We start from the raw sequence: 201,440 nt of genomic DNA, 5'->3' as shown, positions 1-201,440 counted from the left end.
TTTTGCGGCGCAGCATGTCCATGATGCACAATCTTGGTGCGGAAATTTCCGGTATCGTCCGCTTGAGGGATACTTGGGGGCGCCGGAAGAAATCACCAGTCGGGAGAAAGCGCCACGACCAGTCATTGGGATGCCACGATGGGGACGACTGACGCAAGGCAAAAGCGCTCTTGCCGTCGACCAGTTCGGCAGCGGCGGCTTACGGACGTAAAGCAGTCTGTCGACTCCAAGTCAAAGGTCGTGTCGCCCCTTCTCAGCCATTGATCATTCATGGCATGAGTGGTCCAGGATGGTCGGCAAGCGACCGCAGGAAGTGTTTGCTCCGACGCACGCCTAGCTCTCATGTCGACGGTGAGGAGATAGATCGGATATCGGACTGTCATTGTCCTAGTCCGCGTTGTAGTAGATCGACCGCATCCGAGACTAAAGGCATCGGCAGGGCATGGCGGTCTGTAGAACGATCTTCCATACGAGAACGCGGTCAGCGATTGATGGAGAGGCAGAGGCGGAATGCCGAAGCCCCCGAGCCATCGCCTGCTAATTGACAGCGGTCTTAGCCTGGCTAACCCACCAGTTCCGCTCCCGAATCTCCTTGGGATTGAATGGGGTGCGTAATCTTCGCGCGATCTGTTCCAAGTCTCCGGCGTCAGCAGCCGGGTTGACATTGTAGGCGTGCCAGATAGCCCCAGAGACCGCCAATCCAATGTCTGGATCATTGACCAAGTCTGGCGAATTGAGTAGATCAACGCCGACCATTTCGCCGAAACGTTTGTAGTTGTACCGACCGACGACAAGGAGGCCGTATATGTTTCGGCCACGATAGCGCCAGCCATCTCCGCTTCCTGGTGGCCCGTTCCCCAAGTCGCTTCTGCCCCCGTAGATCACGTTGGCGATGGCTTCGGGCTTACCAACGAGGCTTCTTGCCATTTCGTCAGATATCACTTGGCGAGGCCAGTCCTTACGCAAAGCTGCGGCAGAATATGTAAGCCTATCCTCCTTGGCTCTAAATCCCCCGGTCTCGTAACCGATGGCGCCTAAAAAGTAGGCAAGGCGGATCGGGGTATTAATCTCGTATTTGGCCAAGACGTCGCGGTGTTTGAGGAGCGCGTCGGCAAAATATTCTCTGCCACGGAAGAAGTGCACTAGCTTTGCACGGTCGAGGCCCTCCAGGAAAGGAGTGACTTTGTCGGGCGTTCCGACCGGCTCGGGTTTGTCCGGCACACCGTTGAACTCGCCGCTGGCGAAGCTCCAGCGGCCTGACGCAGTGAGACCGTTAACCACGAGCGGGAGTTGTTCACCGCCTGTGTCGTTGGAAACAAGCGTCTTCACGTCGTCAAAGAGCAGGACTATCGGGTCGTTCGGATGTCGCGCTATTGCTTCAATCAAGCGACCTGAGAACGGACTACTCTCCAGCGAAGCGCCTTCGTCAGCGATATCGCCAGCGCGTGTCGCATAGGCGATGAGCGTGCTGCCACGGCGGCCCATGTCGTGCAGTCCCTTTGGATCTCGTGGCGTATTAGACGGATACCATTGGCGACACGCATCGAGCACAACGATGTTGATTGGGTTGCCGGCCTCCTCCATGTCCTTCAGCAGTGGCTGCAACGGAGTGCCTTCGTTGCGAACTTGGGCGGGAGTTCGCGCCTTGGATGTGAGCGGCAGCAGATAGTTGTTGCCGAATTCATCCTGAGCAGCGTGGCCAGCATAGTAGAAAAAGCCTACCGCGTTGTCTCCAGCCGCACGCAGTCGCTTCCCGAATGCAGCGATCACGTTGGTTAAAGTGGGGCGGTCGAGATCGTAACTGTTCGGCTGCAAGGTAAAGCCCTGTCGCCTTAATTGTTCAGCCAGCTTTTGCGCGTCAGATAATGCGTTTGGCAGAGAGGGATTCGGCTTATAGTGGGTATTGCCAATAACTAATGCAATGCGGACCGGTGTTTGACCGCAGGCCGCGCAGCATGCAATTGACGTTGCAATCAACAACAATACTCGGCCGAATCGGACTCGCCAACTGTTGTTTCGCAGTGCCGGTTGTGCGACTGTGATCATTGCAGTGGCCTCAGGCACGGCGCCCTCGCTCAAACAAGGCGGCCTCCGCTTCACGACGAATGGGTAATCCCCGTTGGTCGGGGCCCGGCCAGAGGTGCTTCATTGCACGAATTCGATCGGGTACTTTATCGAATTGCTCGGCTGCCATCAATTGCTTGATCTCGTACATCTCTTTCCGAGATTTGTTGTTATGCGTCGACGGCCCTCGGTTGTAAACCAGCGAAACGAGTGCCCCGAAGCTATCGTCGGATAACATTCCGCAGTTTGGAAAAGCGTCTTCCGTCTGTTTGGTGGGGTATCGCAGGAAAGCGAGAAACTGCGAGTAGGCGTCCGACCAAGAAATCTCGACAGATTGCACACGCGGCAAAGCTGCCTTTGCGGCGGGCCCCTTGAGTGCAGCCACGCTTGTCAGAAGCGCGCGGTCATCCACGCTGAGCATCGGCCAGTCACGATCGATGATGGCTGCGTTTGCGGACTGCAGGTCGTAGCCGACTCCGATAGTCACGCCTGACTGCCCCTTTGGCCAGATCGGTCGTTGATACTTTGCTTTGTAGACCGCCTCGCTCGCGACCTCGCAGGCAACAATCAGATCGATCGACCGCTGGCTCAATAGCCGCTTAGAGGGTTTACCATGAGGTACGCCGCGAGCCCCCGTCTTATCGCGATAGATCCAACTGTGCTCAACCATTTCCGGGTCATTCTGGATTTGATGAAGCAGTGTTTCAAATCTATCGGCCTGTGCAAAGGCAGGCAAACTGTTCGCGAGTGCAGCCGAACCTAGAACCGAGAGAAACACGCGTCGTTCCATAGGAAACCTCAGGCTCCAAGCAAACGTGTGGAAAATGCAACCAACACATGTTATGTGGTTTTCTTGACAGCAAGCGCCAGAAGTTTGACTTTGACCGCCAAAGCCCACGACCGTGCCTTGCTCGCGCTCGGGAGATTCGATGAAGCGCGACTACTTCGCCTTTATGCCCAGGCCAGACGCTGTGATAGCAGCGAGGAGTCTGACCATCACCCGTCAACCTTACAACGAGCAGCACCTTGAATTGCGCTCTCAACGGGGGGCCACGTAGGCGATGAGCACCTCAACCTAAGGGTGATGCGGTGTCCGGAAGTACAGGGTCAACTCCATTCCGTTCCCCCGTGCATTGGGCTAGATTTCAGCAATGTTTGGATCGGATTTCATCCCCCAGATTGGGGATGAAAAAATGCAATGTCCGATTCGTCCGGTGATGCCGCTGCTTTTGTCCTGTATGCAAAAGAACGGCAGAAAAACATTGAGAATCGCCATTACGTCTGACGAGAAGCACCCCTGAAGCAATATGCTTCGAGCCGAAAGCGCTCCCCGCATATTGAACCCCGCACAAGAATGAGTAAGATGCCCGAAAGGCTGTCGACAAGAACGCATCGCGCGGGGTAGCCAAATGCAACGGAACGAGTTGATTCCATCGGCATTGCTCGATGACATCTACGCTGCAGCACTGGGCGATCAGAGATGGGAAGTCGTGCTCGACGGCTTGCGATCGTCGGTAGGCGTGCGCATGGCAACACTGCTGTCGTTCGACGATGCGGCGGGAGTGCCGGTCATCGACCGGGCTGCGGGCGACGACGAGCCGTGGGTTGCCGATTGCCGCCGCGCATACAACACCGAGTTCTATCTGTATGACCCGGTCGTACCGATCGCCGGCAACTGGCCGACTGGTCGCTGGTTCGAGGACGTCAAGCAACTGTCCCGCCCGCAGCGCGAACACTGCGTGTTCTACCAGGAATTCCTGAGGCCATACGGAATCGGCAGCATCGCCGGCCTGTATATCCATCGCGGCGAGCACACCGGCGCATTCCTCAGCGTACAGAGCGGCCCCGAATCGCAGGGCCTGTCGGACGCACAGCGCGTCGCGATCGAAAGCATGGGCGCACACATCAGCCGCGCATTGCGGATCGAGGCACGCATCGGCGAACTCGAAGCACGCGTGGCCGCCGCGGAATCGGCGCTTGATGCGCTTCCGGTGCCGGTGTTCTTGCTCGGCGCGCAACGCGAACTCCGCTATACGAATCGCGCAGCCGATCAACTGATCGCGGCAGAACCTGCGCTGCGAATCGTGAACGGGCGCTTCGCGCCGGAAGGCTGCGTCGACGATGCGCATTGGCGGCACGCGTTCGCGCGCGGTGGGGTGTTGCTGCGCCGTACGACGGGTGAACCGCTGCCGCTTGCGCTGATGCCGGTGCCCGAACAGTCACGCCTCGTGCGCGAGCGGCCCGGCGTCGCGGCATTGATGACAGCAGCCGACCTGCGTTCGCCGGCGGCACGCGCGCAGCGGCTGCGCGTGTTCTACGGACTGTCGTTGGCCGAAGCCGATCTCGCGGTGCTGCTGTGCTGCGACGGACGCTCGCCGCAGGAATGCGCCGAGCTGCGCGGCGTGTCGATCGGCACGATCCGCTCGCAGATCAAGTCGATCTATGCGAAGACGGAAGTGTCGCGGGCAGCGCAATTGACGTCGCTGGTCATGCAGACGTGACGCCCCCTCACCGCGGCGACACCACAATCGCCGCCCGCCGATTCTGCGCCCGCCCGCCTGGTGTCCGGTTATCCCCCACCGGATCGCTCTTCCCCTTCCCGACCACCGCGATCTGCTTGCCGTCCAGCCCCACATCCACAAGCTCGATCGCCACCACCTCCGCCCGCCGCCGGGACAACTCGAGATCGTAAGCCGCCTCCCCTTCCGCGTCCGAGTACCCATAAACCCGCACACCATTGATCCCGGCCGACCTCAACGTCCTCCCGATCCGCTCGACGATCCGCCTGACGACCGGCTTGAGGTTGTACCGATCGAAATCAAACAGGATCGGCCCCGTCGACCCGAACTCGAACCCCTGCTCGGTCTCCTGAAACCCGGCCGACTTCAGCGCCGTGACCTGCGTCTGCGTGAGCCCACGATGAAGCGGCGGCGTCTTGCACCCGCCAAGCAGCAGGCACAGCAGCACCGCGCTCGCGACGCACATCCTCCCCATGCTCACAGATAACGCGTTTTTCATCACCGCCCCCTTCCTTCGCATGCGCCCGCATCGCGTGCGCTTCTTATCCCGCCGCCGCGGCCTCGCCCGCAGCGCGAAACGATAGACCTCAAACCCGCCCGGCTACGCCTTCCGCCAACTGCCACGACCCCGGCCGCGCACGCTTGGCGCGGTACATCGCGGCATCCGCCGCGCGCAGCAGGCCGCTCGCGTCGGACGCATGGTCGGGATACAGCGCAACGCCGGCACTCATCATGGTGGCCACCATGCGTCCGTCGGGCAACTCGATCGACGACACCAGGCCGGACAAAATCTGCTCGGCGATCCGGCACACGCTGTCCGTTTCGCGCACACCCGTCAGCATCACCGCGAATTCATCGCCGCCCAGGCGAGCGACGAGATCGGCTTCGCGCACCTGCGCGCGCAACCGCGCCGCGATGCCGACCAGCACCGCATCGCCGGCATCGTGGCCAAGGCAGTCGTTGATTTCCTTGAAGCGGTCGCAGTCGAGATACAGGATGGCGACCCGCTGCCCCGTCACCACGGCGTCGCAGAGTGCAAGCGACAGACGCGACTCGAACTGCACGCGGTTGGGCAAACCCGTGAGCGCATCGTGCGTCGCCTTGTATTCGAGCGACGCGTTCTCGTTGCGCAGCGTGTTCTGCCACTCCTCGAGTTCATCGAGCAGCGCATTGAAGTCGTCGCCGAGCTGGTTCAGTTCGGCGATCGCCACGGGCTCGACGCGACGCGCGAACGCGCGCTCGCGCCGCACGGCGTGCGCGACGGTGGCGAGTGCGCGCAGCGGCACGACGATGTTGCGCAGCAAACGCTTCGAGCTGACATAAGCGCCGAACACGCTGACGACGAGACAGCCGAGAATGCCGCCGATGCCGCCGAGCAGGAAGCCGAAGAACTGATGCCCGCGGCCACGCACGATCACCTGACCGACGACGATGCCGTCGTGCATCACCGGGACGGTCACGGCCCCCGGCAACGCGAGATCGGCGACGCCGCGCTCGAGCCTGGCGATCCGGCCGCCGGCAGGCAGCTTCCAGATCGCGAACAACTGCCCCTTGTTGTCCGTGACCACCACCTGCGCGACGTCCTCATCGCTTGCGATCGTCGCGATCGCTTCGCTCGCCGCGGCACGGTCGCCGAACACGAGCGCCGCCTCGACCGTGTAACCGAGCGAGCGGGCCAGCAGGTTCAGGTTGTTGCCGGCATACGCACGCAACGCGATCACGGCGACGACGATCAGCGACACGGCGGCCATCGTCACCGCGACGAACGCCAGGCGCAGGTGCGCGCGGCGCAACACGCTTTGCAGCGTCGGGCGCGGCACGCTTGAGGACGCAATGGGGGGCGCGGAACGTGTCATGGCGTCAGCGTCCGCCGCGCGAGGTTGAGCACGTTCGGATGCACGCGCACGCCACTGCGCGCGACGGCGTCGAGATTGATGTCGAACGTCACGTGTTCGCCTTCGACCGTCAGACAGAACATGCTGCCCGCGGTGCACGACGGATCGTGTTCGGCGATGGTCAGCACCGGATGGCCGGCGAGCGCGGTTCTCACCCGCATTCGCTCGTCGTTGCCGAGCGCGCCGAGATACACGACGTCGCAGGCGATGCCGAGCGAGGGATCGTCGAAGCGGACGCGCTGCACGTCGAGCACGGTCGAGCCGGCCTGCATCGTGTCGGTGAGGTCGCCCGCGTAGTCGGGCCTGCCCGTCACGCATAGATGCAGGCGCGCGGGCGTCGTCGGCCAGCGCGTGAAACTGACGATGCCGAGCACGACCTGGCGTACGTTGGAGTCGTGTGACGAAAAGGCGGGACCCGTCGGGCCGGCAGGAGTCGCGGTGGCTGAGATTTGCATCGCGTCGACCGGGTCGTCCCTGGCGGCAGGCGATCCGGCAAGGACGGAAGGGACAACGCTCAGAACGCAAACGATTGCGATGAACGCGTGGCGCAACGAGGCGACTCGGCCCGACCGGCCGGACGCCGTCCGCGCGGCGATTGCCACCGCGCCCGCTGGCGTCGATGCGGCCGCATGATTCGCGGCCGTCGCGCACACACTCGCATCCATGATGGAAACATCGGTTGCAGTCGTTCCCGGCCCTGCCTCCTGCCTGCCATGTGCGCGCGCAGGTACCGTGTCACGCACATGATTGCTTCCATCTTAGGTAAAAATTCGCAACCCGAACCAGTGGGATACTCCCGCTAAATGGCAATCGGAAAATAGGGCGAATCGGTGCGATGCGCGACGATGCGAGCAAACTGTTTGCCGACGACGATCGAGCCTCGCCTTCGGAAAATTGATCAGTGGATTGGACACCCGGGCGCGTCAACCTTCATACATTCGTCCCGGCTTCGACCGAAGCCTCGTCCGCCGCCCGACGCTCACCTTCTGCCAGAAGCAGTCACGTCATTTTTCCCGCCACGATCGCCCCGCGAGCGACACCGCCGGCCACGAATCGATATCGACGAAAATACCGGTGCGTGAATCCTGCCGCCACACGCCGGCATGCGGGAGCCGGCCTGCACATTGGAGCGCCATGAAAGTCGAAAACTCGGAACTCGAAGCCTTCGTCGCCGTTGCAGAACTCGGCACGTTCCATCGCGCGGCGGAAAAGCTGCACCTGACACAGCCGGGGCTGTCGCGTCGCATCCAGAAGCTCGAACAGACGCTCGGCGTCGAGTTGTTCCAGCGCACCACGCGCAGCGTGACGCTCACGGGCGTCGGTCGCCAGTTCCTGCCGATGGCGCGCGAGCAGATCGCGCAGCTCGGGATGATGTTGTCGTCGATCCAGGAGATCGCGCAAAAGCGCTACGGCAAGGTGCGGCTCGCGTCGATCCCGACGGTCGTCGCACAGGCGCTGCCCGACGTGCTGCGCCACTATGCGGCCAGGTATCCGCAGGTCGCCGTGCAGATCCTCGACGGCAATCACGACTTCGTGCTGTCGCAGGTGCGCGCGGGCATCGCCGAGTTCGGCGTGAGCCTGCACCCCGGCGACGACGACGATCTGGTGTTCGAACCGCTCTTCACCGACCGCTACGTGCTCGCGACCCACGAGGACGATCCGCTGGCGCGCGCGGACGCCGTCACGCTCGGCGAACTGCGGCACGCGAAGCTGATCATCGGCGGGCGCGACAGCGGCAATCGTCTGCTGCTCGAAATGCTGATGGGCCAGGAGGCGGTGCGAACCCGCTGGTTCTACGAGGTCGAGCACATCTCGTGCGTCGCCGCGCTGGTGGCGGCCGGCGTCGGCAGCGCGATCCTGCCCGAAAGCGCCCTGCGCGCGTACGGCTCGCCGGCGGTGCGCGCGGTGCCGATCGCGAGCCCGACGATCGACCGCACGGTCGGCATCGTGCGGCATCGCACCATCTCGATGTCGAGCTTCGCGAGCGATCTCCTTGCGCTGGTGAAGGCAGCGTTCGCGTAACGCGGCGGGCGCGGCGGCGCTCGCATTGATGCCGGTTTCGCATGAATCGCGAGCCGAACGGCATTGGACGCCTGAAAAATGGCTGGTGACGATGGTGGCGAACATGAACGACGGACACGGGCAGCACGCGGGTCCGGGCAGATTCCGGAGGAGCCACCATGCATTTCGACGTGATCCTGCGCCGCGGCGAGCTGATCGACGGCACAGGGGCCGCGCGCTTCGAGGCCGATCTCGGCGTGACGGGCGAGCGCATCGCCGCGATCGGCGACCTGGGCGGCGCGACGGCGGCACACACGCTCGACGCGAGCGGCCTGGTCGTCGCGCCGGGCTTCATCGACAGCCACACTCACGACGACGCGTTCGTGCTGACCGATCCCGACGTCGAACCGAAGGTCGCGCAAGGCGTCACGACGGTGATCGCCGGCAACTGCGGGATCAGTCTCGCCCCGCTGCTCGCCGAACGCGACGTGCCGCAGCCGCTCGACCTGCTGGGCGCCTGGCAGTCGTTTCGCTTCCCGTCGTTTCGCGCGTATCTCGACGCGCTCGACGCAACGCCCGCCGCCGTGAACACGGCGGCCCTGCTCGGCCATTCGACGCTGCGCGTGCGGCACATGGCCGATCTCGATCGCGCGGCCAGCGCGGCGGAGATCGCGGCGATGGCGGCCGACGTGCGCGAAGCGATGACGGCCGGCGCGTTCGGCGTCTCGTCGGGCACCTTCTACCCGCCCGCGGCGGCCGCGACGACCGACGAGCTGATCGACGTGTGCGCGCCGCTGCGCGAGACGGGCGGCGTGTTCGCGACGCACCTGCGCGACGAAACCGACGCGATCATCGCGTCGCTCGACGAAGCGTTCTCGATCGGACGCGCGCTCGACGTGCGCGTCGTGCTGTCGCATCACAAGGTGGCCGGCAAGGCCAACCACGGCCGCTCGGTCGAGACGCTCGCGCATATCGACGCGCAGCGCGCACGGCAACCGCTGTGCATCGACTGCCATCCATATCCCGCCACGTCGACGATGCTGCGCGCGGATCGCATCAGCCAGTCGTCACGCGTGATCCTGGCCTGGTCGAAGCCGCATCCCGAGCTCGCGGGCCGCGACTTCCACGAACTGCTGCCGCTGTTCGGCGATTCCATCGACGCCGCGATCGACGCGCTGCGCCCCGCCGGCGCGATCTACTTCGTGATGGACGAGGCGGACGTGGAACGCATCATGCGCCACGAACTGACGATGATCGGCTCCGACGGCCTGCCCAACGACACGCGCCCGCACCCGCGGCTGTGGGGCACGTTCCCGCGCGTGCTCGGCGAATTCTCGCGCGAGCGAGGCCTGTTCCCGCTCGAAACCGCCGTGCGCAAGATGACGAGCCTCACGGCCGAGCAATTCGGCATCGCGGCGCGCGGGCGGCTCGCGGTCGGTCATTACGCGGATCTCGTCGTGTTCGATCCCGCCCGCGTGATCGACCGTGCGACGTTCGCGAGCCCGACGCTTCGCCCTGAAGGCATCGAGCACGTGTTCGTCAACGGGTGTGCCGTGCTCGAACACGGCCGGCACACCGGCGCGCGCCCCGGCCGGGCGCTGCGCCGTGGACACTGACGTCGGCCGATCGATGGCACGCCTGTCCGTCGTCGCGAAGGCCGCCTCCCGCGCGGCCGTCGCCCCGGAATCAACCTGCACGGAGTCACCATGACGAATTCCAACGGCATCCCCACGCCGCGCGGCATGCAAACCGGCGCGGCCCCGCACGCGGACACCGCCGCGCCCGGCCTCGACGCGCTGTACGCGCGCCTGAGCCGGCGCATCATTCCGCTGATCCTGGTCTGCTATTTCTTCGGCTATCTCGATCGCGTCAACGTCGGGTTCGCGAAGCTGCAGATGGTGACGGACCTGCACCTCACGGACGCCGCCTACGGCGTCGGCGCCGGGTTGTTCTTCGTCGGCTACCTGCTGCTGCAGGTGCCGGCCGGCTGGCTCGTGCGGCGGATCGGCGTGAAGCGCTGTCTCGCCGGCTCGATGCTGACGTGGGGCGTCGTGTCGGTCGCGACGCTGGCGACCCGCGACACCGCGAGCTTCTATGCGCTGCGCTTCCTGCTCGGCGTGACCGAGGCCAGCTTCTTTCCGGCCGTGATCGCGTACTTCAGCGTGTGGTTTCCGTCACACCGGCTCGCGAAGGTCATGGCCTTCCTGTTTCTCGCGATGCCGCTCGGCGTGATCGTCGGCGGCCCGCTGTCGGGCTGGATCATGGACGCGACGCATGGCGGCCTGGGGCTGCGCGGCTGGCAGTGGATGTTCCTGATCGAAGGGCTGCCGGCGATCGTGCTCGGCGTGTACCTGCTCGCGCGCGTGACGGAGCGGATCGACGACGCGACCTGGCTGACCGACGCGGAGAAACGGATGATCCGCGCGGAGATGGCGCAGGAAGCCGCCGGCAAGCGCACGCAGCTCGGCGCCGCGCTGCGCGAGCCGACGCTGTGGCTGCTGTTCGCGACGTCGTTCCTCTACAACGTCGGCAACTACGGGCTGGTGTTCTGGATGCCGACGATGATCAAGGCGCTCGGTTCGCTGAGCAATCTCGGCGTCGGCCTCGTCAGCGCGATCCCTTATCTGGTCGCATCGGTCGCGATGGTCGCGAACGCGCAGCACTCGGTGCGAACCGGCGAGCGCCGCTGGCATACGGCGCTGCCCGTCGCGATCGGCGGCGTCGCGCTGCTCGCGAGCCTCGGCATGCGCGCACATCCGGTGCTCGCCGTCATGTGCCTGACCATCGGCGTGGCCGGCATCATGAGCACGCTCGCGATGTTCTGGAGCCTGCCGTCGCGGATTCTCGCAGGTGAAGCGGCCGCGGGCGGCGCGGGGCTCGTCAACATCGGCGCGGCCGTCGCCGGGTTCGTCGGCCCGACGCTGATGGGCTACGCGACCGGATTGACGGGCAGCACCGAACTCGGCGTCGCGCTGCTCGCCTTCACGCTGTTCGCCGCCGCCGCGCTGATCCTGTCGATTCCGCGCCGGCTGATGGTGCGCACGTGAACCCGGTGCCTTCGATGCGCAGCGCGCTCGCGCTGGCGGCCGAGATTCGTGCGGGACGCGTGAGTGCCGTGTCGCTCGTGCAAACCGTGCTCGCCGATATCGCCGCGCGCGACGGCGCGATCCATGCCTGCGCCCGCACCTTCGACGAGCGGGCGCTGCGCGACGCGCTGCGGATCGATCGGCTCGTGCGCGACGGACGCGATCCCGGGCCGCTGGCAGGCGTGCCGTTTCTCGTGAAGTGGAATGTCGACGTGGCGGGCTACACGACGGTCGCCGGCTCGCCGGCGCGCGCCGCGTTGCCGCCCGCCGTCGCCGATGCCGCGATGGTCGCGCGACTCTGCGCGGCCGGCGCGGTGCCGATCGGCGCGACGCACATGGACGAACTCGCGTGCGGTGCCACCGGCGTGAATCCGCACTATGGCGCCGTGCGCCTGCCAGCGGATCCGGCGCGCATGACGGGCGGTTCGTCGAGCGGCTCGGCCGCCGCCGTCGCGGCCGGCTACGTGCCGCTTGCGCTCGGCAGCGACACCAACGGCTCGATCCGCGCACCGGCTGCGCTATGCGGCGTATGGGGGTTTCGCCCGAGCGACGGGCGGCTGTCGGCGGTCGGCTGCCTCCCCTATGCCGAATCGCTCGACACCGTCGGCGGCTTCGCGAACGATATCGACGACCTGGCCGCGCTGTATGACACGCTGCGCGATGCACATGCAGCGCCCTCGCAACCGGCTCGCGATCCGGCCGCGCCGCTTCGCGTCGCCGTGCTGACGGGTGACTTCGAACGACATGCCGATGCGGATGCGCAACGCGCGGTGCGGCGTGCGGCGGCGTGTCTGGATGCGGGGGAAGCGGTGCCGGTCGACAGCGACGAAGTCGCACGCGTGCGGGAAGCCGCGGTCACGATCTCGAACGTGGAGCTGGCCCGCAACCATCGCGGGTTGCTCGACGCGCCGGCGGCGCACGTCTCCGAACGCCTGCGGTCGCGCATCGCAACCGGCCTCGCCACGTCCGGCGCCGCCCATCGGGAAGCGCTTGCCTGCCGGGCCGCGTGGCGCGCGCGCGTCGAAGCGCTGTTCGCGCGCTACGACGTGCTGCTCGCGGCCGCGACGCCCTATGCCGCGCCGCGCTTCAGCGACGCGACCGTCGATGTCAACGGCGTCGCGCTCGAACCCGCGAAGACGCTCGGCCTGCTCACGCAGCCGATTTCGTTCGCGGGGCTGCCGGTCGTCAGCGCACCGTGCTTCGTGCGGGGTGAATTGCCAGTGGGCGTGCAGTTGATCGGCGCGCCGCAACGCGACGCGGTTTGCTTCGACGCCGCGCGGAAATTCGCGGCTGTGTGGTGCGGGCTGCACCGTTAGCGCCCTTTTGGTGACCCAGGGTGCCAAGTCTGCTTGCGGTTCGAGCGTCCACGCTAGGGCGCACATACTGCGGGCAGTTGCTGCGACGGCTACCGATACTCGTCAAGTCGTGTGTAAGACGCTACGGATGGCAGACGTCGATGTGCGCTCGCTCGCGCGATGGGAGAGAAGCGGTTCAGGATGCGTTGATGCTCGTCGGATCAGAACTGCCAATCCTGCTGGTGCATGAATTCTTCGAGGTCGATGCATGGAATCTCGAAATGCGCACATACGTTGGGTATCTTCGCTGCATGCGGCTTGGGCGCCAGCCCGTCGCCCGCGCGCTGCCATCCCTCTTCGGTCACGACCGTCCCTTGACGAACCCTGGCGCAGGCAATGACGAACGGATCGGCGACCGGTGTGCCCTTGAGACGCTGCTGCTGCCCGATCAATGCCTGGAAATGCCTGATCTTCAAAATCGCCGCGACGAACCGCAGTTCATCCGCATTCGGCGTGGTGAACAGGGATCGATTGCCCTGCACCCACGCCAATACATCCGCGCTCACGGCTTGTCGCTCGATCTCGTTCAACACTTCTCTCGTGGAGATCAGTCGACGCTGCCCCACGAGCCTTTCGATACCATCCCAGATACTCCGGAACACACGCGGATAGAAATGCTGCAGCGATCGAATGGAACTGGTGTCGAACACATAGATCATGCACCCGCCCCGTGAAGAACATGCGCTTCAAATCCCGCAAAGCTCTTCGGCTTGATCCCCAGAAAATCCGCTGCCTGCTCGAGCGTGATCTGATGCCGGTAGTGACGACCGACGACTTCTCGCGCAAAGCGGTCGCTCAGATATGCGCCTTGATTCGCGTAGTAGCTACCGCCCGTCGCTTCTCTGCGCTGCGCCGACCAGATCGCCGCCTTGCGCTTGTAGAACGCTTGACTGACTCGCCCCTGGTCGAGCATGCGCCGCAGCACGGCTTCTCGACTCACCCCGAAATAGCCGGCCAGTTCGGCAAACGCCTCCTCGGACGCGGATTCAGCGTCGGCGGGAAACCCGGCCACGAGACGATCGAATGCCGTGTGCGGAATCAATACATCCGCCGCTATGGCGTTGCAGAATCGCTCGATATTCTTCTCGGCGTGCGGAAGCGCGTCGATATAGCCGGAATCGAGCTTGCTCAGGCCGTTCATGCCCAGGAGCAGGTGCGCCAGTTCGTGCAGAAGACTGAATATCTGACGCGTCTTCGTCGTACTGTTGTTGAGATAAATGATCGGGAACGCATCATCCATCAAGCAAAACCCTGAAATCTCACGCTGCCTGAATGCCGACTTGAAGACAAAAATGCCCGCATCCTCGATGGCTTTTCGCCATTGCTTGAGCGCGAGATCGTCATGACGCCAGGACGCTTGTTCCTCGAGCGTGATGCCGAGCGCATCACGAATCCGCTCCGCCTGCTGCGATACGGACTCCGATAGCGAGAGCGACAAGGATTTCCAGATCATGTCGGCCGCGGGATTGCGCCCGCCGAACACTTCCCTGAGCGATAGCTGAAACGCCTGCGCCTGCCGGACCTGCAGATAAGTGTCACGGGTAAGCGACCGCATATCCGCGTCCGGCAGCGTCCGGAATTCACGTTGAGGTACTTTCTCCTCGGGCGGAGCGGGAAGAAAGAAGACCGCGAGCGGCCGCTTGAAGACCTGATACGCGAGCTTTTCGAGCTGAGCGTAGGTCGGCGCCCCCGCTCCCGCCTCCCAATCGGCAACCTCGGCCGACGGAATGCGAAGCATGGTCGCGACTTCGTCGATCGACAGTCCGACCGTTTCTCTCGCCCAACGCAACACCTCGGGCTGAACGCCTTCGACAGGTTCTCGTTTCATCCTTGCTTCTCTATCGATTCAAGAGGCCAACATCAGCAGCATGACGGATACATGCGTCACTCGCCACCGACACGCTCGGCGTGCACAAAACGCTCGCGCCGGACAGGGCCCGGAATGCCGCCGGCACCGGCGCTTCGAATCCATTTTAAATCATGAAGTTACAAGTCAGAGCGGCGGCGAAGCGCGAGAAAATGCACCGAATCTCGACCGACGCTTTGCGCAGTAGGGACGCTCGCAATGTCGCCAATCGTGAAGCGCGAGCCACCGGGCCGTATCCTGATTTTGCGGATCGAACGACATAGCGAGTATCCTAACGAACAGCCGCATGCCGACGAACCGTCCGTCATTCGGCCTCGTCCACAACGTCGGCTTATCACCGACACCAACCGCGGTCACACCACCGATGGACTTCGACGTAATCGTTCTGGGCGCGGGCATCGTCGGCGTCTCCGCCGCGCTTCACCTGCAGGATCGCGGCCGCAAGGTCGCCCTCGTCGACCGCGGCGCGCCCGGCGAAGGCACGAGCTTCGGCAACGCGGGGCTGATCGAGCGCTCGTCGGTCGAGCCGTATCCGTTTCCGCGCAGCCCGTTCACGCTGATGCGCTACGCGCTGAACCGCTCCACCGATCTCTACTGGCACAGCACGTCGCTGCCCGCGTTCGCGCCGTGGCTCGCGCGTTTCTGGTGGGAGTCGGCACCGCTGCGTCACGCGGCGGCCTCGCGCGACATGCTGCCGCTGATCGAGCGCTGCATCGTCGAGCACGACGCGCTGATCGCACGCGCCGGCGCCACCGAGCTGATCCGCGCGAGCGGCTGGATGGAAGCGTTCCGCACGCCGGCCGCGTTCGAACGCGCCGTCGCCGATGCGGGACTCACCGCGCGCCGCCACGGGCTCGGCATCACGCCGCTCGATGCCGCGACACTGCGCGCGCAGGAACCGAGCCTCGCGCCCGGCTTCTGCGGCGCACTGCACTGGCTCGATCCGAAAAGCGTCGTCGATCCGTCCGCGCTCGTCAAAACCTACGCGCAACTCTTCGTGCAAGGCGGCGGCACGCTGCTCACCGGCGATGCGGCGAGCCTCGACGCGCTGTCGCCCGGGTGGCAGGTCACGACGGACGACGGCAAGATCGCCGCGCCGGCCGTGGTCGTCGCGCTCGGCCCGTGGTCCGACACGGTGTTCGGCAAGTTCGGCTACAAGATTCCGCTGCGCGAGAAGCGCGGCTATCACATGCACTACGCGCCGTCCGAACGCGGCGCACCGTCGGCGCCGATCGTCGATCGCGAATACGGCTACGTGATCGCGCCGATGCGGCGCGCCTTGCGGCTGACCACCGGTGTCGAGATCGCCCGGCGCGGCCTGCCGCCGACCGGCGTACAGCTCGAGCGCGCGGAACGCGTCGCGCGCCCGGTGTTCGGCTTCGGCGAACGGCTCGACCCGCAGCCGTGGCTCGGCTTCCGGCCGTGCACGCCCGACATGCGGCCGGTGATCGGCCCCGCGCCCGCGCATCGCGGGCTGTGGTTCTCGTTCGGGCACAACCATCACGGGCTCACGCTCGGCCCCGTCTCCGGCCGCCTGCTGGCCGAGATGATGACGGGCGAAGCGCCGTTCACCGACCCGACGCCGTACCGCGCCGACCGCTTCTGATTGCGCTCGCCCGCGCTCAGTCGAGCGCGCGGCCGAAGATCCGGATCACCTCGTCGAGATGCTCGGCCATCGCACGGCGCGCGGCCTCCGGGTCGCGCGCGCGGATCGCGTCGAGGATCGCGCGGTGTTCGAGCTCCGAGCGGTGCGGCATGTCGTTGGGCATGTACAGCGACTGCAGCCGCTGGAACATCAGGTCGTACTTGTGCGCGAGCAGCTGCTTGATCATCAGCGCATACGCGGGGTTGTCGCTCGCTTCCGCGATACGGATATGGAACAGCCGGTCGCCCGGATGCGTGAGCGAGCCGCTGCGGTTGTCCTCCTGGTTGCGCAGGAACGCCGCGTGAATCCCTTCTATCTGCGCGTCCGAACCGTGCTTCGCGGCGAGCGACGCGGCTTCCGGCTCGATCAGCCGGCGCGCCTGCAGCAGCGCGAACGGCGGGATCTCGGTATCGAGGTCGAGCGCGATGCCGAGCTCGGGATCGATCTCGACGACCGGGAACGGCGCAACCTTCGTATCGGGCCGCGGCTCCGGCGCGGCCGCCGCCTCGGGTTGGCGCACCTTCACGCCGTCGCCGACACGCACGCTGACGAGCCCGCTGACTTCGAGCGCGATCAGCGCCTCGCGCACCGACGTGCGCGACACGCCGAACTGCTCGGCCAGTTCGCGCTCGGGCGGCAGGTAGCTGCCCGGCGGGAAGTCGCCGGACTCGATCATCGCGCTGAGCTTGTCGGCGATCTGCTGGTAGAGGCGGCGGTTCTGAATCGGCTGGATGGACATACGTTGATACAGGTAAGCGATTGCATTGCGGACGGTCTGACGAATGGCGCACGCGCGTCGGGCCGTTCGCGCCTATTTTATATGCCGGGCTTCGAATCGCCCGGCAGCGCATAGCAACGCGCGGCCGTGCCGCCCCACAGCGCGTTGCGCTCGGCCGCCGACAACCGCGCTTCGGCCCAGCGCTCGACCAGCGATGCCACTTCGTCATACGACGCCGCAAGCAGGCACACGGGCCAGTCCGACCCGAACATCAGCCGCTGCGGGCCGAACGCGTCGAGCGCCGCGTCGAGGCATTGCTCGATGTGCCGGATGTCCTGCCCGCGCAGGCCGCGCCGCCAGTCCGTCTCGGTCACGAGCCCCGACAGCTTGCACACGACGTGCGGCAGCGCGCCCAGCTCGCGCAACCCGGCACGCCAGCGGGCGAGCGCAGCGCCATCGCGGTGGAATTCGGCGAGCGGCGGCTTGCCGGCATGATCGAGCACGAGCCAGTGCGCATCGTGTCGCGCGCAGAACGCGCGCACCTCGGGCAACTGGCGCTCGAACACGAGCACGTCGTACACATAGCCGTTCGCCTGCAGCCACGCGACACCGCGATTGAACGCGGGATCCGCGACGAACGCGCCGACGTCGGCTTCGTCCTGCACCTGGTGACGAAAGCCGCGCAGCTTCGGGCTGCGCCATTCGGCGATGCGCTCGGCGAGTTCCGGCGCACCGAGATCCTCCCAGCCGACCACCGCCGCGATGTGCGCGTCGTCGCGGGCGAGATCGAGCAGGAATGCCGTCTCGTCGCGCCCGGCGCGCGCCTGCACCGCGATCGACGCACCGAGCGCCTGCACATGCATCTGCGGCCATAGCGCGTCGGGCAGGTAATCGCGGGCGAGCACGCCCATGCCGGGACCGATCCACGGATAGTCGGCCGCGCGGTAACGCCAGAAGTGCTGGTGGGAATCGATACGCACTGCGCCCATGGTGTCCTCGTGATTCACCGTTGCCCGCCGCGTCACGTCACGCTCAGTCGTACAGCACCGCCGTGATTTTCGGGTCGTCGATATTGGTCTTGTCGTACCAGTAGAAACCGGTATCGATGACCTTCGGCAGCTTCTCGCCCTTGACCGACTTCACGGCCGCCTCGACCGTCTTGTAGCCGATCCCGACCGGGTTCTGCGTGATCGCGCCGGCCATCAGCCCGCTGCGGATCGCGTCCTTCTGCTGCTTGCCCGAATCGTAGCCGATGATCACGACCTTGCGCTTCATCTCGCGCACGCCGTTCACCACGCCGATCGCCGAGCCTTCGTTGGTGCCGAACAGGCCCTTGAGCTTCGGATACGCCTGCAGGATCGACTTCGTCACTTCGGTGGACTTCAGCTGATCGCCCTCGCCATACTGCACGGTCACGACCTGCACCTTCGGGTGCGCGGACTTCATCCGTTCGAGAAAGCCGTCGCGGCGGTCGATGCCCGTACGGCTCGTCTGGTCGTGCGCGACCACGGCCACCTCGCCTTCGTCGCCGATCAGCGCGGCGAGCTTGTCGGCGGCGAGCGCGGCGGCAGCCTTGTTGTTGGTCGCGGCGGTCGTCACCGGGATGTCGCTGTCGACGCCCGAGTCGAACGCGATCACCGGAATCTTCTCGGCCTGCGCCTTCTTCAGGAGCGGCAGCGCGGCCTTGCTGTCGAGCGCCGCGAAGCCGAGCGCGGCCGGCTTCTTCGCGATCGCGGCGGACAGCATGTCGATCTGCTTGTCGACCATCGCCTCGGTTTCGGGGCCTTCGAACGTCACCTTCACCTTGTAGTCCTTCGCGGCCTGCATCGCGCCCGCCTTCACGGCCTGCCAGAACTGATGCTGGAAGCCCTTCGAGATCAGCGGGATGTAGGATTCCTGCGCCTGCGCACCGGCCGTCACGCCGACGGCGAACGTCAGCCCGACGATCGCGTTCAACACCTTGCTCCTGATCACTTCGCGTCTCCTTGGTTGGTATCGACTGAAATGCCGGCCCGGCCGGCGGTGAAGCGCATGTGTGTTCGTGTTCGTGTTCGTGTTCGTGTTCGTGTTCGTGTTCGTGTTCGTGTTCGGGTTCGGGTTCGTGCGCGCATGCGTCAGCGGCGGCGCCGGCGCAGGATGTCCACGTAGACGGCGAGGATGATGATCACGCCCGTCACGACCGTCTGCCATTCCTGCGCGACCGACATGATGCGCAGGCCGTTGGTCAGCACGCTCATGATGAACGCGCCGATGATGGTGCCGACGATGCTGCCCGCGCCGCCCGACAGCGACGTGCCGCCGATCACGACGGCCGCGATCGCGTCGAGCTCGTAGCCCTGCCCGAGCGCGGGCTGCGCGGAATTCAGCCGCGACGCGATCAGGAGTCCTGCGATCCCGCACACCGCGCCGCTGAACGTGTAGACGGCGATCTTCCACGCATCGACATTCACACCGGACAGCCGCAGCGCTTCCTCGTTGCTGCCGAGCGCGAACGTGTAGCGGCCGAAGATCGTCCGGTTCAGCACGATCGACGCGCCGACCGCGACGAGGAACAGGATCAGCACCGCATTTGGAATCGGCAGCGCGGGAACGAGGCTGCCGATCAGCGAATCCTGCGCGATCGACGTGAAGCCCGGCGTGTCGTTGAAGTAGATCGGCCGCGTGCCCGAGATCACGAGCGACAGCCCCTTGAGCAGCATCATCATGCCGAGCGTCGCGATGAACGGCGGCACTTTCATCTTCGCGATCACGAAGCCCGACACGCTGCCCGACAGCGCGCCGAACGATAGCGCGGCCAGGATCCCGAGCGGCAGCGGCATCCCCCACTTCGTCAGCACGACGCCGGCCATCACCGCGCAGAAGGTCATCAGCGTGCCGACCGACAGGTCGATGCCCGACGTGATGATCACGTAGGTACACGCGACGGCCAGCACACCGTTCACGGCGGTGGCCTGCAGGATCGTCACGAGGTTGTCGACTTCGAGGAAGTTCGGCGACGCGAAGCTGAAGAACACGATCAGCAGCACGAGGCTCGCGAACGCGAGCAGCTTCTGCCGCGCGGCCGGGTTGAAGAAGCGGGCACGGAGGCCCGCTGCGCCGGCCGGCGTGTCGCCGGTGGCAAGAGGCGGAACGGGATGCGTATCGTTGGACATGATCGGGTAAGCGTCGGAATCAGGACAATACGGTCGACTCGCGCTGCGTCGCGAGCTGCATGATCTTTTCCTGCGTGGCGTCGGCCGCGCGCAATTCGCCGGTCACGCGCCCTTCGCACATCACGAGGATCCGGTGGCTCATGCGCAGCACCTCGGGCAGCTCCGACGAGATCATCACGATCGCCTTGCCGTCGGCGGCGAGCGCGTCGAGCAGCTTGTAGATCTCGCTTTTCGCGCCGACGTCGATGCCGCGGGTCGGCTCGTCGAAGAACAGGATGTCGCAGTCGCGCAGCAGCCACTTCGCGATCACGATCTTCTGCTGGTTGCCGCCCGACAGGAGCCGCGCCGGCTGCGCGACGGACGGCGTGCGGATCGCGAGCTGGCGCACGTACGACTGCGCGGTGTCGCGCATCCCGCGCGCATCGAGGAACAGGCCGCGGCGCACGAAACGCCGCATGCTCGACAGCGCGATGTTGTTCTGCACGTCCATCCCGACCGCGAGCCCGAAGTGCTTGCGGTCCTCCGAGAGATAACCGATCCCGTGCCTGACCGCGTCGGCCGGCGTGCGGATCGTCACGGTCTTGCCGTGCACGCGGATCTCGCCCGCGTCGACCGGGTCCGCGCCGAACACCGCGCGCGCGACCTCGGTGCGGCCCGCGCCCATCAGCCCCGCGAAGCCGAGGATCTCGCCGCGCCGCAGCGTGAAGCCGACGTCGCGGATCGCGCGGCCGCGCGACAGCCCGCGCACCTCGAGCGCGACCGCGTTGGCCGACGTATCGGGCGGCGTGCGGAACGTCGCATCGAGCTGGCGGCCGACCATCATCGCGATGATCGCTTCCATCGACGTATCCGCCATCGGCACGGTCGCGACGTACTTGCCGTCGCGCATCACCGTCACGCGATCGGCGATCTGGCGCAGCTCGTCCATCTTGTGCGAGATGTAGACGATGCCGACGCCGCGCGCGCGCAGGTCGCCGATGATGCGAAACAGCTCGGCGATTTCCGCGTTGTTCAGCGCGGCGGTCGGTTCATCCATGATCAGCACGCGCGAGTCGAACGACAGCGCCTTCGCGATCTCGACCATCTGCTGCTTCGCGACCGTCAGCCGGCCGACCGGCGTGCGCGGATCGAGATCGAGCCGCATCCGCGCGAAGATCGCGGCGGCGTCGCGGTTGAGCTTCTCTTCGTCGACGAACACGCCGAAGCGGCCGCGCGGCTCGCGGCCGATGAAGATGTTCTGCGCGACGCTCAGGTGGTTCATCAGGTTCAGTTCCTGATGGATGATGCCGATCCCGAGCGCCTGCGCGGCGCGCGGATCGTCGATGTCCACCGCGCGGCCGTCGATCCGGATCTCGCCTTCGTCCTTCTGATAAACGCCGGCGAGAATCTTCATCAGCGTCGACTTGCCCGCGCCGTTCTCGCCCATCAGCGCATGCACTTCGCCGGCGCGCAGGTCGAAGCGGCAATCGTCGAGCGCCAGCACGCCCGGAAAGCGCTTGCTGACGCCGGTCAGCTCGATCAGCGCCGCGGGCGCGAGGGTCGTCGGGTTCGGATCGGGTTGCATGGCTCGCCGCCCTCAGCCGATCGCGCGATCGAGATGCGTATAGCCGCCGTCGACGAACAGCCACTGGCCCGTCGTGTGCGATGCGCGCGCCGACAGCAGGAACACGGCCGTGTCGGCAATCTCGTCGGCGGTCGTGAAGCGCTTGCCGAGCGGCACCTTGCAGGCGATTTCCGCGAGCTTCGCTTCCGGGTCGTCGAAACCGGCGATCCAGTTCTGGTAAAGCGGCGTCATCACCTCGGCCGGGATCACCGCGTTCACGCGCACGCCGTCGTCGCGCAGTGCGACCGCCCATTCGCGCGTGAGCGCGAGCTGCGCGCCCTTCGATGCGCAATAGCCGCTCGTGTTGCCCTGGCCGGTGACCGCCGTCTTCGACGAGATGTTGACGATCGCGCCGCGCGTCGCCTTCAGGTGCGGCACGCAGTAATGCGCCATCACGTAGTAGTGGATCAGGTTGCGTTCGAGCGACGTGACGAATGCGTCGCGCCCGGCATCGAGCCCGACGCCGTCGTTGATGCCCGCGTTGTTGACGAGGCCGTCGATGCGGCCAAAGCGCGCGAGGGTCTGCGCGACTGCGTCGCGGCATTGCGCGTCGTCCTGCAGCTCGACGGACACGCACGCGGCGCGCGGCTGCTTCTGCGCGAGTGCGCGCCAGAAGCCGTCGTCCGGCGTGTGGCGCGCGAACACCACCGGAATCGCGCCTTCGCCGGCAAGCCGCATCGAGATCGCGGCGCCGATGCCCGACGCGCCGCCGGTCACGATCACGACCTTGTCTTGCAGATTCAAATCCACTTCGCGTCTCCGTCGTTCATGTTGTCGCCGCGCGCAGGCCTTGCGCGGGTCATCGTGCGCCGTCGTGCTGCGTGCTGCGTGCTTCAGCCGCGGAACCGGTACTGCTCGAGCGATGCCGGCTTCATCTCGATCGAGAAACCGGGTGCCGTCGGCGGCAGGTACGCCGCGCCGCGCACGACACAGGGCTCGACGAAATGCTCGTGCAGGTGATCGACGTATTCGGTCACGCGCCCTTCCTTCGTGCCGGCAATGCACACGTAGTCGATCATCGACAGATGCTGCACGTATTCGCACAGCCCGACGCCGCCCGCATGCGGACACACCGGCAACCCGTACTTCGCGGCCAGCAGCATCACCGCAAGAATCTCGTTCACGCCGCCGAGCCGGCACGCGTCGATCTGCACGACGTCGATCGCGCCGCGCGCGATGAACTGCTTGAACATCACGCGGTTCTGGCACATCTCGCCGGTCGCGACCTGCACCGGGGCGATCGCCTCGCGGATCTTGCGGTGCCCTTCGACGTCGTCGGGGCTCGTCGGCTCCTCGATGAACCACGGTTTCGCGAACGCCAGCTCGCGCACCCAGTCGATCGCCTCGTCGACTTCCCACACCTGGTTCGCGTCGATCATCAGCTTGCGGTCCGGGCCGATCACCTCGCGCGCGATCGTCACGCGGCGGATGTCGTCCTCCAGATTCGCGCCGACCTTCAGCTTCACGTATTCGAAACCCGCGTCCACCGCTTCATGGCACAACCGGCGCAGCTTGTCGTCGCTGTAGCCGAGCCAGCCGGCCGACGTCGTGTAGCACGGGTAGCCTTCGCGCTCGAGCGTCGCGATCCGTGCCGCCTTGCCCGGCGCCTGCCGTCGCAGCAGGTCGAGCGCCTCGTCCGGCGTCAGGCAGTCGGTCAGGTAGCGGAAGTCGATCGCGCGCACGATCTCCTCGGGGCTCATGTCGGCGACGAGCCGCCACAGCGGTTTGCCGGCCGCCTTCGCCCACAAATCCCACACCGCGTTCACGACGGCGCCCGTCGCCAGGTGGATCGCGCCCTTGTCGGGGCCGATCCAGCGCAACTGGCTGTCCGAGGTCACGTGCCGCCAGAAGCGGCCCATGTCCTCGCGGATCCAGTCGAGGTCGAGGCCGACGACGAGGTGACGCATCGCGTCGATCGCCGCGCAGCAGATTTCGTTGCCGCGCCCGATGGTGAACGTGAGCCCGTGGCCTTCGAGCCCGTCGCGGTCGGTTTCGAGCACGACGTACGCAGCCGAATAATCGGGGTCCGGATTCATCGCATCGGAACCGTCGAGCTGGCGCGAGGTCGGGAAGCGCACGTCGAGGACGCGCATCGATCGAATGATAGGCATGGCGAACCGTCCGGGAAAGGGTTTCAGGCCTGCACGGTGCGCTGGCGCTGCTCGCCGAGCCCGTCGATGCCGAGCGTGATCACCTGCCCGGCGCGCAGATAGACGGGCGGCTTCTGCCCGAGGCCCACGCCCGGCGGCGTGCCGGTCGAGATCACGTCGCCCGGCTGCAGGCTCATGAAGCGGCTCAGGTAGCTGATCAGGTGCGGCACACGGAACACCATCGTCGCGGTCGTGCCGTTCTGGTAGCGGTGGCCGTCCACTTCCAGCCACAGCCGCAGCGCGTGCGGATCGGGCACTTCGTCGGCCGTCACGAGCCACGGGCCGAGCGGGCCGAACGTATCGTTGCCCTTGCCCTTGTCCCACGTGCCGCCGCGTTCGAGCTGGTACTCGCGCTCCGACACGTCGTTCACCACGCAGTAGCCGGCGACGTGCGACAGCGCGTCGGCTTCGTCGATATAGCGGCCGCCCCGGCCGATCACGACGCCCAGCTCGACTTCCCAGTCGGTCTTCTCCGAGCCGCGCGGGATCTCGACGTCGTCGTTCGGCCCCGAGATCGCGCTCGTCCACTTGCCGAACACGACCGGCTCCTTCGGGACGTCCATCCCCGATTCGGCCGCGTGGTCGGAATAGTTGAGCCCGATGCAGATGAACTTGCCGACGCGGCCGACGCACGCGCCGAGCCGCGGCGCGCCTTCGACGAGCGGCAGCGACGCCGGGTCGAGCTCGCGCAGCCGCGCGAGCGACGCGGGTGCGAGCGCGTCGCCGGCGACGTCGTCGATCACGCCCGACAGGTCGCGGATCCTGCCCTGCGCATCGAGCAGGCCCGGCTTTTCATGGTGTTTGTCGCCAAATCTCAGCAGTTTCATGTGGTGTGAACGGAAATGGAAAGTAAGTGGAAGGGCGCGGTCAGTTCGACCAGCCGCCATCGATCAGGTGAATCGTGCCGGTCGTGAACGACGCTTCGTCGGACGCGAGATACAGCGCGAGCGCGGCCACTTCGTCCGCGGTGCCGATACGGCCCATCGGCTGACGCGCGACGAACGCCTGGCGCACGGTGTCGGTCGACACCTGGCGCGTGCGCGCCTGCTCGGTGATCCGCTGCTCCAGCGACGGCGACTCGATCGTGCCCGGGCAGATCGCGTTGCAGCGGATGCGCTGCTCGACGAAATCGGCGGCCACCGACTTGGTCAGGCCGATCACGGCCGCCTTGGTCGTGCCGTAGACGAAGCGGTTCGGCACGCCCTTCACGCTCGACGCGGCCGACGCCATGTTGACGATCGACGCGCCGCCTGCTGCCAGCATCGCCGGCAGCAGCGCACGGATCAGCCGGTACATCGACGTGACGTTCAGGTTCAGCGAGAACGCCCACGCGGTGTCGTCGCAGTCGAGGATCGAGCCGTGGTGCACGAAGCCCGCGCAGTTGAACAGCACGTCGAACGCGCGCTCCTGCGCGGCGAGTGCGGCAACGTCGCCCGCATCGGTCACGTCGAGCCGCCGCGTGGCCAGACGGCCGCCCGCGCGTTCGGCGTCGGCCGCGAGTTGCGCGAGCGCGGCTTCGTTGATGTCGGTCGCCAGCACGTCGGCACCCTCGCTTGCGAACCGCAGCGCGGTCGCGCGGCCGATACCCTGCCCGGCCGCCGTCACCAGCGCGCGCTTGCCCTGCAATCTCATGAGTACCTCTCCCGAAGAAGCCGGCCGGGCCGGCTGATTGGCACAAAGGACTAAAGGTCCAACCAATCATAGGAACAGATTCCGGATTTGTCACGTTCGCGTGATTCAGTATTTTCCCGAGCGGGAGAATCGGGCGGGAGGCGCTGGGCGGGCTTCGATTACCGTATTTTTCAGGTTCCGCCGATCGGCCGCGTATCGCGCAAAGCCAATACCGGTGGGCGTTTGGGCGACACCGGGGCACCGGAGTCGCGCCGTCGGCACGGCGAAACTGACAAAAAAGTCATGTTCCCGTCAGGGTGTCAACGGCAGGCGCGCGCGATCATGGTGTTGCCGGACCGCGCTTCCCCGGACACCGCCCCCCGCCCGTCTCCGATCCCTGACGGGCGTCTCCGTCCCCCGCGGTGTCCACGTGACTGAGCGAGCAGACACGGGGGCGCGGGCCGATTTTCCGCCCCGGGCGTGCGCGTCCGGGGCGCTTTTGTCGTTGGCTTTTTCACGAAAATGCGCGTCGATTGTTTCTGATTCGGCAAAAGGTAATTTGAGCCAGACAGGATGTTTTTTCCGGTCACAGACGCTTACATTTAGCGCACCACTCATGGAAACCGCTACGGATTCGCCCTCGGGTAGTGACATCCACTGCCACGGCCGAAACCGCACGAGCTTTAGGAAACGGCAAATGAAGGCCTCCAAATCCCTGCCTGTGCTCGATCCCGCCGACGTCCACGTCGAAATTCTGGAACGCTCCGATACGCTGCTCGTCGTCCGCTGGGTCGAACCCGGCCGCTGTCACTACGGTGAACAGCGCTGGCGCCGCCGCTTCGCGCAGCGCACCGGCACCTGCGCGCTGTCGCGCCAGGTCATCCAGCGCGGCGACGAAGTGTTCCGCCCGGCCGAGCGCCCGGCACCCGCGAATGCGGCGGCGATGATCTCCGCCGCCGAAGTGCTCGCGCTGGCCGGCAGCCGGTAACGCCCGCCGGCCACCGCATGCCGGGGCCCGCAGCGTGATGCGCTTGCGCGCTCTAGAACCGCCGGTCTAATTCCCCCGCTTGTCTGCCCCGCCTGCGCGGACTATCGTTACACCACTCAATGTAACGATTACGCGTCGTGGCGCACCGGCCACGCCGATGGAGGCAGACATGCATGCATGGAGCGCGCGCCACGTCCCGGCGCAAGGCGGCAAGGTCGCGGTCGTGACCGGCGCCAACAGCGGCCTCGGCTGGCACATCGCGGAAACGCTGGCCGCCAAGGGCGCGACGGTCGTGATGGGCTGCCGCGACGCCGCGCGCGCCGCGCAGGCCGCTGCTGCGATTCGCCGGCTCCATCCCGCCGCACGGGTCGAAGTCGATACGCTCGACCTCGCCGATCTCGCGTCGATCCAGCGCTTCGCTGCCGGCGTCGCCGACCGCCACGGCCGCGTCGACATCCTCTGCAACAACGCCGGCGTGATGTTCCTGCCGCTGCGGCACACGCACGACGGCTTCGAGATGCAGTTCGGCACCAACCACCTCGGCCATTTCGCGCTGACCGGCCATCTGCTGCCCGCGCTGCGCGCCGCCCGCCGCGCGCGCGTCGTGACGATGTCGAGCGGCTTCAACCGCGGCGGCCGGATCCGGGTCGACGACCTGCGCGCCGAGCACCGTTACAACCGTTATCTCGCGTACTGCGACAGCAAGCTCGCGAACCTGGTGTTCGCGCTCGAATTGCAGCGCCGCTTCCAGCACGCGGGGTTCGCGGGAATCAGCGTCGCCGCGCATCCCGGCTACGCGGCAACCAACCTGCAGTTCGCCGGCCCCGCGATGGACAGTTCGCCCACGCGCGCCGCGCTGATGCGCGCGGCGAACCGTTATCTCGCGCAACCGGCCGAGCAGGGTGCGTTGCCCGCGATTCATGCGGCGACGTCGCCCGACCTCGCCGGCGGCTCGTACATCGGACCGTCCGGCTGGCTCGAGTCGCGCGGCCTGCCGGCACCGGCGAGCGTGCCGCGCGCGGCACGCGACGTGGCCCTCGCGGCACTGCTGTGGGAGGCTTCCGAAACCGCGACGGGCATGCGTTTCCTGAGTTCGGGCGCGCCCGCCGGCCGTCCGCCCGCCAAGCCGTTCGACGCGGCCGCCGAGGTGCGCTGAATCCCGCGCGTGCGTCGCCTCAACATTCTTCATACTTATTACGCTTACGGAAACGAAAGCAGGATGAAAGCCTGATCCGGCGTCCCACTGTTACCGCCCTGGAAACAATCTATCGTCAAAACCAGCGTTTACCCTGAACGACCCGGTGACTAAGATTTAGTCAATCGCTGCAGACATGGTGTCGCAAGCGAACCCAATAAAACACCGGAGGTCATCATGAAATCGCTCGTTTCCGCAGTTGTTGCCGCTGTCGCCCTGTCCGCTTCGTTCGGCGCTTTCGCACAAAGCACCGTGACCCGCGCTCAAGTCCGCAACGAACTGGTCCAGCTCGAACAAGCCGGCTACAAGCCGGGCGTGTCGAGCCCGTACTACCCGAACGACATCCAGTCGGCGGAAGCGCGTGTTCATGGTGCCGACGCCAGCGGCTACGGCGCGCAACCGGCTCCGGTCGTCCACTCGGGCGCCCCGGCTGCCGCAGCGTCGTCGAACGCACGCGACTCGGTCTTCTTCGGCCAGTAAGCCGACGCGCCCCCGGCGGGCGCACCGCGCATCGCGCGATGAAGAAGCAGTATCCGGACGAGCCCCTCATGCGGGCTCGTCTTTTTTCGTGAAACGCATACCTCCGCCGCCCGGCAGCGGGTGGCTTCGCCCGGGCGCCTTGCGTCCGGGCGCTTTTTCCCCGGCGAGGTATGCGTAACGAAGTCGAATGCGGAAGTCGAATGCGCCGATCAGCGCCCGGCGGCAGCCGCGGGCAGCGCACGCGACAGCACTCGCCAGCGCGACAGCAGTTCGTCGCGATCGACGTAGCAGCCCTGCAGATGCCGGCGGCCCGTCGACGGATCGAACTCGGTGCGCGCATGCAGCACGCGCCGGTTGTCGAACGCCCACATGTCGCCCGCCCGCAGCCGGCGCTGCACGCGGAAACGCGGCTCGCGCGCGAGCGCGAGAAACCGCCGGTACGCGCGGTAGACAGCCGCGACGGCGCCGGCCGGCGCATCGAGCGGCCCGCGCAGGAAGTTCGCGACGCGCACCTCGGTCACGTTGCCGCGCGCATCGAGCCCGATCACCGGCGCCGAACAGCGGTAGTCGCTGTTCGCACTCTTGTTCCAGAACTCGAACGGTGTCGACGCAAGTTGCGTGAAATCGTCCGGATATTCGCGCCGCAGCGCATCCGCGAGCGCGAAGCCGTCGAGGAAGACGCTGTCTCCGCCCGTTGCGTCGTTCGCGAGGCAGTGCAGGAACTGCACGCCCGGCTGCAATTCACGCGTCGGCAGGTCGGTGTGCGGCGGCAGGTTCAGCGACGTATAGGCATTGCTGTCCGGCCGCGGCTTCGATTCGACATCGAACAGCACGCCGAAATTGCTTTCGCGGATCAGGCCGACACGCCGCGCGATCCGGTCGACCCGGCCGGGTTCGGCCGGCACGCCCTCGACGAGCGTCAGCCCCGTGCGCTGCAACGCGGCGAGCCAGGCGAGCAACGCGCCGTCGTCCTCCATCACGTCACGCCACGCGAACACGCCGATCGCCGTCGCATCGTCGCCGGTCCACACGTGCCGCCCGTGCGCGGCCTGGCGTTCCGCGCGGGACGCATCGTCGTAAGCATGCGCGCGCAACCATCCCGGCGACCAGGCGCTGCGATGCCCGTCGTTCCACTCGACGTGCAGCGCGCCGTCGGTTTCGACATGCACGACGAGCGCCGACAGATCCTCGCGCGCATCGGCGATCTCGAACACCTGTTCGCGCGTGAGCACATGCACGCACGCGGAACACGCGCAGTTGTCGCGCAACCAGTCGAAGTGAAACGGCGATCGTCGCGTGTCGCTCCACTCGACGTTCACCGCACCCTCGCCGATCGTCGCCGCCGCAATGGCCGCGTCGGCGGAAAAGGTCCGCCAGTCCTCGATACGGTGTTGCGCTGCCTGCATCGTTGCCTCCCGGAAAACGCCCGCTACGCGTGTGGTGCGAGCAGAAACCCGCCGATCATCCGGTGCATCCGCGCCGCCTGCGGGCTCGTTCCGAGCGCGCGCCAGCAGCCGTGCACCAGCCCCTCTCCCATCCAGTAACGCGCGGCGCCGCCGGCCGCAACAATGTGTTCGACATAGACGCGCGCATCGTCGCGCAGCGGATCGTGTTCCGCGCCGATCGCGAGCACGGGCGGCAGCCCGTCGAAACGCGCCGCCGCGAGCGGCACCGAAGCGCGCAGCAGCGGATCGTCATCGCCCGGCGCATCGTCGCGTTCACTGCCCCAGTACAACGCGCGATAGCGATGGACGTCGTCGAGCGTGAGCATCGGCGCGTGTGCCTCGGTTTCGCGCGCCGGCGATTGCGGCTCGAAGCCGAGCATCGGATAGACGAGCGCGATCCCGTCGATGCCGCCTTCGCCCGCATCGCGCAGCGCGGTCGCGACGGCGGCCGCGAGGTTGCCGCCGGCACTGTCGCCGGCGAGCGTCAGCGGTCGCGCGCACGCGTCGAACGGCCAGTGCGCAGCGTCGCGCGCGGCGCGCGTGACGGCCAGGCAATCGTCGAGCGCGGCCGGCGCGCGATGCTCGGGCGCGAGCCGGTAGTCGACCGCGATCACGGCAAGCCCCGTGTCGGCCGCCAGTTGCGCGGTGATCGACGCATGACTGTCGAGCGAGCCGACGACGAAGCCGCCGCCATGAAAGAACAGCACGGTGCCGCGCGGCTCACCGTGCGCGGGCGCATAGCGCCGCAGCGCGATCGCGCGTCCGTCCGGCGCATGCCACACCGCATCATGCCGGACGATGCCGGCCGGCAGTTCGGCGGGCGTCCACGCGGCCGCGAAGCGATCGTAGACGCGGCGTTGCTCGTCGGGCGAGCGCGCCGCTGCGTCGGCCGGATACCACGCGTCGACGGCCGCGACGAACGCCGCGATTTCCGGTTCGAGCATCGTGTGCGCTCCGCGGTCCAGGGTTGAACGTCGACGCTAGCGGCGCGGCGGCAGTCCGATCACGCGGCCTGCATACGCAGGGGCCGCGCAATCGCGCTGCAACGCATGCACTTCGGCCACGCGCGCGGCGACGTCGTCGTCGAACGGCGCCGATTTCGCGCCGTCGCGCGTGTCGACGTGCAGCAGCATCTGCTCGCTCGCCGACACCGCGCCGTCGTGCCCGTCGGCGAACAGTTCGAGATACAGGTGCAGCCGCTTCGCGTCGTGCGCGAGCACGCGCGCATCGACGCGCACGCGCGTGCCCTCCTTGATCTCCTGCAGATAGTTCACGTGCGCTTCGAGCGTGTAGACCGAGCGGCCCCGCTCGCGACGCGCGGCGTCGTCGAGACCGATGCGGTCCAGCAGCGCATCGGTCGCGAAGCTGAAGATCAGCAGATAGAACGCGTCGCGCAGATGGCCGTTGTAGTCGACCCATTCGGGCCGCACGACGTCGCGGTAGATCGTCAGCGGGGTATCGCCTGTCATGTTCGTTCAGTCCTCGAATCGCATTCCGTGCCGCGCCTTCACCGCGGCGATCGCCTTCAGCACCTCGGTGATGCACTCGTCGCGATAGCGTTCGAGTTCCTTGATGCTGCGCGTGCCCTGCTGCTCGCTCGTGCCTTCGACGACGCTGTCGATCAGTGCATCGGTCAGCTTCGGCGCGACCAGCTTCGTCCATGGCAGTTCGAGCGCGGGGCCGAACTGCTGCATGAAGTGTCGCATGCCCGCGTCGCCGCCGGCCAGCGTGTACGTCAGGAACGTGCCCATGAACGACCAGCGGATGCCCGCGCCGAAGCGGATCGCATCGTCGATCTCGCCGGTCGTCGCGACGCCCTCGTTGACGAGATGCAGCGCCTCGCGCCACAGCGCTTCGAGCAGCCGGTCCGCGATGAAGCCCGGCACTTCCTTGCGCACGTGCAGCGGCCGCATGCCGAGCTTGCGATAGATCTCCATCGCCGCCTCGACCGCTTCCGGCGAAGTACGCGCGCCGCCGAGCACCTCGACGAGCGGCAGCAGGTAGACCGGATTGAACGGATGCCCGACCACGCAGCGCTCCGGATGCGTCGCACGCGCATAGAAGTCGGTCGGCAGCAGCCCCGACGTCGACGATGCGATGATCGCGTCGGGCTTCGCCGCGCGGCTGATCTGTTCGTGCAACTCGAGCTTCAGCGCCTCGCGCTCGGGTGCGCTTTCCTGGATGAAGTCCGCGTCGGCGACGCAGGCCTCGATCGTCGACTCGAAGCGCAGCCGCGCGGGATCGGCGCCCGGCGCGAGGCCGACGCGCTCGAGCGCGGGCCATGCATTCGCGACGCTCGCGCGCAAGCGCGCTTCCGCGTCCGGCGCGGGGTCCCACACGACCACGTCCAGACCGTGCGCAAGCGCACGGCAAATCCATCCGCTGCCGATCACGCCGGTGCCGATCGCGGCGAACGTCTTGATGTCGGTCTTCACTGCCATGTCAACACATCCTTCAAATCGAGGAGAATCGGACGGCGGCGCACCCGTGCGCGCCGCCGCATTGAAGCGGAATCAGCCGCGAAACTCACGCGAACTCGGCCACCGCGCGGCGTTCGAGCAGACGCTCGCCACGCGCCGGCAGGCCGAGCTTGCGACGCCCTTCGGCCGGCGTCAGCACGCGACCGCCGAGCCGTTCGACGATTTCCCGCGCACGCTCGACGAGCGTGCCGTTGGTCGCGTGCACGCCGCGATCGAGCCAGATGTTGTCTTCGAGGCCCACGCGCACGTGGCCGCCGAGCAGCATCGCCTGCGCGACCATCGGCATCTGCATGCGGCCAATTCCGAAGCCCGCCCAGTGCGCGCCCGGCGGCAGGTTGTCGACCATCGCCTTCATCGTGCCAGTGTCGGCCGGCGCGCCCCACGGAATGCCGAGGCACAGCTGGAACAGCGGCGGATCGTCGAGCAGCCCTTCCTTCAGCAATTGCTTCGCGAACCACAGATGGCCCGTATCGAAGATTTCCAGTTCCGGCTTCACGCCGAGTTCCTGGATGCGCTTGGCGCCAGCGCGCAGTTGCGCGGGCGTCGACACGTAGATGTAGTCGCCGTCGCCGAAATTCAGCGTGCCGCAATCGAGCGTGCAGATTTCCGGCAGCAGTTCCTCGACGTGCGCGAGACGCGTGAGGCCGCCGACGAGATCGGTGCCCTTGCCGAAGCGCATCGGGTCTTCACCCGGACCGATCTCGAGATCGCCGCCCATGCCGGCCGTCAGGTTGATGATCACGTCGACGTCCGCCGAGCGGATCCGGTCGACCACTTCGCGGTACAGGTTCGGGTCGCGGCTGCCGCGGCCCGTCTGCGGATCGCGCACGTGGCAGTGCGCCACCGTCGCGCCGGCCTTCGCGGCCTCGATCGCGGCGGCCGCGATTTCCTTCGGCGTGACCGGAATCGCCGGATGTTTGCCGACCGTATCGCCCGCGCCGGTGACCGCGCAGGTGATGATGACTTCGTGGTTCATGCTGAGTGCCCTCGTTTGATTCGGTTCGTGTCGCTCGATTTCCGTCGTACTGCAGATGATTTTTCGCTGCGCGCCGCACGCTCGCGGCGCGTGCGGGCCGTTACAGGCCGAGATAGGCCTTCACGGCAGGCAGGCCGTCCTTGCCGTCGAACGTCTTGACGCCGGCGAGCCAGGCATCGAGCACCTGCGGATTCTTCTTCAGGTACGCCTTCGCGGCGTCGGCCGGCTTCGTCTTGTTCATCACCGACTGCATCAGCTGGTTCTCCAGCTGCGTCGTGAAGCGCAGGTTCTCGACGAGCTTGCCCGCGTTCGGGCAGCGCGAGATGAAGTCGGGCGCCGTCAGCGTGTACACGCGCGCTTCGCCGTAGTTCGGGCCGAACGCCGCATCGCCGCCGGACAGGTAGTTCATGCTGATCTGGATGTTCATCGGATGCGGTTCCCAGCCGAGAAACACGACCCACTTCTTGTCGCGGATCGCGCGCTCGACCGTGACGAGCATCCCCGCCTCGCTCGATTCGACCAGCTTGAAGCCGCCGAGGCCGTACTGGTTCGTGTCGATCATCTTCTGGATCGTCGCGTTCGCGCTGCTGCCCGGCTCGATCCCGTAGATCTTGCCGTCGAGCTCCGCGCGATGCTTCGCGATGTCCTCGAAGGTCTTCAGGCCGGCCTGGTATTCGTAGCTCGGCACCGCGAGCGTCGCCTTCGCGCCCGACAGGTTCGGCGGTTCGACCACGTTGATCGACTTGCTGTCGAGGAACGGCTGGAGCTGCTTCTGCTGCACCGGCCACCAGTAGCCGAGCGAGATGTCCAGCTGCTTGCTCTTCAGGCCGGCGAACGAGATCGGCACCGATGCGATCGTCGTCGTCGGCTTGTAGCCGAGCCCTTCGAACACCGTCGACGCGAGCGCCGTGGTGGACGTGATGTCGGTCCAGCCGATATCCGCGAAGCGTACGTTGCGGCAGGTCGCGGCATCCGTTTCGGCCTGCGCCGCGGTCGCGAACGCGCCGGTCGCCAGCACGGCCGCGACGAACGCGGCGATCTTTGTCGACTTCATGTTTCTCCCCTCCGGTTGGACCGATGTCCGACGGTGCGCGGAGTGCGTCCCGGCCTGCATCGTGGGAGTAAAAGTAACGAGCCATATTCACCGCAAGACGACCGCCGGCGACCTGTTCTTGACTATTTGCGACTATGAGTGGAAACCACTATGCGCGCGGAATGGCTTGTATGGCGGGGGTTTGGGGTGGATTTCGATGAGGAGGGGTTTGTCCGGATGCGGCGTGACGAGATGCCGTACGCGACAACCAGACAGGGTCAGTCAGGTCCGTGCGGCTGCAAGCGCGTTGCCGAAATGCTCGACGGCGCCGTCGAAGCGCGCCGCGCCGACGTCGAACACCCAGCGGCGCAGCGCGGGGGGCGCAGCAAGACCCAGCTCCGCGACCCGATACCGGGTGTCGATCACGGCCAGCACGGCCTTCACCATGGCTTGCGGCATGCCTTCGGTGGCGGCGGTCGTCAGCCCGCCGTCGAGTATGCTCGGCGCAAAGGCTGCGCTTTCGACATCCTGCTGCATCGCCGTCCGCGCGGCCGTGGCGACGGCATCCGCGGTTCTTTCGATCGTCCAGCTGGCCGGATCGCCGAGCCCGACCAGCAACAAGGCACGCGCCGCGATGCCCGCGGGCGGATGGCTGATCCACAGCGTTTCCATCGGCGCGGCCCGAAAACGGCCCTCGTGCCGCAAGCCGGTGAGTGCCCCCGACAGTGCGAGGTCGAGATGGCGTAACCCGCCGGTCGGGCCATCGCCCGTCGCCTCGCGCGCAAACATGCAGCCACAGGAGAGGTCGACCTGCGCGCCTACGCCATCCCATGCGGCAACCTCGAAGGACACCTCCCGCCAACGACCGATACTTTGTCGAAGAACCATATCGTCTCTCCCGCAAGACTGGAACAGGGTCCGGAGCGCAGCGCGCGCCCCGGTGTCCAGCGTTGCGCCTCTTCATCGGCCTGCCCGGGCTTGCGCCGGCGCACGAGCAGCCCGTCATCCGCGTACGCCGGTATCTGCGTTGCGCTTATTGCTTGGCGGCAAGACCGAACGCGTAGAGCTTGTGACTCGTGCCGTCGTACGGCAGACCGAGCACCTTGGTGTGGTAGCCCGCCCCCCAGTACACCGACCCGTCGACGATGGCAGCGCCCGACACCACCGCGCCGTTGTTCTCGTAGCTCCACTTGATCTCGCCCGTCGCCGCATCGAGCGCATACATGCTCGCGCCCGTCCCGGCCAACGAGCCGGCATAGACGACCCCGTTTGCGGCCGACATCGCCACCGTGTCCATCTTGCCCTGCGGGTCGGCCGTGCGCCACAGCACCTTGCCGGTGGCGGCGTCGACCGCCGCCCAGATGCCGCCCTTGGTCGTCTTCTGGCCGTTCGGACCGTTGTCGACGTCGATCGATTTGCCGTCCAGGTTGCCGATCGAAACGTAGATGCGCTTGCCGTCGGCGGCCGTCCCCCACAGCATGCCGCCCAGCAGGCTGCCCGGGCCGACCTGCGTCTGCCAGACCACCTTGCCGGTCTTGGGATCGAGCGCCCAGTACACGCCGCTCTTCGCGCCTGCGCCCACCAACGTCCTCTCCTTCCCGTTGATGGTCGCCTTGAACAGGTTGGGCCCCGAGCCGAAATCGTAGTCCGGGCCGTCGTCGTGGTCGTAGTTGGTCGACATGTCGGCCGCCAACGTGCGGCTATGCCAGACGATCCTGCCGGTCTTGAGGTCGAGCGCGACGAAGCTGTCGATCATGTTGGCCGGCGTATCGGGTTTGCAGTTCTTCTGGGTCGGGTAACGGCAGTGACCCGGCGGGACCGAGAAGTTGTTGCCCGTGGTCACGTAGAGCAGGCCGGTTTCATGATCGACCGCAGCCGTGTTGCCCCACACCGAGCCGCCGGTATATCCCTTCGGCACCATATAGGTCTTCCACAGCATCTTGCCGGTCTTGGCGTCGAGGGCGACCACCGCGCCGCGATAGGTCGGCTTGTCCTTGAGCGCCTCGGCACGCGACGAGAGGCCGACATACACCACGCCGCGATCGACGATCGGCGATTGGGTAATGATCGCGGTCGGATCCGAATCCACCTTGGTCCGCCACAGCGGCGCGCCATCGTCTGCCTTCGCTGCCAGCACGAACGCGCCGGTCGGGTTGTTCGCAACCTGGGTGCCCTGCCCGAAGATCAGCGTACCTTCCCAGTAGGCCGGGCTGGTGCGCGACGCATCGTTGTCGATACCGCTGTATTCGGTGATCTTCTTCTTCCACTTCACCTTGCCACTGGCCGCGTCGACCGCCCACAGCGAGCCGCCGAAGTCCGGCACATACACGGTGCCGTTGGCGACGGTCGGCGTGGCCGACACGTTGCCGTCGGTATCCAGCGTCCAGCGCGGCGCAAGCTGCGAGACGTTGTCGACGCCGATGACGTGCTCGTCCGGCGCGGTGCGCGTGTTGTCGACACCCTGCCCGGCAAAGACCCAGTCTGCCGCCGCACCCGGGCCGCTTGCGATCATGCCGAACAGGGCAAGCGTGCCGATCATGGCCGGCGTACGCCGGCGCCACGAGGCAAGTCCGGCATGCTGCTTGTTGGATGTTTTCATGACATCACCTTACCGAGAGAAGAGTGACTGATGACCGGCCGAACCGAAACGGCCGCGGTGAAAAAAACTGGCGCGCCGGGGCGACAGGAAGCGACCGGCACGCCTGGCGATACCCAACCTGCGCGTGCTTTCAAAAGCGGGGAAAAGGTCGACATGGCCGGGATGAATCATTTGACGCAGCGTGAATATCGATACCCAAAGTTCGGTTGCGAAGCGCGAAACATAGGACCACTGCATGAAACCACCACACGCGCCGATGAAACATGCGCGCCCGTGACGACAGCGCGTGACGACGCGCGAACCCTGAAGCCGATGCACCGGCAGATCCGCCGCTCAGAACGTATGCATCATCCCCACATACGCGCCCGTCTGCGACTCGCCAGTCATCGGGCTCGTGCCCGACGTCGCATCGCGCGGCGACGCGAGCAGCGAGAAGTTCGAATTCCCGCCGTTGCGCACGTACGCGACGGTGCCGTACAGGAACGTGCGCTTCGACAGGTTGTACGTCGTGCCGAGCACGTACATGATCGCGTGGCCCGACGGATCGTGCGACGCGTCGCCGCCGCCGTCGCCGACCTTCACGTAATACCCGCCGCCCGTCACCGCCCACTGCGGCGTGGCCGTGTAGGTCGCGCCGAGCCAGTAGTGATCGGCGCGATCGGCGACGCCCGCCGGGCTGTCCGGCGCCTGGTAGTGCGTATACGCGCCCTGGATCTTGAACTTCGACACCTTCACGTTCGCGCCGACGAAATACTCGCGCGACGCGGTGAAGATGTTGCTGAACTTGCCGTTGTTGTCGCGCAGCTCGTCGTAGAGGCCGCGCACGTCGAGCATTGGTGAGTGATACGAGATCATGATCCCGTCCGAGCGGCCGAAGTCGTCGGCCGCGCCGTAGTTGAAGCCGCGCGACTGGTTGCCGAACGCATACTGCGCCTGCACGTCGAAGCCGCCGATCACCGGGCTGTGATATTCGACGTTGTTGCTGCTCTGCTGCCAGTTGCGGCCGCGCACGAGCGATGCGGACGAAAACGCCTGCTGCACGAACGGATCGAATTCCCACACGCCGTCGCTGTCGATGAACAGGTTGCGGCCGGCCTGCAGCTGGCCCCACGTGTCGCTCTTCAAGCCGACATACGCGCGGCGCGACCACATGCGTCCGCCGCCCGTCGTGCCGTTCATCACCTGGAACGCGGTTTCGAGGTTGAAGACCGTCGACATCCCGCCGCCGAGATCCTCGAAGCCCTTCAGGCCGAACATGCTGGTGCCCCAGTCGCCGCCTTCCGCGCTCCAGCGCGTCGAGCTGCCGCTGGGCGTCGCGATGTGGTTCAGGTATTCGACGCCGCCGTCGATCCGGCCGTACAGCGTCACGCTCGTCTGCGCGAACGCGGCCGCCGGTGCGGCGGCCACGATCAGCCCTGCGAAATGTTTGAATATGAGTCGCAAAATCAAGCCCGCCTCCTCCACGTCTCGACCGTCCGATGCGTTGGCCGGCAACCCATGCCATCACGGCAGCGATGGTGCAACGCACACCATACGAATCGACATGCACGCGTCTGACGTTGATAATCCGCCGAACTGCGACGGAACAAGCGACAAAGACGATGGAATCGATACGGTACGCGGCCGCCGCGAGCCTTCCCTTGCGGACCGATTATGAGGGTAGGACAAGCACCGCTCGATGAACAACCACTATTTGGAAATTCACCCATGCCGCTCGTTTCTTGATGACGAAATCGAGTCGTGCCAGCATCGGACTTGCCGCCTCTGTTGCCGGCCATGCGCCGTGACGATCCAGTGATGGTTGACGACGCAGTTGACGATGACGATCCATGCAATTGCAACACGCCCGCCGCAGCACGCCATGTGAATCGGCGGACGATGAAAAGCGGGAATGACGCGGTTGCCGGCCGCGCACGTACCGGCCGGCAACCGAACGCTTATCGCGGCGTTTCGACGTAGGTTTCCCTGCAGATCTCGCGCAGCGCCTGGACGAGCACATCCCGCGTCGGCGCATGCGATTCGGCGGCGCGGGTAAACAGCGCGATGGGCGGCAGCGTCCAGACCAGCGAGTAAGGCACGATCGCCACGCCGGCGATGCGCACCATTTCTTCCGCGATATCGGCCGGCACGATCGACACCGCGTCGTCGCTCGACGCGATCATTTCGCCGATCAGCTTCGACGAGTAGCTTTCGACGATCGGCACCGGCGGCGCGATGCCCGCCGACAGGAACAGGTCGGTCACCTGCTCCCGCATCGGCGTGTGGGGCGCGCCGAGAATCCAGTCCAGCGCGTGCAGCTTCTCCCAGTCGAGCTTCGTGCGGGCCAGTTTCGCGGCGAGCCGCCGGCTCGCGATCATCCGCGGCTGCTGCTGGTACAGGACTTCGAAGGAGACCTGCCCCAGATCGATCGCCGACGATGCGCGCCCGATCACGAGATCGACGCTGTGATCCTTGAGCTGCAACAGCAGCTGATCGCTGGTGCCCTCGTGGATCGTCACGGTCAGGCGCCGTTCCATCCGGGACTGCAGGCGCTTGAGCGCCGCCGACAGCATCTGGCCCGAAATAAACGGAATCACGCCGATATGCAGGTGCGCCGCATGGCCGGCGGCGACCGCCTCCATCTCGCGGGCGAGATGGTCGAGATCCTTCAGCATCGCCTTCGCGCGCTCGAGCACGACCGAACCGAGTGCGGTCGGCCGCATCCCGCGCGACGAGCGCTCGAACAGCGGCGTGCCGAACATGCTTTCCAGCTCGGACAGCGCATTCGTCACGGCGGGCTGGCTGCTGGCCATGTGCTCCGCGACGCGCGTCAGCGACCCGTGCTGCTGGATCTGCAGCAACAGCATCAGGTGCCGCATCTTCAGGCGCGCGCCAAGCCGCCTGACCACGTCGTTCGCGTCGAATGTCATTGCCGTACCGCCACACCATCATGAAAAAGTGATGGAGCGATATTAAAACAGAATCATCTCCTTATGGCCGATCCCTAGAATCACCTCCATGGATCGCGTCGGGACTGGCCTGACGCGCACGCCCGGACCCGACAACATGAAACAGACAGAGACCCAGCAGCAGGCCGCGTACGACTATCACGAGTTTCCGACCCCGGGGAAGATCTCCGTCGTCGCCAGCAAGCCGCTCGTGACGCAGCGCGATCTCGCGCTCGCCTACACGCCCGGCGTCGCCAGCGTCTGCGAGTCGATCGCCGCCGAGCCGCTGAACGCGCACCGCTTCACGAGCCGCGGGAATCTGGTGGGCGTCATCACCAACGGCACCGCCGTGCTGGGTCTGGGCAACATCGGCGCGCTCGCGTCCAAGCCGGTCATGGAAGGCAAGGCCGTGCTGTTCAAGAAGTTCGCGGGGATCGACGTGTTCGACATCGAGATCAACGAGACCGACCCGGACAAGCTCGTCGACATCATCGCCGGCCTCGAGCCTACCTTCGGCGGGATCAACCTCGAGGACATCAAGGCGCCGGAGTGCTTCACCGTCGAGCGCAAGCTGCGCGAGCGCATGAAGATTCCCGTCTTTCACGACGACCAGCACGGCACCGCGATCACCGTCGCCGCCGCGTTCATCAACGGGCTGAAGGTGGTCGGGAAGTCGATCAAGGAAGTGAAGGTCGTGACGTCCGGTGCCGGCGCGGCGGCGCTGGCCTGCCTGGACCTGCTCGTCGACCTCGGGCTGCCGGTCGCGAACATCTGGGCGACGGATATCGAAGGCGTCGTCTATCGCGGCCGCACCACGCTGATGGATCCGGCCAAGGAACGCTTCGCGCAGGAAACCGATGCGCGCACGCTGTCCGAAGTGATCGGCGACGCGGACGTGTTCCTCGGGTTGTCGGTCGGCGGCATCCTGAAGCCGGAGATGCTGAAGGCGATGGCCGCGCGGCCGCTGATTCTCGCGCTCGCCAACCCGACGCCGGAGATCTTCCCGGAACTCGCGCACGCGACGCGCGACGACGTCGTGATCGCGACCGGCCGCTCGGATTTCCCGAATCAGGTCAATAACGTTCTCTGCTTCCCGTACATCTTCCGCGGCGCGCTGGATGTGGGCGCGACGACGATCACCCGCGAAATGGAAATCGCCGCGGTTCACGCGATCGCCGGCCTCGCGCAGGAAGAGCAGAACGATATCGTCGCGGCGGCCTACGGCGGCGACGAAGTGTCGTTCGGTCCGCAATACCTGATTCCGAAGCCGTTCGATCCGCGCCTGATCGTGCGTATCGCACCGGCCGTCGCCAAAGCGGCGATCGAAGGCGGCGTGGCGACGCGCCCGCTCGCGGATCTCGACGCGTATGTCGAGCAGCTGCAGCAGTTCGTCTACCACTCGGGCGCGTTCATGAAGCCGCTGTTCGCGACCGCGCGCCAGCTCGTGCGCGACGGCGGCAAGGCACGCATCGTGTTCACCGAAGGCGAGGACGAGCGTGTGCTCCGCGCGGTGCAGGTGATCGTCGACGAGAAGCTCGCGCGCCCGATCCTGGTCGGCCGTCCGGAGGTGCTGCTCGCGCGGATCGAGCGGTTCGGCCTGCGCCTGCGTCTCGGTCAGGACGTCGAGGTGACCAATCCGGAATACGACGAGCGCTTCCCGCAATACTGGACCACGTATTGGGAACTGCGCTGCCGCGACGGCATCTCGAAGGAAATGGCGCGCGTCGAAATGCGCCGGCGCCTGACATTGATCGGCGCGATGATGGTGCGGCTCGGCGATGCGGACGGGATGATCTGCGGGACGGTCGGCGAGTATCACAATCACCTGCGCTTCGTCGATGAAGTGATCGGCAAGAAGCCCGATGCATCGACCTACGCGGCGATGAACATCCTGCTGCTCAATCAGCGGACGGTCGCGCTCGTGGATACGCACGTGAACGACAACCCGTATGCGGAGCAGATCGCGGAATTCACGATCGCGGCCGCGCGGCAGATGGAATGGCTGAACCTCACGCCGAAGGCTGCGCTGCTGTCGCGGTCGAACTTCGGGTCGGGCAGCGCGGCGTCGGGCGTGAAGATGCGCAAGGCGCTCGAGATCATCCGCGCGCACGCGCCGGATATCGAAGCCGATGGCGAGATGCATGGCGACTGCGCGCTCGATGAGGCGCTGCGTGCGCGGCTGCTGCCGATGTCGCCACTGAAGGGCGCGGCGAACCTGCTCGTGTGCCCGAACGTCGATGCAGGGAACATCGCTTACAACCTGCTCAAGACGGAAGCCGGCAGCAACGTCGCGGTCGGGCCGTTCCTGCTGGGGGTCAATGCGCCGGTGAACATCCTCACGTCGAGCGCGACCGTGCGACGGATCGTGAACATGACGGCGTTGACCGTGATCGAAGCGAATCGGAACGTGGCGGGTTGAGTGCGGCCCAGGTAGTCGCATGATGGGGCCGGCTGCGGCCGGCCCTGTCCTGCGAGCGAAGTATTAGAATCGTCGGCAATCGGCTGCCGATTCGGCGGCCGTCCCTGCTCGCGAGAAGACGCGATGAAGGTAACGATTGCATACCTCGACGAACCGCCATTTGGATGGACGGAACCGGACGGCACGGCAACCGGTGCCGACCTCGATCTTGCCGGCGAGATCCTTCGGGCGATCGGTGTCACGCGGATCGAACCTCACCTGACGACATTCAGTGAACTGCTGCCCGGTGTCGCCGCAGGCCGCTGGGACATGAACGTTCCGCTCTTCGTTACGCCGGAACGCGCCGCCATGGTCGCGTTCAGCGTACCCGTGTGGGGAATCGCGGACGGCTTTCTCGTTCGTGCCGGAAACCCGAAGCAACTGACCGGCTATGCGTCGCTTGCCGCGCGTCCCGATGCACGTCTTGGCATCATTACCGGACAGGTACAGCACGACTCGGCGAAAGCCGCGGGCGTGAGCGAGCATCAGATCACCCTGTTCGACCGGCAAGCCGATGCGATCGACGCGGTGCGCGCCGGCGCGGTCGACGCGTACGCGAGTACTGCGCTCGGACTTCGGATCGTGGCGAAACGGATGGGCGGCGCATTGCTCGAGGCCGTCGCGCATGAACCGGTAGCGGACCGGTTACACCACCTGCCGCCGTTGGGTGCCTTCTCGTTCAATCGACAAAACAGCGCGTTGCTCGATGCGGTCAACCGGCAGCTGCGCGCGTATCTGGGCTCGCCGGAGCATCGCGCGCGCATGGCGGGATTCGGATTGAGCAGTGCCGAAATCGATCCTGCCCTCCGCTGAAACGGTGGCGCGACGATGAGCACCGGTAGCTGGAGAAAGCGCATTCGACATGGTGGCGCTGGACGCTGCGCATCGCGCACGCTTGTGCTGGTGCTAGTGCTCGCGAAAACGGGCGGCGCCGCTGGCGCCCGTCGAGACGCCGAACCGTTTTCCGGAGGGACGTTCGTCGCTCGACACGGTTTCAATACGCCGGTGCGAACTGTCGAGCAGGACTGTCGCTGGCGGGTAACGGCCGGCAGCGGCGTTGAAGATCAACGACGCCACCTGGAGACCATGACGTGACGGACACCGAAAAATACGTGATGGAGTGCATCACCAAATGGGTCTGGTCAGGCTTTAACGACCCCGATGATGTCCGGGAAATGATGGAGGACATCCTGGAGCCGGACTGCGACGCAGATCGGCTGGAAGGTTTCATCGAGTCGGAATTCGAGCGCAAGGCTGCGGCAGAACGGTCCTGGCCTCGGGAGACGGATTGCGATCGGCTGGATCGCGTGTTCGATGAACTGGACGACGACGGCATCTGCGCGCTGTCGAACGCCGGATACACGATGTCGGATGGCCACTCGGACGTTTCGGAAGCCGTGCAGGACGCGCCGCAAGGGCGCTATCACGGGTACTGCTTTTATCACGGACAGGATGTCGAAAGAGCGCTGGATGGACACGGCCTCACGCTCGCCTTCGGCGACCTCGCCGGCGACGACGCGCGCGGTGCGGTAGTAGGCCGCCAGGTCGCGGAAACGCTTGCGCGGGCCGGGTTCGAAACGTGCTGGAACGGGTCTGTCGCCAGTCGTATCGAGCTTCCATCGTTCGACTGGAAGAGACGCCATCGGTAGCATCGGGTGTATAGGCCGGGATCTGACTGGTGGGTCAACGTCAGATTGGGTCTCGGATAATACGACCGTTCGTCGCCAATGGTGGTGATCGACCTGAAGCGGACGGTCAGCTTTCTACAAAGCAGCCATTCGCTTCAGATGGGCCAGACGCATAGTCCCATGGAACAGTCCAGACCGGACTGCGGTCGATCGTCACTACACGTAGACGTTTGGAAGATCAATCACATGCATCTTCCTCCAGCGGCCCGACGAGTTCCCCAGCAGAGCGACAGCGCTACAGCACGTTCGAATCGCCTCCCGCGCAGACAGACGATGTTCGAGCTCGACGGCAGCCAAATGTGCTGTCACGGCATCGCCGTGTGCGACAGTCAGATGTGGGACGATGCCATCGTGTGCGCCCCCATAGGGGCGAAACATGGGGAATCGCTCGACCAGCGCAGTCGTCAAGGCGACAAACGGTTCTGGCGGATCGGGAGCAAGATAAGTCGTGACCGCAAACCGCTCGACCTTCCTCAACGAAAATTCGAACGGCCGCACGTTACTCAGCGCGCTTTGTGCCTGATGAAGGACATCGGGCGTAATTTCGTCAGGCGGCATGAAGGGAAACAGGACCGTGATATGCGCCGGCACGCCCAAGTCAGAGGTAGCATCAAACCGGCTCCGAAGGTCCGCTACTGTTGACTCGGCTGCGGGAACCTCAACGACGAACGCTGTTGTGAGCATTCGGGAATCCTCTCGCGTCGATTGACCATCTATGGTCGACTTCCGTCGGTAACTCGCCCCTTGGCTGCCTGCGGCATCTCTAAATGATGATGGTCACACGGGGCCAGCGGTCCTTGTATCTTTTCTGCTGGATTCGCTGAAGATAGGTATCAATGCTGACACGCGCTGGATTGCGTCGTACCACCATGGAAAAGAGGTCGTCGAGCCCGTATGGCGCGCAGGCATCAATTGTCCCGTCACGGAGCAAAGTCAGTCCTACCGTCGTCGTGTACTCCGGCCAGGACGCAATGGCTTCGGCCAGTGAACTGAAGGGGGGCACCGGATGCCCAAAGGCGCTCTCGAACCAGAGATGAACAGCGGCCTGATTCGTGACCTCCCACGGAATTTCGGGACACTGCGCGGTGAGGCTGCGCTGGATTTCGGCATCGCGAATCGACGACAAGTCGGACGGGTCGAAGTAGGCTAAATCGACGTCGGCTAGGCGTGTCGGAGTCACATATCCATGGAGCGAGTCCCAGACCAAATTGCGAATGGCCCCTGCGCCAATGCACCAGGATTTCAGGCCCATTGCACGTGCCGCCGACAGCGCCGACAGACACCAAGATGACTGTCGGGCTATTTCGACTAATCTTTCATTGAGATTCATCGCGGATCTACGCAGCCTAAACGAGCAGCACTGCTCAGATTGTCATCAAATCCGGCCGCACTGTCGAGTGACCGGAACTGGCCGCCCGTCACCCGCGGAGGAAGCGATGATCGGCCCCACGAACGGCTGCCTGGGCGTGCAATTCGCCCCTCGCCCGAAAACGCTTGACCTTGTCACAGTGACAAGGCGTCCACTGTCGGGCGAGGAGGCGTTCATGACCCTTCACTATCCCCCGACTTCCCGTCACGCACTGACCACGGCACTCGAGCATCCGGACGCTTCGCTCCGTCTTGCGGCTGCGCTTGGTGCCGGCACGGCTCCCGATCCAGGCCAGATCACGCTACTGGTGAAGCGTTGCGGTGTCGAACCGGATTTCTTCGTTCGCGACATGCTCACCTGGGCGCTCACCCGGCATGCGCAGGATCTGACCTTGCCATTGCTGCTTGACGAGCTGCGCTCGCCGTTGGCGCAAGCGCGTAGCCAGGCGCTGCATACGCTCTCGAAGATCGGCGACCCCGCAACCTGGTCAGCGATCACGAGCGGGCATCTACATGACCCCGATCCTGAGGTGGCACGAACTGCGTGGCGCACCGCGGCGGGGCTGGTGCCGACCTGGCAACGAGCCGCCTTGGCACGCGAACTGGTTCGCGAGCTGGGCCGCGGCGACAAGGACCTCAAGCGCAGTCTGAGCCGGGCCTTGCTCATGCTTGGAGACGACGCCATTGCCCCGCTCGATGCGGCGGCGGCCCGACACACGGACCCGGCGGTTCGCGTTCATGCCTGCGCGAGCCTCAGGCTCATCGCGGACCCGGAGAGTGCGTTTGTGCTCGATCCAGCCGATGCGTGGCGCGCAAGTGCACCGTTGCCCTACGCCGATGAATAGGCGGGTTGACGGCGATCGATGTGATGAGCCACGTGTTGGCCGAGGTGATGGAAGCCGTTGGCGGTTTGTTAGAATCTTCGAGGCTCGATGGGAGCCAAGGCCGAGACACGAGGCGGCGTGAACCAGATGACACCGGAGACAAGTGATGCGCATCAGCGAGTTGGCCAATCGTTCCGGCGTCAGCGCGCGCATGCTGCGGCACTACGACGCGATCGGACTGGTCAGCCCATCGGGACGTACGGAAGCGGGATACCGCGAGTATTCGCAAGCCGATGCCTTGCGCCTGTTCCAGGTGGAGAGCCTGCGTTCGCTGGGCCTTGGGCTGGCCGAGGTGCGTCAGGCGCTCAGCCAACAGGCGCCTCACCCCGATATGCTCATTGACGCGCTGATGGTTCGCAGCCGCGAGCGGCTGGCCGCAGAGCAAGCGTTGCTTTGCCGGCTGACTTCTGTGTCCGCCACCTCTCCCGATGATTGGTCAGCAGTGCTTGAGGTCGTGCATCTGTTGAAAGGACTGGAGTCGACGCATGCGCCTGAGAGACAGCGTGCTGCGTTCGACGCCGCGTCCAGCGATGCCCCGCTTGCAGCACTCATCGCCCACGCACTGCTCCAGGAACAGGAGCCGAATGTCGCAGGTGCGCTGCACTGGGCGCTGGGAAGAACCGTAGGCAGCGGCGCCAGCGTACTTGGCGCGGCGCTTCAACAGCCCGATCCGGCAGTACGCGAACGGGCCGTGCTCGCGCTGGCGAAACTCGGCGGTTCCGATGCGGTGGAGACCTTGCGTGGCTCGCTCCTCGACCCCGCGGAGCGCGTGCGGTATCGCGCTGCGCGGGTGCTTGGCGGATGGGGGATACGCGACGCCATTCCCCTGCTGATCGAGCAGGTTCTTGGCGGGACTCACGATGTCGAGGCGGCCGATGCGTTAGCCGATTTGGCGGAAGACCCCGCGATCGCAAGGCAAATTGTGGAGCGCTTTGAAGCAGCGATCTCGGACGGTCCAGCCGATGTCCAGACCCGTGTACGTGTTTGTCAGGCGCTCGCCGAATTCAATGGCGCGGCGTCCGCCCTGCTTGCCCGGCTGGCCGCCGATCCAGACCCGTCCGTGGCGCGCAATGCGCGTTACGTGATCGGTATTCGCAACGACACGCCAACGTAGTCGAGTTTGAGTTTGATAGTCGGCCTCTTCCTTGGAGGCGAATGCCCTCATTTCCTGTCTCTCCCGGATCTGTCGGCGGGGAAATAGTCTGCTCGCTTGCGCGGCAGCAGACGTGCGCTTGTCCGGGAAGGTCTACGTCTCGCGTGCTCAAGATTCTGCCAATACGCGTCGCCAGTTCAGTTCCATCCATTGTCTGCGGGTCGCTTCCTCATGCAGCATGTCGCCTGGATTCACAACGTGCGGATGCCGCACCGACTGCAGCAGTGGCATGTCATTCAGTGAATCGCTATAGCCGTAGCTGCCATCGAGCGACTCGCCGTGCTGCGCGAGCCACTCCCGCAGCCGCGTAACCTTGCCTTCGCGATAGCTGAGCACGCCGCATGTCCGGCCGCTGTACACGCCGTCGGTCATTTCCAGCTGGATCGCGATCACGTCCGCGACACCGAGCCGCCGCGCAATCGGTCCGACCAGATGCTCGCCCGACGCTGAAATGACGAGCACGCGGTCGCCGCGCGCGCGATGCAGCGCAAGCCGGCTCCAGGCTTCGGGGAACACGCGCGGCACGATCACCTCTTCGATGAAGCGGTCGATCCACGCGCCGACCTCGTCGCGCGCGAGACCCTGCAACGGCGCGAGCGTGTAGTCCATGTAGTCTTCCATCGCGAGCGTGCCCGCATGGTAGTCGCGCAGTAATGCCGCCTCGTGCGGCAGCATGTCGGCCGGCGCGAGACCGTGCTCGACCTGGAATCGCAACCACAGGTTCGAACTGTCGCCGTCGATCAGCGTGTCGTCCATGTCGAAAATCGCGAGCGCCATTCAGTGCACCTCCCGCATCTGACTGCGATCGATCGACACCCCGATCGCGCTGCCAGTCGGCAGCAAATCGTCGGCGCCGCGGTTCAGGTGGTCGACGCGCAGGCTCACGCCGTCGGCGTCGACTTCATAGCGGACGATATTGCCGAGCAGTTGGCGGCCGCGAATGACGGCCGGCACCGGTGCGTCCGGGTGTGCGTGATGCCGTGCGTCCGGTTCGCACAGCTGGATCGATTCGGGGCGAATCGCCAGATGTCCGGTCAGCGCAATTCCGAACAGCCGATCCGCTTCGACTGGCGACAGCAGGTTGTAGCTGCCCATGAAGCGTGCGACGAACTCACTTGCCGGCTCCGTATAGATTGTCTCGGCAGCCCCTTCCTGCACGATGCGTCCGCGATTCATCACGAAGATCCGGTCCGACAGCGTGAGCGCTTCCTCCTGGTCGTGCGTGACAAACACAGTAGTCAGGCCGAGACGTTGCTGGATGTCGCGGATCTGCTCGCGCAGGCTACGGCGAATGCGCGCGTCGAGCGCCGACAACGGCTCGTCGAGCAGCAGGATGCGCGGCTCCACAACCAGTGCGCGCGCGAGCGCGACGCGCTGACGCTGTCCGCCGGACAGCTCGTGCGGATAGCGCGCTTCCATGCCGGTCAGCTCGACGAGACGAATCACGTCGCCGACGCGTCGCGCGACGTCGTCGGCCGTGCGCTTCTGCATCTTGAGGCCGAACGCGATATTGCCCGCGACGGTCATGTTCGGGAACAGCGCGTAGTTCTGGAACACCATGCCGATGCCGCGCCGTTGCGGCGCGAGCGTCGTGATGTCCTGGCCGTCGACGCGAATGGAGCCGCCGTCGACGCCAGTCAGGCCCGCAAGACAGCGCAGCAGCGTGGACTTGCCGCAACCGCTCGGACCAAGCAGCGTGACGAACTCGCCCTGGCGGAGGACGAACCGGATGTCCTCGAAAATGGTCGTGGCGCCGAAGCGCTTGGTCAGACCGTCGATTTCCACATGAGACATGACACAGCCTCTTTATTTGCCTGAGCGGCCGAACCGGGTCGCGAACCCGGTCAGCACGAGAGTAAACAGGAAGTAGCTCATCACGAGCGCGCTCGTCAGGTGGCCGCTACCGGCATTGAGGCCGTACAGATAGACCTGCAACGTCTCGTAGCGCGCGCCGGCGAGCATGTTCGCAAACACGAATTCGCCGAGCAGCAGCGAGAAGGTCAGCAACAGCGATGCCATCAAGCCCTTGCGCAGATTCGGCAGGATGACGCGGACGAACGCCTGCGGCGTATCGGCGCCCAGCAGATAGGCCGCATCCATCAGGGTTGTCACATCGAGCGCGCGCAGGCTGTCGGCCAGCGCACGATAGACGAACGGCAATGCGATCGTGAAATAGCTGCCGAGCAGGATCCATGGCGTGCCGACGAGCGGCAGCGGTCCGGCGGCGAACAGCTGCAGCAGCCCGACCGACGCGACCACCGGCGGCATCGAGAACGGGATCAGGATCAGCACGTTCATCCAGCGATCGAGCCGCGGAAAGCGGTAGCAGACGACGAACGCGGCCGGCACGATCACGCTCGTCGCGAGCAGCAGCGTGCCGGCGCACAGCAACAGCGAATGGCCGAACGCGGCCACGAAGCGTGCGTCGTGCCAGAGCCGCGCATACCAGTCGAGCGTCAGCCCCTCTGGCAGGATCGTCGCTTCCCAGCGCCGTGAGAGCGAGTAGAGCAACGTCGCCGCGACGGGCGCGACGAGCAGCACGCTCAGCCCACCGACGACGAAGCGATGGAAGCGGTCAGCGCGCATGGTAAGTCCTCTTCAGCAGCCACTGGTTGACGGCAGCGACCAGCGCGAGCAGTCCCACGAGCAGCACCGACAGCGCGGCGGCAAGGTCCGGCTGCAGGTCGATGTTGCCGGACACGAGACTCGCGATCCGTACGGTCACCAGATTGAAGTTGCCCGACGTCAGCGCGAAAGCAGTCGCATACGCGCCCATCGCGTTCGCGAGCAGCAGGATGAACGTGCCGAGCAGTGCTGGCGCGAGCACCGGCAACGCGACGTGCCGCCAGTACGCCCAATGCCCAGCGCCGAGCAGCGCCGCTGCCTCCTGCCAGTGGTCGTCGAGCGCATCGAGCGCCGGATAGAACAGCAGCAGGCCAAGCGGCAACTGGAAGTACGTGTACAGCAGGATCAGCCCGTCGCGCGAATACAGACGGAAGTCCTGCAACCAGCCCCATTCGCGCAGCAGCAGCGTGAGTGCGCCATTGGTGCCGATCAGGATGACGAACGCGAATGCGAGCGGCACGCCGGACAGATTGCCGGTCATGTTGGTCAGCGCGATCACCGCATTCCTGAAGCGACCGTCCACGCGACGCAGCGACGCCGCGCCCGGCAGCGTGATCAGCAGCGCCAGCACGCTCGAGTAGAACGAGATGCTCAGGCTGTTGCCGAACGCCTGACGATAGAACGGCGAGCCGGCGATCGTCCGGAAGTTGTCGAGCGACAGGCCGTGTTCGCCCGCGACGCTGTGCACCAACACCCAGCCCATCGGCGCGAGGCAGAACAGCGTCAACAGCGCGAGCATCGGAACGAGCAGCAGTGCCGAGCGCGGGTGACGCAGGCAACGCCTGCGGACGGGCGCGACGCCGACGGCCCGCGGCTGCGGTAGGGAGACGGAGAGTTTCATCGGATTGGAGTTCCGCAAGGCTTGCGCGCCGGACCGTCGCGATTGCGCGGCGACCCGGGCTGCGCGGCGCATCCTCACTGCATGTTGACGATCACCTGCTCTTGCCACGCGCGCGGCAATTGCTTCTGCGCGAGTTCCCACGCGGCGAAGTCGCCGATCGGCTTCGCGACGCGGTACTGCGACGCCGGCAGCAACTTCGCGGCGACGTCCTGCGGAATCCTCACGTCGGCACGGATCGGGCGTGCGTAGCCACGCGCCAGGTTGACCTGGCCGGCGTCGCTCAGGATGTACTCACGCGCGAGCATCGCCGCATTCGGGTGCTTCGCGTACTTGTTAATGATCGTCGAATAGCCATAGGTCAGCGAACCGTCCTGCGGTATCAGCACGTCGAAGCGCGACGCGTCGATCTTGTCGCGATACGCGAGCGCGTTGAAATCCCACTGGATGCCGACCTCCACCTCGCCTTTTTCCAGATTGGCGATGTTCGGGTCATTCAGCGTCAGGCGGCCCTGCTTCGCGAGCTGGGCGAACAGGTCGAGCGCCGGCTTCAGGTTCTTCTCGTTGCCGCCGAGCGCATAGGCCGCGGCCAGTACCGCGCTGCTCGCGCGTGCCGACGTGCCGACGTCGCCGAGCGCGACCTTGTATTTGCCCTTCAGCAGGTCGGCCCACGTCTTCGGCGGATTCTTCACCAGCTTGTTGTTGACGATGAACGCGATCGTGCCCGTGTACGACACCACCCATTGGCCGTCCCTGTCCTTTGCCCACGCGGGGATCCGGCTCCAGGTGGTCGGCTTGTACGGCTGGGTCACGCCCTTTTGCACCGCGATCGGCGCGAACGTATAGCCGACGTCGCCAATGTCGCCGCTCGCGTTGGTCTTCTCGGCGTCGAACTTTGCGATCTCCTCGGCGGAGCTCAGGTCGGTGTCCTGGTGCTTCAGGCCGTATTTCTGCGAAAGCCCGGTCCACGTGTCCTGCCAGTTGGCCCAGTCGGCCGGCATGCCGAGGCTGTTGACTGCGCCCTCTTGCTTCGCGGCGCTGATCAGGCCGTCGATGTTTTGCGCGAATGCGGTGGTGATGGTCAGGCTCAGGGCGCCGGCGATGCAACCGGCAATCAGGGTGCGCATGGTGGTCGTCCTCTGGACTAGTCAAAAAAACAGCGCGAATCTTAGAGGCCGAATATGTCAGTTTTGCGTCTTCAAACTTGCGATCTGCGCAGATTCTGAAAAAATGGCGTGAATCTCAGTCGCATATGCACTGCATCGTTGATCATTCCGTTGTCATACGGCCGTCATCGAGGTCTGGCAAAAAGGCGGCATCCGAAAAATAGCAATATTGGACTAGTCATCGCATGAACGATCGCCCTCCAACCCAGATCATGCAGATCCGGCAGGCGCTCACCGGCCAGATCGACAGCGGCCTCCTCGCCCCCGGCGCGAAGCTGCCGTCCGAACGTGAGCTGTGCGAGCTGTTCGACACGACCCGCATCACCCTCAAGGACGCGCTGCTAGCGCTCGAGGCCGAAGGCCTGATCTACCGGGAGGAACGGCGCGGCTGGTTCGTCGCCTATCCGCGGCTGAACTACAACCCGCTCTACCGCACCTACTTTCAGCGCATGGTCACGCTGCAGAAGCGTCAGGTTGAGACGAAGGTCGTCGGTACCGGACAAGTCGTCGCAAACGCGCTGCTGTGCAAGGAAATGGCGCTCGCACCGCTCACCCGCCTATACCAGATCCGCCGCCTGCGCTATCTGGACGGCCGCGCGGTGTCGTACGTCGAGCATTTCCTCAAGCCGGAGCGCTTCCCCGGCATCCTCGAGCACGATTTTTCGAAATCGCTGACGCAGACCTACGAACAGTTCTACGACCTGCGCTTTTCCCGCTCGCGATTCGAGATCTATCCGTCGGCCGCGCGCGGTGACGTCGCGCAGCAGCTGAACGTCACGCCCGGCAGTCCGATCCTGATGATCACGCGGGTCAATTTCGACCAGCACGGCATGCTGGTCGACTGCGACCACGAATACTGGCGCCACGACGCGGTGCGCATTTCGGTCGACAGTCAGGCCGACCAGCCGTGGGGCGGCGAGGACACCGCGTGAACGCCGGCGCGCATCCGCCGTTCACGCCTTCCTTCATAGAGAAAACGAGCATGTCACAGTTGCAACCCGTTCAGGACCGGTTCGACGCGCTGTTGAACCATAACGTGCGCGATCCGTCGCGCTGGCCGGCGCCCGCGCTCACGCCGCCCCTTGCCGCGAAGCTGCTGGAGCGCGTCGACAGCGTGCGGCTGTTCGGCCACGCGTATCCGCTGCTGACCAATCTGACGCACGGTCGCTATCGGCCGATCGATCTGCTCGATTTCGCGTCGCGTCACGAATTGGACGGCATGTGCATTCATCTGCTCGACGGCGAAGCGAACAGTCTCGCTCGAATGTCCGACGACGGATTGTGCGCGGTCGCCGAGCGTGCCCGAACGCTGGGGCTCGCACTCCATCTCGAACTGAGTAGCACCGCGCACGCGGATGTTGACGAAGCGGCCCGCATTGCCCGGGTGATGGGCGTGCGCAATCTCCGCGTGTATTCGCGCTACGAAGGACGGCTGTCTGCGGTCATGGACAGGGTCGGCGCGGACCTGCTCTACCTTGCGCAACTGGCCGAGCGCTTCGATCTCCACGTCGACTTCGAACAGCACGAAGAGCTCAAGAGCGCCGAAATCGCGATGCTACTGCGTAGGGTCGGCCATCCCCGCATCAATGCGCTGTTCGATTTCGGGAACATGATCAACGCGTGCGAGCAGCCGCTGCAGGCGTTGCGGAACCTGGCGCCGCACATTCGCCAGGTCCACATGAAAGGTGTGCGCATCGTGCCGGAAGCGCGCGGATTCGGACATTACGGCGTGCTGCAGGGTAGCGCCGCCGACGAACTGCCCGGCGCGCGCATGCTGTTCGACCTGCTGATGCTGGGGGAGGATGCGCCGCAGGTGATCGCGTTCATCCTCGAACAGGAAAACCATTACCCCGCGCCGGCGTTCCGGATGATCGACGAAGAATCCGATCCGTTCATTCCTTATCGCGCGATGAGCGATACGCCGCTGCCGGCCGGCTTGACCCTCGAGCAGATGATGGAAGGCGAGGAACGGTGGGCGATCGACCAGGTCGCGTATGTGCGCGGGGTTCTTAGAGAGTTGAGGTGGCTCGCAGAGTGTGTGCTCGGTACGTCTACGTGACGCACATCCCGACTCCTGGCGGACGAGGTTCGGCTCGCATCCGGCATCCACGGCCCACGCTCACGACCAGCCGTGGTCGGTTGCTACCGGTTGAACGGCCTAGAGACGGTTTCATAGGGGATGCTAAGTGTATAGCAATGTGTTCCAGCAGATCGTGCAGCAGCCGAGTTCAAGGAGCACTTTGGGATGTCCGGACGTCGCTCGATGCGAACGCGGAGACGTCGGAAATTGTGCATCCAAGCGTGCGCTCAACGACCCAACGGACCTTGCCAAGACCGCTGCCGTGAGGTATCCGGCGGCGATCTCTTCTACTGTGTATTCGCCGTCCAACTCGATGGACCGGCCGTAGCCACGCAAATCGACAAAAACATGCGTGAACGCGTGGCCGTCAAGCCGAGGCATGACGGCATCGTAGCTGGAGTGGTCGCCCAGCCAGTCATGCATGACCAGCACACGAACGGGGCCATTGCCGTACTGCACATATCGCCGACCTGACGCTGCCTGTTTGACCCAGTCCAACCTTTCACACATCGGATTCGCACGCAAGCGCTCGTAGCCGGCGCGTATTCGCTTCGACTCAGGCCCATCCGTTCATCGGCCGATGATCAATCGCGGCGGCATTCGGAAAACGCGGCGCATCGGTGACGCGTGATGAGATCGATCTCGTCACGTCATGCGCCGCAACGCACGCCTGGATCGGCGACGCGCTACAGCACCCGCTCCAGCGCACTCGCGAACCGCGCAACCGCCGCATCGACGTCATTCAGCTTGTCGAGCCCGAACAGGCCGATCCGGAAAGTCTTGAAATCCGCCGGCTCATCGCATTGCAACGGCACGCCGGCCGCGATCTGCATGCCGACATCGGCGAATTTCTTGCCGGACCGGATATCGTCGTCATCGGTATAACAGACGACGACACCCGGTGCCTCGAAGCCTTCGGCCGCGACACTCCGGAACCCCTTCTCGGCGAGCAACGCACGAATCCGCGTGCCGAGCTCCAGTTGTTCCGCCCTCACCTTGTCGAAGCCGTACGCGTCCGTTTCCTTGATCACGTCGCGCAGCGTCGCGAGGCTGTCCGTGGGCATCGTCGCGTGATACGCGAACCCGCCGTTTTCGTACGCTTCCATGATCTGCAGCCACTTGCGCAGATCGCACGCGAAACTGGTACTCGTCGTCGCATCGATGCGCTCGCGGGCGAGCGCACCGAGCATCACCAGCGCACAGCCGGGCGACGCGCTCCAGCCCTTTTGCGGTGCGCTGATCAGCACGTCGACACCGCTCGCCTCCATGTCGACCCAGATCGTGCCGGACGCGATGCAATCGAGCACGAACATGCCGCCGACCGCATGCACGGCGTCGGCGACCGCACGCAGATACGCATCGGGCAGCATCATCCCCGACGCGGTTTCGACGTGCGGCGCGAACACCAGATCCGGCTTGTGCTCGCGAATCGCCGCAACGACTTCATCGATCGGCGCCGGCGCGAAGGCGGCCTGTCTGCCCGCTTCGACCGGACGCGCCTTCAGCACGATCGACTCGGACGGAATGCTGCCCATGTCGAAAATCTGCGACCAGCGGAAGCTGAACCAGCCGTTGCGGATGACGAGGCACTTCCTGTTCGTCGCGAACTGCCGGGCCACGGCTTCCATGCCGAACGTCCCGCTGCCCGGGACGATTGCGACCGCCTTCGCGTTGTAGACCTTCTTCAGCGCAGCGGAAATATCGCGCATCACGCCCTGGAAGCGCTGCGACATGTGATTGATCGACCGGTCGGTGTACACCACCGAGTACTCGAGAAGCCCGTCGCGGTCGACATCGGGAAGTAATCCTGGCACGTTCGCCTCCGGTAAAGGACATGGGATGAGCGCGAGCGGTGTTCATGAGCGGATGCCGCTGCGCCGATGCAACGCTGCTTTTCTCTGATAGTCGAACGATTCTAACGAAAGCTGCCGCTCGTTGGAAATTTCGGCGGTTGCACGTCACGCGCGCAACGGTCTCAACCCGGCACGCACTTCATTCGCGAAGATCATCGGTTCTTCCCATGCCGCGAAGTGCCCGCCTGTTTCCGGTTTGTTGAAGTAAATCAGCTTGTGATAAGCCCTCTCGGTCCAGCTCCGCGGCGCCTGGTAGTTTTCCCCCGGAAACGCGCTCACCGCGGCCGGCACGCCGACGTCGGCCGCAAGGAAGAAGTTCGCATGCGATTCCCAGTAGAAACGCGCCGCCGAGACGCCCGTGTTCGTCAGCCAGTAAAGCGTGATGTCGTCGAGCACGTCGTCCCGTGTCAGCGCGCCGGCCGAGTGGCCGTTGACCGGGCGACCCAGCACGGCCGCGCTCAGCGCTGCCGCCGGCTGGCCGTAACCGTCCCCGTGGTCGAGCAGCCACGAAGCCAGCGCGACGGGCGAATCGGCGAGTCCGTACAACGTCTGCGGGCGCGTACCCATTTCAATCGCGTAACCGCGCTTCCTCTTGAAATTGGCGCTCAGCTGTTCATATGCGTGCCGCTCCTCGTCCGACAAGCCGGCAGGTGCGGGATCGCCGGCCGTCAGCGACTTCAGAATTTCCGCCGGCACGGACGCCGGGAAATTCACATGAATGCCCATCAGTTCAGGCGGCGCCTGTTTCGCCATGATGTTCGTGACGATGCCGCCGAGGTCCCCGCCCTGCGAAGCAAAGCGCGCGTAGCCGAGCCGTTTCATCAGCGTCACCCATGCGCGCGCCGTGCGCTCCGGCCCCCATCCCGTCGTCGTGGGTCGCGCGGAAAAACCATAGCCGGGCAGCGACGGAATCACGAGATGGAACGCATCCGACGCCGGCGCGCCGTACGCCGTCGGATCGACGAGCGGCGCGATGATCTTGAACTGCTCGATGATCGAGCCGGGCCAGCCGTGGGTCACGATCAACGGCATCGCATTCTCGTGCTTCGATCGCACATGGATGAAGTGGATGTCGAGGCCATCGATTTCGGTCACGAATTGCGGATACGCATTCAGCGTCGCTTCGCACTTGCGCCAGTCGTAGTCGCTCGCCCAATACCGCGCGAGCGCCTGAATGGTCGCAAGCTGAATGCCCTGCGACTCGTCGGCCACGGTCTCGCGGTCCGGCCAACGCGTCGCGTTGATGCGGTGCCGCATGTCGGCGAGCTGCGCGTCGGGCACATGCACCCGGAACGGCCGAATCGCCGATCTGTCGCCGCGTGCGGGTTCCGCGGTGCCGATTGCCGGGCTCGTCTGCGCGAGCGCCAGGCGGCTCAGCGAGCCGGCCGCCAGTGCGGCGGCCGCGATACCGACAAAGCGCCGGCGCGACAACGACGTCGTCACGTTGCGACCGACGCCGGCAGGCGCGATTTCGGCGCCCGACATCAGGAGCGGCCGATCATCGGCAGCGTTCGTTTTCATATCACACACCTTTCAAGGAAAGATTTCATCGCACCCCTACATGCATATGCACATGTTGCGATCAAGAGAATGCGCGTTCATGCGGCGACTGCCGGCCCCGATCGGCAAGCCGAATGTTCGGCAACGGCCGGGCAAGCCCGCGCATCACGCAGCCGCGGCACGCCAATCGTCCGCGCCCGCGTCATATCCGGCCACCGGCTGCGCGACGCGTTCGTGAACATGCGCGGTCGGCGTACGGTCGATCATCAGGCTCAGCAATTCCGAGCGGTTATAGTGACCGGCCGCATCCATCAGCATCTTGCGACGGTCGATCAGCGAGAAGTCCAGATCGACGATGACCTCGCCCTCGCCCGATCGAAGCGGCTCGGCCATCAACATGCCGTCGGGCGACACGATCGTCGTGAAGCAGCCGCCCGAGATCGGGCCGATCGCGCAACCGGTGTCCTTCATGATTTGCGCCTGCTGGTCGGCATCCAGCCACGCCGTTGCATTGACGACGAACGCGCCGGACTCGAGCGCATGCTGCCGGATGTTGATCTCCATGCGCTGCGCGAAGCCTTCCCCGAAGGCCGAACCCGGATACATCGCCGAATGAATCTGCTCGCCGTCGGCAATCATCGCGTAACGCGCGAGCGGATTGTTGTGCTCGAAACACGCGAGCTGCCCGATACGGCCGACGGCGCTGTCGACCGCGCGCAGCCCCGATCCGTCGCCCTGCCCCCAAACCATGCGCTCGAAGTGCGTCGGCGTGATCTTGCGACGGCGCTGGATCAGTTGCCCGTCCGCGTCGAACAGCAATTGCGCGTTGTACAGCGTGCCGCCGTCTCGCTCGTTGACGCCGATGGACACGACCATGCCGGCCTTGCGTGCTGCTTCGCCGATCGCATCGGTCGCGGCGGACGGCACGGTGACGGCCTGTTCCAGCAGTCGAAGATGCTCGGTACCGGACAGCAGTTCGATGCCCGTCTGAACGGCCGCGAAATACGGGTAATAGGGGACGACCGTTTCGGGAAAAGTGGCGAATTGCACACCTTGCCGGCCAAGGTCGTGGATCTTCTCCACGACCTTGGCGACGGTGGCTTCACGACTGTAGAGCACCGGGCTGAACTGGACAGCGGCGGCCTTGACGACTTTCATGACACACTCCTTGGACAATGCGCGGTGCGGCACTCCGCTCGCGACAGGCGCATTGGAGCAGGCGAACGTATCCCGTTCTTGTCGGAAAGTCGGCGATATGTATGCGTACGTATCCGCGTCTGTTGTAGATACTTCGGGATACAAAGAAAGGCGGCGACCGGAGCGGCCCGGACCTGACGCGAGCGGCAACGCGACGTCGCGACGCTCAATCGCGCTGATCGCGTGGTTCGGCTTGCACGCTCTTCGCCGCAGCACGCGAAAACTGCACTTGATATTCGCTCGGCGACAACCCCGTCTTGCGCTTGAACAATTGCCGGAATGTACTGACATCGCTGTAACCGACGCGCTGACTCACGTCCTCGAGCCCGATCGGCCGTGTTTCCAGCAGACGTTTCGCGACCTCGACCCGCAAATTCTGCAGATACGTCAACGGCGCGAGGCCGACCGCTTCCTTGAAGCGACGATTGAGCGTGCGTTCGCTGACGGCCAGCGATGCCGCCAGATCGCCGAGCCGGAATCCTTGCTGCAATGTCGCTTCCATCCGCTGCTGAGCGCGCGCCACGAGCGTGTCGGTATGCCCGTGTTCGTCGAGAAGCGTGGCAAAGGAGGCCTGCGACGTCCGGTTCATGTCGATCAACAGCGCCTTCGCGGTCATCGTCGCGAGTTCTCCGCCGGCGCAGGCTTCGACGAGATGCACGGCGAGGTTCAGATAGGACGTGACGGAGCCGCCCGAGATGATCCCGTCTTGCGCGAGCAGCAACTCGTTCGCGCGGACTTCGACACGCGGATAGCGGCGCGCGAAATCCGCCGCTCTCGCCCAGTGCGTCGTCGCGACGCGGCCATCCAGCAGCCCCGCCTCGGCAAGCAGGTAATTCGCCGTGCAATACGCGGCGAGCATCGCGCCGGCCTTGTGTTGACGCCGCAGTGCGGAAGTCAGTTCGCTCAACTGCTCGCGATGCCCGAGGAACTCGTCGATCCGCGAAAAGAAAGGTGCCGTCAGCAGCACGGCGTCGGCTCGTTTGCGCGGGTCGATCTTGCCGTCGACCGGAATGATCTGACCTGACGCCGCCTTCACCGGTTGCCCGTCGAGCGACTCCACGCGCCATGCGAACAACGGCGCGGACGACGCGCCCGGTTCCGCCCGGCGCGCATGGAACTGATTTGCAGCGCTGAAGACATCGACCGGGCCCGCGACGCCGGACGCCAGGATTCCGTCATAGACCCAGATGCGGATGATCGCCATTGCGTGTCCGAATTTCCTTGAATAGTGGCGATGCTGCCACTTTCCTGCGTCCGCGTAAACCGCGACGATGGCGCCATCCGATCAACCGAAAACAGGAGCATCCGATGCCGATGATCGATGCGATGTGGCCCGACCACGCACTGACGCCCGATGCTGAAGCCCGCCTCGTCAGGGAACTGACCGATATCCTCATCGAAGCAGAAGGGTACGATCCCGCGAGCCCGGTCGTTCAGCGCGTGACCGTATTCCATCTGCACCGGCCGGCCGCGATCTACATCGGCGGCGAACGTACCGATACGGTGCGCTACCGGATCATTCCTTCGGTTCCCGAAGGGCAATACACCGACGAATCGCGCCGCTCGCTCGTCCGACGCGTCACGGAAGCCGTGGCACGCGCGGAAGGCCGGCCGTTCGACGATGTCGCACCGCGCGTCTGGATCTTTCCGACCGAGATCCCGGACGGTGCGTGGGGAACGCGCGGCGCGATCTGGACGCTGCCCGATATCCACGCGCTGCTCGCGGGCGAACCGGAGCGCGACGCGGGCACCGAGCGCCTTGCGCGACGGCGCCGGGAAAAGGCACGCGTTGCGCTCGCGGCAGCTCTCGATGCCGCAAACGCAGGTGTCACGCGCAACGCGTGCAAGGAGTAACCGCCATGAAATTCAACGACACGGCCCCGATGATGGCACCCGCCGACGGTCCGCCGCGGTGGCTGGCGCGCCTGGCCGAAAACGCGACGCTGGAAGCCACCGTGCTGAAGCGCCCGATCGACGGACGAGCCGACATTCTCTCGGTGATCAAGCACGCGGTCTCGCTCTACGAGTTCCAGCAGCATGCTTACAAAGGCATGATCGGCAACGATCTTTATCTGGAATCCTATCGTTCACGTATCAACGGTGTGCCGATCGAGACGGTGGTCGTCGCCCATATGAACGAGCAAGGCGATACGGATTCCGTCGTCATCAATCATCGACCGCTCGATGCCGCACTACTCTTCTCGCAATTGATGCACGAGCGCGTGGACGAGCGCTTTCGCGCGTGTTATCTGTCGGAACGGGAAGCCGCCGCGCTCAATGCGGCAGCCGTCCCGCCACCGGGCCCGGGGCCGCAGGATGAAACGCCTTCTTCTTGATTTGACGGCAGCTTGCTTGCTGCTCGCTTTCGCAGGAGTCTCCATGGCACATTCCGCTGCGTTGCCGACCACGCCCATCACGAAGATACTGGCGATCGGTACGTTTCCTCCCGGCACGGACATGCAGCACGTCCAGACCATTCTTCCGACCGAAGTCCGCGAGACGACACAGCTGTATCTCGCGGGCAAGATCGATCAGTGGTATTCCCTGCAGGACCGGCCCGGGGTCGCGTTCGTCCTGAACGTGACGGACACGGGTGAAGCGCATGAAATGCTGGAACGACTCCCGTTGGGGAAGGCTCACCTCATGACGTTCACGCTGCTCCCGATCGGCCCGCTCAAGCCATTGAGCAAGCTCTTGAATCCTCCGGCGGCTCAGTAGAACCCCCTGCACCCCGCCATCTTTCGAAACAGCGAAGCGCAACTTGTGCCGCGCGATGTCGCACCGAACGAGATCCTCGATCATGACTCGACCCGTAACGAAAACACCCGCCTCTCCCGCCGCCGCTGCGGGTTCTTCAACGTGCCCGACCGTGCCGGCGCCGTCGTCGCCGGAACCCACGGTCGACGTCGGCGACGTGCAGGTCAATGCCGACATCACGCTGCGCCGCATGGTCTACCGCCCCGCACGATCGAAGGGGATCGTGCTGTTCCTGCACGGCTTCCCCGAGACGATGTATGCATGGAAGCCGATTGCCGAATCACTGTCCAGCGACTACGAGGTCCATGCGTTCGACTGGCCAGGCTACGGGCAATCGTCGCGTCCGCGCGCCGATCGCTTTTCGTACGCGCCGAGCGACTATGCCCGTGTGCTGAGAGACTACATCCGTACGTCGGGCATCGATGGTTCGAGACTGTTGATTTATGCGACGGATATCGGTGCGCTTCCGGCGCTGCTGGCAGCGTTGGAACAACCGGATATCGCGCGGGAAATCATCGTTGGCGACTTTGCCCCGTTCAACCGGCCGCAATATATGTACGAAAGCCTGCAAGGCCTGAAATCGAAGCCTTCATCGGATATCGTGCGCGCCGCCATGAACAGGAATCGCGACGAAATCCTCGCAAACACGTTCTTCCGGGGCATGGAGGATGACGAGCGCTACACGTTGCCCGAGGAATTCATGGACGACGTGGCGAAGGGATGGGACGGTGACTTGACCGCGGCCGACGCCTTTTTCCACTACTACGCAAGCTTCACCCGGGACCAGGACTACTTCGAAGCCAATATGGCAAAGCTGAAAGTCCCCGTGAAGGTCGTGTGGGGCGGGAAGGACATCTATATCAAGAAGGAAATGGGCATCGAGTACGCGGACCGAAACGGGGTGAACATTTCGATTCTTCCGGAACTGGGCCACTTTCCGCATCTGCAGGCGCCCGCCCGGACGGCGAACGAAGTTCGGGCTTCGTTCGGCGAGGCGAGCGATCGCGCGACCGAGTAGCGGACAACGGCGGGACGATGCCTCTCCCGCCGGCGATTCACCCGCACCGCCGATCACTTCGGCCATCGCCAGCCTGGATCGGGCAAGTGTTCGGCGAAGTAGCCGGACTGTCAGGCCGGCGCGCCGAAACGCAACATCGTGAAACCGGGCTTGCGCTCCGAGGGCACGGGAACATAATCTTTAACGATACCGGCGGACGTAACGAACGATTCCGCCCGGGTTCCCTGACGTCCTGCGATGAACATCAAAAGCCGTGCCCGCCAGCACACGGCCCGCCCGCCCCGCAAGCCCGATGCCGGCCTGCTGCAGTGGATCAACGGACTCGCCGCGGCGCGCACGTATCGATTGCATTGGCTGCCGCACGATCTGCTTGCCGGCGTCACGCTCAGTGCCGTGCTCGTGCCCGCCGGCATGGCGTACGCGAACGCAGCGGGCCTGCCCGCCGTCAACGGGCTCTATGCGTCGCTTGCCGCGATGCTCGCGTACGCGCTCTTCGGCCCCAGCCGCATCCTCGTGCTCGGCCCCGACTCCGCGCTGGTCGCGCTGATTGCCGCAAGCATCACGCCGCTTGCTCACGGCGATGCCGCGCATGCGCTGGCCCTTGCCGGCGCGCTCGCGATACTCGCGGGCGCGATCTGCATCGCGGTCGGGGCGCTCAGGCTCGGATTCGTCACCGAGCTGCTGTCGCTGCCCATCCGGTACGGTTTTCTGAACGGCATCATGCTGACGATCAGCATCGGACAATTGCCCAAGCTCCTCGGCTACAAGGGCAACGGCGAATCGTTCATCGAGCAGGTGCGCGACGTGGTCGCCGGCATCGCGGCATCGAAGGTGAACGCAACGTCGTTCGCACTCGGCGTCGCCGCGCTCGCGCTGATACTCGCGTGCAAACGGCTCTGGCCCAGGTTGCCGGGTGTGCTGCTCGCCGTGGCGGGCGCGACGGCGGTGGTGATGTGGTTCGATCTGTCGACGCGCGCCGGTGTTGCAACCGTCGGTGCGGTCCCGCAAGGCCTGCCGGTGCCGCGCATCCCCGACGTGAGCCTCGACGACTGGCTGCATCTCGCGGGCAGCGCAGCGGCGATCGCGCTCGTTTCGTTCACGGATATCAGCGTGCTGTCCCGCACCTACGAACTGCGCAACGACACCAGCGTGGACCGGAATCACGAATGCATCGCGCTCGGGCTGTCGAACCTCGCCGCCGGCCTGATGCAAGGGTTCGCGGTGAGCGCGAGCGGGTCACGCACGCCCGTCGCGGAAGCGGCCGGCGCGAAGACGCAGGCGACGGGCGTGGTGGCTGCCGCGGTCGTAGCCGCACTGCTGCTGTTCGCGCCGCGCGCGCTTGCGCACACGCCACAATCCGCGCTGGCCGCCGTCGTGATCGCGGCATGCGTGAACATGATCGAGGTGCGCGGCGTCGTGCGGCTTTATCGGCTCCGCAAAAGCGAGTTCGTGCAGGCGGTGGCGTGCTTCGTCGGCGTTGCAGCCGTCGGGGTCGTGAACGGCATTGCGCTGGCACTGCTGCTCACCGTGCTGTCGTTTCTATGGCGCGCGTGGCGGCCTTACGATGCCGTGCTCGGGCGGGTCGACGGCAGGAAGGGCTATCACGACGTGTCGCGCCATCCGGACGCGCGGCGCGTGCCCGGACTCGTGCTGCTGCGCTGGGATGCGCCGCTCTTTTTCGCGAATGGCGAAATCTTTCGGGAACGCGTGTTGCGCGCCGTCGATGAATCGCCGGAGCCGGCACGCTGGATCGTCATCGCGGCGGAGCCCGTGACCGACATCGACCTCACGGCTGCCGATGTCCTCGAACGGCTGCATCTCGAACTTGCCGCGCGGCAGGTCAAGCTGGTCTTCGCGGAGCTGAAAGGCCCCGTCAAGGACAGCCTCAGGCATTACGGCATGTACAGCATGTTCGGCGACGACAACTTCTTTCCGACGATCGGCGAAGCGGTCAGTCGTTATGTGGACATGCATCGAATCGAGTGGCACGACTGGGAAGACTCCCGGGGATCGGCGGGGGACTGATGGTCGGCAACATATCGGAGGCGGTATGGAACGAGAGCTGAAGCTGCGGGTTTCCGCAAAGAACCTCGACAAGTTGCGCCACGCGCCGTTGCTTGCGCAGTCCAACGGCGCCGGTGCGACTCAACAGCTGACGAGCACGTACTTCGACACTGCCACGCTCGCATTTCACCGGTGCGCGGCTTCCCTGCGGGTGCGTGCGGCAGGCAACCACAGAGTCCAGACGTTGAAACTGGAAGGATCGGCCCGGGCCGGCCTGTTCGAGCGGGACGAATTCGAGACGCCCGTCGACGGCGACGTCCCCGATCTGACACGGCTGCGCGACACGCTCCCCGACGACACCGAGTGTGGCCGCCTGGTTCGCGACCAGGCCACGGCACCGGATCTTCAGCCCGTGTTCGTCACGCGGATCAAGCGGCGGGTTCTACCGCTGCGCCTGCCTTCCGGCGATGAAGTCGAGGTCGCGCTCGACAAGGGGACGGTCGACGCGGATTCGAAGTCGGTCCCGATCGCCGCGATCGAACTGGAACTGAAGCACGGCCGCCCCGAAAACCTGTACGGCATCGCACTGGAATTGCTCGACATCGCGCCATTGCGCATCGATCACGAGAGCAAGGCCGATCTCGGGTACGGGCTGCTCGTCGCCGAGCACCAGCCGGCCGTCAAGGCGCAACCGGTGCAGCTGAAGAAGCGCGATTCGATCGAAGACGCGTTCTGCCGGATCGTGCGCAACTGCCTGGACCAGATCCGCGCCAACGAACGCGGTGTCGAGTCCGGCCATGATCCGTCGAGCGTGCATCAGATGCGGGTGGGGCTGCGTCGCCTGCGTTCGGCGCTCGACCTGTTCGCGAAAGTGATTCCCGCGTATCCCGGCCTTGACGACGAACTGCGCTGGATCGCCGGCGAGCTCGGCGCCGCGCGCGACTGGGAAGTGCTTGCCGGAGCGACGCTCGACCATGCCGGCACGAACGGCAATCCGGACGAGATCCGTTCAGTGCGGAACGCCTGCAAGCGCATTGCCGCCGTCAATCGCCAGCGCGCGGCTTCCGCAGTCGGATCGGTTCGCTACACGCGGCTCGCGTTACAGCTCGCGTCATGGGTGAACCGAAAGGGCTGGCGGGACGGGATGCCTGACGAACGGCGCGATGCCATCATGCAGCCGGCGAGTCCTTTTGCTCACGAGGTTCTGCGTCGCCGGCACCGGAAACTGATCAAACGCGGCAAGAGGCTGGCCGATCTCGACGATCATCGGCGTCACCGTGCGCGCATCGCGGCGAAGAAAGTCCGGTACGCCACCGAATTCTTCGCGTCGCTGTGCCGCAAGCAAGCCGTCCGCACGTACGTCGACGCGCTGTCCGAACTTCAGGATGATCTGGGCTGGCGTAACGATGCCGTGGTCGCGGAGCAGTTTCTGAAGGCGCTGCCTCGCACGTCACCCGACGCCGCGCCGGGCGCGGGCTTTGCTCGCGGCTTTCTGGCCGCGCGTGCCGCGGCCGATCATCAGACGCTGAAGCAGCTGTGGAGCCGCTTCAAACGGCTGTCGCCGCCGCACTGAAGCGGCACGCGGCCGCATCGACGTGGCGCGATGGCGCTCAGGGCTTGCACGCGATCGCCTCGATCTCGATCCTGGTGCCGACCATGTTCGTCGCCTGCAACGTCGAGCGTGACGGCTTCTTCTCGGGGAAGAACTCCGCATAGACGCGATTGAACTCGGCGAAGTCGCGCGCGTCTTCGAGCCAGACGGTGGTTTTCACGACGTCGCCGAGCGTGCATCCTGCCAGCGCGAGTACGTGTGCGACGTTCTTCAACGTCTGACGCGTCTGCGCTTCGATCCCGCCGGCGACGATGCTGCCGTCTTCGTTTCTCGCCACCTGACCGGATACGAATACCAGATCGCCGGCTTTGGTCGCCAACGATCGAGGCAGGTTTCGCGTGACGGGGTTGCTTTCTGCGAAGTATTCGATTGCCATTTGAACCTCCGTTCGATCCGCCTGGCGCATGCGCCGGCCAATGACGACGAGCGTAGCGCGGAACCCGCGCGCTGCCAATCCGGTGTTCGCGACCGAAGCGCCGCGACATGCTGCGTCGCCTCGTCGTCGCTAATCAGTAGCGCTCGGACACACCGTCGATCCCGCGCTCGTGCAATTCGCGCACGAGCCTCGCACGCACCGTCGCGACATCGGAAAACGCAGGCCGTCGACGCGCGGCGATTTCGTCAGCCGTATAAGGCTTGAAATCGCGCGGCAGCGCATCGCGATTCATCGTCGTGAGCACCCAGTTCAGTACGTCGGCGAGATCCTGGTCCGACAGCGCCGAGTTCGACGCGCCGGGCACGCGCATCACGTATTCGCGCCCGGCCGGCAGATGCGTGAAATAGCCGAGCGAGTTCGCGAGCGGCGGCACCTTGCCCGGAATGCCGCCGCCCGTCGCCGTGTGGCAGCCCATGCAGTTGAGGACCCAGTGCTGCCGCGCGAGCGTGGCGTCGGCCGCGCCGTCGGCATGCGCGGGAGCTGCAATCGCACATGTCGCGACAGCAACCACCAGCGCCGAAGACAGACGGCGCGTCACGAACGAGCCGATCCGCAACGCCGCCGTACGCCCGCCACGACGCCGAATGCCGGCCGCATTCACAGCCCCAGCCCCTTCGTCACGATCGCCCGTTGCGCGTGAACGGCCGTGCCGTCCATCTCCTTCGCCCGCGCCGCGCGAATGTCGGCTGCCGTGAACGGCTTCGCGTCGCCGTGCCGGTCGTTGAGATCGAACACGACGTAGTTGAGCACGTTTGCGATGTCGTCATCGCTCGCGCTCGCGAACGACGGCATCTTGAAGTTGTAGCGCTTGTCGTGCACCTCGATCTCGCCGAACATCCCGTGCAACAGCGTCGCGACGAGTTGCGCACGGCCCGCGTCGGCCGTCGCGTACTTGCCCGGATACTCGGTCAGCGGCGGCGCGAGGCCGTCCTGCCCCTTGCCGCCCGCCTGGTGGCACACCGCGCACTGCGCGTCGAACAGGCTCTTGCCCGCCGGGTAATGAACGGCCTGCTGCGCACCGGCCTCGCCCGGCAGCATCAGAAACCCGGCGGCGGCGGCCACGCACGCGGCCACGATCTTTCCAGCTTGCTTCACTTTCATTGCTTTGCCGCTCCCAGCAGGACCGAAACCGAACAGTGGTAATTCGAATTACCGTTCGCCATGCACCAGTTGATGTCGTTGTTCAGCGACAGCTTGTACAGCGGCTTCTCGCGCTCGTTGCGGTTGCAGAAGCACTTGCCGCACGACGTCTTGCCGCAGCAATCGTTGTACGACACGATGTAGTCCGAACCGTCGTGCGGATTGCGGCAGGTACCGATCCACGTGATCGGCGACGGTGTGGTGCCCGGCGGGCAGCTGCTCGACGTACCGCCGCAGCAGCTGCACAGCCAGCCGTCGATCGCGCAGTATTTCCAGTAGTCGCAGCTCATCGGATCGTCGCTCGCGCCCGATGCGGCGGCACCGGACGCCGCCGATGCACCCGAGGCCGCGTCGGCCGCGTACGCGGTGCGATCGACGGGCAGCAGCGGCAGCATCGCCGATCCCACCAGCACCTTGCCGAGCTTCGCCATCGCGCTGCGCCGCGAACTATGCTGCGCGACGCCGCGCGCCGACCGTTCGAACCATGAATCAAACAGGCCCATTCCGTTGTTCTCCGTTGACGTTGAAGGAAGGTCGGCCGATCACGCGTGCTGCGCGTGCTCTTGATGGCCGTCGTGGTCGTGATCGCCGTGCACGAACTGCTGCAGCGATGCGACGCCACGCTCTTTCGCTTCGAACAGGCTCTCGAGATGCTCGCGCGTATTGACGAGCCCCTTCGCCCGCACGGTGCCGGTGTCGTCGAGCAGCACCGCGTACGGCAGCTTGCCGATCTGGTACGCGAGGCCGAGCTCCTGCGACAGCACGTACGGGAAGCGCGCGAGGTCGTGCTTCTGCGCGAAGCGCGTGTGTTCGTCGGGATCGCCGTCGCTCGCGAGCACGATGTTCACCGGCGTCGACTCGCTCGCCTGCAGCGACGGCAGCAGCGGCAGCAGCTTCTTGCAGACCGGGCACGTCGGCGACAGGAAGAACAGCAGCGTCGCCTTGCCCGCTGCGTCGATGCCGCCGACCTTCACCTGCGAGCCGCGAATGTCGGTCAGCTCGAAGGCGGGCGCGATCGCGCCGACCGCCGGCCCCTTGTCGATCATCAGTGCGCCGGCCGGCATGATGCGTTCGTACAGGATGCCGATCTGGCGCACGAGCGCGAGGCAGATCGCGCCGAGCGCGAGCACGGCGACCCACAGCAAGGCGGTGGAAACGGTGAGAGCGGTTTGCATCATGAATTCCTCAGGTGGGAAAGGCGCGGTACGTTGGCGAGCAGCACGTCGACGGTGAGCAGCGCGCAGACGATCAGCAGCACGGAAGAGAACAGCGTCAGGTAGTCGAACCACACGACCGCACGGCTGCCCGGCTCGACGAGCGCGGTCGTGGCCAGCACGACGAGCAGCAGCACGCGCGCGACATGCAGCCAGCCGATGCCGCGCGGCGCATCCGTGCGCGCGGCATCGGCAAAACCGGAACAGCCGCAGTCGATGTCGGTGTGGCCGCGCAGGATGTTGATCGTCATGCCGGCCGCGAACACGAGCAGCAATGCGATCAGGCCGAGCGCGCCGGTCATGCGTGTATCGGGAAACAGCAGCGCCGCGGCGCAGACGGCTTCGGCAAGCGGAATCGCGAACGCGGCGGGCGCGGTGAGCGCATCCGGCAGCAGGCGATAGCCGGCGAGCGCCTGCCGGAACGCCCCGGGCCGGCGCATCTTCGCGAAGGCGCCGAGCAACACGACGACGGCCGCGCCGGCCTGCGCGCTGGTGGCGAGTACGGGATCGAGCGTCATCGCGGCCTCACGGATTCACGAGCAGCGTCGGCGTACTGCCGATCTGCTTCTCGACGTGCTGCAGCTTGCCGCTGTGCGCGTCCATCACGACGAGATCGGACGTGCCCGTCAGCCCGTAGAACAGCGGCTTGTCATCCTCGCTGACCTGGATCGACACGAGCGGATCGACCTTCTGCTGCGCGAGATCCCAGCGCGCGACGCGCTGTTTCGTCTTCAGGTCGTAGATCCACACCTGCGTGCCGGGATCCTTGTGCGTGCCGTCGCCACCCTTGTGCATCAGCACGTAATAACGGTTCTGCCTGACCTGCACGGCCGTCTGCTGCATGCCGCCCGGGCGCCAGCCTTCGGCGCGCTCGGCGTCGGTCAGCAGCGACCACGACTTGCCGAACGCGGGCCTGGCGCCGCTGAAATCGGCGCTGCGCACGTTGCCGTGATACGTCGTGAACAGATAGCCGCCCTGGTAGCGCGACGCGTTGATGAAGGCCGGATCGTTGTCGACGTCGATGAATGCATCGGACATCGTGCGCTTCACCTCCTTGCCGTTCGCGTCGAGCGTGACCGTGAGCGCCTTGCCGCTTTCGCACAGCGCGGTGAAGCGGTCGTTCCCCGACGGATACGCAAGCACGCATGCCGCGGTGTCGATCTCGGACAGCACCTGCTTCGACACCGCGTCGATCACCGTCACCGACGCGGCCGGCGTGATGTTCGCGACGTACAGCCGCTTGCCGTCCGCGCTGAACGCGGTGTTGTACGGCGACGGCACGTGCTGCCCGTGCTTCGCCGGAATCACGATCTCTCCGGTGTGATCGAGCGTCGTGTTGTCGGTCATCTCGACGACGTCGGTGCGCGTGCCGTGCGAGCCGCGCGAGAAATAGGTCGTCGCGATGAAGCTCGTCTTGTGGTCGGGCGAAATCGCGAGGCCGGGCGCGAAGCCGCCGTCGATCTGGCCGAGCAGCTTCTTCGCGTCGGCGTCGTACACGAAGATGCGCCCGTCGGTCATCGTCGGCATCGCGATGTCCACGACGTACACCGCGTGCGGATGCCACGGCGGCATCTTCTGCACGACCAGTTCCTCGGGCTTTTCCGTCGCGTCCGCGCTGCCGGCCCACGCCGCCGCGAACGCCAGCGTCGCCGCGAAAGCCGCGGTGCGTCGCCTTGTTCTCATGTCGCCTCCAGTTGGGATTCAGGTAATGTGGGGCGACTGTAGTTCGACAATAAATCGGTTCAGCACCCGGACCGGCAACGCGTGCGTGCCGATTCGGGATATTGGAAAACCGCCTGAAAGGCACCTGCGGCGCGCCCCATCCGACCCCGCCAGAACCCCTGCCGGAATAGCGCTCATCCGTATTGCACCGACCGCCCGGTCGGTTTAATCTTGCGCGGTCCGAACGACCGCCGGAGGCGCCGTGCTCGTGTTTCACCAGATGTTCGACGACGCAGACCGGCATGCCGAGGCGCTGCGCGGCTGGGATCAGCGTTACGACCAGATCGGCTGCGGCTCGTATCGCAGCACGGTCAAGCACGTGGAGCTCGACGGCGTGCAATTGTTCCAGGAAGCGGCGAACGTGCGCGTCATCCAGCGCGGGCGCCTGCCGGCCGGCCATACGGTGTTCGGAATGCCGCTCACCGGCTCGGGCACCTTCGCCTTCGGCGATGCGCGCATCGAGCGCGGCACGATCGTGATGGCGCGCGGCGGCTCGCCGTTCGAACTGCATTCACCCGACGACATGTCGCTGATCGGCGTGGTCGTCGACGCCGAGCTGATGCAGCAGATCGAGGATGCCGCCGACGTCCGGGTCGACGAGCGCGCGCTGCGGCGCGGCGTCGTCGACGTGCCGGTCGCCGCACGCGAACGCGCAAGCCTGCAGTTCGCGACACTGCTCGAACGCGTGCTGTCGGCACCCGCCACGTTCGATGCGGCGCGTGCGCAGTCCGAGTTGCGTGGCGAGGTCGCCAACGTGCTCGTCGATCTCCTGACCTACCGGATGCCCGAGCCGCCGCACCGCCTCACGCATGCGTGCCACGCCGACATCGTGCGGCGCGTGCATGACTACGTGATCGAGCACCCGGAAGCGCCCGTCGACATCCTGAGCCTGTGCACGCAGCTGCGCGTGAGCCGGCGCACGATGCAGAACAGCTTCCAGTCGGTCGTGCAGACCGGTCCGCTGAACTACACGCGCTCGCTGCGCCTCGCGCAGGTGCGACGCCTGCTGCTCGACACGCGGCAGTCGGACCTGCCGATCAGCGAGGCGGCCGCGCGCTGGGGCTTCATCCATCTCGGGCATTTCGCGAACGCGTACAGGGCCCAGTTCGGCGAACTGCCCTCGACGACGGCGCGCCGGACGGTGCGCGGCGCAAAAACGCGCTGAGCGCCGGCAAAAACCGCGATAATCGTGTGCTGAACGTTCGGCTCCCGTGAGCCGGGCGCTGTGCGCGCGGGCCTGCCCGCTCGCCGCGCCGCGCAGTACGTGACGACCACCCGCTTCCACCCCACGCCCCGATGCCAGAGGATTTCCACTTCCTGTTGCTGCCCGGCTTCTCCGCGCTCGGCTTCATGTCGGCGGTCGAACCGCTGCGCGTCGCGAACCGCTTTCGCACCGAGCTGTACCGCTGGCACGTGATCAGCGCGGACGGCACGCCCGTCGCCGCGAGCAACGGCATTCCGGTCGCGGCCGAAGCCGCGTACGCGGACGTCGCGCAGGTCGAGACGGTGTTCGTCGTCGCCGGCTTCGATCCGCTCGTGTGCTACGACCGTGCGCTCGCGGACTGGCTGCGCCGCCAGAACCGGCACGGCGCGACGCTCGGCGGCATCGACACCGGCAGCTTCGTGCTCGCGGAAGCCGGGCTGTTCGACGCGTCGCAAACGCTCACACTGCACTGGGAAGCGCTCGCCGCGTTCCGCGAGCGCTACCCGGGCCTGAACGCGACGCAGGAACTGTTCGAGATCGACGACCGGCGCATCACCTGCGCGGGCGGCACCGCGTCGATCGACATGATGCTCGACCTGATCGGCCGGCGGCATGGCGCCGATCTCGCGGCGGCCATCTCCGAACAGTTCGTCGTGAGCCGCATCCGGCAACGCTCGGACAGCCAGCGGCTCGAGATTGCCGCGCGCTATGGCGTGCACAACCGCAAGCTGATCCAGGTGATCGACACGATGCAGCGGCACATGGAAACCCCGCTCGGCTCCGATGCGCTCGCGCAGGACGTGGCGATCACGCGGCGCCAGCTCGAACGGCTGTTCAGCGCGACGCTGAACGACACGCCGACGCGCTTCTACCTGAACCTGCGCCTCGATCGCGCACGCGAGTTGCTGCAGCAGACCGACATGAGCATCACGTCGGTGTGCGTTGCGTGCGGCTTCGAATCGCCGTCGCATTTCTCGCGCACGTATCGCTCGCGTTTCGGCGTGAGCCCGCGCAGCGACCGCCGCGCGACGCGCTGAACGGCGCCGCTTTTGCGTACAATCCCGCGCGCCATTGCACGCGCCGGCAGCGTTTCCGGCCATTCGCTCAACAATGCCGCCGATTGATCGACGGACCGAAGCGGCCTTCGAAAATAAATTGCAAAGTTGCCGAAAATATTCTGTAACATACCTCGCAATTAGATAGGCAGCCCTAAGGAGATGAGAGCCCGGGCCCGACGCACGTCGCGCCACGCAGGCTGCCAGACCGATATCAATGCCGATCCGAGGGGTATGACATGACGATGCTCGCTTCACCGTCGCCGCACCTGCCTGCCGTTCGCTTCCCCGCCGCCATTGCGTTCCGATTCGTTTCGACCTGACGCTTAGTTATCCTCAGTCAGTCGAATCTCCGAGCACCGCTTCGCCGCACCGGTTCCATCGAGCCGGCGCGCGATCCGTGTCGTGCCTGCTCGCCACGAGCGCGCGGGCGTGTCCAACCGTTGAGATGAGGATCACCCATGCAGACATCACGCAAAGCATTGCCGCTCGCCCTGGGTCTCGCGCTCGGTTTCGGCATCGTCGGCGGTAGCGCGGCCGATACCAAGGTCGCGAACCCGCAGGCGTCGAGCCTGCGCGAAAGCCTGACGCGCGGCGTGGCACCGGCCGCGGCCAAGGCCGATACCGCCGCCGGGCAGTTCCGCGCCGACGGCGTCGCCGTCACGCTGTACAACCCCGCCTATCGCGCGAACAAGGCGGCCGCCACACCCGCGGCCGCCGCGCGCGATTTCGTCGCGTCGCAGGCGACGCAGCTCGGGCTCGACCCGGCCGCACTCGCGAGCCTCGCGGTGACGTCGGAGCGCAGCGATGCCGATTTCACCGTCGTGCGATTCCAGCAGCAGGCGGCCGGACTGCCCGTGTACGGCAGCGACATCGCGGTGACGGTCGCGAAGGACGGCCGCATCCTGTACGTCGCGAGCAACACGATCAACGGCGTGGCCGTCACCGCGCGCAAGACACAGGCGGTCGACCAGCAGCAGGCGCTCGACCGCGCCCGCGCGTATCTCGGCGTCAGCGGCTTCACGAACCTCGACGCACAGCGCGTCGCGTTCGTCGACAAGGCCGGCACGCATACCGCATGGAAGGTACGCGGCCGCCCGCAGGACGGCCCGAAGGGCGACTGGGAACTGCTGATCGACGCGGACAGCGGCGAAGTGCTGCGCGCCGAGGACAAGGCGTTCTATGCGACCGACGGCACCGGCTTCGTATTCCGGCCCGATCCGCTTTCGTCGACGAAGAGCAGCTACGGCAGCACGGGCTACAAGGACGGCAACGACGCCGATTCCACCCAGCTCACGGCCGCGCGCGTGCGCGTGACGCTGAAGGATCTCGCGCAGTCGAACTCGCGCTACGTGCTGTCGGGCCCGTATGCGTCGTGCGTCGACTTCGATGCGCCGCGCGACAACGCGTGCCCGGCGCAGGCGACGCCGACGTTCGAGTTCACGCGTGGCAACCTGTATTTCGAGGCGGTGAACACGTACTACCACATCGACACGTTCCTCCGTTACGTGAACCAGACGCTCGGCATCAAGGCGCTGCCCTACCAGTACACGGGCGGCGTGCAGTACGACCCGCACGGCGAATCGGGCGACGACAACTCGTCGTACTCGTCGAGCAGCGGCCGGCTGACCTTCGGCCAGGGCGGCGTCGACGACGCGGAAGATGCCGACGTCGTGATCCACGAGCTCGGCCACGGCATCCACGACTGGGTGACCAACGGCGGCCTGTCGCAGCAGGAAGGCCTGTCGGAAGGCACGGGCGACTATCTCGCCGCCGCGTACAGCCGCGACTTCAATCAATGGAGCCCGTCCGACGCGCAATATCACTGGGTCTACAACTGGGACGGCCACAACGAATACTGGGGCGGCCGCGTGACGAACTGGAACGTCGGGCGCACCTACGCGCAGGCACGCGGTGCCGAGATCCACACGGCCGGCCAGTACTGGGCGTCGTGCAACCTCGTCGCGCGCGACGCGATCGGCGCGCAGGCGATGGACAAGGCCTTCCTGAAAGGGCTGTCGATGACCAACAGCTCGACGAACCAGAAGGCCGCCGCCCAGGCGGTGCTGACGGCCGCCGCCGCGCTCGGCTACAGCAGCGCGCAACTCGCGGCGATCGGCAATGCATACAACAAGAGCTGCACGTACGGCGTGACCGTGCCGCAGAAGTCGTAATTCCGCAGCAGGCGGGGGCGCCGCACGACCTGCGCGCGCCCTCTTCCTCGACATCGCCATCCTCACGAGATCGAACATGCCTACTCTGACATTGACCCGCCTGAGCGCCGCGCTGGGCGGCATGCTGCTGACCGCCGCCGCGCACGCGACGCCGGTGTGGATCACGCTCGGCGACACCGCGTTCCGCCAGCTTCAACGCATCGATGCGAGCGCAACCGCGCAGTACAGCACGGCGGTCGACGCCGGCAAGACGGCCGACGGCGCCGTGCGCCGCGAAACCGTGCATATCGTCGAGATCGACGATTCACGACTCGGCGAACTCGCCCACGCGGTCCACCACGTGCGCGGCCATGGGCCCGGCTACATCGTGCACGACTCGTTCGACGACGCACGGCAGGCATTGCAGCCGGTACCCGCGGCACTCGCGAAACAGGCGGCCGTGCCCGCCTACCCGGTATCGAACGCGCCGCAGATCAAGACCTGGATCCAGCAACTGCAGGCCAGCAACATCGTCGGCACGATCACGTCGCTGTCCGGCTTCACGAACCGCTACTACACGACGTCGCACGGCGTCGCCGCGTCGGACTGGCTCGCGCTGCAGTGGCGGCAGCTGGCCGGCTCGCGCACCGATATCGCCGTCGAGCAGTTCACGCATGCCGGCTTTCCGCAGAAGTCCGTGATCCTGACGATCCGCGGCAGCGATCCGGCCGCGGGCACGATCGTGCTGGGCGGCCACCTCGATTCGACGGTCGGCCGCACGACGGAAAACACGCGCTCACCCGGCGCCGACGACGATGCGTCCGGTATCGCCAGCCTGACCGAAGCGCTGCGCGTGCTGCTCGCGAACGGCTACCGGCCGAAACGGACGATCAAGTTCGTCGGCTACGCGGCCGAGGAAGCCGGCCTGCTCGGGTCGAAGGCGATCGCGAAGCAGTTCCGCACGCAGAACGCGAACGTGGTCGGCGTGCTGCAGCTCGACATGACGAACTACCAGGGCGATCCGAAAGACATCTACCTGATCACCGACTACACGAACGCCGCGCAGAACACCTACCTGACGAACCTCGCGAAGACCTACCTGCCCGAGCTCGCGATCGGCACGTCGCAATGCGGCTATGCGTGCTCGGATCACGCGTCGTGGCATGCGCAAGGCTATCCGGCGTCGTTCCCGTTCGAGGCCGACCAGAACGACAGTCCCTATATCCATACCGCGAACGACACGCTGGAGAATTCGGACCGGCAGGCGAACCACGCGCTGAAGTTCGGCAAGCTGGCGCTTGCGTATGCGGTCGATCTCGGCGGCGAAGGCAGCACGACCGTCAAGCGCTGACCGGCTCGAGCCGCCCGGGCGGGCGCGTGCATCATGCGCGCCCGGTCGAGCGCGTTGCCCGTTCCGGATAGAATCGTCGTTCGATCACTTCCGCACCACGGTGCTCCGCCATGACCGATTTCTCCCGCTCCGTCGACGCCCTCTCGCCCGAGCACGTCACGACCGCATTCGATTTGCCCGGCCACACGATCGTCCGCTCGCTCGGCGTCGCACAGGGCATCATCGTGCGTTCGCGCTCGATCGTCGGCTCGTTCGGCGCGGCGCTGCAAACCATCTTCGGCGGCAACATCACGCTCTATACGTCGCTGTGCGAGAAGGCGCGCCAGCAGGCGTTCGACAAGATGCTCGCCGACGCGCGCAAGCTCGGCGCGAACGCGATCGTCGCGATGCGCTACGACTCGACCGAGATCGGGTCGGGCGTCACGGAAGTCATCTGCTACGGCACGGCCGTACAGGTCGCGCGCGACGCCGGCGTCTGACCGTCAGCCGTTATGCGCTTATGCGCCGGCCGCACACACGATCGCGACGATCGAGCCGATCACGAGCACCACGCCGATCGTCTTGCGCTTGTTCAGCTCCGTCCACAACAGCACGCCGGTGAGCGACAGCAGGACCAGCGCGCCCGCGAGCGTATCGACGAGCAGCACCCAGCCGATGCTCGTCCCGACGCCCTTGTGCAGGTTCGTCAGCCACGCGAGCGTGCCGTTGCCGGTACGCTTGAGCGTCATCGTGTCGCTGCCGATCCAGTAGTCGACCGCGACGTTTTCATGCGGCGACGCGAACACGAGTTGCCAGTGCTCCGGCTGCACGGTTTCGCGGTCGCCCCATGCGACCGGATGCGCGGGCTCCTTCTGCACACGGCCCATGCGTTCGGGCAGATGCAGATCCGGTTGCGCACGCAGCCATTGCTCGAGCGCGCGCGGTGACGCGGGCCGCGGATCGGGCACGCCGAGCCGCAACGTCTCGACGCGCGGCGCGCCGGTCTGGATGCGCAGCGGCGGCGCACGATGATTCAGCAGGAAGCCCGTCGTGCCGAACAGCAGCCCGAGCGCGGCCCCCCACAGGCCGACCCAGCCGTGCACCTTGCGCAGCCATTTGATGAAGGTGCCGCGGCGCGAACGCGCGCCGCCGGAGCCGGCCGGGCGCACGCCCGGCGCGATGCGCGACGCGGATGCCGCGTCGATGTCGACGGGATCGGCAACGCTCACGTCTCGCTCCAGATTCTCAGAAGATTGTGGTAGCAGCCGACCAGGCTGCGGCACGCCTGCGTATCGGCGCCGCCGGCGTTGAGCCGCTGGATCGCCGTGTCCATGTCGAACAGCAGCGCCCGCTGTGCATCGCTGCGCACGAGGCTCTGCACCCAGAAGAAACTCGCGACGCGCACGCCGCGCGTGACCGGCGTGACCTGGTGCAGGCTCGTCGCCGGATAGACGATCATGTCGCCCGCGGGCAGCTTGACCTGTTGCACGCCATACGCGTCCTCGATCACGAGTTCGCCGCCGTCGTATTCGTCCGGCGCGGACAGGAACAGCGTGACCGACACGTCGGTGCGCAGCTTCACGCCGTTCGGCAGCACGCGCACCGCGCCGTCCACGTGACTGCCGAACGTCATCCCGCCTTCGTAGCGGTTGAAGAGCGGCGGATAGACCTGGTTCGGCAGCGCCGCGCTGATGAACAGCGGATTGCGCTCGACCGCAGCGAGGATCGCGTCGCCCAGTTCGCGCGCAATCGGCGCATGCTCGGCGATCTGCTGGTTGCGCTTGACCGGCGCGCCCGTGTAGCCGGCCGTCGCGCGGCCGTCGACCCACGCGTCGCCCGCCTGGTCGAGCCGGTCACGCACCGTGCGCACCTGCTCGGGTGTCAGCACGTTCGGGATGTGTACAAGCATCGTTCCACCTTTTTCATCGAATGACGCGGCGATCGCACGCGTGCGGTCAGAACCGGTAGTCGAGCGTCGCGAGGAACGTGCGTCCGACGCCCGGCACCGCGCGGCCGCCGTCCGACTGGATCAGCGCATCGTAATAGAACTTGTCGGTCAGGTTCAGCAGGTTCAGGCGCAGGTCCCACTGCTTCGCGTGATACGCGGCCGTTGCATCCCAGCGCGTATAGCCGCCCACCTGCACGTAGTTCGTGTTCGCCGCGTAGCGACCCGACATGTAGGTCGGACCGCCGCCGATTTCCCAGTGCGGCGTGAACGCATACGTGGTCCACAGCGTGAACGTGTTGCGCGGCGTATTCGCGAGCGTCTTGCCCTGGGTGCCGTCGAGCGCGCTCAGGATCACGCCGTTCATGTACGTATAGCTGCCGAACACCTGCCACTTCGGCGTGATGTGGCCCGTCACGCTCGCCTGGAAGCCACGCACGCGAATGTCGCCCTCGAGCAGGTATTCACCCGTCGACGTCAGCGTGCGCGCGTTGCTCTTCTCCTGCTGGAACAGCGCCGACGTAACCGACAGGTTGTCGTTCAGCAGATCCCACTTGGCGCCGACCTCGTACGACTTCGTGTGTTCCGGCGACAGGTTCTGCGTGTTGTTCGTGACCGTCAGCGTCTCGAGCGACGGGTTGAACGACGTGCCGTACGAGAAGTAGTACGACTGCGATTCGGTCGGCTGGTAGATCACGCCGGCCCGCACGCTCGTGAAATAGTTCGTCTGCGACGCGTAGCCCGGCGCGCTCACCGTGTTCGCGAGATGCGCCTGGAAGCGATCCCAGCGCAGCCCGCTGACGAATTTCCAGTCGCGGCCGATCGATACCGTGTCATTCATGTACGCGGCGAGCGTCGTCGCGCCCGATTCAGCGTGATTGGCCGGCGTCTGCGTCGCGTTGGACGCGCTCGACGACAGATAGGCCGGATTGATCAACGACAGGATCGGCAGGCCGCTGCGCGTGTACGCCTGGTTCGTGTAGCTGTCGTGCCCGACCTCGACGCCCGCGATCAGGTCGTGCTTCACGAAGCCCGTGTCGAACTTGAAATGCGCCATCGTGTCGTTGTCGACCGAATGGTTTTCGATCACGCGATCGTGACTCGCGAGCTTCACGTACAGCGCAGACATCGGCAACGACGTGTAGTTGCCGTTCGCGAGCGCGGTGCTCGACGCGAGCGGCCCGGTCAGTACCGCGTTCGCGGCCGTCTCGCGCGCGTCGGTCATCGAGTGCGAGAACGACGTGCGGTTGCTGATCGTCAGCGCGTCGTTGACGCGATGATCGATGCGCGCGGACACCGTCTGCACGTCCTGGATCGTGCGGTCGTCGGTGAGGCCGTAGAACGTGTGCTTCGACACCGGCGCCGGGTGGCCGTCGACCGCGAGCACGCCGTAGTCCGGCATGTCGTAGTTGTGCTGGATCAGCGCGGACAGCGTGATCTCCGTCGGCGTGCCGATGCCGAAGCGCAGCTCCGGCGCGATTCCGTAGTCCTTGTTCTTCATCACGTCGCGCGTCGAGCCGAGCGACTGGCCGAACGCGTTGATGCGGAACGCGGAGGTCTCGCCGAGCGGCCGGTTCAGGTCGACGCTCGTGCGGTAGTGATCGTCGGTGCCGAGCGTCGTCGACACTTCCGCGGACGGCTTCAGGTTCGCCTTCTTCGACACCTGGTTGATCACGCCGCCCGTCGAGCCGCGCCCGAACAGCATCGACGACGGGCCGTACAGCACCTCGACCGAATCGAGATCGAACGTGTCGCGGTAGTACTGGTTACGGTCGCGGAAGCCGTCGAGATAGATGTCGTTCTGCGCGGTGAAGCCGCGCAGGTTGATGTTGTTGCCGATCTGCCCGCCTTCCGCGCCGCCGATCGTGATGCCCGGCGCATTGCGCAGCGCGTCCTGGAACGACGTGAGCCCCTGCGATTCCAGCAGCGCCTTGTTGATCACCGTGACCGACTGCGGAATGTCGCGCAGCGCGGTGGGGGTTTTCGCGCCGACGCTCGAACGCTCGGCCTGGAAATCCTGATGCACGGCCTGCCCCGCCACGTTGACCGTCGGCAGCGTGTCGCTCGCGGCCGGCGTCGCACTGCCCGGTTTCGCGGTGACGGCCGGCGCCGATTCGGCGCTCGTGCCCTGCGCGAATGCAGGCGAAGCGATAGGCAAAGCAAAGGCCAGCGCGAGCGCACTCGCGAACGGGGTCTTGTTCGGCATGAAAATCCAGTCGGAATTTGAAACCGCCCCGCGTGGACGCGCGGCGACGCGCGCACGAGGCACGGATACGCTGGCTCGCTGGCCGCCGACGATCAGACCGACGGCGACACTAGCTGGCTACGGTTGACGAGTGACCGGCAGCGCAGTCGTCGCCGCGGTCATGAAAATGAGAATCGGTATCATTCCAGATATTTCTATTCGTTTCAATTGATACCCGCTTCATCATACGAAAGCACGATGTTTCGAAAAATTACGGAAAGTTATACGTAATTATATGAATGGTTTTTGTAATTGATCGAGATATTCAGTCTGACAAATTCAGCGCTGGAGGCCTTGTGCAGCAAGGCACTGAAGTATCGGCACCTTTTCGGATTCCCTCCCCGGCGGGCAGGATGATGCGCACCGCTTTCAGCAGCGATTACCTCGCATTGCGCGAAACGACAGCGCCGGATCTATTGTTCAGATGATTATCCGGGTCGAATTCCGTCGGGAGTTCGATTGAAACAAGAAAGCAATTTGAAATGCAATTGCGGTGAATGAGGCCGGTTTCCCGTGAACGGCAAACGCATCGCCCCTATGGCGTCGACTCAATGATCGCGCTCCAGCGACGTCATGTTCCGCAAGGTCGGGAACAACCGCATCCATGTCAGCGCGACGGCGATCGTCGCCGCGCCGCCGACGACGATCGCCGCCGGCGCACCCCACCACGCAGCCGTCACGCCGGATTCGAATTCGCCGAGCTGGTTCGACGTACCGATGAACAGCGAGTTGACCGCGCTCACGCGGCCGAGCATGTCGTCGGGCGTGCGCAGTTGCACGAGCGACAGGCGCACGACGACGCTCACCACGTCCGATGCGCCGAGCGCCGCCAGCGCGACGAGCGACACCACGAAATTGCGTGACAGCCCGAACACGATCGTCGCGATGCCGAACGCGATCACGCCGCCGAACATCGCGCGGCCCGGCCGCCCTTTCAGCGGAAAGCGCGTGAGCCACAGCGTGCCCGCGAGCGCGCCGACCGCCGGCGCCGCGCGCAACGCGCCGAGCCCCCACGGGCCGACCTGCAGGATGTCGCGCGCGTAGATCGGCAGCAGCGCGGTCGCGCCGCCGAACAGCACCGCGAACAGGTCGAGCGACAGCGCGCCGAGGATCGCCGGTTCGCGCCGGATGAACGCGATGCCGGAAAACACCGACCGCAGCGTGACCGGTTCGCGCGCCGGCGGCGCACTGCGCAGCGGAATCGTGCCGCTCAGGATGGCCGCGATCGCGAACGCCACGACGCTCGTGCCGAACGCCGCGGGCGCGCCGACGCCATACAGCACCCCGCCGAACGCGGGCCCGAGAATCTGCGCGGCCTGGTTCGCGGACGTCGACAGCGCGGTCGCGCGCGGCAGGTCGCCGCGCGGCACGACGGCCGGCAGCAGCGACGACACCGACGGCGATTCGAACGCCCGCGCGGTGCCGACGATCGCGGCCAGCGCATACACGCCCGGGGCGGTGAGCCCGCCTTGCGCCGCGCCGAACAGGAATACGCCGGCGGCCAGCGCCTCGACGCCCTGGCAGATCGTCGCGATGCGCCGGCGGTCGTAGCGGTCGGCCACCTGCCCGACGACGAGCGTCAGCGCGAACATCGGCACGAACTGCGCAAGCCCGACGAGCCCGAGCGCGAACGCGCTGTGCGTGAGCGCATAGACGTACCAGCCGATCGCGACCGACAGGATCTGGAAAGCGAGCGACGACATCACGCGCGTGCCCCAGAAGCGCTGGAACGGTGTGTGGCGGAACAGGTTGACGGGTAACGGCGACGGCGAAGTGGATTCGGGTAACGGGGTGGTCATCGGCGAGACGTCGTGGAGGGAAGACCGGCGATCGCCGATACGCGATGCGGCCAAAGCGCGATGATAGCTTCAACCGCCGAAACCTTGCCGGATGGCTATCGGATGCCGATGCTGATTCGGCCGCCATGGCACGCACCGCGCGGCACAATGCAATGCCGAACCGCGCCGCATCGCGCAAAAATGTCTTTAGCCGATTTCCGGGTAGAGAGGGCCGGCGTTCTGCGTTCTGCGTTCTGCGTTCTGCGTTCTGCGTTCTGCGTTCTGCGTTCTGCGTTCTGCGTTCTGCGTTCTGCGTTCTGCGTTCTGCGTTCTGCGTTCTGCGTTCTGCGTTCTGCGTTCTGCGTTCATGAGTTTGTACGCGGCGCGGGCAACCTTCAATGCGACAGCGCCGCGGCGTGATCGTGCTCGCGCAGCTGGCCGGGAATCGCGCACTGCGCGAGCCCGCCCGCATCGATCCATGCGCGCGTGCGTTCCGCGGCCCTGTCGATCAGTTGCGCGCACTGCGAGTAATCGTATGACGACACCTCGAGCGGACAGAGCGGCGGCACGACATGGATTTGCGCGCGTGCCGCGTACAGCTCCAGATCGCGCACCAGTTGCCGCGCGATCACGAGCGTCAGCGCGTGCGTCGCGTGCGCGATCGCGCTGCGCGGCGGTACGCGCAACGCACAGGCGAACCCGGCCGGCAGCACGACGATCCGCCTGGCGCCGAGCGCGATCGCAACCGAGATCGGCGTATTGTTCGCGACGCCGCCGTCGACGAGCTCCACGTCGCCGATGCGAACCGACGGAAACACGCCGGGAATCGCCGCGCTGGCTTGCACGGCATCCACGACCGGGCCGGCGGACAGCACGACCTCCTCGCCGCTCAGCACGTCGGTCGCGACGATGTGGAGCGGCAACGCGGCCTGCTCGATCCGCCGGTACGGCAGGTTCGTTTCCAGCAGCACGCGCAGCGCATCGGCCTCGACCAGATGCGGCCGGTTGCGCAGCAGCATCGCGAAGAGGCTGCGCATTGAAAACGGCATGACGTCCTGGCGGCGGATCCTGCACCACAGCGCGGCGAGCATCGCGACGCCATCCGCATCCGGCCGGCCGGCGAAATAGGCGGCATTGATCGCGCCCGCCGACGCGCCGACGACGCAATCGGCCCGTTCGCCGCTCGCCACCAGCTCGCGGAGCATGCCGACCTCGATCGCGCCGAGACTGCCGCCACCGGCGAACACGAAGGCGGTTGTGGGAGTGGGATCGGAAGTCACGGTGCGTCCTCCAGCGGTTGGCTGCGACAGTGCTTTCTCCATGATGGATCGTGCGGCGCCCCGGATGTCCTGATGAAAACCCTGCCGGCCCGCGACCCCGGCGGTTCGGTGACGTGCCCGCCGCGTTCCCCGGCATGCAGCGATGAACAAAAAAAAAGCGCGAACCACGGTTCGCGCCAAAGAGAGACCTCGCTGAAGACGTCGAAAAAACTACCTCACCCTGCTCAGAACGAATGCCGCATCCCGATCCGCACGTCGGCCTGCGTCTGCGTCGTCGACGGCGTAAAGCTGTAGCCGACCACCGCATCGACGCCCTGCGACGCGCGCAGGTAATCGCCGGAGATGTACACATCGGTGCGCTTGGACAGCAGGTAGTGCAGGCCGGCCGTGCCCTGGTTCCAGTGGTGGCCTTCGAAGCGCGTGTGCTGGTAGCCCGCGATCAGGCTCAGCGCCGGCGTGAACTGGTACAAGCCGCCGCCTTCATACACCTGCATGTGCGACGACTGGCCGAAACCCTTGATCGTCGTGTACGAGAAGTTCGCGTCGAGCGTCAGCTTGCCGATCGTGTAGCTCGTGCCGACGCCGAACGTGCCTTGGCTGTCGACGTCCATCGCGGTGTTCGCGAACAGGTCGGTGCGCGCGCCGGTCGCCGGATCGACGGTCACGGTCTGCTGGCCGAGGAACGTATGCGTGCCGATCATCGCGTACGGGTCGAACGCGTAGATGCCGTTCGGGTTGTTCAGGCGCGTGTACGCGGCGCCGATCGAGAAGTCGCCCTTCGTGTAGCTCGCGCCCGCGCTCCATGCGCTGTTGCGGTGGAAGTTGCCGGCGACGTTGCCGAACGAATACATCGCGCCGAACTTGACGCCGTTCAGGTCGTTCGACAGGAACTTGACGGAGTTCGGCAGGCGGTCGCCGTTGAAGCGGTCGAAGTCGCCCTGGTGGATCGCGTAGCCGCTGCCCCATGCCGAGATGTTGTAGATCGACACGAGTTCGTTGGTGATGTCGAGCTGGTTGCCGAACGACAGCGTGCCCCAATCGTTCTGGAGACCGACATAAGCCTGCCGCCCGAACTCCGCCCCGCCGAAGCCGAGCTGGCCGTTGCCGAGGTGGAAACCGCTCTCGAGCGCGAACACGGCCTTCAGGCCGCCGCCGAGATCTTCCGTGCCTTTCAGGCCGAAGCGGTTCCCGTACGACACGCCGTCATCGAACTTGACCACGTGCGAACCGCCCGTGTTGTTCACGTACGTGATGCCCGCGTCGAGAATCCCGTACAGCGTCACGCTGCTCTGCGCGTGGCCGATGGCGGGAATACAGGCCGCGCATGCCAGCGCGACTGCTACGGCAACTTTCTTTTGCTTCATTGTCGACCACCCTCCCTGAACCCTTCGATGGAAAGAACCGTGGCCTGGCGCGCACAGCAATACGCCGGCTGATTCGAATTCGGTACGTCCGCTGGCTTCGGCATTTCGTTTTCCGCAATAACGCAGCCATTGGCGAAAAATACAAACCCATATTTCAGGTCACCCGTCTGAAGGCGACACCAAATGGTCTCGATGCGACCGTTCGGGAAAACACGGAGGCGGGCGGCGCGGCGAAAAACCGGCCGCCCGGAGGCGGTCAGCGGGCGTCGAGGGCCGCGCGCACGGCCGGCAACGCGGGGGCGCCGGCCGCCGTGGTGACGCCGTCGAGCCACGCTTCGACGAGCGCTGGATCGGCCTTCAGCGCATGCTGCGCGGCGAGCGCGGGCGACGTCTTGTGGTCGAGCATATCGGCGATCATCCGGTTCTCGACGTCGACGGAGAACGTCATCTGCCTGAACAGCCGCGCGAGGTTCGCGCACTGGCCGGCAAAGCCCGCGCGCGTGACCGTGTTGACCGTCGCGCCGCCATAGTTCGGGCCGAAATACGCGTCGCCGCCCGACAGGTAGGTCAGGTTGAACTTCGTGTTCATCAGGTGCGGCTCCCACGCGAGAAAGACGATCCAGCGCTTGTCGCGCACCGCGCGCTCGACCTGCGTGAGCATCCCCGTCTCGCTCGATTCGACGAGCGACCAGTTCGCCGCGCCGAGCGCATGGTCGGACAGCATCCGCTTGATGTTCTGGTTCGCGGGCGCGCCGGGCTCGATCCCGTAGATCTTGTCGCCGAAGCGGTCCGCGTAGCGCGCGAGATCGGCGAACGTGTGCACGCCGGCCGCCGCGACGTAGTCGGGCACGGCCAGCGTGAACTTCGCGCCGTTCAGGTTCGCGTGCAGCACGTCGATCGACTTCTCGTCGACGAACGGCTTCACGAGCGGCGCCTGCGCGGGCATCCAGTTGCCGAGGAACACGTCGACCTGCCCTTTCTTTAAGCCCTGGTAAGTGATCGGCACCGACAGGTTCGCGACGTCCTGCCGATAGCCGAGCGCCTTCAGCACGACACCGGCCATCGCGTTCGTCGCGTCGATGTCGGTCCAGCCGGGCGCCGCCATCTTCACGTCGCGGCACGTCTGCGGGTCGGCGGCGCGCGCGGGCTGCTGCATCGCCACCACGCACGCGGCCGCGGCGAGCGCGGTGCCCAGGCTCCGGATTGCTGCATTGCATTGCCGTTTCATGATTCGCTTCCTCCGTCGTTCGTCAATGTCCGCTGCGGCCCGTTCAGCGCCCGACGCGCGGAAAGCGCGCCATCGCTTCGAGCGTGTCGAGTTCGATGTGATTGCGCATGTAGCGCTGGCTCGCGTCGGTGAACGGCTGCCAGTCCCACGCCTGGATGCGGCCCTGCGTCGTCGCCGCGTAATGGAAGCGGCGCCGCCGCTGGCTCGCGCGCACCTGCGCGTCGAGTTCCGGCAGGTTCCAGCGGCGCGCGGCCTCCTCGCGGAATGCGGCGAGCACGCCGTCAGCTTCCGGCAGGCCGGCCAGGTTCGTGCGCTCGCGCGGATCGTCGGCGAGGTTGTAGAGCTGGTCGGGATCGGCCGGGCAATGCACGTATTTCCAGTCGCCGCGGCGGATCATCACGACCGGCGCAACCGCCCCTTCCGCGAGGTATTCGCCGAGCGCGACGTCATGCGCGGGCGCGCCTCGCAGATGCGGCACGAGGCTCGCGCCGTCGACCGGGTCCGGCCAGCCGCCGGCCGGCGCCGCGCCGGCGAGGTCGACGAGCGTCGGCAGCAAATCGACGTGCGACACCGGCCCGCGCACGCGCGCGGCACCGAAGCGGCCCGGCGCGTGGACGATCAGCGGCACGCGGCAGCCACCTTCGAAGAACGTCATCTTGTACCAGAGTCCGCGCTCGCCGAGCATGTCGCCGTGGTCGGACGTGACGATCACGATCGTGTCGTCGGCGAAGCCGCATTGCTCGAGCGCGGCCAGCACGCTGCCGAATTGCGCGTCGACATAGGACGTCGCGCCGTAGTACGCGCGGCGCGCGGCACGGATCTGCGCGTCGGTCGGCGGCGTGCGGTCGTTTTCGCAGACGAAGCGCAGCCGCTGCGAATGCGGATCGCTCTGCTGCGCATCGAGCCGCACGGCCGGCATGTCGATCTCGTCGTCGCGGTACAGATCCCAGTATTCGCGCGTGATCGCGTACGGATCGTGCGGATGCGTGAGCGACACGACCATGCAGAACGGCCGCGCGTCATGACCGGCCGCGCGCTCGCGCGCAACGTCGTACAGCTTCTGCTTCGCCGCGAACGTGACCTCGTCGTCGAAGTCGAGCTGGTTCGTGCGCACGCACGGGCCGGCCTCGAGCACCGAACTCATGTTGTGATACCAGCTCGGCCGCTCGGTCGGGCGGTCCCAGTCGGGCACCCAGCCGAAATCGGCCGGATAGATGTCGGTCGTGAGCCGCTCCTCGAAGCCGTGCAGCTGGTCGGGTCCGCAGAAATGCATCTTGCCGGACAGCATCGTGCGGTAGCCGCCCGCGCGCAGGTAGTGCGCGAAGGTCAGCGTTTGCGCCGGCAATTCGGCGGCGTTATCGTAGGCGCCGATACCCGACGGCAGCTTGCCGGTCAGCAGCGAGAAGCGCGACGGCGCGCACAGCGGGCTCGCGCAATACGCGGCGTCGAACACCACGCCTTGCGCAGCGATCCGGTCGAGCGTCGGCGTGCGCGCGACGCGGTTGCCGTAAGCCGGCAACGCGAACGGCGTCAGCTGGTCGGCCATCAGGATCAGGATGTTGGGAGTCGGGTTCGTCATCGGCGGTCTTGGGGAAATCGGTGTTCGAATGGAGCGGCGCGACGCTCGGGCGGCGACACGGCCGGCATGACGGACGCAGCCTGAAGAAAGTGCCGCGCGCACCGGTCGTGACTGGCTAGAATCGCGGAAGGCTTGGCGCGGCGCCGTGCCGTCCGAAGCACTATCCCCCGCCCGAATTCGCGCGGGAAGGCGTCCGGCCCTTATGAGGCCATTAGAGAGACTTATGTCGAAATCCGAACCGTTACCGTCGATGCAGGCGCTGCGCGCGTTCGAATCGGCCGCCCGTCTCCAGAGCTTCACGGCCGCCGCGCGCGAGCTCGGCTCGACGCAACCGGCCGTGAGCCAGCAGGTGTTCCAGCTCGAAGCGGAACTCGGCGTGCCGCTGTTCGAGCGCAGCCCGCGCGGCGTCACGCTGACGAGCGACGGCCAGTGCCTGTACGAAGCCGTGCGGCTGAGCCTCGACACGCTGCGCGGCGCCACCGCGACGCTGCGCGCGCGCCGCGAGCACGGCGCGCTCACGATCGTCACGGATTTCGGTTTCGCGACCTACTGGCTGATGCCGCGCCTCTCCGGCCTGAAGCGTGTGATGCCGGACGTCGACGTGCGGGTCGTCACCTCGCAGGATTACGACGCGCAGCGCGACCACGCCGACATCGCGGTTCTGTTCGGCGACGGCCACTGGCCGTCGTGCACGGCCGCGCGGCTCTTTCCCGAATCGGTCACGCCCGTCTGCTCGCCGGCATTTCGCGCCGCGCACGCGCACGTCGCGCGGCCCGAGCACCTGCAGGCGCTGCCGCTGCTGCACGTGCAGGCGACGCGCCCCGAACGCTGGCTGTCGTGGGCCGGCTGGTTCGACGCGCACGGCCTCGACGCGCCGGCCGCCGCGCGCGGCGTGACCTTCAACAGCTATGCACTGGTGATCCACGCGGCGCTGCTCGGCGACGGCGTCGCGCTCGGCTGGTCGCCGCTCGTCGACGAGCTCGTCGCGTCCGGGCAGCTCGTGAAGCTCGTCGACGCACCCGTCGTCACGTCGCGCGGCTACTTCCTCGTGCGGCCGCCGCAGCGGCCCGAGCCGGACGCGACACATGTGTTCCGGCGCTGGCTGCTGGATGCGTGCGCGCCGGCTTGAGCGGGCGGCTGGATGCGTGCGCGCCGGCTTGAGCGGGCGGCTGGCCGGCGGAGCGCTGCCTGACGCTTGCTGGAGCGGCTGCGGCTGTCCCATCTGACGCGCGCTGGACTGGCTGCGCCTGCCCCACCTGACGTCCGATGGAGCGGCTATGCCTGCACCGCCTGACACCCGCTGGAGCCGCTACGACTGCGCCGCCTGACGCTCGCCGGACCGGCTGCGGCTGCACCGCCTGACGCTCGCTGGACCGGCTACGGCTGCACCGCCTGACGCTCGCTGGACCGGCTACGGCTGCACCGCCTGACGCTCGCTGGACCGGCTACGGCTGCACCGCCTGACGCTCGCTGGACCAGCCGCGCCCGCCCCGCCCGACACCCCGCCCAGCGTCCCCAAAACCCCCGCCTCAAACCTCGCCACCGCCCCGCCGCGCTGGCGCGCCGATACCAGCCACACGGCGGGTTGGTTCTATCCGCGCCCGAATCGTCCTGATTTACTTGAGCCTCCCGCTACCCGCGTAGCGTGGCGCCCTGTCGCGCCGCCGCGCGCGCGTTGCGTTCCCTGACATCCGAGGAATCTCATGACCGCCGACTCACGCCCCGATCAATTCGTCCTGACGCTGTCGTGCCCGAGCGCGGCCGGCCAGGTCGCCGCCGTCGTCGGCTTTCTCGAGCGCCATCGCTGCTACGTCGATGCGCTGAACGTGTTCGACGATGATCTCAGCAACCATTTCTTCGTGCGCTGCGTGTTTCATCCGACGGATGAGACGCTGCAGATCGACGCGCTGCGCCAGGAGTTCGGTCCGATCGCGACCGCGCTCGGCGGCGGCGGTGACGGCGACACGCAATGGGCGATCCACGACGTGAACGCGCGCCCGAAGGTGCTGATCATGGTGTCGAAACTCGAGCACTGCCTCGCGGACCTGTTGTTCCGCTGGCGGATGGGCGAACTGAAGATGGACATCGTCGGCATCGTGTCGAACCATCCGGACTTCGAACCGCTCGCCACGCAGCACGGGCTGCCGTTCCGCCACTTCCCGATCACGGCCGACACCAAGGCGCAGCAGGAAGCGCAGTGGCTCGACTTCTTCGAGTCGAGCGGCGCAGAACTCGTGATCCTCGCGCGCTACATGCAGGTGCTGTCGCAGGAAACCAGCGCGAAGCTCGCGAACCGCGCGATCAACATCCATCACTCGTTCCTGCCCGGCTTCAAGGGCGCGAAGCCGTATCACCAGGCGCATGCGCGCGGCGTGAAGCTGATCGGCGCGACCGCGCATTTCGTGACCGACGATCTCGACGAAGGCCCGATCATCGAGCAGGTCGTCGAACGCGTCGATCATGCGCTGCGTCCCGAGCAATTGCTCGCGGTGGGCCGCGACGTCGAGTGCATCACGCTCGCGCGCGCGGTGAAGGCGTTCATCGAGCGGCGCGTGTTTCTGAACGGCGACCGGACGGTGGTGTTTCCGTAAGCGCATCCGTTCGGCGCACAGCCAACAAAAAACCCGACCGGCAGCACCTGCCGGTCGGGTTTTTTATCGCGTTGCGTTCGACGCGTCGCGCAACGGCCCCGGGTGCGGTGTCCGGGTTCGCCGCGCGACGCGCGTGCCGCGTTCAGATGCTTACTTGACCCACGCGAAGTAGTACGACAGCCAGATCGTCAGCGCAGCACCGACCAGCGCCGCATACGGCATCAGATTCAGCCACATCGCGCGCTTCGGCACTTCGAGTTCCATGTCGCGCTGCATCTGCGCGGGGAAACGGCCGCGATCCTGCCAGTAGTGACGATAGAGAAACACCGGCACGATCAGCAGCATCGCGATCAGACCGTTGCGCAGCGTGCCTTCGCCCTGCAGGTTCGCGCCCGCGCCGACATAGACGAGGTTCGCGTAGCCGCAGACCGAGCCGGCGACGAGCAGCCAGGTCGGGCAGCGGAACGGCCGATCCCAGTTGCCGCGGTCCATTCGGTGGATCCAGCCCGACTGGAGATTCAGGAATACGAACAGCATGTAGCAGACGTTCGAGATCGCCAGCACCGTCATGTAGTCCGACATCATCAGCAACACGAGGTTGAAGCCGAGATCGGTCCACATCGCGCGCGTGGGCGAGCCGTGCTCGTTCACGTGCGACAGGTACTTCGGCAGCCAGCCGTCGACCGATGCCTGGTACAGCGTGCGCGACGAGCCCATCATCGACGTCATCACGATCAGCAGGATCGACAGCATCAGCATCACGACGACCGCGTTCGCGACCCATGCACCGCCACCGACGATCTTCGCCATCGCGGCCGCGACGCCGGTGCCGTCGCCGATCGCCGGGTCGAGCATCGCCTGCGTGCCGAGCGCGCCCTGGAACGCCATCGGCACGAGCGTCATCACGACGAGGCACAGCGCGCCCGACCAGAAGATCGCCTTCGCGGTGTCGCGACGCGGATCGCGGAATTCGCGCGTGTAGCAGACCGCCGTTTCGAAGCCGTACGACGCCCAGCCGGCCATGAACATCGCGCCGAGCGCCATCGTCACGCCCTGCCCGTTCCACGAACCGAAGGTCGCGGTCGTGAGGTTGCCTTGAGCGTCATGACCGAGCGGCAGCAGCGGAAGCAGGTTCGACATCGGCACGTCGCCGGTGACGAACGGCACGATGCCGACGATCAGCAGCGGCGTGAGCGACGCAATGCCGAGAATGCGCTGCGTACGCGCGGCTTTCGACGCACCGCTGTGCTGAAGCTTGAACGTGATGAGAAGCAGAATCGTCGCGATGATGAACGTCGCGTTGATCCGCAGTGAAAGACCGGACTTGATGAACCCGAGATCCGCAACCTTGAACTGCCAGTGCAGCACCGCCGCGTCGGCGGGAAAGAGACTCGTGAGCGCATAGCTCGCCGCGAGGCCGCAGCCGAGCGCGAGCATCGGCGACCACGCGAGCCAGTTGCACCACACGGAAACCGGGGCAATCAGCTTGCTGTAACGGACCCAGCCGATCGCGCCGTATACCGACGCGCCGCCCGATTTATGGGGAAATAGTCCCGATATTTCCGCATAAGTCGCGCTTTGAATCAGCCCCATCGTGATCGCGGCGATCCAGATCGCCCACGCGGGCTGGCCGATCGTCGCGCATACGCCGCCGATCGTGAACAGCACGCCTGCCGGCACACCGCTCGTCACCCAGAATGCGTCTTTCCAAGTCAGGCCACGATGCAGCGTGTGGCCCGTCGAATCATGTGAGATGGTTGCCTCAACGTCACTGGTGCGATTAGCACGCAGTCCTGCCTGACTCATCCAATTCCTCCTGTGATGACTCCGCACAAGGGCCGTAGTGTAACAACTTACGCGCTTTTTTGCAGAATCAGTAAAAGAAAGCCGGGATATGGCCGCATGAATTCACGATTGTTTCGGATTCCTGCATGCCATTCCCGGCGTATTTATTTATGATGATTCGCGCGACGAATCGCCGCGGCTTACTGCGCGCCTTCAGTCCACGAATTCACGCGGTCAGCATGCGCGGCAATCCATGCATCGGCGGCCGCTTCCGGCTTCGAACCGTTCTGGATCGCGAGCATCACGCTGTCGATCTCGCCCGGCTTCCACTGGAACTTCTTCAGGAACGCGACGACCGGCTTGGCCTTCGTTTCGAGCTGCGGGTTCGCGACGCTGTCGACGTGCTCCGCGCCGCCGAACACCTTCTTCGGATCCTCGAGGAAGCGCAGCTTCCACTTCGCGAACATCCAGTGCGGCGCCCAGCCGGTCACGATCACCGGCTTGTTCGCGCCGACGGAGCGCGACAGCTCGGCCGTCATCGCGCTGCCCGAACTCGGCATCAGCGTGTAGCTGAGGCCGTAGCTCTTGATCGCTTCGTCGGTCTTGCGCATCACGCCCGCACCCGCATCGATGCCGACGATCCGGCCGCCGAAGCTGCTTTTCTCGGCATTCAGATCTTCGATGCTCTTCGCCTTCACGTAGTCGGGGACGATCAGGCCGATCTTGGCGTCAGGAAAGTTCGCACCGAGATCGACGACCTTCGACTTGTATTCGCCCCAGTAGGAGCCGTGCGTGACGGGCAGCCATGCGGACAGCGTCGCGTCGAGGTCGCCGCGCGCCACGCCCTGCCACATGATCCCGGCAGCCACCGGCACGAGCTGGACCTGGTAACCGAGCTTCTTCTCGATCACGCGTGCCGCGACGTTCGACGTCGCCACACTGTCGTCCCAGCCTTCGACGTAACCGATCTTCAGCGTGGGCTTCGTATCCGCGAGCGCCGACGCGCTCAATGCCACCATCGCCGACAGTGCGCCGGTCCACAGCAGTTTTCCGAACAACTTCATGGTCGATCTCCTTGAAATGCGCACCGTGCGCGTTGTCTCTCTAGGTTCTTCAACCACAAATCCGCGGTATCGTTGTTTTCCGACGGATGCTTGTCCGGAGGCGACGCAACGCGACGCGACGCGCCCGGACCGGCGATGGCTCGATACGACTACTTGTCGATCACGAGATCCGACAGCGGCTTGCTGCAGCACAGCAGCACCATCCCCTGATCGATCTCGCGCTGGCGGATGCCGCCGTTGTGCTTCATCTCGACCTGCCCCGACACGAGCTTCACCTTGCAGGTGCCGCACATGCCCTGCGTGCACGACGCCGGCAGCCGCACGCCGGACTGGCGCGCCGCATCGAGCACGTGCTGCTCCGAGCCGCACGAAATCTCGCGATTGCTCTTCGCGAAGCTGACCGTGTACTGCTTCGTCGCGACGTCGCCGTCGTTGGCCGCCGGCGCGAGTTCGGCGATCACGTCGTCGCTCGCGGTCTGCGCGAGCGTCTCGAACGAGAAGCTTTCCTCGTGATACTGCTTGCGGTCGAAGCCGGCTTCGTCGAGCAGGTCGCGCACGGCCTTCATGTACGGCGCGGGGCCGCACGTGAAGATCTCGCGCTCCATGAAGTCCGGTGCGATCAGCTTGAGCAGCGGCAGCGTCAGGAAGCCCGTGACGCCCGGCCAGTTGGTGCGTGCACCGACGCGCTCGACGACGAACGACGTACGGAAGTTCGTATGGTTCGACGCGATCAGGTCGAGCTCGCGCGCGAAGATGATGTCGTCCGGCGTGCGCGCGCTGTGCACGAACAGGATGTCGCGATCCTCGGCGAGATCATGATGCGCGCGGCTCATCGACATCAGCGGCGTGACGCCCGAACCGGCCGACAGGAACAGGTACTTGCGCGCCGGATGCCGCGCGCACGTGAATTCGCCGGCCGGGCCGAGAACGCGAACCGACGCGCCCGGCTGCAGGTTGTCGTGCAGCCAGTTCGACACCTTGCCGCCCGGCACGCGCTTCACCGTGATCGAGATCGTGTGCGGCCGCGCGGGCGACGACGAGATCGTGTAGCACCGGTTGATCGTCTCGCCGTCGATGTCGAGTTCGAGCGTGATGAACTGCCCCGGCTCGAAGGAAAACGCACGGCCTTGCGGCGAACGGAAGAAGAAACTCTTCACGTCGTGGGTTTCCTGACGCACGTGGCAGCACACCAGCGTTTCCTCGACGTCGCTCGTCCAGCGCTCGGGCAGCGCGCTCCAGAACGCCGGGTGCGTCACCCGGCTGTCCACCGGCTCGAAATTGGCCGAATCTCGCATCATGTGTAGCTCCACTTGCTGTCTGCTGTACTACGCGCCGATTTTTTCGGCGAGCCGGCCGATGTACCAGGCCGAGAATTTTTCGACGAGACCTTCCGTGTACGGCGAATACGGGCCCGGCTCGTATGCGCTGCTGGTCGCGCCGCGCTGCGAGAATTCGACGAGCGCGCGATCCTGGTCGTTGGTCGCGTTCCACACGGCCGTCAGGTTCTTCACGTCGTAGTCGATGCCTTCCTTCGCATCCTTGTGGACGAGCCACTTGGTGCGCACGAGCGTCTTGCCGGCCGACAGCGGAATCACCGAGAACGTCACGATGTGATCGCTCATGAAGTGATGCCACGAGTTCGGCTGCGTCCAGAACGACAGGCCGCCGAGGTCGGCCTGGTCGAACTGGCCGAGCAGCTTCTTCGATGCGACCTTCGCGTCGAGCGTCTGCGATTCGCCGTGGCGGTCGAGCGGCAGGCGCTGCGTGCGGAAGCCCGTCACGTCGAGCAGCTTTTCGATTTCGGCGGACGGCAGGCCCATCTCGGCCCACTCCTTGCCGCGGCGCACGCAGGTTTCAGCGAACGCGTCCATGCCTTCGGCGTTCGCGTCGGAGCGCTGGTAGCCGAAGCCGTATTCGTACAGCGAGATCGTCAGCTCGGGATGGTTCGCGACGCAGTGATAGCACTCGCGGTTGTTCTCCATCGTGAGCTTCCAGTTGCCTTCCTCGATGATGTCGATCTGCGCGGCGATCTTCGTGTTCGGCAGATCGTGCGGCTGCAGATACGGCTCCATCTGGGCGCGCAGCTGCGCGAAATCGACCGGCGGCTCCTCGGCGAGGCAGATGAAGATCAGGCCGGCGAGGTTCTGCACGTGCACCGACTTCAGGCTGTGCTTGCAGCGGTCGAACTTCTCGCCCATGTGCTCGGCGAACATCAGCTGGCCGGTCAGGTTGTAGGTCCAGCTGTGGTACGGGCACACGATGTTGCCGACCGAGCCCTTATCCTCGTTGCACAGGCGCGCGCCGCGGTGGCGGCACACGTTGTGGAACGCGCGGATTTCCATGTCGTCGTCGCGCACGATCAGGATCGAGTCGCTGCCCAGTTCCACGGTCACGTAGTCGCCCGGCTCGGGAATGTCCGGTTCGACCGCGACCTGGATCCAGTGCTGGCGGAAAATCGCCTCCATGTCGAGGGCGAAGATGTCCTCGCTCGTGTAGAACGGCGCCTCGAGGCTGTAACCTTCCTTGCGTCGCTCGATCAGTGCACGAATGTCTGCCGATACTTTCATCGTTTGCTCCGGATTCCTTGCGTCCCAGTGTGGTTGCCGACAGGCATCAAAATCAGTAGTCGATGAGCTGATGCTCGCGCAAATACGCGAGGATCACTTGTGCTTTTTCGACTGAACTCCCTTCATTTACGACGTTGCCGCCGCGGCTTTCGGTCGTGGTCGCGGACAGCATCCGGGCATGCCCCGAGCGCTTCTCGGCGGCGACCAGCTTTACGGGTTTACGCTCGATCGGGCCGACCTTCCAGGCCGCCGCATCGGCGTCCGCGCCGGTCGACGTGAGTGCCGGGCGGATCGCGCCGGCGCGCAGCCGCGCATACGCGTAGCGCGGCGCCACGTTGGCGAGCGGATGGACCGCGACGACGGCCGGCAGCGCCGCGTCGACGCGCCGCCGCAGCCCTTTCGGCAAGAATTGCCGGACCGCCGCGCGTCCGCCGTCGACCGTCACGTCGACGGCCGAGCCGACGAGCGGATAGGCGAGCGCCGCGGCGACGCGATACGGCAGCATCCCGGTGTCGTACGCGCCCTCGGCGCGCGTGCCGGTCAGCACGAGGTCGTAGCCTTCGACGCGCGCGGCAAGCGCATGCGCGGCGTCGTCGCCGTCGTGGCAGGCCAGCACCTCGACCTGCCGCGCGCCGAGCGCGAGGTATTCAGCAAGCGCTTCATTCGCGGGATCGCCCGCATGGATCACGTCGAGCTGCGCGCGATGCCGCTCCGCGAGCTGGCGGCCGACCTCGAGCGCGGCCGCGTCGTTGCGGCTGTAGCGCGCGGTGCCGCTGACGGGGTGCCGGCCGACGGACACGAGCACCGCGATGCGTTGCAACTGGCGGGGGGCGTTCATGCTGCGACTCCTTCGGTTTCACGCGAGCCGACCGCGGCCGGCGATTGTCCGCGCGACGCGCGCGCGGCCTGCACCTGTTCGATCAGCGCGGCGATCGTCGCCTGCGCGTCGCCCACCACCGTCAGGTTCGCGCGCTTCGCGATCGGCGCGCTGCCGTCGAGGTTCACCGCGATCACGTGACGGCAGTCCTTGATCCCCTGCAAGTGCTGAACCGCGCCCGAGATGCCGAACGCGATGTACACGCTCGCCTCGACCGTCTTGCCGGTCGCGCCCACCTGCTTGTCGCGCGTGAAGTGACCGTTGTCGACCGCGACGCGGCTCGCGCCGATCGCCGCGCCGAACGCGCCGGCCAGTTGCTCGAACGCGCCGATGTCGGACACGCCGTTGCCGGCCGACACGATGAAGTCGGCTTCCTCCAGCGCGACCTGCGCCGCGTCGATTTCCTCGAGGCCGAGATCGCGGTACGGCTGCGCCGCGTCGCCGGCCGGGCGGATGAAGTCGGCGGCCAGGCGCTCGCCCGCGCCGACGAACGGCAGTTTCGCCTCGACCGCGTTCTGCGCGAGCAGAATCACGTCGGGCAGCCCGCGCGTCGCGAACGCGCGGCCGGCCTGCGCATACGCGCCGACATGCTTCGCGTCGATCTCGACCACGTGGGTCGCGACGCTCGCGCCGGCCGCCGCCGCGTAACGCCGGCCGAGATCGCCGTCGCCGGTCGCGTTATCGGGCACGAACACGTGCTTCGGCGCGAGCGCCGCGGCGCATGCCTGCAAGGCTTGCAATTCGCTTTCGGGCGCGAAGGCGCGACGGTCGAAGTCGGCCAGCTCGATCAGCTTGTCGACGCCGAGTTCGGCGGCGTCATCCTTCAGTTCGCCGAATGCCAGCAGCGCGACTTCGGTCTGCGCGTCGGCGAGCACCGCGGCAGCGGCGATCGCCTGCCGCGTATGGTCGTCGAGCGCGCCGCGCTCGGTGTGCGCCACCACCAGCATCACGTGCTTCGGGTCCTGCACCGCGCGGCGCGGCTTCGCGGCCGCGGCGCCATGACCGTGCACGGACCACTGCGCGGCGCTCGCGTCGGCGCTGCCTTCCTCGCCGAGCGTGATGCGCTTCAGGCCCGCGGCCGTGATGATGAACGGCCGGCGCGGATCGATTCGTTTGATCGTGTTCATCGATTCACTCCAGCGAGGCGGCAACGAGTTCGGCCACGTCGAGCACGTCGGGGCGCGGGCCCACGACGCCTTCGAGCATCGCCGTGCAGTTCGGGCAACCGACCGCGACCACGTCCGCGCCGATGGCGCGCGCGTCGGCGATGCGGATGTCGGGAATACGCTGCTTGCCCGGGATGTCGGTCAGCGGCGCACCGCCGCCACCGCCGCAGCAGCGGCCGCGCATGCCGTTGCGCTCCATCTCGACGACCTGGATGCCGATCGTCTTCAGCAGCTTGCGCGGCGATTCCGTCTCGCCGTTGTAGCGGCCGAGGTAGCACGGGTCGTGATACGTGGTGCGCTTCTCGCGCAGCGACTCGACCGCCTTCGGCGCGATCTTGCCGCTGTCGGCCAGCTCCGCGAGGTAGGTCGTGTGATGCTTGACCGTCACGCGCAGCCCGAGCGCGCGGTATTCGTTGCGCAGGCTGTGCATCACGTGCGGGTCGGCCGTCACGATCTGCTTGTACGACAGCGAGCCGAGCGTGCCGATCAGGCGCTTCGCCATCTGCTGGAACGTCGCTTCGTCGCCGAGGCGGCGTGCGACGTCGCCGGTGTCGGTCTCGGTCCCGCCGAGTACCGCGTAGTCGACGCCCGCCTTGTTCAGCACCTTGACGAACGCGCGCAGCGTGCGCTGGTAACGCATGTCGAACGCGCCTTCACCCGCGACGAGCAGCACGTCGACCGGCTTGCCCGGTTGCGCGACCGGCGCGTTCAGGTCGACCGACCAGTCGTAGCGCGCAGCCGTGTCGTAGCCGCCCATCGTGCCGGTCTCGCGCAGGTTCGCGAGCACTTCCTGGCCCTTGCCCGGCACCGTGCCGTGCACCAGCGTGCGGTTGCGGCGCATGTCGACGATCGCGTCGACGTGCTCGATCAGCATCGGGCACTCCTGCACGCATGCGCGGCAGGTGGTGCACGACCACAGCGTCTGCTCCTCGATCAGGCCCGACACGATCGGGCCGTTCGGCTCGCCGCGATGCTGGCCGACCGCGAGGCCCGGCGTCGGGCTGCCGGCGTACGCGGCATCGGTGCCGCCCGCCATCCCGACGACGAGATCCTGGATCAGTTTCTTCGGGTTCAGCGGCTGGCCCGATGCGAACGCGGGGCACGCGGCTTCGCACTTGCCGCACTGCACGCACGCGTCGAAGCTCAGCAGCTGGTTCCAGCGGAATTCGACCGGCTTCGCGACGCCGTACTCCTCGTGCTCGATGTCCGGCAGCTTCAGCGCGGTCGGCGGCGTGGCCGTGCCGTTGCCCGTGAACGATTCACGGGTGGCCGCGAAACGCTCCTGGCGCGGGTGGAACGCGAGGTGCAGCAAGCCGGCGATCGCGTGCTTCATCGGGCCGCCCTTCGCGGCGCCGACGGTCATCGTGAAGGCGCCGGCGCCGATCAGCAGCGCGCAGAGCACCGCGAACGCACCCGACATCGCGCCGGTCGGCACGACCATGAACAGCACGAGGCCGAGCGCGAACGAGCCGAGCAGCCAGGGCAGCGCGTTCCACGGGCCGCGCGACAGGCGCGCCGGCACGTCCTTCGCCGCGCGGCGGCGCCAGACGAACACCACGCCGACGAGCATCGCGAGCGCCGCGAGGAAGATCAGCTTGTCGAGCCACGGCGAGTAGATCGCGAGGCCGTAGTTGACGAACACCAGCGCGAGCGCGGCGATCGCGCCGCCGGCGGTCGCGACGTGGGTCTTCGCGATGTACGGATCGCGGGCGACCACATGGTGCAGGTCGACGAAGTAGCGCTTCGGGATCGTGAACAGGTTCGCGATGCCGAACGAGCCGGGCGCCGTCGCGCGCCCGAGACGCCAGTAGGACGAGCGCTTCGCGACCGCGAACGCGAGCCCCGCCACCGACAGCCACAGCAGTGCGGTAATGAGGAAAGCCGGATTCATTTTTTAGAAATCCTTGACGAGGCGCAGCGAGTCGTAGATCGCACCGTGGACGTTGTGCATCGAGATGCAGTCGCCGACACGGAACAGCAGGAAGCGGCCGTTGCCCAGTTCTTCCGACAGGCACGGCTGCGGCTCGGCCGCGAACAGCGTGTGCGGATCGATCTGGCCGCGGTTCACCGACTCCGGCTTGAGCTTCCAGTACAGCTCGTCGTTCGGCGACGAACCGTTCTCGATCACGACCTGGTCGACCGCGCGCTCTTCCAGCTCCTCGGTGTATTCGTTGCGCAGCACGGCGATGATCTTGCCGTCTTCCTCATACACGCGATCGAGCATCGTGTTCGGCGTCGGGATCACGCCGAGCGCGTACAGGCGGCGATAGAAGATCGGGAACGTCGTGCCGCCGCAATCGTCGGCCACCTTCACGTCGGGCGTCACGACCTCGACCTTCGAGCCGCGGCTCGCCATGAAGTCGGCCACGCCGGCGCCCGCATGCGTGCTCACGCCGTCGAACAGCAGCACGTTCTGCTTCGGCTCGACCTTGCCGGTCAGGATGTCCCACGAGCTGACCGCGAGACCTTCGGCCACGCCCCACGCCGGCACCTGCCACGTGAAGCTCGAACCGCCGGTCGCGAGCACGACGATGTCCGGCTTCTCGGCCATGATCATCTTCTCGTCGGCGGCGACGCCGAGGCGCCGGTCGACGCCGAGACGCTTGGTTTCCATGTCGAACCAGCGGATGATCCCCGACATCTGTTCGCGCTGCGGCGCCTTCGCGGCGATCATCACCTGGCCGCCGACTTCGGCGTTCTTCTCGAACAGCACGACGTCGTGGCCGCGCAGCTTCGCGACGCGTGCGGCCTCGAGCCCCGCGGGGCCCGCGCCGACCACCACCACCTTGCGCTTCGGGCCGCGCGACTTCTCGATGATGTGCGGCATCGTCGCTTCGCGCGACGTCGCGGCGTTCTGGATGCACAGCACGTCGAGGCCGTTGTACTGGCGGTCGATGCAGTAGTTCGCGCCGACGCACTGCTTGATTTCGTCTTCGCGGCCGTCGCGGATCTTGATCACCATGTGCGGATCGGCGATCTGCGCGCGCGTCATGCCGACCAGGTCGATCATGCCGTTCGCGAGCAGGCGCTCGGCCTGGCCCGCGTCGCGGATGCTCTGTGCGTGCATCACGGGAATCTTCACCACCGACTTGATGCCGGCCGCGAGGTGCACGAACGGCTCCGGCGGCAGCGCCATCGGCGGCATGCAGTTCGCGATCGTGTTGTGCGTGTCGCCGCCCGAGCCGACCACGCTCAGGTAGTCGATCAGGCCCGTCTCCGACATCGCCTGCGCGATTTCCTTCAGCGCTTCGTGATCGAGACCGTCCTCGTGGAATTCGTCGCCGCACATCCGCAGGCCGACGCAGAAATCCTTGCCGACCGCTTCACGCACGGCCGTCAGCACTTCGATGCCGAAGCGCAGACGGTTCTCGAGGCTGCCGCCCCATTCGTCGGTGCGGTGGTTCGAACGCTTGCTCCAGAACTGGTCGATCAGGTGCTGGTGCGCGGCGGAGATTTCGATGCCGTCCATGCCGGCTGCCTTCACGCGCTTCGCGGCGGCCGCGAAGTCGCCGATGATGCGGCGGATTTCCTCGATCTCGATGATCTTCGCGTTACCGCGGTGCACCGGCTCGCGCACGCCCGACGGCGACATCAGGTGCGGCCAGTGCTCGCCGTGGAACGACGAGCGGCGACCCATGTGCGTCGCCTGGATCATGATCTTCGCGCCGTGCTTGTGCATCGTGTCGGCGAGACGCGTGAGCGGGTCGATGATCTTGTCGTTCGACAGGTTCACCGACTTCCACCAGCCCTGCGGGCTGTCGATCGACACGGGGCTCGAGCCGCCGCAGATCGCGAGGCCGACGCCACCCTTCGCCTTCTCTTCGTAGTAGCGGATGTAGCGGTCGCCCGGCAGGCCGCCCGGCTCGGCATACACCTCCGCGTGCGCGGTGCTGACGATCCGGTTGCGCAGCGTCAGCTGGTTCAGCTGCATGGGTTTGAACAGGTGGGGATAACGCATCGCAGGCGACCTCTGGCGTTCGAATGTCTCGTGTTGCGGGTGTTGTTTGTTGCTGTGTCGTGGGTCGGCGCGTCAGTGCGCGATCGGCGACACTTCGAAGACGCAGTGATCGTGGTGCTCGGCCGCACACTGCACTTCTTTCGACTGCGCGCGCGGCGCGCCCTTGCCTTCCGGCGTCGTGTCGTTGACCCAGTCCATCGCGCCGGCGAACCAGCCCGCGAACATGTAGCAGAGCTTGCCTTCCTTGCCCGGCTGCTGGAGCACGAACGACGAGTGGCGCAGCTCGATCTTCGCGCGTGCGCTGGCCGGATCGGCCTCGATGATCGAGAACAGGCCCCAGCCGCGTTGCGACAGGCGCTTCAGGTAGTGCTCGAACACCGCCATGCCGGTGAGGCCGTGCAGCTTCGCTTCCTTGTCGCACCAGTGGTACGCGGACTTGTAGCCGGCCTTGTAGAGGATCTCGGCATACGCCTCGACGCCGAGCGCTTCCTCGACGGCGACGTGGTTGTTCGTGAAGAAGTGGCGCGGCACGTACAGCATCGGCAGCGCGTCGGTGGTCCAGACGCCGGTATCGGGATCGACGTTGATCGGCAGTTGCGGTTGCATCGTGGTGACTCCGTGAGGAAAATTGGCCGCGCGGCTCAGGCGCAGGCACGACATCGTCCGCGTGCCCGCGCGACAGGCGCCGGCACGTCCCGATTGTTCTAGTGTTGAATCGCGGGTGGCGGTTCGGCTCGGCAGGCGCTTACGCGCCCCACACGTCCTTGAACACGCGCACCCAGTTCTCGCCCATGATCTTGCGGATGCGCGACTCCTTCCAGCCGTGGCGTTCCATCGCCGCGGTCAGGTTCGGGAATTCGCCGATCGTGCGGATGCCGTCCGGGTTGATCACCTTGCCGAAGTTCGTCAGCTGGCGATAGCGGCCCTTGTCATGCGTCAGCATGTCGAAGAATTCCTTCGCGAAATCCTGCGTGAAGTCCGTGCCGATGCCGACCGCGTCTTCGCCGATCAGGTTCACGACGTAGTCGATCGCCTCGATGTAGTCGTCGATGTTCGCCTCGATGCCGCGCTTCAGGAACGGCGCGAACATCGTCACGCCGACGAAGCCGCCGGCGTCGGCGATTTCCTTCAGCTGCGCGTCGCTCTTGTTGCGCGGATGTTCCTTGAGGCCCGACGGCAGGCAGTGCGAGTAGCACACCGGCTTCTTCGAGAACGCGATCGCTTCCGACGACGTGTTGCCGCCCACATGCGACAGGTCGACCATGATGCCGACGCGGTTCATCTCGGTGATCACTTCGCGGCCGAAGTCCGACAGGCCGCCGTCGCGCTCGTAGCAGCCGGTGCCGACCAGGTTCTGCGTGTTGTAGCAGAGCTGCACGACGCGCACGCCCATGTCGGCGAACGCCTCGATGTAGCCGAGGTTGTCCTCGAACGCGTGCGCGTTCTGGAAGCCGAGGATGATCCCCGTCTTGCCTTCCTTCTTCGCGCGGAAGATGTCGTCGGTCGTGCGCACCAGCGTCAGCAGTTCGCCGTTCTCGCGGATCTTCTGCTTCATCACGCCGATGTTGTCGACGGTCTTGGTGAAGTTCTCCCACACCGATACCGTGCAGTTCGCGGCCGTGATGCCGCCCTTGCGCATGTCCTCGAACACCGGCTTCTCGAACTTCGAGATGTTCAGTCCGTCGATGATGATGCTGTCCTGATGCAGCGTGCTCATATCTGCCTCTCGCTCCAGTCTCTGCTGTATGTGGGGTCGTCGATCAGTAAATCGGGAAGCGCTCGCAAAGCGCGAAAATCTCGCGGCGCACGCGCTGTTCGGTCGCGTGGTCGCCTTCCGGGTTCGCGCGCAGCGCGTCGAACACCTCGAGAATCAGCCGGCCGACTTCGCGGAACTCCGCGACGCCGAAGCCGCGCGTCGTGCCGGCCGGCGTGCCGAGGCGGATGCCCGACGTGACGGTCGGCTTCTCGGTGTCGAACGGAATGCCGTTCTTGTTGCAGGTGATGCCCGCGCGTTCGAGCGCCTGCTCGACCGGCGCGCCCTTCAGGCCCTTCGGGCGCAGGTCGACCAGCAGCAGGTGGTTGTCGGTGCCGCCGGTGACGAGGTCGACGCCGCCCGCCTTCAGCACTTCGCCGAGGGCCTGCGCGTTCGCGAGCACGTTGTCGATGTAGGTCTTGAAGTCCGCATGCAGCACTTCGCCGAACGCGACGGCCTTGCCGGCGATCACGTGCATCAGCGGGCCGCCCTGCAGGCCGGGGAACACGGCCGAGTTGATCTTCTTCGCGATCTCTTCGTCGTTGGTCAGCACGAAGCCGCCGCGCGGGCCGCGCAGCGTCTTGTGCGTGGTCGACGTGACGACGTGCGCGTGCTCGACCGGATTCGCATGGCGGCCGGCGGCGATCACGCCCGCGATGTGCGCCATGTCGACCATCAGCTTCGCGCCGACGCTGTCGGCGATCGCACGGAAGCGGGCGAAGTCCAGCGCGCGCGGGTACGCCGAGAAGCCGGCGATGATCAGGCTCGGCTTGTGCTCGTGCGCGAGTGCCTCGACCTGGTCGTAGTCGATCCGCATCGTGTCGCGGTTCACGCCGTACTGCACGGCGTTGAACCACTTGCCCGACAGCGCCGGCTTCGCGCCGTGCGTCAGGTGGCCGCCGGCGTCCAGCGACATGCCGAGCACCGTGTCGCCCGGCTTCGCGAGCGCGAGCATCACCGAACCGTTCGCCTGCGCGCCCGAGTGCGGCTGCACGTTCGCATAGCCGGCGTTGAAGATCTGCTTCACGCGCTCGATCGCCAGCGCCTCCACCTCGTCCGCGAACTCGCAGCCGCCGTAGTACCGCTTGCCCGGATAGCCTTCCGCATACTTGTTGGTCAGCACCGAACCCTGGGCCTCCAGCACCGCGCGCGACACGATGTTTTCCGACGCGATCAGCTCGACCTGCGACTGCTGGCGCTCGAGTTCCTTCAGGATGGCGCTGCGCACCGGCGCGTCGCGCTCGGCGAGGGGCTGCGAGAAGAAAGGCTGGGTGTTCGACATAGTGCGTCCGTGACGAAGAATAAAGGGCGTGAAACCGAAGCTCGAGGCCCGCCATACCTGGGTTTCCAGCGCATCCAGTGCAAGGCTGCCGACGGCTCTATTCTTGTCGTTCGGATTTTCGACGGATTGATGAATTTAGACGCGTTCTTTACCTTTTCCGCCATGCGCGTCCGTTTTGTACAAGTGACCGGTCGTGCTTTTTGGGATGACGAGGCAAGCCGGCGTGTGCAGTGAATTCGCGATTCACCGATGGACAGGCACTTCGCCGGTGCCTGTGCTGTGCGTCCCGGGTGCAGCGCAGCCCGCTTACGGTGCAGTGCAGCATCCGCCCCGCGCCCATACAACGTATGGAGCTAGGGTTTAGCCGTATGGCACGGTTGTTGCGCTCGCTCCCACAATACGGCAGCCCGATCCGTGCCTCGGGCTAAAAGCTATTAGAGATTCAAGGAACGCTCCCCATGTCGCCCGACCGCACAGCGTCGCTGTCCCACTTCGCGTTCATGCCTTTACCGAACTTCACGATGATCGCGTTCACCAATGCGATCGAGGTGCTTCGGATGGCGAACTACCTGAGCGGCCAGCCGCTCTACCGCTGGTCGATCATCAGCCCGGACGGCGGCCCGGTCACGGCGAGCAATGGCCTCACGGTCGACACGGGCCCGGCCGAGTGCGTCGGGCAGCCGGATATCGTATTCGTGTGCGGCGGCGTCGACGTGCAGCGCGCGACCACGCCCGCCCATCTGTCGACGCTGCGCCGCTTCGCGCGTTCGGGCATTCCGCTCGGCAGCCTGTGCACGGGCACCTATGCGCTCGCGAAGTCGGGGCTGCTCGCGGGCTACGCGTGCGCGATCCACTGGGAAAACATGTCGGCGCTGAAGGAAGAGTTTCCGGACACGCGCTTCCTGAAGGAACTGTTCGTGGTCGACCGCGATCGCATCACGTGCACGGGCGGCGTCGCGCCGCTCGACATGATGCTGAACCTGATCGCCGCACGGATAGGCACGCCGCGCGTCACGCAGATCGCCGAGCAGTTCATCGTCGAACACGTGCGCGACACGAGCGCGCAACAGCGGATGCCGCTCGTCGCGCGGCTCGGCTCGGCGAACAAGTCGCTGTTCGAAGTGATTTCGCTGATGGAGAACAACATCGAGGAACCGCTGTCGCGCGAGGAGCTCGCGCGGCTCGCGAACATGTCGCAGCGTCAGCTGCAGCGCCTGTTCCGCGAACACCTCGGGATGACGCCCACGCACTATTACCTGACGCTGCGGCTGCGCCGCGCACGCGAGCTGCTGCTGCAGACCGACATGTCGATCATGCACATCACGATGGCGTGCGGCTTCCAGTCGGCGTGCCACTTCAGCAAGAGCTATCGCGATGCGTTCGGCGTCGCGCCGACGCGCGAACGCCGCAAGCAGGTCGCGCCGCTCGCACAGGGCGCGGCGACATCCGCGCCGGCGTTTCCGGCGCATGTGATTCATGCGTGACGCACGAGTTGCGCGAGTTGCACGAGTCGCGCGATAAAAAAAAGCGGCCTCGAAGGCCGCTTTTTGCTGGTGCTTACGATCCCCACACCTGCATTTCGTCGAGCGAATACCCCCACTGCGTCGCCCGCTTCGTACCGAGCATCCGCACGTAGCGCCCCTGCGCATTCAGGTTCGGCAACGTGACGTGACCGTACGACACGCCGTTGTTCGTCGAGTAGACCGTCGTCCAGTTCGCGTTGTCGTTCGACGTCTGGATCTGGTACACGAGCGCGCCCGCGTCCCAGTAGAGATCGACGCTGCTGATCTTCTTCACCGCGCCGAGATCGACGGAGATCCATTGCGGATCGACGCCCGCGCCTTCCGGCGAATCCCAGCGCGTGCTGGTCGTGTTACCGTCGAACGCCTTGTCCGCCGTCAGCGATGTGTTGTAGCTCGCCGACGCGGCAGCCGGCCGACCTTGCGACAGCAGCGTCGGCTGCGCGGCGGCCGGGCCGCCGTAGTAGCTCGAGCCGAGCTTCGCCTTGGTCGTGTCCGCGTTCACGCCGAACTGCGACAGGCTCCAGCGCTGGCCGGTCGTCACGTCGCCGACGTAGAGCTGGTAGCCGCCCGCCGTCGTCGACGAGAAGAACACGTAGTTCGTGCCGGTCACCGGCGCCGGGTCCGAGTTGTTGCTCACGCAGTCGTTGATCGGCAGCGCGTTCGGCGTCGATGCCGGGTCCGCGGTCTTCGTGTAGATCTGGTCCGCGCCGCCGCTATCCTTCCAGCGTGCATAGAACACCATGCCGTCGCCGCGCACGATCGGATAGTAGGTCTGCAGACCGGCCGGATGATCGAACGTGGCGGTCGCGCCGGTCGCGATCGTGCGCTTCATCAGCCCCATGTTCGAGCCGGTGCCCGTCGCGTAGTAGACGGCGCTCGCGTCCGGCGCGAGGAACGGCATCGAGTATTCGGCGCCGGCCGGTGCGTTCGTCAGGCTCACGACCGACGTGAACACCGGGCCCGCGCTCGTGTACGACAGCGTGCCCTGCTTCACGTCGCCGTTCTGCTTGAACACGAGCGTCTTGCCGTCGGCGCTGAATTTCGGATCTTCGTTGCGCGTCGCGCCGGTGCTGTTCGTCAGGTTGACGGGCGGCGTGCCGGCGCCGAGCTGCAGCATGAACACGTTCCATGCGCCGTTGCTGATGCCCATGAACGCGAGCCACTTGCCGTCGGGGCTGAACACGCCGTTCATCGGATCGGTGATGCCCCAGCTGCTCTTGCTCAGCTGCGTGAGCGTATGGGCCGAAAAATCGTACAGGAACAGCTGGCTCGTGCCGTCGCCGTAGTTGACGTAGCTGTGATAGACGAGCTTGCCGGTCAGCGCCGCGGGAAACGACGCGTTGGATTGAGTCGGAGGATTGCTGATGCAGGCCGCTTCGGCAGCACCACTGGACAGGTTGAGAGCGATGCCGGCCACGAGGCCCGCAGCGAGGAACTTCGATTTCACGCTGATTGCTTCCGGGAAAGGTAGGGACGGAGCGGCCCGGGTCCCGCACACGGTGCACGGGGTTCACGGGTCCGCCATCGGAGGGCGCGAACTCGGTATCGATCACGCATCGGGAATGAAACTTGCGCAGGATGCCTGCTCGCTCGTCTGAAGAAAAGGCTCAAAGTGAGTCGAAAACAACCGGATCAGCGACAGGCGCATCAGCGTTTGAGGGCGGGATTGAACGCGGCGGAGGCCGTGCTACTCTTTTTTCACGACGGCCGCGATCGGCCGGAGGGCAGGCATGAAGCGTTATGCGGCGCTGGCTCAGACGATTGGCGACGCGATCCGGCGTGGCGACCTCGGGCCCGGCGCGCGTATCCCGACCGTGCGCGCAGCGTGCCGCGCTTACCGTGTAAGTCCATCCACCGTGTTTCGCGCGTACTACAAGCTCGAAAGCGAGGGCCTGATCACCGCGCGTGCGCGCTCCGGATATTTCGTTGCGAACCTGGATGACAAGCGCGTGCGCGAGGGTCACGACACCCCGCGCAAACCGGCTGCGCCGCAGGCCGGCGACACCGATGTGCTGTTCCGCTTGCTCGACTCGCTCAAATTCGACGACATCGTGCCGCTGGGTTCCGCGTTCGCCAGCTATTCGCTGTTTCCGATGAGCAGCCTGTGGCGGTACGCGGCGGCGGCGGCCCGCAACATGGACCGCGCGAAACTGCTGGCCGGACTGCCGCCCGGCCATGAAGCGCTGCGCCGCCAGATCGCACTGCGCTACCTGAACGCGGGCGCGTCATTGCCGATGGAAGAGATCGTCATCACGACCGGCGCGGCCGAAGCGCTGACGCTGAGCCTGCAGGCGCTCACGCGCCCCGGCGACCTCGTCGCGATCGAACGTCCGGCCTACCACGCGGTACTGCAGGCCGTGCGGCGGCTGCATCTGAAGGCCATCGAAATTCCGGTGGATCCGCGCACCGGCCTCGATCTCGATGCGCTCGCCGACGCGCTCGACACGCATCCGGTGCGCGCCTGCTGGTTCATGACCTCGTTCCACAACCCGACCGGCGCGACGCTGCCCGACGAGCGCAAGCGCGCGCTGATCGACCTGCTCGCGTCGCACCGCGTGCCGCTGATCGAGGACGACGTGTTCGGCGAACTGCACTTCGGCCCGACGCCCACGCGGCCCGCGAAGCTGTACGACGAAAGCGGGCTGGTGCTGCATTGCGGTTCGTTCTCGAAGTGCCTCGCCCCCGGTTTCCGGGTCGGCTGGGTCGCGGCCGGACGCTACGTGAAGCAGATCAGGCAGGTGAAGAACGCGAGCGCGCCGGCGGCCGACGTGCCCGCGCAGATGGCCGTATCCCGCTACCTGCTCAACGGCGCGTACGACCGCTTCCTGCGCAGGCTCCGCCGCAACCTGGCGGCGCACCAGGCACAGATGCTGGCGGCCGTCCGCGCGTACTTCCCGCCCGACACGGCGGTGCATGCCCCGCGCGGCGGGTATTTCCTGTGGATCGAATTGCCGCCGCACGTGGATGCGATGCGGTTGTTCGGCGACGCGATGAAAAACGGCGTCAGCCTCGCGCCCGGGCCGATTTTTTCCATGACGGGCGCCTTTCACCGCTACGTCCGGCTGAACTACGGCCGGCCGTGGACCCCTGCCGTCGAGGACGCGATGCAGACCCTCGGGACGCTCGCGGGGCGGCAACGACAGACGAGGTAGCAACGACCATGCAAGTCCTGCCCATCCGGAAAGTCCGCACGCGCGACACATTGCGCGGCGCACTGAACCTGCGCGCCGAGCCGCGCGATGCCGTCAGCCAGCGCTGCCGGCAATGCGGCTTCATGGCATTCCGCGCCACCGAGCAATGCCCCGTCTGCGGACTCGGGGACTGGCCGTTCGCGCCGCTGCGCGAATCGAGCGAATCGAGCGAATCGAGCGAATCGAGCGACCAGAGCAACCGGAGCGACGAAGCGCAGGCCGCTCCTCCGCACGACGCGCTCCCCGTCCCGACATGGTCGTCGCGCATCGGCGCCGCGGTGCGCAGCGCGGCGATCCGGCGGCCGAGCGCGTCGAGCGCGCCGCTGCTGAGCATCCTGACCCTCGTGCTGCTGGTCGGCGGCTATGTGACGTTCGACCGGACGTGCAAGGCCGACCCGGTCTGCCGCGGCCAGGGCGCGCCGGCGCCAGCGGCAAACGACGCCAGTCTGCATGCGGCCGACGCGCAGACGTTGCCGGTCGTGCCCGCGCCCGTCTATGCATTTCATCCGGCCGACCACCCGGCGCCCGACACCGACCGGCTTGCCGCCGCCGACCGGCTGGACGCAACCGATCGAGCAGGCTATGCCGGCACGAGCCGACACATGACCGGACGCACGGCATCCACGGTCGCGCGGCACGCACCGGCGGTGCGCGCGCGCAGCGGTACGCGCGTCGTCAACTGGAAAGGCGGCGCTACGGCGACGCGACACGCGCACGCGATCCGCCGCGTGAGCCTGCATACGCGCCACGGTCGGCGCGCGACGGCAAGCGCGACCCAAGTGGCCATGGTCTATCGTGCGCACTGAGCGCCGGGCGCGCCGGAATTCGGCGCGATCGCGGCCGCGATGCTGTCGTACGGGATCGCCGCATACGACTCGACGCGCAAGCCGGCGAGCGTCCGGCCGTTCGTGTCGGCGTTCGGCAGCCGGTTGGCCGCGGCGATCGGTCTCGTGCCGCACGCCGTATCGCAGCAATCGCGGGCCGCAGCGATCGGGGTTCGCCTGCGCCGGCAGCGCCCGCCCACAGCAAAAACGGGCGGCACCGTTTCCGGTACCGCCCGTTTCATGTTCCGCCCGTTCGTGCGTCAGGCCGCCAGCAAGCCGTGCGGATCGATCACGAATTTGCGCGGCGCGCCGCCGTCGAACTTCTTGTAGCCTTCCGGCGCCTGATCGAGCGAGATCACCTCGACGTTGACGATCTTCGCGATCGGCAGACGGTCGAACAGGATGGCCTGCATCAGGTTGCGGTTGTACTTCAGCACCGGCGTCTGGCCCGTGAAGAACGAATGCGACTTCGCCCAGCCGAGGCCAAAGCGGATGCTCAGGCTGCCGTGCTGCGCGGCCTTGTCCTTCGCGCCCGGATCGTCCGTCACGTACAGGCCCGGAATGCCGATCGCGCCGGCAGGACGCGTGATTTCCATCAGCGAGTTCAGCACCGTCGCGGGCGCTTCCTCCGAATGGCCCGACGAACCGTGGCCGTGCGCCTCGAAGCCGACGCAGTCGACCGCGCAGTCGATCTCCGGCACGCCGAGGATCTGCTCGATCTGCTCGCCGAGCGACGCGTCCTTCGACAGGTCGACCGTTTCGAAGCCCATCGCCCGCGCGTGCGCGAGGCGTTCCGCGTTCATGTCGCCGACGATCGTGACCGCCGCGCCGAGCAGGCGCGCCGATGCGGCCGCCGCCATCCCGACCGGGCCCGCGCCCGCGATGTAGACCGTCGAGCCCGGCTTCACGCCCGCGCTCACCGCGCCGTGATAACCGGTCGGCAGAATGTCGGACAGGCAGGTGAGGTCGCGGATCTTCGCCATTGCCTGGTCGCGGTCCGGGAATTTCAGCAGGTTGAAGTCGGCGTACGGCACGAGCACGTACTCGGCCTGGCCGCCGATCCAGCCGCCCATGTCGACGTAGCCGTATGCGCCGCCGGCTCGCGACGGATTCACGTTCAGGCACACGCCCGTATGCGTGTCCTTGCACATCGCGCAGCGCCCGCACGCGACGTTGAAGGGCACCGACACGAGATCGCCGATCTTCAGCGTCTCGACGTCGCGGCCCACCTCGACCACTTCGCCCGTGATCTCGTGACCGAGCACGAGGCCGATCGGCGCGGTCGTGCGGCCGCGCACCATGTGCTGGTCGGAACCGCAGATGTTCGTGCTGACCACTTTCAGGATCACGCCGTGGCCGATCGCGCGGCCGGTCGGATCGACCATCTTCGGATAATCGATCTTCTGAACTTCGACCTTGCCCGGCCCAAGATAGACGACACCTCGATTGCTGCTCATCGTATTGTCTCCATGTCTCGTTGGATGGCGCTGCTGTGCGCCGGCAGATGCGGTGCTACGCAACGTGCTGTTCGAGAGTAGTCCCGGAGGTGGGGGCGTCGATGTCTCAAACGCGACACGCGTTTGATCGGTGCCGACATCGGTGGCGGAAATGCGAAAGTCGGGCCGGAAAAGGGGTGCGGGGTGGGGGCTGCAGGAGATGCAGGCCGCGAGGCCGCCGGAGCCGCCGATCGGCGCGAACGACCCGCCAATCCGTGCGTTGGTCGGGTGCGTTGATTGGTACCTTGATCGGGGCCCTTATCGTGCCTTGGTCGGGCCTTGATCGGGCCTTGATCCGGAGGCGCCGATCGGGTGCCCTATTCGGGCGCGTTGGTCGGATGCACCGGTCACCCGCCCCCGCCATCTGTCACCCGGATTGGTTCGTGTGTTTTCTGCGTGCGTCGGCGTCGGAAACTCACCCGCCCTGATTCTCGCGGACGATCGCGGCAGCAGCCGCTTCCGCGTCGCTCGCGACGCCGTCGTGCACGCGCGTGCTGACGGCCGGCGTCGGCGGCTCGCTATCGAGCGCATGGCCGTCGCGGTTGCGCGTGTCGACCGTCGCGCGCATCGACAGCCCGACCCGCAGCGGATGCGCGGCCAGATCGCGGGGATCCAGCGCGATCACGACCGGCACGCGCTGCACGACCTTGATCCAGTTGCCGGCCGCGTTCTGCGACGGCAGCATCGAGAACGCGCTGCCGGTGCCGGCCGAGAAGCCCTGCACGCGGCCGCGATAGACGACGCGCGACCCGTACAGGTCCGACACCACGTCGACCGGCTGGCCGACGCGCATGTGACGGATCTGCCCTTCCTTGAAATTCGCCTCGATCCACAGCCGGTTCAGCTGCACGATCGACATCAGCGGCACGCCGGGCCCGACCTGCTGGCCGGCCTGCACCGAACGCTGGCCGACCGTGCCGTCGACCGGCGCGACGATCGTCGTGCGCTTCAGGTTCCGGTAAGCGAGCTTGAACTGCGCGGCGGCCTGCACGACGGCCGGGCTCTCGTCCACCGGCAGCTTGCTGCCGAGCGCCCGCGCGGCGTCGAGCTGCGCCTGCGCGGCCGCGAGGTTCGCCTGGGCGCCGGCGACCGCCGCGCGGGCGCGCGCCAGCTCCTCCGGCGCGACGATCTCGACCGACGCGCCCGAACGCGCGGCAAGCGCGCGCTGCGCGAGCGACAGGTCTGCCTGGCGCGCGTTCACGGCTGCCACGTACATCGTGTTCGAGATCTTCGCGTTCGCGACCTGCCGCACGGCCTGTGCCAGTTGCGCCTTCGCCTGCGCGAACGCGACGGACGCTTCCGTATCGTCGAGCCGCACGAGCGTCTGCCCGGCGCGCACGGGCTGCGTATCGGCGACCAGCACGTCGGTCACTGCGCCCGGGATCTGTGCGGCGACCTGCACGATGCTGCCGGCGACGTACGCGTCGTCGGTGTCCTCGTAATAGCGGTCGCGTAGCAGCCAGAACGCGATCCAGACGAGCGCGGCGAGTGCAACGACCGCGAAGAACAACATGAAACGCTTGCGACGCGTCGCGCGACGCGCGTCGAGTGCCAGGTCGTTCAGGGCGGCCGGCTGCGCCGCGGTGTGAAGGTTGTCGTGGTGCATCAGTCGCTTTGCGTAACGATCAGGCGGTCATGCTGGAACAGGGGGAGCGCGGACGCGCGCGTGTCGGAGGCGACGCTGGGGGGCGCGCGGCGCGAGCCGACGCCGACGCTCGTGCTGGAATTTGCGCTGGTGCTGGTGCTCGCGCTCGTACTCGCGCCGGTACTCACACTCACATTTGCGGCATCGGCAGCCAGACTACGCGGCGCGACCGACACCGCGGGCGGATCGATCCGCGCGGCACGCGGCGCGGCGCCGCTACCTGCCACGGCCGCGCGCCGCGCTTGCGCGCTGCTGTCCGCCGAGCTACCGCGGGCAGCGGCGTTCACCATCGCGCCGCGTTTCGTCCGCGCGCCTTGCGCGGTACGCGCCGCGGGCATCGCCACACCCGCAGTCGTTGCGCTCGCATCGAACCCGCCGCCGAGCGCACCGACCAGCCCGACGCGCAGCGTCCGCTGCCGCCCGAGCAGCGCGATCAGCTGCGCGCGCTCGTCGATCAGCGTGAGGTCCGCGACATCGACATCCTTCTGCATCAACACGCCGCGCCGATGGCGGTCGGCCGCGATCTGCACGATCTTCTGCGCGGCGGCGACGGCATCCTGCTGCTGCACGACGAGCGTCTGCGCGGTCTGCAGCGACGTGACGATTTGCGCGACCTGCCCGAGCGCGTCGTCGACGGTCTTGTTGTACAGCCCGATCGCGACGTCGGCCTGCGCGACGTCCGCGCCGAGCTTCGCCTTCAGCCGGCCGCGATCGAACACCGGCAGCGAGATCGCCGGGCCGACGGAGCCGGCGAGCGAATCGCGCGAGAACAGCGACGCGGGCGTCAGCGCGAACACGCCGCCGAGCGCGACGAGGTTCACGTCCGGATAGAACTGCGCGCGCGTCGAATCGGCATTCGCGAACGCGGCTTCGACGCGCAGCCGCGCGGCGACGATGTCGGGCCGGCGGCCGAGCAGATCGGCCGGCAGCCGCGCGGGCAGCGCGCCGCCGGGGAATGCGCCGACGCGCGGCCGCTGCAACGCGAGCCCGCGCTCCGGCCCGCGGCCGGACAGCACGCCCAGCTGCAATTGCGCGAGCTTGATCTGTTCGTCGTTCAGCGCGATCTGTGCGAGCAGGCGGCTGCGCTTGATCGACGCGTCGCTCGCGTCGTACGCATTGTCGAGGCCGCGCGCGGTGCGCTCGCGCAGCACGGCCGTCACGCGCTGGCTGATCTTCAGCTTCTGCTGCAGCAGGTCGCGCACCGCGTACGCCTCATCGAGCTGGCAATACACGGTGACGATCGCGACCGCGAGCGTGAGCCGCACCTGCTCGGCCTCGACACCGGCCGCGTCGCGCAGCGACATCAGGCTCTTCGTCGCCGCGCGGTTCTTGCCCCACAGGTCGAGCTGGTAGTTCAGCCCGACGAACACCGACGACGGCGACACGACCGGATCGCCGAAGATCTCGACCGGCACGCGATAACCGCCCGCCGTTACGTCGGCGATGTCGCCCGGCTTCGGCATCCGCGCGCGGCTGACCGTCGCGCCGGCCGTGCCGGTCAAGCCCGTCAGCGAATCGAACTGCTGAAGCTGCGACTGCGCGATCCGCAGCCGCGCCTGCGCGACCTGCAGATCCGGATTGTTCTGCGACGCCTCCACGACCAGTTCGTCGAGCTGCGGATCCTGCAGCTGCTTCACCCAGTCGGGCGCGGGCCATGCGCCATCCGCGCCGGGCCCCGCGGTGCGAGCGAGCGCGTCGCCGGCCGGTGCGCGCAGCGACAGCGACGGCAGGAACCCCGACGGCACGCAGCCGCCCAGCGCCAGCAGCGCGGCGGCCGCGACGATCGCCCAGCCGCCCTGCCCGCGCCGCGCCGGCCGAGCGGCTCGCGCCGCTTTCATGATGCGTTCCATCGCCGCCCTCACCCCTGCTGGACGCGCCGCGCGCGTGCGGCGAGACGCGGCCGCGTGCGCTCGAGCGGACCGAGCCGCCCGAACAGGCCGTCGGCGATGCCGAACGCGATGCCCGCGAGCTTGGCGCGCTTGTCGCGCTCGACGAGCGCGATCTGCACGACCTGCCACACGGTCAGCAGGTTCGGCACGATCGCCACCGGAAAGCGCAACCCGTACTGCATCCCGAGCTGCACCGCATTGCGTGCGCTGTAGTAGCGCCGTTGCCACGAGTGATTCATCGACGTCATTTCGAAAGGGCCGAACGCGTGCCGCTGCTTCGCGCCGATCCGGTGCGGCAGCACCAGCGACGGCACGACGTAGAGCGGCACGTTGCGCGCAAGCGCGCGGAAGCTGTACTCGGTATCGACGTGATCGATGAACAGCGTCTCGTCGAAGCGGCCGAGCACGTCGAACGCGGCGCGCGACACGACGCAGCCCGACGAGATCAGGAACGCGCAGCGCTGCGGCGGCGCGTCGGGCGCGAGATGCAGCCGGCGCAACCCGATCCCGTCGGTCGCGAGTTCGGGCAGGAAGCTGCGCGCGTTCTCGTCGAAGATGCGCGGGCCGGCCAGGAACGCGCGCCCCGCGAGCCCCGTGCAGGCGTCGCGCATCGTCGCGAAGTAACCGGCCGGCACCGACGAATCCTGGTCGAACAGCGCGACCGCGTCGACGTCGTCGCGAAACAGCGCCGCGAGCCCCGCGTTGTAGGCGCCCGCGATGCCGCCGCGATTGCCGTGATGCAGCAGCGCGATGCCGTCGCGCGCGCACACGTCGCGAGCGCGCGCATCGGGCTGCGGCGTGTTGTCGACGACCAGCAGCGCGTCGCACGCGTGCCGCCACGCGCCGAGCGCCGCGAGCTGCGCGTCGCTCGGGTGATACAGGATCACGAGTGCGCCGAGTGTCGTCATGCCGCTCTCCTCAATGTCCGAACGAAGCGGCCGCGCCGCGCTTCGGCCGCGTAAGCCACATCATCGCGGCGAGCACGAGGCAGGTCATGCTCGCCATCCAGAACATGTCGCCCGTCGCCATCATGTACGCCTGCTGCATCACGACCTGGTGCAGCGTGGACAGCTCGCGCACGCCGTCCACGCCCATCGCGTTCAGCGTGTGCACGAAGCGCTGCGTGTTCGCCGACGCGTGCGTGACCGATTGCGACACGACGTCGTAGTGATAGGTCGCGCGGTTGTCCCACAGTGTCACGCTCATCGCGGTGCCGAATGCGGCGGACAGCGTGCGCAGGAAGTTCGACAGGCTCGACGCGGCCGCGAGCCGGTCGTCCGGGATGCGCGACAGCGTCGCGGCCGTCAGCGGAATGAAGAAACACGGCAGCCCGATCCCCTGGATCAACCCGGGCGCGGCGATCTGCGCGAACGTCATCTTCAGCGTGAAATGCGCGTCCCATGCGAGCACGGCCGCAAATATCAGGAATCCGAACGTCGCAAGCACACGCGCGTCGAAGCGATGCGCGTGCAGGCCGACGAGAATCGAGAACACCAGCGCGAGCACGCCGAGCGACGCGGTGGCGAGCCCCGCGTGGAACGCGTTGTAGCCCATCACCGCCTGCATCCACAGCGGGAACACGACGCCCACCACCGAGAAGCTCATCATCCCGAGCGAGATGATCAGCACGCAGAACGAGAACGTGCGGTCGCGAAACAGGCTGAGGTCGACGACCGGATGCGCGCCGCCTGCTTCCCAGATCAGCAGCGACACGATCGCGAGCCCCGCGACCACCGCGAGCGTGACGATCAGCGGCGAATCGAACCAGCCCTTGTCGTGACCGAGATCGAGCATCGCCTGCAGCGAACCGACGCCGATCACGAGCAGCACGATGCCCGGCACGTCGATCGGGCCGGCCGCGCCGCGCTGCGCGTCGGGGCGCAGCATCGCGGTGCAGACCGCGAACGAGAACAGCCCGATCGGCAAATTGATCAGGAAGATCCACGGCCACGAGAAGCTGTCGACGATCCAGCCGCCGACCACCGGCCCAAAGATCGGCGCGAGCAGCACCGTCATCGCCCACAGCGCGAGCGCGACCGTGCGCTTGTCCGGCGGGAACGTGCGCAGCAGGATCGTCTGCGACAGCGGCACCATCGGCCCCGAGCACAGCCCCTGCAGCGCGCGGCAGACCACCAGCACGTGCAGGTCGCGCGCGAGCCCGCACAGCAGCGACGTCAGCGTGAACAGCAGCACCGCGCCGACGAACAGCCGCAGCTCGCCGACACGCCGCGCGAGCCAGCCGGTCAGCGGCACCGCGATCGCGGCCGCGACCGAATACGAGCTGATCACCCACGTGCCCTGGCTGTTCGACACGCCGAGACTGCCGGAGATCGCCGGCACCGCGACGTTGGTCACGGTCGAGTCGAGCACTTCGATGAAGGTGGCGAGCGACAGTGCGAACGTCAGCAGCGCGAGCCGCGCGCCGCGCACCGGCGCTGCCGCGGGTGCGGGTTCGCGTGCATCGACGGCGGCGGGCGCGTCCTGAAGCGGCGCTGCGGTGCTCATGCGCCCGCCGTCGCGAGGTAGGCCTGCACCCGCGCGCGTCCGTGGTTCGGTGCGAAGCGCTCGATGAAATCGGCGGCGCGCTCGCAGCCGTCCGGCGCCGCATCGATCAGCGCACGCGTGCGTTCCGCATGCACCGCGAATTCCGGCTCATCCAGCACGCGTGCGAGCGCCGCACCGAGACGCGCGCCGTCGACGGGACCGTCGATGCGCACGCCGGCGCCGCTCGCCGCGACGCGCTGCGCATTGTCGAACTGGTCGTGCGCGAACGGCGTCACGACCTGCGGGATCCCGGCTTCGAACGCGAGCGCCGCGGTGCCGATCCCGCCGTGATGCACGAGCGCGCGGCAACGCGGCAGCAGCGCGCGCATCGGCACGAAGCGGCGCACCAGCAGCCGGTCGCCGGCCGGTGCCGCATCGTGCGGGCTCAGCAGGATGCCGCGCGCGCCGGTGGCATGCAGCGCGTCCGCGACCGCACGCGCATACGCGGCGTGATCGACCCGCGTCGACCCGGCCGTGAACACGACGGGCGGCTCACCGGCCGCGAGGAACGCGTCGAGCGCGCGATCGTCGTCGGGCGTCGCGATGTCGTTGAACAGCGGAAAACCGCTTTGCAGATGACCGGCCGGCCAGTCGCGCTGCGCCGGTGCGAACCAGTCGGGAAACAGGCACAGCACGCCGTCGGTCGAATGCAGCCAGCGGCCGAGCACGCGCCGCGCGGGCGCGAGCCCGAGCTCGCGGCGCACCGCGTTGAGCGCCGGCCCGCACACGCGGTCAAGCACCTGCCGCTCGATCAGCGTCATCAGCGCCGCCTTCACCGGCAGCGGCCAGCGCGCGGGAATCGTCAGGCGCGGATGCGTCGGCGGAACGTGCGCGGACAGCAGCGTCGACGGCGACACCTGCACCGACACGTACGGCGTGCCGTGCAGCTCCTGCATGAAGCGCGCGGAAAACGCCCACAGCGTCCCGACCAGCACGGTGTCGCGATCGGTCAGCGCGCGCAGCGCGTCGTAGTGCGGACGCAGCACGGGCGCGATCACCTGCCACAGCGTGCGGAACGACGTGCGCGGATCCCACAGCGCCGGGTTCGCCATCGCGGCCTCGTACTCGGCCGCGGTGCCGACCGGCACGAACGTGAAGCCGCAGCGGCGCGCGGCGGCCTCGAACGGCGGATGCGTGCAGAACACGACGTCGTGGCCGCGCGTCGCGAGCGCGCGCGCGACGCCGAGCAGCGGATGCACGTCGCCCGCCGAGCCGATCGCGGTCACGATCACCTTCGCCATCGCGCGCCTCGCGGGAGTCAGTAGAAGCCGGGGATCAGCGCCGCGACCTCGCGGCGATACTGCGTGTACGCCGGCCCGAAATGCCCGGTCAGCCAGCTCTCCTCGACGCGCACCTTGTACGCGAGCGACGCGAACACGAGCGCGACGCCGAGCGCGCCGCGCCACTCGCCGCCGATCAGCGCGGCGCCGACCAGCGCGATCAGGCAGCCGGTGTAGATCGGATGACGCACGAGGCCGTACGGGCCGGTGCGAACGAGTTCGTGGTTTTCCTTCAGCGTGACGGACACGCTCCAGTTCGTGCCGAGATGCAGCCGCGCCCACACGGAGAACAGCAGCCCCGCGACGAGCACCGCGAGCCCGCATTGCGCCTGCAGGCCGAAGCGCTGCCAGTCGGGCACGAGCGCCTGCCACGACGGATCGGGCAGGATGATCAGCGCGCCGCCGACGATCAGCGGAATCGACTGCAGCGTGCGCGAGCGCGACGCCTCCTTGCGCACGGTCGTCTTCACGGCCTGCGACGTCGCGATCCAGTAGGCGAGCCAGATGGCCCACGGAACGACGATGGCGATGGTCTGAACGATATTCACGGCTGGCCTGCCTCGTGTGGATGAGAATTCGGATGTATCCGGTGCGCGACGTGCTGCGTCACGACGACAGCGCCGGCATCGGCGCTGGCACGCACGCATGCGCGGCGCCGAGCGCGATGCCCGCGGCAGCGGGCGGCGCGTCGCAGAAGTAGTCGAGCAGCGCCGCTCGCGTGGCTTCGCGCTGCGCGCGGCCTTCGATGTCGAGGAAATGGCCGGCGTCGGGAATCGTCGCGAAGCGTGCGCGCGGCACGTGCGCGGCCAGCTGGCGAACGTCGGCCGGCGTCGTGTATTCGTCGCGCTCGCCGTTCAGGAACAGCAGCTCGCAGCCGATGTTCGAGAACTCGCTCAGGTAGCGCTCCGGCTGCAGCGACAGGATCTGGTCGACGTGGAACGCGACCTGGTCCTGCTCGTCGCGCGGCAGCCGCGTCAGATACCGGTAGTTGTACAGCTTCATGATGCGCGGCAGGTAGCGGCCGACCGTATCGTTCAGCAGCTGCGCGGCCTTCAGATTCTCGCCGGCCGCGATGTGGTCGCGGGCGCGCGTCACGTAGTCGACCATCGCGTCGTTCAGGAACGGCGAGAACGAGCAGATCGCCGCGCGCCGCACGCTCGGGCAGCCGCGCGCGAGCGCGAACAGCGATGCGACGCCGCCCCACGATACCGACACGAGGAACGCGGGCGCGAAACGCTCGACCAGATGCTGGAGGATCGCGGCCTCGTCGTCCTTGGTCAGGATGAAGCAGCCGGGGTTGTGCTGGCGCGACTGCCCCGCGTACGGCAGGTCGAAGCAGATCGTGTTCATCCGCTCGCCGAGATACTGGACGGTCTGCCCGAACGAGGCGGTCGTCGCGAGCGCGCCGTTGACGAGCATCGCCGTGTCGAACGACGGATCGAACACGTTCCGTTCGACGTAGACCTTCAGACCATTCGGTAGCGGGACCACGTATTTTTCGGTCGGCATCGTCGTTCTCCGGTGGATGCGGCGTCTCGGCGTCGCGGCATGCTGCAGGTGCGCAATGGCGGGCGCCGACCCTGTCGCGGTCGTTGGCCGCGCCCATTGCCGACGCACCGCGGGAATAACCCGCGGCGCCGATTCATTCCTTGTGGTGCGGCGCCATACTAATACGGGCAATATTACTTACTCAAGTCATTCCAACGATCCCCTCTACTCCGCCTGGAAATACGCCAGATTCGAATATTTTTGGCATTTTTTATGGTATGCGGAATCGACCGGAAGGTATCGGCAATCGTTTGCGAGCCAGCCTTCAATCAACCGAAAGACACAATTATTTCCTGTAAATTCAGATAGATAAAAAGTTTAAATCGATCGATTGAAACGAATTTCCAGAAATTTCTGTTAGCGGCGCCGGGCATTCGAATTTCCGGATTTACGAGAGTTTCACATAGCTCGACATTCTTTCGTTCAGTAATAAATCGAATACGGAAACATTCGCAGCCATTGCACCGCCTTTACCGAAACCGTTTTAAACAAACTTCAAATTATTTAACCACCTTTCAATCGGTTTTTCCGCACCTGCACAATCGCGGCGGCATCATCGGCTTGGTTCCTCCACCCTTCCATCTACCGTCGGACCCCGATTTTTTATTGATTGAACGGTCAATAAAAAACCGCTAAGCTCTCGGCTTCCAGGAACGGCCCGTCCGGGCGAAGGAGTCGCGATGCCGAAAGTCGGAATGCGAGAGATTCGTCGCGCACAGTTGATCGACGCGACGCTGCGCTCGATCGACGAAGCCGGCCTGCCCGGCACGACGCTCGCCTCGGTCGCGCAGCGCGCGAACATCTCGACGGGGATCGTCAGCCACTACTTCGGCGACAAGGACGGCCTGCTCGAAGCCACGATGCGGCACGTGCTGCGCGATCTGTGGGCGGCCACCACGCGCCGCCGCGTCGCCGCCCGCAAGGACCCGCGCTCCCGGCTGCGCGCGATCGCCGCCGCGAACTTCGACGTCACGCAGGTCAGCACGCCCGTGATGAAGACCTGGCTCGCGTTCTGGTCGCAGAGCATGCACGACGCGATGCTCAAGCGCCTGCAGCACGTGAACACGCGGCGCCTCCATTCGAACCTGTGCGCGGAATTCGCCAAGGCGCTGCCGCGCGCGAAAGCACGGGAAGCCGCCAGCGGCCTCGCCGCGCTGATCGACGGCCTGTGGCTGCGCGGCGCGCTCGCCGGCGGCCCGATCGACACCCGGGCTGCACTGAAGCTCACCCACGATTACATCGACCTGCTGCTCGCGTCCGACTGACGCGTCGCGCACTCGCCCTCAAGGAGATCCTCATGTCCGTATACGGTTTGCAGCGCCTCTACATCGGCGGCGGTTACGTCGACGCCACCAGCGGCAAGACTTTCGACACCTTCGATCCCGCCACCGGCGAACTGCTCGCGCAGGTGCAGCAGGCGAGCGCGGCCGACGTCGACCGCGCGGTCGCATCGGCGCAGGAAGGCCAGCGCGAATGGGCCGCGATGACCGCGATGCAGCGCTCGCGCATCCTCCGGCGCGCGGTCGACCTGCTGCGCGAACGCAACGACGAGCTCGCGGCGATCGAGACGCGCGACACCGGCAAGCCGATCGGCGAGACGCTCGCGGTCGACATCGTCACCGGCGCGGACGTGATCGAGTACTACGCGGGCCTCGCGACCGCGATCGAAGGGCTGCAGGTGCCGCTGCGCGCCGAGTCGTTCGTCTATACGCGCCGCGAGCCGCTCGGCGTGTGCGCGGGCATCGGCGCATGGAACTACCCGATCCAGATCGCCTGCTGGAAGACCGCACCCGCGCTCGCGGCCGGCAACGCGATGGTGTTCAAGCCGAGCGAGGTCACGCCGCTCACCGCGCTGAAGCTCGCGGAAATCTATACGGAAGCCGGCGTGCCGGCCGGCGTGTTCAACGTCGTGCAGGGCGACGGTTCGGTCGGCGCGCTGCTGACCGGCCATCCGGACATCGCGAAGGTGTCGTTCACCGGCGGCGTCGAGACCGGCAAGAAGGTGATGTCGCTGGCCGGCGCATCGTCGCTGAAGGAAGTGACGATGGAGCTCGGCGGCAAGTCGCCGCTGATCGTGTTCGAGGATGCCGACCTCGACCGCGCCGCCGACATCGCGGTCACCGCCAACTTCTTCAGCTCGGGCCAGGTCTGCACCAACGGCACGCGCGTGTTCGTGCACGGCTCGGTCAAGGACGCGTTCACGCAGAAGGTGCTCGAACGCGTGAAGCGCATCCGCGTCGGCAAGCCGACCGATGCCGACACCAACTTCGGCCCGCTCGTGTCGGCCGCGCAGCTCGACAAGGTGCTCGGCTTCATCGAGAGCGGCAAGGCCGAAGGCGCGAAGCTGCTCGCGGGCGGCACGCGCCTGACCGACGGCCACTTCGGCAACGGCCAGTACGTCGCGCCGACCGTGTTCGGCGACTGCCGCGACGACATGAAGATCGTGCGCGAGGAGATTTTCGGGCCGGTGATGAGCATCCTCGAATTCGCATCGGAAGACGAAGTGATCGCCCGCGCGAACGACACGCACTACGGCCTCGCGGCCGGCGTCGTGACCGAGAACCTGTCGCGCGCGCACCGCACGATCCACCGCCTCGAAGCCGGCATCTGCTGGATCAACACGTGGGGCGAATCGCCGGCCGAGATGCCGGTTGGCGGATACAAGCAATCCGGTGTCGGACGCGAGAACGGCATCACGACGCTCGAACACTACACTCGAATCAAGTCGGTACAGGTCGAGCTCGGCCGTTACAACCCGGTGTTTTGAGAACGAGAGGAGATTCCCCGTCATGACGACACGCGAATACGACTACATCATCTGCGGCGCGGGCTCCGCGGGCAACGTGCTCGCGACGCGCCTGACGGAAGATCCGAATGTCACGGTGCTGCTGCTCGAAGCGGGCGGCCCCGACTACCGCTTCGACTTCCGTACGCAGATGCCGGCGGCGCTCGCCTATCCGCTGCAGGGCCGTCGCTACAACTGGGCCTACGAGACCGACCCCGAGCCGCACATGGACAACCGCCGGATGGAGTGCGGCCGCGGCAAGGGGCTCGGCGGCTCGTCGCTGATCAACGGGATGTGCTACATCCGCGGCAACGCGCTCGACTACGACAACTGGTCGACGCACAAGGGGCTCGAGAACTGGACCTATCTCGACTGCCTGCCCTACTTCAAGAAGGCCGAGACGCGCGACGTCGGCCCGAACGATTACCACGGCGGCGACGGCCCCGTGTCGGTCACGACCAGCAAGCCGGGCGTGAATCCGCTGTTCGAGGCGATGGTCGACGCGGGCGTGCAGGCCGGTTATCCGCGCACCGACGACCTGAACGGTTATCAGCAGGAAGGGTTCGGCCCGATGGACCGCACCGTCACGCCGAAAGGCCGCCGCGCGAGCACCGCGCGCGGCTACCTCGACCAGGCGCGCGCGCGGCCGAACCTCGAGATCGTCACGCACGCGCTCGCCGACCGCATCCTGTTCGACGGCAAGCGCGCATCGGGCGTCACGTACCTGCGCGGCAGCGAGCGCGCGACCGCGCATGCGCGCCGCGAAGTGCTCGTGTGCAGCGGCGCGATCGCATCGCCGCAACTGCTGCAGCGCTCGGGCGTCGGCCCCGGCGCGTGGCTGAAGGAACTCGACATCCCCGTCGTGCTCGACCTGCCCGGCGTCGGCCAGAACCTGCAGGATCACCTGGAGATGTACATCCAGTACGAGTGCAAGGAGCCGGTGTCGCTGTATCCGGCGCTCAAGTGGTGGAACCAGCCGAAGATCGGCCTCGAATGGATGCTGAACGGCACCGGCCTCGGCGCGACCAACCACTTCGAGGCAGGCGGCTTCATCCGCACGCGCGACGACGACCTGTGGCCGAACATCCAGTATCACTTCCTGCCCGTCGCGATCAACTACAACGGCTCGAACGCGATCGAGATGCACGGTTTCCAGGCGCACGTCGGTTCGATGCGTTCGCCGAGCCGCGGCCGCGTGAAGCTGCGCTCGCGCGACCCGAACGATCATCCGAGCATCCTGTTCAACTACATGGCCGAAGCGCTCGACTGGCGCGAGTTCCGCGATGCGATCCGCGCGACGCGCGAGATCATGCGGCAGCCCGCGCTCGACCGCTATCGCGGCCGCGAGCTGAACCCGGGCGCCGATTGCAAGACCGACAAGGAACTCGACGCGTTCGTGCGGGCCCGCGCTGAAACCGCGTTCCATCCGTCGTGCTCGTGCAAGATGGGTTACGACGACATGGCCGTGGTCGACGAGGAAGGCCGCGTGCACGGGCTCGACGGGCTGCGCGTGGTCGATGCGTCGATCATGCCGATCATCACGACCGGCAACCTGAACGCGCCGACGATCATGATCGCGGAGAAGATCGCCGACAAGATCCGCGGACGCAAGCCGCTCGCGCGTGTCGACGTGCCTTACTTCGTCGCGAACGGCGCGATGGCGCGCAATGTCGCGAAGGCGGTGCGGCAGCCGGAAACGGCGTAACCGCGCAAGCGCCCTCCCCGGGCGCAGCAGCAACCTGCACGGCTCGCGGCGTTCTCGCCGCGAGCCGTTTTTCATTTCATCGGGCGCGCTCGCCGCCCGTATTGAACCGCGTGGTCGCAGCCGCCCTCGGCCGCACGCGTTTCGCGCGCACGATCGGATTCGATCGCGACGTCAGGCTCATCGCGCCGCGCAAGCGATCGAACGCGACATTCTCCGTCGGTCCGAAGCGGCCGACCGCCGGCCACGCGAGCGCTTCATCGAGCCACGTCTGCCACGCGTCGCCGTGAAAGCGGCGCGCGAATTCGCGCACGATGCCCGGCGCCGCGATCACGATGCCCGCCAGCAGGTAATACGCCCAGAAGCTGCCCGCGCCGACGAGCCGGTCGAGCCGGCATACGGACACCGCCGCGAGCAGACCGTCCATCGACGCGAGATCGGTGCGCCGTTCGCGAATCGCGCGCGCAACGAGGTTGTGCCGACCGCCGTACGCGGCGAAGGACACCCCGTTGCCGGCGGCAAGCTCCGCGCAGAACATCGCGAGCGCGGCCATCTCGTCGACGCGCGCGGCATCGTCGCGCGGCCCGCAGATGCGCAGCACGATTGCGTCGATGATCGCCCCGGGCCGGGCCGACGGCGCCACGCAGGCCGCCGCGACGGCCGCGCGTCGTTCTCTCAGGTCTTCGCGGGCGGTGCTTCGCCGTTCGCGGATGGTTCCCGTACTTCGTGCTCGCCGCCATCGTCGCCGCCGGGTTCGACACCGCCGGCAATCCGCTCGAGCGCGGCCCAGCCGTCGTCGGGATCGTCGAAAGCCCATGCATCGACGAAGCCGTGCGCCGACTCGAATACCGCGCGCGATCCGCGGCAGCGTCGCTCGGCATCCGCGAGCTGTGCCGTGTCGGGAATGTGCAGGCAGGCACCGAGCGGATCGCTCGCGTCGCATGCGCAGCCGCCGCCATCCGTTGCAATCCACGGCGCGAGTTCGTGCAGGACGACGATCGCTTCGTGCGACAGGTTCGCACCGGCTCGCCCGCGGGCCGCGCGCGCCGGCAGGACGGCCGTTGCGCCAGCGCCAGCGTCGGCGTCGGCCGTCGCCACGCAAACCGCTTCGTTCACGTGTTCGATCAGGTACTGTAGCCACGCGGCCGTGCGCAGCCGGTCGAGCGTCGCACCGCGGGCATCGCCATACTTCGCTGGGTCGGTAAGCATCGGGGGTCCGGAATGGTTGTCTTGTATCGGCCGAAGCAGGCGGCACGATGCGCCGCACCGGCCCCCTGCACGGCCGCCCGCCTCGGATCGCGAGGCCGGCGGCCCGCCGGCCGTCGCGCCGCTACGCGCGACGACGCGGATGCATCGCGAAACCGGAACGCCCGCCCGCGCATTCCTGCACGGCCCTCATTCATGGCGGGCGTCCGGCCTCGATCAGGTGCCGCTTACTGCACGTGGAACTTCGGCGACGTGGCAACCGTGCCGCTGACCGTGCAGTCCGGCGTCAGCACCGCGTTGTTGAACGTCAGCGACGAGTTCGGATCGCTCCACGTCGTCACGATCTTGCTCGGCCCGCAGGTACCGAGCAGCGTCACGGTCACCTTCGCGTTGTTGATCGTCAGTTGCGTCGTGCTGTCGGCCTGCCCCGTCCACGGTGCCGCGCTGGTCGCGCTGCCGCTGATCAGGCCGCACGTCGCGCCGCCCGCGAACGTCGTCGACGTGATGTTGACGATGCCCGTCGAGCTGATCGTGCCGTTGAACGTCGCGTTGCAGCTCGCGTTGATCGCGCCCTTGGCCAGGACCGTGAGGCCCGTCGCGGAGAACGGTTCCCCGTTCGGGTTCATCGCGTGCCCGTCGACGCGCGAAACGGTCACGGCGAAAGCAGGCGCGGCCGAAACCACGGTGAATGCCACTGCAGCAACAAGCGATACGAGTTTGCGAATGCTCATTTGAACTGCCCCCTCTCTCTTCACAAATGGCGGCACGCCGCCAGGAACGCGACACGCCGGCCGGATTCGCCCGGCCGCGCGGTCGCAGGAAGCCGCCGGCGTGCGCGATGCACGCCGGACGGCTCAGAACCTGTAGGAAACACCGACGAACGTGATCAGCGGGTCCGCCTTCAGCCGCGTGCGCGTGGTCGCGAGCGTCGAGCCGTCGGCGGCCTTGATCACGAGCGACGAGTAGGTCTTCAGCGGCATGTAGGTCAGCGTCGCCGTGAGCCCCCAGTGCTTGTCGATCGCATAGCTCGCGCCGACGTTGTAGACCGGCGTGAACGACGACGACGCCTTGCCCTCCACCGACGTCGGCCCCGGCTTGCCGGCGCCGGCCGCGAGCACGCTGCCGAGGTTCTCGTTGATGTCCTTCGCGAAGTTGCCGTTCAGTTCGATGTTGCTGAACCAGCTGTAGGCCACGCCGATCCCGACGAACGGACGGAACTTCGCGGTCGGCGCATTGAAGTAGTACTGCAGAATGATCGTCGGGCTCCATTGCCGCGCGTTCTTCACGGCCGGCTGGTTCGCCGGCTTGTCCATGTCGACGTTGCCGAGGGAACCGGCCGGACCCGGCGGCCTGATCACGCCGTGACCGGTCAGCGTGAACTCGGGCGGCACGCCGAGCACCGACGTCACCGCGATGTGGTCGGTGAAGAAATGCGTGAGCGTGAGGCCGACCGTATCGGCGTTGTTGACCGTCAGGCTCGTGCCCGGCGACGTGAACGAACCGGGCAGCCGCAGCGGCCCGTTGATCGGCATGCTCGCGAGATTCGTCGTCAGCCCGTTGGTCGAATCCTGCGGCATGATGTGCAACCAGCCCAGCGTCGCGACGTTGTCGCCCGCCTGCTGGGCCGATGCGAGCGTCGACACGCCTGCGACGACACCCGCGACAATCAGCTTCTTCATCAAGTCTCCCCTCGTTTCGTCCGGGCACCGCGCCGTTGCGCGCGGCGCCGCCGTGTCTCCATCCATGCGCGGTTACTGCACGAACGCACCGACCGTGAAGTACGGATTGCGCGTATCGGCCATGTCGAGCAACCCGAACACGCCGCCGGTGAACACGAACTTGCCGGTCGCCGGCCCCGCCGCCGCGTCCGCGTGGACGGTCGTCACGACGCCCGGCACCTTCTGCGTGTAGTCGAGGTTCAGCGCGCGCGTGAGCGCGGCCTGCGATGCGTTGAACGGATCGAGCAGCGTCGCCTGCGCACCGACGAGCGCGGTCGCGCGATAGTTGAACGCACTGTCGACGCCCGTGTACTCGCCGTTCTGCGAGCCCTGCGCGATCGCCGCCTGCGGGCTCAGGAACGAGATGCCCGATTCGTCGTCGGCGCTCGGCGGGCCCTGCGTGAGGTCCGCGTTCGCGGCGCCCGTGCGGATGAAAACCGGCACGAGCTGGTTGCGCAGCTTGCCGACGATCAGGATCCCCTTGCCGGCCTTCGCCGGATCGAGCGCGGCGAGCGTCGGCGCAATCTGCGGCTGGTAGTTCAGCGACTGGAACGCCGGGGCGTCCGGGCGCAGCGTGAATGGCTGGTTCACGGTCGCGCTCGACGCGAGCGGCTGGCCGCCGTTCTTCTTGCCGAAGTTGTCGGTCTCGACATAGCTGCCGTCCGCGTGGATCGTCACCTGCTGGTCGAGCGCCACCGGCTGGAAGTTCTGCGACGGCACCTGGTGGTAGCCGAGCTGGTTGTACGTGCCGGCGATCTTCGACAGATCGGTTTCGAGCGACGAGAAGCTGATGAACGGGTAGTACGGGAATGTCGTCTTCGGAATCCTGCCGACACCGATCACGCCGTCGAACTGGATCGTCGCGCCGGGAATCGCGCCGCCCAGCACACCTTCACCAAGGAACAGGCGCGCCGGACGGCTCGGGTCGAGGCTCGCGTTCTGCATCCGGAACGTGCACTGGTTCAGCTTCACGGTCGGCAGGCCCGTTTCGTCGGCCAGCGTGCCGTCGACGACGTTGGCCGGCGCGGTGTCGCGCGTCGGTTGCACGGTGCCGGTGGTGGTCGGCACCGGCGAGGCGAGGTAGGTCATCCGGTACGTCATCTTCGTCGTGTCGAGCTGCACCTTCACGAGTTCGCCCGAACCGGAGCCGCCGACGAACACCGTGCCGTAGTCGATGGCCTGCGGGCACAGCCGGACCACCGGTGCGGGCGGCGGGTCGCCATCACCGCCGCAGGCAGCCAGCGCGGGCGCGAGCGACGCCGCGGCTATCCAATACTTCACATTCATAGGATTCCTCTTGAATTTCGATTCGCCGGCGGCAACGCGTGTGCCGCCGGTGTTCCGGGTTCAGTCCGCGGTTACTGGACGAATGCGCCGACCGTGAAGAACGGATTGACCTTGCTGTTGTTGACGACCATCGCGTACACGTTGCCGGCCGTCACGAGCCAGCCCGTGTCACCCTTGCCGAAGATCGCCACATTGCCGTTCGCCCCCTTCGCGTCGAAGTCCTGCGAGGCCGTGACCTTGATCTTGCCGGGCGTCGCCTGCGTGTAGTCGAGCGCGAACTGCGATGTGACCGACGACGTCTGCGGATCGATGAACGCCGCGGTGGCGCCCTGGAACAGCGTCGACGTATAGTTCGCGGCCATCGTCGACACGGCGGTGCCGTCGTTGCAGCTGCCGGCCTGCGCCAGGAAGAAAGTGCCGTCGAAGGTGCCGGGCAGATCCGGATGCGGGACGTTGTTGTTGAAGCTCGGCCCCGACGTCGCGATCGCGAACGTCGCGGTACTGGGTGCCACGACGCCGCATGCGGACGCGCTCGTTGCGCCGATGAACCCGCCTTTCAGCGAATTCGCGCCGACGGCCGTGGTCCGCGACAGCATCGAGATCCCCACCTCGGCATCGGCGACCGATGCCAGCAGGTTGCTCGCGTCGATATGCGTGTAGCCCACGCGAATCACGATCGGCACCAGCACGCCGTTCAGCTTGCCGACGATCATGATGCCCTTCGCCTGACTCGGCGCGACGATGACGATTGCCGAGCCCTGCCCCGCGAACGGATAGATGAGGTTTCCGCCCGCCTTCGCCACCGGGTGGCTCACGAACACGTTGTCGGACGAACCGTCCGTATTCTTGCGCAACGCCCACGGCGTCCCGGTGGTCTGGCACGAGTAGTCGCTGCCCGCCGTGATGGTGCACGAGCCGTCGGCATTGAACGTCTGGTTCCAGTTGACGACATCGGGTTGCCAGCCGACGGCGCCTGTGCTGCTCTGCGCGCTGCCGCCGACCGGCGACAGGTGGATGCCGAGTTCGTTGTAGTTGCCGGCGACCTTCGAGAAATCGGTTTCGGTGTCGGTGAAGCCGATGAACGGATAGAAATCGAAGGTGCGCGACGGCACGGTGCCGAGCACGACGCCCGGGAACGGCTCGAGACCGGCGAACGCGATCGTCGCGCCCGGAATCCCGCCGCCGACCACCCCGTTGCCGACGAACAGCATCGGCGGGTCCGCGCGATTGATCGTCACCGCATACGCGCCGTCGCTCGTCGCGCCGCTGTCGAGCACGAACGCGCAGCGGTTCTGCTCGGCGGTCGGCAGATTGGCCGGATGGTGGAACGCGCCGCTGATCGTCAGGCCCGCACGCGTGTCGTTGACCTGCCCCGCCGACGTCGGCACGGACGACTCGATGAACTGCATCTGATACGTCAGCTTCGTCGTGTCGAACTTCACCTTCACGTATTCGCCGCTGCCGGCGCCGCCCGTGTAGGTCGTCGTGTAGTCGAGCGAATCCGGACACAGCTTCTTCACGACGGGCGGCGTCGTCTCGGCGCCGCTCGGCCCGCATGCGCTGCCCGAGCACTGCGGCACGTTGATCGGGCCCGGATCGTCGCCGCCGCCGCAACCGGCGACGAACGGCAGCGCCAGCACGGCGCACGACAGGATCGCCTTCCGCCATTCAGGAATGCAAAACATCAACCCCTCCTTTTGAGGTACGACAGGTCTCGTCCGGACGGGCTGCGTGGCCCGCCGGTTGGTATCGCGCCGCCGCGACGGCGCGCGGCGCATGACGATGCGCGCAATGCGCGCCGCGTTGCCGGTCGGGCAAAGGTGATCAGGACCGCCGCGGCAGGCAAGCGCTCTCCGGCGGCGCCGTCATGCGGCACGGCACCGTCGGAGCAATCGAAACGGGAAGTGGAGCGTCGCTACAGCGGCAACGCGATGTGATGACGCAGGCACGCGACTCGCGTCGCGCCCGCATCCGGCGAAAAGCAGCAAAACGGCCGTCCGGCCGGCCCCTCGGAAAGGCGTCTCATGGTGTGGTCTCCATACGTACGCTTGATTCGTTATCGTGATGCGTCGTTGGTCGAGACTATGATCGGACGATACGCACAAGTAAATGGATGCAGAGTTCCAAACGCGCCGGACCGCGCGCGCCTAGTGCGAGCAGGGCGTTTGACAATTTTTCAAACGGCCTTCATTTTATTTGCTCAGACAAATACCGGGGCTGTACAACGCGCGTTCGAATAAGGGCGGCCGACCCGCGCGAGGCCCCGGCGTGCGGGCCTCAGGCGGGCCGCACGCACGAGGGCGCACGCTCACACGTCGATGATCGCAAGCGTGCCGTGGCTGCCCGGCAGCACCGCGTGACGCGTGCCGGCGACCGCGAGATACATCTGTCCGGCCTCGACCACGACCGTCCGCGCGTCGACCTCGAGCATCAGCCTGCCGTCGAGCACCAGCAGGCCCTCGTTGTAATCGTGCACTTCGGCTTCGTACGGCTGCGCGTCCATGCGCAGCACCTTGATCCGGGCCGGGCCGACTTCGCCGACGATCGTGGATTGCCATGCGACGGCCTGGGCCGCCGCGACGGACTTGAAATCGATCAAAGACATGCGCACCGCTCCTGGGACGTGAGAGGAACGCATTATCGCGAGCGCGGCGCACGCCGTCCCGGTACGGCGCGGCGTCGACCGGGCAGCACAGTCGTGCCGGCCGCCAAGCGCTCACGCGAGCGTCATCCGATTGCCCGAAAACCGTGCGCATTGTTCACTCGATTCCAATAAAGCATCGCTTTATTGAGCCAAACGCGCGCATTTCACGCAAATCGCGCACCGGCATCGCATGTCCTTGCCGTCGAAATGCATTTCCATCTTCCGATTGCTAATATGGCGGTCCTGCGATCCCGCACCACAACGCCGTTCGACATGACGCCCGTTCGCCATGCCGCCCCCGCCCCGCCGCTTCGCTGCGGCGGCTCCGGGCACGCGCGGCGCGCAGCGTCGGACCGACCGGCCGTGCCATCCGTGAGCATGCAACCGATCCTTTCCGTCTCCGACCTCTCCAAGACATACGCGTCCGGCTTCCAGGCGCTGAAGCACGTGACCCTCGACATCCGCCCCGGCGAGATCTTCGCGCTGCTGGGCCCGAACGGCGCGGGCAAGACCACGCTGATCGGCTCGATCTGCGGCATCGTCACGCCGACCGAAGGCCGCGTGACGGTCGGCGGTCACGACATCCGCGACCAGTACCGCGCCGCCCGCGAAATGATCGGCCTCGTGCCGCAGGAGCTGACCACCGACGCGTTCGAAACCGTCTGGGCGACGGTATCGTTCAGCCGCGGCCTGTTCGGCAAGGCGCCCGATCCCGCGTACATCGAGAAGACGCTGAAGGCGCTGTCGCTGTGGGACAAGCGCGACAACAAGCTGATGACGCTGTCGGGCGGCATGAAGCGCCGCGTGATGATCGCGAAGGCGCTGTCGCACGAGCCGCGCATCCTGTTCCTCGACGAGCCGACGGCCGGCGTCGACGTCGAGCTGCGCCGCGACATGTGGAAGCTGGTCGACTCGCTGCGCGAAAGCGGCGTGACGATCCTGCTGACCACGCACTACATCGAGGAAGCCGAGGAAATGGCCGACCGGATCGGCATCATCCTCGGCGGCGAGCTCGTGCTCGTCGAAGAGAAGCGCGAGCTGATGCGCAAGCTCGGCAAGAAGCAGCTGACCGTGCAGCTCGAGCATCCGCTCGCGACCGTGCCGGCCGATCTCGCCGCGTTCGGGCTCGAGCGCGCGGACGACGGCAACGCGCTCGTCTACACCTACGACTCGCAGCGCGACGACGCGAGCATCGCGACTCTGATCAACGCGCTCGGCTCGGCCGGCATCGGCTTTCGCGACCTGCATACGACGCAGAGCTCGCTCGAGGACATTTTCGTCAGCCTGATCGACAACCGCCGCAACGGCGCACAAGGGGCCTAACGCACATGGCGAACATGAATTTGCATGGCATCCGCGCGATCTACCGCGCCGAAATGGCCCGCACGCGCCGCACGCTGATGCAGAGCATCATCGCGCCGGTGATCTCGACGTCGCTGTACTTCGTCGTGTTCGGCTCGGCGATCGGCTCGCGCATCAGCGACGTGAACGGCATCGGCTACGGGTCGTTCATCGTGCCGGGCCTCGTGATGCTGTCGCTGCTGTCGCAGAGCATCTCGAACGCGTCGTTCGGCATCTACTTCCCGCGCTTCACGGGCACGATCTACGAGATCCTGTCCGCGCCCGTGTCGTACTGGGAGATCGTGATCGCCTATGTGGGTGCGGCCGCATCGAAGTCGCTGCTGCTCGGGCTGATCATCCTCGCGACGGCCGGCCTGTTCGTGCCGCTGCACATCCTGCATCCGTTCTGGATGGTGCTGTTCCTCGTGCTGACGTCGATCACCTTCAGCCTGTTCGGCTTCGTGATCGGCATCTGGGCCGACAGCTTCGAGAAGCTGCAGCTCGTGCCGCTCCTGATCATCACGCCGCTCACGTTCCTCGGCGGCAGCTTCTATTCGGTGGACATGCTGCCGCCCGCGTGGCGCATCGTCACGCTGTTCAACCCGATCGTCTATTTGATCAGCGGCTTCCGCTGGTCGTTCTACGGGCTGGCCGACGTGCACGTGGGAATCAGCCTCGCGGCGACCTCGCTGTTCCTCGCGATCCTGCTTGCAGTCGTCGCGTGGATGTTCCGCACCGGCTACAAGCTGAAAAACTGACGCGGCTCGGCCAAGGGGTCGCCCCGGTTCGCGGATCCGGGGCCGCGCTGCTAGACTGGATCGGAAGATCGACTGCTGCCGTCTGCCGCACCGCAACCCGCGACGCGCGGACGGCCCGGCTCCCTTCCCTGCGCGAGGATCCCCGATGAGCGCCTCCCGAATCGACGTCGTCCGCGACGGCCTGTTTCGCGCCACGTCCTACGTCGAAACGCTGAACCTGAGCTTCAGCCAGTTCTTCGTACGATCGACGCACGGCGACGTGCTGTGCGTCGAAACGGGCACCCGTTCCAATTTCACCCAACTGAGCGCGGCACTCAACACCATCGGCATCGCGCCGTCGATGGTCAGCAGCGTGATCGTCCCGCACTTCGAGGCCGACGAAATGGGCGCGCTGCCCGACTTCCTCGCGGCCAACCCGGCGCTCGTCGCGTACGGGCATCCGATGTGTACCTGGGGGCTTGCCGACGTGTTCGGCGTGCATGCGGTTCCGCTGACGGACGGTGAACCGAGGACGCTGTCGGGCATCGACGTCGTGCCGGTCTTCACGAAACACGTGCATCAGTGGGATTCGCTCGTGGTGTACCTGCCGGCGTACAAGGCGCTGCTGTCGTCGGACATCCTGATGCGCTTCGGCCGCGAGGATGCCGACGATCCGCTACCCGCGATCCTCGACGCGATCACGCGCTCGGACTACCTGCCGTCGCTCGCGCACCTGGCGAGCGCGCTGCGCCGCATCCAGGCGCTCGATCTCGACATCATCCTGCCGATGCACGGCCCGGCGATCACGCACGACATTGCGCGCGTGATCGCCGGTGTGATCGCGCATTGCGACGCGGCCGCGGCATAGCGCACGCGCTGTCGCGTGCGGCAGCCGGCAGTCCGTCGCCCGTCGCCGGTCAGGCGCCGGTCACGACGAATTCGGCGGACGCCTTGCTCTGGACCGCGGCCATCACCGCGAGTTCGCGCTTGCTGCGCGGCTCGCCGGCCACGACGCCCGTCGCATGCTTGGCCTTCGCGCCGAGCGGAAAGAACACGAACGACGCGCCGGCCGGCGCATCCGGCTCGGCCCGCAGGCGTTTGTTCAGAATCTTCAGGTACTTTTTCTTCGAGACTTCCTTCGTTGCCATGGCGCCCTCCGCATGAACGTAATGCAGACCAGCATACCAGTTTTGACCGGCGGCTCCAGCGCGCCGCGGCATGATCGACCCGTACCGGAATCAACCGGCTTGCGCGACTCGCCGCGTCATCGGGCATCGAGATTTTTTTCGCGCGATGTCGATTCGCGCGATCGTCGCGCGTCGTAGTGTCGTAACCGATCGATTTGCCGTCCGCATGGCCGGCCGGTCGCGGATCTTCCCTTTCCCGTTCAAGGAGTCACAACGATGCGCGTCATGGTAATCGTCAAGGCAACGGCCATTTCCGAATCGGGCGCAATGCCCGATACCGAACTGCTGGCCGCGATGGGCCGGTACAACGAGGAACTCGTGAAGGCCGGCGTGATGCTGGCCGGCGAAGGGCTGCACCCGAGTTCGCGCGGCAAGCGCGTGCACTTCTCCGGCAAAGACCGGACCGTCATCGACGGCCCGTTCGCCGAAACCAAGGAACTGATCGCCGGCTACTGGCTGTGGCAGGTCGACTCGATGGAAGAAGCCGTCGAATGGGTCAAGCGCTGTCCGAACCCGATGCCGATCGAATCGGACATCGAGATCCGCCAGGTGTTCTCGCCCGAGGATTTCGGCGCGGAATTCACGCCCGAGCTGCAGGAGCAGGAAGCGCGGCTGCGCGCGCAACTCGGCGACGGCCCGAAGGCGCCGCCGGCGGGGAACTGACGGATCGCACTGACTTGCCCGTCGGGCGGGCCGCCTCGCAGCCGTGCGCGGCGGCCCGCCCGGAAAGTCTCGGGTCGATCGCGCCCCGGCACCGCGCCACCCGCCGTTCCAGCCTGCCCTTCGGCGCTTTTTTTCACCTCCGTTGTCGATTTCCCTGCTTGCCGGCCGTCCTGATGTCGTAAGCCCGTTCGCCTTCCGGCGGACGATCATTCGACCACCCCCCCAAGGAGATACGACCATGCGCGTCCTGGTAATCGTCAAGGCCACCGCCGATTCCGAATCCGGCCGGATGCCCGACCCTGAAATGTTCGCTGCGATGGGCCGCTTCAACGAGGAGCTGGCGAAGGCCGGCATCCTGCTGATCGCCGACGGCTTGCAGCCGAGCATGCGCGGCAAGCGCGTCCACTTTGCCGGCAAGAACCGCACCGTCATCGACGGCCCGTTCGCCGAAACGAAGGAGCTCGTCGCCGGCTTCTGGCTGTGGCAGGTGAAATCGATGGAAGAAGCGGTCGAATGGGTGAAGCGCTGCCCGAATCCGATGCGCGGCGACTCCGACATCGAAATCCGCCCGCTGTTCGAAGCCGAGGACTTCAGCCCGGCATTCACGGCCGAACTGCAGGCGCTGAAAGCGACATTGAGCGCGCAAGCCGAGGCCGGGAAGCGCACGTAAGCCGTGTGGCGTCTGGCGACTCCACATGACCGCCGGGCGCCTTCGCTACCCGCCGACGCGGCACGGCTCACGCGCGGTTGCGCGGCACCGCGAGCCGCTCGACCGCCCCAGCGGTCACGTCCCTGAACATCCCGGCATTGCCGTACGCCCGCGCGGCAAGCATCGCGCCATAGACCAGCGACACGAACGTCGCGGCCTCGGTCTGCACCGACACGCCCGGCTGCACGACGCCGTCTTTCACCCCGGTGTCGAGCACGCGCACCAGCCACGCCGCAAGGTCGTCGAAATGCGCCTTCACCGCCCGCGCGACTTCGTCGGGCAGCGCCGGCAACTCCGCGCCGAGCATGCCGGCGACGCAGAACGGCGCGCTGTCGTCCGCGATGCAGCGTTCCCAGTAGCCGATGTATGCGCGCATCTGCACCAGCGCGTCGGCACCGCTCGCGTCGAGCAACGCCATGTCGGCATCGAATTTCGCCTGCGACTGCTGCAGCACGGCGACCGCCAGATCCGCCTTCGTCGGAAAGTGGTGGTGAATGCTCGCCTTCCTGATGTCGATCGCGTCGGCGATGTCGGCATAACTGAACCCGCTGTAGCCGCGCCGCATGATCAGTTGCCGCCCGGCTTCGAGTATGCGGCCCGCCGTACTGTCCCCCGATACCGTCATTTTGCCTACCATCTAGTCGGATGAAAAACATGGATAGTTTACCTCCCTGAGATACTCTTTTCCAGCCGTGATTTCTTCTTGCACGTCATCCTACCTACTAGTAGGATGACTTCATCGACGGAACAAGACGCCTGTCGATATCCGACGGTTCCTACCCTGTCTTCCTTCTGGAGAATGAAAATGAAGCGCTTTTCCCAAGTCCGCCAGATCGCCGCGGCACTCGCCCTGACCGCCGCCGCACTCGGCTCGCATGCGGCCGTCGCCGCCCCCGTCAAGAACGTCGTGCTGGTTCATGGCTACTTCGCCGACGGCTCTGGCTGGCAAGCCGTCTCGAACATCCTGACACGTGACGGCTACAAGGTTTCCGTCGTGCAGCAGCCGGAAACGTCGTTCGAGGACGACGTGAAGGCGACCCGGCGCGTCGTCGACGCGCAGGACGGCCCGAGCATCCTCGTCGGCCATAGCTACGGCGGCGCGGTGATCACCGAAGCCGGCAACGACGACAAGGTCGCGGGCCTCGTCTACGTGGCAGCATTCCAGCCCGACACCGGCGAAAGCCCGCTCGAACTGACCAAGAAGACGCCGCCCGCGACAAAGGCGATCAAGGCCACCGAAGACGGCCATCTGTATTTCGACGAAGCGTCGTTCCATGCCGACTTCGCGGCCGACGTGCCGGCCGCCCAAGCGAAATTCATGGCGATCTCGCAAGTCACGCCGGCCGCGCAGTCGTTCGGCGTGCCGATCACGCACGCCGCATGGCGGACGAAACCGAGCTGGGCGGTCGTCGCCACCGCCGACCGCGCGATCAACCCCGAGCTCGAACGCTTCATGACGCAACGCGCCGGCAGCAAGACGATCGAACTCAAGTCGAGCCACGTCGCCTACATCTCGCATCCCGCTGAAGTCGCGAAGCTGATCGAACAGGCAGCCCGGGGCACCGGCAAGGAGTAATGCAGCGCGTTGCCCGAAGCGCTCCGGTTGACGCCGTCGGCCCAGTAACGTATCGTTTTGACACGTTACTGGGCCGACAAACGCTTTCCATCATGCATTCCCGTTTCGACCGTTTTCGCGCGACGCCGCTCGGCGCGCAACTCGAAGCGCTGATCGCGCGGCCTGAGCGCTATGTCGAATTCGCGGCGCTGTCGCGTGTCGGCGTCGCCGCGATCGGCGCGATCCAGCACGAAATCGCGCACAAATTCCCCGAAATCGAAGCCGATACGACGGCCCGGCAGTTCTGCGGCGCGATGGTCGCCGACGTGATGCGCCGCCACGGGCATGACGTCGTGCAGGCGCGCGGCCGGATCGGCGGCGCGCTGTTCAGCTACGGCGCGGTATTCAGCGCATTTCCACGGGTGCTGCCGTTCGCCGACGTCGTCGTCGAGCTGGCCGCGATGCCTGCGCGGATCGCCGCGTATGCCGCGCACCTTCCCGCCGCGCTCGTAACGCGCCGCCCGGCCGGCACGGGCTTCTCGCTCGTCGAGCACGCATGCCACCTGCGCGACCTCGACGCGGTGTTCGCCGAACGCATCGAAGTCGTGCGCGCGCACGAGTTGCCGGTGATCGCCTCCGTCGACGGGACGGCGCTCGCCGCGCAGCGCGACTACCTGGCACAGCCGCTCGACGACGCGCTTGCCACGTTCCACGCCGGGCGCGCCGCGCTGTGCGCGACGGCCGCCGCGCTGCAGCCACCGGAACTCGCGCGCTGCGGGTTGCGCGACGGCATCCGCCGGATGTCGCTCGACGAACTCGTGCGCGAGCTGCTCGACCACGATCGCACCCACGTGCTCGAACTCGACGAACTGCTCGCCGGACTCGAATTGCCGCCCTTTCCGTCGTCGACCGTCCAATGAGCCTGCCCACCCCGCCCGTCGTCTTCGTCCACGGTTTCATCGGCACGTTCGACGTGCCCGCATGGCCCGGCCCGCATCTCGCCCCCGACCTGCTCGGCTACGGCGTCCATCGCGACACGCCGGTCGACGCGATCACGCTCGCCGCGCAGGTCGAGCATCTGCGGCAGGCTGTCGACACGCACTACGGCGCGCAGCCGGTCGATCTCGTCGGTCACTCGGTCGGCGGCGCGATCGCGATGCTGTTCGCCCATGCCCATCCGGCGCGCGTGCGCCGGATCGTCAACGTCGAAGGCAACTTCACGCTCGACGACGCATTCTGGTCGGCGTCGGTCGGCCGCATGTCACCCGCGCAAGCCGACGCGATGCTCGACGGCCTGCGCAGCGATCCATCCGGCTGGCTGCGCGGCGCGATCGACGAACCGTCGCCGCGCCAGCTCGACGATGCGCGCCGCTGGCTCGCGCATCAGCCGGCGTCGACGCTGCGCGCGATGGGACGCTCGGTCGTCGCGACGACGGGCGAACCCGGCTATCTGCAGCTGCTCTCCGAAGTTTTCGAGCGCCATCCGGTGTGGCTCGTCGCCGGCGACCGCTCGCGCGCGGGCTGGCACGTGCCGGACTGGGCGCTCGCGCGCTGCGCCGGCTTCGAGACGATCGCCGGCTGCGGGCACCTGATACCGGCCGAGCGGCCCGCCGCGTTCCGGGAGGCGCTGGCGCGCTGCCTCGGCTGACGCGCGCGGCCGCCGGACTGCGCGCCGGCCACCTGACAACTCGTAGGATTCGCCGAAATTTGGCTGAAAGGCACGGTTGCTAGAGTCGCCAAACAGGGTTTTCCCGATGCCCGACTGCCGAACGGAAACGACACATGCGAGGCTCCATGAACCTGATACGCACGTTCTGGCTACTGCTGCTGCTCGCCGTCGCGGGCCCGGCCCTCGCCTTTCAGACGCGGGTCGTCGCGATCCCGAGCGCGGCGATGAACGAGACGCTGAAGGCGACCGTCGTGCTGCCGGACGACTATGCGCGCCTGCGCCACGGGCCTGAACGCGCCGTCGAGCGCTTTCCGGTCGTCTACCTGCTGCACGGCTCCGGCGGCGACCACACCGACTGGACCGCGAACACGCGGATCGCCGCGCTGGCCGATCGCCATCACGTGATCCTGGTGATGCCCGACGGCGGACACGAAAGCTGGTACATCGACAGCCCGTTCGACTCGGGCAGCCGCTACGAAACCTTCGTCGGCGACGAAGTCGTGTCGTATGTCGACATGCACTTCAGAACCATCGCGACCAAGGGCGCACGCGCGATCACCGGGCTCAGCATGGGCGGCTTCGGCGCGCTGCGCATCGCGCTCGACCGGCCCGACACGTTCGGCGCGGTCGGCAGCATCAGCGGCGCGGTCGATCCGCGCTGCTGCGAGGACGAGCCCGGCATCGACCACGTGTTCGGCGATCCCGTCCGCCATCCGTCGTTCTGGAACCGCAACGCGATCGTCGAAAGCGCGCGCGCGTTCGTCCGTGCGCATCTCGACCTGACGATCGACTGCGGTCGCGACGACTCGTTCGTCAGCTCGAACCGCACGCTGCATCAACGACTCGTCGCACTCGGCGTGCCGCACGACTATGCGGAGCGTCCGGGCGGTCACACGTGGGACTACTGGGCGCACGCGATCCGCTACCAGATGCAGTTCTTCGCGACGTCGTTCCAGCACGGCGGCTACGCGTAGGATCCGCCCACCCGCGTCGCGCGCCGTCCGGCCGGCGTGACGCGGACAGCCCGACGCGCATCGCGCTGCCGCGCCCGTGGGTCGTCGCAGCACGCGACGGACCCGATGGTAGGATGCGCAGGCATCGACCACCCGACTTCCTCCATGCCGCGCGACAACTTCGCGGACCTGCTCGCCTTCATCGCCGTCGCGCGCGAGCGCAGCTTCACGCGCGCGGCCGCCCGGCTCGGCGTGTCGCAATCCGCACTCAGCCATACGATCCGCTCGCTCGAGACGCGTCTCGGTGTGCGGCTGCTCACGCGCACGACGCGCAGCGTGGCGCCGACCGAAGCCGGCGAACGCCTGCTGCTCAACCTCGCGCCGCGCTTCGACGAAATCGAGGCCGAACTGTCGGCGCTCGCGGAACTGCGCGACAAACCGGCCGGCACCGTGCGCATCAACGCGACCGACTACGTGATCCGCACGCTGCTGTGGCCGAAGCTGTCGCCGATCCTGCGCGACTACCGCGACCTCAAGGTCGAGTTCGTAACCGACTACGGGCTGTCCGACATCGTCGCGGAACGCTTCGACATCGGCGTGCGGCTGGGAGACCAGGTCGCGAAGGACATGATCGCGGTGCGCATCTCGCCCGACCTGAAAATGGCGATCGTCGGCGCGCCCGCGTATTTCGCGCAACGCGAGCACCCCGCGACGCCGCAGGATCTCGTCGCGCACGACTGCATCAACCTGCGGCTGCCGACGCACGGCGCGCTGTACGCGTGGGAACTCGCGCGCGGCGACGACACGCTGCAGGTGCGCGTCGACGGCCAGGTCACGTTCAACGGCACCTATGAAATGCTCGACGCGGCGCTCGCAGGCTACGGCCTTGCGTACGTGCCGGCCGAACTCGCCGCGCCGCACGTCGGTGCCGGCAGGCTCGTCAGCGTGCTCGACGACTGGTGTCCCACCTTTCCCGGCCACCACCTGTACTACGCGAGCCGGCGGCAATCGTCGCGGGCTGTCGCGCTGATCGTCGACGCGCTGCGCCATCCCGGCCATTCATGAACCGGTTCGATAAGTGCATGCGCATTCCTGGGGATTATCGATAGGCGCGTCGGTGGCTACCATCGTCGATGTCTTCCACGTCCTCCGGAGCCCTCGATGTCCGAACCGACTTCCGCCGCGCGCCAGGCCTTCGGCGCAATCGCGCCGGCTCTCGCCGACTACACCGACAACGTGTTGTTCGGCGACGTGTGGCAGCGCCCCGGCCTGTCGCCGCGCGATCGCAGCCTGATCACGGTCGCGAGCCTCGTCGCGCTGTATCGTGTGAACGAACTGCCGTTCCATCTGAAGAAGGCGCTCGACAACGGCATCACGCGCGACGAGCTGATCGAGGCGATCACGCATCTCGCGTTCTATTCGGGCTGGCCGACCGCCAGTTCGGCGCTACCGATCGCGAAGCGCGTGTTCGACGAAGCAGGCGTGTGAGCGCCACATCCGGACCGCACGCTCATTCAACCGACTTCAATCGACGCGGGCGCTCGCCCGCATGGAGCTTCACCATGGATTACCGCTATCTCGGGCGCAGCGCGCTGAAAGTGTCGCCGCTGTGTCTCGGCGCGATGATGTTCGGCGGCGAGACCGACGAAGCGACGTCGACGCGCATCATCGACAAGGCGTTCGATCAGGGCATCAACTTCATCGACACGGCCGACGTCTATCACGCCGGACGCTCGGAACAAATCGTCGGCCGTGCGATCGCGCGACATCGCGACAGCTGGGTCGTCGCGACGAAGTTCGGCTTTCCGGCCGGTCCGGACGCGGGGCCGAACCGTCAGGGCCAGTCGCGCAAATGGATCTACGAATCGGTCGACGCGAGCCTGAAGCGGCTCGGCACCGATTACATCGATATCCTCTATTTCCACCGCGCGCTGACCGATGCGCCGCTCGATGAAGGGATGCGCGCGGTGGCAGACCTGATCCGGCAAGGCAAGGTGCGCTACGTCGGGCTGTCGAACTTCAAGGGCTGGCGCATCGCCGAGATCGTGCGCCTCGCCGACCAGCTCGGCATCGATCGCCCGGTGGCGAGCGAACCGCTGTACAACCTCGTCGATCGCACGGCCGAGGTCGAACAGTTGCCGGCGGCCGCGCATTACGGCATCGGCGTCGTGCCGTACAGCCCGCTCGCGCGCGGCGTGCTGACCGGCAAATACGCGCCCGGCGCGCAGCCGCCCGCCGATTCGCGCGCGGGCCGTGGCGACCGGCGCATCCAGCAGACGGAATGGCGGCCCGAGTCGCTGCACATCGCGCGGCAGGTGGCCGAACACGCGGCCGCGCGCGGCACGACGTCGGTCGCGTTCGCACTCGCGTGGGTGATGAAGAACCGCATCGTCAGCTCGACGATCGCCGGGCCGCGCACCGAAGCGCACTGGGACAGCTACATCGATGCGTTGACGCTCGAACTCGGCCCCGACGACGAACGCTTCGTCGATTCGCTGGTGCCGCCCGGACATGCGTCGACACACGGATACACGGATCCCGGCTATCCGGTCGAAGGGCGGAAGGTTTGATGTTCGTCTGATGAAACCGGGTGCGCGCCGCCCGACCGCATGATGCGACGCGTGCAATGGCAGGTTGGCGGAGGATGAGCGACTGACATGCCGGACGTTGTCGTCCGGCGAGCTGGTACGTCGGCACGCCGACGAACGTCGAATGACGCGGCGAAACGATCAGAACGACAAACGGCAGACGACCGCGGCCGAAGCGAAAGCAGAAGCCGCGAATTCAGTTCAGTTGTTCAGTTGCCGTGCGCGGCGTCGGCGCCCACCACGCGATCGAAGAATTCCTGCGCACGCGCCAGTTCGTCGAGCGCGCGATCGAGGCGCGACATCGCAAGTGCATAGTCGGCCGACGAGATGTCGTCGTCGCTTTCGCCGCGCACGGCGCGAAACGCCTGGTCGACGTTGCGCGTCGCCTCGACGAAGCGTTGCGCGGCCCGGGCTTCCCGCGAACAGGTGTGGGTCGACATCGACACTTCTCCCTCAGGGTTGCTGTGTGAAGCAAGCCGACGCCCAGTGTGCGTGGTGCGCATGTCGGCGGCGTGAACGACGGCAAGCAGCCTGTCGATGCACGGCCACCGCGCGGCACGCTTCGTGGCGATTGTCGCTCCGCACCCGCCGCTCCGCTACGGCGAGATTGCAACAAATTCTTGCGCGCGCCGAGATGGCGGCCATACGCGTGCGCGTCGTTGCACGCGCATTCAGCTGCCCTGCCTGGCGTCACGCGTCACGCGCCGCGCGCCGGCGGCGCGAACGTCATGCGCGCCCGATGCGCGGATGCGCGAGACCGCCGAACGCGGCCGCTTCGCCGGGCGACAGATCGAACAGATCGCCGGTGAGCTCGCCCGGATGCTCGGCCGCGGGCCGGCTGCGCAGCCGCGCGACATGCGTGGGCGCGACGTAGGCAGCCGCCGTTTCGATCGGCGGCACGTCGAACAGGTCGCGCGTGACGCCGCGCACGGCATCCGTCGGCGAACGGCCGCGCAAGCGCGCGACCAGTTCGACGAAGCGGTCGAAATCGCCGGCGCGCGTCGCCTTGTTCACTTCGGCGAGATCGCGCGCCTTCAGCACGCACGGCTGTGCGAGCCGCACGAAATACGGTGCCTCGAGTTCGACCGACAGCGCGAGCGGATAGCTCTTGCCGGTTTGTTCCTTCGCGCGCCCGATGCAGTCGACCACGGCCGCGCCCTGCGCGACGCCGAGCGGCTTGCCCGTGCTCACGCTGCGCAGGTGATCGGGGCACACGCGCAGTTGCGTGCCAACCGTCAGCGCGGTGGACGATGCGCAGACGAGCGCGTAGTGCTGTTCGCGACGCCGGCCCGACGGCAGCGTCGCGCGGCTTGCAATGAACGTGTGCGGCGGCAGCGGCCGCACCTGGCCGCTGGCGTCGACCCAGGCATTCCACAGCAGCGCGTCCTCGCGCTTGCGCTCGCCGGGCCGCGGACGCGACGCAACCGGCGAGAACAGCGCGAGCAGCGAGCCCGTGCGATGCGCGGCGACTTGCGCGCTGCTGCCGAGCGGCTGGTTGATGCCCCACAGAAAACGCCCGCCTCCGAGCCGCCGCTCCCATTCCTTGCGGAGCACGACGGTCGGCAGTTCCTCGCCGGACTCGGTACCGATCTTCGTCCAGCAGAACGTGGGAGGGAGGTGTTTCAGTGTCATCAACTTTCTCGGGATACAGCCTCGCTGGTGACAGCAAGCCCATTCAACAACCGTAACTGTATAGGTATAATGCATCGCATGGAAGCCCCGGATCACGATTTTCCTGTACAAGACCTGTTACGCCGTCTGATGGCGGACACGCGCTCGTCCAGCGAAATCGCGCGACTTTCCGGGGTCAGCCAGCCGACCGTGTCGCGCCTGCGGCTGTCGAACGGGCATCGGCTGCGGCGCAGCGCGCCATTCAACAAGCTATGCAGTTTCTACGGCGTCGATACCGGCCCGGCGCGCCGCCGCTACAACGACCTGCTGCGCGATGCGATCGTCGACGCGTGGGACGGCTCCGACGAGCACGGGCGCGCGCTGCTGGTCGTGATTCAAGGGTTGAAGGATCTGCAGGCGAAGGCCGACGACGGGTGACGGCGCGCGCAGGCGTTCATCAATGGAAGGAAGACCGGGAGCATCCGGCGAGCGGGCGGTGACGAATACGATTCGCCACCGCCCGTTTTTGCATGGGGCGACAGGACGCGAAGCAACGGCAAGCGCGTCGCCGGACATGCGCGATGTCATCGCCCTACGCGTTCCGCATCGGCATGCGCTTCGAAACTTTTTTACCTACGGTTAAAAAAGTTTGACACGCCGTTTTCGCTGAGATAACTTTTGCGCAAGCTTCCGGAAAGCAAACGCGAACCGGCAAGCCATCACGATGCGCGGCGCGGCCGAAACCGCCGATCCGTTTCATTCCATCGCCGCACGCGCGTCGCGTCGTGTTTTTTCGCAGCGCAGCACCGCAGCTCGCAACATCCCCGTCTCATCGAATGATGTCGTTCCGTTTCATCTGGAAGGACACGCGCGGCATGCGCGCATTTGATTCGCAGTCCTTGATGAATGGCAATGCGATGCCGCCGCTTTCCGTCCGGGATCGCGCCCGGCGTTGTCCCGATGGTGCAGTTTCCTCTTCGTCGCATGCAGTAATCGGCCCGGCCCGCAGGGGGCGTATCGCGGAACGGTCGTATCCACACAATCAAAAAAACGAGGTCGGCAATGCAATTTCATATCAGAGGATCGCGCAGCCCATGGCTACCCGCGCTCGTCGCGGCCGCGACGCTCGCCGCGTGCGGCGGTGACGACGGCGGCAGCGTGGCAGGCGTCTCCGCGCTCGCGCAAAATCAACAGGACGAGGCCGCTGCATCGGTGGCGTCCGGCGCTCAATCGCTCGCGGCGCGCGTGTCGCCGTCCGGCGTCCCGTACGCGAACCCGGCGAGCGGCGGACGCTACAAACCGGTGATCAGCAACGGCCAGGTCCAGCCGTCGCTGTCGGGCGGCACGATCGAGGAAAACGCGTGGATCGACACGCCGGTCGACTCCGACGGCGACGGTACGCGCGATCGCATTCACGTGCGCATCGTGCGCCCGTCCGAAACCGCCAACGGCGCGCGCACGCCGGTCATCGTGCTCGCGAGCCCGTACTACGCGGGGCTTGCCGACAGCCCGAACCACGACGTCGACGTCGAACTCGACGGCTCGCCGCATCCCGTTGCGACGGCCGCCGCCCCCGGCGGCGCGTCCGCGCGGATCATGGCCGCCGCGCCGCAAGTGCGCATGCTGCAGCAGCTCGAAGCGGCCGCCGCCGGCCGTTCATGGATCGAAGGCTACTTCGTGCCGCGCGGCTTCACGATCGTCTATGCGGACTCGCTCGGCACCGCCGGCTCCGACGGCTGCCCGACGATCCTCACGCGCGACGAATCCGTCGCGATGGCGTCGGTGATCCGCTGGCTCGGCCGCGATGCGACCGCGAAGGATGCGAGCGGCAAGGCAGTCGTCGCGAGCTGGTCGACGGGCCACGTCGGCATGTACGGCGTGTCGTACGACGGCACGCTGCCGAAGATGGTCGCGAGCCTGCGCACGCGCGGGCTCGATGCGATCGTGCCGATCGCCGGATTGTCCAACATGTACGGCTACTATCGCTCGGGCGGCCTCGTGCGCGCGCCGGAGGGCTATCAGGGCGAGGACGTCGACGTCTACATCAAGGCGCTGCTGACGAATGCGCATCCGGAGCGCTGCACGCACCTGATCGACGAAGCGCTGCAGCAGGAAGACCGCAAGACGGGCGACTATTCGCCGTTCTGGGCCGCGCGCGACATCCCGACCGAGCGCGCCGTCGCGCCGGCACTCGTCGCGCAAGGGTTGACCGACGACAACGTGCGCGTCGACCAGTCGACATCGTGGTATCTCGCGATGCGGCGTCAGGGCGTGCCGACGCAGCTGTGGCTGCATCGCCTGAAACACACCGACCCGACCCGCGTGCCGGCGATGGCCGATGCGTGGACCGCCGAGGTGAACCGCTGGTTCACGCGTTACCTGATCGGCGTCGACAACGGCGTCGAACGCGATCCGCGCGCGGTGGTCGCGCAGGCCGACGGCACGCTGCTGAAGGAAACCGACTGGGCCGCGCGGCGCGCCACGCCGGTCGCGTATTTCGCGGGCGGCGACGGCACGGGCACCGGCACGCTGTCGCGGCTGCCGAGCGGCGGCCCGCTCGCGCGCTTCACCGACGATGCGTCGATTCCCGCGCTCACGCTGGCGAACGCGCCGACCGGCGAGCATCGCAGCCGCTTCGAGACGACTCCGTTCACGACCGCGACGCGCCTGTCCGGCTCCGCGACCGCCCGCGTGCGGCTGACCTTCACCGGCGTCGCGAACGTGACGGCGCTGCTGGTCGACCGCGCGCCGGACGGCACGGCGACGATCGTCTCGCGGGCATGGACCGATCCGCGCAACCGCGTGTCGGACTGGATCTCGGCGCCGGTGCTGCCGGGCATGCCGTATGACCTGAAACTGACGTTCATGCCGCGCGACTACACGCTCGAAGCGGGTCACAAGCTCGGCCTCGTCGTGCTGTCGAGCGACAACGAGGCGACGCTGCGGCCGGCACCGGGCACGGGGCTCGCGCTCGACCCGGCAGGGACGTCGGTGACGGTGCCGCTGGTGTCGTCCTGATCCGGCGCGCGCAAAACGGGCGCGGCGGTCCGAAGCATGCGCGTGCGATCGTGAACGATCGCACGCGCCCGAATCCAGACGAAACGTACCCTGGGCGCCACGCGGCGATGCTGCACCGTTGCGTGGCGCCGTTCTTCATCGGCAACGCGGCTTAGCCCGCCACAAGACGCCTGGGCACGACATCCGGCCACAGGTTCGCGCGCTCGACGAGTTGATCGTCGCCGGTATGTTCGCGGGGTTGGCGGCCGATCCCGCCGCGCCTCGGCACGAAGGGTACGGCAGCGATAGTCATCGATCGTCTCCATGAACGGCACACGTCCGGCAGCAGCCGGACGGCATGGAATGCGATGTCATTGCAGCGGAATCGATGTTCCGGCGCCGAATGGCCGGCCTTGATGCGAATTTTTCCGATTTTCGCGTGCGGGTTGCGGATACATGCCCGCGCACCGCACGGACCACACTCACAGCGGCGTCAGCACCGGTTCCCCGGCGAAATGTCGCGCCGCATTGTCGAGAAACTGCTGGACCGAGCGATCGAGCGCCTCCGGCGACCAGCCGCCCATGTGCGGCGTCAGCACGATATTGTCGAGCGCCGTCAGCGCGCGCGGCGGCTCCGGCTCGCCTTCGTAGACGTCGAGCCCCGCGCCCGCGATGCGCCGTTCGCGCAGCGCATCCGCCAAAGCAGCGGTATCGACAACACTGCCGCGCGACACGTTGACGAGAAACCCGCCGGGGCCGAGCGCATCGAGCACCGCGCGGTCGATGAGGTGACGCGTGCCCGCGCCGCCCGGCGTCGCGACGATCAGGAAATCGGCCCATTGCGCGAGCGCCTCGACGCGCTCGAAATAGCGATACGGAACATCCTTCCCGGAACGGTTGTGATAACCGATCTCGATGTCGAAGCCGGCCGCGCGCCGCGCGCACTTCTCGCCGATCTTGCCGAGCCCGACGATACCGAGCTTCTTGCCCGACACGTTCGGCGGCATCGGCAGCGCGTCGCGCCATACGCCCGCGCGGGTCTTCGCATCGAGTTGCACGACGTTGCGCACCGCCGCCAGCAGCAGCGCGAACGCATGATCGGCAACGCAATCGTCGTTGGTGCCCGCGCCCGTCACCACGGTGATGCCGCGCGCCTTCGCATGCGCGACGTCGATGTGCTCGTAGCCGGCGCCGAGCGCGCTGACGAACGTGAGCTGCGGCAGACGATCGATTTCAGCGGCTGTCAGGCCCGTGCTGCCGTTGGTCAACACCGCGCGAATCGTGCGGCCGTGTTCGGCGATCGCGCGCTCGCGTTCCTCGGCGGTCGGTGCATGGTGGACGTCGTACGACGCGGCGATCTGGCGGTGCGCGTCGTCGCGCAGCGCGATAAGGACCAGTAGCTCGGGTTTCATGTCAGCAAGTGTCCGCAGGCGGGAATGCGCTCCAGTGTAACAACGGCGTGCGACGCATGCGGGTTACCCCCACGCGTGCTGTGGACGTGCCGCCGCACGCGGTTTGCCAAAGCCGACTCAGTCAAGTAACTTTCGGCGTACGTCCCCGTTCTGGAGAAAGGCCCCGATGAAGCTCGCCCTGCCCGCCCGCATCCTGGGCCTCGCGTTCGCCGCCGCAGTCGTCGCACCCGGCGCGCACGCCGACACGCCCGTCGTGGTGTCATCGAAAATCGACACCGAAGGCAACCTGCTCGGCAACGTCATCGCACAGGTGCTGAAGGCCCACGGCATCCCCGTCACCGAAAAGATCGCGCTCGGCACGACCCCGATCGTGCGCAAGGCGCTCACGAGCGGCGAGATCGACATCTACCCCGAATACACGGGCAACGCGGCGTTCTTCTTCAACAAGGCCGACGATCCCCTGTGGAAGAACGCGAGCCAGGGCTACGACACCGCGAAGAAGCTCGACTACGCGGCGAACCATCTCGTCTGGCTGACGCCGGCGCCCGCGAACAACACGTGGGGCGTCGCCGTGCTCGCGCCGGTCGCGCAAGCGCAGCACCTGAAGACCTTCTCCGACTTCGGCAAGTGGATCGCGGGCGGCGGCAAGCTGAAGCTCGCGGCATCGGCCGAGTTCGTGAACAGCGCATCCGCGCTGCCGTCGTTCGAAAAGGCATACGGCTTCAAGCTGAAACCCGATCAGCTCGTCGTGCTGTCGGGCGGCGACACGGCCGCGACGATCAAGGCCGCCGCGAACCAGACCGACGGCGTAAACGCGGCGATGGTGTACGGCACCGACGGCGGCATCTCGTCGAGCGGCCTCGTCGTGCTCGACGACGACAAGCACGTGCAGCCCGTCTATGCGCCGACGCCGGTGATTCGCGAAGCCGTGCTGAACGCGCATCCGCAAATCGCCGACTTCCTGAAACCCGTGTTCGCGAGCCTCGACCTGAAGACGCTGCAGACGCTGAACGCGCGCATCCAGATCAACGGCGAACCGGCGGCCGGCGTGGCCAAAAGCTACCTGAAGTCGAAAGGCTTCGTTAAGTGACGGGTCGCGCGGTGGCGTCCGCGCGGCGCATCACGCTCGACAAGGTCGGTATCCTGATCGGTGTCCTGACGATCGTGGCGGTGTTCGGCATGCCGTTCATGGTGCTGCGGCCGAACCGCATCGCGGCCGGCACGGGGCTGTCGGCATTCGCCGCGCTGCCCGCCGTGCAGGGTGCCGCGCTCGCCGCGCTGTGGCTCGTCGGCGCGTTATGGGCGATGACGGCGAGCCGTCCCGCCTGGCGGCTCGCGGCTGGCTGCACGTGGCTCGCGACGCTGGCCTACGCGGTCGGTGCGGCCGCGACGCACGCCGTCGCCCCCGACGACGCGCTCGCACGCGTATCTCCCGCGGCGGGCGTGTGGCTGCTGCTGTTCGCGTGGGCCGTGCTCGTCGCCGACGCACTCGCGCGGCTCGCCTTCGGCCCGTGGCGGCGCCTCGTCGCGCTCGCCGTCGCCATGGCAGCGATATCGCTGCCGCTCGCGAGCGGCTGGTGGGACGGCCTGTCGGTGATGCGCGAATACGCGGTGCGCAGCGACGACTTCTGGCGCGAGGCGATCCGGCACGTCGCGCTCGCGGGCGGCTCGGTCGCGGCCGCGCTCGTCGCGGGCCTGCCGCTCGGCATCGCGTGCGCGCGGGTCGCGCCGGTACGCACCGTCGTGATGCCGGTGCTCAATATCGTGCAGACGATCCCGAGCATCGCGATGTACGGGCTGATGATGGCGCCGCTCGGCCTGCTCGCCGCGCACGTGCCGCTCGCGGCCGCGCTCGGCATCCGCGGGATCGGCGTCGCGCCGGCCGTGCTCGCGCTGTTTCTCTACTCGCTGCTGCCGATCGCGTCGAGCGTCGTGGTCGGGCTCGAGCAGGTGCCGCCGCACGTGACCGAAGCAGCACGCGCGATGGGCATGACGCGCGCGCAGCGGCTGCTGCGCGTCGATCTCGTGCTCGCGTTGCCGGTGATCCTGAGCGGCGTGCGCATCGTGCTGGTGCAGAACATCGGCCTGACCGCGGTCGCCGCGCTGATCGGCGGCGGCGGGTTCGGCATCTTCATCTTCCAGGGAATCGGGCAATCGGCCGCCGATCTCGTGCTGCTCGGCGCGATCCCGACGATCGCGCTCGCGCTGGCGGCCGCCGTCGTGTTCGAAGCCGCGACCACGCTCGCGAAGGGACGTACCGCATGATCGAGATCGAACGCATCGGCAAACGCTTCGGCGACGTCGTCGCCGTCGACGACGTATCGATGACGATGAAGCAAGGCACGATCACCGCGCTCGTCGGCGCATCGGGCAGCGGCAAGTCGACGCTGCTGCGGATGATCAACCGGCTGATCGCGCCGACCGGCGGCACGATCCGCATCGACGGCGTCGACACCGCGAGCGTGCCGCCCGAGCAGCTGCGGCGGCGCATCGGCTACGTGATCCAGGGGCACGGCCTGTTCCCGCACTGGAGCGTCGCGCGCAATATCGCGACCGTGCCGCGCCTGCTCGGCTGGCCGGCCGAGCGCATCGACGCGCGCGTGCGCGAACTGCTCGACCTGTTTCATCTCGCGCCGTCCGAATTCGCGGACAAGCTGCCGCACGAACTGTCGGGCGGCCAGCAGCAGCGCGTCGGCGTCGCGCGCGCGCTCGCGGCCGAGCCCGCGATGCTGCTGATGGACGAGCCGTTCGGCGCCCTCGATCCGATCATCCGCAACAAGGCGCAGGACGATCTGTACGCATTGCAGCGCCGCCTCGGCATCACGGTCGTGATCGTCACGCACGATATCGAGGAAGCGCTGAAGCTCGGCGACACGATCGCAGTGATGGACGGCGGACGGCTGCTGCAGGTCGCGTCGCCGGCCGAGATTCTCGGCAAGCCGGCGGCGGGTGTCGTCGAGCAGCTCGTCGCCGGCGTCGACCGGCCGCTGCGCCTGCTCGCGCTGACGCCGATCGACGCGGTGGCCGAGCCCGGTCACGCCGACGGCGAACCGATCGCCGCGACGCGCACGCTGCGCGACGCGGTGTCCGAACTGCTGTGGCGCGGAGCGGACGCATTGCCGGTCGAAGGCGGTAACGGGCCCGACGTGCGCCGCATCACGCTCGACGCGATCCGCGCGCACGCGAGGAAGCCCGCATGACGACGCGGCCCGCGCGTTCGCACTCGTCCCGGCCGCGGCGGCTGCCCGCGCATGTCGCGCGCGCGGCCGCGCTCGCGCTGCTGCTCGTGCTGCTGTTGCGCCCCGCGTGGCTGCAGGGCGTGTTCGCGCCGTTCGCGGACAACGGCGCGCCGGTCATCTACGATCGCGCGAGCCTGCTCGATCTCACGCTCGCGCATCTCGGCACCGTCGCGCTGTCGAGCCTGCTCGGCACGCTGATCGCGGTCGCGGCCGGGATCGCGGTCACGCGGCCGGCCGGCGCGGATTTCCTGCCGGTCGCGCGCAGCGTCGTCGACATCGGCCAGACCTTTCCGCCCGTCGCGGTGCTCGCGCTCGCGGTACCGGCCGTCGGCTTCGGGTTGAAACCCGTGCTGATCGCGCTCGTGCTGTACGGGCTCCTGCCGGTTTTCGAGAGCACGATCGCGGGGCTCGAGGACGTGCCGCGCGACGTCGTCGACGCCGCGCGCGGGATGGGGATGAGCGGCTGGCAGCAGCTGGTGTCGGTCGAGCTGCCGCTCGCGTTTCCGGTGATCGTAAACGGCATCCGGCTCGCGGTCGTGATCAATCTCGGCACCGCGACGATCGGCTCGACGGTTGCCGCGCGCGGGCTCGGCGACGTGATCATCGCGGGCCTGCAGACGTCGAACACCGCGTTCGTGCTGCAGGGCGGCGTGATCGTCGGGCTGCTCGCGGTGCTGGTCAGCGATGCGATCGGGGCGGTCGCGCGGGCGGCGGGCGCGCGGCGGGCGTAGCACGCGGCAGGCGGATTGCGCACCCGCAGTCGTTGCGTCGCGGGCGAAAAAGGGGGCGCGGAAAAAACGGACGCGCTTCATCCGGACTCCGATGCGTGTTCGTGCAACGATCCTGTCTGCGCGCCGCGCGCATCGATACAAACCTACATCGTGCTTTCATTCGAGCCTGCGCTCGAACGCGCACGACGATTGGCCGATATACTATGCGCCTCTCATTTCCCCGCACTCCACCATGCGACGACGGTTTCTCTGGCTGATCGTGCTTTCGCTCGGCATTGCGCAACAGGCCTCCGCGCAGCAAGCGCCAACGCTGCCTGCCTCCGCGCCCGAAGCGGCCGCATCCGCGCCGGCCGAGGCCTCCGCCCCGCTTGTGAACGATCAGCCGAACGAAGCAAACCGCCGCATCACCTCCTACCTGACGAAGAAATTCGGCGTCGCAAAAGAGCGCGCCGCGAAGCTCGCCGACATCGTGAGCGTCACTGCGACGAAATATTCACTGCCTCCGGCACTCGTTTACGCGATTATCTCGATCGAATCGCGCTTTCAGGAAAAAGCGCGAGGCCAGCATGGCGCGACCGGGCTGATGCAGGTCGTGCCGGCCGCACACCGCGGCATGCTGCGCGACGTGAAGGACCTCACCGAGCCGAATGCGAACGTCGAAGCGGGCTCCAAAATCCTGTCGGGCTATGTGCGGGCGGCCGGCGGCAACGTGCAAGCCGGGCTGAGGAGTTATGGCGGCTCCAACGCGTATGCGGCGAAGGTGATGCAGCGGGTCGACACGTTCCGCTTCGTGCTCGATCCCGACGACGGTACGAATACCGCGAGCGACGGGAAGGCACGCATGGTGCCGGTCAGCGATCCGTCCGCCGCGGCGCCGGCAGCGAAGCGTAACGGGAAGTAAGCGCACGGCACACCGTACGAGCGTCTCCTGAAGCAGCTCGACACACCGCAGCACACGCTCCCGCATCACTCCCGCGCGAAATGCGCGCGCAAGAATTCGATGAAAACCTGCGTCTTCGCGGGCAGCAATCGCGTTTCCGTCATCGCGTAGACGGGCACCGGCGTGCCCTCCCAGTCGGGCAGCACGCGGCGCAGCCGGCCGGCCGCCACATCATCGGCCACCACTTCCTCCGGCAACTGGATGATTCCCGCGCCGTGCACGGCCAGCTGCCGGTTCATGCCGACGCTGTTCACGACAAACCGACTGCCCACCGGCACCTCGACCGTGCGCTCGCCGCAGAGCAGCGTCCATGCGGCAACGCGTTGCACGCTCATGCACTGGTGCCGCGTCAGGTCGGCCGGTTCGAGCGGCTCGCCCGCGCGGTCGAGATAACGCGGCGACGCATACAGGCAGTTGCGGAACGTCGCGAGCCGCCGTGCGACGAGTTGCGAGTCCGCGGATTCGCCGATGCGGATCGCGACGTCGAACGGCTCGCTGACGAGATCGACGCGCCGCGACGTCAGTTCAAAATCGAACGTCAGCTTCGGATACCGTGCCGCGAATTCGACGATCAGCGGCGTCAGGTAGATCACCGCGAAATCGACCGGAAACGACGCGCGCAGCACGCCCGACGGTTCGGCCAGCAGCTCGCCGAGCTGCTCGTGCGCGAGCCGCGCCTCGTCGACGATCCGCTTGCAGCGCGCGAAATACAGCTGTCCGGCCTCCGTGAGTTCGATCCGGCGCGTCGTGCGATGCAGCAAGCGCAGGCCGATGGCCTTTTCCAGCGCGGCGATCCGCCGCGACAGCGTCGAGTTCGGCATGCCCAGCGTGTCGGCGGCGCTGCGGAAGCCGCGCGCCTTCACGACCTCCACGAACAGCGCCATGTCGTTCAGCAGTTCCATGCGGAATGCTCCACCAATGGATCAATGTTCTCCACGATACCCGGTTTATCTCGAAAAGGAAGCAATGGATGATGCAGACGTGGGCGCGAGGCCGGCGCAACGTGCGCGGTGAGCGCCCGATGCGGCATCGCCCCGATGACGCATTCCGAACTTCGATGAGGAAAACGAGATGAAACCCCTGTTCGTTTCGGCACGTGCCGATGAAGAAGATACGCCGCAACTGTTCGCCCCGGTCCGCGTCGGCCGGTACACGCTCGACAACCGACTCGTGATGGCGCCGATGACGCGCAGCCGCGCCGCATTCGACGGCACGCCCGGCATATTGGCCGCCGAGTATTACGCGCAGCGCGCCGGCCTCGGGCTGATCGTTACCGAGGGCACGCAGCCGTCGGACGACGGCCAGGGCTACCTGACGACGCCGGGCATTTATACCGACGCACACGTCGCCGGCTGGAAGACGATCAGCGACGACGTGCACGCACGCGGCGGCCGGCTGTTCATCCAGTTGATGCACGTGGGCCGCATGTCGCACCCCGACAACACGCCGCATCACCGGCCGGGCGTCGCGCCGTCGGCGATTGCACCGGGCGTGCCGATGTTCACCGCGACGGGCATGCAGGAGATTCCGGTGCCGCGCGCGCTGACGACTGCCGAGGTGCGCGACACCGTGAACGACTTCCGCTTCGCCGCGCGGCGCGCGATCGAAGCCGGCGCCGACGGCGTCGAGATCCACGGTGCGAACGGGTATCTGGTCCAGCAGTTCTTCGCGCCGAACGCCAATACGCGGACCGACGCATACGGCGGATCGATCGAGCATCGCGCCCGGTTCGCGATCGAAGTCGCCGCGGCGATCGCCGACGAGATCGGCGCGGACCGCACCGCGATCCGCCTGTCGCCCGGCACCACGCTGTGGGGCATCGACGAAGGTCCGGACAGCGCCGACCTGTACCGCTACCTCGCGACGCAGCTCGACGCGCTCGGCCTCGCGTATCTGCACGTGATGCACCAGGGTGACGAGTCGCTGCTCGCGGATCTGCGCGCGCGCTGGCGCGGCACGCTGATTCTCAATCGCCCGGGCCGCGCGCGCGATTCGATCGGCGCCGACGTAGCAGCGGGTCTCGCCGATCTCGAAGCGTACGGGCAGATGGTGCTCGCGAATCCGGATTTCGTGACGCGCGTGAAGACGGGCGCGCCATTGAACGACGCGCAGCGCGCCACGTTCTTCGGCGGCGATGCGCGCGGGTATGTCGACTATCCGGCGTTGAGCGGCGCGGCGGCGTGACGGAGTCGCGTGAGGCCGTCGCCGCGACATGCCGGAACGGTGTCGCGGCGATGGCCGGGGAGCCCCGTGCCATCAGCCGAACGGAACGACCGGATCGCGCATTGTTCCGACATTTCAGGAATAAAGACGGCGATGGCCCGCAACCGGCCATTGTTCTGCTATTTCAGGAATTAAAAACAAAACGGCGACGCCTCCGCGCCGCCGTCTCTTGCTGACCGGAACCCGCCGACCAGCCCGCCCCGCTCAAAGCTGCCCCGCCGCCCCCGTCCACCGCAGGTAATCCCCGCGCGTCCAGTCGAGCGACACGCCCACGCGCTTCGTCCCTGGCCGGATCTTCGGCTTGTACATCGACACCGTCAGCGACTCCAGCGCGGGCCATTCGCGGAACGACAGCACCGCGAGATCGGCGACGAGCGTTTCGAGCAGCCGCGTATGCGGCTTGTGCGACAGGAACGACGCGACGCGCGCGCAGTAGCCGTCGTAGTCGATCCACTCGCCCTGCTCGCTCGGCTCGCAGCGATACCCGAGCCGCGCATCGATCACGATCGGCTGCGGCGCCTCGTGCTCGTGCGCGTGGATGCCGATCCGCGCGGGCACCTTCAGTTCGTCGACGAACACGCTCCAGCCACGCCCGCGCAGGCGCGGCGCGTCGATCGCCACGAACGGTTCGTCGAACGGCTTCATGATGCGAGCGGCGCCGCGGCGTCGAGCATGATGCGCACGAAATAGTCGGCGAAGCTGCGGCGCAGGACGATCTCGAACGTATCGTCGCCGGTCGGGATCAGCGTGATCGGCGACTTGAAGTAGTGCGACTGCGCGCACTGGCCCGGCTTCAGCACACGCGGGTGCAGGTCGAGCGGGCAGCCGCGCGCGATCACGTCGCGCACGCGTTCGCCGCTGACCTCGACGACCGTGTAGCCGCTGCCGACGTCGACGGCCGCCGCATACGAACCCTGCACGGCCTCCGCGAGCTGCGCCTCGAGCACGCCCGCCTGCACGGGCCCGTTCGAGCGCACGAGCCACTCGTCCGGACCGAGCCACAGCACGTCGTACTCGGCGCCGCGCGCCACCGTGTTCGGCACCGCCGGCGGCCGGCAGCCGACCACGCGCTCGAACGCGCTGACGAATGCCGGGTCGCTCAGCTCGCCGCGCACGTTCACGAGATCGAGGAACGGCCGCTCGCGCAGCGTGAACTTCTTCGATGCGCGCGCCTGGTGCAGCTTCAGCACATCGGCCGCGCCGACGAACGGCGATTCAAGCGTCACGCCCGCGCCCGCCACCGGCGTCTGGTTTCTCGTTTCATTCCACATGCTGGCGCACCCCTTCGGTATCGTAGAAAACCGGGCTCGAGATCTTCGCGGTGATGCGCTTGCCGTTGGCCAGCGGAATCACGACGCTCTCGCCCATCTTGTTCAGGCCGCCCTTCACCACCGCCAGCGCAATCGAGCGCTTAAGGATCGGGCTGTAATAACTCGACGTCACGTGGCCGATCATCGGCGTCGGATCGACCGCCGACACCTGCGTGTCCTTCGCGATGATCTGCGCGCCTTCCGGCAGCACGAACTGTTCGTCCTCGGTCAGCAGGCCGACGAACTGCTTGCGGCCTTCCTTCGACGTATCGGAGCGCGACAGCGAACGCTTGCCGAGGAAGTCCTTCGACTTCGCGACGAGCCCGCCCATCCCGAGGTCGTACGGCGTGATCGAGCCGTCGGTGTCCTGGCCGACGATGATGTAGCCCTTCTCCGCGCGCAGCACGTGCATCGTTTCCGTGCCGTACGGCGTGATGTCGAACTCGGCACCGGCTGCCATCAGCGCTTCCCACACCGCGCGGCCCGCGTTGGCCGGCACGTTCACTTCATAGGCGAGCTCGCCCGAGAAGCTGATCCGCATCACGCGCGCCTTCGCGCCCGCGACGGTGCCGTTCCGGTAGCTCATGAACGGGAACGCGTCGTTGCCGAAGTCGATGTCCTGGCAGACCTTCTGCACGACCTTACGGCTCTTCGGGCCGACCACCGCGAACGTCGCCCAGTGATCGGTGACGGACGCGAGCCGCACCTTCATGTCGGGCCATTCGGTCTGCAGCCAGCGCTCGAGCCACGTGAGCACGCGCGCCGCGCCGCCGGTGGTCGTCGTCATCATGAAATGCTGGTCGGCGAGGCGCACCGTCACGCCGTCGTCGAACACCATCCCGTTTTCGTCGAGCATCAGCCCGTAGCGGCACTTGCCGATCTCGAGCTTGTTCCACGGGTTCGTGTACATCCAGTTCAGCAGCTTCACCGCGTCCGGACCCTGGATGTCGATCTTGCCGAGCGTCGACGCGTCGAGGATGCCGACGCCGTTGCGCACCGCGAGGCATTCGCGCTTCACGGCCGCATGCAGGTCCTCGCCCTTCTTCGGGAAGTACCACGGCCGCTTCCAGTTGCCGACGTCCTCGAACATCGCACCGTGCTCGACGTGCCATTCGTGCACGGCCGTCTTGCGGATCGGGTCGAGGAAGTCGCCCGTCTCGCGGCCCGCGAACGTACCGAACGACACGGGCGTGTAGTTCGGGCGGAACGTCGTCGTGCCCGTTTCCGGAATCGTCTTGCCGAGCGCCTGCGCGAGGATCGCCATCCCGTTGATGTTGCCGAGCTTGCCCTGGTCGGTGCCGAAGCCCATCGCGGTGTAGCGCTTCACGTGCTCGACCGACTCGAAGCCTTCACGCGCGGCCAGCAGGATGTCGGCGGCCGCCACGTCGTTCTGGAAGTCGACGAACTGCTTCGGCCCGCGTGCGGCGGCCTCGCGGCTGCCGACGAGCCACAACGGCTGCAGCGCACCTTCGACGGTTTCCGCGACCTGCGGTGCGACGGGGCGCTGCGCGGCCGTGAAGCCCGCGGCCTTCGCCGCTTCGGCGCCCGCGTCGACCGCGAGCCGCAGCGCACGGGCGAGACCGAACTCGCCCGCGGCTGCACCGACGCTCGCTTCGGCCTGCACGGGCTTGCCCGGCAGGAAGCACGCCTTCTCGTCGCTCCAGCACGCCTTGCCGCCCGACTGCGCGAACAGGTGCAGCACCGGGCTGAAGCCGCCCGACATCGCGACGAGGTCGCACGGCAGCGACTGCAGCTTGCCGCCGGTCTGGCCGTTCGAGTAGGACGCGACGTCGACCGACGATACGCGCCACTTGCCCGAAGCGGCCGTCACGACCGCACCGCTCATCACCGTCACGCCCTGCCGCTTCGCGGCCGCGGGCAGCGCGCCGTTCGACGACGCACGCGAATCGACGACGGTCACCTTCGCGCCGCATGCCTTCAGGTCGAGCGCGGTCTGGTACGCACGGTCGTTGTTCGTGAACACGACCACGTTGCGGCCCGGCAGCACGCCGTAGCGATGCACGTAGGTGGACACCGCGCCGGCGAGCATCACGCCCGGCAGGTCGTTGTTGCCGAACACGATCGGACGCTCGTGCGCGCCGGTCGCGAGGATCACGCGCTTCGCGCGGACCTTCCACAGCAGCTCGCGCGTGCCCTTGCGCATCGACACCGGCTGGTGATCGGTCAGGCGCTGCGTGACCGTCACGAGGTTGTGGTCCTGGTAGCCGAACGCCGTGCTGCGCGACAGGATCGTCACGTCGGGCAGCTTGCGCAGCTCGGCCTCGATCTTCTCGACCCACTGCAGCGCGGGCTTCGCGTCGATTTCCGCGCGGCACGACAGCAGGCTGCCGCCGAGTTCGCGCTGGTCGTCGACGAGGATCACGCGTGCGCCGGCGATCGCTGCCGCATGCGCGGCGGCGAGGCCCGACGGGCCACCGCCGACCACGAGCACGTCGCAGTGCGCGTAGCATTTGTCGTAGCGATCGGCGTCGAGCACTTCGGGCGCCTTGCCGAGGCCAGCGGCCTCACGGATCTTCTCTTCGTACTTCGGCCACATGTTGCGCGGCCACATGAAGGTCTTGTAGTAGAAGCCCGCCGGCATGAAGCGCGAGAACTTCTGGTTGATCGCGTACTTGTCGTTCTCGAGCGACGGCTCGGCGTTCACGCTCGTCGCGACGAGGCCCTGGTACAGCTCGATCTCGGTCGCGCGCGCGTTCGGCACCGTGTACGGGCCGGTTTCGAGCTGCACGACGGCATTCGGTTCCGCGACGTCCGCCGTCACGATCCCGCGCGGACGGTGGTACTTGAAGCTGCGCGCGACGAAGTGCACGCCGTTCGCGAGCAGCGCGGACGCGAGCGTGTCGCCCTGGAAGCCCTGGTACGTGCGGCCGTTGAACGTGAACGTCAGCGGAATCGCGCGATTGATGCGGCCACCGGTGCCGAGGCGGTCTTTCTGGCTCATTTGCTCGTGCCCTCTTCGTGTGCGTTGCCGGCAGCTGCGCCACCGAACTTTTCGTAGCCCTTGATATCGTAGGTGACCGTGTCGCGCGTCACCTTGAACCAGCGGCGGCAGCCCTGCGTGTGCAGCCATTGCTCCTTGTGCAGGCCGCGCTTGTTCTCGCGCATGAACACGTATTCGCCCCATTCGCGGTCGGTCATGGTCTCGTTCGCGACCGGGCGCACGATGTCGGCTTCACCGCCGCACGTGAACTCGGATTCGGCGCGCGGCCCGCACCACGGACATTCGATCAGCAACATGTTTCTTTCTCCAATGGTCGTCGGGTTTAGTGCGCAACGGCGGCAGCGCCGTGTTCGTCGATCAGGTGGCCCGTGTAGAAGCGGTCGAGCGCGAACGGGGCGTTCAGCGGATGCGGTTCGTCGCGGGCGATCGTGTGCGCGAACACCCAGCCGGAGCCCGGCGTCGCCTTGAAGCCGCCGGTACCCCAGCCGCAGTTGAAATAGAGGCCCTTCACGTCGGTCTTGGTGATGATCGGGCAGGCGTCCGGCGACACGTCGACGATGCCGCCCCACTGGCGGTTCATCCGCACGCGCGAGAACACCGGGAACATCTCGATGATCGCCTGCAGCGTGCTTTCGATGATGTGGAAGCTGCCGCGCTGGCCGAAACCCGTGTACTGGTCGATACCCGCGCCGATCACGAGGTCGCCCTTGTCGGACTGGCTGATGTACGCGTGCACCGCGTTCGACATGATCACCGAGTTCACCACCGGCTTGATCGGCTCGGACACGAGTGCCTGCAGCGGGTGGCTTTCGATCGGCAGGCGCACGCCGGCCATGTCGGCGAGCGTCGTCGTGTTGCCGGCTGCGACCACCGCGACCTTCTTCGCCTTGATGAAGCCCTTCACCGTATCGACGCCGACCACCGCGCCGCCTTCGCGGCGAATGCCCGTCACCTGGCAGTTCTGGATGATGTCGACGCCGGCGCGGTCGGCGCCGCGCGCGAAGCCCCAGGCCACCGCGTCGTGACGCGCGACGCCCGCACGGCGCTGGATCGAGGCGCCGAGCACCGGGTAGCGGCTGTTCAGGTTGATGGTCGGCTCGATTTCCTTGATCTGCGCGGGCGTCAGGAATTCGGCGTCGACGCCGTTCAGGCGGTTCGCGTTCACGCGACGCTCGGTGTCACGCACGTCCTGCAGCGTGTGCGCGAGGTTCATCACGCCGCGCTGGCTGAACATCACGTTGTAGTTGAGATCCTGCGACAGCCCTTCCCACAGCTTCATCGCCTTCTCGTACAGCGCGGCCGATTCGTCCCACAGGTAGTTCGAGCGCACGATCGTCGTGTTGCGCGCGGTGTTGCCGCCGCCGATCCAGCCCTTCTCGAGGATCGCGACGTTCGTGATGCCGTGCTCCTTCGCGAGGTAGTACGCGGTCGCGAGGCCGTGGCCGCCGCCGCCGACGATCACGACGTCGTATTCCTTCTTCGGTTCCGGGCTCTTCCACTGCTTTTCCCAGTTCTCGTGATACGAGAGGCCGTTGCGGAACAGGCTGAATATCGAGTAGCGGCTCATGTTAGTGATCCTTCGTTAGCATTCGATGACGTTCACGGCAAGACCGCCGCGCGACGTTTCCTTGTATTTCGTCTTCATGTCGGCCCCCGTCTCGCGCATCGTCTTGATCACCGAATCAAGCGAGACGTAGTGCTGGCCGTTACCCTTGAGCGCCATGCGCGACGCGTTCAGCGCCTTGATCGCGCCCATCGCGTTGCGTTCGATGCACGGAATCTGCACGAGCCCGCCGACCGGATCGCAGGTCATGCCGAGGTTGTGCTCCATGCCGATCTCGGCCGCGTTCTCGACCTGGTCGGGCGTGCCGCCCATCACCGCGGCCAGCGCGGCGGCGGCCATCGAGCACGCGACACCCACTTCGCCCTGGCAGCCGACTTCCGCGCCGGAGATCGACGCCGTTTCCTTGTAGATGATCCCGATCGCCGCGGCCGTCAGCAGGAATTCGACAATGCCGGCTTCGTTTGAGCCCGGCACGAATTTCACGTAGTAGTGCAGCACCGCGGGAATCACGCCGGCCGCGCCGTTGGTCGGCGCGGTGACGACCCGGCCGCCCGCCGCGTTCTCCTCGTTGACGGCCATCGCATACAGGTTGACCCAGTCGAGCATCGACAGCGGATCGCGCAGCGACTCCTCCGAACGCGCGCGCAGGCGGCCGTTCAGTTCGGCCGCGCGGCGCTTCACGCGCATCGGGCCCGGCAGCTCGCCCTCGACCTTGCAGCCGCGCTCGACGCATGCGGCCATCGTGCGCCAGATCGCGAGCAGCCCGGCGCGCACTTCGTCCTCGGGGCGCAGCGCGCATTCGTTGCGCAGCATCAGTTCGGCGATCGACAGCCCGTGTTCGCGGCACTGGCGCATCAGGTCGTCGCCGGTGCGGAACGGATACGGCACCTCGACCGCCGCGCGTACGCCGTTCACGCGATCGCCGTCGCGGTTCACGACGAAGCCGCCGCCGACCGAGTAATACTCTTTCTCGACGAGCAGCTGGCCGTGCTCGTCGAACGCCTGGAAGCGCATCCCGTTCGGATGCACGATGCTCGTGCCGCTCATCAGCTTGCGGTAGAAGCCGATGTTCTCCTTCTCGTCGAAGCGGATCGTCTGCTTGCCGAGCAGCGCCAGCGACTTCTCCGCGCGGATCGCCGCGAGCCGCGGCTCGATCAGGTCCGGATCGATCGTGTCCGGCAGGTGGCCCTCGAGGCCGAGCAGCACCGCCTTGTCGGTGCCGTGGCCCTTGCCCGTTGCACCGAGCGAGCCGTATAGTTCGACCCGCACGCGGCGCACGAAGCCGAGCAGGTTCGCGTCCTCGATGTGCGACGCGAAGCGGCACGCGGCGATCATCGGGCCGACCGTATGCGAACTGGACGGGCCGATGCCGATCTTGAACAGGTCGAACGCGCTGACGTTCATCTGGCTTCCTCTGGGTGGGCGTACGTGAAATGTCGTTGGCATCAGTACATCAAAGCGTAAAATTGGCCGATAGAACAAAAACGGCATCGGCGTGGGATACCGCCGCCAAGCCCCGCGCAGGACGGCCGGAAAGTGCGTTTTGACGATGATCGGCGACGCAAAACCACAAGTCGGCCGGCGCGCCCGCAAGCAGAGTGCAACAAGTGAGACCCGCCTTCCCGGCGTGACGAGATTGACCGCGATGACACCCGACGTACCCGCTTTCCCCCTCGCCGAACCTGCGCCGCGGCGCATCCGCTTCGGCATCGTGCTGCTGCCGAACTTCACGCTCACGGCCTTCTCGGGTTTCGTCGACATGCTGCGGCTGTCGGCCGACGACGGCGACTACAGCAAGCCGGTGCGCTGCGCGTGGAGCGTGATCGGCGAAACGCTGGCGCCGGTGCGCGCGAGCTGCGGGATCCAGATCACGCCGTGGGAAACCTTCGAGAGCGCCGAGCCGTTCGACTACGTGGTCGTGGTCGGCGGGCTGCTGCATTCGGGGCCGCAAGCCGGCCCCGAAACGCTCGAGTTCGTGCGCCGCGCGGCGGCGGACGGCGCGACGGTCGTCGGCATCTGCACGGGCGTGTTCACGCTGATGCGCGCGAACGTGCTCGACGGCTACCGCACCTGCGTGAGCTGGTTCCACTACTGGGATTTCATCGAGCGCTTCCCGAACGCCGATCCCGACCTGCTGATTGCCGACCGCCTGTTCGTGATCGACCGGCGCCGGATCACCTGCTCGGGCGGCCGTGCGTCGATCGACGTCGCCGCCGCGATCCTGCTGCGCCATTTCGACCATGCGACCGTGCAGAAGGCGCTGCGCATCCTGCTGGTCGGCGAGATGCAGAAAGGCAATGCGCCGCAGCCGCATCCGCCGGGCCTCGAGCCGGCCACGCATCCGAAGGTCAAGCGCGCGATTCTCCTGATGGAACAGCATGTCGGGCGCGCGCTGCCGCTCGAGGAGCTCGCGTGCAAGCTGGACATGTCGACCCGCCAGCTCGAGCGGCTGTTCAAGGCCGAGACGGGCAAGAGCCCGCAGGCGTTCGCGAAGCAGGTGCGGCTGCGCACGGCCGCGTGGCTGCTGACCAGTTCCGACCGCACCGTCGCCGATATCGCGTCGAGCTGCGGGTTCGCCGACGCGTCGCATCTCGGCCGCGAGTTCCGCAAGCAGTTCGGCGTGCCGCCGGCGACGTATCGCGAGCGCGGCGGGGAAGTCGCGGAAGGCGGTATGTCGGCGGCGACCGATCCCGATCCCGTGGAAGACATCGCCGACTGATTGACGATCGCGCGCGCCGCCGGCGCGCGGCTTCGTTCTTCGTTCTTCGTTCTTCGTTCTTCGTTCTTCGTTCTTCGTTCTTCGTTCTTCGTTCTTCGCCCTTCGCCTCGGCCCCGCCGTTCGCCGTTCGCCGTTCACCCTTCGCCCGCCAACCGCACATCGAACCCGGCACGATCGCCACATTTCCCCGCCATCTGGAACCGGTTCCAATCCATTTGACCGACGTTGCAACCCATTGATCGAGGGTTATTCCGGATGCTGACGCACCTTCAAATTTGTATGATGACCACATCACATTACAAACCAGAGCGCCATGTTCGAGAAAATTCCCGCCCGTGCGATGAGCGACCACGTCGCACAGCAACTGCTGAAGCAGATCGAAGCCGGCAGTTTCTCGGCCACCGGCAAGCTGCCGACGGAAGCCGTTCTCGCGCAGGAATTCGGCGTGAGCCGCACCGTGATCCGCGAGGCGATCTCGCGCCTGAAGAACGAAGGCGTGGTCGAGCCGCGCCAGGGCAGCGGCGTGTACATGAACCAGCACGGCGCGATCCGGCCGCTGCGGATCGACTACGCGGAAGCCGTCGAGGCGAGCTCGCTGCCGCACCTGCTTGCGGTGCGCCGCGCGATCGAGGCTGAAGTCGCGGCCGAAGCCGCGCTGCATCACACCGCCGACGACATGGCCGACATCGACGACGCGCTGCGCAAGATCGACGACGCGGTGGCCGAAGGGCGCGACGGCGTCGCGGAAGACGTCGCGTTCCACCGCACGATCGCGGCCGTTACCGGCAACCCGTATTTCCTGAAGACGCTGCAGTTCCTGAACCAGTACCTCGAGGCCGGCGTGAAGGTCACGCGGCGCAACGAAGCGACGCGCGAGGATTTCTCGCGGCAGGTGCGCGAGGAGCACGCGGCGATCGCCGACGCGATCCGCGCACGCGACCCGATGGCAGCGCGCAACGCGGCGCGCACGCACATGTACAACGCCGCGCGCCGCCTCGCGGAAGCCGGCATCTGTTGATGAACGAATGCGGCGGCCCGGGCCGAACCGGCGCCGTCGTTGTCCCGAACCTTTTCCGAATCGATCAAGGTTGACCATGTCACGAAATGTTGGAGTCATCGGCCTCGGCGCGATGGGCCTCGGCGTCGCCCGCTCGCTGCTGCGCGCGGGGTTCCGCGTGCACGCCTGCGACGTGCGCGACACCGTGCTGCAGGCATTCGCGGCCGAAGGCGGCGTGGCCTGCGCGAACCCGGCCGAACTCGGCGCGCAGTGCGACGTCGTCGTCACGCTCGTCGTCAATGCCGCGCAGACCGAAACGGTGCTGTTCGGCGAGCACGGCGCGGTCGCGGCGATGAAGCCGGGCGGCGTCGTGATCGCGAGCGCGACCGTCGCGCCCGACTTCGCGGTCGCGCTCGGCACGCGCATCGAGGCCGCAGGCCTGCAGATGCTCGATGCGCCGGTGTCCGGCGGCGCCGCACGCGCGGCCTCCGGCGAGATGACGATGATGACGTCGGGCCCCGCCGCCGCGTATGCAGCTTGCGACGACGTGCTCGCCGCGATCGCCGGCAAGGTGTATCGCCTCGGCGACGCGCACGGCATCGGCTCGAAGGTGAAGATCATCAACCAGCTGCTGGCCGGCGTGCATATCGCGGCGGCCGCCGAGGCGATGGCGCTGGGCCTGCGCGAAGGCGTCGATGCCGACGCGCTGTACGACGTGATCACGCACAGCGCCGGCAACTCGTGGATGTTCGAGAACCGCGTGCCGCACATCCTGAATGGCGACTACACGCCGCTGTCGGCCGTCGACATCTTCGTGAAGGATCTCGGCCTCGTGCTCGATACCGCGCGCCGCAGCAAGTTCCCGCTGCCGCTGTCGGCCACCGCGCACCAGATGTTCATGAGCGCATCGAGCGCCGGCCACGGCGGCGAGGACGATTCCGCCGTGATCAAGACTTTCCCCGGCATCACGCTGCCGCCCGCCCGCTGATTCGAACGACGTTCCCGCCATGACCGCTTCCGCTTCCCGCCCCCTGCTCGGCTGCATCGCCGACGATTTCACCGGCGCGACCGATCTCGCGAACATGCTCGTCAAGAGCGGCATGCGTACCGTACAGACGATCGGCGTGCCCGCCGGCGGCACCGCAGTCGATGCCGACGCGATCGTCGTCGCGCTGAAGTCGCGCACGATTGCCGCCGCCGACGCCGTCGCGCAGTCGCTTGCCGCCTACGAATGGTTGCGCGCGCAAGGGTGCCGCCAGTTCTTCTTCAAGTACTGCTCGACGTTCGATTCGACCGACGCGGGCAACATCGGGCCAGTGGCCGACGCGCTGCTCGATGCGGCCGGCGGCGACTTCACGATCGCCTGCCCGGCGTTCCCGGAGAACGGCCGCACGATCTATCGCGGCCACCTGTTCGTCGGCGACGTGCTGCTGAACGAATCGGGGATGGAGAACCACCCGCTCACGCCGATGAAGGACGCGAATCTCGTACGCGTGCTGCAGCGGCAGACGAAGTCGCAAGTCGGCCTGATCCGCTACGACACGATCGCGCTGGGTGCGGCCGCCGTGCGCGAGCGGATCGAGCAGCTGCGCGCGGAAGGCGCGCGCTTCGCGATCGCGGACGCGCTGTCGGATCACGACCTCTACGTGCTCGGCGAAGCGTGCGCGGGCCTGCCGCTCGTGACCGGCGGCTCGGGCGTCGCGCTCGGCCTGCCCGCGAATTTCCGCCGCGTGGACCAACTGCCCGAGCGCGACAACGCGGCCTCGCTGCCGCAGATCGACGGATCGTCGGCGGTGCTCGCCGGCAGCGCATCGAAGGCGACCAACGCACAGGTCGCCGCGTGGCGCGAAAGCCGGCCGAGCTTCCGGATCGATCCGCTCGCGGCCTCGCGCGGCGAACCCGTCGTCGACGCGGCACTCGCGTTCGCACGCTCGCACCTGCCGCAGCCCGTGCTGATCTACGCGACCGCGACGCCCGATGAAGTGAAGGCCGTCCAGCACGCGCTCGGCGTCGAAGCGGCCGGCCATCTCGTCGAAAGCACGCTCGCGGCGATCGCCCGCGGCCTGCGCGACCTCGGCGTGCGCAAGTTCGTCGTCGCCGGCGGCGAGACGTCCGGCGCGGTCGTGCAGGCGCTCGACGTGAAATCGCTGCAGATCGGCGCGCAGATCGATCCGGGCGTGCCGGCGACGGCCACCGTCGACGCGCAGCCGCTCGGCCTCGCGCTGAAGTCCGGCAACTTCGGCACGGTGGACTTTTTCGACAAGGCGCTGCGCGCACTCGACGGAGCCGCATGATGAGTCACGAAGCGACACTGCGCGAAGAGATCTGCGTCGTCGGCGCGAGCCTGTATGCGCGCGGCCACGCGGTCGGCAGCGCCGGCAACATCAGCGCGCGCCTGGACGACGGCTGGTTGATCACGCCGACCGACGCGTGCCTCGGCCGCCTCGACCCGAACGACATCGCGAAGGTCGGCCTCGAAGGCCAGCCGGTATCGGGCGGCAGGCCGTCGAAGACGCTTGCGCTGCATCGCGGGATCTACGCGCGCAACGCGCAAGCGCACGGCATCGTCCATACGCATTCGACGCACCTCGTCGCGCTGACGCTCGCGGGCGTGTGGCGCGACACCGATGTGCTGCCGCCGCTCACGCCGTACTACGTGATGAAGGTCGGCCACATTCCGCTGATCCGCTATCGCCGCCCCGGCGACCCGGCCGTCGCGGCCGAAGTCGCGGCGCTCGCCGACCAGGTGCGCGGCGTGCTGCTCGACCGCCTCGGCCCGGTGATGTGGGGTCCGTCGGTGTCACACGCATCGTATGCGCTCGAGGAACTCGAGGAAACCGCGCGGCTGTGGCTGATGACGGACCCGAAGCCCAAGCCGCTGTCCGACGCCGCGCTCGACGAACTGCGCCAGGCGTTCGGCGCGCGCTGGTAACGCAACGCATCGCGCATTCGAATCACGCAGGACTCCGTAACGATTCCCATGCCCGCCGTGTGCGCGGGCCCTTCCGTCAGCACACACACACGATCCGGCGGCCTACGCGCCGCCGGCACACGACATCTCTGGAGACGACGATGACTGCTCTCGACGCGGCCGCAAGCCGCTCGCCCGCCGCGCCCGCCCAATCGGGCGAGCTCGACCGCACCTACAGGAAAGTGTTCTGGCGCATCGTGCCGTTCCTGATGCTCTGCTACGTGGTCGCGTATCTCGACCGCGTGAACGTCGGCTTCGCAAAGCTGCAGATGTCGCAGGACCTCGCGTTCAGCGAAACCGTGTTCGGCCTCGGCGCCGGCATCTTCTTCCTCGGCTACTTCCTGTTCGAGCTGCCGAGCAACCTGCTGATGCACCGCATCGGCGCGCGCATCTGGATCGCGCGGATCATGATCACGTGGGGCCTGCTGTCGGCGGTGTTCGCGTTCGTGAAGACGCCGACGCAGTTCTACGTGCTGCGCTTCCTGCTCGGTCTCGCGGAAGCCGGCTTCTATCCGGGCGTGATCCTCTACCTCACGTACTGGTTCCCGTCGCATCGGCGCGCGAAGATCATCGCGGTGTTCATGTCCGCGATTCCGGTGTCGGGCATCTTCGGCAACCCGCTGTCCGGCTGGATCATGGAGCGCTTCCACGGCGGCTCGGGCTTTCACGGCTGGCAATGGATGTTCGTGATCGAAGCCGTGCCGGCGCTGCTCGTCGGTATCGCGACGATCCTGTATCTCGACAACGGCATCCGCAGCGCGAAGTGGCTCGACGCGCGCGAGAAGCAGCTGCTCGAGGACGAAATCGCCGCGCAGCCGCAGGAACAGCAGCAGCACGGCCATTCGCTGAAGGCCGTGTTCGCCGACCCGCGCATGTGGTGGATGTCGTTGATCTACTTCGCGTTCGTCACCGGCCAGTACGGCCTCACGTTCTGGATGCCGACCCTCGTCAAGTCGACCGGCATCACCGATACGCTCCAGATCGGCCTGCTGTCGGCGATCCCGTTCGTCGTCGCGATCGTCGTGATGAACCTGTTCGGCCACAGCGCGGACAAGCGCCGCGAACGCCGCTGGCACCTGATCGTGCCGGCGCTGATGGGCGCGGTCGGGTTTGCGGTCGCCGCGTCGTACTCGCACAATACGGCGGTGTCGATCGTGTTCCTGTCGCTCGCGGCGGGCGGCGTGCTGACCTGCGCACCGCTGTTCTGGTCGCTGCCGACCGCGTTCCTCGCCGGCTCCGCCGCGGCCGCCGGGATCGCGATCATCAACTCGGTCGGCAACCTCGCCGGGTTCGCGAGCCCGTACGTGATCGGCTACCTGAAGGACGTCACGCACAGCACGTCGTCCGGCATGTACGTGCTGGCCGGCATGCTCGTGATCGGCGCGATCGCCGTGTGGCTCACGCCCGCGAAACTCGTGAACCGCTGACCCTTCATTCGACGCGGGGCGCCGGGCGCCCCGCCCCATTCATTCACCGGACCGCTGCCATGCCCCGCTTCGCCGCCAACCTCTCGATGATGTACACCGAGCACGCGTTCCTCGAACGCTTCGCCGCTGCCTCGCACGACGGCTTCAAGGCCGTCGAGTACCTGTTCCCGTACGACTTCGCCGCCGAGGACATCCGCGCGCGCCTCGACGCGCACGACCTCGAGCAGGCGCTGTTCAACGCGCCGCCCGGCGACTGGGCCGCCGGCGAACGCGGGATCGCATCGCTGCCGGGCCGCGAGGACGAGTTCCGGCGCGGCATCGACCAGGCGCTCGACTATGCGCGCGTGCTCGGCAACAAGAAGCTGCACGTGATGGCCGGGATGGTCGCGCCGGGCGCAGACCGCGCGCGCCATCGCGACACCTACGTGGCGAACCTGCGGCATGCGGCGCAGGCGGCCTCCGCGCACGGCATCACGATCCTGATCGAGCCGATCAACCAGCGCGACATGCCCGGCTATTTCCTGAGCCGCCAGGACGATGCGCACGACATCCGCGCGGAAGTCGGCGCGCCGAACCTGAAGGTGCAGTTCGACTGCTATCACTGCCAGATCGTCGAGGGCGACCTGGCGATGAAGCTCAAGCGCGATTTCGCGGGCATCGGCCACATCCAGATCGCCGGCGTGCCCGAGCGTCACGAGCCGGACATCGGCGAACTCAATTACCCGTATCTGTTCGCGCTGATCGACGCGCTCGGCTACGACGGCTGGATCGGCTGCGAGTATCGCCCGAAGGCCGGCACGTCCGAGGGCCTCGGCTGGCTCAGGCCGTACCTGTAATTTCCGCATTCCTCAGAGGGCAAAGAACATGAAAGTACTGATCACCGGCGGCGCCGGCTTTCTCGGCCAGCGTCTCGCGCGCAAGCTGCTCGAACGCGGCGAGCTGACCGGCCCCGACGGCCGGAGCAGCAGGATCGACGAGCTGGTGCTGCTCGACGTCGTCGAGGGCAGCGATTTCGGCGACGCGCGCGTGACGTCGATCGTCGGCGACATCGCCGATCGCGCGGTGCTCGAAAGCGCGATCGACACGCAGACAGGCGCGATCTTCCACCTCGCGGCGATCGTTAGCGGGCAGGCCGAAGCCGATTTCGATCTCGGCATGCGGATCAACCTCGACGCATCGCGCACGCTGCTCGAAGTGTGCCGCGCGCGCGGCCATCGTCCGCGCGTCGTGTTCACGAGTTCGGTGGCCGTCTACGGCGGCGTGCTGCCCGACGTCGTGCGGGACGATACCGCGCTGAATCCGCAATCGTCGTACGGCGCGGAAAAGGCGATCGCCGAGCTGCTGCTGTGCGACTACGCGCGCCGCGGCTTCGTCGACGGCCGCGTGCTGCGGCTGCCGACCATCAGCGTGCGGCCGGGCCGCCCGAACGCGGCTGCGTCGTCGTTCGCGAGCGGCATCATTCGCGAGCCGCTGAACGGCGAGGAAAGCGTGTGCCCGGTGCCGGGGTCGACGCGGCTGTGGCTGCTGTCGCCGCGCGGCGCGATCGACGCGCTCGTCGCCGGTTGCGAGCTCGACAGCGACAAGCTCGGCAACAAGCGCGTGATCAACCTGCCCGGCCTGTCGGTGTCGGTCGACGAGATGATCGCGGCGCTGCGCGAAGTCGCGGGCGACGAGGTCGTGAAGCTGATCCGCCATGCACCGGACGAACGCGTCGAAAAGATCGTCGGCAGCTGGCCGGGCCGCTGGGACACGACGCGCGCGGAAGCGCTCGGGCTGAAGGGCGACACGTCGTTCGCGGACGTCATCCGCAGCCATCTCGCCGACGAACGGCGTTGACGGCCGCGCCGCCCGGCAGGCAAGCGACCGCCCAGGCGTCGCTGCCGCCTGCCCGGCAGGCCGGCAACGTCGGGCTGCATCAGCGCGGCCCGGCGGACTCCCCGACGTGCATCGATGCGCGCTTCGCGCCGGATGGCGAGCGCGCCGCGCCGGCCGCATGCTGCCACGCGAGCAATCCGGGCAGATAGAACAGCAGATCGCGCACTCGTCGCGCGCCGGCGAGCGCCAGACAGGTCGGCGCGTCGAACCCGAGCAGCCCGCCGATCAGCACGAACCCGCCCTCCTGCACGCCCAGCCCGCCCGGCATCAGGAACGCGATGCTGCTCAGCAGCTGGATCAGCGCTTCGATCGCGAGCGCCTGGGCGAACGTCGGATCGGCGCCGAGGAAACGCAGCGCGAGCCAGATTTCCAGTGCATAGCCGGCGAACTGCAGCGTCTGCCAGATCACCAGATAGCGGACGACGATACCCGTCTTGCGCCAGATCACAAGGATCGACTGATCGGTGCGTGCCGATTCGCCGACCAGCGCCACCACCTTGCCGCTCGTGACGCGGTTGACCACGCGCATCGCGCGCTCGAACGGCCGCGCGTGCTGAACCAGTGCGAACAGCAGCAGCACCGGCACCAGCGCCGCCATGCCGATGGCGAGGCGCGCGGCCACCTGCGCGGCATCGGACGATACGTGTTCGAGCACGTAGCCGATCGCGACCAGCGCGAACACGAGCTGGCTGATCAGCGTCAGCTGCATGTCGGCGACGAGGCTCGCCACGGCGGTCGCCGGGCGTACGCCCACCTGCCGCAGCAGGCCGAACGACACGATCTCGCCGCCGATTCGCGCGACCGGCAACAATCCGTTGATCGATTCGCGGATCCACACGAGCTGGAGCATCGTCGCGAACGACGGCCGGCGCGGGCCGCGGATCAGCATCCGCCAGTCCCACGCATTCGCGAGCATCGGCAGGATGTGGGCCAGCGCGGCGACCAGCAACCCGGCGCCGGCGATCCTCAGCCGGTGCAGGATCTCCAGCGGATGCTCGCGCCAGACCAGCCACACCGCGAGCACCAGCCCGGCCAGCGCCGCCGCGCGCCCCGCTTGCCGCAGGCGCGCGTCGCGACGCGCGGACCACCGGTCCGCGCCTTCGAGGTCGGCATGCGTGTCGTGCGTCATGATTTCCCCGCGGGCGACAGCAAGCCCTCGCGGTCGACGCGAAAGCGCGTGCCGCGCCAGACGACGTGCGACGAGAAGAAGCTCGACACGAACACCACGAACTGCAGGAAATCGACGAACGGCAACCAGAGCGCGCCGCGCAGACCCGCGCCGGTGGCGCGGCTCGTCTTCGACATCAGCAACGCCCGCGCGACGAGCGCCGCGAACGCCAGCCCCCAGGCGGCGAGCGTGCCGCCGGAAAACAGCACAGCCAGCACCGCCAGCGGAAACGGGTGCATCAACACCGACCCGGCATGACCGAGCCGGTCCGCCGCGCGGATCGTGCAGCTCCAGCGCAATTCGTGCGCGTACAGCGTGGCGAACGTCTCTTCGACACAGGCGTGCCCGACGACCAACGGCGGGACGACGACCTGCGCGCCGACCTGCCGCACCGCTTCGCCGAGCGCGTGATCCTCGGCCAGGTGATGCGCGAAACGCGCGAGCCCGCCGATGCGTTCGAGCGTCGCGCGCGTGATCGCAATCGTCTGGCCAAAGCACGGACGGGCACGCCCGATGAAAAGCCCGGTGATGACGCCTGGCAGGAAATGGTAGTTCGTCATCGCGACGGCGACACCGGGCCAGAAGCCCGGCGACGCGATGCCGCGATACACGCTCGTCACGATGCCGACTTCCGGCTGCTGCAGCGCGCCGACGACGGCACGCAGATATTCGCGCTCGACCAGCACGTCGCTGTCGGCAAGACACAGCACTGAATGTTCCGCGTGTTCGAGCATGTTGACGAGATTCGCGATCTTGCGGTTCGGCCCGTACAGTCGCGCGTCGGCGACGACCTTGATGTTCGCGTCCGGATGGCGCCTGCGCAACGTTTCGACGGCCGCAAGCGCCGCGTCGCCCGCATCGTGCACGCCGAACAGATGCTGTACCGGCCCCGGATAATCCTGCACGAAGAAGCTTTCGAGATGCTGTACGAGATTCCATTCGTCGCCGTGCAGCGGCTTCGCGACGGTCACGCCCGGATAATCGCACGGCACCGCCCGCGCGCGGGAAAAGAACCGGCCGACCAGCACGCTGGCCGTGACCGTGTAGGCAATGCCGAGCAACACGCCCAGTCCGCATGCGATCGACATTGCGCCGGCCAGCGCGTGCAGCAGATGCAGCAAGATCATGCTTCTCCCCAGTGGTGGCCCAATGACCGCGACGCGCCGGCCGGCACGCGCGAACGCGCGCTCACCCGGACACGCCGCCGTGTCGATTCCCGTTGAGCCGGATATCAAGGACGACCAACCGACGGTACGCGCAATCAGATGACACGACTACCGTGCGGCGATCGATTCCGGTCACGCGCACTAGCCGCGAACGTCCGCGGCCCTGAACGCCGCGTGGGCCACCTTACGGGCCGACAGGATCGCGGTCGCGATGACGGTCCGGATGCGGAATGTCATCGCCGTGAAAGACGCTTCGGGTACGCTCGGCGCAAACAGCGCAACCGGCACGACACATCCCCTGGTGGCGCTCGCAACCGACGATCCGGCGCACCACCAGCCCGGTAGCGGGCCCGGGCTGTCGATCGTCGGGCGCATCGCGCGATGGTTCGGTGGCCGCGTGCGGTTCGGGCACGGCATCGGCGGATACGGCCCCGGCGTCGCGATCGTGTTGCCGTCGGCCGACGCCGCCCGGGTCGAGAGCGCACATGCGTCACGGGGCGAATCCGATGCGCAGCCGAACGCTTAACGTTTTGTTAAGGATTCGGCCGTAGAATCCTCCGGAAGATACGGTCCCCACCCGCTTGCCAGGAGCTTTCATGTCTACCTCCGCCCGATACGACGCAGTCGCACGCCTTCTCCACTGGCTGATCGTGGCGCTCGTCGTCGCGCAGTATGCGATCGGCTGGACGATGCCCGACGTGCATCGCGATACGCAACCGGTCGGCCTGATCGCCGCGCACCTGATCGTGGGCACCGCGCTGCTCGCCGCGATGGCTTGCCGCGTGCTCTGGCGCGTGACGCATCGTCCGCCCGCCGACCAACTGTCGCCCGCGATGCGCGCCGTGTCCGGCGCAACGCACTTCGGGCTCTACGCGCTGCTGATCGTGGTGCCGTTGCTCGGCTGGATCAATGCGTCATCGCGTGCCTGGGCCGTGACGCTGCTCGGCATCGTGCCGCTGCCCGCGCTGTCGGCGGCCGGATCGGGATTCGGGCATGCGATGGGCGACGTGCACGGCATCCTCGCGTGGGTGCTGTTCGGCGGCATCTGCCTTCACGTCGCGGCCGCGGTCGCGCATCGTTTCATCCTGCGCGACCAGGTCATGCAGCGGATGATGCCCTGGTAATCCCGCCGCCGGCATCCTTGCGCGCCATCGCGGACAGCAGTCCGGCGATCGCGGATCGCATCTCGCCCGCATCGCCGCTCATCCCGCGATCCACCTGCGCGCCCAACGGAATCGGGCAACGAGACGATCGCGGCGCCGCGCGAAGCGGCGCGCGATCGACGGCCTGGCCGTCCGTGCCGTTCGACCGGGCCGCGTGCCGCGAACGGCATGCGTATCGCCATACCGCGAACACGACGGCCTGAAGACACACACGTACATGTCGGCTCCTAGTTGCCGGCCTGCGCCGGCATGACGGAGGCCGGCGCAGGCGCGGCGGCCGAAGCCGCCATCCTCGCGCGATCCTGCTCGGCGAGCTTCGCCTGCGCGGCCTGAATGTCCGCCGGATATTCGCCGTCGTCCCCCTTCGACGGATCGTACCCGGCCGCTTCCAGACGAATCAGCTCCTCGCGAACCTGGGCACGCGTGAGCGGCGCATTCGATTGCGCGAATGCGGACTGACCGGAGATTGCGCCGATCATCATCAGTAGTGCGATATAAGTTTTCATCATCAACTCCTTCAATGTTGCGTGCCGATCAACCTTCGTGAATATCGAACCCGCCGCGGCGGTCCGCTGCGTCAGCTTCCGAAATACGGCGTGCAAAAGCTCTCGGGGCCGACGCATGCGGCCGGGCGCGGACGGGTCGGTTGCGCCGCCGGCCTGCCCGCATCGGACGTCCCCGCCGGATCGCCGCCGACCGCGGTTTCGGCCTGATGCCGAGGCAGCTGCCCGGCCTGCTGCTGGAACAGCGGGCTTACGTCCGGATACGACGTATCGGTCACGAAGCGCAGCCCGTTGGTTTCGGCGTCGATCAGTTGCTGCCTGACCTGCGCGCGCGTCAGTGCCTGTGCCGACGCAGGCGTCGCGACACTCGCGACGGACATCGCCGCCACCGTGGCGGCCACCAGCCAATGCGTATTCATGCTCCACTCCTTCGGAAGTCAACGAAACGAGGTGCTACACCCGTATGACGACGCGGGGCGTACGTTTATTCCCGGAATGCCGGAGCGCTCGCACCGGACCTTCATCGATCTGTCATTCTTTCGTCAGCCGGCGTAACCTGACGTAACGCAGGCCCCACCGCGCGTGGGGCAGACTGACGACACCTTGTGGATCGCCCCTTCGATCATGTCCGTCGCTTACGACTATGCAGCCGGCCTGCTTCGCACGCTGTACGACCGCCATCTCGACGGCGGCGCCGTGCTCGATACGGCCGCGTTTCCCGACGCCGAGCGATTCGTTCGTGCGTGGCCGGCCATTCGCGCGGAAGCGCTGGCCGTCGCGCGCGATCTGCCGCGCATCCCGCGCTTCCACGAGATCATGCGCGAGCAGCACGACATCTCGGCCAACGATGCGCGCGACTGGCGGATGTTCATCATGCAGGCTTACGGCCAGCCGTTCCCGCGCAACCTGTCGCGCTGCCCGACCGTCGAATCGATCGTCGCGGCGTCGCCGGACGTGCTGTCCGCATCGCTGTCGTTCCTCGCGCCCGGCAAGCACATCCCGCCGCATCGCGGGCCGTTCCGCGGCATCCTGCGCGGCTATCTGGTGCTGTCGATGCCGAAGCGCGCGGATGGCACGCCGGCCGCCGTGCTGAAGGTCGACGGCCGCGACTACCGGCTCGACGAAGGCTGCTTCCTGCTGTGGGACGACACCTTCGTGCACGAAGTGTGGAACGACAGTGACGAAGTGCGGATCGTGCTGCTGCTCGATATCCGCCGACGCGGCATGCCGCGCTTGCTGATGTGGCTGTCGAATGCGGTGATCGGCGTCGTGCGGCTCGGAATCAGGGTGCGGGGGCGGTCGATTCCGGTTTAGCAACCCGCCCGGCGCACGCGCGTTGCGGTCAATCCTCGCGCGCAAGCCGCGTCAGCACCTCGGTGAGCGCTTGAATCGCGGGTTGAGCGGCGCGCTGCACCGGGTACACGAGGTAATAGCCCAGACCGTTGCGCACCACCTCCGGAAACGGCGCGATCAGCGCGCCGGCTTCCAGCCGATCCGCCGCCATGCGCGGATCGCCGATCGCGACGCCGTGCCCGTCCGACGCGGCCGTCAATGTCAGCTCGAGCGTATCGAACACGAGCCCGGTTCCCGGGTCGACCTGCGTTGCGCCGACGGCGTCCAGCCAGCATCGCCATTCGTCGCGATTGCTGGCGGGATGCAGCAGTGTCGCCCGCGCGAGATCGGCGATCGACTTCAACGCCGCGCCCGTCTCGCGCGTACACATCGGCGTGAGGCATTCGTCGAACAGCGGCACGGCCACCATGCCCGCCCAGCTTCCGCTGCCGCGCACGACGATCGCATCGAAACCGGCGTCGGTGAAATCCGGCGTGTCGTCCGCCGACGTGTGAATGCGCAACTCCGTGCGCGGCAACGCATGATTGAGCGCCGACAGCCGCGGCAACAGCCAGCGAATCGCGAACGTGGAGGGCAAGCGCAATGTGAGGGTCGACGCGGCATGCGCATGCGCGCGCGCGTGTTGCGCCAGTTGCGAGAGTACGTCGACGGCTACCGTCAGCAATGCGCCGCCTTCCGCGGTCAACGTCAATCCCGACGCATGACGAACGAACAACGCACACCGGTAATGCGCTTCCAGTTGCTGCACCTGACGGCTCACCGCACCCTGGGTCCGGCACAGATGCTCGGCCGCGCGGTTGAAGCTGCCGAGTTCGGCGGCGGCGACGAACGCCTGGAATGCCGTCAGCGGCGGCAGCGCACGGGTGAGATCCGCGAGCGGATATGCGCGGGCCGCATACCCGGGTTGCGGATTATTCGTTTGTTCGGTCATCGCTGCATCGCTATCGTGGTTGAACCGGTTCGCGACGGCTGTCGTGGCTGGCTCGTCAACAATCAGCGGAGAAATACCATGGTCTCGTCGTCCGACGCACTATACACGCGGCAGGTCGATACCTACCTCAAAGCGCTCGAGAGCGGCGACGTCGCCGCGATCTGCGCATTGTTCACGCCGGATGCGCAGATATTTTCGCCGTTCCTCGGCTGGATGTCGCCACTGCCCTTCTTCGAGAAAGTCGCGGCGGCTTCCGGACAAAGCCGGATCACGCCGATCGACATCTGCGTCAGCGCCACGGGCGCACGTCGGGCCACCGGCTATTTCGTCTACGACTGGGGACTGAAGGACGGCACCGCGGTGCAATTCGAGTGTGTCGACGTCTTCGAATTCGACGACGACGCGCGCATCGAGCGCATGATCATCGTCTACGACACCTATCCGATCCGCAGTACGGTCGGCGACAAGTACGCATAGCGCATCGACGGGATCGGGCGCCCCGGCCATTGCGCGGCGCAGCAACGTCGCCGCGCCGCCGGCCGTACGGCAATGTCGCTGCCGGCCCGATCGATCGCCTACACTACAGACCGTCCCCCCGCACGGCTCCTGCCAGCCACCGCCATGGCACACCTCTTCTTCGCGGCGTCGATCCAGCGCCATATCGACACGCCCGAGCGCGACATCGACGCACGGACGCTCGGCGAAGCGCTCGAAACCGTCTTCGGCGAACAGCCGCGGCTGCGCGGCTATATCGTCGACGACCAGGGCGCGCTGCGAAAGCACCTGTCGGTGTTCATCGACGGCCAGCCGGTACGCGACCGGCAACATCTGTCCGATCCGCTCGGCAACGGCAGCCGCGTGTACGTCGTGCAGGCGCTGTCCGGCGGATAAAGGGACGCATCGCCATCCAAACGAGCGCGCGGCCGCGCCCACAGGAGACATCCGACATGAACGATCGACTGCTCGTCGCGACCCGCAAGGGCCTGTTCGTGCTGCACGCCGACGGCAACGGCGGCTGGGCGCTCGGCGAGCCGCACTTCGTCGGCGAACCGGTCAGCATGGCACTGGCCGACCCGCGCGACGGCACGCTGTATGCGGCGCTCAATCTCGGCCATTTCGGGGTCAAGCTGCACCGCAGGCGTGCCGGTGCCGCCACATGGGAAGAATGTGCGGTCCCCGTCTATCCGCCGCAGCCCGCCGACGAACCGCGCGCCGACGTCAGCGCCCATGCCGGCACCGGCGACGCGCACGACGAAGCGCCCGCCCCGCCCCGCCCGCCGTGGACCCTTCAGCAGATCTGGTCGCTCGAAACCGGCGGCGCGGACGAACCGGGCGCATTGTGGGCCGGCACGATACCGGGCGGCCTCTTCCGCTCCGATGACGGCGGCGATTCGTGGGCGCTCAACCGCCCGCTGTGGGATCGCCCGGAGCGCCCCGAGTGGTTCGGCGGCGGCTACGATGCGCCGGGCATCCATTCGGTGATGGTCGATCCGCGCGACAGCCGGCACGTGACGATCGGCATCTCGTGCGGCGGCGTCTGGCAGACCTTCGACGGCGGCGCGACCTGGCGGGTCAGCGCCGACGGCATGGAGGCCGACTACATGCCGCCCGAGCGGCGCGGCGAACCCAACGTGCAGGACCCGCATCGCGTCGTCCAGTGCGCGGCCAACCCCGACGTACTGTGGACCCAGCATCACTGCGCGATCTTCCGCTCGACCGACGGTGCCTCGCACTGGCAGCGGATCGAAGCGCAGCCGTCGAGCTTCGGCTTCGCGGTCGCCGTGCATCCGGCAGACCCCGACACTGCGTGGTTCGTCCCCGCCGTGAAGGATGCGTGCCGGATTCCGGTGAACGGCCGCTTCGTCGTCACGCGCACGCGCGACGGCGGCCGCAGCTTCGAGAGCCTGTCGAACGGGTTGCCGCCTGCGCCGGCCTACGATCTCGTGTATCGGCACGGGCTCGCGGTGGACGACACCGGCACGCGTCTCGCGATGGCGTCGACGACGGGCGGGTTATGGACCTCCGCGGACGGCGGCGAAAACTGGCGGCAGGTCTCCGCGCATTTGCCACCGGTGTATTGCGTGCGCTTCGGATAACGAACGACGCGCACGCAGCGCGCGCCGACGGCAAGCACCCGCGCGTTGCTTTACGTCGGCGGCGCGATCCGCGCGACCGCGTCGCGCGTCTGCACGATTTCCGCTTCAAGCCAGTCGAGAAACCGCCGGACCCGCGGCTCGCGCTCTCGCCCGGGCCGGCACAGCGCGACGAAACGCGCGCCGGCGAGCCGCACCGATGCATCGATCGGCGTCAGCGCGTCGCGTTCGACGTGCTCGGCGGCCAGCACCGAACTGAGCAGCCCGACACCCTGCCCATGCAGCACGGCCTGCAGCGCGTAATGCTCGTCGTCGTAATGACGGAACACCGCGCGCTCGAGCCATGCTTCGCGGCCGGCCGCACGGCACCACGACGCCCAGTCGACCGACACGGGAAGCGGCGTATCCCAGGTGGTCTCGATCAGCTCGATACGCTCGTTCGCGCGCCCGACGTCGAGGCCGCGCGCCGCATACGCGCCGAAATACTCGTCGATCAGCGCGATCTCGTGCAGCGCGGGAAACGTGCGCGACGTCGCGCGGATCGCGAGATCGACCCGCGCGTCGCGTTCGAGATCGACGAGCGCGTTGCCGGTTTCCACCTTGATGTGCAACTGCGGATCGACGCGCCGGAACCGGCCGAGCCGCGGAATCAGCCACATCGCGGCGAACGCGGGCGTGGTGGTCAGCACCAGCGTGCGCGCATCGGCCGTCGCGGGCCGCAGCGCATCGAGCCCGCGGCTCATGCCGAGCAGCGCGTCGTGACACGCGCGAAACAGTTGCTCGCCCTCGTCCGTCAACCGCACGCCGCTCGCGCCGCGCTCGAACAGCAGCACGCCGAGCCGGCTTTCGAGCGACTTGATCTGATGCGACACGGCCGCCGGCGTCACGGACAGTTCGTCGGCGGCCGCCTTGAACGTGCCGAGCCGCGCGCACGACTCGAATACACGCAATGCGGTCAGGGGAATTTTCGAGAACACGACGCCTCGCGGGCCGGATCCGGCCGGGTTGAATTCGATTCAATCCGCGTGAGATTAGGTGAATTGAGGCACGCGCGCAACGCGGGTAGCCTTCCGGGACGTCGCGGCACGGCGGCCGCTGCACGCAGCAGCGGCCAACCCACCGCCCAACCATCGACGAACCGACGACCGTCGAACCGGAGAACCAACGTGCAAGGCCTACCGCGCAGGATCACGCAGGCGCTGCTCTACGAAGCGATCGCCATTTCCTGCATCGCGCCCGCGATCGCGGCGTTCTTCAAGCAGGGTCTGGTCTATTCGGGCGCGCTGTCCGCGACGATGTCGGCGATCGCGCTGCTGTGGAACATGATCTTCAACGCGCTGTTCGAGCGCTGGGAAGCGTCGCGCCGGCAGCCTGCGCGCACGCTCGCGCGACGGATCCTGCATGCGACCGGCTTCGAGGGCGGGCTGATCTTCATCCTCGTGCCGGTCGTGTCGTGGTGGCTCGACATCTCGTGGTTCGACGCGTTCGTCGTCGACATCGGGCTGTTCGCGTTCTTCTTCTGCTACGCGTTCGTGTTCCAGTGGGCGTTCGATCGCGTGTTCGACGTGCCGGCGGCGACGAAGGAATCGTGACGGGTGTTCGCGGCCCGGCTGCGCGCCGATCGACGCGCAGCCCGAAAGCAACGCGGCCCGCCCGCACGATACGGGAGGGCCGCGTTTCATCACGCCGGCGCGCCGCCTTCGGCGAGCGCGCCGGTCACGTCGACGCTCAGTGCACGCCGAGATACGCCTTCACCGCCGGCAGGCCCGGCTTGCCGTCGAGCGTCGTCACGCCGGCCAGCCACTTGTCGAGCGCCTGCGGGTTCGCCTTCAGCCACTCGGCGGCGGCCTTGTTCGGGTCTTCCTTGTTCATGATCGGCAACATCACGTGGTTCTCGATCGACGTCGTGAACTGCAGGTTCGACACGAACTTCGCGACGTTCGGGCAACGCTGCGCGTAGTCCGGCGGCGTGGCCGTCAGCACCTTCGCCTCGCCGTAGTTCGGGCCGAACACGTCGTCGCCGCCGCTCAGGTAGTCGATCTTCATCTGCACGTTCATCGGATGCGGTTCCCACCCGAGGAACACGATCCACTGCTTGTCGCGGATCGCGCGGTTCACCTCGACCAGCATCCCGGCCTCGCTCGACTCGACCATCTTGAACTTGCCGAGGCCGAACTGGTTGCCGTCGATCATCTTCTTGATCAGCAGGTTGCCGTCGTTGCCCGGTTCGATCCCGTAGATCTTGCCATTGAGCTTGTCGGCGTACTTCTGGATGTCGGCGAACGACTTCAGGCCGCCCTGGTACACGTAGTCGGGCACCGCGAGCGTATATTTCGCGCCGGTCAGGTTGGGCGTGGCGAGCACCTTGATCGTGCCGGCCTTCGTGAACGGCTGGATGATCGGGTCCATCGTCGGCGACCAGTAGCCGAGGAACACGTCGATCTGCTTGCTCTTGATGCCCGCAAACGTGATCGGCACCGACGCGATCGTCTTGGTCGGCGCGTAGCCGAGCCCCTGCAGCATCGTCGCAGCAAGGCCGGTGGTGGCCGCGATGTCGGTCCAGCCGACGTCCGCGAAGCGCACGTTCTTGCACACGGGCGCGTCAGCCGCATAAACCGCCGACATCGGCGCGGCCATCCCGATCCCGCATACCGCTGCGATCAATTGGCGCTTCATCTGTCTTCTCCTCAAAGTGACGTCGTTTTTCATGGGGGCGGGATCGATGGTTGAAGCCGCGCGCCGCGATCCCGGCGGCGTCGCGGACCGAATGGTTCGCGCGGGTTGCGTCAGCGCCCCGGCAACCGTCGCTCGTAGCTCGGCGCGTGACCGAACTGCGCGCGATACGCCTTGCTGAAGTGACACGGCGAATGGAATCCGCACGTCGTCGTCACGCGCGCGATCGACGCATCCGTCGTGCGCAGCAGGTCGCGCGCGCGTTTCAGCCGCAGCGTCAGGTAATAGTGAGTGGGCGACACGTTCAGGTACACCTTGAACATCCGCTGCAGGTGACGCTGCGACAGCCGCACGAGCCGCGCGAGTTCCTCGAGCGACAGCGGCTCCTCGATGTTCGCTTCCATCAGCCGCACGACCTCGATCAGTTCCGCGCGCGAGAAGCCGACGCGCGCATCGACGGGAATCGGCTGCGTATCGGTCGAGCTGCGGATGCGTTCGAGGATGAACTGCTCGGACACCTGCGCGGCGAGCTGCTGGCCGAAACGCATGCCGACGAGATTCAGCATCAGGTCGAGCGGCGCGGTGCCGCCGGTGCAGGTGAGCCGGTCGCGATCGACGACGAACAGTTCGTCGGCGAACCCCACCTGCGGAAACTCCGCATGCAGCGCGGACAGGTTCTCCCAGTGCACGGTGCAGCGATAGCCGTCGAGCAGGCCACCAGACATCAGCGCATACGCACCGGTGCAGATGCCGCCCAGCGGCAGCCCGCGTTCGGCGAGCGCCGCGAGCGTGTCGCGCGCGCCGTCGTCGACCACCTCGCGGATGTGAATCCCGCCGCACACGATCATCACGTCGGGCAGGTTCGTGTAGTCGAGCGCCTGGGTCGGCCGCACCGCGATGCCGTTGCTGGCCCGCACGGGGGCGCCGTCGAGCGAATAGATCGACCACTGGTAGTGATCGGCACGCCCGACGTAGTTCGCCATCCGAAGCACTTCGACCGCGCTCGAGAACGCGATCATCGAGAAGTGCGGCAGCGTCAGGAAGCCGAAATGGGCAAGGGACGAAACCGGTGAAACGCGAGCGGCGGGCACGGCGGCAGCGGCGGCGGACGTCACATCGAGCTCCTGGCGAACGGTTGAGCAGGTTGCACGCAGCCAGCCCCGTGGCAAACGCCACGGAAGCCGGTATCGAATCGGAAGAGGCGGCCGGAAGTCGAACCGGCCGCCGGTTGCTTACGCTTGCGCGGGCGCGGCCTTCGCGCGGAACAGCTGCTTCAGGCCCGAGAACAGCGGTGCTTTCGCGGTGCCCGGCGCGCGGCCGAAGCTCTCGGTGATGCGGTCGAGAATGATCGCGAGCAGCACGACCGACAGACCGCTTTCGAAGCCGAGGCCGATGTCGAGGCGCTGGATACTTGCGAGCACGTCGTTGCCGAGGCCGCCCGCGCCGACCATCGACGCGATGATCACCATCGACAGCGCCATCATGATGGTCTGGTTCACGCCCTGCATGATCGACGGCAGCGCGTTCGGGAACTGCACCTTGTACAGCAGCTGCCACGGCGTGCAGCCGAATGCCTGGCCGGCTTCGACGATCTCGCGGTTCACGTGACGGATGCCGAGGCTCGTCAGGCGCACGGCCGGCGGCATCGCGAAGATCACCGTCGACAGGATCCCCGGCACGCGGCCGAGACCGAACAGCATCGCGGCCGGAATCAGGTAGACGAACGCGGGCATCGTCTGCATCAGGTCGAGGATCGGACGCACGATCGCGGCGACCCACTTGCTCTTCGCGGCCCAGATGCCGAGCGGAATGCCGAGCACGAGGCTGATGATCGTCGACGACAGCGTGAGGCCGAGCGTGATGACCGTCTGATCCCAGAAGCCCGTCGCGAAGATCAGCAGCAGCGACGCGGTGGTGAACAGCGCGAAGCGCCAGCCCACGCGCCACAAGCCGACGCCGATGAAGATCGCCATCATCAGCCACATCGGGATCGCCTGCAGGCTGTGCTCGACGAAGGCGGCGAGCCCCTCGATCGCGCGGCCGATCGCATCGAACGTCGCCGCGTCATGATCGAGCAGGTAGTGAACGGACTGGTCGACCCAGGTACCGAGCGGAATCATTTCAGACATGGGAGCCTCGCGAACGCGTGATGGCCTTCAGGATAAGAGCGCGGTCGACCGAGCCGCAGTAGCAGCCGTCGTCGTCGACGACGGGCAGTGCATTCGGGCTCGCGACGACGCGCGCGACGACATGTTCGAGCGACGCATCGCGCCGGATGCTTTCGATCGGCCGCACCGACGGCGTGTCCTGACCGATCGCCTCGCGCGTGACGAAGCCGCGGATCTTGCGTGCGGCGTCGAGCACGAACGCATATTCGGCACTGCCGTTCAGCGTCGCCGCGACGTTCGCGGCGTCGCACTTCGACATGGTCGGCACGGCGCCCGTCTGCATCAGGTCGCCCGCGGTCAGATAGCGGCTCGTGTCGATGCCGTCGAAGAACGCGCGCACGTAGTCGTCGGCCGGGTTCGCGATGATGTCCTGCGGCGTGCCGACCTGCACGAGCCGGCCGCCTTCCATGATCGCGATGCGGTTGCCGATGCGCAGCGCCTCTTCCAGATCGTGCGACACGAACATGATCGTGCGGCGCTGCTCCTTCTGCAGTTGCAGCAGCACGTCCTGCATTTCGCGGCGCTTGAGCGGATCGAGCGCGGAGAACGCCTCGTCCATGATCATCAGCGACGGGTTCACGGCCAGCGCGCGGGCCAGGCCGACGCGCTGCTGCATGCCGCCCGACAGCTCGGACGGCAGCTTGTGCGCGAACGGTGCGAGGCCGACCTGCTCGAGCACCTCCATCGCACGGCGTTCGCGTTCCTTCTTGCCGACGCCCGCGACCTCGAGGCCGAACGCGGCATTCGACACCACGGTGCGATGCGGCATCAGCGCGAACGACTGGAACACCATGCTCATGTCCTTGCGGCGCAGCGCGGTCAGCGCCGAGCGGCGTGCCGACGCGACGTCGAGCCCGTCGATCAGCACCTTGCCGGCGCTCGGATCGACCAGCCGGTTCACGAGGCGGATCAGCGTGGATTTGCCGGAGCCGGACAGGCCCATCAGCACGAATATTTCGCCTTCCTGCACGTCGAACGAAACGTTGTGCACACCGACGACCTGACCGGTACGCTTGAGCACATCGTCTTTCGTTGCGCCGGCGGCGAGCATGTCGAGCGCCTGCTGCGGGTTGCTTCCAAATACCTTGCACAGACCTTCGACTACGACCTTGGGGGCATCCATCGAAACCTTCTCCTCGTGTAGCGGGGACTCACGCGTGTGACTCAACGTGCCTACATAGTTGCCAGAAAAAACCCCGACCTGCCGACGAATTACGACAAACGCTTGCGCAAATACGACACACCCCGCAGGCCCGCCCGGCGGGGCGCGGCGCTCGGCGGCCCCCGATTGCGGCGACGCAATACGCGCACAGCCAGCAACGGCGGGCATCGCGGGCGTGACTTGTGCGCAGCAGCGCGACGCGCGAGCGGCGGCGTTTTGCGACAACCCGCAAAAACCGCGCGTCGCTTTACGACAATTCCACGTCCGATCGGACCGTCTCGCCTGCCCGGCGCCGGCAAAAAGAATGGTCGTACGAAAACAGGCGCCGCGAACGCGCGACAGCCATGCTTCGCGACCCGCCCGCAACCCAGAAAATCCCCCATGGCCATTGTGATACATTCCGGCAAACACGCCGATCGCGACGTCGCCGCGCGCCTTGCGCATGGTGCTGCGCCGGCAGTCCGCGCATGCCGGTTCGCCTGCCGGCCATACGGAAACAGCCTCGATCGCGCCGCGCGACGATCGAAGGACGATAACGAAATGAGAGAGGGAGCAAGGCGATGAATTGGGCTTTTGCCGCAATCGGTTTCATCGTGGGCGGTATCGCCGCATTGTTCGGGGATTTCTCCGCCGCCAACGGCACGCTGCTCGGTGCGGCGGCCGGGTTCTGCATCGGCTACGCGCTGCAGCAACGCAAGCGCACGCACGGCGGTACGACCCCCGACGCGTTCGCGATTTCCGCGACGCCGCAACCCGCTCCCGTGCCGCTCGCCGATCGCGTCGCGCGCCTCGAAGCGACGGTCGACGTGCTCACGCGCGAGCTCGACGTGCTGCGCGGCCAGCTCGCCGGCGCGAAGGCCGGTGCCGCGACGACCGGCAGCGCCGCGCAGGTGCCGTCGACGCCTCCCTCCGCCATCACGCCTGCGCCCGCCGCGATCCCGCCTCGACCATCCGTGCAGCCTGCGGTCGCGAGCGCCGGCGTGCCGTCGTCGACGTCCGCGCCCGCTCCCGCGCCGGCAGTCGCCATGCGGACGAGCGCCGCACCGGCCGCCGCCGGCGCACCGACGCGTGCGCCCGCAACGACCACGCCGCCCGCCCCGCCGGCCCCGCCCAAACCCCGCGAACCCGGTATCGCCGAACGCACGCTCCGCGCCGCGCGCGACTGGCTGCTCGGCGGCAACACGGTCGTGCGCGTCGGCATCATCGTGCTGTTCTTCGGCGTCGCGTTCCTGCTCAAGTACGCGGCCGACAACGACATGCTGCCGATCGAATTCCGCCTGGCCGGCACGGCGCTCGCCGCGGCCGCGCTGCTCGCGATCGGCTGGCGCGTGCGTGCGCGCCGCGCGGCGTACGGTCTCGTGCTGCAGGGTGGCGGCATCGGCATCCTGTACCTGACGATCTTCGCCGCGACCAAGCTCTACACGCTGCTGCCGGTCGGCGCGGCGTTCCCGCTGATGGTCGCGGTGTGCGCGCTGAGCGCGTTCCTCGCGGTGAAGCAGAACGCGCTGCCGCTCGCGTTCATGGGCAGCGCGGGCGGCTTTCTCGCGCCGGTGCTGCTGTCGACCGGCCACGGTAGCCATGTCGCGCTGTTCAGCTACTACGCACTGCTGAACGCAGGCATCTTCGCGATCGCGTGGTTCAAGGCCTGGCGTCCGCTGAACCTGCTCGGCTTCGTGTTCACGTTCACGATCGGCTCGGCGTGGGGCGTGACGGCGTACCGCCCCGCGCTGTTCGCGACCACCGAGCCGTTCCTGATCCTGTTCTTCCTGATGTATGTCGGCATCGCGCTGCTGTACGCGGTGAAACGCGAGCTGGCGCTGCGCCACTATGTCGACGGCACGCTCGTGTTCGGCACGCCGATCGTCGCGACCGCGCTGCAGGCGTCGCTCGTGAAGGACCTGCCGTTCGGGCTCGCATGGAGCGCGGTCGCGCTGTCGGCGTTCTACGTCGCGATCGCCGCCTGGCTCGCGCGGCGCCGCGATCGTCTCGCGCTGCTGTTCGAAGCGATGCTCGCGCTCGCGGTGATCTTCGCGACGCTCGCGGTGCCGCTCGCGTTCTCGGGCCCGACGACCAGTGCCGCGTGGGCGATCGAAGGCGCGGCGATCGTGTGGGTCGGCGTGCGCGAGAAGCGCCTTGCGCCGTTCGGCTTCGGCCTGCTGATGCAGATCGCCGCGGCCGGCGCATTCTTCACGAGCCTGCTCGGCCCGGCCGACACGAACACGCTGCCGGTGCTCAACAGCGCATACATCGCAATGCTGCTGATCGCGCTCGCCGGGCTGTTCACGGGCTGGTGGCTGCACGGACGCGACGAAGCGCGCGCGTGGCACGCGTGGATGCCGGACGTCGGTGCCGCCGCCGCGGCGTGGGGGCTGCTGTGGTGGCTGAGCGGCGGACTGCACGAGATCCTCGTCTACGCGGGCCGTCACGTCGACCTGCATGCGGACCGGTTCGTCGTCGACGCGACCGCGCTGTTCGCCGCCGGCACCGCGTGGCTCGCGCACGTCGCGCGGCGCAAGCTCGCGTGGCCGATCGCCGAATGGCCGGCACTCGCGCTGACGCCGGTGCTCGCGCTGCTCGCGTTGCGCGCGTTCGATTCGCACGAGGCGCCGCTGTCGGGCATGGGCGCGTTCGCGTGGCCGATCGCCGTCATCGCATGCTATGCGCTGCTGCTGCGGCAGTCGCGCGGCACGGCGGCCGCCGGTCCGGCGGCGAGCGTGACGGGCGCGACGGGCACGTCGGCCGTGGCGGCCATCCCCGTTCCCGTGATCGCGCCGCTGCACACGCTGATGTTCTGGACGTTGTGCGGGCTGTTCTCGCTCGAGGGCTTCTGGCGCCTGCGTGCGTTCGTCCCCGAAGGCGCGTGGAGCTGGAGCGCGTGGGCCTACGGTTTCGGCGCGCTGCTTCTGCTGGTGTCGGGCCCCGGCTCGCGCCTGCGCTGGCCGGTCGCCGCGTTCCCGCGCGCGTATCAGGTATGGGGGGCCGCGCCGCTCGCCGCGCTGCTGTGGCTGTGGAGCATCGCCAGCGTGACGAGCGACGGCGATGCGTCGCCGCTGTTCTGGCTGCCGCTGCTCAATCCGCTCGACGTCGCGCAACTGCTGATCTTCGTCGCGTTCGCCACCTGGCTGCGCCGCCTGAAGACGCTCGGGGTCACCTGGCACCCGCTGGCGGCCGACCTCGCCGCGCTCGCAACCGTGTTCCTGTGGTTCAACGCGCTGCTGCTGCGCACGCTGCATCAGCGTTTCCACCTGGCCTACGACATCGACACCGTGCTGTCCTCGTTCGGCATCCAGCAGGTGTTCATGGTCGGCTGGAGCCTGTTCGCGTTCGCCGGCATGTGGCTGACGCGCCGCAACGGCATCGCGCGCGTGTGCGCGCTGGCGTCGCTGCCGCTGATCGTCGTGATGTGGGCCTGGACCTTCTACGCGAACTTCACGCAGGACGGCGGCAGCTGGGCGCGCATTCCTCTGCTCAATCCGCTCGACCTCGTGCTGGTGGTGGTCTATGCGCTCGCCGCGTCGTGGTTCGTGCGTGCGCGCACGCTCGGCTGGCCGTTCGACAACTATCGCGTCGAACTGCTCGGCGTGGCCGGCGCAACGGCCTTCCTGTGGCTGAACGCGATCCTGCTGCGCACGCTGCATCACTGGACCGGCGTGCCGTACGCATTCGACGCGATGGCGGAATCGACGCTCGTTCAGGCGTCGGTCTCCGTGTACTGGACGCTCTGCGCGCTCGCGACGATGATCTGGGCCACGCGCCGCGGCTTGCGTCCGCTGTGGTTCGTCGGCGCCGCGCTCCTCGCGCTCACGGTGATCAAGCTGTTCCTGTTCGACCTGTCGCACGTCACCGGCATCGAACGCATCGTGTCGTTCATCGGCATCGGCATCCTGCTGCTGTTGATCGGCTATTTCTCGCCGCTGCCGCCGAAGGCCGCGGCCCAACCGGGCGACACCCAACCATGAAACGACTCGCAGCCCTGCTCGGCCTGAGCCTGCTGACGTCGTTCGCGACGGCCGACGGCGCACCCGGCGCGGAACGCGTCGCCCGACGCTTCTCGCTCGATCTCGACGGCAGCGCCGCGTATTACCAGCTCACCGTGCCGCAGGCCGTCTATGCGGCCAGCCGGCGCGACGATCTCGGCGACGTGCGCGTGTTCAACGGCGCCGGCGAGCCCGTGCCGTATTCGCTCGATGCGCCTGCGGCCGCCGCCGTGCCGCCGGCGCGCACGCCGGTGCACTGGTTCCCGCTGCCGCCCGCGCGCGCCGACGACGGTCAGGCGCCGCTCGGCGTGTCGGTCGCGCCGGACGGCTCGCTGCGCGCGGCCGTCACCGCGCCGGCTCGCGCGAAGCATGCGGCCGATCTCGTCGACCTGTCGCATGCGGACGGCGAGGTCGACGCGCTGCTCGTGCATGTGAGCGACGACAGCTACCAGGGCCGTGTCGCCGTCGAAGCGAGCGACGACCTGCGCAGCTGGCGCTCGCTCGGCAGCACGCAACTGCTGAAGGTCGGCCGCGGCGGCGACCTGCTGGTGCAGGAACGCATCGCGCTCGAGGGCGTGGGACCGCGCTACCTGCGGCTCGACTGGCTCGACGGCGCGCCCGCGATCGGATCGATCGAGATCGAAACGCAACCGCACGATGCGCGCACGACGGACTCCGCTGCCGTGCCGCGTCAATGGCGCGAAGCCGTACACGTGCGGGCCGGCGGCGCGCCCGGCGAGTATCTGTTCGATACCGATGGCGCCTATCCGGTCGACCGCGTGCGCATCGACCTGCCGCAACCGAATACGGTTGCGCGCGCAACGCTGCAGAGTCGCCCCGACGCGCAGGCGCCGTGGCGCGAGGTCGCCGGCGCCGTGCTGTTCCGGCTGCAGGGCAAGGGCGGCGAGCAGCGCAACCCGCCGCTGGCGTTTGCGTCGAATCCCGATCGCGCGTGGCGAATCGTCGTCGACATGCGCAACGGCGGGCTCGGCGGCGGCCAGCCGGCCGTCGCGGTCGGCTGGCATCCGGCCGCCCTGACCTTCGTCGCGCGCGGCACGCCGCCGTTCACGCTCGGTGTCGGCAATGCGTCGCTGCCGTCGTCGGCCGTCAGCCGCGATGCGCTGCTGGTCGGAATGGCGCCGGAGGTGCGGCCCGCGCGCGTCGGTGCGGCGCTGCCGGCGTCGGCGGTCCCGCCCGGGCCCGCAGCCGATACGGATGCGGCCCGCCGTTACGTGCTGTGGGGTGCGCTGGTCGTCGCGGTCGGCGTGCTCGGCACGATCGCATGGCGCCTCGCACGCGGCGGCGGCGACACGCCTGCTCGCGACGAGTAGGACCACGCCGGCACGCCGGTACACCGAATCAGGCCGGTGCCGCGCGCACCGTTTGCACCGTTCGCGCCGCGACGCGGCCGTGCGGACGCGGACGCCACGGCGACGAGCGGCAGCTGGCCGCGCCGGCCGCCCCCATCGCCGGCGAGCGCGTACCGCGACGCGCACGCCAGTCGGCCCGGATCGCCGCGATCGTGCGAAGCGCCCATGATTGCGCCATCACGACAGGCCGCACGCCCCGCCGCGATGCCGGCGGCATGCGACGCGCGACGCATGCAACGGGACGCCTGCACAGGATCGCGCTGTCATAGCGCTTGCCGGCGAAGCGCACGATATCGACGACGTCGAAGCCCTGGGCGCGGTAGAACGCCAGCAGATGCGACGCGGGATGCGGCGTATCGAGCGCGAGCAGCGAATAACCGCGCAACGCGGCCCACTGCCCGGCAAACGCGAGCAACGTCGCACCGATCCCGCCGCCTTGCCAGCCGGGATCGACGGCCACCTGGCGCACGCTCGCGACGCCGTCGCGACGGTACAGCGAACACGGCGACGCCGGATCGGTGTCTGGTGGTCGCGTCATCGTGCCGACGACGCGACCACCAGACACCGCGACATGACATTCACCCGCTTCCGCGCGGCGACGCGTGACCTCCTCGGCCTGGTCGACACACGTACAGTTGAGCCCCATCGCGCCGAGTCGCGCGAACGCACGATGCAGCAGCGCGGTGAGCTGCGTGTAGCTGTCGACTGCCGGATCGAAGCGCCGCACGATGACCCGGTCGGCGCGCACGGCAGGCGGCGCGGCGGGTGAACGTTCGGCGATCGTGTTCCGGGATATCGACATGGCAGCGCTCCGTGGTCAGGATGACCGAAGTCTAGGAGCGCGCCGCGAGGCGTCGCAAGAAAAAATGTCGTAAAAAAGACGAGAAATCGAAGCGAAGCGATGGTGCGACGGTGTGCATATTCATGCGTTCGGCGCCTTCGGACCCGTGGTCGCACATACCGATCGTTGTGCCTGCAAGCAATACGTGACGCGCACTTCGTCGCCGACACCATGCCGCGCGATTCCGGACTCGCGATGCCCCGCGCGAGCGCCCCGCATCGTCGTTGACACACCCGGCGACGCGCTCCAGACTCGCTGATCCTCCACCGCACCGCGAGCACCCATGGTCACCTGCTTCCTTCGCTACGTCATCGATCCGTACAAACTCGAGCAGTTCGAAACCTACGGCAAGATGTGGATTCCGCTCGTCGAGCAATTCGGCGGCACGCACCACGGCTACTTCCTGCCTTCCGAGGGCGCCAGCAACATCGCGCTCGCGATGTTCTCGTTCCCGAGTCTCGCCGAGTACGAGCGCTATCGCGAACGCTCGAAGGCCGATCCCGCGTGCCAGGCCGCGTTCCGGTATGCAGAGGAAACGCGCTGCATCGTCAGCTACGAGCGCAGCTTCTTCCGGCCGGTGTTCGAGTAACCCCGCGCATCGCGCCCCCTTTCCGGCGCCGGACGAAAAAAAGCCCCGCCTGCATCCGCGCGGCGGGGCCAACCCATGTCAGTAGAGACATCATGGAGGAGACGGGCCCATCTTATCGAGCGCGGCTCGCCGTCCCAACCAAGCATTTCTGCTATCCATCTGCGTCGCCGCGCGCACGCGCGCCCCGCGTGCCTGGCATATCGATAGAACGAAAAGTCGTTTTCAGAGTGGCGGCGGGGTCGTTACCATCTGGTTTTAAGCCTGTGCTTAGCCGGGCAAGCCATCCCCAAGGAGCGCCCTTTGACTGCATTCGATCAACACCGCCGCCCGTTCGTGGTCGGCATCGGCGGCACCACCCGGGCCGCGTCGTCGACCGAGCGCGCACTGTCGTTCGCGCTGCGCGGCGCGCAAGCCGCCGGCGCACGCACGCGCCTGTTCGACGGCCCGTTCCTGCATACGCTGCCGCACTACGCCCCCGAACACAAGACGCTGACCGACGCGCAGCGAGAACTGATCGACACCGTGCGCGAAGCCGACGCGATCATCATCGCGACGCCCGGCTATCACGGCGGCGTGTCCGGCCTCGTGAAGAACGCGCTCGACACGCTCGAGGAACTGCGCGCCGACGAGCGCCCGTACCTCGACGGTCGCGCGGTCGGCCTGATCGTCACGGCCTACGGCTGGCAGGCCGCCGGCACCGTGCTGACGTCGCTGCGCTCGATCGTCCACGCGCTGCGCGGCTGGCCGACCCCGTTCGGCGCCACCGTAAACACGCTCGAAACGCGCTTCGACAGCGCCGACAGCTGCTCGGATCCGAAGGTCGTCGCACAGCTCGAGACCGTCGGCTCGCAGGCAGCCGAATTCGCGCTCGCGTTCGCATCGCATCGCGCGGCCACGCACGCCGCATCGGTCGACGCGCTCGCGCCCGTGCTGAAGATCGCCAACCAGTAATCCCCGCCTCCCCGCAGCCCGCGCCCGGCCGACGACGTTCGCCGCGCGCGGGCTGCGCGCATCCGGCCGTCCGGCGCGCATCGCAGCGCTGCCGCCTGCGTCATGTCGGCGCCCCACCCCGATAACGATCCGGCCCGCCACGTGATTTGCATTGGCCGAAAGATTGGTTCACGCGGGCCGCGGGTTTTCGTACGCTGAAAGCCCGAACCTTCCATGCGCACGCCATGAACCGCACGATCCGTTACAAGGGCTACGAAGTCGCCCCCGCCGCCGCCCGGCTGCCGAACGGGCTGTTCGCCGCGAACCTGACGATCGAGAAGGCAAGCGGCGGCCCGTCGCCGCGCGCCGTATCGTTCGACGCAATCGATTTCTTCTTCGAAGAGGAACACGCGCTCGCGTATGCGTCCCGCTGGGGACGCCTCTGGGTCGATACACAGGCCTGAGCGCGGCACCCGGCAGCGCAGGGCTGCTCGAAAATGCGCGATTACGAAAGCTATGCAAGAATCTTTCGTCTCGTAATCGCATAACAACAGCCATGTCCGACACGCTGCAGGAAGACCATGCAGCGGCAGATCACGCCATGCGCAACTGGACTTTCGAACGTCAAGGTCCGGTCAGGATCGGTTCCGATGCGCACAGGCAAATGTTCTGCCGCATGCTGCTCGATACGCACAACCCGTACAAACCGGCCGTCATCGACTGGCCGCCGCTCAAGCCCGACGAACTCAAGCGGCTCACGTCGCTGCCGATCTGGGACATCGCCGTGCAGACCGAAGGTCGCGCGTCGATCCGCGTCGCCACCTTCGCCGCAACCGTCGGCGATCCGCTGCTGCGCCGGGCGCTCGAGATGGACGGCGCCGAGGAAGCTCGGCACAAGGTCGTGCTGTCGAAGCTGGTCCAGGCATACGGCATCAAGCTCGCCCCCGAACCGCCCTATCCGGCTCCGAAGGACCCCGAGTGGTCGTGGATGGTGACCGGCTTCAGCGAATGCATCGACAGCTTCTTCGCGTTCGGCCTGTTCCGCTCCGCGCAGCGCTCCGGCTATTTCCCGCCCGAACTCGTCGACACCTTCGAGCCCGTGATCCAGGAAGAAGGCCGGCACATCCTGTTCTTCGTGAACTGGTATGCGTGGTACTGGCGGAGTTTGCCGTGGTGGCGCCGGCCGTGGTTCTTCGCGCGGGTGGCGGCCGTGTGGGCATTCCTGATCCGGGAACGTATCGGCATCGCGCGCGGGATCGATGCGGACGGCGTCGCGCACGACGCGAACTTTCCGGCGACGAGCACCGCCGACATCGGCGATGCGCTGAATCCGCGCGAACTGATCGAACTGTGTGTCAGCGAGAACGACCGGCGCATGGCCGGGTACGACAAACGGCTGCTGCGCCCGATGTTCGTGCCGCGCATGGCGCGCCTCGCGCTGCGATTCATGCGGAAATAAGGCTGCGGCGGCGGGTTGCCGGCGGTGCAGGCCGGCCGCCGGCGCATTGTCCGGGACGATGTACTGCGCCGCCCGGACCGGGTGGCAAAACCGGGGCGCGTTGCCGCGGCTGCCATCCTCATCGCGGTTCACCCTTCCGGGCGAGAACGAACCACACCCCGGCTCGCATCCGGCGATTTGGGCGCGGCATCACGCCAGCCAACGGACACCCACCAGCCTGACGGTGCTCATCCGACGCGCTTGCGTATCGTCTTTCTCTCCCGCGGAATGCGCCCTTGCCAGCACGGTCGAGTCACCGTGAAGCAGATCCGGGTTTCCTGCTCGCGGCTCCCCGTTGCTCCCCATCGTTCGCGTCTTCAGCCGTCATCGTGGACGCCCCGCCACATCATCGCAACGACTCCGGTTGCAAAACTGGCCGGCGCGGGCGATCTGGCACCTCGTCTCCCCTGCCCCAACCCGTCATATGAAGTACGTCAATTGAACAGATTCCGAACTGGAATCCCAATCGCCGTACCAATGCACCTGTAGCACTTTTTTACAACTTTGTGAAACCGGCGGCCGGGGAAGGCCCGCCCCACGGGCGCGCGCGGCCGATGAGATGCGCAAACCAGCATAATCAGACAATCCGTGGCTCATGTTTTTTTGATTTATCAGAAAATCAATAAATACAATTAAAAATCCACATCAAATCTCGCATTAATAAATTAACAAGAGCCTCGAATGCATACGAGCCAGCGTCCCGCCAAACATTACAACCCAGAAAGGCAAACGTTTGCCGCAAACGTTTGTCGTTTCATTTGTCTTACTTTTTTGGTTAACCAATGTGCGACACCACACACAAAACCACGTCACTACCTTGATTTTTATGGCTTTTTTCATCCATCACCGCATCCGAACGTGATCTTCACTCCACCCTCCAGTCATTTTCAACTTTCTTACACGCCAACATCTCAAAACACGATCTATTAACCATCTTTTAACTTCCAAAACCTTCGATTTATCACTGTTTGTCAATCTCAAAATATCGCCTCAAATAAACTCCGCCCATCAATTTTAAGATTCGCGCGAGCGCACGGCAGATTCCTCTAACGAAAGAGACCGGTGTGTGGCGTGCTTATTTGGAGGTAGTAGGACATGAACCGCACGTACCGCTCGATCTGGAACGAAGCTCTTGGCGCCTGGGTCGCGGCATCCGAACACGATTCGGCACGGGGCAAGCCGAACAAGTCGGCCGTCGTGAAGGCCGTGGCAACCGTTGCGCTCGTCGCGGGGGCGACCGTCGGCAACGTCGCGCACGCACAGTACTCCGCAGGCGGCGCAGGCGGCTCGGTCATAGCCTCGGGCGCCCAGGCGATCGCCATCGGCGGCAACTCGGGCAGTACGACCACGGCCAGCGGCGCAACGTCGATCGCGATCGGCGCGAACGCGACCGCATCGGGCAGCTATTCACAGGCGTTCGGCCAGCGTTCCGTAGCCACCGGGTCAAGCGCGATCGGCATCGGCTCCGGCTCGACCGCGCTCAATACCGGCGCCACTGCGGTCGGCAACGACGCGACGGCATCGGGCACCAGCTCAATCGCGCTCGGCGGCGGCAACAGCTCGGGCACGGGCGGCGCCATCGCTGCGGGCACCAACGCAATCGCGATCGGCCGGTTCTCGAACGTCAACGCCGCGACGACGTCGGGCATTGCGATCGGCGCGAATGCGACCGTCACGTCGACTGGTACCAATGGCACCGCGCTCGGTTCGGGCGCCACCGCTGCCGGCTCCGGCGCATCCGCCATCGGCAATGGCGCAACGGCAACGGGCGCCAATGCGATCGCGCTCGGCGGCACGGCCAACTACGCATCCAGCGTCGCGATCGGTGCCGGCAGCGTGACCGGCGCGGCAGCGCCGACGGGAACGGGTTATCTGACGGGCAGCGCCGCGCCGACATCGGAAGTGTCGGTCGGCAGCGCGACGGCCCTGCGTCGCATCACGAACGTCGCCGACGGCTCGGCACCGCAGGACGCGGTCACGGTGGCCCAGCTCAGCACCGGAATGAGCACGACGACGAGCGCGATCAGCAGCCTGTCGACGTCGGCGTCGACGGGACTCTCGTCGGCTAACAGCTCGATCAGCTCGCTGTCCACCTCGACTTCGACGGGCATCAACTCGCTGTCCACCGGCCTGAGCTCGACCAACAGCTCGGTCGCGTCGCTGTCGACCTCCACGTCGACCGGACTCTCGTCGGCTAACAGCTCGATCGGCTCGCTTTCCACTTCGACCTCGACGGGCATCAATTCGCTGTCCACGGGCCTGAGCTCGACCAACAGCTCGGTTACGTCGCTGTCGTCGTCCACGTCGACCGGTCTGTCGTCGGCTAACAGTTCGATCGGCTCGTTGTCCACCTCGACCTCGACGGGCATCAACTCGCTGTCCACGGGCCTGAGCTCAACCAACAGCTCGGTCGCGTCGCTGTCGACTTCCACGTCGACCGGTCTGTCGTCGGCTAACAGCTCGATCAGCTCGCTGTCCACCTCGACCTCGACGGGCATCAACTCGCTGTCGACGGGTCTCAGCTCGACCAATAGCTCGGTTACGTCGCTTTCGTCGTCCACGTCGACCGGCCTGTCGTCGGCTAACAGCTCGATCAGCTCGCTGTCCACCTCGACTTCGACCGGCATCAACTCGCTGTCCACGGGCCTGAGCTCGACCAATAGCTCGGTTACGTCGCTTTCGTCGTCCACGTCGACCGGCCTGTCGTCGGCTAATAGCTCGATCAGTTCGCTGTCCACCTCGACCTCGACGGGCATCAACTCGCTGTCCACTGGCCTGAGCTCGACCAACAGCTCGGTTACGTCGCTTTCGTCGTCCACGTCGACCGGCCTCTCATCGGCCAACAGCTCGATCAGCTCGCTCTCGACCGGCCTCAGCTCGACCAACAGCTCGGTCGCTTCGCTGTCATCTTCCACGTCGACGGGTCTGTCGTCGGCTAACAGCTCGATCAGCTCGCTGTCCACCTCGACTTCGACGGGCATCAATTCGCTGTCCACGGGCCTCAGCTCGACCAACAGCTCGGTCGCTTCGCTGTCGTCGTCCACGTCGACCGGTCTGTCGTCGGCAACCAGCTCGATCAGTTCGCTGTCCACCTCGACCTCGACGGGCATCAACTCGCTGTCCACGGGCCTGAGCTCGACCAATAGCTCGGTTACGTCGCTTTCGTCGTCCACGTCGACCGGCCTGTCGTCGGCTAACAGTTCGATCAGCTCGCTGTCCACCTCGACTTCGACCGGCATCAACTCGCTGTCCACTGGCCTGAGCTCGACCAACAGCTCGGTTACGTCGCTTTCGTCGTCCACGTCGACCGGTCTGTCGTCGGCTAACAGCTCGATCAGTTCGCTGTCCACCGGCCTGAGCTCGACCAACAGCTCGGTCGCGTCGTTGTCGACTTCCACGTCGACCGGCATCAACTCGCTGTCCACTGGCCTGAGCTCGACCAACAGCTCGGTCGCTTCGCTGTCGTCGTCCACATCGACCGGCCTGTCGTCGGCAAACAGCTCGATCGGCTCGCTGTCCACTTCGACTTCGACCGGCATCAACTCGCTTTCCACCGGCCTGAGCTCGACCAACAGCTCAGTCGCGTCCCTGTCGACCTCCACGTCAACCGGCCTCTCGTCGGCAAACAGCTCGATCGGCTCGCTGTCCACTTCGACTTCGACCGGCATCAACTCGCTGTCCACGGGCCTCAGCTCGACCAACAGCTCAGTCGCGTCCCTGTCGACCTCCACGTCGACCGGCCTCTCGTCGGCAAACAGCTCGATCGGCTCGCTGTCGACCGGCCTGAGTTCGACCAACAGCTCGGTCGCTTCGCTGTCGTCGTCCACGTCGACGGGCCTGTCGTCGGCTAATAGCTCGATCGGCTCGCTGTCCACTTCGACCTCGACGGGCATCAACTCGCTTTCCACGGGCCTGAGCTCGACCAACAGCTCGATCAGCTCGCTCTCGACCGGCCTCAGTTCGACCAACAGCTCGGTGGCTTCGCTGTCGTCGTCCACGTCGACCGGCCTGTCGTCGGCTAACAGCTCGATCAGCTCGCTGTCCACTTCGACCTCGACGGGGATCAACTCGCTGTCCACCGGCCTGAGCTCGACCAACAGTTCGGTTGCTTCGCTCTCGACGTCCACGTCGACCGGTCTCTCATCGGCCAACAGCTCGATCAGCTCGCTCTCGACCGGCCTCAGTTCGACCAACAGCTCGGTGGCTTCGCTGTCGTCGTCCACGTCGACCGGCCTCTCGTCGGCTAACAGCTCGATCAGCTCGCTGTCCACCGGCCTGAGCTCGACCAACAGCTCGGTCGCGTCGCTGTCGACCTCCACGTCGACCGGCCTCTCGTCGGCAAACAGCTCGATTTCGTCGCTCTCCACCTCGACCTCGACCGGCATCAACTCACTGTCCACCGGCCTCAGCACGGTCACGACCAAGACCGACAATCTCGGCACCAGCACGGCCTCCGCCCTCGGCGGCGGTGCGAAGTACGATCCGACGACCGGAACGGTTTCCGCTCCGGCGTACACGACGTACAACGCGAATGGCACGACGTCGACCGCCAGCAGCGTCGGCTCGGCGATCGACAGCATCAACAGCGAGGGCATCAAGTACTTCCACGCGAAGTCGACGGCAGCCGACAGCCAGGCGCTCGGCACCGACTCGGTCGCGATCGGCCCGAATGCCATCGCCAACAACACCGGCGACGTCGCACTCGGCAGCGGCTCCGTCACCGACACGCCCCACGCGACGCCAACGGGTACCGTCGGCGGCGTGACCGCCACGTTCGCGGGCGGCAGTCCGAGCAGCGTGGTGAGCGTCGGCGACGCGGCCACGGGCACCACGCGTCAGATCACCAACGTCGCAGCAGGTCAGATCACGCCGACCAGCACGGACGCGATCAACGGCTCCCAACTCTTCGCGACCAATTCCATCGTGGATTCGCTGTCGACGACAGTGTCGTCGTCCAGCAGCGCAATCTCGTCGCTGTCGACCGGCATCACTTCGTTGTCCACGGGCCTCAGCTCGACCGATAGCTCGGTCGCTTCGCTGTCGACCTCCACGTCGACTGGCCTCTCGTCGGCTAACAGCTCGATCAGCTCGTTGTCCACGTCGACTTCGACGGGTATCAGCTCGCTGTCGACGGGCCTGAGCTCGACCGATAGCTCGGTGGCTTCGCTGTCGACCTCCACGTCGACCGGTCTCTCGTCGGCTAACAGCTCGATTTCGTCGCTGTCCACCTCGACTTCGACGGGTATCAGCTCGTTGTCGACCGGCCTGAGCTCGACCGATAGCTCGGTGGCTTCGCTCTCGACTTCGACGTCGACTGGCCTGTCGTCGGCAAACAGCTCGATCAGCTCGTTGTCCACGTCGACCTCGACGGGCATCAGCTCGCTGTCGACGGGCCTCAGCTCGACCGATAGCTCGGTCGCTTCGCTGTCGACCTCCACGTCGACCGGCCTCTCGTCGGCTAACAGCTCGATTTCGTCGCTGTCCACG

At 66.8% G+C, this 201,440-nt stretch carries 179 protein-coding genes and 3 pseudogenes; 78 read left to right on the top strand and 104 right to left on the bottom strand.

Going from position 1 to position 201,440, the window contains the following annotated elements; translation table 11 throughout:
• Positions 1–537: 537 nt before the first annotated feature.
• Positions 538–2,046, bottom strand: coding sequence for a caspase family protein (locus U4Z64_RS22620; protein WP_321821141.1), 1,509 nt, complete (start codon positions 2,044–2,046; stop codon positions 538–540).
• Between the two features lie 10 nt (positions 2,047–2,056).
• Positions 2,057–2,854, bottom strand: coding sequence for a hypothetical protein (locus U4Z64_RS22615; RefSeq protein ID WP_321821140.1), 798 nt, complete (start codon positions 2,852–2,854; stop codon positions 2,057–2,059).
• A gap of 736 nt (positions 2,855–3,590) precedes the next feature.
• On the opposite strand from U4Z64_RS22615, the gene U4Z64_RS22610 reads away from it, so the two are divergent.
• Entirely contained in the window at positions 3,591–4,565 is a 975-nt protein-coding gene (locus tag U4Z64_RS22610) for a helix-turn-helix transcriptional regulator (protein WP_321821139.1), read from the top strand.
• A 7-nt stretch (positions 4,566–4,572) separates the two neighbouring features.
• Here U4Z64_RS22610 and U4Z64_RS22605 read toward each other — a convergent pair whose 3' ends face one another.
• The 3 genes from U4Z64_RS22605 to U4Z64_RS22595 all read right to left on the bottom strand — a co-directional run bounded on the left by U4Z64_RS22605 (position 4,573) and on the right by U4Z64_RS22595 (position 7,143).
• On the bottom strand, positions 4,573–5,082 hold the full coding sequence (locus tag U4Z64_RS22605) for an OmpA family protein (protein WP_321821138.1): 510 nt from the start codon (positions 5,080–5,082) through the stop codon (positions 4,573–4,575).
• Positions 5,083–5,170: 88 nt separating this feature from the next.
• On the bottom strand, positions 5,171–6,439 hold the full coding sequence (locus U4Z64_RS22600; RefSeq protein ID WP_321821137.1) for a diguanylate cyclase domain-containing protein: 1,269 nt from the start codon (positions 6,437–6,439) through the stop codon (positions 5,171–5,173).
• The gene (locus tag U4Z64_RS22595; protein ID WP_321821136.1) at positions 6,436–7,143 is read right to left on the bottom strand and encodes a YfiR family protein; all 708 of its coding nucleotides are present in this window, start codon (positions 7,141–7,143) and stop codon (positions 6,436–6,438) included. Before U4Z64_RS22595 ends, U4Z64_RS22600 begins: the two co-directional genes overlap by 4 nt.
• A gap of 469 nt (positions 7,144–7,612) precedes the next feature.
• Here U4Z64_RS22595 and U4Z64_RS22590 point away from each other — a divergent pair, with 469 nt between their 5' ends.
• From U4Z64_RS22590 to U4Z64_RS22575, 4 genes are all read left to right on the top strand, one after another.
• Complete coding sequence (locus U4Z64_RS22590; RefSeq protein WP_044847802.1) at positions 7,613–8,500, top strand: LysR family transcriptional regulator; 888 nt, start codon at positions 7,613–7,615, stop codon at positions 8,498–8,500.
• 158 nt (positions 8,501–8,658) lie between these two features.
• Entirely contained in the window at positions 8,659–10,095 is a 1,437-nt protein-coding gene (locus tag U4Z64_RS22585) for a D-aminoacylase (RefSeq protein WP_321821135.1), read from the top strand.
• Positions 10,096–10,185: 90 nt separating this feature from the next.
• Complete coding sequence (locus U4Z64_RS22580; protein ID WP_321821134.1) at positions 10,186–11,526, top strand: MFS transporter; 1,341 nt, start codon at positions 10,186–10,188, stop codon at positions 11,524–11,526.
• A gap of 14 nt (positions 11,527–11,540) precedes the next feature.
• Positions 11,541–12,881: an amidase family protein gene (locus U4Z64_RS22575; protein ID WP_321821148.1), complete on the top strand. Its 1,341-nt coding sequence runs from the start codon at positions 11,541–11,543 to the stop codon at positions 12,879–12,881.
• A 200-nt stretch (positions 12,882–13,081) separates the two neighbouring features.
• Here the strand turns inward: U4Z64_RS22575 and U4Z64_RS22570 are convergent, their stop codons facing one another.
• Together U4Z64_RS22570 and U4Z64_RS22565 are read right to left on the bottom strand one after the other, a co-directional pair.
• The gene (locus U4Z64_RS22570) at positions 13,082–13,579 is read right to left on the bottom strand and encodes a PIN domain-containing protein (protein ID WP_321821133.1); all 498 of its coding nucleotides are present in this window, start codon (positions 13,577–13,579) and stop codon (positions 13,082–13,084) included.
• Positions 13,576–14,748, bottom strand: coding sequence for an XRE family transcriptional regulator (locus U4Z64_RS22565; protein ID WP_321821132.1), 1,173 nt, complete (start codon positions 14,746–14,748; stop codon positions 13,576–13,578). Before U4Z64_RS22565 ends, U4Z64_RS22570 begins: the two co-directional genes overlap by 4 nt.
• A gap of 403 nt (positions 14,749–15,151) precedes the next feature.
• On the opposite strand from U4Z64_RS22565, the gene U4Z64_RS22560 reads away from it, so the two are divergent.
• Positions 15,152–16,393, top strand: a complete 1,242-nt coding sequence (locus U4Z64_RS22560; RefSeq protein WP_321821131.1) for an FAD-binding oxidoreductase — start codon at positions 15,152–15,154, stop codon at positions 16,391–16,393.
• 16 nt (positions 16,394–16,409) lie between these two features.
• On the opposite strand, the gene U4Z64_RS22555 is transcribed toward U4Z64_RS22560, so the two are convergent.
• From U4Z64_RS22555 to U4Z64_RS22515, 9 genes are all read right to left on the bottom strand, one after another.
• Positions 16,410–17,171, bottom strand: coding sequence for a FadR/GntR family transcriptional regulator (locus tag U4Z64_RS22555; protein WP_044847798.1), 762 nt, complete (start codon positions 17,169–17,171; stop codon positions 16,410–16,412).
• Positions 17,172–17,248: 77 nt separating this feature from the next.
• Positions 17,249–18,139 (bottom strand): amidohydrolase family protein, encoded by an 891-nt coding sequence (locus U4Z64_RS22550; RefSeq protein WP_321821130.1) that lies wholly within the window; start codon positions 18,137–18,139, stop codon positions 17,249–17,251.
• A 43-nt stretch (positions 18,140–18,182) separates the two neighbouring features.
• Complete coding sequence (locus U4Z64_RS22545) at positions 18,183–19,124, bottom strand: ABC transporter substrate-binding protein (RefSeq protein WP_124668035.1); 942 nt, start codon at positions 19,122–19,124, stop codon at positions 18,183–18,185.
• A gap of 140 nt (positions 19,125–19,264) precedes the next feature.
• A complete protein-coding gene (locus tag U4Z64_RS22540; protein WP_124668036.1) occupies positions 19,265–20,302 on the bottom strand; it encodes an ABC transporter permease in 1,038 nt (345 codons plus the stop codon).
• Positions 20,303–20,321: 19 nt separating this feature from the next.
• Positions 20,322–21,866 (bottom strand): sugar ABC transporter ATP-binding protein, encoded by a 1,545-nt coding sequence (locus U4Z64_RS22535; RefSeq protein ID WP_321812402.1) that lies wholly within the window; start codon positions 21,864–21,866, stop codon positions 20,322–20,324.
• Positions 21,867–21,878: 12 nt separating this feature from the next.
• A complete protein-coding gene (locus U4Z64_RS22530) occupies positions 21,879–22,655 on the bottom strand; it encodes an SDR family oxidoreductase (RefSeq protein WP_321821129.1) in 777 nt (258 codons plus the stop codon).
• Positions 22,656–22,738: 83 nt separating this feature from the next.
• Positions 22,739–24,016 carry an L-fuconate dehydratase gene (locus tag U4Z64_RS22525; protein WP_321821128.1) on the bottom strand — a complete coding sequence of 426 codons (1,278 nt, stop codon included), beginning with the start codon at positions 24,014–24,016 and terminating at the stop codon, positions 22,739–22,741.
• A gap of 23 nt (positions 24,017–24,039) precedes the next feature.
• A complete protein-coding gene (locus tag U4Z64_RS22520; protein WP_124523166.1) occupies positions 24,040–24,882 on the bottom strand; it encodes an ureidoglycolate lyase in 843 nt (280 codons plus the stop codon).
• Positions 24,883–24,922: 40 nt separating this feature from the next.
• Positions 24,923–25,687, bottom strand: coding sequence for an SDR family oxidoreductase (locus U4Z64_RS22515; protein ID WP_321806881.1), 765 nt, complete (start codon positions 25,685–25,687; stop codon positions 24,923–24,925).
• A 676-nt stretch (positions 25,688–26,363) separates the two neighbouring features.
• Between U4Z64_RS22515 and U4Z64_RS22510 the strand changes: the two genes are divergently transcribed.
• The 3 genes from U4Z64_RS22510 to U4Z64_RS22500 all read left to right on the top strand — a co-directional run bounded on the left by U4Z64_RS22510 (position 26,364) and on the right by U4Z64_RS22500 (position 28,329).
• Positions 26,364–26,654: a DUF3331 domain-containing protein gene (locus U4Z64_RS22510; protein ID WP_044847789.1), complete on the top strand. Its 291-nt coding sequence runs from the start codon at positions 26,364–26,366 to the stop codon at positions 26,652–26,654.
• Positions 26,655–26,823: 169 nt separating this feature from the next.
• Positions 26,824–27,810: an oxidoreductase gene (locus U4Z64_RS22505; protein WP_321821127.1), complete on the top strand. Its 987-nt coding sequence runs from the start codon at positions 26,824–26,826 to the stop codon at positions 27,808–27,810.
• Between the two features lie 216 nt (positions 27,811–28,026).
• Positions 28,027–28,329, top strand: coding sequence for a DUF4148 domain-containing protein (locus U4Z64_RS22500; RefSeq protein WP_124485209.1), 303 nt, complete (start codon positions 28,027–28,029; stop codon positions 28,327–28,329).
• Positions 28,330–28,538: 209 nt separating this feature from the next.
• Here U4Z64_RS22500 and U4Z64_RS22495 read toward each other — a convergent pair whose 3' ends face one another.
• The 10 genes from U4Z64_RS22495 to U4Z64_RS22450 all read right to left on the bottom strand — a co-directional run bounded on the left by U4Z64_RS22495 (position 28,539) and on the right by U4Z64_RS22450 (position 39,771).
• Entirely contained in the window at positions 28,539–29,735 is a 1,197-nt protein-coding gene (locus tag U4Z64_RS22495; RefSeq protein ID WP_321821126.1) for a TauD/TfdA family dioxygenase, read from the bottom strand.
• A 23-nt stretch (positions 29,736–29,758) separates the two neighbouring features.
• The gene (locus tag U4Z64_RS22490; protein ID WP_321821125.1) at positions 29,759–30,718 is read right to left on the bottom strand and encodes an alpha/beta hydrolase; all 960 of its coding nucleotides are present in this window, start codon (positions 30,716–30,718) and stop codon (positions 29,759–29,761) included.
• 36 nt (positions 30,719–30,754) lie between these two features.
• Positions 30,755–31,243 (bottom strand): thioesterase family protein, encoded by a 489-nt coding sequence (locus tag U4Z64_RS22485; protein ID WP_321821124.1) that lies wholly within the window; start codon positions 31,241–31,243, stop codon positions 30,755–30,757.
• Positions 31,244–31,249: 6 nt separating this feature from the next.
• On the bottom strand, positions 31,250–32,215 hold the full coding sequence (locus tag U4Z64_RS22480) for an L-carnitine dehydrogenase (protein ID WP_044847784.1): 966 nt from the start codon (positions 32,213–32,215) through the stop codon (positions 31,250–31,252).
• Between the two features lie 85 nt (positions 32,216–32,300).
• Positions 32,301–33,230 carry a 3-keto-5-aminohexanoate cleavage protein gene (locus U4Z64_RS22475; protein ID WP_006484708.1) on the bottom strand — a complete coding sequence of 310 codons (930 nt, stop codon included), beginning with the start codon at positions 33,228–33,230 and terminating at the stop codon, positions 32,301–32,303.
• 100 nt (positions 33,231–33,330) lie between these two features.
• Positions 33,331–34,284, bottom strand: coding sequence for a choline ABC transporter substrate-binding protein (locus U4Z64_RS22470; protein WP_044847783.1), 954 nt, complete (start codon positions 34,282–34,284; stop codon positions 33,331–33,333).
• Between the two features lie 261 nt (positions 34,285–34,545).
• The gene (locus tag U4Z64_RS22465) at positions 34,546–35,151 is read right to left on the bottom strand and encodes a M17 family peptidase N-terminal domain-containing protein (protein WP_321821123.1); all 606 of its coding nucleotides are present in this window, start codon (positions 35,149–35,151) and stop codon (positions 34,546–34,548) included.
• Positions 35,152–35,296: 145 nt separating this feature from the next.
• Entirely contained in the window at positions 35,297–36,862 is a 1,566-nt protein-coding gene (locus tag U4Z64_RS22460) for a PQQ-binding-like beta-propeller repeat protein (protein ID WP_321821122.1), read from the bottom strand.
• 333 nt (positions 36,863–37,195) lie between these two features.
• Entirely contained in the window at positions 37,196–38,305 is a 1,110-nt protein-coding gene (locus U4Z64_RS22455; RefSeq protein WP_415750590.1) for a porin, read from the bottom strand.
• 494 nt (positions 38,306–38,799) lie between these two features.
• Positions 38,800–39,771, bottom strand: a complete 972-nt coding sequence (locus tag U4Z64_RS22450) for a LysR substrate-binding domain-containing protein (RefSeq protein WP_044847779.1) — start codon at positions 39,769–39,771, stop codon at positions 38,800–38,802.
• Between the two features lie 136 nt (positions 39,772–39,907).
• Here U4Z64_RS22450 and U4Z64_RS22445 point away from each other — a divergent pair, with 136 nt between their 5' ends.
• Both U4Z64_RS22445 and U4Z64_RS22440 read left to right on the top strand, forming a co-directional pair.
• The gene (locus U4Z64_RS22445; RefSeq protein ID WP_321821120.1) at positions 39,908–42,208 is read left to right on the top strand and encodes an NADP-dependent malic enzyme; all 2,301 of its coding nucleotides are present in this window, start codon (positions 39,908–39,910) and stop codon (positions 42,206–42,208) included.
• Positions 42,209–42,331: 123 nt separating this feature from the next.
• On the top strand, positions 42,332–43,060 hold the full coding sequence (locus U4Z64_RS22440) for a transporter substrate-binding domain-containing protein (protein WP_321821119.1): 729 nt from the start codon (positions 42,332–42,334) through the stop codon (positions 43,058–43,060).
• A gap of 93 nt (positions 43,061–43,153) precedes the next feature.
• On the opposite strand, the gene U4Z64_RS22435 is transcribed toward U4Z64_RS22440, so the two are convergent.
• On the bottom strand, positions 43,154–43,315 hold the full coding sequence (locus tag U4Z64_RS22435; RefSeq protein ID WP_321821118.1) for a hypothetical protein: 162 nt from the start codon (positions 43,313–43,315) through the stop codon (positions 43,154–43,156).
• 23 nt (positions 43,316–43,338) lie between these two features.
• Between U4Z64_RS22435 and U4Z64_RS22430 the strand changes: the two genes are divergently transcribed.
• Positions 43,339–43,896, top strand: coding sequence for a DUF6891 domain-containing protein (locus U4Z64_RS22430; RefSeq protein WP_321821117.1), 558 nt, complete (start codon positions 43,339–43,341; stop codon positions 43,894–43,896).
• A gap of 195 nt (positions 43,897–44,091) precedes the next feature.
• Here U4Z64_RS22430 and U4Z64_RS22425 read toward each other — a convergent pair whose 3' ends face one another.
• On the bottom strand, positions 44,092–44,619 hold the full coding sequence (locus tag U4Z64_RS22425; protein ID WP_321821116.1) for a 2'-5' RNA ligase family protein: 528 nt from the start codon (positions 44,617–44,619) through the stop codon (positions 44,092–44,094).
• Positions 44,620–44,698: 79 nt separating this feature from the next.
• Entirely contained in the window at positions 44,699–45,265 is a 567-nt protein-coding gene (locus U4Z64_RS22420) for a nucleotidyltransferase family protein (protein WP_321821115.1), read from the bottom strand.
• Between the two features lie 214 nt (positions 45,266–45,479).
• Between U4Z64_RS22420 and U4Z64_RS22415 the strand changes: the two genes are divergently transcribed.
• Complete coding sequence (locus U4Z64_RS22415) at positions 45,480–46,148, top strand: hypothetical protein (RefSeq protein ID WP_321821114.1); 669 nt, start codon at positions 45,480–45,482, stop codon at positions 46,146–46,148.
• Positions 46,149–46,293: 145 nt separating this feature from the next.
• Positions 46,294–47,301, top strand: a complete 1,008-nt coding sequence (locus tag U4Z64_RS22410; protein ID WP_321821113.1) for a HEAT repeat domain-containing protein — start codon at positions 46,294–46,296, stop codon at positions 47,299–47,301.
• Between the two features lie 147 nt (positions 47,302–47,448).
• On the opposite strand, the gene U4Z64_RS22405 is transcribed toward U4Z64_RS22410, so the two are convergent.
• From U4Z64_RS22405 to U4Z64_RS22385, 5 genes are all read right to left on the bottom strand, one after another.
• The gene (locus tag U4Z64_RS22405) at positions 47,449–48,117 is read right to left on the bottom strand and encodes an HAD family hydrolase (protein ID WP_321821112.1); all 669 of its coding nucleotides are present in this window, start codon (positions 48,115–48,117) and stop codon (positions 47,449–47,451) included.
• Positions 48,118–49,134, bottom strand: a complete 1,017-nt coding sequence (locus tag U4Z64_RS22400; protein WP_321809442.1) for an ABC transporter ATP-binding protein — start codon at positions 49,132–49,134, stop codon at positions 48,118–48,120.
• 12 nt (positions 49,135–49,146) lie between these two features.
• Positions 49,147–49,926 carry an ABC transporter permease gene (locus U4Z64_RS22395; protein ID WP_321809441.1) on the bottom strand — a complete coding sequence of 260 codons (780 nt, stop codon included), beginning with the start codon at positions 49,924–49,926 and terminating at the stop codon, positions 49,147–49,149.
• Positions 49,916–50,806 carry an ABC transporter permease gene (locus tag U4Z64_RS22390; RefSeq protein WP_321809440.1) on the bottom strand — a complete coding sequence of 297 codons (891 nt, stop codon included), beginning with the start codon at positions 50,804–50,806 and terminating at the stop codon, positions 49,916–49,918. The genes U4Z64_RS22395 and U4Z64_RS22390 overlap by 11 nt, the downstream gene beginning before the upstream one ends.
• Before the next feature lie 74 nt (positions 50,807–50,880).
• On the bottom strand, positions 50,881–51,930 hold the full coding sequence (locus U4Z64_RS22385) for an ABC transporter substrate-binding protein (protein WP_321809439.1): 1,050 nt from the start codon (positions 51,928–51,930) through the stop codon (positions 50,881–50,883).
• A 224-nt stretch (positions 51,931–52,154) separates the two neighbouring features.
• On the opposite strand from U4Z64_RS22385, the gene U4Z64_RS22380 reads away from it, so the two are divergent.
• Both U4Z64_RS22380 and U4Z64_RS22375 read left to right on the top strand, forming a co-directional pair.
• Positions 52,155–52,901: a UTRA domain-containing protein gene (locus tag U4Z64_RS22380; RefSeq protein WP_321809438.1), complete on the top strand. Its 747-nt coding sequence runs from the start codon at positions 52,155–52,157 to the stop codon at positions 52,899–52,901.
• Between the two features lie 50 nt (positions 52,902–52,951).
• The gene (locus tag U4Z64_RS22375; protein ID WP_321821111.1) at positions 52,952–54,028 is read left to right on the top strand and encodes a sugar phosphate isomerase/epimerase family protein; all 1,077 of its coding nucleotides are present in this window, start codon (positions 52,952–52,954) and stop codon (positions 54,026–54,028) included.
• A 123-nt stretch (positions 54,029–54,151) separates the two neighbouring features.
• Here U4Z64_RS22375 and U4Z64_RS22370 read toward each other — a convergent pair.
• From U4Z64_RS22370 to U4Z64_RS22350, 5 genes and pseudogenes are all read right to left on the bottom strand, one after another.
• Positions 54,152–54,329 (bottom strand): annotated as a pseudogene (locus tag U4Z64_RS22370) (IS5/IS1182 family transposase); the annotation flags it as partial.
• 406 nt (positions 54,330–54,735) lie between these two features.
• Positions 54,736–55,863 (bottom strand): aminotransferase class V-fold PLP-dependent enzyme, encoded by a 1,128-nt coding sequence (locus U4Z64_RS22365; protein ID WP_124521531.1) that lies wholly within the window; start codon positions 55,861–55,863, stop codon positions 54,736–54,738.
• 144 nt (positions 55,864–56,007) lie between these two features.
• Positions 56,008–57,387 carry an epoxide hydrolase family protein gene (locus tag U4Z64_RS22360; RefSeq protein ID WP_321821147.1) on the bottom strand — a complete coding sequence of 460 codons (1,380 nt, stop codon included), beginning with the start codon at positions 57,385–57,387 and terminating at the stop codon, positions 56,008–56,010.
• Positions 57,388–57,567: 180 nt separating this feature from the next.
• A complete protein-coding gene (locus U4Z64_RS22355) occupies positions 57,568–58,560 on the bottom strand; it encodes a carbon-nitrogen hydrolase family protein (RefSeq protein WP_044847772.1) in 993 nt (330 codons plus the stop codon).
• A gap of 205 nt (positions 58,561–58,765) precedes the next feature.
• Positions 58,766–59,803 carry a GlxA family transcriptional regulator gene (locus tag U4Z64_RS22350; protein ID WP_321821110.1) on the bottom strand — a complete coding sequence of 346 codons (1,038 nt, stop codon included), beginning with the start codon at positions 59,801–59,803 and terminating at the stop codon, positions 58,766–58,768.
• A 104-nt stretch (positions 59,804–59,907) separates the two neighbouring features.
• Here U4Z64_RS22350 and U4Z64_RS22345 point away from each other — a divergent pair, with 104 nt between their 5' ends.
• The 6 genes from U4Z64_RS22345 to U4Z64_RS22320 all read left to right on the top strand — a co-directional run bounded on the left by U4Z64_RS22345 (position 59,908) and on the right by U4Z64_RS22320 (position 65,951).
• On the top strand, positions 59,908–60,453 hold the full coding sequence (locus U4Z64_RS22345) for a tautomerase family protein (protein ID WP_044847770.1): 546 nt from the start codon (positions 59,908–59,910) through the stop codon (positions 60,451–60,453).
• A 5-nt stretch (positions 60,454–60,458) separates the two neighbouring features.
• Positions 60,459–60,935: a hypothetical protein gene (locus tag U4Z64_RS22340; RefSeq protein ID WP_321821109.1), complete on the top strand. Its 477-nt coding sequence runs from the start codon at positions 60,459–60,461 to the stop codon at positions 60,933–60,935.
• A gap of 43 nt (positions 60,936–60,978) precedes the next feature.
• On the top strand, positions 60,979–61,317 hold the full coding sequence (locus U4Z64_RS22335) for a muconolactone Delta-isomerase family protein (protein ID WP_124891683.1): 339 nt from the start codon (positions 60,979–60,981) through the stop codon (positions 61,315–61,317).
• Between the two features lie 82 nt (positions 61,318–61,399).
• Complete coding sequence (locus tag U4Z64_RS22330) at positions 61,400–62,374, top strand: alpha/beta hydrolase (RefSeq protein ID WP_321821108.1); 975 nt, start codon at positions 61,400–61,402, stop codon at positions 62,372–62,374.
• A gap of 237 nt (positions 62,375–62,611) precedes the next feature.
• Positions 62,612–64,399 carry a SulP family inorganic anion transporter gene (locus U4Z64_RS22325; RefSeq protein ID WP_321821107.1) on the top strand — a complete coding sequence of 596 codons (1,788 nt, stop codon included), beginning with the start codon at positions 62,612–62,614 and terminating at the stop codon, positions 64,397–64,399.
• A 25-nt stretch (positions 64,400–64,424) separates the two neighbouring features.
• A complete protein-coding gene (locus U4Z64_RS22320) occupies positions 64,425–65,951 on the top strand; it encodes a CHAD domain-containing protein (protein WP_321821146.1) in 1,527 nt (508 codons plus the stop codon).
• 37 nt (positions 65,952–65,988) lie between these two features.
• Here the strand turns inward: U4Z64_RS22320 and U4Z64_RS22315 are convergent, their stop codons facing one another.
• The 7 genes from U4Z64_RS22315 to U4Z64_RS22285 all read right to left on the bottom strand — a co-directional run bounded on the left by U4Z64_RS22315 (position 65,989) and on the right by U4Z64_RS22285 (position 70,463).
• Entirely contained in the window at positions 65,989–66,366 is a 378-nt protein-coding gene (locus U4Z64_RS22315; RefSeq protein WP_321821145.1) for a RidA family protein, read from the bottom strand.
• A 133-nt stretch (positions 66,367–66,499) separates the two neighbouring features.
• Positions 66,500–66,982: a c-type cytochrome gene (locus U4Z64_RS22310; RefSeq protein ID WP_185733771.1), complete on the bottom strand. Its 483-nt coding sequence runs from the start codon at positions 66,980–66,982 to the stop codon at positions 66,500–66,502.
• 41 nt (positions 66,983–67,023) lie between these two features.
• Complete coding sequence (locus tag U4Z64_RS22305) at positions 67,024–67,527, bottom strand: cytochrome c (protein ID WP_321821106.1); 504 nt, start codon at positions 67,525–67,527, stop codon at positions 67,024–67,026.
• Positions 67,524–68,069, bottom strand: a complete 546-nt coding sequence (locus U4Z64_RS22300; protein WP_044847763.1) for a methylamine dehydrogenase light chain — start codon at positions 68,067–68,069, stop codon at positions 67,524–67,526. The genes U4Z64_RS22305 and U4Z64_RS22300 overlap by 4 nt, the downstream gene beginning before the upstream one ends.
• 39 nt (positions 68,070–68,108) lie before the next feature.
• Positions 68,109–68,744, bottom strand: coding sequence for a methylamine dehydrogenase accessory protein MauD (mauD, locus tag U4Z64_RS22295; RefSeq protein WP_124666908.1), 636 nt, complete (start codon positions 68,742–68,744; stop codon positions 68,109–68,111).
• The gene (locus tag U4Z64_RS22290) at positions 68,741–69,298 is read right to left on the bottom strand and encodes a MauE/DoxX family redox-associated membrane protein (protein ID WP_321821105.1); all 558 of its coding nucleotides are present in this window, start codon (positions 69,296–69,298) and stop codon (positions 68,741–68,743) included. The genes mauD and U4Z64_RS22290 overlap by 4 nt, the downstream gene beginning before the upstream one ends.
• Before the next feature lie 7 nt (positions 69,299–69,305).
• A complete protein-coding gene (locus U4Z64_RS22285; RefSeq protein ID WP_321821104.1) occupies positions 69,306–70,463 on the bottom strand; it encodes an amine dehydrogenase large subunit in 1,158 nt (385 codons plus the stop codon).
• 241 nt (positions 70,464–70,704) lie between these two features.
• On the opposite strand from U4Z64_RS22285, the gene U4Z64_RS22280 reads away from it, so the two are divergent.
• The 5 genes from U4Z64_RS22280 (at position 70,705) to U4Z64_RS22260 (ending at position 76,744) form a co-directional block, all read left to right on the top strand.
• Positions 70,705–71,667, top strand: a complete 963-nt coding sequence (locus U4Z64_RS22280; protein ID WP_321821103.1) for a helix-turn-helix domain-containing protein — start codon at positions 70,705–70,707, stop codon at positions 71,665–71,667.
• Positions 71,668–71,798: 131 nt separating this feature from the next.
• Positions 71,799–72,743, top strand: a complete 945-nt coding sequence (locus U4Z64_RS22275; protein ID WP_044847758.1) for a GlxA family transcriptional regulator — start codon at positions 71,799–71,801, stop codon at positions 72,741–72,743.
• A gap of 479 nt (positions 72,744–73,222) precedes the next feature.
• Positions 73,223–74,935, top strand: a complete 1,713-nt coding sequence (locus U4Z64_RS22270) for a M36 family metallopeptidase (protein ID WP_321821102.1) — start codon at positions 73,223–73,225, stop codon at positions 74,933–74,935.
• A 76-nt stretch (positions 74,936–75,011) separates the two neighbouring features.
• Positions 75,012–76,265 (top strand): M20/M25/M40 family metallo-hydrolase, encoded by a 1,254-nt coding sequence (locus tag U4Z64_RS22265; RefSeq protein ID WP_321821101.1) that lies wholly within the window; start codon positions 75,012–75,014, stop codon positions 76,263–76,265.
• Positions 76,266–76,375: 110 nt separating this feature from the next.
• Positions 76,376–76,744 carry a YbjQ family protein gene (locus U4Z64_RS22260; RefSeq protein WP_044847755.1) on the top strand — a complete coding sequence of 123 codons (369 nt, stop codon included), beginning with the start codon at positions 76,376–76,378 and terminating at the stop codon, positions 76,742–76,744.
• Between the two features lie 18 nt (positions 76,745–76,762).
• Here the strand turns inward: U4Z64_RS22260 and U4Z64_RS22255 are convergent, their stop codons facing one another.
• From U4Z64_RS22255 to betC, 8 genes are all read right to left on the bottom strand, one after another.
• Complete coding sequence (locus U4Z64_RS22255) at positions 76,763–77,473, bottom strand: PepSY-associated TM helix domain-containing protein (RefSeq protein WP_321821100.1); 711 nt, start codon at positions 77,471–77,473, stop codon at positions 76,763–76,765.
• Positions 77,470–78,153 (bottom strand): Fe2+-dependent dioxygenase, encoded by a 684-nt coding sequence (locus U4Z64_RS22250; RefSeq protein ID WP_124492195.1) that lies wholly within the window; start codon positions 78,151–78,153, stop codon positions 77,470–77,472. Before U4Z64_RS22250 ends, U4Z64_RS22255 begins: the two co-directional genes overlap by 4 nt.
• 46 nt (positions 78,154–78,199) lie before the next feature.
• Positions 78,200–80,395 carry a TonB-dependent siderophore receptor gene (locus U4Z64_RS22245; protein ID WP_321821099.1) on the bottom strand — a complete coding sequence of 732 codons (2,196 nt, stop codon included), beginning with the start codon at positions 80,393–80,395 and terminating at the stop codon, positions 78,200–78,202.
• Between the two features lie 587 nt (positions 80,396–80,982).
• On the bottom strand, positions 80,983–82,233 hold the full coding sequence (locus U4Z64_RS22240) for an MFS transporter (protein WP_321821098.1): 1,251 nt from the start codon (positions 82,231–82,233) through the stop codon (positions 80,983–80,985).
• A gap of 374 nt (positions 82,234–82,607) precedes the next feature.
• Positions 82,608–83,492 (bottom strand): patatin-like phospholipase family protein, encoded by an 885-nt coding sequence (locus U4Z64_RS22235; protein WP_321821097.1) that lies wholly within the window; start codon positions 83,490–83,492, stop codon positions 82,608–82,610.
• A 224-nt stretch (positions 83,493–83,716) separates the two neighbouring features.
• Positions 83,717–84,856 (bottom strand): porin, encoded by a 1,140-nt coding sequence (locus U4Z64_RS22230; RefSeq protein ID WP_321821096.1) that lies wholly within the window; start codon positions 84,854–84,856, stop codon positions 83,717–83,719.
• Positions 84,857–85,112: 256 nt separating this feature from the next.
• Entirely contained in the window at positions 85,113–86,084 is a 972-nt protein-coding gene (gene choX, locus U4Z64_RS22225) for a choline ABC transporter substrate-binding protein (protein ID WP_044844350.1), read from the bottom strand.
• Positions 86,085–86,127: 43 nt separating this feature from the next.
• Positions 86,128–87,663: a choline-sulfatase gene (gene betC / locus U4Z64_RS22220; protein ID WP_321821095.1), complete on the bottom strand. Its 1,536-nt coding sequence runs from the start codon at positions 87,661–87,663 to the stop codon at positions 86,128–86,130.
• A gap of 202 nt (positions 87,664–87,865) precedes the next feature.
• On the opposite strand from betC, the gene U4Z64_RS22215 reads away from it, so the two are divergent.
• The gene (locus U4Z64_RS22215) at positions 87,866–88,792 is read left to right on the top strand and encodes a choline sulfate utilization transcriptional regulator (protein ID WP_082088476.1); all 927 of its coding nucleotides are present in this window, start codon (positions 87,866–87,868) and stop codon (positions 88,790–88,792) included.
• A gap of 574 nt (positions 88,793–89,366) precedes the next feature.
• Positions 89,367–90,254, top strand: a complete 888-nt coding sequence (gene purU, locus U4Z64_RS22210; protein ID WP_124485154.1) for a formyltetrahydrofolate deformylase — start codon at positions 89,367–89,369, stop codon at positions 90,252–90,254.
• 150 nt (positions 90,255–90,404) lie between these two features.
• Here the strand turns inward: purU and U4Z64_RS22205 are convergent, their stop codons facing one another.
• The 11 genes from U4Z64_RS22205 to U4Z64_RS22155 all read right to left on the bottom strand — a co-directional run bounded on the left by U4Z64_RS22205 (position 90,405) and on the right by U4Z64_RS22155 (position 104,706).
• Entirely contained in the window at positions 90,405–92,060 is a 1,656-nt protein-coding gene (locus U4Z64_RS22205; protein WP_044844354.1) for an APC family permease, read from the bottom strand.
• A 179-nt stretch (positions 92,061–92,239) separates the two neighbouring features.
• Positions 92,240–93,103: a glycine betaine ABC transporter substrate-binding protein gene (locus U4Z64_RS22200; RefSeq protein ID WP_044844355.1), complete on the bottom strand. Its 864-nt coding sequence runs from the start codon at positions 93,101–93,103 to the stop codon at positions 92,240–92,242.
• 149 nt (positions 93,104–93,252) lie between these two features.
• Positions 93,253–94,401 carry a hybrid-cluster NAD(P)-dependent oxidoreductase gene (locus U4Z64_RS22195; protein WP_321802251.1) on the bottom strand — a complete coding sequence of 383 codons (1,149 nt, stop codon included), beginning with the start codon at positions 94,399–94,401 and terminating at the stop codon, positions 93,253–93,255.
• A 27-nt stretch (positions 94,402–94,428) separates the two neighbouring features.
• The gene (locus U4Z64_RS22190) at positions 94,429–95,670 is read right to left on the bottom strand and encodes an aromatic ring-hydroxylating dioxygenase subunit alpha (protein WP_321821094.1); all 1,242 of its coding nucleotides are present in this window, start codon (positions 95,668–95,670) and stop codon (positions 94,429–94,431) included.
• Between the two features lie 52 nt (positions 95,671–95,722).
• Positions 95,723–96,508 (bottom strand): electron transfer flavoprotein subunit beta/FixA family protein, encoded by a 786-nt coding sequence (locus tag U4Z64_RS22185; RefSeq protein ID WP_321821093.1) that lies wholly within the window; start codon positions 96,506–96,508, stop codon positions 95,723–95,725.
• Positions 96,505–97,674, bottom strand: a complete 1,170-nt coding sequence (locus U4Z64_RS22180) for an electron transfer flavoprotein subunit alpha/FixB family protein (RefSeq protein WP_321821092.1) — start codon at positions 97,672–97,674, stop codon at positions 96,505–96,507. Before U4Z64_RS22180 ends, U4Z64_RS22185 begins: the two co-directional genes overlap by 4 nt.
• 4 nt (positions 97,675–97,678) lie before the next feature.
• Positions 97,679–99,604 (bottom strand): (Fe-S)-binding protein, encoded by a 1,926-nt coding sequence (locus tag U4Z64_RS22175; protein WP_321821091.1) that lies wholly within the window; start codon positions 99,602–99,604, stop codon positions 97,679–97,681.
• Positions 99,605–99,607: 3 nt separating this feature from the next.
• Positions 99,608–101,671 carry an NADH:flavin oxidoreductase gene (locus U4Z64_RS22170; RefSeq protein WP_044844361.1) on the bottom strand — a complete coding sequence of 688 codons (2,064 nt, stop codon included), beginning with the start codon at positions 101,669–101,671 and terminating at the stop codon, positions 99,608–99,610.
• A 72-nt stretch (positions 101,672–101,743) separates the two neighbouring features.
• A complete protein-coding gene (locus U4Z64_RS22165) occupies positions 101,744–102,277 on the bottom strand; it encodes a DUF5943 domain-containing protein (protein ID WP_006488993.1) in 534 nt (177 codons plus the stop codon).
• A 139-nt stretch (positions 102,278–102,416) separates the two neighbouring features.
• On the bottom strand, positions 102,417–103,388 hold the full coding sequence (locus U4Z64_RS22160) for a dipeptidase (RefSeq protein WP_044844362.1): 972 nt from the start codon (positions 103,386–103,388) through the stop codon (positions 102,417–102,419).
• A gap of 43 nt (positions 103,389–103,431) precedes the next feature.
• Positions 103,432–104,706: a serine hydroxymethyltransferase gene (locus U4Z64_RS22155; protein WP_044844363.1), complete on the bottom strand. Its 1,275-nt coding sequence runs from the start codon at positions 104,704–104,706 to the stop codon at positions 103,432–103,434.
• Positions 104,707–104,715: 9 nt separating this feature from the next.
• Between U4Z64_RS22155 and U4Z64_RS22150 the strand changes: the two genes are divergently transcribed.
• Both U4Z64_RS22150 and U4Z64_RS22145 read left to right on the top strand, forming a co-directional pair.
• Complete coding sequence (locus tag U4Z64_RS22150; RefSeq protein WP_321802250.1) at positions 104,716–104,940, top strand: hypothetical protein; 225 nt, start codon at positions 104,716–104,718, stop codon at positions 104,938–104,940.
• 224 nt (positions 104,941–105,164) lie between these two features.
• Positions 105,165–106,190, top strand: coding sequence for a GlxA family transcriptional regulator (locus tag U4Z64_RS22145; protein ID WP_124521481.1), 1,026 nt, complete (start codon positions 105,165–105,167; stop codon positions 106,188–106,190).
• A 73-nt stretch (positions 106,191–106,263) separates the two neighbouring features.
• Here the strand turns inward: U4Z64_RS22145 and U4Z64_RS22140 are convergent, their stop codons facing one another.
• Positions 106,264–107,676 carry a discoidin domain-containing protein gene (locus U4Z64_RS22140; RefSeq protein WP_044844365.1) on the bottom strand — a complete coding sequence of 471 codons (1,413 nt, stop codon included), beginning with the start codon at positions 107,674–107,676 and terminating at the stop codon, positions 106,264–106,266.
• Positions 107,677–107,959: 283 nt separating this feature from the next.
• Here U4Z64_RS22140 and U4Z64_RS22135 point away from each other — a divergent pair, with 283 nt between their 5' ends.
• Entirely contained in the window at positions 107,960–109,381 is a 1,422-nt protein-coding gene (locus tag U4Z64_RS22135) for a PLP-dependent aminotransferase family protein (RefSeq protein ID WP_321821090.1), read from the top strand.
• An 8-nt stretch (positions 109,382–109,389) separates the two neighbouring features.
• A complete protein-coding gene (locus U4Z64_RS22130; protein ID WP_321821089.1) occupies positions 109,390–110,226 on the top strand; it encodes an ATP-dependent serine protease in 837 nt (278 codons plus the stop codon).
• Positions 110,227–110,504: 278 nt separating this feature from the next.
• Here U4Z64_RS22130 and fdhA read toward each other — a convergent pair whose 3' ends face one another.
• From fdhA to U4Z64_RS22090, 8 genes are all read right to left on the bottom strand, one after another.
• Positions 110,505–111,701, bottom strand: coding sequence for a formaldehyde dehydrogenase, glutathione-independent (gene fdhA, locus U4Z64_RS22125; protein ID WP_044844368.1), 1,197 nt, complete (start codon positions 111,699–111,701; stop codon positions 110,505–110,507).
• Positions 111,702–112,155: 454 nt separating this feature from the next.
• Positions 112,156–113,346, bottom strand: coding sequence for an efflux RND transporter periplasmic adaptor subunit (locus tag U4Z64_RS22120; protein ID WP_321821088.1), 1,191 nt, complete (start codon positions 113,344–113,346; stop codon positions 112,156–112,158).
• Positions 113,346–115,223 carry an efflux transporter outer membrane subunit gene (locus U4Z64_RS22115; RefSeq protein WP_321821087.1) on the bottom strand — a complete coding sequence of 626 codons (1,878 nt, stop codon included), beginning with the start codon at positions 115,221–115,223 and terminating at the stop codon, positions 113,346–113,348. The genes U4Z64_RS22120 and U4Z64_RS22115 overlap by 1 nt, the downstream gene beginning before the upstream one ends.
• A gap of 20 nt (positions 115,224–115,243) precedes the next feature.
• A complete protein-coding gene (locus tag U4Z64_RS22110; RefSeq protein WP_321821086.1) occupies positions 115,244–116,182 on the bottom strand; it encodes a glycosyltransferase family 2 protein in 939 nt (312 codons plus the stop codon).
• A 10-nt stretch (positions 116,183–116,192) separates the two neighbouring features.
• The gene (locus U4Z64_RS22105; RefSeq protein ID WP_321821085.1) at positions 116,193–117,779 is read right to left on the bottom strand and encodes a DHA2 family efflux MFS transporter permease subunit; all 1,587 of its coding nucleotides are present in this window, start codon (positions 117,777–117,779) and stop codon (positions 116,193–116,195) included.
• Positions 117,776–119,059: a glycosyltransferase gene (locus tag U4Z64_RS22100; protein ID WP_321821084.1), complete on the bottom strand. Its 1,284-nt coding sequence runs from the start codon at positions 119,057–119,059 to the stop codon at positions 117,776–117,778. The genes U4Z64_RS22105 and U4Z64_RS22100 overlap by 4 nt, the downstream gene beginning before the upstream one ends.
• A 17-nt stretch (positions 119,060–119,076) precedes the next feature.
• The gene (locus U4Z64_RS22095) at positions 119,077–119,646 is read right to left on the bottom strand and encodes an isoprenylcysteine carboxylmethyltransferase family protein (RefSeq protein WP_321821083.1); all 570 of its coding nucleotides are present in this window, start codon (positions 119,644–119,646) and stop codon (positions 119,077–119,079) included.
• A gap of 58 nt (positions 119,647–119,704) precedes the next feature.
• Positions 119,705–120,607 (bottom strand): alpha/beta hydrolase, encoded by a 903-nt coding sequence (locus U4Z64_RS22090; protein WP_321821082.1) that lies wholly within the window; start codon positions 120,605–120,607, stop codon positions 119,705–119,707.
• Positions 120,608–121,326: 719 nt separating this feature from the next.
• Here U4Z64_RS22090 and betI point away from each other — a divergent pair.
• The 3 genes from betI to betA are packed head-to-tail and all read left to right on the top strand — an operon-like array spanning position 121,327 to position 125,136.
• Entirely contained in the window at positions 121,327–121,911 is a 585-nt protein-coding gene (gene betI / locus U4Z64_RS22085; protein WP_044844376.1) for a transcriptional regulator BetI, read from the top strand.
• 32 nt (positions 121,912–121,943) lie between these two features.
• Positions 121,944–123,413, top strand: a complete 1,470-nt coding sequence (betB, locus tag U4Z64_RS22080; protein WP_044844377.1) for a betaine-aldehyde dehydrogenase — start codon at positions 121,944–121,946, stop codon at positions 123,411–123,413.
• A 22-nt stretch (positions 123,414–123,435) separates the two neighbouring features.
• The gene (gene betA / locus U4Z64_RS22075; RefSeq protein WP_044844378.1) at positions 123,436–125,136 is read left to right on the top strand and encodes a choline dehydrogenase; all 1,701 of its coding nucleotides are present in this window, start codon (positions 123,436–123,438) and stop codon (positions 125,134–125,136) included.
• 76 nt (positions 125,137–125,212) lie between these two features.
• Here the strand turns inward: betA and U4Z64_RS22070 are convergent.
• The 6 genes and pseudogenes from U4Z64_RS22070 to U4Z64_RS22045 all read right to left on the bottom strand — a co-directional run bounded on the left by U4Z64_RS22070 (position 125,213) and on the right by U4Z64_RS22045 (position 131,949).
• Positions 125,213–126,342 (bottom strand): annotated as a pseudogene (locus tag U4Z64_RS22070) (hypothetical protein).
• Positions 126,343–126,566: 224 nt separating this feature from the next.
• Entirely contained in the window at positions 126,567–127,070 is a 504-nt protein-coding gene (locus U4Z64_RS22065; protein WP_044844380.1) for a hypothetical protein, read from the bottom strand.
• 123 nt (positions 127,071–127,193) lie between these two features.
• On the bottom strand, positions 127,194–128,018 hold the full coding sequence (locus tag U4Z64_RS22060) for an OmpW/AlkL family protein (protein ID WP_124485133.1): 825 nt from the start codon (positions 128,016–128,018) through the stop codon (positions 127,194–127,196).
• A gap of 72 nt (positions 128,019–128,090) precedes the next feature.
• Complete coding sequence (locus tag U4Z64_RS22055) at positions 128,091–129,344, bottom strand: DUF2957 domain-containing protein (protein ID WP_321821081.1); 1,254 nt, start codon at positions 129,342–129,344, stop codon at positions 128,091–128,093.
• Between the two features lie 71 nt (positions 129,345–129,415).
• The gene (locus U4Z64_RS22050) at positions 129,416–131,029 is read right to left on the bottom strand and encodes a DUF2957 domain-containing protein (RefSeq protein WP_321821080.1); all 1,614 of its coding nucleotides are present in this window, start codon (positions 131,027–131,029) and stop codon (positions 129,416–129,418) included.
• Positions 131,030–131,652: 623 nt separating this feature from the next.
• Positions 131,653–131,949, bottom strand: coding sequence for a cupin domain-containing protein (locus tag U4Z64_RS22045; RefSeq protein ID WP_321821079.1), 297 nt, complete (start codon positions 131,947–131,949; stop codon positions 131,653–131,655).
• A 417-nt stretch (positions 131,950–132,366) separates the two neighbouring features.
• Here U4Z64_RS22045 and U4Z64_RS22040 point away from each other — a divergent pair, with 417 nt between their 5' ends.
• From U4Z64_RS22040 to U4Z64_RS22030, 3 genes are all read left to right on the top strand, one after another.
• The gene (locus U4Z64_RS22040) at positions 132,367–133,311 is read left to right on the top strand and encodes an ABC transporter ATP-binding protein (protein ID WP_124485130.1); all 945 of its coding nucleotides are present in this window, start codon (positions 132,367–132,369) and stop codon (positions 133,309–133,311) included.
• A 5-nt stretch (positions 133,312–133,316) separates the two neighbouring features.
• Positions 133,317–134,087 (top strand): ABC transporter permease, encoded by a 771-nt coding sequence (locus tag U4Z64_RS22035; protein ID WP_044844386.1) that lies wholly within the window; start codon positions 133,317–133,319, stop codon positions 134,085–134,087.
• Between the two features lie 145 nt (positions 134,088–134,232).
• Entirely contained in the window at positions 134,233–134,934 is a 702-nt protein-coding gene (locus tag U4Z64_RS22030) for an MBL fold metallo-hydrolase (RefSeq protein ID WP_321821078.1), read from the top strand.
• Between the two features lie 49 nt (positions 134,935–134,983).
• Here U4Z64_RS22030 and U4Z64_RS22025 read toward each other — a convergent pair whose 3' ends face one another.
• The gene (locus U4Z64_RS22025) at positions 134,984–135,214 is read right to left on the bottom strand and encodes a hypothetical protein (RefSeq protein ID WP_044844388.1); all 231 of its coding nucleotides are present in this window, start codon (positions 135,212–135,214) and stop codon (positions 134,984–134,986) included.
• Between the two features lie 255 nt (positions 135,215–135,469).
• Here U4Z64_RS22025 and U4Z64_RS22020 point away from each other — a divergent pair, with 255 nt between their 5' ends.
• Together U4Z64_RS22020 and U4Z64_RS22015 are read left to right on the top strand one after the other, a co-directional pair.
• Positions 135,470–135,916: a YciI family protein gene (locus U4Z64_RS22020; RefSeq protein WP_321802238.1), complete on the top strand. Its 447-nt coding sequence runs from the start codon at positions 135,470–135,472 to the stop codon at positions 135,914–135,916.
• Between the two features lie 238 nt (positions 135,917–136,154).
• Complete coding sequence (locus U4Z64_RS22015) at positions 136,155–136,586, top strand: YciI family protein (RefSeq protein ID WP_044844390.1); 432 nt, start codon at positions 136,155–136,157, stop codon at positions 136,584–136,586.
• Positions 136,587–136,653: 67 nt separating this feature from the next.
• On the opposite strand, the gene U4Z64_RS22010 is transcribed toward U4Z64_RS22015, so the two are convergent.
• A complete protein-coding gene (locus tag U4Z64_RS22010) occupies positions 136,654–137,250 on the bottom strand; it encodes a TetR/AcrR family transcriptional regulator (RefSeq protein WP_124485126.1) in 597 nt (198 codons plus the stop codon).
• Positions 137,251–137,430: 180 nt separating this feature from the next.
• Between U4Z64_RS22010 and U4Z64_RS22005 the strand changes: the two genes are divergently transcribed.
• The 7 genes from U4Z64_RS22005 to U4Z64_RS21975 all read left to right on the top strand — a co-directional run bounded on the left by U4Z64_RS22005 (position 137,431) and on the right by U4Z64_RS21975 (position 143,372).
• On the top strand, positions 137,431–138,201 hold the full coding sequence (locus U4Z64_RS22005; RefSeq protein WP_321821077.1) for an alpha/beta hydrolase: 771 nt from the start codon (positions 137,431–137,433) through the stop codon (positions 138,199–138,201).
• Between the two features lie 92 nt (positions 138,202–138,293).
• Positions 138,294–139,100 (top strand): DinB family protein, encoded by an 807-nt coding sequence (locus tag U4Z64_RS22000; protein ID WP_321821076.1) that lies wholly within the window; start codon positions 138,294–138,296, stop codon positions 139,098–139,100.
• Entirely contained in the window at positions 139,097–139,828 is a 732-nt protein-coding gene (locus tag U4Z64_RS21995; protein WP_321821075.1) for an alpha/beta hydrolase, read from the top strand. The genes U4Z64_RS22000 and U4Z64_RS21995 overlap by 4 nt, the downstream gene beginning before the upstream one ends.
• 146 nt (positions 139,829–139,974) lie before the next feature.
• Positions 139,975–140,823, top strand: a complete 849-nt coding sequence (locus U4Z64_RS21990; protein ID WP_185500329.1) for an alpha/beta hydrolase — start codon at positions 139,975–139,977, stop codon at positions 140,821–140,823.
• Between the two features lie 144 nt (positions 140,824–140,967).
• Positions 140,968–141,867: a LysR family transcriptional regulator gene (locus U4Z64_RS21985; RefSeq protein ID WP_321811451.1), complete on the top strand. Its 900-nt coding sequence runs from the start codon at positions 140,968–140,970 to the stop codon at positions 141,865–141,867.
• A gap of 96 nt (positions 141,868–141,963) precedes the next feature.
• Complete coding sequence (locus U4Z64_RS21980; RefSeq protein WP_059466882.1) at positions 141,964–142,290, top strand: carboxymuconolactone decarboxylase family protein; 327 nt, start codon at positions 141,964–141,966, stop codon at positions 142,288–142,290.
• Between the two features lie 74 nt (positions 142,291–142,364).
• Complete coding sequence (locus U4Z64_RS21975; RefSeq protein ID WP_321821074.1) at positions 142,365–143,372, top strand: aldo/keto reductase; 1,008 nt, start codon at positions 142,365–142,367, stop codon at positions 143,370–143,372.
• Positions 143,373–143,599: 227 nt separating this feature from the next.
• Here the strand turns inward: U4Z64_RS21975 and U4Z64_RS21970 are convergent, their stop codons facing one another.
• Entirely contained in the window at positions 143,600–143,830 is a 231-nt protein-coding gene (locus tag U4Z64_RS21970) for a hypothetical protein (RefSeq protein WP_124666872.1), read from the bottom strand.
• Between the two features lie 286 nt (positions 143,831–144,116).
• Complete coding sequence (locus U4Z64_RS21965; protein WP_124485117.1) at positions 144,117–145,022, bottom strand: hypothetical protein; 906 nt, start codon at positions 145,020–145,022, stop codon at positions 144,117–144,119.
• A 78-nt stretch (positions 145,023–145,100) separates the two neighbouring features.
• On the opposite strand from U4Z64_RS21965, the gene U4Z64_RS21960 reads away from it, so the two are divergent.
• On the top strand, positions 145,101–145,439 hold the full coding sequence (locus U4Z64_RS21960) for a helix-turn-helix domain-containing protein (RefSeq protein ID WP_044844401.1): 339 nt from the start codon (positions 145,101–145,103) through the stop codon (positions 145,437–145,439).
• 624 nt (positions 145,440–146,063) lie between these two features.
• Positions 146,064–148,019 carry a Xaa-Pro dipeptidyl-peptidase gene (locus U4Z64_RS21955; protein ID WP_321821073.1) on the top strand — a complete coding sequence of 652 codons (1,956 nt, stop codon included), beginning with the start codon at positions 146,064–146,066 and terminating at the stop codon, positions 148,017–148,019.
• Between the two features lie 151 nt (positions 148,020–148,170).
• On the opposite strand, the gene U4Z64_RS21950 is transcribed toward U4Z64_RS21955, so the two are convergent.
• Positions 148,171–148,311 carry a hypothetical protein gene (locus U4Z64_RS21950; RefSeq protein ID WP_415750589.1) on the bottom strand — a complete coding sequence of 47 codons (141 nt, stop codon included), beginning with the start codon at positions 148,309–148,311 and terminating at the stop codon, positions 148,171–148,173.
• Positions 148,312–148,480: 169 nt separating this feature from the next.
• Positions 148,481–149,410, bottom strand: a complete 930-nt coding sequence (locus U4Z64_RS21945; protein WP_124921321.1) for a 2-hydroxyacid dehydrogenase — start codon at positions 149,408–149,410, stop codon at positions 148,481–148,483.
• A 166-nt stretch (positions 149,411–149,576) separates the two neighbouring features.
• Here U4Z64_RS21945 and U4Z64_RS21940 point away from each other — a divergent pair, with 166 nt between their 5' ends.
• From U4Z64_RS21940 to U4Z64_RS21920, 5 genes are all read left to right on the top strand, one after another.
• Entirely contained in the window at positions 149,577–150,500 is a 924-nt protein-coding gene (locus tag U4Z64_RS21940; protein ID WP_044844405.1) for an ABC transporter substrate-binding protein, read from the top strand.
• Positions 150,497–151,675: an ABC transporter permease gene (locus tag U4Z64_RS21935; RefSeq protein ID WP_321821072.1), complete on the top strand. Its 1,179-nt coding sequence runs from the start codon at positions 150,497–150,499 to the stop codon at positions 151,673–151,675. The genes U4Z64_RS21940 and U4Z64_RS21935 overlap by 4 nt, the downstream gene beginning before the upstream one ends.
• Positions 151,672–152,610 carry an ABC transporter ATP-binding protein gene (locus U4Z64_RS21930; protein WP_044844407.1) on the top strand — a complete coding sequence of 313 codons (939 nt, stop codon included), beginning with the start codon at positions 151,672–151,674 and terminating at the stop codon, positions 152,608–152,610. The genes U4Z64_RS21935 and U4Z64_RS21930 overlap by 4 nt, the downstream gene beginning before the upstream one ends.
• Positions 152,607–153,380 (top strand): ABC transporter permease, encoded by a 774-nt coding sequence (locus tag U4Z64_RS21925; protein ID WP_321821071.1) that lies wholly within the window; start codon positions 152,607–152,609, stop codon positions 153,378–153,380. The genes U4Z64_RS21930 and U4Z64_RS21925 overlap by 4 nt, the downstream gene beginning before the upstream one ends.
• A gap of 232 nt (positions 153,381–153,612) precedes the next feature.
• Positions 153,613–154,281 carry a lytic transglycosylase domain-containing protein gene (locus U4Z64_RS21920; protein ID WP_321821144.1) on the top strand — a complete coding sequence of 223 codons (669 nt, stop codon included), beginning with the start codon at positions 153,613–153,615 and terminating at the stop codon, positions 154,279–154,281.
• 65 nt (positions 154,282–154,346) lie between these two features.
• Here U4Z64_RS21920 and U4Z64_RS21915 read toward each other — a convergent pair whose 3' ends face one another.
• On the bottom strand, positions 154,347–155,222 hold the full coding sequence (locus U4Z64_RS21915) for a LysR family transcriptional regulator (protein WP_124521425.1): 876 nt from the start codon (positions 155,220–155,222) through the stop codon (positions 154,347–154,349).
• A 169-nt stretch (positions 155,223–155,391) separates the two neighbouring features.
• Here U4Z64_RS21915 and U4Z64_RS21910 point away from each other — a divergent pair, with 169 nt between their 5' ends.
• Positions 155,392–156,504: an alkene reductase gene (locus U4Z64_RS21910; RefSeq protein ID WP_321821070.1), complete on the top strand. Its 1,113-nt coding sequence runs from the start codon at positions 155,392–155,394 to the stop codon at positions 156,502–156,504.
• Between the two features lie 243 nt (positions 156,505–156,747).
• On the opposite strand, the gene U4Z64_RS21905 is transcribed toward U4Z64_RS21910, so the two are convergent.
• From U4Z64_RS21905 to U4Z64_RS21880, 6 genes are read right to left on the bottom strand one after another with little or no spacing between them, the layout of a single operon-like run.
• Positions 156,748–157,188 carry a dihydroneopterin aldolase gene (locus U4Z64_RS21905; RefSeq protein ID WP_321821069.1) on the bottom strand — a complete coding sequence of 147 codons (441 nt, stop codon included), beginning with the start codon at positions 157,186–157,188 and terminating at the stop codon, positions 156,748–156,750.
• Positions 157,185–157,814 carry a sarcosine oxidase subunit gamma gene (locus U4Z64_RS21900; protein ID WP_044844412.1) on the bottom strand — a complete coding sequence of 210 codons (630 nt, stop codon included), beginning with the start codon at positions 157,812–157,814 and terminating at the stop codon, positions 157,185–157,187. Before U4Z64_RS21900 ends, U4Z64_RS21905 begins: the two co-directional genes overlap by 4 nt.
• On the bottom strand, positions 157,804–160,815 hold the full coding sequence (locus U4Z64_RS21895) for a sarcosine oxidase subunit alpha family protein (RefSeq protein WP_044844413.1): 3,012 nt from the start codon (positions 160,813–160,815) through the stop codon (positions 157,804–157,806). Before U4Z64_RS21895 ends, U4Z64_RS21900 begins: the two co-directional genes overlap by 11 nt.
• On the bottom strand, positions 160,812–161,111 hold the full coding sequence (locus U4Z64_RS21890) for a sarcosine oxidase subunit delta (protein ID WP_124485108.1): 300 nt from the start codon (positions 161,109–161,111) through the stop codon (positions 160,812–160,814). The genes U4Z64_RS21895 and U4Z64_RS21890 overlap by 4 nt, the downstream gene beginning before the upstream one ends.
• 26 nt (positions 161,112–161,137) lie before the next feature.
• On the bottom strand, positions 161,138–162,382 hold the full coding sequence (locus U4Z64_RS21885; protein ID WP_034180813.1) for a sarcosine oxidase subunit beta family protein: 1,245 nt from the start codon (positions 162,380–162,382) through the stop codon (positions 161,138–161,140).
• Between the two features lie 15 nt (positions 162,383–162,397).
• On the bottom strand, positions 162,398–163,783 hold the full coding sequence (locus tag U4Z64_RS21880) for an L-serine ammonia-lyase (protein ID WP_044844415.1): 1,386 nt from the start codon (positions 163,781–163,783) through the stop codon (positions 162,398–162,400).
• Positions 163,784–164,024: 241 nt separating this feature from the next.
• On the opposite strand from U4Z64_RS21880, the gene U4Z64_RS21875 reads away from it, so the two are divergent.
• The 8 genes from U4Z64_RS21875 to denD all read left to right on the top strand — a co-directional run bounded on the left by U4Z64_RS21875 (position 164,025) and on the right by denD (position 172,329).
• Positions 164,025–165,098 (top strand): GlxA family transcriptional regulator, encoded by a 1,074-nt coding sequence (locus U4Z64_RS21875; RefSeq protein ID WP_124485107.1) that lies wholly within the window; start codon positions 164,025–164,027, stop codon positions 165,096–165,098.
• A gap of 313 nt (positions 165,099–165,411) precedes the next feature.
• Entirely contained in the window at positions 165,412–166,116 is a 705-nt protein-coding gene (locus U4Z64_RS21870) for a FadR/GntR family transcriptional regulator (protein ID WP_321821068.1), read from the top strand.
• A 76-nt stretch (positions 166,117–166,192) separates the two neighbouring features.
• A complete protein-coding gene (gene ltnD, locus U4Z64_RS21865) occupies positions 166,193–167,083 on the top strand; it encodes an L-threonate dehydrogenase (RefSeq protein ID WP_321821067.1) in 891 nt (296 codons plus the stop codon).
• Between the two features lie 19 nt (positions 167,084–167,102).
• Positions 167,103–168,389 carry a 3-oxo-tetronate kinase gene (gene otnK, locus U4Z64_RS21860; protein WP_321821066.1) on the top strand — a complete coding sequence of 429 codons (1,287 nt, stop codon included), beginning with the start codon at positions 167,103–167,105 and terminating at the stop codon, positions 168,387–168,389.
• Positions 168,389–169,027 (top strand): aldolase, encoded by a 639-nt coding sequence (locus tag U4Z64_RS21855; RefSeq protein WP_321821143.1) that lies wholly within the window; start codon positions 168,389–168,391, stop codon positions 169,025–169,027. The genes otnK and U4Z64_RS21855 overlap by 1 nt, the downstream gene beginning before the upstream one ends.
• Positions 169,028–169,167: 140 nt before the next feature.
• On the top strand, positions 169,168–170,493 hold the full coding sequence (locus tag U4Z64_RS21850) for an MFS transporter (protein WP_124666863.1): 1,326 nt from the start codon (positions 169,168–169,170) through the stop codon (positions 170,491–170,493).
• A 59-nt stretch (positions 170,494–170,552) separates the two neighbouring features.
• Complete coding sequence (gene otnI / locus U4Z64_RS21845; RefSeq protein WP_044844421.1) at positions 170,553–171,329, top strand: 2-oxo-tetronate isomerase; 777 nt, start codon at positions 170,553–170,555, stop codon at positions 171,327–171,329.
• Between the two features lie 28 nt (positions 171,330–171,357).
• Positions 171,358–172,329 carry a D-erythronate dehydrogenase gene (denD, locus tag U4Z64_RS21840; protein ID WP_321821065.1) on the top strand — a complete coding sequence of 324 codons (972 nt, stop codon included), beginning with the start codon at positions 171,358–171,360 and terminating at the stop codon, positions 172,327–172,329.
• Between the two features lie 79 nt (positions 172,330–172,408).
• Here the strand turns inward: denD and U4Z64_RS21835 are convergent, their stop codons facing one another.
• Positions 172,409–173,497 carry a lysylphosphatidylglycerol synthase domain-containing protein gene (locus U4Z64_RS21835; RefSeq protein WP_321821064.1) on the bottom strand — a complete coding sequence of 363 codons (1,089 nt, stop codon included), beginning with the start codon at positions 173,495–173,497 and terminating at the stop codon, positions 172,409–172,411.
• Positions 173,494–174,663, bottom strand: a complete 1,170-nt coding sequence (gene hpnI, locus U4Z64_RS21830) for a bacteriohopanetetrol glucosamine biosynthesis glycosyltransferase HpnI (RefSeq protein ID WP_321821063.1) — start codon at positions 174,661–174,663, stop codon at positions 173,494–173,496. Before hpnI ends, U4Z64_RS21835 begins: the two co-directional genes overlap by 4 nt.
• Positions 174,664–174,913: 250 nt before the next feature.
• Between hpnI and U4Z64_RS21825 the strand changes: the two genes are divergently transcribed.
• Both U4Z64_RS21825 and U4Z64_RS21820 read left to right on the top strand, forming a co-directional pair.
• Positions 174,914–175,228: a hypothetical protein gene (locus tag U4Z64_RS21825; RefSeq protein ID WP_321802216.1), complete on the top strand. Its 315-nt coding sequence runs from the start codon at positions 174,914–174,916 to the stop codon at positions 175,226–175,228.
• 70 nt (positions 175,229–175,298) lie between these two features.
• A complete protein-coding gene (locus tag U4Z64_RS21820) occupies positions 175,299–175,826 on the top strand; it encodes a cytochrome b (RefSeq protein WP_044844427.1) in 528 nt (175 codons plus the stop codon).
• A 266-nt stretch (positions 175,827–176,092) separates the two neighbouring features.
• On the opposite strand, the gene U4Z64_RS21815 is transcribed toward U4Z64_RS21820, so the two are convergent.
• Positions 176,093–176,371: a DUF4148 domain-containing protein gene (locus U4Z64_RS21815; RefSeq protein ID WP_257774678.1), complete on the bottom strand. Its 279-nt coding sequence runs from the start codon at positions 176,369–176,371 to the stop codon at positions 176,093–176,095.
• 71 nt (positions 176,372–176,442) lie between these two features.
• On the bottom strand, positions 176,443–176,787 hold the full coding sequence (locus U4Z64_RS21810) for a DUF4148 domain-containing protein (RefSeq protein WP_044844429.1): 345 nt from the start codon (positions 176,785–176,787) through the stop codon (positions 176,443–176,445).
• A gap of 205 nt (positions 176,788–176,992) precedes the next feature.
• Here U4Z64_RS21810 and U4Z64_RS21805 point away from each other — a divergent pair, with 205 nt between their 5' ends.
• A complete protein-coding gene (locus U4Z64_RS21805) occupies positions 176,993–177,682 on the top strand; it encodes an aspartyl/asparaginyl beta-hydroxylase domain-containing protein (protein WP_044844430.1) in 690 nt (229 codons plus the stop codon).
• A gap of 28 nt (positions 177,683–177,710) precedes the next feature.
• Here the strand turns inward: U4Z64_RS21805 and U4Z64_RS21800 are convergent, their stop codons facing one another.
• A complete protein-coding gene (locus tag U4Z64_RS21800; protein WP_321821062.1) occupies positions 177,711–178,652 on the bottom strand; it encodes a LysR substrate-binding domain-containing protein in 942 nt (313 codons plus the stop codon).
• A gap of 78 nt (positions 178,653–178,730) precedes the next feature.
• Between U4Z64_RS21800 and U4Z64_RS21795 the strand changes: the two genes are divergently transcribed.
• From U4Z64_RS21795 to U4Z64_RS21785, 3 genes are all read left to right on the top strand, one after another.
• Positions 178,731–179,129 (top strand): nuclear transport factor 2 family protein, encoded by a 399-nt coding sequence (locus tag U4Z64_RS21795; protein ID WP_321802282.1) that lies wholly within the window; start codon positions 178,731–178,733, stop codon positions 179,127–179,129.
• Positions 179,130–179,273: 144 nt separating this feature from the next.
• Positions 179,274–179,543, top strand: a complete 270-nt coding sequence (locus U4Z64_RS21790; protein WP_044844433.1) for a MoaD/ThiS family protein — start codon at positions 179,274–179,276, stop codon at positions 179,541–179,543.
• A gap of 56 nt (positions 179,544–179,599) precedes the next feature.
• Positions 179,600–180,748 (top strand): exo-alpha-sialidase, encoded by a 1,149-nt coding sequence (locus U4Z64_RS21785; protein ID WP_321821061.1) that lies wholly within the window; start codon positions 179,600–179,602, stop codon positions 180,746–180,748.
• 50 nt (positions 180,749–180,798) lie between these two features.
• Here U4Z64_RS21785 and U4Z64_RS21780 read toward each other — a convergent pair whose 3' ends face one another.
• A complete protein-coding gene (locus tag U4Z64_RS21780) occupies positions 180,799–181,722 on the bottom strand; it encodes a LysR substrate-binding domain-containing protein (protein ID WP_257774663.1) in 924 nt (307 codons plus the stop codon).
• Positions 181,723–181,911: 189 nt separating this feature from the next.
• Between U4Z64_RS21780 and U4Z64_RS21775 the strand changes: the two genes are divergently transcribed.
• Entirely contained in the window at positions 181,912–182,337 is a 426-nt protein-coding gene (locus U4Z64_RS21775) for a PACE efflux transporter (RefSeq protein ID WP_321821060.1), read from the top strand.
• Positions 182,338–182,473: 136 nt separating this feature from the next.
• On the opposite strand, the gene U4Z64_RS21770 is transcribed toward U4Z64_RS21775, so the two are convergent.
• From U4Z64_RS21770 to U4Z64_RS21755, 4 genes and pseudogenes are all read right to left on the bottom strand, one after another.
• On the bottom strand, positions 182,474–183,421 hold the full coding sequence (locus U4Z64_RS21770) for a choline ABC transporter substrate-binding protein (RefSeq protein WP_044844437.1): 948 nt from the start codon (positions 183,419–183,421) through the stop codon (positions 182,474–182,476).
• Between the two features lie 110 nt (positions 183,422–183,531).
• Positions 183,532–184,533 carry a GlxA family transcriptional regulator gene (locus U4Z64_RS21765; protein WP_044844438.1) on the bottom strand — a complete coding sequence of 334 codons (1,002 nt, stop codon included), beginning with the start codon at positions 184,531–184,533 and terminating at the stop codon, positions 183,532–183,534.
• Between the two features lie 117 nt (positions 184,534–184,650).
• Positions 184,651–185,547 (bottom strand): choline ABC transporter permease subunit, encoded by an 897-nt coding sequence (gene choW / locus U4Z64_RS21760; protein ID WP_044844439.1) that lies wholly within the window; start codon positions 185,545–185,547, stop codon positions 184,651–184,653.
• Positions 185,540–186,951: pseudogene (locus U4Z64_RS21755) on the bottom strand (quaternary amine ABC transporter ATP-binding protein); the annotation flags it as partial. The gene choW and the pseudogene U4Z64_RS21755, both read right to left, overlap by 8 nt.
• A 357-nt stretch (positions 186,952–187,308) precedes the next feature.
• Here U4Z64_RS21755 and U4Z64_RS21750 point away from each other — a divergent pair.
• Entirely contained in the window at positions 187,309–190,707 is a 3,399-nt protein-coding gene (locus U4Z64_RS21750; RefSeq protein WP_321821059.1) for a DUF2339 domain-containing protein, read from the top strand.
• Positions 190,704–192,056: a DUF3999 domain-containing protein gene (locus U4Z64_RS21745; protein ID WP_321821058.1), complete on the top strand. Its 1,353-nt coding sequence runs from the start codon at positions 190,704–190,706 to the stop codon at positions 192,054–192,056. The genes U4Z64_RS21750 and U4Z64_RS21745 overlap by 4 nt, the downstream gene beginning before the upstream one ends.
• Positions 192,057–192,084: 28 nt before the next feature.
• On the opposite strand, the gene U4Z64_RS21740 is transcribed toward U4Z64_RS21745, so the two are convergent.
• On the bottom strand, positions 192,085–192,897 hold the full coding sequence (locus tag U4Z64_RS21740; protein WP_321821057.1) for a GNAT family N-acetyltransferase: 813 nt from the start codon (positions 192,895–192,897) through the stop codon (positions 192,085–192,087).
• A 322-nt stretch (positions 192,898–193,219) separates the two neighbouring features.
• Here U4Z64_RS21740 and U4Z64_RS21735 point away from each other — a divergent pair, with 322 nt between their 5' ends.
• The 5 genes from U4Z64_RS21735 to U4Z64_RS21715 form a co-directional block, all read left to right on the top strand.
• A complete protein-coding gene (locus U4Z64_RS21735; protein ID WP_124485090.1) occupies positions 193,220–193,525 on the top strand; it encodes an NIPSNAP family protein in 306 nt (101 codons plus the stop codon).
• Positions 193,526–193,825: 300 nt separating this feature from the next.
• On the top strand, positions 193,826–194,476 hold the full coding sequence (locus tag U4Z64_RS21730) for an NADPH-dependent FMN reductase (RefSeq protein ID WP_059466925.1): 651 nt from the start codon (positions 193,826–193,828) through the stop codon (positions 194,474–194,476).
• Positions 194,477–194,700: 224 nt separating this feature from the next.
• A complete protein-coding gene (locus U4Z64_RS21725) occupies positions 194,701–194,919 on the top strand; it encodes a hypothetical protein (protein ID WP_006749916.1) in 219 nt (72 codons plus the stop codon).
• Positions 194,920–195,011: 92 nt separating this feature from the next.
• Positions 195,012–195,914: a ferritin-like domain-containing protein gene (locus U4Z64_RS21720; RefSeq protein WP_321821056.1), complete on the top strand. Its 903-nt coding sequence runs from the start codon at positions 195,012–195,014 to the stop codon at positions 195,912–195,914.
• Positions 195,915–197,048: 1,134 nt separating this feature from the next.
• On the top strand, positions 197,049–201,440 hold a 4,392-nt coding region (locus U4Z64_RS21715; protein ID WP_321821142.1), incomplete at its 3' end, for an ESPR-type extended signal peptide-containing protein.

The organism is Burkholderia sp. BCC1996 (genome assembly GCF_905339955.1).
GTDB lineage: Bacteria > Pseudomonadota > Gammaproteobacteria > Burkholderiales > Burkholderiaceae > Burkholderia.
The sequence above is the reverse complement of the archived record's forward strand: the minus strand, read 5'-3'. Positions and strand labels throughout refer to the sequence as shown.

Bases quoted from the DNA above. Each gene is read 5' to 3' on its own strand.
- U4Z64_RS22610 (WP_321821139.1), top strand. From the start codon at position 3,591: ATGGCAACACTGCTGTCGTTCGACGATGCGGCGGGAGTGCCGGTCATC.
- U4Z64_RS22535 (WP_321812402.1), bottom strand. From the start codon at position 21,866: ATGCAACCCGATCCGAACCCGACGACCCTCGCGCCCGCGGCGCTGATC.
- U4Z64_RS22300 (WP_044847763.1), bottom strand. From the start codon at position 68,069: ATGGGCCTGTTTGATTCATGGTTCGAACGGTCGGCGCGCGGCGTCGCG.
- U4Z64_RS21995 (WP_321821075.1), top strand. From the start codon at position 139,097: ATGAGCCTGCCCACCCCGCCCGTCGTCTTCGTCCACGGTTTCATCGGC.
- U4Z64_RS22390 (WP_321809440.1), bottom strand. From the start codon at position 50,806: ATGAAACTCTCCGTCTCCCTACCGCAGCCGCGGGCCGTCGGCGTCGCG.
- U4Z64_RS21870 (WP_321821068.1), top strand. From the start codon at position 165,412: ATGTTCGAGAAAATTCCCGCCCGTGCGATGAGCGACCACGTCGCACAG.
- U4Z64_RS21790 (WP_044844433.1), top strand. From the start codon at position 179,274: ATGGCACACCTCTTCTTCGCGGCGTCGATCCAGCGCCATATCGACACG.
- U4Z64_RS21985 (WP_321811451.1), top strand. From the start codon at position 140,968: ATGCCGCGCGACAACTTCGCGGACCTGCTCGCCTTCATCGCCGTCGCG.
- U4Z64_RS22190 (WP_321821094.1), bottom strand. From the start codon at position 95,670: ATGAAAGTATCGGCAGACATTCGTGCACTGATCGAGCGACGCAAGGAA.
- U4Z64_RS21815 (WP_257774678.1), bottom strand. From the start codon at position 176,371: ATGAAAACTTATATCGCACTACTGATGATGATCGGCGCAATCTCCGGT.
- U4Z64_RS22195 (WP_321802251.1), bottom strand. From the start codon at position 94,401: ATGATGCGAGATTCGGCCAATTTCGAGCCGGTGGACAGCCGGGTGACG.
- U4Z64_RS22040 (WP_124485130.1), top strand. From the start codon at position 132,367: ATGCAACCGATCCTTTCCGTCTCCGACCTCTCCAAGACATACGCGTCC.
- U4Z64_RS22620 (WP_321821141.1), bottom strand. From the start codon at position 2,046: ATGATCACAGTCGCACAACCGGCACTGCGAAACAACAGTTGGCGAGTC.
- U4Z64_RS22030 (WP_321821078.1), top strand. From the start codon at position 134,233: ATGAGCGCCTCCCGAATCGACGTCGTCCGCGACGGCCTGTTTCGCGCC.
- U4Z64_RS22060 (WP_124485133.1), bottom strand. From the start codon at position 128,018: ATGAAGAAGCTGATTGTCGCGGGTGTCGTCGCAGGCGTGTCGACGCTC.
- U4Z64_RS22415 (WP_321821114.1), top strand. From the start codon at position 45,480: ATGACCCTTCACTATCCCCCGACTTCCCGTCACGCACTGACCACGGCA.
- U4Z64_RS22585 (WP_321821135.1), top strand. From the start codon at position 8,659: ATGCATTTCGACGTGATCCTGCGCCGCGGCGAGCTGATCGACGGCACA.
- U4Z64_RS22575 (WP_321821148.1), top strand. From the start codon at position 11,541: ATGCGCAGCGCGCTCGCGCTGGCGGCCGAGATTCGTGCGGGACGCGTG.
- purU (WP_124485154.1), top strand. From the start codon at position 89,367: ATGACCGCCGACTCACGCCCCGATCAATTCGTCCTGACGCTGTCGTGC.
- U4Z64_RS22555 (WP_044847798.1), bottom strand. From the start codon at position 17,171: ATGTCCATCCAGCCGATTCAGAACCGCCGCCTCTACCAGCAGATCGCC.
- U4Z64_RS22355 (WP_044847772.1), bottom strand. From the start codon at position 58,560: ATGAAAGTCGTCAAGGCCGCCGCTGTCCAGTTCAGCCCGGTGCTCTAC.
- U4Z64_RS22400 (WP_321809442.1), bottom strand. From the start codon at position 49,134: ATGTCTCATGTGGAAATCGACGGTCTGACCAAGCGCTTCGGCGCCACG.
- U4Z64_RS21955 (WP_321821073.1), top strand. From the start codon at position 146,064: ATGCAATTTCATATCAGAGGATCGCGCAGCCCATGGCTACCCGCGCTC.
- U4Z64_RS22110 (WP_321821086.1), bottom strand. From the start codon at position 116,182: ATGACGACACTCGGCGCACTCGTGATCCTGTATCACCCGAGCGACGCG.
- U4Z64_RS21740 (WP_321821057.1), bottom strand. From the start codon at position 192,897: ATGTCGATATCCCGGAACACGATCGCCGAACGTTCACCCGCCGCGCCG.
- U4Z64_RS22520 (WP_124523166.1), bottom strand. From the start codon at position 24,882: ATGAAACTGCTGAGATTTGGCGACAAACACCATGAAAAGCCGGGCCTG.
- mauD (WP_124666908.1), bottom strand. From the start codon at position 68,744: ATGATGCAAACCGCTCTCACCGTTTCCACCGCCTTGCTGTGGGTCGCC.
- U4Z64_RS22470 (WP_044847783.1), bottom strand. From the start codon at position 34,284: ATGAAGTCGACAAAGATCGCCGCGTTCGTCGCGGCCGTGCTGGCGACC.
- U4Z64_RS22290 (WP_321821105.1), bottom strand. From the start codon at position 69,298: ATGACGCTCGATCCCGTACTCGCCACCAGCGCGCAGGCCGGCGCGGCC.
- U4Z64_RS22445 (WP_321821120.1), top strand. From the start codon at position 39,908: ATGAAACAGACAGAGACCCAGCAGCAGGCCGCGTACGACTATCACGAG.
- U4Z64_RS22050 (WP_321821080.1), bottom strand. From the start codon at position 131,029: ATGTTTTGCATTCCTGAATGGCGGAAGGCGATCCTGTCGTGCGCCGTG.
- U4Z64_RS21990 (WP_185500329.1), top strand. From the start codon at position 139,975: ATGAACCTGATACGCACGTTCTGGCTACTGCTGCTGCTCGCCGTCGCG.
- U4Z64_RS22260 (WP_044847755.1), top strand. From the start codon at position 76,376: ATGACCGATTTCTCCCGCTCCGTCGACGCCCTCTCGCCCGAGCACGTC.
- U4Z64_RS21920 (WP_321821144.1), top strand. From the start codon at position 153,613: ATGCGACGACGGTTTCTCTGGCTGATCGTGCTTTCGCTCGGCATTGCG.
- U4Z64_RS21895 (WP_044844413.1), bottom strand. From the start codon at position 160,815: ATGAGCCAGAAAGACCGCCTCGGCACCGGTGGCCGCATCAATCGCGCG.
- denD (WP_321821065.1), top strand. From the start codon at position 171,358: ATGAAAGTACTGATCACCGGCGGCGCCGGCTTTCTCGGCCAGCGTCTC.
- U4Z64_RS22180 (WP_321821092.1), bottom strand. From the start codon at position 97,674: ATGAACACGATCAAACGAATCGATCCGCGCCGGCCGTTCATCATCACG.
- U4Z64_RS22425 (WP_321821116.1), bottom strand. From the start codon at position 44,619: ATGCTCACAACAGCGTTCGTCGTTGAGGTTCCCGCAGCCGAGTCAACA.
- U4Z64_RS22495 (WP_321821126.1), bottom strand. From the start codon at position 29,735: ATGCAGGCAGCGCAACACCGTATCGAGGACTGGCGGACCTTTTCCGCC.
- U4Z64_RS21750 (WP_321821059.1), top strand. From the start codon at position 187,309: ATGAATTGGGCTTTTGCCGCAATCGGTTTCATCGTGGGCGGTATCGCC.
- U4Z64_RS22005 (WP_321821077.1), top strand. From the start codon at position 137,431: ATGAAGCGCTTTTCCCAAGTCCGCCAGATCGCCGCGGCACTCGCCCTG.
- hpnI (WP_321821063.1), bottom strand. From the start codon at position 174,663: ATGATCTTGCTGCATCTGCTGCACGCGCTGGCCGGCGCAATGTCGATC.
- U4Z64_RS22340 (WP_321821109.1), top strand. From the start codon at position 60,459: ATGAAATTCAACGACACGGCCCCGATGATGGCACCCGCCGACGGTCCG.
- U4Z64_RS22465 (WP_321821123.1), bottom strand. From the start codon at position 35,151: ATGGTTCTTCGACAAAGTATCGGTCGTTGGCGGGAGGTGTCCTTCGAG.
- U4Z64_RS22200 (WP_044844355.1), bottom strand. From the start codon at position 93,103: ATGAAGTTGTTCGGAAAACTGCTGTGGACCGGCGCACTGTCGGCGATG.
- U4Z64_RS22500 (WP_124485209.1), top strand. From the start codon at position 28,027: ATGAAATCGCTCGTTTCCGCAGTTGTTGCCGCTGTCGCCCTGTCCGCT.
- U4Z64_RS22360 (WP_321821147.1), bottom strand. From the start codon at position 57,387: ATGTCGGGCGCCGAAATCGCGCCTGCCGGCGTCGGTCGCAACGTGACG.
- U4Z64_RS21745 (WP_321821058.1), top strand. From the start codon at position 190,704: ATGAAACGACTCGCAGCCCTGCTCGGCCTGAGCCTGCTGACGTCGTTC.
- U4Z64_RS22155 (WP_044844363.1), bottom strand. From the start codon at position 104,706: ATGTCGAACACCCAGCCTTTCTTCTCGCAGCCCCTCGCCGAGCGCGAC.
- U4Z64_RS22100 (WP_321821084.1), bottom strand. From the start codon at position 119,059: ATGGCGAAGGTGATCGTGACCGCGATCGGCTCGGCGGGCGACGTGCAT.
- U4Z64_RS22410 (WP_321821113.1), top strand. From the start codon at position 46,294: ATGCGCATCAGCGAGTTGGCCAATCGTTCCGGCGTCAGCGCGCGCATG.
- U4Z64_RS22035 (WP_044844386.1), top strand. From the start codon at position 133,317: ATGGCGAACATGAATTTGCATGGCATCCGCGCGATCTACCGCGCCGAA.
- U4Z64_RS22215 (WP_082088476.1), top strand. From the start codon at position 87,866: ATGAGGCCATTAGAGAGACTTATGTCGAAATCCGAACCGTTACCGTCG.
- U4Z64_RS21925 (WP_321821071.1), top strand. From the start codon at position 152,607: ATGACGACGCGGCCCGCGCGTTCGCACTCGTCCCGGCCGCGGCGGCTG.
- U4Z64_RS22045 (WP_321821079.1), bottom strand. From the start codon at position 131,949: ATGTCTTTGATCGATTTCAAGTCCGTCGCGGCGGCCCAGGCCGTCGCA.
- U4Z64_RS22600 (WP_321821137.1), bottom strand. From the start codon at position 6,439: ATGACACGTTCCGCGCCCCCCATTGCGTCCTCAAGCGTGCCGCGCCCG.
- U4Z64_RS21835 (WP_321821064.1), bottom strand. From the start codon at position 173,497: ATGACGCACGACACGCATGCCGACCTCGAAGGCGCGGACCGGTGGTCC.
- U4Z64_RS22105 (WP_321821085.1), bottom strand. From the start codon at position 117,779: ATGAGCACCGCAGCGCCGCTTCAGGACGCGCCCGCCGCCGTCGATGCA.
- betB (WP_044844377.1), top strand. From the start codon at position 121,944: ATGTCCGTATACGGTTTGCAGCGCCTCTACATCGGCGGCGGTTACGTC.
- U4Z64_RS22065 (WP_044844380.1), bottom strand. From the start codon at position 127,070: ATGAGCATTCGCAAACTCGTATCGCTTGTTGCTGCAGTGGCATTCACC.
- U4Z64_RS22230 (WP_321821096.1), bottom strand. From the start codon at position 84,856: ATGAAGCAAAAGAAAGTTGCCGTAGCAGTCGCGCTGGCATGCGCGGCC.
- U4Z64_RS21770 (WP_044844437.1), bottom strand. From the start codon at position 183,421: ATGAAGCGCCAATTGATCGCAGCGGTATGCGGGATCGGGATGGCCGCG.
- U4Z64_RS21720 (WP_321821056.1), top strand. From the start codon at position 195,012: ATGTCCGACACGCTGCAGGAAGACCATGCAGCGGCAGATCACGCCATG.
- U4Z64_RS21960 (WP_044844401.1), top strand. From the start codon at position 145,101: ATGGAAGCCCCGGATCACGATTTTCCTGTACAAGACCTGTTACGCCGT.
- U4Z64_RS22580 (WP_321821134.1), top strand. From the start codon at position 10,186: ATGACGAATTCCAACGGCATCCCCACGCCGCGCGGCATGCAAACCGGC.
- U4Z64_RS21810 (WP_044844429.1), bottom strand. From the start codon at position 176,787: ATGAATACGCATTGGCTGGTGGCCGCCACGGTGGCGGCGATGTCCGTC.
- fdhA (WP_044844368.1), bottom strand. From the start codon at position 111,701: ATGAGCAGCAATCGAGGTGTCGTCTATCTTGGGCCGGGCAAGGTCGAA.
- U4Z64_RS22515 (WP_321806881.1), bottom strand. From the start codon at position 25,687: ATGAGATTGCAGGGCAAGCGCGCGCTGGTGACGGCGGCCGGGCAGGGT.
- otnK (WP_321821066.1), top strand. From the start codon at position 167,103: ATGACCGCTTCCGCTTCCCGCCCCCTGCTCGGCTGCATCGCCGACGAT.
- U4Z64_RS21915 (WP_124521425.1), bottom strand. From the start codon at position 155,222: ATGGAACTGCTGAACGACATGGCGCTGTTCGTGGAGGTCGTGAAGGCG.
- U4Z64_RS21805 (WP_044844430.1), top strand. From the start codon at position 176,993: ATGTCCGTCGCTTACGACTATGCAGCCGGCCTGCTTCGCACGCTGTAC.
- U4Z64_RS22565 (WP_321821132.1), bottom strand. From the start codon at position 14,748: ATGAAACGAGAACCTGTCGAAGGCGTTCAGCCCGAGGTGTTGCGTTGG.
- U4Z64_RS22540 (WP_124668036.1), bottom strand. From the start codon at position 20,302: ATGTCCAACGATACGCATCCCGTTCCGCCTCTTGCCACCGGCGACACG.
- U4Z64_RS21980 (WP_059466882.1), top strand. From the start codon at position 141,964: ATGTCCGAACCGACTTCCGCCGCGCGCCAGGCCTTCGGCGCAATCGCG.
- U4Z64_RS22285 (WP_321821104.1), bottom strand. From the start codon at position 70,463: ATGAGAACAAGGCGACGCACCGCGGCTTTCGCGGCGACGCTGGCGTTC.
- U4Z64_RS22010 (WP_124485126.1), bottom strand. From the start codon at position 137,250: ATGACGGTATCGGGGGACAGTACGGCGGGCCGCATACTCGAAGCCGGG.
- U4Z64_RS22160 (WP_044844362.1), bottom strand. From the start codon at position 103,388: ATGAGCACGCTGCATCAGGACAGCATCATCATCGACGGACTGAACATC.
- U4Z64_RS21800 (WP_321821062.1), bottom strand. From the start codon at position 178,652: ATGACCGAACAAACGAATAATCCGCAACCCGGGTATGCGGCCCGCGCA.
- U4Z64_RS22250 (WP_124492195.1), bottom strand. From the start codon at position 78,153: ATGCTTGTACACATCCCGAACGTGCTGACACCCGAGCAGGTGCGCACG.
- otnI (WP_044844421.1), top strand. From the start codon at position 170,553: ATGCCCCGCTTCGCCGCCAACCTCTCGATGATGTACACCGAGCACGCG.
- U4Z64_RS22570 (WP_321821133.1), bottom strand. From the start codon at position 13,579: ATGATCTATGTGTTCGACACCAGTTCCATTCGATCGCTGCAGCATTTC.
- choW (WP_044844439.1), bottom strand. From the start codon at position 185,547: ATGTCTGAAATGATTCCGCTCGGTACCTGGGTCGACCAGTCCGTTCAC.
- U4Z64_RS22135 (WP_321821090.1), top strand. From the start codon at position 107,960: ATGAAGCGTTATGCGGCGCTGGCTCAGACGATTGGCGACGCGATCCGG.
- U4Z64_RS21910 (WP_321821070.1), top strand. From the start codon at position 155,392: ATGAAACCCCTGTTCGTTTCGGCACGTGCCGATGAAGAAGATACGCCG.
- U4Z64_RS22320 (WP_321821146.1), top strand. From the start codon at position 64,425: ATGGAACGAGAGCTGAAGCTGCGGGTTTCCGCAAAGAACCTCGACAAG.
- U4Z64_RS21950 (WP_415750589.1), bottom strand. From the start codon at position 148,311: ATGACTATCGCTGCCGTACCCTTCGTGCCGAGGCGCGGCGGGATCGGC.
- U4Z64_RS22490 (WP_321821125.1), bottom strand. From the start codon at position 30,718: ATGCTCGAACCGGAAATCGCGGCGTTCGTCGCGGCCGTCGACGCGTGG.
- U4Z64_RS22440 (WP_321821119.1), top strand. From the start codon at position 42,332: ATGAAGGTAACGATTGCATACCTCGACGAACCGCCATTTGGATGGACG.
- U4Z64_RS22115 (WP_321821087.1), bottom strand. From the start codon at position 115,223: ATGAAAGCGGCGCGAGCCGCTCGGCCGGCGCGGCGCGGGCAGGGCGGC.
- U4Z64_RS22475 (WP_006484708.1), bottom strand. From the start codon at position 33,230: ATGAACCACGAAGTCATCATCACCTGCGCGGTCACCGGCGCGGGCGAT.
- U4Z64_RS22025 (WP_044844388.1), bottom strand. From the start codon at position 135,214: ATGGCAACGAAGGAAGTCTCGAAGAAAAAGTACCTGAAGATTCTGAAC.
- U4Z64_RS21905 (WP_321821069.1), bottom strand. From the start codon at position 157,188: ATGAAGCCGTTCGACGAACCGTTCGTGGCGATCGACGCGCCGCGCCTG.
- U4Z64_RS21880 (WP_044844415.1), bottom strand. From the start codon at position 163,783: ATGAACGTCAGCGCGTTCGACCTGTTCAAGATCGGCATCGGCCCGTCC.
- U4Z64_RS22450 (WP_044847779.1), bottom strand. From the start codon at position 39,771: ATGACATTCGACGCGAACGACGTGGTCAGGCGGCTTGGCGCGCGCCTG.
- U4Z64_RS22275 (WP_044847758.1), top strand. From the start codon at position 71,799: ATGCCAGAGGATTTCCACTTCCTGTTGCTGCCCGGCTTCTCCGCGCTC.
- U4Z64_RS21940 (WP_044844405.1), top strand. From the start codon at position 149,577: ATGAAGCTCGCCCTGCCCGCCCGCATCCTGGGCCTCGCGTTCGCCGCC.
- U4Z64_RS22330 (WP_321821108.1), top strand. From the start codon at position 61,400: ATGACTCGACCCGTAACGAAAACACCCGCCTCTCCCGCCGCCGCTGCG.
- U4Z64_RS21785 (WP_321821061.1), top strand. From the start codon at position 179,600: ATGAACGATCGACTGCTCGTCGCGACCCGCAAGGGCCTGTTCGTGCTG.
- U4Z64_RS22595 (WP_321821136.1), bottom strand. From the start codon at position 7,143: ATGGATGCGAGTGTGTGCGCGACGGCCGCGAATCATGCGGCCGCATCG.
- U4Z64_RS21975 (WP_321821074.1), top strand. From the start codon at position 142,365: ATGGATTACCGCTATCTCGGGCGCAGCGCGCTGAAAGTGTCGCCGCTG.
- U4Z64_RS22175 (WP_321821091.1), bottom strand. From the start codon at position 99,604: ATGAATCCGGCTTTCCTCATTACCGCACTGCTGTGGCTGTCGGTGGCG.
- U4Z64_RS22240 (WP_321821098.1), bottom strand. From the start codon at position 82,233: ATGACCACCCCGTTACCCGAATCCACTTCGCCGTCGCCGTTACCCGTC.
- U4Z64_RS22170 (WP_044844361.1), bottom strand. From the start codon at position 101,671: ATGCGTTATCCCCACCTGTTCAAACCCATGCAGCTGAACCAGCTGACG.
- U4Z64_RS22090 (WP_321821082.1), bottom strand. From the start codon at position 120,607: ATGCCGACCGAAAAATACGTGGTCCCGCTACCGAATGGTCTGAAGGTC.
- U4Z64_RS22420 (WP_321821115.1), bottom strand. From the start codon at position 45,265: ATGAATCTCAATGAAAGATTAGTCGAAATAGCCCGACAGTCATCTTGG.
- U4Z64_RS22335 (WP_124891683.1), top strand. From the start codon at position 60,979: ATGGCACATTCCGCTGCGTTGCCGACCACGCCCATCACGAAGATACTG.
- U4Z64_RS21825 (WP_321802216.1), top strand. From the start codon at position 174,914: ATGACGGTCCGGATGCGGAATGTCATCGCCGTGAAAGACGCTTCGGGT.
- U4Z64_RS21965 (WP_124485117.1), bottom strand. From the start codon at position 145,022: ATGACACTGAAACACCTCCCTCCCACGTTCTGCTGGACGAAGATCGGT.
- U4Z64_RS22550 (WP_321821130.1), bottom strand. From the start codon at position 18,139: ATGGGCGCAGTGCGTATCGATTCCCACCAGCACTTCTGGCGTTACCGC.
- U4Z64_RS21970 (WP_124666872.1), bottom strand. From the start codon at position 143,830: ATGTCGACCCACACCTGTTCGCGGGAAGCCCGGGCCGCGCAACGCTTC.
- U4Z64_RS22485 (WP_321821124.1), bottom strand. From the start codon at position 31,243: ATGACAGGCGATACCCCGCTGACGATCTACCGCGACGTCGTGCGGCCC.
- U4Z64_RS22120 (WP_321821088.1), bottom strand. From the start codon at position 113,346: ATGCACCACGACAACCTTCACACCGCGGCGCAGCCGGCCGCCCTGAAC.
- U4Z64_RS22405 (WP_321821112.1), bottom strand. From the start codon at position 48,117: ATGGCGCTCGCGATTTTCGACATGGACGACACGCTGATCGACGGCGAC.
- U4Z64_RS22385 (WP_321809439.1), bottom strand. From the start codon at position 51,930: ATGCGCACCCTGATTGCCGGTTGCATCGCCGGCGCCCTGAGCCTGACC.
- U4Z64_RS22380 (WP_321809438.1), top strand. From the start codon at position 52,155: ATGAACGATCGCCCTCCAACCCAGATCATGCAGATCCGGCAGGCGCTC.
- betI (WP_044844376.1), top strand. From the start codon at position 121,327: ATGCCGAAAGTCGGAATGCGAGAGATTCGTCGCGCACAGTTGATCGAC.
- U4Z64_RS21725 (WP_006749916.1), top strand. From the start codon at position 194,701: ATGAACCGCACGATCCGTTACAAGGGCTACGAAGTCGCCCCCGCCGCC.
- U4Z64_RS21735 (WP_124485090.1), top strand. From the start codon at position 193,220: ATGGTCACCTGCTTCCTTCGCTACGTCATCGATCCGTACAAACTCGAG.
- U4Z64_RS22185 (WP_321821093.1), bottom strand. From the start codon at position 96,508: ATGAACGCCCCCCGCCAGTTGCAACGCATCGCGGTGCTCGTGTCCGTC.
- U4Z64_RS21945 (WP_124921321.1), bottom strand. From the start codon at position 149,410: ATGAAACCCGAGCTACTGGTCCTTATCGCGCTGCGCGACGACGCGCAC.
- U4Z64_RS22000 (WP_321821076.1), top strand. From the start codon at position 138,294: ATGCATTCCCGTTTCGACCGTTTTCGCGCGACGCCGCTCGGCGCGCAA.
- U4Z64_RS22605 (WP_321821138.1), bottom strand. From the start codon at position 5,082: ATGAAAAACGCGTTATCTGTGAGCATGGGGAGGATGTGCGTCGCGAGC.
- U4Z64_RS22165 (WP_006488993.1), bottom strand. From the start codon at position 102,277: ATGCAACCGCAACTGCCGATCAACGTCGATCCCGATACCGGCGTCTGG.
- U4Z64_RS21900 (WP_044844412.1), bottom strand. From the start codon at position 157,814: ATGTGGAATGAAACGAGAAACCAGACGCCGGTGGCGGGCGCGGGCGTG.
- U4Z64_RS21850 (WP_124666863.1), top strand. From the start codon at position 169,168: ATGACTGCTCTCGACGCGGCCGCAAGCCGCTCGCCCGCCGCGCCCGCC.
- U4Z64_RS22525 (WP_321821128.1), bottom strand. From the start codon at position 24,016: ATGCCTATCATTCGATCGATGCGCGTCCTCGACGTGCGCTTCCCGACC.
- U4Z64_RS22350 (WP_321821110.1), bottom strand. From the start codon at position 59,803: ATGGCGATCATCCGCATCTGGGTCTATGACGGAATCCTGGCGTCCGGC.
- U4Z64_RS22145 (WP_124521481.1), top strand. From the start codon at position 105,165: ATGTCGCCCGACCGCACAGCGTCGCTGTCCCACTTCGCGTTCATGCCT.
- U4Z64_RS22460 (WP_321821122.1), bottom strand. From the start codon at position 36,862: ATGAAAACATCCAACAAGCAGCATGCCGGACTTGCCTCGTGGCGCCGG.
- U4Z64_RS22265 (WP_321821101.1), top strand. From the start codon at position 75,012: ATGCCTACTCTGACATTGACCCGCCTGAGCGCCGCGCTGGGCGGCATG.
- U4Z64_RS22345 (WP_044847770.1), top strand. From the start codon at position 59,908: ATGCCGATGATCGATGCGATGTGGCCCGACCACGCACTGACGCCCGAT.
- U4Z64_RS22505 (WP_321821127.1), top strand. From the start codon at position 26,824: ATGCATGCATGGAGCGCGCGCCACGTCCCGGCGCAAGGCGGCAAGGTC.
- U4Z64_RS22055 (WP_321821081.1), bottom strand. From the start codon at position 129,344: ATGAATGTGAAGTATTGGATAGCCGCGGCGTCGCTCGCGCCCGCGCTG.
- U4Z64_RS22305 (WP_321821106.1), bottom strand. From the start codon at position 67,527: ATGAAAGTGAAGCAAGCTGGAAAGATCGTGGCCGCGTGCGTGGCCGCC.
- U4Z64_RS22020 (WP_321802238.1), top strand. From the start codon at position 135,470: ATGCGCGTCATGGTAATCGTCAAGGCAACGGCCATTTCCGAATCGGGC.
- betA (WP_044844378.1), top strand. From the start codon at position 123,436: ATGACGACACGCGAATACGACTACATCATCTGCGGCGCGGGCTCCGCG.
- U4Z64_RS22480 (WP_044847784.1), bottom strand. From the start codon at position 32,215: ATGGCAGTGAAGACCGACATCAAGACGTTCGCCGCGATCGGCACCGGC.
- ltnD (WP_321821067.1), top strand. From the start codon at position 166,193: ATGTCACGAAATGTTGGAGTCATCGGCCTCGGCGCGATGGGCCTCGGC.
- U4Z64_RS22375 (WP_321821111.1), top strand. From the start codon at position 52,952: ATGTCACAGTTGCAACCCGTTCAGGACCGGTTCGACGCGCTGTTGAAC.
- choX (WP_044844350.1), bottom strand. From the start codon at position 86,084: ATGAAACGGCAATGCAATGCAGCAATCCGGAGCCTGGGCACCGCGCTC.
- U4Z64_RS22590 (WP_044847802.1), top strand. From the start codon at position 7,613: ATGAAAGTCGAAAACTCGGAACTCGAAGCCTTCGTCGCCGTTGCAGAA.
- U4Z64_RS22560 (WP_321821131.1), top strand. From the start codon at position 15,152: ATGGACTTCGACGTAATCGTTCTGGGCGCGGGCATCGTCGGCGTCTCC.
- U4Z64_RS22315 (WP_321821145.1), bottom strand. From the start codon at position 66,366: ATGGCAATCGAATACTTCGCAGAAAGCAACCCCGTCACGCGAAACCTG.
- U4Z64_RS21885 (WP_034180813.1), bottom strand. From the start codon at position 162,382: ATGAGCCGCTACTCGATATTCAGCCTGTTCCGCAACGGCCTCTCGTAT.
- U4Z64_RS21820 (WP_044844427.1), top strand. From the start codon at position 175,299: ATGTCTACCTCCGCCCGATACGACGCAGTCGCACGCCTTCTCCACTGG.
- U4Z64_RS22245 (WP_321821099.1), bottom strand. From the start codon at position 80,395: ATGCCGAACAAGACCCCGTTCGCGAGTGCGCTCGCGCTGGCCTTTGCT.
- U4Z64_RS21930 (WP_044844407.1), top strand. From the start codon at position 151,672: ATGATCGAGATCGAACGCATCGGCAAACGCTTCGGCGACGTCGTCGCC.
- U4Z64_RS22130 (WP_321821089.1), top strand. From the start codon at position 109,390: ATGCAAGTCCTGCCCATCCGGAAAGTCCGCACGCGCGACACATTGCGC.
- U4Z64_RS22015 (WP_044844390.1), top strand. From the start codon at position 136,155: ATGCGCGTCCTGGTAATCGTCAAGGCCACCGCCGATTCCGAATCCGGC.
- U4Z64_RS21795 (WP_321802282.1), top strand. From the start codon at position 178,731: ATGGTCTCGTCGTCCGACGCACTATACACGCGGCAGGTCGATACCTAC.
- U4Z64_RS22270 (WP_321821102.1), top strand. From the start codon at position 73,223: ATGCAGACATCACGCAAAGCATTGCCGCTCGCCCTGGGTCTCGCGCTC.
- U4Z64_RS22325 (WP_321821107.1), top strand. From the start codon at position 62,612: ATGAACATCAAAAGCCGTGCCCGCCAGCACACGGCCCGCCCGCCCCGC.
- U4Z64_RS22510 (WP_044847789.1), top strand. From the start codon at position 26,364: ATGAAGGCCTCCAAATCCCTGCCTGTGCTCGATCCCGCCGACGTCCAC.
- betC (WP_321821095.1), bottom strand. From the start codon at position 87,663: ATGACGAACCCGACTCCCAACATCCTGATCCTGATGGCCGACCAGCTG.
- U4Z64_RS21875 (WP_124485107.1), top strand. From the start codon at position 164,025: ATGACACCCGACGTACCCGCTTTCCCCCTCGCCGAACCTGCGCCGCGG.
- U4Z64_RS22615 (WP_321821140.1), bottom strand. From the start codon at position 2,854: ATGGAACGACGCGTGTTTCTCTCGGTTCTAGGTTCGGCTGCACTCGCG.
- U4Z64_RS21855 (WP_321821143.1), top strand. From the start codon at position 168,389: ATGAGTCACGAAGCGACACTGCGCGAAGAGATCTGCGTCGTCGGCGCG.
- U4Z64_RS22205 (WP_044844354.1), bottom strand. From the start codon at position 92,060: ATGAGTCAGGCAGGACTGCGTGCTAATCGCACCAGTGACGTTGAGGCA.
- U4Z64_RS21890 (WP_124485108.1), bottom strand. From the start codon at position 161,111: ATGTTGCTGATCGAATGTCCGTGGTGCGGGCCGCGCGCCGAATCCGAG.
- U4Z64_RS22395 (WP_321809441.1), bottom strand. From the start codon at position 49,926: ATGCGCGCTGACCGCTTCCATCGCTTCGTCGTCGGTGGGCTGAGCGTG.